A 223,988-nucleotide genomic window follows, 5' to 3' on the forward strand; every position below is an offset into this window, starting at 1 on the left:
TCACCAGCGCCCTGACCAGCGAAGTGAAGGGCGACGGCCAGAAGGTCACCGGCCTGATCTACAAGGACCGCAACTCCAGCGAATTCCATTCGCTCGAGCTCGAAGGCATCTTCGTGCAGATCGGCCTAGTACCCAACACCGACTGGCTCAAGGGCACCGTCGAGCTGTCGCCACGTGGCGAGATCGTGGTCGATGCCCGTGGCCAGACCTCGCTGCCGGGCATCTTCGCGGCGGGCGACGTCACCACCGTGCCGTACAAGCAGATCGTGATCGCGGTGGGCGAGGGGGCCAAGGCCTCGCTGGGTGCCTTCGATCACTTGATTCGCAGCTCGGTGCCGGCCTGACACGGCGCCGGGGCGGAAAAGAAAGGGGCAGACCATGGTCTGCCCTTTTTCGTTCCCGCTCTGTCCAGTGCCGGATGAGGTTAGAGCGCACCGTCACAGGCTGGCAGGCCCGCCCGCGCGCTGCCCTCGTTGCGGGTGAAGCGGCAGCCATAGGTCGGGTCGGCCACGGTCCGGGCGTCGAGCACCTCATCCCCGGCAGGCTTGGTGCCGGTCTGCTCCCAGGTCGTCATCGCCGAGAACGCCTCGACCTGTTCCTGATAGCTGAAGTCGCAATGGCCGGGCGCGCGGATGGCACGCTGCACCAGGAGGCCTCCGTTGCCGTTGGTTTCGGCGCGCTTGCGATACAGCTGCATGTGCTTGAACGGCACGTACAGGTCGCCGAGGGTATGGATACTCACCACCGGTACGTTGAACTCGCCACGGACCACCGGAATCCAGCGCAAGCCGTCCGGCCGCAGGTTGTTGGCCATCGGCAGGCCCAGCACGCGCGGAATCGACTTGTTGAAGGCGCGCTCCTCGGCTGACAGTCGCTTGTCGTCGTCGAACTGGTAGATCACGCCGAGGTTGCCGGTCAGCGAATCGGCGAGGATGCCGTTGATGGTGCCGTCGCCACCGCCGGTACTCATGACCACGTCCTGATAGGCGGTCCTGAAGCCTTCTGCGAAGATCGGTCGCTCGCCGCCGCTCAGTTCCCGCACGATGCCCTCCAGCTTGCGGCCCTGCTCGTTGGGAACGGTCGGGTACTGCGTCCAGAGATTGCCGATGATCTGCGGCAGCTTTTCCTGAAAGTCGCTGGCCGGGTAGCCGCTCGGGCCGAGCCCGGCCAGGTGCTGCGCAGCCCAGGTGAAGTTGAACAGGTATTCGAACTCATAGACATCGCCGGTCACGCCGCACATCGGCACCGAGCCGTGGTAGCGCACGCGGTTGTTGGCGGTGGCGAGGGTTTCGGCCTCCACTGCTGCCGCGGCGACGTGGCCGCCCATCGAATGTCCGGTGACATAGCGCTTGCTGGGCTCCGGCTTACCTGTGATCGAGGAAAACGCCAGGGCGAGCGCATTGGTGTCTTCCACCCCGGCACGCACATCGTAATAGTTGGCGCTGTAGCTCGAGGCGGCCCAGGCATAACCGTTCTGCAGCAGCCAGGGGCGCAGCGACGGGTTGGTCACCGTCAGTTCCGCTCCGGTACCACGGTAGCCGTGAGCGTACATCACCAGTTTCCCGTTCCAGTTCGGCGGCACCTCGATACGGTACGAGGCGCCCTGATGGACACCGTACCAGCGCTCGCTGGGCAGGCCCGGCAGGGCATCGAAGGGGGTGGACACCGGAACGTAGAGGCGACTGTCCTGTTCGCGCGTCTCGCTGTGGGCGTAACGCGGGACGGTCGGCTTGCCCTGTGCCTGGGCGAGGGCCGTGACGCCGCCCTGCAGCAGCAGGCCGGCCAGCGCCACGGCGCCGAACTTTACGGAGGCGATCGTTTTCATCTGTAACGTTCTCCTGCACTTTTTGTTGTTGTGGTCAGTGCATTCCATGGCTTCTGCCATACGCCGGCGGTAGGCCGCCGGTGATACTTCTTCCAATGCTGGCGCAGACACCCTGTTTAACCGTGGCACAGCGCAGGGCGGCGTCAAGCGCGAAGGCAACGTCTGGCTGTTCCATCAGTCGGGGCGATGACGCGAGTGCGGTCCGACTGTAATAAGGGCAGAGCGGAGTCGGGATGGATGAGTGGATCGTCGTCGGGCTGCGGTGGTCTATCACTTATCGCGGCCTAAACGCCTGAGCGATCCGCAGCGCCCGTTGCCCCTGGGCCGAGCCGTTTTTCCGGAGCTAACGACGATGACCCGCGTAGACACCGCTGGATACTCTCGAGTGGTACAGACCTACCCCAACCGCAGCCGTGAGCCAGGCCACGAGCGTTATGTGCACCAGGCGCTGGCACAGCGTCTGGCCCATCTGCAGGGGATCGACTATGGCGGCGACTGCGATCCCGGCAGCGTGACCGCCGGGGCGGTCTATCTGGTGCCTTCAGGCACAGTGGTGGGGTGCGCCCATGCCGAACAGCTCGGCCTGCGCGATGAGCAGGACCTGTTCGGTGGCGTGGTGCCCTGGGCCTTCGTGGCGACGAAGGCGATCACTCATCCCTTGATCTGCGCCGATGCGCAAGCTCCGGATGGCTGGTCGACGGCTTTTGCCGAGCAGGTTCGCGGCGCCACACTGGACGGGTTCAGCGTATTCAGCCGCGCCGACGCGCGACGTGCGGCCGAGCGGCTGCTGGCACGCGGTCCGCTGCGCAGCAAGCCGGTACGGGCCACCGGAGGGCGCGGACAACAGCTGATCGATTCGCTACAGGCACTGGAACAGGCGCTGGCCGAGCTCGATGAGCACGAACTTGGCGAGTGCGGACTGGTACTGGAGGAGAACCTGCAAGAGGTGGTGACCTTCAGTGTCGGGCAGGTGCGGGTCGGGGGCCGGGTCGCTAGCTACTACGGCACCCAGCGGCTGACACCCGACAATGCCGGCGAAAGTGTCTATGGCGGCTCCGATCTGGTGGTGGTCGCAGGCCGCTTCGAGGCGCTGCTCGGCCTGGATCTCTCGCCTGAGGTGCGCCAGGCCGTCGAGCAGGCGCAGCAATACGATGCCGCGGCGTCTGCGTGCTACCCCGGTTTTTTCGCCTCGCGGCGCAACTACGACATTGCGTTGGGTATCGATGCGCACGGGCGACAGCGTTCGGGAGTGCTCGAGCAGTCGTGGCGCATCGGTGGCGCCAGCAGCGCCGAGATCGCAGCGTTGGAGGCCTTCGCGCGGCCCGGCGGCGCGACGGTGGTGCGCGTCCGTTCAGTGGAAGCCTTCGGAGAGGGCGCGCAAGTGCCGAGCGCCGCCCAGGTGTTGTACCAGGGGCATGACGAAGACGTCGGCTTCATCACGAAGTACGTTCTGGTGGAAGAGCATGGCAACCGATAGCGAAATGATCCAAATCGATGTGGACGACCAAAGCATTGCCGGGACCTTTCTGTCCCTGCCGAACAAGCTGCCCGGCATGCTCTTCGTGCATGGCTGGGGCGGCAGCCAGGAGCGTGACCTGGCGCGTGCCAGGGGCATCGCCGGGTTGGGCTGCATCTGCCTGTCGTTCGATCTGCGCGGTCACGGGCAAACGCTCGAGCAGCAGCAGAGCGTAACGCGCGAGCAGAACCTGGCCGATGTGCTGGCCGCCTACGATCGCCTGGCCGAGCACCCGGCGATCGACCGCTCCTCTATCGCTGTGGTCGGAACCAGCTATGGCGGCTATCTGGCGGCCATTCTCACCGCCTTGCGCCCGGTCAAGTGGCTGGGCTTGCGGGTGCCGGCGCTCTACCGCGACGAAAACTGGCAGACGCCCAAGCGCAAGCTCGACAAGGCCGACCTCGACCGTTACCGGCGTTCGCGCGTGACGCCCGAGGAGAATCGAGCCCTGGCCGCATGTGCGGCGTTTCGGGGCGATGTGTTGATCGTCGAATCCGAACATGACGATATCGTTCCGCACGAGACGATCATGAGTTATCGCGCGGCGCTGCGTAATACCCATTCGCTGACGCACCGGATCATCAACGGTGCCGACCACGGTTTGAGCGGGGACGCCTGCCAGAAGGCTTATACGTCGATCCTGGTCAATTGGGCGACCGAGATGTTGATCGGTGCCCGCCTGGGCGGCGCTCAGACAGCCGCTGAAGACGTGCTCAGCACTCGCCGGCGGAACGAGTCGGCTTGACCTCAGAGTGGGGGCGCTGAAGGCGGATTAGGGCCAACGAAGCGGCTCCAGCGACGGTCGAAGATCTGCTGCTTGAGGACTTCGATGATGTCCACCAGCAGTTCTTCGAGAGCCATGTCGGTATTCTCGTCCTGATACAACCAGGCGTCGAAGAACTGCTCCGACAGGCCGCGTGCCAGCGTCTGGAATTGCGTGCTCTGCATACCGCCGATGGCACCCTGCAGAAGCCGCGCGGCGATGTCGGTCAGCGCGCCGTCCAGCGTATCGGCGACTCTCCCGCCCAGCGGCAGGCGGCGCAGGTTGCGCATTTCGGTATTGTCGGCCAGCGCCTGGTGGATCAGCGTGCTGACATAACCTTCGATCGAGCCACGATGGTCTCGGTAGCCCGCTTCGATCATGCCCTGCAGGCGCCGCGACAAATCGTCGAGCAAGCGTTCGCGCCGCGGCTTGACCACGTCCTGCAGCAATCGCTGGGCCAGATCGTCGCTGGTGCCTATCTCCTGCTGCAGGCGGGTGAAGAGCTTGACCATCACCCGATCCGACAGCTCCTCGAGCAGCAGCTGGTAGTAGCGATTGAAAAATCCGTAGAGCGCCCAGCGGCGCATGTCGATCAGGCCGAGCCGTTGCAGGCGTATCGCCAGGACAGCGATGCGCAAGGCCCGCAACCAGCGGAAACCGCTCAGCGGGATGCAGCCCAGTACGTCGTACCAGTGGGCGAACGGGTAGTAATACCAGCGTGCGTAGCGCCGCTCGCCGATCGCTACCGCCCAGCCGAGCAGGACGTCGAGGACGAAGATGGCGACGAATGCCAGGTCGATGACGATGAAGTGGGCATGGATCTGCGTGTCGTAGAAGCGGTGCGCGCTCGGAGCCAGTGTGGCGAGCGCGTCGTTGATCGGCGCCAGGACGAACAGGCTGTCGAACAGGATCAGCGCAAGATTGATGCAGACCAGCAGGACGATGAAGGCTTCCCAGGCCGCGTGGAGCCCCTCACGGTTGCGCATCTTGCGCTCGATCGGCGTGGCCTCAGCCATCCGCACGCTCCGGCGCGGGGGCCGCTTTCCAGAGCACTTCGGCCACGCCCTGGCGGCGACCGATCAGCCGCGCGGTGACGAAGAACAGGTCCGAGAGACGATTGAGATAGGCGGGCAGTACGGCGCGTAGCGGTTCGCGAGCATTGAGCTGCTGGCAGCGGCGCTCGGCGGTCCGCGCATGGCAGCGGCACAGGTGAGCGAGGGCGACAAGCCGCGAGCCGGCCGGCATGATGAAGTTCTCGAGCGGGCCGAGTTCCTCGTTCCAGCGGTCGATGGTGGCTTCAAGCCGGACGACTTCCTGCTCGTCGAGGGCCTGGTATTCGGGCATCGCCAGTTCGCCGCCGAGGTCGAACAAGCGGTGCTGGCAGGGCTCGAGCAGCTCGATCAGTTCGTCGAGGCCTGGCCAGCGGCCCCGGCCATCGGTGAGTTCGGCCAGCAGCAGGCCGAGCTGGCTGTTCAGCGTATCCACTTCCCCGATCGCCTCGATACGGGGGTGATCCTTGCCGACGCGACGGCCGTCGGCCAGGCCGGTTTCGCCCCGGTCGCCGGTACGGGTATAGATCTTCGACAGACGATTGCCCATGTCAGTGTCCTGGTGGCGTTTGCGCCGCGTCGCTGGCCGAGCCGAGCGGCAGACGCAGGGTGAAGGTGGTGCCTTGGCCCGTGCGGGACTGCACCTCCATCTGGCCCTTGTGATTGTTGGTGATGATGAAATACGAAACGGAAAGCCCCAGCCCGGTTCCCTGGCCGACTTCCTTGGTGGTGAAAAAGGGCTCGAAGATCCGCTTGCGGATGTGCTCGGGCATGCCGTTGCCGTTGTCCTCGACCTGGATCTCGGCCCAGGGACCGATAAGGCGGGTCCGCAAGACGATCTGGCCATGCTTGCCGGCTTTCTGGTGGATGGCCTGGGCGGCATTCTTCAGCAGGTTGAGCAGTACCTGCTCCAGTTCGTTGGCAATGCAGCGCACCCGGCCGACCTGTGGATCGAAGTCGCGGACGATGTCGATGGAGCGAAAATCGAAGCCCTCGGCCAGATCGAAATCGTTGCCGGCGATTTCCAGTGCCTGGTCGATCAGGGTCGGTATCGGGCAGTCGGCAAGCTCGCGGTTGCTCATCCGACTGAAACTGAGCATGTGGGTGACGATCTTGGCGGCCCGCGCGCCGGCCTGCTGGATGCCGTCGAGCAATTCAGGGACTTCCCGTCGTTCGAGGTAGAGGTTGACCGCATCGAGCCGCACGCCGGTTTCCTCGGCCGCCTCGCGGTTGCGTTCGAGCTCCGGGGACAGCCGCCTGCGGATGTTCTGGGCGTTGTGCAGGATAGCCCCGAGCGGGTTGTTGATTTCATGGGCCATGCCGGCCGCCAGACCGCCGACCGAGAGCATCTTTTCCGACTGCACCATCATTTCTTCCATACCGATGCGCTCGGTGATGTCGTCGATGCGGATGACCACACCCCGCCCGGCGCTGCCGCTCAGTGGATAAAAGGTGAGGGCGTAGTGGTGGGGCTCCTCGCCGCGCATCCAGGTGACGCGTTCGACCTTCTCGACCTGGTGCTGCTCGGCGGTACGGCGGATCTGCGCGAGAAACGGCTTGAGCGGCTCGAAGGCGAGGAACACCGGCAGGTTCAGCGCCTCGGCCAGCGGGGTGCCAGAAAGCACGCTGGCTTCCTTGTTCCACTGGGTAACGTAAAGCTGGTCGTCGAGGGCGATAAGCGCCGATGGCATCGAGTCGATGATGCTGTTGAGGTAGTTCTGAAATCCGGTGAGTTTGCGTTCGATCTTGCTGCGAACCTGGACCTCAAGCTCCAGCTTGCGGTTGGAGTCGCGGGTTTCTTCGGCTAGCCCTTGGGCGTGGTCGAAGGCGGCCTGGGCGTCGTCGCGAGCACGCTTGAGTTGCTGCTCGCGTGCTTCCATGCGCGAGAGCATGGTGTTGAAGGCATCGGCGAGGCGGCCGATTTCGTCGTGATTCTTCGGCGAGGCGCGTAGCGAGTAGTTTTCTTCGCGGGTCACCTGGCGCGACAGCCGCTCGAGTTCGCGTATCGGTCGGGTAATCAAGCCGCGGATCTGCCGTGCGACGAAGAACCACAGCGCCACGCTGAGCAGCAGAATCACCAGGCTCGCGCTTAGCGTGCCGGTGTAGAACGCCCCCGGAAGCTCGCTACTGGCCACCATCAGCAGATGCCCTGGCGGGCCGTCGGCCTGGGGCAGTTCGGTCAGCAGGTTGACGCGGAACTCCCCCAGGCGCCAGCGCCCCAGTTCGTCCAGATGCCTGGGCAGGCGCAGCCGCTCGCCACGATGCAGCTGCGCCAGTGCGCTACCGTCGGGGCTGTAGATCATCGCCGCACGAAGCGGCTCATAGCTGTCCAGGCGCTGCAGCAGCTCGTTGGCCGACTCTGGCGAGGCGAGCGCCGTGCGGCTCAGCTCGGGCGTGGAAAACAGGGCGCCGAGGGTGTGCATGGCCTGTGGCGCGACGCTTTGCTGGGATATCCAGTAGGCGGCGCTGATGAACGCGAGGTTGGCCACCAGCAGCACGGCCATCAACAGGACGAGCAGAGCGACCAGCAGCTTGCGGCCAACCGGGAGATTTTCGAGACGCTGGCGCAGGGTCATGGCATCGGATCGGCGGGACGTGCCTGCAGGTTAGCGGCGCTTCAGTCCTGGGGCAATCCACGCGCGGCCAGGTGTCGACGCAGACGCTGATGCAGTTCGTGCAGCGCGGGCAGCTCGAGGCCGAGGCGTTCGGCGCTGGCGCAGGCATGGCCGAGCAGATAGCCGACCTCGGTACGGCGATGCTGATGCACGTCCTGATGCATGGAGGAATAATTGCCAGCGGTGGCGTCTATCACCTGCCAGACCCGGTCGTGCAAGGTACTGGCAGCCTCTGCCAGCCCGTTGGCCTGAAGCAGTTCGGAGAGTTCAGCGCAGAGCGCGTCGACTTCGGCGGGGTGTTCGCCCAGCTCGCCGTTGCGGCAGTCATGCAGCACCGTGAGCGGGTTGATCGCGCAGTTGAGCGCGAGCTTTTGCCACAACCGGGCGGTGATGTCGGGCGACCAGGTTTGGGGGATGCCCGCATCGTCGAGCTGCTGCAGCCAGTCCGGCGCGGCGGCGTCCTGCGGGTCGCCCAGCCAGTTATGACCCCGGCCAGCGAATACCACGCGCCAATCCGCCTCGCGGTAGGCGCCTTCGGTGCTGGAAACGAACAGGCAACGGGTTTGCGGCCAGCGAGCGGCGATCGCTTGTTGCGCACCGAGGCCGTTCTGCAAGAGCAGCAGCTCGGCGCCTGGCACCAGTCGATGGGCAACCTGGGCGATTGCCTCTTCGGCGTCGTACGCCTTGCAGGCAACCAACAGGCGCCGAATCGGCGTGGCGGCATTGGGCAGCTGTGCGGCGATCGGAAAGAGGCTGGCGTGGCCATCCTCGACCAGCGTCAGGCCGCTGGCGGCGCGGTAGGCGGCCAGGCGTTCGCTGTTGCGCAGGATCAGGTGTACGGAGATGCCGGCACGCGCCAGGCGAGCGGCCCAGAGACCTCCCAGGCTACCTGCGCCAAGAACGTGCCAGTTCATCGTCAGGCCGGCTGCGGTTGCGGCAGGCGCTGTGGCGCGATGCGCCCGGTTATGTAGGCGTCGGGCAGCAGCGCAGCGGCGCGGTCCATGATCGATTGCGGCTCGATAGGCAGGGCCTTGGCATCGAGCCCGACCAGGCTGATGCCGGCCTTGAGGCTGATGAATCCTTCGCTGGTCTTAAATGCCTTGAGATTGAGTCCCTCATGCAGGCGCCGGAAGCTGCTCGGCGAACACTCGTGGAGGTCATCGAGCAGGGTGATCAGGCCGAAGTGGCTGTCGTCCAGGCGGGTCAGCACGTCCAGCGGCCGTACCAGTTGCTGCAGGCGTCGGGCGACGCCGTGCAGCAGCTCGTTGAAGAAGGTTTCGCCATAGCGATGGCGCAGCGCGGCGGCTTCCGGCAGGCCGATCATCAGGTAGCAGACCGCGCTGCCTCGGTATTCGATCTGACGCAGGCTGTCGTACATCTTTTGGCGCAGATAGCGGGCGTTGCCTAGGCCGGTCAGAGGATCGACCAGGTTGCGCTGCTCGAGGCTTGCGATGTTCTCGGTGAGCATGCGTTTTTCCTGCAGCAGGCGCTGCAGCGTGTTGCACAGGCGGTCGGCGGCGAGTACGCGGGGCACCAGCTGCTCGTTCATCGCCGACTTGCTGATGAAGTCGTCGACCCCGTGGTCGAAGGCCTGGCTGAGTACGTTTTCACCCTCGCGCCCGGTCAGCAGGATGATGTAGCTGTAGTGATCGGTCATCTCATCGAGCTGGCGAATGCGACCGGTCAGTTCGAGCCCGTCGATTTCCGGCATCAGCCAGTCGGCGAGAATCACGCTGGCGGGGCGCTCCTCGAGTTGCTCCAGCGCACCGACGGCACTGCTGGCGAAGCGGATATCCTGGTAACCGGCCTGGGTTAGGGCGCGGCCGATCATGGCGCTGGAAAACTTAGCGTCATCGACCACCAGGATACTGAGTTGAGCGTTGGGCATGGGCAGACTCGAATGGGAATGAAAGGTGACGCAAACGTTTGACCGGGCAGTCAGGCGTTGTCCTGGCGACCAGTTATAATGACCGCCCATTTGAAACGTCAAGCTGCGCGCGGACCGGTGTTCCAAAGCTGCGCGCCTTTTCTCTGGAGGAACCCCATGCCCTCGTTCGACGTGGTGTCCGAATTGGACAAACATGAAGTAACCAACGCCGTCGATAACGCTGTCAAGGAACTCGATCGTCGTTATGACCTGCGCGGCAAAGGCAGCTTCGAGTTCAAGGAACTCACCGTGCACATGACCGCGGACGCCGATTTCCAGCTGGAGCAGATGATCGAAATTCTCAAGCTGAGTCTGGCCAAGCGCAAGATCGACGTACAGTGCCTCGAATTCAAGGATGCCTATCCTTCCGGTAAGACCGTCAAGCAAGACGTATTGCTCCGTGAAGGCATCGACAAGGAAATGGCGAAGAAGATCGTCGCCCACGTCAAGGACACCAAGCTCAAGGTCCAGGCCGCAATCCAGGGTGAGCAGGTGCGCATCACTGGCAAGAAGCGCGACGATTTGCAGGAGGCCATCGCCTCGCTGCGTGCCAAGGATTTCGGCATGCCGTTGCAGTTCAACAACTTCCGCGATTGATTAGCGGGCGCCGCCAGCGCCCGTTCCGCCTTATCGCCGCCGCCCGGCCTATGTCGTTGCGGCGGTTGCCTGACAGGAGCGTTTGCCTGCAATGGATATGAATTACCTGATCGACCTTTCCGAAACCTGGCTTCCCCTCGCGCTGCAATACGGGGCCCAGGTGACCCTGGCATTGCTGACGCTGATGATCGGCTGGTGGCTGATCAATGCGCTCAACGCCCGGATCGGCGGTTTGCTGCAACGGCGCAGCGTGGATCCGACCCTGCACGGGTTCGTCGGCAGTCTGGCCGGTATCCTGCTCAAGGGGCTGCTGCTGATCAGCGTGGCCTCGATGGTGGGGGTCGAGACCACCTCGTTCATCGCGGTGATCGGCGCCGCCGGCCTGGCGGTTGGCCTGGCGTTGCAGGGCAGCCTGGCGAACTTCGCCGGTGGCGTGCTGATTCTGCTGTTCCGCCCGTTCAAGGTCGGCGACTGGATCGAGGCGCAGGGCGTGGCTGGCACCGTCACCTCGATCCAGATCTTCCATACCACTCTCAAGACCGGCGATGCCAAGACGGTGATCGTGCCCAACGGCAGCCTCTCCAACGGCAATATCACCAATTTTTCCCGTGAGCCGCGGCGGCGTGCGGAGATCAACCTTGGGATCGACTATGGCAGCGATATCAAGCTCGCGCGCCAGGTGTTGCTGGAGATTGCCAGCGAAGACGAACGGGTGCTCGACGATCCGGCGCCCGAGGTGTTCGTGACAGGGCTGGGCGACAGTGCGGTAAACCTGTCGTTGCGGATCTGGGTGGCGACACCCGACTTCTGGCCCGTGACCTTTGCCTTCACCGAGCAGGCCAAGGAGCGTCTCACCGCCGCGGGCGTGGGCATTCCGTTCCCGCAGCGGGTGGTGCATCTGGTACAGAACTGAGGCATTGCGCCTGACATGAAAACGCCGGCGTAAGCCGGCTTTTTCATGTCAGATACGCTCGCTTGCCGGGTCGGCGCTGTTCGGTTCGGCATCGAGGCGGCTACGTTTCCACTGCCAGGCGATCAGGACCAGGGTCGGCACGCCCAGCAGTGCGGTGACCAGGAAGAAGTCGCTGTAGCCGAGGGTCTCGACCATGACCCCAGAGTAGCCCCCGATCAGACGCGGCAGCAGCATCATCAACGAGCTGAGCAGCGCATATTGAGTAGCCGAGAACTTGAGGTTGGTCAGGCTCGACAGGTAGGCGACGAACGCCGTGGAGGCGAGCCCGGCGCTGAAGTTGTCGCAGGAGATGGTGATCACCAGCATCTGCAGATTGGCACCCATGCCCGCCAGCACCACGAACATCAAGTTGGTGGCGGCGGAGGCCAGACCGCCGATGAAAAGAATCGGCAGGATGCTGAAGCGCACGATGAGCAGACCGCCAAAGGCTGCGCCGAGCAAGGTCATTACCAGCCCGAACAGCTTGCTGACGCTGGCGATCTGGTCCTTGGTGAAACCCTGATCGATGTAGAAGACGTTGGCCATCACCCCCATCACCGTATCGGACATCCGGTAAGTGGCGATCAGGCCCAGCAGCAGCAAGGCCTGCCAGCGATAGCGAAGAATGAAGTCGGTGATCGGCGTCAGCACCGGCCCCATGAGGATGCGCCCCGGCCCCGACAGGCAGCCCATGCAGATCAGCAGATACATGGTGCCGCGCGGCCAGTAGCCACCGAAGTAGGACTTGAACATGCCGCCAGTGGCCACCAGCAGGATGATCAGCAGGATCACCGAGACGGCCTGATGGACGAAGTCGAAGTGGGTTGGCCGCTGGCGCTGCTTGGCCTGACCCAGCATCTGGCGTACCGGTACCAGCAGTGTCAGGCCCACCGGCGACAGGGTTCCGATGATGAACAGCGCGTAAAGGGTCGCGCGCGGCCAGGCCTGGGCGATCAGCGCGTTGATCATGGCCGGTACGGAAATCAGCAGCACCAGCAGCAATCCGACCGCCGCCAACTGGTGGTTGAAGCTGTGTCGGGACGGGCTGCTGGGCAGCGGAGGGCCGACCTCTGGCTCGCGGATGACCAGGCTGGTGATCAGACCAGGGATGATCAGCAGCGCGAAGACGATATAGGTAACAGTCCAGGCACCTTGTTGATAGTCGACGCGGCTCGAGCCCAGCCACTCGGCGAGGAACAGCGCGCCGGCGCTGGCCAGCAGCATGGCGATGCGATAGCCGGTCATGTAGGTGGCGGCGAGCGTGGCCTGAAGCTTGTCCTCGGCGATTTCCAGACGGTAGGCGTCGATCGCGATGTCCTGGGTCGCTGACGCAAAGGCGACTGCCACGGCAAGGGCGATCAGCAGCGTGAGGTGGGTTTGCGGGTTGCACAGCGCCATGCCGATCAGGCCGACGGCGATCACCAGCTGAGAAAGCACGAGCCAAGAGCGACGGCGGCCCAGGCTGCCGATCCAGGGGAGCCGCCACTGGTCGAGCATCGGCGACCAGACCCATTTGAAGGCATAGGCCAGGCTGATCCAGCTGGCGAACCCGATCGTCTCGCGCGAAACGCCTGCCTCGCGCAGCCAGACCGACAGCGTCGAGAATACGAGGACGGCGGGCAGGCCGGCAGCGAAACCCAGCAACAGCAGCGCAAGGCTGGCGGGGCTGGCATAGGCGGCGAGGGCGTCGCGCCATGATTCACGGGACATACGGCGGAGATCTGTCATGAATGGGACACGAAGACGCGCACTCTAACCGCTGTGCTCCGTCGAAAGCCAGCCGTGCCGACGCACGTCCACCCGGTCGTTGACGATGGTCACTCCTTCGGCGCGCAAGCGCGCCCGCTGCTCCTGTCCCGAGCGTGTGCCGGCTGGCAGGCTGAGGCGGCCACCCGCCGCAATGACCCGGTGCCAGGGAAGGCTGGTGCCCTCGGGCAGTTGAGACAAGGTGCGCCCCACCCAGCGCGCGGCGCGACCGAGCCCGGCCATTGCCGCCAGCTCGCCATAGCTGATGACCTTGCCCGGCGGAATCTGCGCCATGGTCAGATAAAGCGCCGAGCGCCGGCGCTGCGGTTCATCGACTTCGGACAGCTTCAAGCTGTGATCGTCATCGATCTTCTGCATATCTTCGTTCATGCCGTTGAACTTACCGACCATCGGTAGTGTCACTGCTTGCCGAGAATCCGAGCATAGGGATAATGCCTTCCATTTCCATTCCCGAGTCATTTTCAGACCTTCTATGCTAACCAGAACCCTGCTCTGCGTAACGTTCACCGCCCTGTCATTTCCTTCGCTCGCCGATACCGTATGGTTGAAGAACGGCGACCGTCTTACCGGAAATATCACGCTGCTGGACGGTGGCAAGCTGCTCCTGGAAACGAGTTATGGCGGCTCCATTCCGTTGAAGTGGTCCCAGATATCGACGCTGGAAAGCGACCGTGAGCTGCTTATCAAGCAAGACGACGCCTATGGGCAGATCACCAAGACGATCCAGGCGGGGGAGCCAGGGTACGTGACACTGGTCAACGGCGCCGAGCCGGTCAGGGTCGAGTTGTCCAGCATCAGCCAGATCATCCAGCCCAAGCCGCTGATCGAAGATTTCACCTGGACGGGCAACGTCGACGTGGCTTTCGATTACAAGCGCGCGGAAAACGACAGCGAAGACCACGACGTCGCGCTCAAGACCAGCGCTCGCCATGGGCTGTGGCGCCACAATGCGCAGGCCAAGTACACGCGTGATTCGCGCAACGAGGTGGAAACCGCGGACAACTGGGAAGCCGAATACGCGCTGGACCGCTTCCTCACCGAGCAGTGGTTCTGGCAGGGACGGGTCGATTACAAGCGCGACAACATCGAAGAGATCAGCCGCCAGCGTACGCTCGGTACCGGTCCGGGTTACCAGTTCTGGGACAACGAGCTGGGAGCCTTCTCCCTGGCTTCGCTGTTCAACCGTCGTGACTACGAGTTCGCCGACGGCAGCAGCGACTCCTTCTATGCGGCCACGCTCAAGTGGGATTACAACCGCTTCTTCGCCGGCAAGACCTTCGAGCTCTTCACCCATGGCGAAATCGGCAAGCCTCTGGCGAGCGTCGCCGAATACTCGCTCGATGCCCAGGCTGGTCTGCGCTACAAGGTCACCGACTGGGCGTCGCTGAACATTCGCGCCGAAAAGGACATCGTCAGTGGTTCGGACCAGGACCTGGACGAGACCCGCTACCTGATGGGCTTCGGTGTCGGCTGGTAGGACGATCGCTGTACAAGAGCCCCGCCTGGTGCGGGGTTTTTCATGCCCGGCGATCGGCGCCGGCCTTCGGGATGCGTACGCACAGGTCGTTCGCAAGAGGCTCGACGGCCCTCGGTCGAATGCGCATGGGCGACACCCCTCCCGAGCCGTTATGCTGAACCTTCTGCTCGACGACGAGCCAAGCGACAGGAGACCGAATGTGAGCGCCGAGGCCGCAAAGCAAGCCCGACTGTTATTGCTCAAGGAGTACCGTGGCGTGCTCTCTACCCATTCGAAGGCGATGCCCGGCTTCCCGTTCGGCTCGGTGGTGCCGTACTGCCTGGATGCTCACGGCCATCCGCTGATTCTCATCAGCCGGATCGCACAGCACACCCATAATCTGAAAGCGGACGGTCGTTGTTCGCTGCTGGTCGGCGAGCGTGGCGCCGAAGACGTCCAGGCAGCGGGAAGATTGACCCTGCTGGCCACGGCCGCGCCGCTCGAGCCTGCCGACATCGACTCGGCTGCGCAGCTCTATTACCGTTATTTTCCTGAGTCGCGCGACTATCACCGTGCCCACGATTTCGACTTCTGGCGGCTGGAGCCGGTGCGCTGGCGCTACATCGGCGGTTTCGGTGCCATTCACTGGCTCGACCAGGTGGCCTTGGCCAATCCATTTGCCGGCGAAGCCGAGACGGGCATGGTCGAACACATGAACGCCGACCATGGCGCGGCCATCGCACATTATGTCGAGCTGGCGGGGCTGCCCACCGAGCCGAGCGCCGAGCTCGCCGGGATCGACAGCGAGGGCTTCCACCTGCGCATTGGCCAGTCGCTGCACTGGCTGCCGTTCGGCCAGGCGTGCAACAACCCCGGAGCAGTGCGACAGGCGCTGGTGGAACTTGCACGTGCGCCGCGATGGCCAGAGTGACGACCTGGCGTCGGGAATAATCCGGTTACAGGCAAATTTGCCCTGCGGGGTTGAATTCATCGGTGGGAGGCGTCACTAACGGAGAATCGGAAGCCGTTCTTCCGCCAAGGACCATCAATGCGTATCTTCTTCTTTCTTTTTCTGCTGTTTCCGCTGGCTGAGCTGGCGCTGCTGATCAAGGTCGGCAGCTCGATCGGTGTGCTGGCGACGCTCCTTCTACTGGTTGTCAGTGGCATGGCTGGCATCCTGGTGCTGCGCCTTGCCGGCTTCGCCACCGCCTGGCGCGCCCGCGAACGACTGGCGCGCGGTGAATTGCCCGAGCGGGAAATGCTCCAGGGTCTTGTCATGGCGATCGGCGGTGGGCTGCTGGTGCTGCCTGGCCTGATCAGCGATGTGGCCGGCCTGCTGATTCTGTTCCCGCCGACCCGCAAACTGCTGCTGGGCCTCGTCCAGCGCCGCTTCGAGGCTCAGGCACAGCGTCGGCGTGCGTTCGCCGACGACCTTCAGGCCCGCTCCGGTGCCGAGCGACCCAAAGTCATCGAAGGGGAGTGGGAGCGGCGTGATCGCTGAATCTCCTGCAATTAAGGCCGCATGTGGCAATGCATGTCGGCTTTTTCGTTTTTCGGATAGAAATTTTTGCCCGAGCCCTTGAAATAAACGTGGCAGCCCGCATGTAGCGGTCACCGTAAGGTCTCTGCCGTTTCGGCAGTCAGTCTTCTGCGGCTTGCCTGGCAAGTCGCAACCGGCACCGCCGGCTTTGCTAACCCGCCGATCAGATGCATCGGCATGGAAACCACTCTACTAGGAGAGATCGACAATGAAGCTTCGTCCTCTGCATGACCGCGTCGTGATTCGTCGCAGCGAAGAAGAAACCAAGACCGCAGGTGGCATCGTGCTGCCGGGTTCCGCTGCCGAGAAGCCGAACCGCGGCGAGATCGTTGCCGTGGGTACCGGTCGCGTGCTGGACAACGGCGAAGTTCGTCCGCTGGCCGTCAAGGTTGGTGATCAGGTGGTGTTCGGCCCTTACTCGGGTAGCAACACCGTCAAGGTCGATGACGAAGACCTGCTGGTGATGAGCGAGAACGAAATCCTCGCGGTCGTCGAAGCCTGATTTCGACCCGTCTGCATCACTAAATTTACAGAATTGAGGGATAAGTAAATGGCTGCTAAAGAAGTCAAATTCGGTGATTCCGCACGCAAGAAGATGCTGGTTGGCGTAAACGTCCTGGCTGACGCGGTCAAAGCGACTCTCGGCCCGAAAGGCCGCAACGTTGTTCTGGAAAAGAGCTTCGGTGCACCTGCAATCACCAAGGACGGCGTCTCCGTCGCCAAGGAAATCGAACTCAAGGACAAGTTCGAGAACATGGGCGCTCAGCTGGTCAAGGACGTTGCGTCCAAGGCCAACGACGCTGCAGGTGACGGCACCACCACCGCTACCGTTCTGGCTCAGGCCATCGTCAACGAAGGCCTCAAGGCCGTCGCTGCCGGCATGAACCCGATGGACCTCAAGCGCGGCATCGACAAGGCGACCATCGCCATCGTCGCCGAGCTGAAGAGCCTGTCCAAGCCATGCGCCGACTACAAGGCCATCGCTCAGGTTGGCACCATCTCCGCCAACTCCGACGACTCCATCGGCCAGATCATTGCCGAAGCCATGGAAAAAGTCGGCAAGGAAGGCGTGATCACCGTTGAAGAAGGCTCGGGCCTGGAAAACGAACTGTCGGTCGTCGAAGGTATGCAGTTCGACCGCGGCTACCTGTCCCCGTACTTCATCAACAAGCCTGACACCATGGTCGCCGAGCTGGACAGCCCGCTGCTGCTGCTGGTCGACAAGAAGATCTCCAACATCCGCGAGATGCTGCCGGTCCTCGAAGCCGTCGCCAAGGCTGGCCGTCCGCTGCTGATCGTCGCCGAAGACGTCGAAGGCGAAGCGCTGGCCACCCTGGTGGTCAACAACATGCGTGGGATCGTCAAGGTCGCCGCGGTCAAGGCGCCTGGCTTCGGCGATCGCCGCAAGGCCATGCTGCAGGACATCGCCATCCTCACCGGCGGTACCGTGATTTCCGAAGAAGTTGGCCTGAGCCTGGAAACCACTACCCTGGAGCACCTGGGTAACGCCAAGCGTGTCGTCCTGAACAAGGAAAACACCACCATCATCGACGGCGCTGGTCAGCAGGCCGATATCGAAGCCCGCGTTGCTCAGATCCGCAAGCAGGTCGAAGAAACCTCGTCCGACTACGACAAGGAAAAGCTGCAAGAGCGTCTGGCCAAGCTGGCTGGCGGTGTTGCCGTGATCAAGGTCGGTGCCGGTACCGAAGTCGAGATGAAAGAGAAGAAAGCTCGCGTCGAAGACGCCCTGCACGCGACCCGTGCAGCCGTCGAAGAAGGCGTGGTGCCTGGCGGTGGCGTTGCCCTGGTACGCGCCCTGCAGGCCATCTCCGAGCTCAAGGGTGACAACGAAGACCAGAACGTCGGCATCACCCTGCTGCGTCGCGCTGTCGAAGCGCCGCTTCGCCAGATCGTCGCCAACGCTGGTGGCGAGCCGAGCGTAGTGGTCGACAAGGTTAAGCAGGGTTCGGGCAACTACGGCTTCAACGCCGCGACCGACGAGTACGGCGACATGATCGAGATGGGTATCCTCGATCCGGCCAAGGTCACTCGTACTGCGCTGCAGGCCGCTGCCTCCATCGGCAGCCTGATGATCACCACCGAAGCGATGATCGCCGAAGTGGCTGATGACAAGGCCGCTCCGGCAATGCCGGACATGGGTGGCATGGGCGGTATGGGCGGCATGATGTAAGCCGACCAGTCGTCAGAAAAAACCCCGACTTGTTCGGGGTTTTTTTATTTCCGCGAGCAGCGGCAAGGCGAATCAGGCAGAGTGTCTGCCTCGTTCGCTCGATGTTGCTGGGATGCGCTGCGCCACTCGTCGCCGGAGTGGGCAGGTGTGCGAACTCTGGCCTAGGGTTAGATGACTCATCCATACCGCACATCAAGGGCTTACGCCATGAAGCTTGAAATCGCACGAGGTTTGTTTCTGATGGGGGCGCTAGGCGTCGCATCGTTATGTGCTGCTGCGTGGCACGAGCCGGATTCGAGCGTGGTGAAAGCGAACAATGGCCTGGGTTATTGCCCGGCACCGCCCAGCGTCAGGCTCAAGCAGGCCGATATTCGGCCAGATCAGGATCTTCTGCTGTTCATGTACAGCCTCTCGCAGGGCATGCGCCCCAGTGGTTGAGCATTCATTCCTGCGGTGAGTCGAAGCGCGGCGCCTTTTCAGGCGCCGCGCTTTTTTATACGTGTTCCACGGCAGTGGAGGGGGCGACGTCTGGCTTGGCCAGTAGCGTGTACACCGCCGGCAGCACGAACAAGGTGAACAGCGTGCCGATCGTCATGCCGGTCGCGATCACCAGGCCTATATCGAATCGGCTGACCGCACCGGCGCCGCTGGCGAGGATCAGCGGCACCATGCCGAACACCGTGGCGGCGGTGGTCATCAGCACCGGACGCAGGCGGATCGCGGCGGCTTCCTCGACCGCCTGCCGGCGATCCAGCCCTCGTTCGTGACGCAACTGATTGGCGAACTCGACGATCATGATGCCGTGCTTGCTGATCAACCCGATGAGCGTGACCAGTCCTACCTGCGTGTAGATGTTCATGCTCGAGAGGCCGAGGAACAGCGGAACCAGCGCGCCGCAGACCGACAGCGGCACCGTGACCAGGATCACCAGCGGATCGCGGAAGCTCTCGAACTGGGCGGCCAGCACCAGGAAGATGATGGCCAGCGCCAGGGCGAAGGTCACGTACAGCGCATTGCCTTCCTGCACATACTGGCGAGCGGCGCCGGCATAGTCGAAGGTGAAGCCCTGCGGAGCTTCTTCCACCGCGATCTGGCGCAGCGTCTCGATCGCCTCGCCCATGCTGACGATGGGAAAACCCTGGATGGTCGCCGCGTTCAACTGCTGGAACTGCTTGAGCTGGGTCGGCCGCGCCCGGTCATGAACGCTGATCAGCGTCGACAACGGCAGCATCTCGCCGCGCCCGCTCCGCACGTAGTAGTTGCTCAGCCAGCCGGGATTGTCGCGATAGGCGCGTTCGACCTGCGCGATCACCTTGTAGCTGCGGCCTTCGATGGTGAAGCGGTTGATCTCGCCCTCGCCGAGCAGGCTGCTGAGGGTGACACCCAGGTCCTCCATCGATACGCCCATCTGCGCCGCCTTCTGGCGGTCGATGTCGACGACGATTTCCGGCTTATCGAAGGCCAGGTCGACATCGAGGAAGGCGAACTTGCCCGACTCTTCGGCACGCTGGCGAATGCGTTCGGTCACCTGCAGCAGGGTTTCGTAGTCGCTGGCGGTGTTGATCACGAACTGGAAGGGCAGGCCTTCCCCGGTGCCGGGAAGGGAAGGGAGGTTGAAAGCGAACACCTGCAGCCCTGGAATCGCGTCCAGGCGCTGCTGGACCTCCGGCAATACTTCCATCTGGCTCCGTTCGCGCTCGTCCCATGGCTTGAGCAGCAGCCCGCCGATACCGCTCTGCACACCGTTGAAGCCATTGATCTGGAACCAGGAGTAGTACTCGGGAAACGTCTTGAACAGCTCAAGGAACTGGTCGGTGTAGGCGTTGAGGTAATCCAGGTTGGCGGTCTGCGGGGCGCTGGCCATCATGAACACGATGCCCTGGTCTTCCTCGGGTGCCAGTTCGCTCTTGGTAAATTTGAGCAGGATCGGGATCAGGCAGAGCACCAGCACGGCGAACACCAGCACGACCGGCCGGGTGTCGAGAGTGCCGTGCAGGGCGCGCTTGTAGCGATCCTTGAGTCGATCGAACAGCACGTCGAGCCGGTGGGCCAGGCCCGAGTCGTTGTTCTGCGGGCGCAGCAGCATCGAGCACATCATCGGTGAAAGGGTCAGCGCGACGATGCCGGAAATCAGCACGGCACCGGCCAGGGTCAGGGCGAACTCCTTGAACAGCGCCCCGGTGATGCCCTGCAGGAAGCCGATCGGCGCATAGACCGCCGCCAGGGTCACCGTCATGGTCACCACCGGCATCGCGATCTCCCGCGCGCCCTCCAGAGCCCCCTGGAACGGCGATTTGCCCTCCTCGATGTGGCGGTGGATGTTCTCTACCACGACGATCGCGTCGTCCACCACCAGGCCGATGGCGAGCACCATCGCCAGCAGCGTGAGCAGGTTGATGGAGTAGCCCATCATCTGCATGAAGAACATCACGCCGATCATCGACAGCGGAATGGTCACCAGCGGCACCAGCACCGAGCGAATGGCCCCGAGGAACAGGAACACCACGACGATGACGATGAGCACCGCCTCGGCGAGTGTCTTGATCACCTCGTCGATGGAGGCCTGGATGAAGCGGGTGGCATCGTAGGCAATGGTCACCTTCAGGTTCGGCGGCAGCTGGCTTTCGATCTCCGGCATCACCTTGCGCACTTCCTCGATCACGTCCAGCGGGTTGGCGCTGGGCGTGGCGCGGACGCCGATGTACACCGATGGGATGCCGTCGAAGGAGCTCACCGCGTTGTAGCTTTCGGCGCCGAGTTCGACCCGGGCCACGTCTCCGAGCAGCACGCGACTGTCGCCCTCGGTCCTGAGGGGAATCGCGGCGAAGGCTTCGGGCGATTTGAGTTCGGTGCTGGCGTTGATGCTCGTCACCACGTACTCGCCCTTCACCTCGCCGGCGGCGGAGAGGAAGTTGTAGCGGCGTACCGCATCGTTGACGTCGCCTGCGGTCAGCCCGTAGGCGGCAAGCCTGACCGGGTCTAGCCAGAGGCGCATGGCGAAGACCTGGTTGCCGAGAATCTCCGCCGCGGCCATGCCCGGCAGGGTCGCGAGCTTGGGCTGGATGACACGGGAGAGGTAATCGGTGATCTGCGGATTGCTCATCGTGTCGCTGTAGAAGCTGATGTACATCAGCGCGGTGGAATCGGCGGCCTGCTTGTTCAGCACCGGGTCTTCGGCATTCTGCGGCAGCTGGTTCTTCACCGAATTGGCCTGGCTGAGCAGCTCGGTGTACAGGCGGTCGGTGTCCGCGCCGATGCGCGCGTAGACCGAGATCACCGAGGCGTTCTGCTGGCTGACCGAGGTCATGTAGTCCACGCCCTCGGCGCTGGCCAGGCTCTGTTGAAGCGGCTGGGTTATATAGCCCTGGATGGTCTCGGCATTCGCGCCGGGGTAGGCGGTGGTGACCGTGATCAGGGCGCTTTCCATCTGCGGATACTGGCGCAGGGGCAGGCTACTGAAGGCCTGAAAGCCCAGCAGCACGATCAGCAGGCTGACCACGCTGGCCAGCACCGGGCGACGGATGAACGGATCGGTAAATGCCATGGCGTCTGTCCTTCGTGCCTTAACGGCTGTCCTGGCGGGTGGCCGGCTCACGCGAGAGGGTCTGCCCGTCTGCAATGACCACGTGGGTACCGTTGTCGAGCTTGAGCTGGCCGGAGGTGACCACCCGCTCGCCGGCTGCAAGGCCATTGCGCACCACCACCAGGCCGCCGCGCCGATCGCCGGTCTCGACGAAGCGTCGCTCGATGACCAGGCGAGGCTCGTTGCCGTCTTCGCCAGGCTGCTCTTTCACCAGCAGGACCGAGTTGCCGTACAGGGTGAAGGTGATCGCCGTCTCGGGGATCGCTATTTTCGGTGCCTCGTCCGGCAGCACGACCTGCAGGTTGGCGAACATGCCCGGCAGCAGCCGGCTCTCGGGGTTGTTCAGCTCGGCGCGCACGAGGACGTTGCGGGTGGTCTCTTCGACTTTCGGGTTGAGCGCGACGATCTCACCGTCGAAGCCCTCACCCGGATAGGCCGCGACCTCGACCCGGACGCGCTGGCCGACGGCGAGCAGAGGAACCTGCTGCTCGGCCAGATAGAAGTCGACGAACAGGGTGGAGAGGTCCTGCAGCGTGGCCACCGGAGTGCCGGCAGCGATGTACGCGCCTACGTCCACCTGGCGGATACCGATCGTGCCGGCAAAGGGCGCGACGATGCGCTTGCGGGCCAGCGATGCGCGCAGCTGCGCAACCGTGGCGTTGGCGCGTTGCAGTTGGGCGTTGAGGCGGTCGAACTCGCTCCGGGCGATGGATTGACGGTCGATCAGGCTGCGGGCGCGCTCGAACTCCACCCGCGCCAGGCCCAGATCGGCCTCGGCGGCGGCCAGACTCGCCTGTTCCACTTCGCTGTCGAGGGTCAGGATTGGCTGGCCCTTTTCGACCTTCTGCCCGGAGCGGAACTGTAACTGGCTGACCGTCCCGGCCACCTCGACGCTGAGGTCGGCGCCTTGGGAGGCCTTCAAGGTTCCGATGGCCGGCAGGCGGTTCTGCCAGTCCCGCTCGCTCGCTTCGACCACTTCGACGTTGACCGGCGGTTTGAGAGCCGTGAATTGCTCGATCTGTTTGCTTATGGAATTGAACTTGAGGGCGGCGAGGATCAGAACGACCAGGATCACCGCGCCCAGCATGATCAGCATGCGGCGCAACATCTTCCGATTTCCTTGGAGGCGTTGGTTGCAGCGAAGTGGCGGGCTACGGCACGTCGTTCATGAAGCCGACGAGAAACCGCTGGGGCGCTTCAACCGGGTGTTTGTTTTTGTTTGCGGCCTGTGGACCGCCTGGCATTGAGCGGAGCACCTTAGTCCTGCACCGATGACAAGTCAAAGACAGCGGTGGCGGGCGGTTGAGTGGGCTATGAGGGGAGGGCGTTGGGGGCCTCGGTAGCTGGTCACGGGCAGTGCATCGAGCGTTCGTACTCGTGCGGATAGCTCGGCGAAACCGCCCGTGGCCCGCAGGCTTGAGATCTGCGAGACCCAAGCGTGAAGTGGTTCAGGCCAGTCGCAAATGGTTGTCCCAGAGTCCTGATGGAAGATCCAGCGGCTGGGCGACGATGCGCTCGCCGCGGCAGTCGTAGAGGCGGCAGCGACCCTGGCCGGAGGTGACCACGAAGCCCTGCTCGACAGCGCCGACACCGGCGCAGTCGGCCAATGTGGCTTCTTCGAGCAGCTCGGCGCTGTCCAGATTCCAGAAGAACACCCGATTGCCACGCGGTGCGGTCACCGCCAGCAGGCGCAGTTCGTCGTGAATTGCCAGGCTCGCGGTGTACTGGTTCATCACCAGGCGTTGCGCTTCGGCGAGAGGAAAGGGCTGGAACCGCTGGCCGGGGCGCTTGATTGCCAGCAGCGGTGCGCTGTCCATCGGATCGCCTTCGTACTGCTGCCCGGAGACCACCGTACCGTCGTGCGCCACGGCCAGGTGGCGAACGCTGTTCATCTGCTCGGGCAACTGTTCCTTGCTCACCAGGGTGCCGTCGCGGCGCAACAGCACCAGGCTGGCCTCCATGGCGTCGAGGTTCATCATCGCGCGGCTGTCGGCCTCGGTGCGGATGCCACCATTGGCGATCACCAAGGTTTCGCCATCGGGCATCCACAACAGTTGATGCGGGCCAACACCGTGGGTGGACAGCTCGTCGCTGCGCACCAGGCGCTCGCCTTCGACGCGGTAGACGCCGAGCACGCCCCGCCCTGGGTCGGAGGTGTCATTCTCGGTGGTGTAGAACCACTCGCCGCTCTTGTGGAACACCCCGTGGCCATAGAAGTGGCGATCCGGTGGCGAGGCGAGCACCTGCAGCAGGCGGCCGTCACGTGAATCGATCAGGTAGCTTTCGCGGCTCGGCCGGCGACCGACGAACACCGCCAGTGGCAGGTGCGGATGGGCGTAGATGTCGTGACAACGCTCGGCGACCGGCGTCGCGAAAACCTGTGTTCCGTCGAGGCGGAAACCCACGGCGTAGTGGCGACCCTGGCCGTCATCGCGGGCAGAGAGCAGGATCTTCTGCTCGCCATGGTGGGCCAGCGTCCAGCCGCCGAGCGCGGAAGCCGCAATCAGGGCGCTGCCGAAACCGAGGAAAGCGCGGCGCTTCATGGTCAATCTCCGTCGTGTGCGTTGAAGCCGATCTGGATACCCAGCGCCTGTGCGAGCTCGCCCTGATGCAGACGATGCAGCGCGTTGAGGTCGTCATACAGCGCGTTGAGGGCGTTGCGCCCCGCCTCGTCGGCGAGCAGCACGTTGAGCGGCTTGCCAATCTCGGCGAAATGGCGGTGGGTGGTGGCGAAGGCGTCGTCGATGCGCTCGGCCAACTCGGCCTGATCATCGCCCAGCAGGGCCCTGAGGCCGTCCTTGTTGGTGCCTTCCCAGAGCCGCTGCGCGCCACTGATGGCGGCTTCGAGACTGGCCAGCGAGGTGTCGCTGCGCCAGGCTTCGGCCTGGTACGGCTGTGGCTGGCCCTTGCTCTGGCGACCCAGCGGTGTGCCCAGCTTTTTCTTCAGTGCATCGAGGGCGGTCACGTCCACTCGCAGCAGCTCGGCAATGGCCTCGCTTGATTCGGCATAGCGCTCGCTGGGAAAGCGCTTGAGTTGGGTGGCCATGCCGTCCTTGGCCGCCCACTGTTCGACGATACCGGCCGAGAGAGTCTGCTGGTGTTCGCCGATGGCCATCAGCAGCGGGCAGTATTGTTCGCGGGTGGCCGGCTGCTGCAGATCGATGTCCTTGTCGAACAGAACGTACTCGTAGGCGGTGAGCCCCTGGACCACCACGCTGGCGCTTGCCAGGTCATTGCGGCTCAGTTGCGGCTTGCTCTTGAGCAGGCCGCCAACCTGGCGAGCCACCAGATTCTTCTTGTCTGGCCAGAACTGCACCTGCCAGGCCAGGTTGCCTTCTCCCATGGGGCCGATCAGTAGCGGCTGCAGGCCGGCCCAGGCCAGTTGCGCATGCACGTAGGCCTGGCGTGCTTCGTCCAGAGACTGGTTTCCCGCACAATAGGCATGGGCGCTGGAGGCCAGGCGCCGGTCGGTTTCGGCCCACTCGCGATAGGCCGGCAGCAGGACGCCGTCCGCTATCGCGGCGCTGGTCTGGCCCATCGGATCCGGCTGGGAGCAGCCAGCGAGCACGGCGCCTGCCAGCCAGGCCAGGCACAGGGCGCGAAGGTTACGGTTGCTGTTCATGATGACTCCTCACGCGTGGCACCAGACCGGCCGCAAACGGCCCGATGTTAAAGAGATTCGAGAAAGGCGAGCAGGGCGGCTCGTTGCTGCGCGTCGAAGCCCAGCACCTGTTGGCGGGCCGCCTCGGCCTCGCCACCGTGCCAGAGGATGGCCTCGAGCAGGGAGCGCGCCCGCCCGTCATGCAGAAACTGGGTGTGGCCGCTGACGGCCTCGGTCAGGCCGATCCCCCACAGCGGCGCGGTACGCCATTCCCGGCCCGTGGCCTGGAACTCGCCGCGATTGTCCGCCAGCCCCTCGCCCATGTCGTGCAGCAGCAGATCGGTATAGGGGCGGATTACCTGGCTGGCCAGTTCCGGCTCTGCGGCGTCGGCCGCGGTGGTGAACTGCGGCGTATGGCAACGCTGGCAGCCGGCCTGATGGAACAGGCCCTTGCCGGCCAGCACCTGGGGATCGTCGACCTTGCGGCGCATCGGCACGCCCAGGTTGCGGGTATAGAACAGGACGGCGGCGAGGATGTTGTCGCTGACTTCCAGTTCGCCGCCGTTGATTGCTCGGCGGCAGTCGATCTGGGCCTCGGTGCAATCGTCGTGGGGAAAGATGCGGTTGGTCAGGCCCATGTCGATGGCGAAGGCCTGGGCGTTCTGCTGATTGAGCGTGGGCAGGCCGGCCTTCCAGCCGAAGCGACCCAGCTCCACCTGGCCGGTTTCCTCGTTCCAGACGAGGTTGGGGCGGCCAGAGATGCCATCTCCGTTGCGGTCGTCGGGATCGGCCAGGGCGAGGATGTCGGCCGGAGCGATGGCTTCGAGCAGCCCGAGGCCGATCATCGGCGGCGCGATCCGTGCGGAGAACTCGGTGTCCGGGTGGAAGGGGCCGTAGCCGAGCGGGTCGATCTTCAGCTGCGGGGTGCGCAGTTCGACTTCGGTGCCGTCGGCAAAGGTCACGCTCGAATAGGTGTATTCCAGGCGGATTCGCGCCTCGGGCGCCACGCCGGGTATCGACATGTCCTGCAGCTGGGCGCCGTACACCGGGTCGGGGCGATTGCCCAGGCGCTCGAGCATCGCCGCATGTTCTTCGCTGCTGGCCGGTTGCGATACGCGCACCAGCATCGAGACGGCATTCGCCGCCTGCGCATCGGCCGGATGGCCGCGGCCGTCCTTGATATGGCAGTTCTGGCAGGCATTGGTGTTGAACAATGGGCCCAGCCCGTCACGCGCGGTGGTGGTGGCCGGTGCGATGACCCAGGGGCTGCGGAAGAAACTGTTGCCGACGCTGAAGTCGAGCCGCCTCGTTGGCGCTAGGTTGGCCGAGGGCATCGAGAACGCGTTGTGATCGCTGCGGTTGACCGTGGTACTGCCGCCCGAGAGTGCCTCGCCCGGCTCGGCGCTATCGAAGCGTGGAGCCTGTTCGCCGCAGCCGGCCAACGCCAGCGCCAGAAGCAGGAACGAGCAGCGAAACAGCGGACGCATCGGGATGCCCAGCAGTGAAGAGGGCGGCAAGCTTAGCAGGCTAACCGTCATTGAATAAGAGGGATTTGCATTTCGAGTTGCGCGAATTGGGCACACTGCCGGCAAAGCCAGGCAGTGCGCCAATCCAACCTCGGTGCGGCGCGGTGCCGCGGGTCCGCCCGGCGCTGCTCCGGGCGGCGTCGATCAGAATTCGTGATCGGCGGTGTCGGGGTTCAGGTCGCTGATGCCAAGGGCCGCCGCGGCCTGTTCGATGGAGCCGGTCTGCTTGACCAGCGCCGCGATGGCGTCACGGACCTTCTCCTGCCCTTCGGTGTTCTCGGCCGCGATCAGCTGGTCGAAGGCCTCGCCGTTCTCGGCACTGGTGACCAGTGCCTGCAGCTTGGCTTCGGTGTCTTCCAGGTCGGCCTGCAGGGTCTTGTCCACTTCAGGATTGGCTGCGTTGACCAGCGAGGCCAGGCTGGCACCGCTCAATGTGCTCCCGTCCACGCGGCGGTATTCGCCCAGGTAGACGTTGCGGATGCCCTTGCCGTTATAGAAGTGGGAATTGTGGGTGTTGTCGCTGAAGCAGTCGTGTTCGTCTTCGGTGGAGTTGGCTTCGAGTGCGACCTTCATGCGCTCGCCGGCCAGTTCGCCGAGCGACAGGCTGCCCATGCCGAAGAGCATCTTGCGCAGGCCGTTCTCCGGTTGTTCGGATTCGAGGGTGGCGCGGTAGTTGTCCTGGCCTGGCGCCCACTGGCCGACCATTTCCTCGAGGTCGCTGACCAGCAGGTCGGTGGCTGCTTTCAGGTAGGTGCGGCGGCGGTCGCAATTGCCGCCCGTGCAGCCGTCACCTTCGACGTAATCGGTAGCCGGGCGTTCGCCGGCGCCGGGAGCGGTGCCGTTGAGGTCCTGGCCCCAGAGCAGGAATTCGATGGCGTGGTAACCCGTGGCGACGTTGGCTTCGGAACCGCCCAGTTCGTTCAGACTGGCGAGCTTCTCGGCGGTGATCTCGTTGACGTCGATGACGTCTTCGCCGACCTGGATCTCGCGGTTGGCGATGATGTTGGCTTGGGCGCCCGGGTTGCCCAGCGCGTGCTGGTAATCGTCGGCGACGTAGTCGATCAGGCCTTCATCGAGCGGCCAGGCGTTGACCTGACCTTCCCAGTCGTCGACCACGGTGTTGCCGAAGCGGAACACTTCGGTCTGCATGTAGGGAACGCGCGCCGCTACCCAGGCCTTGCGGGCGGCCTGCAGGGTGTCTTCGGTCGGATCGGCGAGCAGGGCTTCGACGGCCTTCTGCAGGTCCACGGCGGTGCTGTGGGCGTCGCTGAACGTCGCATGGGCCAGTTCGGCGTAATGCAGGACTACCGCCTTGATCGCCTCCTGGTCCGGCTGCGCCGCTGCCTGGGCCGGCTGGCTTTCGGTAGTGGCCGGTGCAGGTGCAGCCTGGTTGGTGGCTTCCTTTTCATCGCCGCAGCCAGCGAGGGTGATGGCAGCGGCCAACAGGCTGGCAGTAGCCCATGAGGGAGTGCGTAGCATGGCGTATTCCTTTGCTTCGAAGGGATAGAAATGTCGGTAAAACGGCCAGGCCCTGCGGTTGAACCGACGGCAGCGGGTCACTTCGCTTCGACTCGGGTCGCAAGAACGAGGCAGGCACGACAGGCATGCCCGGCCAGATAGAGCGGGGTGCTCTGCTGGATGCGAGACATAATGCGAAAGATTTTCATTTTGTGCAAAGGGCGCGGTTGCGTTGCGCCTGCAACTGGGGGGGCGGGGACACCGTAGCGAGGTGACGCCGATGGGGTCAGTACAGGGGCGGAATCACCCGACGGCGGCCGGGCGGGGCTGGTTCAGGTACTGGGTGAGCTCACGGGCCGGCAGAGGCTTGCTGTAATAGAAGCCTTGGCCCTCATGGCATCCCTGGGCGATCAGGTAGGCTTCCTGTTCGGCTGTCTCGACGCCTTCCGCGATCACCTGCATGTTCAGGCTTCGCGCCAGTTGAACGATGGCGTTGACGATGGTCGCGTCGCCGCCTTCAGGCGCGATGTCCTGGACGAAGCTGCGGTCGATCTTGATCTTGTCCAGCGGCAGGCTCTTCAAGTAGCTCAGGGACGAGTAGCCGGTGCCGAAGTCGTCGATGGCGATCAGCGCACCCGAGCGTCGCAGGCTGTGCAGGTTCTGCGCCGCAGCGGAAATATCTTCCATCAGGCCGGTTTCGGTGACTTCGAGCTCCAGAGACTCTGGCGGCAGCCGGTGCACCTGCATGAGATTGCTCACCAGTCTGGGCAGTTCGGCATGGTGCAGTTGAACGGTAGAAAGATTGACCGCCATGCGCAGGCCGACGAAGCCTTCCTCGTGCCACTCGCGCAATTGCCGGCAGGCCTGGTCCAGCACCCATTCGCCAATCGCCAGGATGCTACCGTTCTGCTCGGCCAGCGGAATGAACTGATCGGGGGGGACCAGACCACGTTCCGGGTGTTTCCAGCGGATCAGCGCCTCGACGCCGTTGACCCGATTGAGCCGGTAATCGACCTGGGGCTGGTAGACGAGGAAGAACTGCCCCAGCTGCAGCGCTTCGCCCAGATCCTTGACCAGCTCCCGGCGCCGCCGCATTTCGCTGTCGATGCTGGCGACGTAGAACTGATAGCGGTTGCGCGAGCGGCTCTTGGCCAGGGTCATGGTCTGCTCGGCCTTTTGCAGCAGTTTTTCCGCACTGTCCCCGTCGTCGGGGAACAGGGTGATGCCGATGGTGGCACGCACGCGGATGACGTGGTTGTCGAGCATGATCGGCGCATCCAGCGCGTCGAGCAGCTGCTGGGCGAGCTCGGCGGCCTCGTAGGGCTGTTCGATCTCGGCCTTGATCATCGCGAACTGATCGCCGCCCAGCCGTGCAAAGGCGACTATCCGACCGTTCTGCTCACGCAGCCGGTCAGCCAGCGCCACCAGCAACCGGTCGCCTATCTGATAGCTGAACTGCTCGTTGATGCCCTTGAAATCGTCCAGGCCCAGGCACAGCGCGGCGACGCAACGCTGCGTGCGTCCCGCCTCATCGAGGATCTGGTTGAGCTGGCGCTGCAGATGCTGGCGGTTCGGCAGGCCGGTGAGGAAGTCGAACTGAGTCATGCGCGCCAGGCTGTCCTCCGCCTCCCGACGCAGGTTCATGTTCTGGTCTATCGAGGCGAGCAGGCCATTGGCGGTGTTCACCCAGAGCCCCAGTTCGTTCTGCTCGTGCCCCCTGATCATCGGCAGCTTGTGCTCGCCGGGGCGGTCGGGGTTGATCCGTACCAGATTCTCGATGATGGCCATCAGCGGGCGAGTGAGCAGCCACTGGTAGATGAGGTAAAGCACGAGCCCCAGCGCCAGCGCGCGGAGGGTTCCGGCGATGAAAATCACCACCGAGTTGTTGATGAACTGCTGTCCGTAGCGCCCGGTATCCAGGGTGATGGCCAGCTCGCCGTAGTATTCGTTGTGCGGTGGGCGACCCACCAGAGGAATGGTGAAGGTCTGCTGCTCGCCGAGCACGGGGTCGGTCAGCCAGCGGGTCGGGAGCTTTATCAGTGGGCGGGTCTTTAGCGCCAATGGCGCTTCGGCGGGGTGGCCGATGGAGGCGACGCGTATCGATTCGTGCTGGAACAGGCCTTCCATGACCTGCGTGCCCATTTCGCGGTCCAGGCTGTACAGCGCTTGGGTCGAAGGATCGCGAGACATGCGCAGGATGCGCTGGGCCTCGGCCTCGATCACGCCGCGCGTCTTGTAGGCATCGAACAGTATCTGGGCGCAGCTGAGCACCAGTCCGACGGCAAGGGCCGAAAGCAGCACTCCGCGCAAGAGTTTTCGTGACAGGCTACTACGCGATTCCAACTTCACAGATGGTTCCTTTTCCCAGGCCCGCTTCATGAGTATTGGTAATGCAGTGACGATCGTCAAAGCGCCATCATGAGCATCGACCGGTATGGTGGACGAGGTGCGCCAAAACGAGCGGAGCGGGAAGGATGTGGCAATCGCGAATTTGGCTCAACAGTTGACGTCAGTATTCCGTCGAATAGTTGGCCGGTTGTCGTTCGGGGATCGCTAGGTTCAAAGGGAAGTTGGCGGTGCGCCAAAAAGCAAAATGCCCGCATCGCTGCGGGCATTTCTGGGCTGCATCCCGGATGGGCTGCAGCAGCGGCATCCGGAGATGCCCAGGGATCAACCCGCGAAATTCTTCGCGACGAAGTCCCAATTGACCAGGTTCCAGAACGCCTCGACGAACTTCGGACGGGCGTTGCGGTAGTCGATGTAGTAGGCGTGTTCCCACACATCGCAGGTCAGCAGCGGCTTGGCGCCGTCGGTCATGGGGTTACCTGCACCGCCGGTGCTGGCGAGGCCGACGCTGCCGTCGGGCTTCTTCACCAGCCAGGCCCAGCCGGAGCCGAAGGTGCCGATGGCAGTCTTGGTGAACTCTTCCTTGAACGTATCGAACGAACCGAAGGCCGCATTGATTGCGTCGGCCAGTTCACCGGTCGGCTGGCCGCCGCCGTTGGGCGACATGCAGTTCCAGAAGAAGGTGTGGTTCCAGACCTGGGCGGCGTTGTTGAAGATGCCACCGGTGGAGGTTTTGATGATGGTTTCCAGATCCTTGCCTTCGAACTCGGTGCCCGGGATCAGGTTGTTCAGATTGGTCACGTAGGCCTGGTGATGCTTGCCATGGTGAAAATCCAGGGTCTCGGCGGAAATGTGCGGCTCAAGGGCGTTCTTTTCGTAAGGCAGCGGCGGCAATTCGAAAGCCATGGTGTATCTCCTGCTCAGGTATCGAGGATTGATGCGGCGGGCAAAGGAAGCGCGTGTTTACTGCTGCGCCGGTGGTTACGGGCTTATTCTCGCCCGTTTCCGCTGACTCCCTTACCTTGCTGCATGCTTGCGCAGTCTCTGGCCGTTCACGGTCGGCCGAACAGGCGGGCCGGAGCGTTCGCTCCTTGCTCGCGAGCTCTGGATCATAGCACCCGACCGGTGGCTAAACCACGCGGCAACTGTGTGGAAAAGCCGGGCCAGGGCGTCTCTGGAGACGCGAGCCTGTGCCATCGACAGATGCTGGCTGCGCCTTGCGTGGACCATCGATGGACAGAGGCGTTCCTCTGGCGAGCGGTTATTGGGTGACCAGCTGATAGGCGATCGCGTACATCATGCTGGCTACGCCCAGATCCAGAACTCGCCAGGTCAGCGGTTTCGCCAGCCAGGGCGCGAGCCAGGCGCCGCCGAGCGAAAGCGTCAGGAACCAGAGCGTCGAGGCACTCGCTGCACCAAGGGTGAAGGCGCCGGGCTCGGGCTGCTGGGCACCGAGCGAGCCGATCAGCACCACCGTGTCGAGGTACACATGCGGATTGAGCAGTGTCACGGCCAGGGCTGCCAGCAACACGGCTCGGCGCGAGCGCGGTGCGGCGTCCTGTTGCTGCAATGCGCTGGGGCGCAAGGCGCGGCGCAGCGCCAGGGTCCCGTACCAGAGCAGGAAGGCGGTGCCGCCCCAGCGCGCCAGGTTTTCCAGCAGCGTGCTCTGGGCGATCAGTGCCGCCAGGCCGAACACGCCGGCGCAGACCAGCAGGATGTCGCAAACGATGCACAAGGCCGCGACTGGCAGATGATGTTCGCGGCGCAGGCTCTGGGCGAGCACGAAGGCGTTCTGCGCACCGATCGCCATGATCAGCCCTGCGGCGATCAACAAGCCGTTGAAGTAGCTCTGCAGTAGTGGGTTCATCGGGGCTGCTCCGACAGCTCGAGCAGCACATCGAGCGCGCGTTGCGCCTCGTGCTCCGCCACGAACAGATGGTCGTGGTGATAGCCCGCGATGACGTTGCAGCTGATGCCGGCCGTGGCCAGCGCGGTCGAAAACGTCGCGGTAAGACCCACGGCGGCGAGCGAGGAGTGCACCTGGAGGGTGATCCAGCGAGCCAGGTACTCGTAGCTCAGCCCCAACTGGTCGGCCTGGCCTTGTGGCAGGACCACGGATAGACCCTCGCGTTCGCGCAGGCTGGCCAGTGGCTGGATCTCGGCTGGCAGCGACCTGCTCGCGTCGAGGGTGCAGAAGACATAGCAGCCAGGATGCAGTTCGGGCTGCAGCGTGCGCAGCAGTGTTGCGAGTCGGGTTTCGCCAGTCATGTTGGGTCAGCCTTGGAAAAGATGCTGGCGAGTCTGGGTAGGGGCGCGTTATAAGGGAAACAAATATTGCTCAAGTTGTATAAGGAAATCTGATGTTCGATTACAAGCTGCTGACCGCGCTCGCCGCCGTGGTCGAGCAGGCTGGATTCGAGCGCGCTGCCGGGGCGCTGGGTCTGTCCCAATCGGCCGTATCGCAGCGCATCAAGATGCTCGAGGCGCGGGTCGGCCAACCGGTACTGCTGCGCGCGACCCCGCCACAGCCAACCGAGCTGGGCCGCCGGCTGCTCAACCATGTGCAACAGGTTCGGCTGCTCGAGCGCGACCTGCAGGGGCAAGTCCCGGCGCTCGATGAAAACCGCCTGCCGGAGCGTCTGCGCATCGCACTCAATGCCGACAGCCTGGCCACCTGGTGGGCCGCTGCGGTGGCGCCATTTTGCGCCCGTTACCAGGTCCTAATCGACCATGTTGTGGTCGATCAGGACGTGGGGCTGAAACGGATGCGTGCCGGCGAGGTCGCCGCCTGTGTCTGTGCCGCCGAGCCGGCGCTGGCTGGCGCGCGCAGCCAGTTCCTCGGCGCGATGCGTTATCGCGCCCTGGCCAGCCCGGCGTTCCTGGCACGGCATTTCGACGGCGCACCGACGGCTGACGTCTTAACCCGCGCGCCGGCGATCGTTTTCGGCCCCGACGATCAGTTGCAGCATCGCTACCTGGCGGCGTTGGGAATCACCGGTGGCTTCATCCACCATCTGTGTCCGTCGTCCGAGGGGTTCGTCCGGCTGCTGGAGAGCGGTCTGGGTTGGGGGCTGGTACCCGAGTATCAGGTGCGTGGGGAGCTGGCGCGCGGCGAGCTGGTCGACGTGCTGCCGGACAGGTACATCGACGTTCCGCTCTATTGGCATTACTGGCGCAACGGAGGCGAGCTGCTGGCCGACCTGACGCGCCAGCTGGTCGGCTCGGCGGGCAACTGGCTGGTGGCGGACAGCTAGTCAGGTCACGTTCTTTGTGTCCTGCGCCCGGTAGCGGCGCCGTGGCGCTGAAGGGCGGCATGCAAAGCGTTATACTGCGCGTCATTTTTTTCGCTCGCCTCGATGGTGCCCAATGCGTAACGATTCCGACGACGACCTGGATAACATCCCTAGCCTTCGAGCTGATCGCGATCGCGACACGCCCTATCCGGAGCCTGAGCTGGAGCCGGTAGGCAAGCGTCGCAACGAGCGCAGGGACGAACCCCGCGCGCCTCGACAGAAGCGCAAGTCCGCCGCTACCGGCGCGCTCTGGGCGATGGTGCTGGCTCTGTTGATCGCCCTCGGCGGGCTCGGCTGGTGGAGCTTCCAGCAGATCGCCATGCTGGAGATGCAGCTGGTGGCGACCCAGGACAGCTTCGCCCGCATCAGCGAAGACGCCAACGGCAGGCTCCGGGATATTTCCGGCAAGGTGGTGGCGACGGAGTCGAATGTCACCAGCGAGAGCGAGGCGGTAAAGCTGCGCATCAAGCAGCTCGAGCAGCAGGTCGCGACCCTGACTCAGCAGCAACAGGCCTTCAGCACCGAGCAGAAGAGCGTGACCGGTCTGCAGAGCGGGCAGAACAAGCGCGCCGAGGAATTGGGCGCGCGGCTCGAGCAGCTTTCCGGCGAGCTCAAGAACCAGCAAGGCGCGCTCGCCAAGCTGGGCGAGGAGCTCAAGGTCGTGGGTGGCGAGCAGGCGGCGCTCAAGTCGGCGCTGGCCGGCCAGAGCAAGCTCGAGGTGAGCATCGAGGGCCTGAACAAGCAGGTGGCGTCGCTCAAGCAGCAGGGCGGTCAGCAAGCCAGCCAGACCCAGGCGATCAGCCGTCTGGAGCAGGACCTGCTGGTGCTGCGCAGCGAGATCGACAACCGTCCCGCGCCTAGCACCAACACCAGCGAATTCGACGCCTTCCGCGCGCAGATGACCCGTAGCATCAATACGCTGCAAAGCCAGATCGTCAACCTTCAGGGCCAGATCGACGCCCGTTGAGCCTGACCCGGCACGGCGCTGTCGTGCCGGGTGATCTCGCTGCCACGTTCCGCCCGGGAACGCAGCCCTGCTGCCGCGATCACTACTGCATCGGCACCGCGCCATCCCGGCGCGGTGCGCAGGAGGAGCGGCAATGAACCAGAGCACCGAGCACAACCGCAGCATCCATCTCGCTTCCCGGCCCCACGGCGCGCCGAAGGCGGAGAACTTCCGGCTGGAAACCGCGCCGCGTCCGAGCCCGCAGGCTGGGCAAGTGCTGCTGCGGACCGTCTACCTGTCCCTGGACCCCTACATGCGCGGGCGGATGAGCGATGCGCCGTCCTATGCCCCGCCCATGCAGGTCGGCGACGTGATGGTCGGCGGTACCGTGAGCCGGGTCGCCGAATCGCGACATCCAGATTTCACGGTTGGCGACTGGGTGCTCGGTGCCAGCGGCTGGCAGGACTACGCACTGTCCGACGGCAAGGGTCTGGTCAAGCTCGATCCGAACATGCCTCATCCGTCCCATGCCTTGGGCGTGCTTGGCATGCCGGGCTTCACCGCCTATATGGGATTGCTGGACATTGGACAGCCGAAAAGCGGCGAAACGCTGGTGGTCGCCGCCGCCACTGGGCCGGTGGGTGCCACCGTCGGACAGATCGGCAAGCTCAAGGGGTGTCGCGTGATCGGGGTCGCGGGAGGCGAGGAGAAGTGCCGCCACGCTGTCGAGGTGCTGGGCTTCGACGCCTGCATCGATCATCACCACGAGGACCTCGCCGAACAGCTGGCGCAAGCCTGTCCCCAAGGTATCGATGTCTACTTCGAAAACGTCGGTGGCCGGGTCTTCGATGCGGTACTGCCGCTGCTCAATACCGGAGCTCGGGTGCCGGTCTGCGGCGTGGTCGCGCAGTACAACAGCACCGCGCTGCCGGAGGGGCCCGATCGCCTGCCGCTGCTGCTGAACACGCTGCTGCGCAAGCGCATGCGCATGCAGGGCTTCATCATCTGGGCGGATTACGGCGATCGTTACGACGAGTTCTACCGCGACATGAGCGCCTGGTATGCCGAGGGCCGCATCAAGTACCGCGAGCATCGTGTGGAGGGGCTGGAGCAGGCGCCCGACGCATTCATCGGGCTGCTCGAGGGGCGAAATTTCGGCAAGCTGGTGGTTCAGGTGGGTGAGACGGGCTGATCCGCCCAGTGTTTGCTCACGCCTGCGGTACGTTGAAGACGTGGCGCAGGTAACTGAGAAAGGCCTCGTCGCGGCACATGCTCTTGCCGGGGGAGTCGGAAATCTTCGCCACCGGATAGCCGTTGCAGCCGATCATCTTGATCACGATGTTGGTCGGCTCCACGCCGGGCAGGTCGCAGGTGAGCTGGGTGCCGATGCCGTAGCTGGTCTTGATGCGTCCGTTCAGGGCTCGGTAGATAGACAGCGCGCGTTGGAAGTCGAGCCCATCGGAGAACACCAGGCTGCGGGTCATCGGGTCGATGTCCAGGCGCTTGTAGTGGGCGATGGCCTTGTTGGCCCACTCGATCGGGTCGCCGGAGTCGTGGCGCAGGCCATCGAAAAGCTTGGCGAAGTAAAGATCGAAATCGGCGAGAAAGGCATCCATGGTGATGCAGTCGGTCAGCGCCGTACCCAGGGCGCCACGGTATTCCTTCACCCAGCATTCCAATGCCGCGCGTTGGCTGTCGATCAGCCGTGGTCCGAGCTGCTGGTGCGCCATGATCCATTCATGGGCCATGGTGCCCATCGGCTTGAGGTCAAGGGTTCTGGCCAGGTGTACGTTGCTGGTGCCGACGAAGCGGCCGGGGAACTGTTCCTTCATGGTCTGCACGATGCTTTCCTGCACCGCATAGGAAAAACGCCGCCGGGTACCGAAATCGGCCACCTTGAAGCCACGCAGTTCTTCTTCGCTGGCCTCCTGGCGCAGCCAATCGAATTTTTCCAGCAACCGATCACGCGCCTGGTCGGCGGTGGCGTCCGGGTAGCACGCCCGGTTGCGCACCTCGCTGACGATCGCCAGTAACGGGACTTCGAACAGAATGATATGCAGCCAGGGGCCGCGCAGGCGTATCACCAGCTCACCGGCTTCGCTCTCAACCTCCACATAATTCATGTTGAAGCGGAACAGCCGCAGGAAGCGGATGAAGTCCGGTTTCATGAAGGGAATGCTTTCGAGGAAGGCCTGCTCGGCATCGTTCAGCCGCAGATCGGCCAAAGCGCGGACCTGGGCGCGAATCGCTTCAAGGTGAGGGGTGAGATCTTCTCGCGTGCGGCTGCGAAAGGCCCACTCCACCTCGGCGTCGGGGTAGTGGTGCAGGATGGCCTGCATCATCGTCAGCTTGTAGAAATCGGTGTCGAGCAAACTCCGGATGATGCGGTCGTCGGGGAGGGACGTCATGCTGGCTCCTTGTCTTGGAGGGCATGCCTCACGCGCCGCCGATGCCCTCGATTATCTTGCCCGTTCCGCCGCAATTTGCACAGTCGCGGTTCGCCAGACGATCACTTCCAGCGCAGCGCGGACAAATATTCTCACCGGTACCGGAAGTTCCGGGCTCGGCTTGATCGCCAGGATTGAGTCGGGAGGACACTTTTGTCTCCGAGTAAACATTAATAGTATTCAGTAGCGATGTTTTGGATATTTGGCTGAGCTATAAATTACAAACTTTGATTGCAAATTGGTTTAAGCAAAGAGTCGATTTAGCTCGGCGCTAATTTACAGACGAAAATAGGGCAGAGGCCTTGAGCCTCTGCCCTATTTTCTGGCGATTAGCTGCTACGGCCGCCGCCGTGGCTATTCTGGCCGCCTTTCTTGCCTGCTTCGGAGGCCTTTTCACGGTCATTGGCGAAGTTACCGCCGCTGTTATGACCGCCTTTCTTGCCTGCTTCGGATGCTTTTTCGCGATCGTTCGCGAAATTGCCGGGGTTGTTGTTAGCCATGTCGTTTCTCCTCTTGGATAGGGACGTTGGTTAGTTTCGCGGGTAAGCCTTCGGCTCAGCTGTTTCTGCCGCCGCCGTGGCTGTTCTGCCCGCCTTTCTTGCCGGCTTCGGAGGCTTTTTCACGATCGTTCGCGAAGTTGCCGCCGCTGTTGCTTCCGCCTTTCTTACCGGCTTCGGATGCTTTCTCGCGATCGTTTGCGAAATTGCCAGGGTTGTTATTTGCCATTTCTTTTGTCTCCTCGGTGGATAGAGAACTAAAGGGGCTGATACAACTTTATCCAGCCTTCACGATTTCAGAGGGGCTTAGGCGAGCAGGAGTTCACGACGCGTTTCAACAGCGGACGAATGGTTTTCCCTATGCGTAGTAGTGCTATGGCGCGGTGAAATCACAGACGAAACGGTGGTTTGGGAGAACTATCAAAGTGCTATTTCAAGCGAAGCGGTAACAGCAAGTTAGTTGTCTTTTATATATGTGTGCAGGCGCCTCGTTAAAGAGCCGCCAGCGCCGGCGGTCCGTGCTTACGAACGGCGAGCGGCCCTTGTTGCTCTAACGAGGCGTACCCATACAGGAGAGCCACCATGCAGCACTATGAGGTCATCAGCCGGGACAACGACCGTTGGGTCCTGCGCGAGGAGGGCGATGCGCGCGCGCTAATCGAGGCGTCCAGCCGCGACGACATCCTGGCCGAGACGCGCGATTACATGAAGCTGCGGACAGCCGTGGTGAAAGTCTACGAAAACGGCCAAGTCACCGAAGAGCACCGCTATCCGCAAGAGCAGAATCCGCGTCAGACCGGCGGATAGCTCCCGGGCCTCGGTTCACCGAGGCAGAACGATGATGGCGCGAAAGTCGTTGACGTTGGTGCGGGTCGGCCCAGTGACCACCAGCGAGTCGAGCCTGGCGAAGTAGCCGTAGCCGTTGTTGTTCGCCAGCTCCGCAGCGGCATCGAGGCCCAGCGCCTCGCCGCGCGCATGGCTTTCCGGCGTCATGATGGCGCCGGCATTGTCCTCCGAGCCGTCGATGCCATCCGTATCGCCGGCTAGCGCATAAACCCCCGGCATTCCCGCCAAATTCTCGGTCAGGCTGAGGAGAAATTCCGCGTTGCGCCCGCCGCGTCCATTGCCTCGGACTGTCACGGTGGTCTCGCCGCCGGAGAGGATCACGCAGGGCATTGCTATTGGTTGGCCATGCAGCACGATCTGCCGGGCAATGCCGGCGTGAACCTTGGCTACTTCACGTGACTCGCCTTCGAGGTCACCGAGTATCAAGGGCGTCAGTCCTGCTTCGCGGGCATAGGCGGCTACGGCTTCTAGCGACTGTTGGGGGGTCGCGATCAATTGGAAGTGGCTTCGGGAAAGGTAAGGATCGCCAGGCTTGAGCGTTTCCGAGCGCGGGTCTTCAAGCCAGGCGCGAACGTTCGTCGGCACATCGATGGCGTAGCGGGTAAGAATCGCCAAGGCGTCGGCTGAGGTGGTCGGATCTGCGACCGTCGGGCCGGACGCGATGACCGTGGGTTGGTCCCCCGGCACGTCCGAGATCGCATAGGTATACAGGCTGGCCGGCCAGCAGGCCCGGGCCAGACGGCCTCCCTTGATGGCCGAAAGGTGCTTTCGCACGCAATTCATCTCGTCGATGGCCGCGCCGCTGCGCAGCAGGGCCTTGTTGATCGCCTGCTTGTCGGCCAGCGTGATGCCTTCGGCTGGGAGGGCCAGCAGCGAGGAGCCGCCACCGGAAAGAAGGAAGACGACCTTGTCAGTGTCCTTCAGCCCGCTGACCAATTCGAGGACGCGGCGGGCGACCCGCTCGCCGGCATCGTCCGGGACCGGATGTGCTGCCTCGACTACTTCTATCCGGCTGCACGGCGCGCCATGCCCGTAACGCGTCACGACCAGCCCATGCAGTTCACCTTCCCAGCAGGCCTCGATAGCTTGCGCCATGGCGGCCGCAGCCTTGCCGGCGCCGATCACGATGGCACGGCCGCTGCGATCCGCGGGTAGATGTGGAGGCAGCGTGTCTCGCGGGTGAGCGGCTTCGATAGCGACGTCGAAGAGTTCGCGAAGCAGGCGGTGCGGATCGAGGGTCATGGGAGGGCTCCGGGTAATTGTTATGGCCGCATGGGCGACGGATGGTATCCAGGGTGTTTCGATTGTTGCCGATATCGCGAACGAATGGGCGACTCGATCAGTGGTGGCTGTTAGCCATAAAAAAAGTGGTAAAGTGTGATCTGTGTCTCGCTATGCTGTCCGGGCGGCGCGGGTCGATTACCTGAATGTCCGCAGTTGTCGGTACCTGGTCCTCAGGGGCGCCATGACGGCATTGGAGAAAGCTTCATATGGCGCGCTTGTTTTCTTCGCTCATCTGTCTGCTTGGCACGCTCGGCTTTCCGGGCGGGGCGTGGGCCCTGGGCATGGGTGACATCACGTTGCGTTCGGCCCTGCATCAGCCGCTCGACGCGGAAATCCAGCTGCTCGACGTGCAGGGGCTGGACGCATCCGAGATCAAGGTGAGCCTGGCCTCGCCGAGCGTGTTTGCCCGCTCGGGTGTCGATTATCCGCAGCACCTGATGGACCTGCGCTTCTCCACTCAGCTGCGGGGCAGCGACGGCAGTATCCGGGTCACCACGTCGGCTCCGATTCGCGAACCCTACCTGAATTTCATCGTCGAGCTGGTCCGCCCGAACGGGACGCTGCTGCGCGAATATACCGTGCTGCTCGATCCGATCGAAACCATGGCTTCCTGGGTGCCGCCGGTCCCGCAGACGGCGCCTGTGCGTCCGCTTCGTGAGGCGTCGCCAGTGGTATCAGCGACAGCTACGCCAGCTCCCCAGGCCGCGCCTGCGGCATCGCTCGGTCAGCGTTACGCAGTGCGCCGAGGCGACAGTCTCTGGCTCATCGCCCATCGCTTGAGCGCCGATGGCAGCGCGGCGAGCGTCGAACGACTGATTCGCGACATCCATGCGCTCAATCCTCAGGCCTTCGCGGCGGGCGACGTGTCGCGCCTGCTCTCCGGCACCAGCCTGCTGCTGCCCGATCGGGTCGAGCTTGGCGGGCCGGCAACGATGGCCGAGCGCGTGACGCAGCCGGCCGTGACGCCTGCGGTCGAGACGATGCCGTCTGCTGAGGATGAGATCGTTCGCCTATTGGCTGAGCAGCGCAAGCTCGACGAGCAGGTCGCGATCGAGCAGGGCGTGCGAGATGACTTACGTGACCAGATCCAGGCGTTCCAGGTGCGTCTCGATGAGCTGATGGCCATGGTCGAGGAGCGGGACCGGCTGCTGGTCCAACTGACCCAGCAGCTCGCGAAAGTTCGCCAGGCCTCCGCGCCGAAGGCTGTCCAGCCCGCTGCGCCAGCGATCGCTGAGGTCGAAGCCGCGATATCGCCGGCTCGTGACGATGCTCTTCCGGGGGACTGGCGGCTCTGGCTCGCAGTGCTTGTCCTGCTGCTGGCACTGAGCGGCCTGTTCTGGCGTTCGCGCCGCTCGGCCGAGCAGACGCCTGAGCCGGTTCCTGCAACGGTCACCACTCGGCGTCGGACGGCGGAGCCGGTCGATGCCGTCGAAGAGCCGAGCAAGGACGACCCATTCGATAGGCTCGAGGTCCAGCCCGAACAACCGGTTCCGGTTGCCGAACCCCACGTAGCTCAGGTAGCGGCGGAGCCGGTACCGCCCAGAGGATTGCCTTCAGCCAGCGATGCCCTGGACGCGGCCCGCCTGTACATGGCCTACGGGCGTTACAAGCAGGCCCGTCATACCCTCGAGGCAGCGCTGCTGGTCGAGCCGACCCGCAATGCGATGCGCCTGAAACTGCTGGAAGTGCTGAGCGAGCTGGGTGACGGGCCGGCCTTTGCGCAGGAGCTGGCCCGGGCACGTGAACTGGGTGTCAGCGACGTGCAACTCGATGCGATTCGGCCTCCGGCCAGCCTGCCGCTTCTGGAGGAAATACTCGAGCCGCCGAAACAAGAAGCGCCTGAAGAGACCGAGTACACCGGTCTGGACCTCGACAGCTTCTCGCTGGATGCGGATTGGGACCTGATCAGCCCATTCAGGCCGTCGGCAGGGCAGCGCAAGGCGGCGCCCGATGAAGCGCTGGAAGACCCCGAGTTCAACTCCAACCTGCATGAGCTGCCCGAAGTGTTGGAGATCGACGAGGTGACCGAGTTCTTCAGCGAACCTGCTGTGGACGTGACGGATGCCCCGCAGCAGGACACGCGTACCGCGCGCCGCGCGTGACTGCCTTCTGGTCCGCTGGTCGTGGCACTCAGGCGCCGGCCACACCTCAGCCGGTCACGTCGTCCTGCACCTCGCAGCCCTTGATCACCATGCGGATGAGGGTTTCGGCCGCCGCTTCGTAGTCGGTGTCGCCCAGCGAAGCCTTGCCGGTGACGCTGGAGATCTGCCAGTCGAAATCGGCATAGGTCTGCGTCGCTGCCCAGATGCTGAACAACAGATGGCTAGGATCGACCTTCGCCATCAACCCTTCATCGATCCAGCCCTGAATCCGCGCGATGTTATGGCTCGCCTGTGCGTTCAGCTGCTCGACCCGCTCGGGCGACAGGTGGGGCGCGCCATGCATGATTTCGCTGGCGAATACCTTGGATGCACAGGCGTGCTCGCGGGAAATTCGGATCTTGGTGCGGATGTAGGCGCGTAGCACCTCGGCGGGTTGGCCCGGCTGGTTGAACGGGCTGGAGGCCTGCAGCAGCGGCTCGATGATGCTTTCCAGCACCTCGCGGTAGAGCCGTTCCTTCGATTTGAAATAGTAGTAGACGTTGGGCTTGGGCAGTCCGGCTCGCTGGGCGATATCGCTGGTCTTGGTCGCAGCGAAGCCCTTTTCGGCGAATTCTTCACTGGCCGCGCGCAGGATGAGCTCCCGGTTGCGTTCGCGAATGCTGGTCATTGGGGCGGGATCCCTGCCTCGGCTGCCGATGGCGAAGCGGCATGCTAGCACCGGCCTCGCGAGCCTCTCAAGGGAACCAAAACGGTGCTTCAGCGGCGCGCATGCCGTCCGGATCTCTGAACGAAGGCGGCCATGGGCAGTCGACTTAACTGGTAGGCCGCAAGATGACGGCCGTTAGGTTCGATACCCGAGGAGGAAAAGATGGACAACAAAGAAACGATCTCTGTACTCAACGACCTGATCGAAACCAGCAAAGACGGCGAGAAGGGCTTTCGCGAATGTGCAGAAGACCTGAAGAGCCCGCAGCTCAAGACCACCATGACCCAGCGCGCCCAGGATTGCGCCAGTGCAGTGGCCGAGCTTCAGCAACTGGTCCGGTCGCTCGGTGGCGACCCGGAAACCAGTACCAGCATGAGCGGCGACATGCACCGTCGCTGGGTGGATCTGAAGTCCATGCTCACCGGCAAGGACGACGAAGCGATTCTCAACGAATGCGAACGTGGCGAGGACGTGGCGCTCAAGAGCTATCGCAAGGCGCTGGAAAAAGATCTGCCGCCCGACGTACGCGCCGTGGTGGAAAAGCAGCTGCAGGGTGTGCAGCGCAACCACGACCAGGTCAAGGCACTGCGTGACGCCGCGCGCGCCGCGAGCTGATTGCAGCAGCGCTGAAGAACGCCGGCGAATGCCGGCGTTTTTTTTGTCTCCAAGAACGGTTCGGTCTGTGGTTTCGACGCCGAGCGCCGAATACGCCGGTCAGTCGATGGGGGCGCCCCGACCGATCCAGGCACCGAGCAGGTCGCGTTCCTCCTGCGTCATCTGGGTGATGTTGCCTAGTGGCATGATCTGGCTCGCGACAGACTGGGCGTGGATCTTCGCGGCTTGCTGGCGGATCTGCTCGGCGGTATCGAACATCACCCCGCCGGGCGCGGCGCTGAACAAAGGGCTGGTCGGATTCGCCGAATGGCAGACCGTGCAGCGTTCGTGGATCACCTTGCTGACCTTGGCGAAATCTGTCGTGGCGGGGTGGGCATCCGCCTGTTGTTCGATGCTCTGTTGTTCGGGCGTCGTCGTCGGCAGGTTCGGTGCCGGTTGCCGGTTTGGCGCGCTGACGAAGGCGAGGCAGACCATACCCACCGCGGCTACCGGCAGCGCCCAGGCGAAACGCTGGCTGTTGTGGCGGGTGTTGAAGTAGTGACGGACCAGCACGGCGAGTACCGAAATCGCGGCGAGGATCAGCCAGTTGTAGCGGCTGCCGTAGGTGCTCGGGAAGTGGTTGCTGATCATGATGAACAGCACCGGCAGGGTGAAATAGTTGTTGTGCCGCGAGCGCAGCAGCCCCCGCGCCGGCAGCTCCGGATCGGGTTCGCGTTTTTCCTCGATGGCGCGCACCAGCGCACGCTGGGCCGGCATGATGATGCGAAACACGTTGCCGACCATGATGGTGCCGATCAGCGCGCCGACATGAATGTAGGCCGCGCGGCCGCTGAACAGCTGCGAATAGCCCCAGGCGGCCGCGACGATCAGGCCGAACAGCACGAGCCCGAGCAGGCCCGGGCGTTTGCCCAACGACGAGTTGCAGAGCAGGTCGTAGACGAACCAGCCGGCGATCAGCGAGGCGAAGCCGATCACCACCGCCATCGCGGGGCTCAGCTCGCTGCCCGGCGCGACGAGGTAGAGCGCCGGGTTGAGGTAATAGACGACGGTCAGCAGGGCTACGCCCGAGAGCCAGGTCGAATAGGCTTCCCACTTGAACCAGTGCAGGGTTTCCGGCATGCGCTCGGGGGCGAGCTTGTACTTTTCCAGGTGGTAGATTCCGCCTCCGTGGATCGCCCACAGATCACCCGACAGCCCATCGCGCGGATTGGCCCGGTTGAGGTTGTTTTCCAGCCAGACGAAATAGAACGAGGCGCCGATCCAGGCGATACCGACGATCATGTGTATCCAGCGGATCGTCAGGTTCAGCCATTCGGTTAGATGTGCTTCCACGGTTGCTTACCTTTGCTGCGGCGGCTTGCCGCGTGATTCGTGCGACGCTGCTCAGCGCTCGTCTGCTTGCTGCTGCGGGTCGAGCCGCATTGCCTGGTCGTCGTCGAAGAAATGCTCGTCGCAGTTGTTGCCCGCGCCGCTGCGATCGACCACCAGAAAGTCATCCTCCGGCGCCAGGGCCAGTATCGGGTGATGCCAGACGCCGCGGTGATAGTTGACGCCCTGGCTGCCGTCGGCGAGAAACGCACGTACCTGATCGGCGTCCGGCAGATCGCTGGCGGGCGCCACCACCACCAGGAAGGACTTGCCGTGCAGCGGCACGAACGCCTGGCTGCCCAGTGGGTGGCGCTCGAGCATGCGTACCGTCAGCGGCATGGGCAGCGCCTGGGCGCGGAAGATGCTGATGATCGCCTTGTCTTCCGGCAGCCCGGTCTGCACGGTGGCCAGTTGGTGATAACGGCGGGTGGAACCGTTGTTGATCATGAAATAGTCGCTGCCAGCGGTTTCGATCACATCGCCGAACGGGGCGAAGGCGTCCTTGGTCAACGGCTCTATCTGGAGTGTGCGCATGCGGGTGGGGGCTCGCTGCTAAGTGGGAGGGCAGACCGTAGCACGGGCCGGCCCGATGTCAGGTGGGCCGAAACCCACCCTACAACTGTTGGAACAGACGCTTACTTCGCCAGTTTGCCGAACAGGCGCAGGCGGCTGACGCCACCGTCCGGGAAAATGTTCAGTCGCACATGGGTGATCGGGCCAAGGGATTTGATTTGCTCGGTGAACTCATGCTCCTGGTGCATCTGCAGCTTCTGGCTCGGCAGCAACTCGCGCCAGAACAGGCTCTGGGTTTCGATCTGGCTGTCGGTGCCGCCCTTCACGTAGGCGGCCTGGATCGAGCAGCTGTCCGGGTAGTTGCCCTTGAAGTGCAGGGTGTCGACGACGATCTTCTCGATTTCACCCGGATGGCCGAGGGCAATGATCACCCAGTCGTTGCCGGGCGTACGGCGGCGTGCGGTTTCCCAGCCGTCGCCCATGTTCACGCCGCGGCCGGGAGTGAGCAGGTTGCTGATGCTGCCGTAGTGCTCGTCGGAGCAGGCCAGCGCCCGTCCGCCGTTGAGGGCCGAGACGAGGTCCAGTTGCTCACGGGCATCGACGGCCGACCAGTCGCGGTAGGGAATGCCATACACGCGCAGGCGTGCGATACCGCCGTCCGGGTAGATGTTGAAGCGCAGGTGGGTGTAGGGCTGGATGTCGTCGATGGCGTGGTAGTGGTGGCTGTTGCCCTGCAACTCGACGGCGGGCAGCACTTCGGTCCACTGGGTCTGCTCATCGGGGTCGCCGCTCGTGACGAAGCAGGCTTCGAGCGATGCGGAAGGCGGGTAGTTGCCGGTGAAGAAGCTGGTGTCGATGTCCACGCCTTTGATCGAGCCCGGAACGCCCAGGCGAATGACCGTATGGTCGTAGCCTTCGAAACGCTTGCGCCGCGATTCCCAGCCATCCATCCATTTGCCGTTGTCGTCGAACACGCCTTCCTTCCATACCGGGGCGGTGGGCTGCAGCATGCGATCGACCGCGGCGAACCAGTCATCGGTGACGTGGATGGCTTTGGTGCCCAGCCGGGCATCGGCCAGGTTGACGTATTTTTCGAAGGGTGCGGCGTAGGTTTTCATCGATATCTGCCTTGAAGGTTGAAATGGTCGGTGCAGGTCAGAGCGTCTGCAGACGAAACAGGGCGATCTTGTTGATTTCGGCCAGGGCGCGAGCGAACTCCTGCTCTGGCGTGTTGTGCAGGCGCTGCTCGAAGGCCTCGAGGATCTGGTATCGGTCGCTGCCCTTGACCGCCATGATGAAGGGGAAGCCGAAGCGGGCCTTGTAGGCATCGTTCAGCTCGGTGAAGCGGGCGAACTCCTCGGCGCTGCATTCATGGATGCCGGCCCCGGCTTGTTCTGCCGTGGACGAGGCGGTGAGTTCGCCGCGCACGGCAGCCTTGCCGGCAAGATCCGGGTGCGCCTGGATCAGCGCGAGCTGCTCGTCGCGCCCGGCGGCAAGCATCGCCTGGGACATGCGTACGTGCATGATCTCGACATAGTCCAGCGTGTCGTCGACGCCTGCGCCGTAGACGGTTTCGGCCACCCAGGGCGAATGTTCGTAGACGTCGGCGAAGGCGGCGACGAAAGCATCGCGATCCATTTGGCTGGGCGTGAGGGTCTTGAATCGGTTCATTGGCTGCGCTCCTCGAACGGATGAGTGGCATGCCAATGCCGGGCGATGTCCACACGACGCGCGAACCAGACCTGCTCATGGCTCTTGGCATACTCGATGAAACGCTGCAGCGCGGCCAGCCGCGCCGGGCGACCGAGCAGGCGACAGTGCATGCCAATGGACAGCATTTTCGGCGCGCCCTCCGAGCCTTCTGCGTAGAGCACGTCGAAGGCGTCCTTCAGGTACTCGTAGAAATCGTCGCCCTTGTTGAAGCCCTGCACCTGGGTGAAGCGCATGTCATTGGTGTCCAGCGTGTAGGGGATCACCAGATGGGGGCGTTGCGCGGTGCTCTGTGGGTCCCAGTAGGGCAGGTCGTCGTCGTAGGTATCCGAGTCGTAGAGAAAGCCACCTTCTTCGCGCACCAGGCGGCGGGTGTTCGGGCTGGTTCGGCCGGTGTACCAGCCGAGCGGTCGCTCGCCGGTCAGCTCGGTGAGGATGCGCACGGCTTCGCGCAGGTGCTCGCGTTCCTGGGTCTCGTCCATGTATTGGTAGTCGATCCAGCGCAGGCCGTGGCTGCAGATCTCGTGACCATCGGCGACCATGGCGCGGATCACCTCCGGATGGCGCTGCGCGGCCATCGCCACGGCAAAGATCGTCAGGGGAATCTGGTGCTTTCTGAACAGTTTGAGCAGGCGCCAGACGCCAGCGCGGCTGCCGTATTCGTAGAGCGACTCCATGCTCATGTTGCGCACGCCCTGCAGCGGTTGCGCGGACACCATCTCGGAAAGAAACGCCTCGGATTCGCGGTCGCCATGCAGGATGCTGCGCTCGCCGCCTTCCTCGTAATTGAGGACGAACGACAGTGCGATGCGGGCCTCGCCCGGCCAGCGAGGATGGGGCGGGGTATCGGCATAACCGATGAGGTCACGAGGGTAATCGGCGCTCACTGTCGGATCCTTGGCTGGACGATGCGGTTATATATTGTATACAAATTGAAAGACATCTTGTAAGCAGGAATACCGCCGCCGACTCATCGTTTAGCCGCTTCCAGATGGTCAATACCAGCAGAATGCCCCGAAATCTGCAGCACGAAACGGGCCAATGGCTAACAAACTTGTGTACAACTTTGACTGCGAACTGTCACGTGGCCACTGACCGCGTGCTAGGCTCGCCGTCAGATCAGAGAGAGGAGGGGGCACCCAGGTGCCCGAGGCGATGGGACGTTTGACCACTCATGTACTGGATGCGACGCATGGCTGTCCGGGCCGGGCGATCAAGGTCGAGCTCTACCGCGTAGCGGGCGACAGGCTCGAACTGCTGGCGCAGCGCGAGACCAACGAAGACGGCCGTTGCGACGCGCCGCTGCTCGAAGGGGAGGCGTATCGCTCCGGCGTCTATCAGTTGCAGTTCAACGCTGGGGATTACTACCGAGGGCGCGGCGTCGAACTGGGGGAGCAGGCGTTTCTCGACGTGGTGGTCCTGCGTTTTGGCATCAGCGCCGAGCAGCCGCACTACCATGTGCCGCTGCTGCTCTCGCCCTACAGTTATTCGACGTACCGCGGCAGCTAGCGGCTCAGGAGCGAGGCCGCGCCGGCGCCCCCGAAGAGTGCAGCGCTGACTCGGTTGAACCAGGCTTGCCCTCGGCCGGTGCGCAGATAGCGCGCCGCACCCTGGGCGCCGAGGCCGTAGCTGAGCTTGGCCAGTACGTCGATCAAGGCCCAGGTCAGGACCATGACCAGCAGCTGAGGCAGGAACGGCTGCTGCGTAGACAGGAACTGCGGCAGGAAGGCGGCGAAGAACAGGATGTCCTTGGGGTTGCTGGCGCCAAGGCCGAAGGCACGCCAGAACAGCGCGCCGATACGCGGCGCCGGCAGAGCGGTGGCAAGCGTCGGTGCCTGTTGCGCCTGGCGCGACTCGCGCCAGCTCTGCCAGGCCAGATAGAACAGATAGAGTGCACCGACGATCTTGAGTACGCCGAACAGGCGCTCCGAGGCGAGCAACAGCGCGCCCAGACCCAGTGCCGACGCGCAGAGCAGGGAGATCGAGGCGGTGACGCCGCCCAGATAGGCGGGCCAGGAGCGGCGCAGGCCGTAGTTCAGGCTGTTGCTGATCATCAGCAACGAGAGCGGCCCGGGGATGAGAATCACCACCAGTGCTGCGCTGGCGAACAGCAGCCAGGTTTCAAGAGTCATGGGAAGGTCCGTAGGGTGGTGGTATTCGACGCCGCGAAGATGAACCAAGCACGGCGATTATGCGGCTGTATACAATCATTGCAACCCGGCCGGCCATTACAGGTCTGCCCCCCTGAGACATGAATGCCGATGAGCGAATCGTTGCAACCTCTGGCCAGCCCGCGCGCTACCCGTAGCCGTACCGAAACCCAGGACGACCGGGTCTACGCGCACATCTTCGACGCGATTCTCGAACAGCGCCTGGCACCCGGCACACGCTTGAGCGAAGAGACGCTGGGCGGCATCTTCGGCGTCAGCCGGACGATCATTCGCCGTGCCCTGTCGCGACTGGCCCACGAGGGCGTGGTGCTGCTGCGGCCCAATCGCGGCGCCGTGGTGGCCAGCCCCAGCGTCGACGAGGCCCGACAAATTCTGCATGCGCGCCGTCTGGTGGAGCGGGCGATCACCGAGCTGGCGGCGTTGCATGCCACCTCCGATCAGCTCGAGGGTTTGCGGCGCATGGTCAACGAGGAACACGAGTGCTTCGCCCGGGGTGATCGTGGCGCCGGTATCCGCCTGTCTGGCGAGTTTCACCTCAAGCTCGCCGAGGCGGCACGCAACGCACCATTGCTCAGCTTCCAGCGCAGCCTGGTCTCGCAGACCTCGCTGATCATCGCCCAGTACGAAGGCCCGAGCCGCTCGCACTGCTCCTACGACGAGCACAGCCGGCTGATCGACGCCATCGCCTCGCGCGATGCCGAGCGAGCCGTGGCGCTGATGATGAGTCATATGGACCATATCGACAGCAAGCTCGAGCTGGGCGAGGACGCCGGTAGCGGAGACCTGCAGCAGGTCTTCTCCCATGTGATGCAGGAGCGCCCGCCGGGGCGCAAGCCTCGCTGAGGGGCTAGCGGCGATGCACCGACACGCCGGCAGCGAAGGTTTCACGCACCGCACGGTCATCGCCGAGCATCATCAGCGCGAAGAGCTTCTCCTGCAGGCTGGTCGCCTGGCCCAGACGATGGGCGATCAGCGGCGTGGCCTGGTAGTCGAGCACCACGAAGTCGGCGTCCTTGCCCGGTTGCAGGTTGCCGATGTGCTGGTCCAGATAAAGCGCCCGCGCTCCGCCCAGCGTGGCCAGGTACAGCGCCTTGAACGGATCGAGCTTCTGGCCCTGCAGCTGCAGCACCTTGTAGGCCTCGCTGAGGGTCGTCAGCTGGGAAAAGCTGGTGCCACCACCCACGTCGGTACCCAGGCCGACCCGTACGCCATGGGCTTCGAGCCTTGCCAGATCTAGCAATCCGCTGCCGAGGAACAGGTTGGAGGTGGGGCAGAACGCCACCGCCGAACCCGCCTCGCCCAAACGCTGGCATTCCTCGTCGCACAGGTGCACGCCGTGGGCGAACACCGAGCGGGCGCCGACCAGACCGTGATGGTCGTAGACGTCCAGATAGCCGCTGCGCTCGGGGAACAGCGTCTTGACCCACTCCACCTCCTGCTTGTTTTCGGAAATATGGGTGTGCAGGTAGAGGCCGGCGAATTCGCCGAGCAGCTTGCCGGCCAGGGCCAGCTGTTCCGGCGTGCTGGTCGGCGCGAAGCGTGGGGTAACGGCGTAGTGCAGGCGGCCCTTGCCATGCCAGCGCTGGATCAGCTCGCGGCTGTCGGCATAGCCGGATTCTGGGGTGTCGGTGAGGTAGTCCGGTGCGTTGCGGTCCATCAGCACCTTGCCGGCGATCATTCGCAGGTCCAGTTTCTCGGCCGCTTCGAAGAAGGCATCCACCGACTGCTTGTGTACCGTGCCGAACACCAGCGCGGTGGTGGTGCCGTTACGCAGCAGCTCCTCGAGGAACAGCGCCGCCTGCGCGCGCGCATGCTCCGGATCGACGAATCGGCCTTCGTTGGGAAAGGTGTAGGTTTCCAGCCAGTCCAGCAACTGGGTGCCGTAGGAACCCATTACGCCGACCTGCGGGTAGTGGATATGGGTATCGATGAAGCCGGGGGTGATGAGCGCGTCGGGGTATTCGATGAGCTCCGTGCCGGCCGGCAGGCTGGAAAGCAGATCGCCCGCCGCGCCGAGCCGGGCGACCTTGCCGTCTTCCACGAGCAGCAGGCCGTCCTCGAAGTACTCGTAAGACGCCTCGACACCTACCTCTCGCGGGTCGGCGAGGCAGTGCAGGAGGGCGGCGCGAAAGGCTTTGGTGCGGGGCATGGCGTTCTCGTCAGGCAATGTTGGTAGTGGATTTATGGGGGTGGTCGCGCCCGCGATGGGGCGCGGCATAGTGCCTTTTTCGCGGTCAAGACTAGGCGTCCCCGACCGCTCCCACATTGATTGTTGCTTCAGCTTCGGCGCGAGGCGGGTATCAGCATCGGCACGGGCTTTTCGCCGTCCCGGATCTTCTCGCCGAAGCGGGCGTTGTAGGTGGCGATGATTTCCCCGGCGATGGACACCGCGATCTCGACCGGCAGCTTGCCTTTGACCTCGGCGATGCCCATCGGACAGCGCATGCGCTGCACCGCCTCGGGCCGCACGCCGCGATCGCGCAGGCGGTGCTCGAACTTGGCGCGTTTGCTCTTCGAGCCGATCAGGCCGAAATAGGTGAAGTCGTCGCGGGCGAGGATCGCGGCGGTCAGTTCCAGGTCCAGCCGGTGGTCGTGGGTCATGACGATGAAATAGCTGCCAGCGGGCATGTTCGCCACCTCGTCGACCACCTCGTCGTTGACCAGGCACTCGACCCCCTGGGGGACCTGAGTCGGAAATTCGGCTACCCGTGAGTCTATCCAGCGCACCCGGCACGGCAGCGCGGCGAGCAGCGGCACCAGGGCACGGCCGACGTGGCCGGCGCCAAACACGGCGATGTGCGCCTGGGGCTGGCCCATGGGTTCGAACAGCAGCACGGTGGCGCCGCCGCAGCACTGGCCCAGGCTGGCTCCCAGGGAGAAGCGCTCCAAGCGAGTTTCGCGTACCCGGTTTTCAAGCATCTCGCGGGCGATCTGCTGCGCCTTGTATTCGAGATGACCGCCGCCGATGGTGTCGTAGAGGCGCTCCTGGCTGACCACCATCTTCGAGCCCGCATTGCGCGGCGTGGAGCCGCGCTCCTCGATGATGGTTACCAGCACGCAGGGTTCGCCCTTGTGCTGCAGCTCGGCGAGGGCGTCGATCCAGCTGTTCATCTCTGTTCTCCGATGCCGAGAGGCATGCGTTTGCGGTGTCATATTCGCGGTCAAGGCCAGGTGTCCAACCGCTTCCACGAAGCCCGTAGGGTGGAAACCGCGAAGCGTTCCCACCAAAGCGATCATGTTGCGCCGATGGTGGACAAGCAGAGCGTTGTCCACCCTACGTCAGGCCGGGGTCGTTTCCGGTGCTGCAGACTTACTCGCCGCCTGCTTCAAGTTGCGCATCTGCTCCACGCCCCAGAGCACCCGTTCCGGCGTCGCCGGCGCGTCGATCTTCGGCTGCACCTGGTAGTCGGCGAGACTCGCGACAGCATCCTTGATGGCGCACCACACCGAGATGCCGAGCATGAACGGCGGCTCACCCACGGCCTTGGAGTGGAATACCGTGTCTTCCGGGTTCTTGCGGTTTTCCACCAGCTTCACCCGCAGATCCAGCGGCATGTCGGCCACGGCAGGAATCTTGTAGCTGGCAGGGCCCGCCGTCATCAGCCGGCCCTTGTCGTTCCAAACCAGCTCTTCCATGGTCAGCCAGCCCAGCCCCTGGACGAACCCGCCCTCGACCTGGCCGATGTCGATGGCCGGGTTCAGCGAGGCGCCGACGTCATGGAGGATGTCGCTGCGCAGCAGCCGATACTCGCCCGTCAGGGTGTCGATGACCACCTCCGAGCAGGCCGCGCCGTACGCGTAATAGTAGAACGGACGCCCACGGGCCAGGCTGCGGTCGTAGTGGATCTTGGGCGTGCGATAGAACCCGGTTGCCGAAAGCGAGACCTGCCCGAGGTAGGCCTGCTGGATCAGCTGCTCAAAGCTGATGTACTGGTCGCGCAGACGTACCTGCCCACTACCGAATTCGATGTCCTCCTCGTACAGCTGCCAGTTGCGCGTGGCGAACTCGATCAGCCGCTGCTTGATGGTCTGCGCGGCGTTCTGCGCGGCCTTGCCGTTAAGGTCGGCGCCGCTGGACGCCGCGGTCGGCGAGGTGTTGGGCACCTTGTCGGTGTTGGTCGCGGTGATCTGGATGCGCTCGACCTCGACCTGGAAGACCTCGGCCACCACCTGCGCGACCTTGATGTTGAGCCCCTGGCCCATCTCGGTTCCGCCGTGGTTCAGGTGAATGCTTCCGTCGGTGTAGACGTGGATCAGCGCGCCGGCCTGGTTGAGGAAGCTCGCGGTAAAGCTGATGCCGAACTTCACCGGCGTGAGTGCCAGGCCCTTCTTCAGAATCGGGCTACCGGCATTGAACGCACGAATCTCCTCGCGGCGACGAGCGTATTCGCTGCCGGCTTCCAGCTCGGCGGTCATTTCCTCGAGCATGTTGTGCTCGACGGTCTGGTAGTAATGGGTGACGTTGCGTTCGGTCTTGCCGTAGTAATTGGCCTTGCGCACGTCGATCGGATCCTTGCCCAGCTTGCGGGCAATGGCGTCCATGATCTCCTCGATGGCGACCATCCCTTGCGGGCCGCCAAAGCCGCGGTAGGCGGTGTTGGAGGCGAGGTTGGTCTTGCAGCGATGGCCGTTGATGGTGGCGTCGCCCAGGTAATAGGCGTTGTCGGCGTGGAACATGGCGCGGTCGACGATTGAGCCGGAGAGGTCCGCCGAGTAGCCGCAGTTGCCGGCCAGGTCGATCTCCACGCCATGCAGTCGCCCGCTGTCGTCGAAGCCGACGTCGTACTTGACATAGAAGGGGTGGCGCTTGCCGGTCATCTGCATGTCTTCGTTGCGCGGCAGGCGCATCTTCGTCGGCCGCCCGGTGAGGTGGGCGACCACCGCGCAGAGGCACGCAGGGCCGGCGGCCTGGGTTTCCTTGCCGCCGAAGCCGCCGCCCATGCGGCGCATGTCGATGACGATCTTGTTCATCGGCACGCCGAGCACTTCGGCCACGAGCTTCTGCACCTCGGTGGGGTTCTGCGTCGAGGTATAGACGATCATGCCGCCGTCTTCGGTGGGCATCACCGAGGAAATCTGGGTTTCGAGATAGAAGTGTTCCTGCCCGCCAATGTGCAGGCTGCCCTGCAGCCGGCGCGGTGCAGCCGCCAGCGCCGCGCTGGAGTCGCCACGCTTGTGGGTGTGGCTGTCGAGCACGAAGTGACGCTTGCGAAGCGCCTCGACTACATCGAGCACCGGTTCAAGGTCCTCGTACTCAATGATCGCGGCCATCGCCGCCTTGCGTGCGGTGTCCAGGCAGTCGGCCGCCACGGCGATCACGGGCTGGCCGACGAACTCGACCTTGCCGTCGGCCAATAGCGGGTCGCCGCCCACCAGCGGGCCGATGTCCAGTTGCCCGGGCACGTCCTGGCTGGTAATGGCGATGGCGACGCCATCGAAGGCGTAGCAGGGCGAGACGTCGATGCGGATGATCCGCGCGTGGGCGCGTTCGCTCATCCGCGCATAGACGTGCAGTTGATTGGGAAATTCGAGGCGGTCGTCGACATAGATCGCCTCGCCGCTGACATGCTTGGGCGCGCTGTCGTGGCGCACACTTTTGCCGACGCCGGTGACCAGGTCCTGCTTGAACAGGGCGGCAATTTCTTCCTGGCTCTTGATAGGGCTATGCATAGGCGGTCACCCGGGTCTCGTAGGTATGCGGCTGCGCTTCGTGGAAGCATTTGCGCAGCAGGTTCTGGGCCACCAGCAGGCGGTACTCACGGCTGGCGCGGAAGTCGCTGAGCGGCGTGAAGTCATCGGCCAGGGCCGTGCAGGCGCGCTCGATCGAGTCGATATCGAACGGCATCCCCTGCAGGGCTTGCTCACAAGCCACGGCGCGTTTGGGGATCGCCGCCATGCCGCCAAAGGCGATTCGGGCCTGGCTGACCCGTCCGTTTTCGAGCGTCAGTGCAAAGGCTGCACAGACCGCGGAGATGTCGTCGTCCAGGCGCTTGGAGACCTTGTAGGCGCGCAGCGTCTGGCCGGGTTGCGGACGCGGCACGATGATTTTCTCGATGAATTCGCCGCTCTGGCGTGCGGTCACCCGGTAGTCGATGAAGTAGTCCTCCAGGGCCAGCGTGCGGCGAGCGCTGCCCTGGCGCAGCACCAGTTGCGCGCCCAGGGCGATAAGCAGGGGAGGCGAGTCGCCGATCGGCGAGGCATTTCCGATGTTGCCGCCCAGCGTGCCCTGGTTGCGGATCTGCAGCGAGGCGAAGCGCTGCAGCAGTTCGCCGAAATCCGGGTAGTCGTGGGCCAGCACCTCGTAGCAATCGGTCAGCGAGGTGGCGGCGCCGATCTCGATCTGCTCGGCGCAGACCTCGATGGTCTTCATCTCGGCGATGTGGCCGACGTGGATCAGCACCGGCAGGGAGCGGTGAAGCTGGGTCACTTCCAGGGCGAGATCGGTGCCCCCGGCGAGCAGGCGGGCCTCGGGATTGGCGCTGTAAAGCTCGGCCAGGTCGGCGACCGTGAGCGGCGACAGGCAGCGGTTGCCGCCGATTTCCAGGGTTGCGGTCTCGCGTGGGGTGATGGCCCTGAGCAGGGTGATGGTTTCCGCTTCACGTGCATCGAACTGATCCGGTTGCGCCTGGCCGCACGCCTGCTCGGCGGCAGAGAGGATCGGCCGGTAGCCGGTGCAGCGGCAGAGATTGCCGGCCAGTGCCTCATGGGTCACGGCCTTGTCGTAGCCGCTGCCCCCCTGCGTCTTCTGCAAGGCGAACAGGCTCATCACGAAGCCGGGCGTGCAGAAGCCACACTGCGAGCCATGGCAGTCGACCATCGCCTGCTGGACGCTGTGGAGCTGCCCTTGGTGCTTGAGGTCTTCGACGGTAATCAGCTGCTTGCCGTGCAGGGTCGAGACGAAGGTCAAGCAGGCGTTGAGCGTGCGATAGCGCAGGCGCTCGCCGTCCTCCGGTCCGGTCAGTTCGGCCACCACCACGGTGCAGGCGCCGCAGTCGCCCGAGGCGCAGCCTTCCTTTGTGCCGGTCTTGCCCAGCTGTTCGCGAAGGTAGGTCAGTACCGTGGTGTTGGGGTCCAGCGACTGCTCGCTGCGCAGTGTTCGGTTGAGTAGAAACTGGATCACAAGGCCTCCTCGGTGCTGCTCTTCTGGCTCGCTTGCGGCGAATCTAGTGCTGGCTGACTTTTGGGTCAATAAATTCTGACTTAAAAGTCAGGTTGTCATCCGTGCCTTGGCGTCGGCGGCCAAGGGCGATCGCTCGCCCGGCCGCAGGACAGGGTCAATTAGGAGTCTGGCTCAGACCGCCAGAGGTTGTTCGGTGCGCCGATAGGCGTAGGTTTCGGCGAAGCGCGAGAGCATGTAGGCGCTGCAGGTGGTGCTGGCGTAGCGCGGTGGATTCTGCGCGTCGTGGCAGCCCGGCAGGCAGCTGATTTCGGTATCCGGGTGCGGCTCGGCGAAGAACGGCATCGAATAGCGATCCACGCCCAGCGGGCTGACCACTCGATGCGGTGTCGACTTGTAACGGTCGTTGGACCAGCGCGCCATCATGTCGCCGATGTTCACAACGTAGGTGTCCTCGATGGGCGGCGCGTCGATCCACTCGCCCCGTACGTTTTGCACCTGCAGCCCGCCGGCCTGATCCTGGTGCAGCAGGGTGACGCAGCCGTAGTCGGTGTGCGCGCCTGCGCCTTGTTGGTCCTCGCTGCTGGCGGTGTTGCGCGGCGGGTAATGGATCATGCGGAACACGCTGATCGGCTCGACGAAGCGCCTGTCGAAGAAGTCCCGCTCGATGCCCAGCGCCAGGGCGATGGCACGCAGCAGGGTGCAGGCCAGATCCTGCATGTCGCGGTAATGGCCTTCCACCAGTGCCTGCCAGCCGTCCATGTCGGGATGGCGGTTGGGCCCGCGCAGAGGCTTGCCAGCGAGTACATCAGGGTGATCGGACGGCATATGGAAACCCATGTCGAAGGTTTCCTTGAGGTCGCTCGGGCGGCTCGGATCGAGCTGCTCGGTAGCGATTGCACCGTAGCCACGATGATGGCTGCTCTTGGTGATGTCGATGCGCAGCTTTTCGTCGCTGCTCTGGGCGAAGAAGCGGCGGGCGTAGTCGGTCAGGGCAGCGAGGCGCTCGACGCTGATCGGATGGCCCTTGATATAGAAGAACCCCCACTCCCGGCAGGCGCTGTCGATCTGACGCGCGACTTCCAGGTGGCCGCTTTCGTCGGAGCGGTAGAGCGGCGCGATGTCGATGATGGGCAACTGGTTCATGGTACTGGCCTCTTGAAGCGTCGGCTGCCGGCTATCGGGCACGGCGGCCGTTCAGGAAAAGCCCCTGCTCGGTGGGAGAGGGGCTGTGTGCACGCAAGGCACTTTTCCTGTGGTCTTATTTTGGAATGTCGGCCTTGATGCCCTGCACGTAGTAGTTCATCGAGGCCAGCTCCTGGTTGCTCGCGGCCTGCCCTTCAGGGATGCGTACAGTGCCTGCCTGGTCCTTGATCGGGCCGGTGAAGGGATGGAACTCACCGCTGCGGATGCTGGCGATCAGGGCCTCTGCCTCGGTTTTCACATCGGCCGGAACCAGATCGCTGATCGGCAGGCTGATGGTGTCTTCGGCCAGACCGCCCCAGAAGTCGTCGGATTTCCAGGTGCCGGCCATCACGGCTTCGGCGGATTTGGTGTAGTGCGGGCCCCAGTCATTGACGATGGAAGTCAGTACGGCCTTGGGTCCGAAGTGCGCCATGTCCGAGGCGTAACCAACCGAGTAGACGCCACGGCGTTCGGCGGCCTGGATCGGGGCGGGGCTGTCGGTGTGCTGGAAGATCACGTCCACGCCTTGGTCGATCAGCGCATTGGCGGCATCGGCTTCTTTGCCGGGATCGAACCAGGTGTTGACCCAGACCACGCGGATTTCGGTGCCGGGGTTGTACTTGTCCAGGGCCAGTTGGATGGCGTTGATGTCGCGGATTACTTCAGGGATGGGGAAGGAGGCGACATAGCCGATCTTCTTGGTCTTGGTCATCTTCGCGGCGAGGAAGCCACCGACGTAGCGACCCTCATAGGAACGCGACAGGTAGGTGCCGAGGTTCTTGTCCTGCTTGTAACCGGTGGCGTGCTCGAAGGTGACCTTGGGGAACTGCTTGGCGACCTTGAGCGTAGGGTTCATGTAGCCGAACGAGGTGGTGAAAATCAGATCGTAGCCGCCCTTGGCCATGTTGCGGATCACGCGCTCGGCATCGGCACCTTCGGGAACGTTTTCGACGAAGCTGGTTTCGACCTTGTCACCGAGTTTCTCGGCCATGTACTTGCGGCCCTGCTCGTGCTGGTAGGTCCAGCCGTGGTCGCCGATCGGCCCGATATAGACGAAGCCCACCTTCAGCGGGTCGGCTGCCGAAGCGCCGAGGGTGACGCTGAAGCCGATGGCTGCAGCTAGGGTGCGCAGCAGGTTTTTTCGGTTTTTGGTCTGCATGGCAGATGACGCTCCTGTTGGTCTCTCTATCTATAGGGCCTGGGTGGCATCGCTTTGTTGCAAAAAACTGACCAACTGGACAGTTAATCTGGCGCCCGCGCTACCTGGCTACCGAACACGGTTTCCGCGATTCCCGCTGGTGCGGTTTTGCCGTCGCGTGCTGCAAAAAGGTGCAGATTGTACGGTGCAACGGCGACAGATGCGCGAGGCGAGGTCATCCGGCGATCAGGTGCGCAGCTGCCTGGCGGTGATCGGCAACCAGGCCGCGCACGTCGAGCCCTTCAATCTCGCCGTCGACGACCCGCCACTGTCCGCCGATCATCACCCGGTCGGCGCGGTCGGCACCGCACAGCAACAGCGCCGAGAGTGGATCGTGGCTGCCGGAGAAGCGCAGTGCGTCGACTGTGAACATGGCCAGATCCGCCTGCTTGCCGACGGCGAGCTGGCCGATGTCGTCACGGCCGAGCAGTCGGGCGGAGCCGTGGGTGGCCCAGCCGAGTGCCAGTTCCGGGGTGATCCGCTCGGCGCCGTAACGCAGGCGTTGCAGATACAACGCCTGGCGCGCTTCGAGAATCAGGTTGGAGGCGTCGTTGGAGGCCGAGCCGTCCACGCCCAGGCCGATCACCGCACCAGCAGCCTCCAGTTCCAGGGTTGGGCAGATGCCGGAAGCCAGGCGCATGTTGGAGCTGGGGCAATGGCATATTCCGGCGCCGGCATCACCGAGGCGGGCGATCTCTTCATCGTTGAAGTGAATGCCGTGAGCCAGCCAGGTACGCGGGCCGAGCCAGCCGACGCTGTCCAGGTAGTCAACGGTGCGCAGGCCGAAGCGCTGGAGGCAGAAGGATTCCTCGTCCAGCGTCTCGGCCAGGTGGGTGTGCAGGCGCACGTCATGCTGCTCGGCCAATGCTGCGCTCGCACGCATGATCTCGGGCGTGACCGAGAACGGAGAACAGGGCGCGAGGGCGATCTGGATCCGCGCGTCAGCGCCGCGCTCGTGGTAGCGGGCGATCAGCCGTTCGCTGTCGGCGAGGATCACCTCGGCCTGCTGCACCGTCTGCTGGGGCGGCAAGCCGCCATCCGCTTCGCCGAGGCTCATCGACCCGCGGCTCAGCATCGCGCGCATGCCCAGCTCGCGCACCGCCTGGACCTGCACGTCGATGGCCTCTTCCAGACCTTCAGGAAACAGATAGTGATGGTCGGCCGCGGTGGTGCAACCCGACAGCAGCAGTTCGGCCAGTGCTACCTTGCTGGCCAGGGCGAGCTTTTCCGGGGTCAGTCGCGCCCACACCGGATAGAGCGTCTTGAGCCAGGGGAACAGCGGCTGGTTGACCACCGGTGCCCAGGCACGGGTCAAGGTTTGATAGAAGTGGTGATGGGTGTTGATCAGCCCGGGCAGGACCACATGAGCGCTGGCGTCGAAGGTGGAGTCGACTGGTCGTGCCGGATGCTGGTCCTTGCCGAGCAGCTCGACGATGACGCCATTCTCGACCACCAGCCCGCCGGGGGCCTGATGCTCGGTGGCCGTGAAGAGCGCGAGAGGGTTCTTGATCCAGAGACGGTCTGCAGGCATGGCCGGCTTCTCCTGAAAAGTGAGTTCAGAGTGAGCCAGCTCAGTTATGCCCTGTCTGCTGATCCAGGGGGCCTCGTTGGGAGGCCTAGTCGGAGTATCTAACCGGGGCGCCTATTGGACGCCTGGTCGGGACGCCAAGACAGGAACACCTAGCTGAAACCTAGTCCGTACCGGGCGTCGCGCGACGCACGATAGCGACTCGACTTTGGGATGTCTAACGCCATTCGCGGTCAAGTCCGCCCCCCAACAGGGCGCGCGAACCTTTTGTGGGAGCGACCCCGGCGCGTCCTGACCGGCCTTGCCTCAATGTCCCGGCTGCCATGGCTGGCCCAAGGAGACCGGCGCGTACAGACGGGTGCGTACGGCGTCGCGCGAAAGCAGCACCAGCACGACGATGGTCGCCACGTATGGCAGCATCGCCAACAGGTTGCCGGGAATCGCCAGGCCGATGCCCTGGGCCACCAGATGCAGGATGCTCGCCAGGCCGAACAGATAGGCGCCGAGCAACACGCGGCTGACCCGCCAGCTGGCGAACACCACCAGCGCCAGTGCAATCCAGCCGCGCCCGGCGGTCATGTTTTCCGCCCACATCGGCGTGTAGGCCAGCGACATGTAGCCGCCGGCAAGACCCGCCATGGCGCCGCCGAACATCACCGCCAGCGTGCGCACGCGCAGCACCGGCAGGCCCATGGCGCTGGCGGCGTTGGGGTTCTCACCAACGGCCTGGATGATCAGGCCGATGCGGCTCTTGAGCAGCACCCAGGCCACCAGTGCGAACAGGGCGAACGAGAGGTACACCAACAGGTCCTGAGCGAACAACATGCGACCGATCAGCGGAATCTCGCTCAACAGCGGTAGGGCAATCGGCTCGAATCCGGCCAGCGGCTTGCCAACCCAGCTTGCACCGACGAAGGATGAAAGGCCCACCCCGAAGATCGTCAGTGCCAGGCCCGTCGCCACTTGGTTGGCGTTGAAACCGAGCGCCACCAGGGCGAACAGCAACGACAGCAGCACGCCCGCCAGGCAGGCGAAGACGACCCCGAGCCAGAGGTTGCCGCTGGCGTAGGCGACCATGAAGCCGATCACCGCGCCGAACAGCATCATGCCTTCCTGGCCGAGGTTGAGCACGCCGCTCTTCTCGCAGACGAGCTCACCGAGGGCGACCAGCAGCAGCGGTGTGCCGGTGCGGATCATCGCGTAGAAAATGTTGGTCAGTAGATCGATGTCCATGAGACGTCCTTAGCGGGAAGCTTGAGGCTGGAAGCTGGAAGTAAAAGCAGTCATGACTGCGCGGCCGGCTTCACACTTCCGGCTTTCGACTTCCAGCCTCGCGCGAAGCGCGGCCGATACAGGATCAGCACGTCGCAGGCCAGCAGGAAGAACAGGACCATGCCCTGGAACAGCTGGGTGATCGATTGCGGCAGGTTCGCCGCCATCTGCGCGTTCTCACCGCCCAGGTAGAGCAGCGCCATCAGCAGGCTGGCGAAGACGATGCCGACCGGGTTGAGGCGTCCGAGGAAGGCCACCGTGATCGCCGCATAACCGTAGCCTGGCGAAACTTGCGGCACCAACTGGCCGATCGGGCCGGTGACTTCGGCGATCCCTGCGAGGCCGGCCAGCGCGCCGCTGATCAGCAGGGCGATCCAGACCAGCTTCTTGTCGCGAAAACCAACGAAGCCGGCGGCGCGGCGGTCCAGCCCGAGGACCTTGATCTGAAAGCCCAGGAAGCTGCGTTGCAGCAACACCCACACGACCACCAGCGCCAGCAGGGCGAAATAGAGGCCGCCGTGTACGCGCAGATCCTCGACGATCTGCGGCAAGCGGGTGGCGTCTCCGAACATTGCCGACTCGGGGAAGTTGTAGCCTTCCGGATCTTTCAACGGGCCATGCACGAAGAACAGCAGCAGGTTCAACGCGATGTAGTTGAGCATGATACTGGTGAGGATCTCGTTGGCGTTGAACGCGGTTTTCAGCCAGGCGCAGAGCCCCGCCCAGGCAGCGCCGCCGAGGGTGCCGACGATCAAGGTCAAGGCCAGTGCCCAGCGCGAATCCCAGTCGATGATGTTCACCGCCAGCGCGCTGCCGGCCAGCGCGCCGATCAGCAATTGGCCTTCCGCGCCAATGTTCCAGATGCGGGCGTTGTAGACCACCGCCAGGCCCAGGGCGCAGAGCAGGATCGGCAGTGCTTTAACCAGGAGTTCGGAGACGCCGTAGAGATCGCTGACCGGGTCGATCAGCAGCACCTTGAGTGTGGCCAGGGGCGGATGGCCGAGCACCGCGAACAACAGCGCGCCGCTCAGCAAGGTCAGCACCGCAGCCAGCAGCGGCGACAGCCAGAGCATGGCGCGCGACTGCTGGCCACGAGGTTCGAGGGATAACAACATGGGACTGGTCTCTCGTCAGGCGGCGGTGGAGGAGGCGGCGGTATCGAACTGACCGGCCATCCAGCGGCCGACTTCGGCCTGGGAGCTACCGGCGGTGGGACGCAAGGGCGATAACCGTCCCTCACTCAGCGCCGCGATGCGATCACTGATCTGGAACAGCTCTTCCAGATCCTCTGAGATCACCAGAATCGCCGCGCCCGCATCGCGCAGCTCGATCAGGGCCCGATGAATCGCGGCGGCGGCACCGACATCCACGCCCCAGGTGGGGTGGGCGGCGATCAGCAACTTCGGCTGCTGCAGTATTTCGCGGCCAAGGATGAATTTCTGCAGGTTGCCGCCGGACAGGCTGGCGGCCGGGGTCAGCGCGTCGGGCGTCTTTACCGCGAAGCGCTGGATGATGCGGTCGGCGAACTGCCGGACCTTGCCGCGCTGGATCATGCCGCGGTTGAGCATGCCACGCTGCTGATAGGCGGTGAGCAGCGCATTGTCGCTCAGGCTCATGCTGGGGACGGCTCCATGACCGAGGCGCTCGGCGGGGACGAATGCCATACCGTGGCGGCGCCGCGCATCGGGATGCAGGTGCGCGACGTTTTCGCCGAGAAAGCGGATGCGCCGGGCCTCGCCGTTGGCCAGGCGTTGCTCGCCGCTTAGCAGGGCGAGCAGTTCATCCTGACCGTTGCCGGCGACACCGGCGATGCCGAGGATCTCGCCGGCGCGCACCTCCAGGTCGATGTCCTTGAGCGAGACGCCGAACGGATCGGCGTTGTGCCAGGCAAGGCGCTCGACTTGCAGAAAGGGTGCATGGCCCTCGGCTTTCGGGTATTCGGCTTCCAGACCTTCGGCGTCGCCGACCATCAACCGCGCCAGCTCCAAGTCCGAGGACTCGGCCGGCACGCAGTCGCCGGAGACGCGTCCGCCACGCAGCACCGTGGCGCTCTGGCACAGCGCGCGCACTTCGCCGAGCTTGTGACTGATGAAGAGGATGCTGCAACCCTCGGCTGCCAGCCGGCGCAGGGTGACGAACAGCTCGTCGGCCTCCTGCGGCGTGAGGACCGAAGTCGGTTCGTCGAGGATCAGCAGCTTGATGTCCTGCATCAGGCAGCGAACGATTTCCACACGCTGGCGCTCGCCGATCGACAGGCTGTGGACCAGGCGCTGGGGCTCGAGCGGCATGCCGTAGCGTTGCGAGACCTCGCGGATCTTCGGTTCCAGCCGGGCTGGCGTGCCGGCGCTGGCACCGAGCGCCAGAGCGATGTTCTCGGCGACGGTCAACGTTTCGAACAGAGAGAAGTGCTGGAACACCATGCCGATCCCGCGCTCGCGCGCCTGGGCCGGGTCACGCATGGTCACCGCCTCGCCCTCCCAGAGGATCCGGCCGGCATCGGGCTGGGTCACTCCGTAGATGATCTTCATCAGGGTGCTCTTGCCGGCGCCGTTTTCGCCGAGCAGGGCGCGGATCTCGCCAGGCGCGATGGACAAGTCGACCTGATCGTTGGCCAGGCAACCTGGGTAGCGTTTGGTGATGCCGGTCAGCTGTAGGCGTGCGGTCTGTGGTTCGGGCATGGGGGCGTCCGCTGGGTTTTCTTGGGCATTCTAATAGCAAAAAACTGGCCAGGCAGTCAGGAATCTGCCCGATGCCTGGAGCTGCAGCGATGCGTCATGGAATGGTCATCGGACGATGGTAATGCGTGCTTCGCTCTGGTGCCTAAAGGAAGTGGCTCGCGGTGCGGCTGCACCGAGCTGGGGCGCGGCAACCGAAAGCCCGCCGGCCGCCTCGGTGGGGTGAGCTCGGGTTCCGCCCGGCCCTGGGCGGATGCGCGACGAATCATTCGTACCGTTGGTGGATCAACCGCCGGTCTGTCGCGAATTACCGGGGCGGCTTACCGATGCCGCCCCGGTCGCCTGGCTTCACTGCACAACCGGGTCCGGTACTTCGCGTAGCGCCTGTGCTGCGTCGATGGCGCGTGGAAAGCCAGCGGTGACGGTCGTCAGATAGACCACCTCCTTCAGCTCGTCGCGCGTTACGCCGAGCCGTAGCGCATAGCCGGCATGGATCTTCATGTAGGGCAGGTTGCCTTGCGCGGCAAAGGCGGCGATGGCCGCGAGCTGCCGGGTGCGATCGTCAAGTACCGTACGGCCCCAGACATCGCCCAAGGCATAGCCGACCACGCCTTCGGCGAGAAAGGGGTAATCCTGGCGGAGGGCATTGAGCACCGGTTGCCCGGCTCCTCCGGACAGATGATCCATGACCTCCAGGCCGCGTTCGTGCCGCTCGTTGCCGAGCGCATCGAGCGACGTCAGTGTCAGCGGGCCCAGTATCCCCAGCCAGGCGGCGAGCAGTATGTTGCCCATGCGAATGTTCATGGCGGCGACCTCAGTAAGGGCTGGCGGTGGGACGTACCACCAGCTCGCTGACGTCGACGTCGGCGGGCTGCTCGACCGCGTAGACGATGGCACGCGCAATGGCTTCGGCCGGAAGGGCGATGCGGCGGAAGTCGTTCATGACCGCACGCGCGCCCTCGTCGGAAATGCTGTCGGCCAGTTCCGATTCGGTTACGCCGGGGGAAATCAGGGTGACACGGATATCGCCGCCCACTTCCTGGCGCAGCCCTTCGGAAATGGCGCGCACCGCATACTTGGTCGCGCAATAGACCGCCGCGGTGGGACTGACGGCATAAGCACCGATGGAAGCGATGTTGATGAACTGACCCGAGCGCTGGCGCTGCATCAGTGGCAGACCGGCCGCGATGCCGTGCAATACGCCGCGGATGTTCACGTCGATCATCCGATCCCACTCATCGATTTTCAGTGCGTCGAGCTTGGACAGAGGCATCACGCCCGCATTGTTGATGATCACGTCGATGCGTCCGAAACGCTGTTCGGCGAAATCGACGAAGGCCTGGGTGTCTTCGCGGCGCGTGACGTCCAGTGCGCGGCATACCGCTATACCGCCGGCTTCGTTGATGCTCGCTGCCAGGCTTTCCAGCCGCTCCAGGCGACGAGCGCCGAGCACGACGGTGGCGCCTTGCGCGGCCAGCAGACGTGCCGTCGCTTCGCCGATACCGCTGCTGGCGCCGGTGATGAGTATTATTTTTCCGCTGATGTTCGACATGGTGTCCTCCACAGGTTCATTGATCCGGCGCCGATGTGCGCCTTGGTTGAATCCTGATGCGGAGGCGGCTTGTGCCGTTATATCGATCCTGCCGACCACTTGCCTGATTCTGGATGGAGCGCGTTGCCAGATACCTTCGTGCAATCGGGCTGCTTCCTCAGCGACGCCCGAAGGGCGTAATGGCAACTGCTGTTTTGCTCGAACGAAATGGTGGCGCCGCGGATGGCTGGAGGCGGATCTAGAAGGCGGAAAGGTAGCAGCCGCGACTTTCCGCCAGGGTGTCGACCCTCAGTGGGGTAGGCGTGAAACTCAGCGAGAACCGGCCCGCCCGCGGGTTGCGCCGCACTTCGTTGCAGTACAGACCTTCATCGGTCAGGGCTTGCCAGAGTTCGCTCGGCTCATAGGCGCGCTGGCAAAAGGTGGTCTGCACCGGGGCCTGCGCAGGGGTGTCCCGGCAGACGAAACGCAGGGTCACGTCGAACAGGCAGGGTTCGCTGGAAACCGGTTCGCAGCTGGCTTCAAGTCGCCAACGCTGGCCGAACAGGCACACGTCACGCTTACCGTTGAAATAGTGGCAGTCGAAGATCGAGCGATGGTCGTAGGCATCGACCAGCAACGTGGCGGTCGGGGTCGGCTTCAGGGCACGGGCAAGCGATCTCGTCGCCTGATAAAGCGCGCGGTCATCGAGCAGGTAAGCACTGACGCAACCGGGCATGAGGATGGTGTCGAAGCTGTTTCGAAACGGCAGCAGGCGAACGTCGGCCTGCACCAGAGGAACGCTGGAGAAGCGCGCATGAGCCACTGCCAGCGCCTCGGCATCGAGATCGACGATCACGGTGGGCCGGTAGTCGAGCTGCTCGATCAGCGCATAGTAGGAGCCGATCCAGAGCGAGGTGCCGCCGCACTGGCGAACGGCATCCAGGCTGTGGCCATCGACCCAGCCGCTCGCGTCGCTCTGGTAGTACTCGAGCAGAAACCGTCGCTCAATGGATCGCATTTCGATGGTAGCCATGTTCGACGAGGCTCAGCAGTACCTGGGCGGCCTTGCGTCTCAACTCAGGCAGCGCAGCTTGGGAATAGAACGCGACGTGCGGCGAGAGCAGCACATCGTTGCGTTGCAGGAATAGCATGGGGATGGCCGCCTGCTCGTCCTCGAACACGTCCAGGGCGACGCCAGCCAGCAGACGGTCGGACACGGCATCGGCGAGGGCCGCGCAATCGATGATCGGGCCGCGCGCGGTGTTGATCAGGTACTTGCCCTTGAGCATTGCCAGCTCGCGGGCTCCTATCAGGTGGCGGGTCTCGTCGTTTAACGGCGCATGGATGCTGATCAGATCCGAACTTTGCATAAGTCCGGCAAGGCTCTCGCAGCGGCGCACTCCGAGGGCTTTTTCCACGCCGCTCGACACGTAGGGATCGAAGAAGCGCACCCGGCAACCGAACGCTTTGAAACGTGCGGCGACGGCCATGCCGATGCGGCCGAAGCCGATCAGGCCAATGTCGAGCTGGCTCAGTCGCGGCAACGGGCCGACCTCACGCCAATCCCAGCTGCCCGAAGCGACCACCGCGTGACCTTGTTGCAGCCGGCGCAGCAGATTCAACGCCATCGCAAGGCTGTGGTCGGCGACTTCCTCGGTGCCGTAGTCCGGCACGTTGGCGACGACGATTCCCCGTTCGCGCGCCGACTGCAGGTCGATATTGTCGAAGCCGACCGCGGCACGCACGATGCCGCGGCACTGGCGCAGACTGTTGATAAAGGGCGCGCGCAGTGGCACCAGATGCCAGCTGATCAGCCCGTCGTAGCCGAATACCTGCGCTGGCAGCTCGCCGGTGTTGCGCACGTGGAACAGGTCGACCTCGGCCTTTTCGCCCAGCACCTCGCGCTCGATGTCGGGCTCGCTGACGTAGCAGTGGTCACAGGAATCGATAATCGCGATTTTCATCGTCACATCCTCATTATCCAGCGGACCCAGGCGCAGGTCAGGGTGCCGATGGCCACGCCCAGCAGTGTGTTCTTGAATTTCCAGACCACCGCCACGGTCACCAGCGAGGCGATCCATACCGAAGGGTCACCGTCGGCGATCTTCGGCGCGACCAGAGCTGCGAGAATGGCCGCGGGCAGGTTCTTCAGGAAACGTTCGGGGAAGCCGCTCAGCGAGAGGCGGTCGGCCCGAACCAGGAGGCCTCCGACCCGGGTGAAGTAGGTGGCCAGCGCCATGCCGACAATGGCGGCCAGTTCCAGTGAACTCATGTCGGCTCCTCCATCGCGTGGGAAACGGGCAGGGCTGCCACCAGAGCGCTGGCGACGATGGCGGCGATCACCACCGAGGCCTGTCCGATGCCTGGCAACTGAGCGACGAAAAATGCCACGACGCCGGAAATGCCCCAGGTCGCGAAGTCCATCGAGCGCTGCCAGAGCAGGACCATCAGCGACAGGAACATTGCGACGAAGGTGAAGTCCAGCCCGTAGTCGGCCGGCCGTGGGATCTGGTTGCCGATCTGTGTGCCTATCAGCGTGCCGCCTACCCAGCCGACATAGATCAGCAGACCCGCCTGGATGAAATAGCGCAGCGAGGGCGCGCAGTTCTTGAAACGGTGTTCGGCCAGGGCCCAGGTCTCATCGATCAGCAGCAGCGCGAAGGCAGGCGAGAGTCGGCGCTTCGGCTCACGGGCGAACCACTGGCGCAGCGACAGGCTCATCAACAGATGGCGCAGATTAACCAGCAGGGTGGTCAGGACGATGGCCATGACCGGCAAGTGCCCTGGCTGCCATTGCTCGATGGCGACGAACTGCGAGGCGCCGGCGAATACCAGCGCACTCATCAGTGTCGCAGCCAGTGGCGACAGCCCGGCCTTGCTCGCCAGCACGCCGAATACCAGACCGAACATGAAGCCGCTGATGATGATTGGTAGCGCGTCTTGCAGGGCATCCTTGAAGGTCAGGCGTGATTTCATGGGCGCGCCCTCAGGAAGATGTCGAGCAACCACTCCTGCAGCGCCGCTTCGCACAGGGTCACCCGGATCAGGTTATTCAACGAAGGGTGCTGTGGCCGATGCACCGCTACCTGGAAGGCCAGCAACTGCTCCTGCAGATGGCGCGCGTCCGCTTCCGTGGGCAACAGCAGGGAGACGAAATTGGTACCCGATGGCAGCACTTTGTAACCGGCCGCCCGCAACCGCTCGCTGAGCGTTTCGCGCAACATTGCGTTATGCGCTCTGATCGCTTCGGCATGCTCGGCGTCGGCCAGGGCCAACTGAGCGGCGTGCTGGGCCAGGCCGCCGACCGAATAGTGAACGCGTACCTTGGCCAGGCCATCGAGCAGGTTCTTTTCGGCCAGCGCGTAACCGATCCTCAGACCGGCCAGGGCGTGGGCCTTGGACAGCGAGCGGATACGGATGCAGCCGGGAATGCTGCGCTCGCTGCCGGCCGCCAGTGCGGGGCAGAATTCCAGGTAGGCTTCGTCGAGCAGCAACGTGCAGTCATCGGGCAGCTGTTGGGTCAGCGCCTCGATCCGCTCCAGCGGCAACCAGCTGCCGGTGGGATTGTCCGGGTTGGCCAGATAGATCACCTTGGCGCGCGCCCGTCTTGCGGTCGACAGCAGCGTTTCAAGGCTCGCCGAGAGGGCGCCGTCGCGGTCCTCGTAGGGCACTTCGATGAGGTGACAGCCGCTCGCCCGAGCGAAGTAGCCGAACGTGGGGTAGGTACCGGCGCTGGTGACCACGGTATCGCCCGCCGAGCAGAGTGCCCGCATGCACAGGGCGATGACCGCATCGGCGCCGCTGTCGATGCACAGCTCGTTCGGGTCGAATCCGCCGATTTGCGCCAGCCGCTCACGCAGCCGCTCGCCGCTGGGATCGCCGTAGAGGCGAGCGAGGTGGCAAAAGGCGTCGCCGTACAGCTGGCGCAGCGAGGTCAGCGGCGCATCCAGACTCTCGTTGCCTCCCAGACGCAGCTGCACGTTGCGCCCGGTCTTGCGCTCCAGGGCCAGCAGGCCGGGAAACGGGTTGGGATTGTCCAGGTCGACCAGATGATTGGCCAGGCGATGTGCCATGGGGAAGACTCCATTCATTCCGGGAAGGTGCAACGCTGGCCCTGCCAATTGACGAAGTGCAGGTACTCGCCGTCCTCGCGTACTTCCAGCTCTGGCGTGCCCTTGCACAGATCCAGCGGAACGCTGTATTTGCCGGTCTTATGGGGCAGCACGTATTCGGGTACCGCCATGTTCGACAGGCGGCGCTTCATTCTCCCGACGATCGCCAGTGCTGCCGTGATGTCCGTGCGGAAGGCCTCCGAGCCCGGCGAGAAGGGCATGAAGTGATAGAGGTAGTGCGGCTGAATGCCGTTGCGGTAGAGCGTCAGGCACAGCTGCGAGAGCGTCTCGTAACTGTCGTTGACGCCATGCAGTAGCGGAATGTTGGCGAACAGCATCGCGCCGCTGCTGCGCAGGCGTCGTACGGCAGCGAGCATTTGTCCGGTAATTTCGTTCGGATGCGCGATATGCAGGCCGACGGCGTTGACGTTGTGGCGGGCGAATATCTGCACCAGTTCCGGGGTGATACGAAACGGATTGAACGTCAGCGCGCGGGTATGGATGCGGATGATCAGGTCGGGGCGCAAGGCGCGCAGGTCACAGAGGTAGCCGTCCAGATGCTTGTCCGAGTGCATCAGGGGTTCGCCACCGCTGAGGATGACCTCGTCCAGCTCGTGGTGGTCACGGATGTAGTCGAGGGTGTCGAGCCAGTCCTGACGCCGCATGGACGGCTTGACCGGGTCCTTCTCCAGCGTCCGCAACGCTTCGTAGCAGAACTGGCAGTAGGCATGGCAAACGTTGGCCAGGCGTACGATCACTCGGTTGTCGTATTTGTGCTGGCAGATCGGCGTGACCATCTCGCCAGGCATCTCCCAATTTTCCGATTCACCGTCATAGTCCAGCGGTTGTGCTGTGGCGCCGCTGTGCCAGTCAGGGATCAGCTGTCTCCAGACAGGATCGCCCGCCGCTGGCAGGAGGTTTTCGTCGCAGCGGATCAGGTCGAGGGTATAGGGCGTGACGCTCAGCTTGCGGTTCTGAAGGTGTTCGCGGATCAGGTTCAGGCGCGGTTCGGCCTGGAGTCCAGGGAAGTGATGCAGCAGGTCTTCGGCACTGGTAATCGCGTTGCGTTGTTGCCATTTCCAGTCCGACCATTCGGATGTGCTGAAAATGATCGGAGCGTCATCCAGAGAGGGGCTGTTCGACATCGGGTGGGAGATCACGTGTGACATGCTCGTTCCTCGAGTGGTCTTCGTAAACCAAGCCATGGTTACCCGAGTCGACGCGGCAGAGGAAAAACACTGGTGATGTGGCTTGCCGAACTGTTAGAAAGGTCTGTCTAACAGTGAAGCGAGGGTGGCGAAATGGAATTGCTGCTGGGAACGACAGGCCAAGCCCCTGGAATAGAGCAGGTCGCCGATGCCATCAAAACGGCCATCCTCAACGGGGCTGTCCGCCCCGGCCAGCGTCTGCCCTCGATCCGTAAACTGTCAGCCAGCCATGGCTTGAGTTTTCACACAGTTGTTGGCGCCTACGAACGGTTGGAAGTCAGCGGACTGATCAGCGCCCGTCCGGGTCGGGGTTTTTTTGTCGAAGCCACTGCGGCAAAGCCGGCCGCTGCGGCCCTGCAATCGCTTTCCGGTAACGATCAGAGCAGCCTCAGCGCCTTCTGGCGTCTGTTTCACGGTAACGCGGCGAGCATGAAGCTGGGCTGCGGCTGGTTGCCCCCAGGCTGGCGCGATACCCAGACGCTCGCCCGGGTGATCCGCCGTACGGCTAATTTTGCCCACAGCACCCTGGTCGAGTATGGCGATCCATCCGGGCATCTGCCGCTGCGCCAGCATCTGGCCGAGCACCTGGAAAAGCGCCTTGGCCTGGCGCTGGATCCGAACCAGATCCTCACCACGTTGGGCGCCACCCAGGCACTGGATCTGGTGATTCGCAAGATCGTCGAGCCTGGTGACTGCGTGCTGGTGGACGATCCCTGCAACAGCAATCTCGTCCAGTTGCTGGCCTTGCGCGGCGCCGAGGTGGTCGGCATCGCCCGGCTGCCGGAGGGCCCGGACATCGAACGGCTCGAAGCAGTGCTGGCGGCTCGTCCGGTGCGTGCGTTCTTCATCAACTCCCAGTTGCACAACCCCACCGGCTCCTCGCTGAGTCCGCAGAATGCGTTTCAGGTGCTGCAGCTGGCGCATCGCTACAACATCACGCTGGTCGAAGACGACGTTTACGGCGATTTCAGCGGAGATCGCAACAACAGCCTGGTCACGCTCGACGGCTTGCGCAAGGTGATCTACATCGGCAGCTTTTCCAAGACGCTCTCCGCCAGCCTGCGGGTCGGCTATCTGATCGGCTCGCCCGATCTGGTGGCCTCGCTGGCCGATCTCAAGTTACTGACCAGTGTCGCCGTGCCGAGCTTTTGCGAGCGCTTTCTCAGCGCGATCCTGGCCGACGGCACCTACGAGCGCCACCTGGGGCTGGTGCAGCGCAAACTGCAGACCTCACAGGCGATCGCCCAGGCGGCGTTTCAGAGTTGGGGCTGGGAAATCTTCCACGCCGCGAAGGGCGGCATGTTCATCTGGGTCAGGCATCGTCAGTTGAGCGACCTCGACGCCTTTCTCGAGCGTGCCCTGCAATGCGGCATCCTGCTTGCGCCGGGGAACCTGTTCAGCGCAGACGGGCGCAAGAGCCCATGGCTACGCATCAATGTCGCACACCTGGACGTCGAGCAGGCCGAGCCGCTCTTTCGGCTCTAGGCCGCCAGTGCAGTGGGGCTCGTTGCTGCGAGCAGCCGCACCTGTGACGCCCGCCCATGCATGACTCCGTGTGATGACCTTACCTGCGCCTTCGCAGTGTCGAAAAACGCTTAAGCCCCACCGAAGCATCAGCGCACAGGAGCGGGTGGCTGCAGGCCGCAGCCCTTGAGGATGATGTGGATGAGGTTGTCGGTGGCGTGGGCGAAATCGTCCCTCGTCATGCGTTTATGGTCCATGACCCGGTTTATCTGGTCGGAAAAGTCCGCGTAGTGCTGGGTGCTGCTCCAGATCAGGAAGATCAGGTGCGCGGGGTCGACCGGGTCCATCTTGCCGGCTGCGATCCAGGCCTCGAACACGGCCGCCCGGCCGCGAAACCAGTCGCGGTAATCCTGGCTGAAGTGCTCGTTCAGGCACTCACAGCCGCTGATCACTTCCATGGCGAAGATCTTCGACGCCTGTGGCTGGCGGCGGGAAAACTCCATCTTGATGCGGATGTAACCCGCCAGGGCCTGAGCCGGGTCATCGTCGACGGTGAGCTCGTCGAAGGCGCTGTCCCAGAGTTCGAGAATATGGCGCATGACTTCGACATAGAGCCCGAGCTTGCTGTTGAAGTAGTAGTGCAGATTGGCCTTGGGTAACCCTGCCCGTAGCGCGATGGCGCTCATGCTGGTGCCCTTGAAGCCGTAGCGGGCGAATTCCTCCGCCGCCGCCCCGAGGATCGCTTCTTCGTTTTTCTGGCGTATGCGCCCCGCCGGTTTATCCACCGAACTGCCCGGTGGCGAGGCTTGGCTGGTGCTCATTGCGGGTCCTTGAGGGCTGCTGGGAAGCCGCCATGCGGCAGACCGGCAGGCCCGACGCCGGCAAGGGTGGCCGCATAGGCGTACGAGCGGCGCATGGGTGGGAGCGGTGGAGCATTCTTCATGGCAGCGACCTCAAAAAACGTGGAGCGGCAGGCGTATGCGCCCGTCTGGTATTGGCTGAGGTTGTGCAAAAAACTGACCACCCGCTTAGTTTCGTGCGCTGTCACGCTCGCTGTGGATGCAACGGTGGGCCGGCAGTGCAGGCGGGGGAGGGATGAGCAGGATGTCGGTAATCTGTGCGACAGGTTGTCGAGGCGCGCACTAGATTGATGCGTTCAGGGGAGGTGCCGCCCCGTTATGTAGCGGCACACCAGGAGCAGCCGCTCGGCATTGACCGAGCGGAGGTGGATCAGAAGTGAACCTGCACGATGGCGCTGAAGGTGTTCTGGTCCGTCTTGCCGACGAAGTTGCGGCTGACGTAACCGCCATCTTCGATGCCGTACTTGTTCGACCAGTAGTCATATTCGATACCGACATAAAGCTTACCGGCCTCATGATCCAGTGCCTTGCCCAGGTCGTACTTGATCTGCGGGTTGATGTGGAGGTTGCGCTTGAGTTCGGTATCGCTGTTGCTGGCGTCGTTGATCACCCAGTCGATGAAGCCGTCGAACAGGATGTCGGACTTGCCCACCGGGATGGTCATGGCCCAGGTCGGCGTCAGCTGCCACTGGCCGGACGGGTTGCCCGTCTTGCCGTCGGGTTTGCGGTAGTAGAGGTTCAGGTTGAAGCGGTCGAAGCCGGGCAGGGCGAGGTCCACCGCCGGACCGAGCAGGTAGGTCTGGTTCGGCACGCCCTCGGCGCTGCTTTCGCCGCGTTCGTAGGTTGCCGCGATCAGCACGTCGGTGACCGGGCCGAACTTGATCTCGCTACCGGAAATCTTGCCCAGCGACAGGCGTGGGCTGAACTCGCCGTAGTAGGTATGCCCGTCGCGCCCGGAGATGCCGTTGTAGAAGATGTTATCAACGAAGAGGAACATGTCGCCCCAAGCCCAGCCGCTGGCGTGCTCGAAGGTCACGGTTTGCTGGGTCGAGCCAGCGTCTACCTTGTAATCCTTGCCGTACAGGTACGTCAGGCTGTTGCTCTGCCACAAAAATGGAGAGGCCGTGGCATGGCCTGCCAGCATCAGGCCGGCCGCGAGCGTTGCGGTAGTCAGGGTGCGTTTCATCGGTGTGCTCCTGGTGCAAAAGGGGTAAAGGCGATCTTTTTAGTTGTCCAAACGGTCAGGCTTTTGAGCGAAAGCAATACTTGCGCCAACACCGGAACGGTCGGCGGTACATTTATAAGTTCTGATTAATCAAACGGTTACTCACAACAAGGGCGCTCGTTCAGGGGAGCGACCGGCGATGGCAAGGCGTCTTGGCGGTGTCATGCTCCATAAAAACTGACCGAGTTGTCAGTTTGCTTCAAATTGAGGCAACGCTTTGAATCACGCGCCCGCCTTCAGAAGAACCCCTGTACCACTGCGGCCAGGACGACATAACGCCCGCCCTTGGCTAGGGTGACCAGTAAGACGAAGCGCCAGAACGGCTCGCGCATGACACCGGCGATCACCGTCAACGGGTCCCCCACGATGGGCACCCAGCTCAGCAGCAACGACCAGCGGCCGAAGCGCCGATAACTGGCCTGGGCTTTTTCCAGCTGTGCTTCGCTCACCGGAAACCAGCGTTTGTGTCGAAAGTGCTCCAGGTAGCGCCCCAGCAGCCAGTTCACGACCGAACCCAGTACATTGCCCAGCGTCGCCACCAGCAGTAGCGCGGCCACAGGGAAATCGCCGGTGAGCAAGAGGGCCGTCAGAACCGCTTCGGATTGGGCCGGCAGCAACGTGGCTGCGGCGAAGGCCGCGAAGAAGAGGCCCAGGTAAGCGGACAGGCTCAGCATCGCGGCGCCGTCCTGGCTGGTGCACCACGAAGCGTGCTCAGACGTCCGAAGCGCCCAAGACCAGGCAGCGATGCGTGATCGAGCCTTTGTTGCACAGCGAGGGTGAGCGCAGCGGAGGGATCAACAGGTTTCATCGATCGAGTCACTTCCCTTCGGCTCGCGCTTGCAGGTCAGCCACCGCTTCGCCAGCGATCGAGATCTCGCTGGGCTGGGTTCTCGGGAGCGGTCGCCGCGTGGCCATAAGCAGCCATGGCTAAAAGAAAAAGCCCTGCGTCGGCAGGGCTTTTGGTATCTGGAGCGGGCGAAGGGAATCGAACCCTCGTCATGAGCTTGGGAAGCTCAGGTAATGCCATTATACGACGCCCGCGCAGGGGTGCCTTTGTACCAGAAGCGTTGGCGTAAATGAAGCGCTGGCGATGGGCATTTTATCGATCGGCCAGCTTTTCCCGGTCAGAACTGGCCGATTTCTTCAGGGCTCAGAGCGCGATACTCGCCTGGCTCGAGTAGCGGGTCGAGCCGAACCGCGCCGATGGACTCTCGGTGCAGGGCGGTGACCTTGTTGCCGAAGTGCCCGAACATCCGCTTGACCTGATGATAGCGACCCTCGTGCAGCGTCAGCCGAGCCAGGCGTGGCCCGAGCAGTTCGAGCTCGGCCGGCAGGGTGGTGAGGTCTTCGAAGCGAAAATACAGGCCGCGGGCGAAGTGCTCCACGCAGGCGGGGTCGATGGGGTCTTCGGTTTCGACGCGATAGACCTTGCCCATACGGCTGGCGGGCAGGGTGGCGCGGCGTGACCAGAGCCCGTCGTTGGTGATCAACATCAGGCCGGTGGTGTTGAAGTCCAGCCTGCCGGCAATGTGCAGGTCGGCTCGATCGGCTTCGTCTGCCACCAGTTCGAGTACCGTCGGGTGCAACGGATCGCTCGTGGCGCTGACGCAGCCGCGCGGCTTGTGCAGCATCAGGTAGCGGGCCGGCTTGCCGGTCTGCAGGATCTGCTCGTCGAGCTGCACCTGGTGGAACACGCGGATCGGATACAAGCCGTCGCGCACCGACTGGCCGTCGACACGCACGCGCCCGGCGGCCAGAAGCTGGCGGGCTTGCTGGTGGCTCAGGTGGGGAAGGTTGGCGAGAAAACGATCCAGGCGCATGCGGCTGCTATTGGGCTGTACCAGACCGGTCGCCGCGGGCACAACGCGGGCAGAGGCACGCGTTGCCTTGCACCTGCGGCGGCAGATCGGCCAGCCGCGTGGCGTCGATGGTCATGGAGAAGCACCAGCACGGGGATGTGCTATCGCCCCCGGCCAGCCCGCAGTCGTTGCCCTTGCCGCAGACGGGGCAGCGGCTCGGGTCGATTGGAGGCGGGGCGTGGGTGTCGCTCATCGGCCAGCGGCCTCGTTGGTTGAGGGACACCAGGGCTCGCAGCGACGAGCCCTGGCGTAGGCGTTACTTGACGCGTTGGCCGGGCTTGGCGCCGCTGTCCGGGCTCAGCAGGTAGATTTCTTCGCCGCCAGGGCCGGCGGCGAGCACCATGCCTTCGGAGACGCCGAACTTCATCTTGCGCGCGGCGAGGTTGGCCACATAGAGCGTCAGGCGGCCTTCGAGCTTGCTCGGGTCGGGGTAGGCGCTCTTGATGCCGGAGAAGACGTTGCGCTTCTCGTCGCCGATGTCGAGGGACAGCCGCAGCAGCTTGTCCGCGCCTTCGACGAACTCGCACTTCTCGATCAGCGCGATGCGCAGGTCCACGGCAGCAAAGGCGTCAAAAGCGATTTCGGCGGCCAGCGGTTCCTTCTTCAGTTCACCGTTGCCAGTGTCCGGGGTACCGGCAGGCTGGTTGGTTTCGGCGGCAAGGTCTTCCTTGGAGGCGTCGATCATGGCTTGGATCCGGGCAGGTTCGATACGGGTCATCAGCGGGGTGAAGGCGTTGAGGTTGTGGTCGGCGAGCAGCGTGCGGTGGTCGTCCCAGGTCAGCGGCGCAACGTTGAGGAACGCTTCGGCCGCGGCGGCGAGTTTCGGCAGCACGGGCTTGAGGAAGATCACCAGCTGGCGGAACAGGTTGACCCCCAGGGCGCAGATGGCATGGACTTCGTCCTGCTTGCCTTCCTGCTTGTTCAGGGCCCAGGGCGCCTTTTCGGCGATCCAGGCGTTGGCGCGGTCGGCCAGCGCCATGATCTCGCGCATCGCACGGGCGAAGTCGCGCTGCTCGTAGGCCTCGGCAATGCTTGGCGCCGCACTGAGGAAGGCATCGGTCAGTTCCGGTGCGGCGTTACCGGTGACCAGCACGCCGCCGTTGCCCTTGTGGATGAAGCCGGCGCAGCGGCTGGCGATGTTGACCACCTTGCCGACCAGGTCCGAGTTGACCTTCTGCACGAAGTCTTCGAGGTTCAGGTCCAGGTCGTCGACGCTGCGGCTCAGCTTGGACGCAAAGTAATAGCGCAGGTATTCGGGCTCGAGGTGATCCAGATAGGTGCGTGCCTTGACGAAGGTGCCGCGGGATTTGGACATCTTCTGCCCGTCGACGGTCAGGAAGCCGTGCACGTTGAGCGCGGTCGGCTTGCGGTAGCCAGCACCTTCGAGCATGGCGGGCCAGAACAGGGCATGGAAGTTGACGATATCCTTGCCGATGAAGTGGTACACCTCGGCGTTCGAATCCTTGCTCCAGTAGGCGTCGAAGTCCAGCTCCGGGCGGCGGGCGCAGAGGTTCTTGAAGCTCGCCATGTAGCCGATCGGAGCGTCCAGCCAGACGTAGAAGAACTTGCCGGGCTCGCCAGGGATCTCGAAGCCGAAGTAAGGCGCGTCGCGGGAAATGTCCCACTCCTGCAGGCCGGCATCGAGCCATTCGGCGATCTTGTTGGCGACCGCCTCCTGCAGCGAGCCGCTACGCGTCCAGCGCTCGAGCATGGCCTGGAAGTCGGGCAGCTTGAAGAAGAAGTGCTTGGATTCCTTGAGTACCGGCGTGGCGCCGGAGATGGCCGAGCGCGGGTTTTTCAGCTCGGTGGGCGCGTAGGTTGCCCCGCACTTTTCGCAGTTGTCGCCGTACTGGTCTTCGCTGCCGCACTTGGGGCAGGTGCCCTTGATGAAGCGGTCGGCGAGGAACATGCCCTTTTCGGGATCGTAATACTGGGTCACCGAGCGGGTAGCGATATGTCCGGCATCGCGCAGGCGCGTGTAGACCAGGCTCGACAGTTCGCGGTTCTCGTCCGAGTGGGTGGAGTGGAAGTTGTCGAACTCCACGAGAAAGTCGGCGAAGTCGGTGCTGTGCTCGCGGCGCACGGCTTCGATCAGCTGTTCCGGCGTGATGCCTTCTTTCTCGGCGCGCAGCATGATCGCCGAGCCGTGGGCGTCGGAGGCGCAAACATACGTGCATTGATTGCCGCGCATCTTCTGGAAGCGCACCCAGATGTCGGTCTGGATGTACTCGACCATGTGGCCCAGATGAATGGAGCCATTGGCGTAGGGCAGGGCGCTGGTAACGAGAATCTTGCGAGCTTCGGTCATGGGGGATCGGCTGTACGGGAAATCGAGGTAAGTCGGCAACTATATAGGTCCGAGCGCCTTTTTTCACCCCGGCCGCCCGTAGCCGTGCGCATCAGCGAGCTGCCTGGCGAAGGTCCTGGCGATACAGTTGCGCAGCGATACCGAACCTGCAGACCGTAGCGAGGAACTGCACGCCGACTGCCGAGCCGACCACCACGGCGCCATAGCCGAGTTCGTCATGTACATAGAGCGGGATGACGGCCAACGGCAGGCCGATAGTGAGAAAGCCGATGAAGGTCGCAAGGCAAAGCAGCAGCACGCGGTCGGCGGACAGGGTGTGGGCTGGGTGAGTCAAGGCGTGCTCCATTGGGTCGGGGCGCGCTCGGTCGTTGCGCCCCCCGGCTCCACGTAGATATCCCGCGGATGGTTGCGCGTTGGTTGACGTGAACGCTTATGCGTAGCGGCCTCTGGCCGCTACGATGGAGGCGGAATTAACGTGTGGCAAGCGGGACCGTCAACCGCGGCGTCGATGGGCAAACCCGGTGCAATTGGTTGGCCCTGACAGGCCTTGCCTGCGGTAGCATAACCATCTGTTTTGCTCAGCCTTTGGAGAGCCCATGTCTGCAATCACCCGCGAGGCGGTGGAAGCCGCACTGCGCCAATACACCGACCCTCATTTGAACCAGGATCCGGTCAGCGCCGGATGTGTGCGCGCTATCGACATCCAGGGCGATCGGGTCAGTGTCACCCTCGAGCTTGGCTATGCCGCTGGACTGTTCCGCAATGGCTGGGCGCAGACCCTGGCGATGGCAATCGAAAATCTCGACGGCGTGTCCCGCGCCAACGTGCAGATCGACTGTGTGATCCGTGGCCACAAGGCCCAGCAGCAAGTGCCGGAACTGGCGAACGTGAAGAACGTCATCGCCGTCGCGTCCGGCAAGGGCGGCGTGGGCAAGTCGACGACCGCCGCCAACCTGGCGCTGGCGCTGGCGCGCGAAGGTGCACGTGTCGGTGTGCTGGACGCCGACATCTACGGACCGAGCCAGGGGATCATGTTCGGCATCGCCGAAGGCACGCGTCCGGAAATCCGCGATCAGAAGTTCTTCATTCCGCTGGAAGCCCATGGCGTCCAGCTGATGTCCATGGCCTTTCTGGCCGACGACAAGACGCCGATGGTCTGGCGCGGGCCGATGGTCTCCGGTGCGCTGTTGCAGCTGATCACCCAGACGGCGTGGCGCGACCTCGATTACCTGGTGGTCGACATGCCGCCGGGCACGGGCGACATCCAGCTGACCCTGGCGCAGAAGGTGCCGGTGTCGGGCGCAGTGATCGTCACCACTCCGCAGGATCTGGCGCTGCTCGACGCGAAGAAGGGCGTGGAGATGTTCCGCAAGGTAAATATTCCGGTGCTTGGCGTGGTGGAGAACATGGCCGTCCACATCTGTTCCAACTGTGGCCATGCCGAGCATCTGTTTGGCGAGGGCGGCGGCGAGAAGCTGGCCGCCCAGTACAACGTCGAGCTGCTGGCCTCGATGCCCCTGTCGATGGCCATCCGCAGTCAGGCTGACGCAGGCAAGCCGACGACCATTGCCGATCCGGAAAGCCAGATCGCGATGATCTACCAGCAGATGGCGCGTAGCGTCAGCGCGCGCATTGCCCAGAGCGGGCAGATCGTGGCGCAGTCGATGCCCAATATCGTCATCTCCGACGACTGAAAGCCGCCCGCCCCGGCGAGAAGGTCGCCGGGGCATCGGTGCAGGCCTGACGAACAGGCAAAAAAAAGCCCTGCAGAGCAGGGCTTTTTTCTTGAGTCAGTGCAGGTTAGATAACCTGAACTTCCTCAGCTTGCATGCCTTTCTGGCCGCGGGTAGCGACGAAGGAAACGGCTTGGCCTTCTTTCAGGCTCTTGAAGCCGTCGCCCTGGATGGCACGGAAGTGTACGAAGAGGTCGTCACCGGATTGCGGAGTGATGAAGCCGAAGCCTTTTTCATCGTTGAACCACTTAACGGTACCGGTTTGGCGATTGGACATTTTTATGTCTCCTTGAACGGAAGATGATGGGGTACGGGTAAAGCCCGAACCAGGACTGAGCGCAAGGAGTTAGGAGTCGTAGCAATGATCGGATCGAAATCTAAACATGTAGCGATTCACGGTGACACATGCAGCAGCAGCTGACATACACAATACGCTTTTCTGGCGTCCGCGCGAGCTTTATTTTCACTTTCTTGCATAAGGGCGGCGGCAACTAACGGACAACGCCGTTGTCGTGACCGCGAGCGGCTTTGAACAGCGGCGCATGGCTCGGTAAGATGCGCGTTCGTTTTTCTCCCGTCAGCCAATCAGGACGCCTGCCATGAGCATCAAATCGGACAAGTGGATTCGCCGCATGGCCCAGGAGCGCGGCATGATCGAGCCCTTCGTCGAGCGTCAGGTACGCAGTGAAGGCAACGATCGGCTCATCTCCTACGGCGTCTCCAGTTACGGCTACGACGTACGCTGCGCCGACGAATTCAAGGTGTTCACCAACATCAATTCGGCCACCGTCGATCCGAAGAATTTCGACGAGAAGAGCTTCGTCGACATCAAGAGCGACGTCTGCATCATCCCGCCTAACTCCTTCGCACTGGCGCGCACCGTCGAGTACTTCCGCATTCCACGCAACGTGCTGACCATCTGCCTGGGCAAGAGCACCTATGCGCGCTGCGGCATCATCGTCAACGTGACGCCGCTCGAGCCGGAGTGGGAAGGCCACGTGACGCTGGAGTTCTCCAACACCACGACGCTACCGGCGAAGATCTACGCCAACGAGGGCGTCGCCCAGATGCTGTTCCTCGAGTCGGACGAGGAGTGCGAAGTTTCCTACCGCGATCGCGGTGGCAAGTACCAGGGGCAGCGCGGCGTGACCCTGCCGCGAGCCTGATGGATTCCAGACATGAAAAAGCCGGGCATTGCCCGGCTTTTTCATGTCTGCCTTTAGCCGCCCAGATAGGCGTCGCGAACCTTCGAGTTGGCCAGCAGCTCCTCGCCAGTGCCCTGCATGACGATGCGCCCGTTCTCCAGCACATAGCCACGATCAGCCAGCTTCAACGCCTGGTTGGCGTTCTGTTCGACCAGGAAGATGGTCACGCCGTCCTCGCGCAGCTGTTCGATGATGTCGAAGATCTGCTGGATGATGATGGGCGCCAGGCCCAGCGATGGCTCGTCGAGCAGCAACAGGCGCGGTTTGCTCATCAGCGCGCGGCCGATGGCGAGCATCTGCTGCTCACCCCCGGACATGGTGCCGCCGCGTTGCTGGTAGCGCTCCTTCAGGCGAGGGAAGAGCTGCAACACCTTGTCCAGCTGCTCCTGGTAATGCGCCTTGCTGGTGAAGAAACCACCCATGGCGAGGTTTTCCTCGACCGTCAGGCGAGCAAAGATGCGCCGCCCCTCGGGCACTACCGCAATGTCCTGGCGCATGATCTCGGACGTCGACAACCCGACCAGCTCGTTGCCCTCGAAGCGAATGGTGCCGCTGGCCGCCTGTGGCGCGCCGCACAATGTCATCAACAGGGTCGACTTGCCGGCACCGTTGGCGCCGATCAGGGTGACGATCTCGCCCTTGCGGACTTCGACGTTGACGTCGTGCAACGCCTGGATCTTGCCGTAGAAGGTGGAAACGTTGTTGAAATACAGCATCACGCTTCCCCCAGGTAGGCTTTGATCACATCGGGATTGTCGCGGATCGCGTCCGGGCTGCCGTCGGCCAGGGGCGTGCCCTGGTTGATCACGAAGATGTGGTCGGAAATGCTCATCACCAGCTTCATGTCGTGCTCGATCAGCAGCACAGTGACGTTGTGTTCGTCACGCAGCACGCCGATCAGTGCCTTGAGGTCTTCAGTTTCGCGCGGGTTCAGGCCCGCCGCCGGCTCGTCGAGCATGAGGATGCGTGGACGCGTCATCATGCAGCGGGCGATTTCGAGGCGCCGTTGCTGGCCATAGGCGAGCGTGCCGGCAGGGCGGTTGGCCACTTCGGTGAGGTTGACGCGCTCGAGCCAGTGCGCGGCGAAGTCCATCGCCTCGCGCTCGCTGCGGCGGAACGCCGGGGTCTTGAACAGCCCGGAGAGGAAGCCGGTCTTGAGGTGGCGATGCTGGGCGACCAGCAGGTTCTCCACCGCGGTCATCTCCTTGAACAGGCGCACGTTCTGGAAGGTGCGCACCACGCCTTTGCGGGCGATAAGATGGCCTGGCAGGCCTTCGATCTGCTCGTCGTCCAGGCGAATGCTGCCGGAGGTGGGCTTGTAGAAGCCGGTCAGGCAGTTGAACACGGTGGTCTTGCCGGCGCCGTTCGGGCCGATCATCGAGACCACCTGCTTTTCATGTACGGTCAGGCCCACGTTGTTCACGGCCAACAGGCCGCCGAAGCGCATCGAGAGGCCGCTGACCTCGAGTATCGGTCGGCTCATTGCTTAAGCTCCAGGTGCGGGCGTTGCATCGGCAGGAGACCCTGCGGACGCCAGATCATCATGACGATCATGGTCAGGCCGAAGATCAGCATGCGGTACTCGTTGAAGCCGCGCATTTCCTGAAGCAGGACCATGACCACCGCCGCGAGGATCACCCCCAGCTGCGAACCCATACCGCCGAGCACGACGATCGCGAGGATCATCGCCGATTCGATGAAGGTGAAGGATTCCGGTGTCACCAGGCCTTGGCGGGCAGCGAAGAAGCTGCCGGCGAAACCGGCGAAGCTGGCGCCGATGGTAAAGGCCGAGAGCTTGACGATGGTCGGGTTCAATCCCAGTGCGCGGCAGGCGATCTCGTCCTCGCGCAGCGCTTCCCAGGCGCGGCCGATCGGCATGCGCATCAGGCGGTTGATCACGAACAGCGCCAGCAGCACCAGCAGCAGGGCGATCAGGTAGAGGAAGATCACCTTGTAGCTGGAGTTGTAGGCCACGCCGAAGAACTCGTGGAACGTCTGCATGCCCTCCGGCGCGCGACGATCGAACGACAGGCCGAACAGCGTTGGCTTGGGGATCGAGCCGATGCCGTTGGGGCCGCCGGTGATGTCGGTCAGGTTGCGCAGCAGGATGCGAATGATCTCGCCGAAGCCGAGCGTCACGATCGCCAGGTAGTCACCGCGTAGACGCAACACCGGGAAGCCGAGCAGGAAGCCGAACAGCGCGGCCATCATCCCCGCGATCGGCAGGGCGGTCCAGAAACCGAACCCGGCGTACTCGGCGAGCAGGGCATAGGTGTAGGCACCTACGGCGTAGAAGCCCACATAGCCCAGATCGAGCAGGCCGGCGAGGCCGACGACGATGTTCAGGCCGATGCCGAGCATCACGTAGATCAGGATCAGCGTCGCGATGTCCACCGCACCGCGCGAGGCGTAGAACGGCCAGATCAGCCCGATGATGACCAGCGCGAGGATGATCCAGCGTTGGGTCGAGGGTAGGGTGAGGCTGTTCTTCAGGCCACCGGGCATGTTCGGCAGGCTGCTAAATCCCCAGACACCGAAGCGATGGCGGAACAGCTGCCAAACGAACATCAGCAGGGCGGCACCGGCAATGGTGAGCAGGGTGCGGGTATCGGCGCCTTGGACCTGCAGGCGAATGCCTACGGTGGTCAGCTTGAGACCGAGAATCGGGTAGGAGACCAGTACCACCAGCAGGGCGCTGAACAGGGCGGTCTTGAGGTTCTTGCTCATACCTTTTCAACCTCCGGACGGCCGAGAATACCGGTCGGGCGGAACAGCAACACCAGGATAAGCAGGCTGAACGCCACCACGTCCTTGTACTGGTCGCCGAAGATGTCCGCGCCGAAGGCTTCGGCGACGCCCAGCAGCAGGCCGCCAAGCATGGCGCCGGGAATGCTGCCGATACCGCCGAGCACGGCGGCGGTAAAGGCCTTGATGCCGGCAAGGAAGCCGATGTGCGGATTGATCACGCCGTATTGCATGCCGATCAGCACTGCCGCGATCGCAGCCAGTGCCGCGCCGATGACGAAGGTCAGGGCGATGATCGAGTTGGTATTGATGCCCAGCAGGTTGGCCATCTTCAGGTCTTCGGCGCAGGCTCGGCAGGCTCGACCCAGGCGGGAGCGGGAAATGAACATCGACAGGCCCCACATGGCCAGGATGGTGACCATGAAGATCAGCACCTGCATGTAGGAAATGGTCACGCCGTTCATGGCGCTTTCACCGAGCACCAGATTGCCGGGCATCGGGTTCGGAATGGCCTTGTCGCGCGAGTCCTGGGCCAGCAGCACGACGTTCTGCAGGAAGATCGACATGCCGATGGCGGATATCAATGGGATCAGCCGGTTGCTGCCGCGCAACGGGCGGTAGGCGACCCGTTCGATGCTGTAACCGTAGGCGCTGGTGACGATCATGCTGGCGACGAAGGCGCCCACCATCAGGATCGGCAGCGCATCGAGGCCCATCATGGAAAGGCCGACGATGGCGATGAAGGCGACGTACGAGCCGATCATGTACACCTCGCCGTGGGCGAAGTTGATCATCCCGATGATGCCGTAGACCATCGTGTAACCGATGGCGATCAAGGCATAGGTGCTGCCAACGGTGAGTCCGTTGATCAGCTGTTGTAGGTAGTGGTAAAGCTCAGGCATCACATCTCTCCTGAAATCCCTGCATACCGCTGCCGAAGGGCGAGGGACGGCTGGCTCCGTCTCGAACACGCCGCAGTTCGTGCGGCATCACGGCTGTGCAGGGGATCGTGCGGGTGGCGCACGGTCCTGGTTCGAGGCGGGTCCGTTGTCCGGACCGCTCGTTTTGGCTGTAGGTGTTATACGGGGGCTCGAGTGCTTGTGGCGGAGCCGTCCCGATCAGCTAAAACAAAGCCCACTGCGGACAGTGGGCTTCGTGGAGGCATTGCTCGGGGCTACTTGGCTTCCGACTTGCTACCGTCCTGATGCCATTCGTAGACCACGAAGTTGAAGTTCTTCAGGTCGCCCTTTTCGTCGAACTCCAGGGTGCCGGTCGGGGTTTCGAAGGCGTTGCTGCGCAGCGCTTCGGCCACCTTGTCGGTGTCGGTGCTGCCGGCTTTCTCGATGCCCTGGGCGATGACCTGGACGGCGGAGTAGGCAGGGAACACGAACGGACCGGTAGGGTCTTCCTTTTTCGCTTCGAAGGCCTTCACCAGTTCCTGGTTGGCCGGATCCTGGTCGAACGACTTGGGCAGGGTCACTAGCATGCCTTCGGAGGCAGGGCCGGCGATGGCGGAGATTTCCTTGTTGCCGACGCCTTCAGGGCCCATGAAGCGTACGTCCAGGCCTTTTTCCTTCGCCTGGCGCAGCAGCAGACCCAGCTCCGGGTGGTAGCCGCCGTAATAGACGAAGTCCACACCGTCGCGCTTGAGGCGGGCGATCAGCGAGGAGAAATCCTTGTCGCCAGCATTGATGCCTTCGAACAGGCCCACTTTCACGCCCTTGCTTTGCAGCGTGTTGCGCACGGCGGTGGCGATGCCTTCACCATACTGCTGCTTGTCGTGGACCACGCCGACGTTCTTCGGCTTGATGTGGTCGGCGATGAAGTTGCCGGCGGTCGGGCCCTGCAGGCTGTCCAGGCCGATGGTGCGGAAGATCAGCTCGTAGCCGCGGGAGGTGATTTCCGGGCTGGTCGAGGCGGCAGTGATCATCAGGATGCCTTCGTCCTCGTAAATGTCCGAGGCAGGCTGGGTGGAGCTGGAGCAGAGGTGGCCGACGACGAACTTGACGTTGTCGTTGACGATGCGGTTAGCCACCGCGACGGCCTGCTTGGGGTCGCAAGCGTCATCATAGACCACGCCTTCGAGCATCTGGCCGTTCACCCCACCGGCCTTGTTGATCTGCTCGATGGCCATCTTGGCGCCAACGAACTGCATTTCCCCATACTGAGCCACCGCACCGGTGACCGGGCCCGCCATCCCGATCTTGATCGTGTCTGCTGCCAGGCTGTACCCAGCGGCTCCGGTTAAGGCAATGGCCACAAAAAGTTTGGACAGACTCCGCTTGGTCTTCATACGTGCTCCACATGCATCGTTATTGTTTGATCCTGCAGGCTGAGGTCGCGTAAGGGTCAGAACGCCCCCAAACGTCCCGGCAACTGTACCGGTACAGTGTAGAGCGGACTCTACCCGTTTGCCCAGTCGGCTGATCATGCTTCATGGGAACCCGGTCAGGTTTATCATGGCGCCCTTTTGAGGCGAGGTTCCCAAGATGGATGAAGCAAGCACGCTCTATGCCAAACTGCTGGGGGAGACGGCCGTGATCAGCTGGGCCGAGTTGCAGCCGTTCTTTGCGCGCGGGGCGTTGCTGCACGTGGCCTCGGATGCGGATCTGGTCGAGGTGGCGACCGCCGTGGCCGAGGACGATTCGGCCCGGATCGGCCGCTGGCTCGCCAGCGGCGCGCTTGCCAAGGTCGGCGAAGAGCAGGCCAGGCTGTGGCTGGAGCAGGACCCGACCCTGTGGGCGGTGGTGGTGGCGCCCTGGGTGCTGGTGCAGCAACGCGAGCGCGCCGAGGTTGTGCACTGAAACGGTGCTTCGCTAGCGGCGTACCCAGCGCTGGCGAGCCCAACCGCTGAGGGCGTCCACCGCCAGCACCATCAGCAGCATGGCGATGATCACGGTCGAGGCCTGGGCTTCCTGGAACAGGCTCAGGCTCATGTAGAGCATCTGCCCGAGGCCGCCGGCCCCGACGAAGCCGAGCACGCTGGCCATGCGAATGTTGTTCTCCCAGCGATACAGCATGTAGGCGATCAGTTGCGGCCAGATCGCCGGGAGCGTGCCGTAGCAGAACGCGGCGATGCGTCCGCTGCCGGCCATCCGCAGGGCCTCGCTCGGCTCGGCCGGCGTGTTTTCCAGTGCTTCGGCGAACAGTCGGCCAAGCACGCCGGCCGTGTGCAGTGCGAGGGCCAGCGTGCCGGCGTTCGGTCCCAGGCCCGCCGCCAGGACCATCAGCGCCGCCCAGACGAGCTCGGGAATCGCGCGCAGCGCGTTAAGCAGTAACCGCGAGGCGGCCTGGGCGATGACGCCGAAGCGTCCGCAGGCCGGCAACGCCAGCAACAGGCCGAGCACGGCGGCCAGCAGGGTGCCGATCGCCGACATGGCCAGCGTCTCGAGCGTGGCGTGACCGATGGCCGCGAGGTGGTCTGGCGAGAGGTCGGGTGTCAGGAAGCCTTGGGCGTATTGTCCCATTTGCCTGAGGCTGTCGCGGCTGAAAAGAGCCGTCACCTCCAGTTGGAGAAAAACGAACGACGCCACAACCGCTACGACAAGTAACAGCGGGAGGAACAGGCGGGCCAGGACTTTCACGTCAGTCGCTCGCGAAGAACACGGCTGAGCAGGTCCGCCAGCAGGACCAGCAGCAGGAAGGTGAGCAGCATGCTGGCGACCTCGCCGCCGGCGAACATGCGCATCGACAGGTCCATCTGCTGGCCCAGTCCGCCGGCGCCGACGAAGCCCATCACCACCGAGGCGCGGATCGCGCACTCCCAGCGGTACACCGTATATGACAGCATCTCCGAGGCCGCCTGGGGTAGCACGGCGTAGGCGAAGGCGGCGAGTCGCGAGCTGCCGGCGCCGAGCAGGGCGCGCGTCGGCAGCGGATCGACCGATTCGAAGATTTCCGCATAGACCTTGCCGAGCATGCCGCTGTAGGTGATCGCGATCGCCAGTACGCCAGCGGTCGGACCGAGCCCCACCGCCCGTACGAAGAGCAGCGCCCAGACGATTTCCGGCACGCTGCGCAGGACGATCAGCAGGCCACGCACCGGCCAGCGCAGCGCTTGTGCCCACCACGCCGGGCGGCCGCCGCGGGCGAGGGCGCTGATCGACAGCGCGCGGGTGGCCAGCAGGGCTCCGGGCACGGCGATCAGCAGGGCGAGGGTCATGCCGGCGGTGGCGATCGCCAGGGTTTCCAAAGTCGCCTTGAACAATAGGGCAAGAAATTCCTGGCCATGTTCCGGCGGCCAGAAGCCCGAAAGGAACTGGCCCATGGTCGACAGGTTGCTACTGGCGAGTAGGACTGGCAGGTCCAGCTCGCTGAGTCTGATGCCTGGCCAGAGCAGCGCCACGGCAAGCAGCGTCAACGCCAGGCGCGGCAGCGCGGCAGGGTCGCGCCGGGTCAGTTCGGGGTTCAGCATCGGGGGATGTTCAGTGGCGCAGCGGCAGGTGAAATGACGGGCGCGGCATCGAGTTGGTCGTTGGCGTAGAGCCGATCCAGTTCCTCGCGTGTGACCTGCTCGGCCGGCTTGTCGAACAGGATGCGACCATCGCGTACGCCGATGATCCGGGGAAAGTGCGCCAGCGCCAGTTCCACGGCATGCAGGCTGGCCAGCAGCGTCGCGCCGCGCCGTTGGGCTTCCCCGTTGAGCACGCTCAAGGTGTAGGCGGAAAGCACCGGGTCCATCGCCGAGACCGGTTCGTCGGCCAGAATCAGTTCAGGCTGCTGATACAGTGCTCGGGCAATGCCGACGCGTTGCAACTGGCCGCCGGACAGCTGATCGCAGCGTTGATAGAGCTTGTCCGCCAGGTCCAGCCGGCCCAGCGCATCGGCCGCGCCGTTACGGTCCAGCGGGTAGACCAGGCTCGTGAGGCTGCGCAGCAACGACCAGCTGCCCAGGCGACCCGCCAGTACCGCCGTCACCACCCGTTGGCGAGGCGGTAGCGGCGGTGCCTGGTGGATCAAGCCGATGCGGGTACGCAACTTCTGACGCGCCGAGGCGCGCAGCGACCACGGTTCGCTGCCGAGCAGCTCGAGACGACCCTGGTCCGGCCTGAGGCTGGTGGCCAGCACGCGCAGCAGGGTGGTCTTGCCGGCGCCCGAGGGGCCGATGATCGCCACGCGTTCACCGGCCGAGACGGCCAGGTCGATGCTCCGTAACGCCGGGTGGCCATTGGCGTGGGTAAGACCCACGCCGGACAGCTGGATCACTTCAACAGGCCCGCGGCGCGCGCGGCTTCCTCGATGCCTTCGTAGTTTTCCGGCTTGGTCTCGATGAAGCGGCTGGCGGCCTGCAGATCGAGGATCTTCTTGTGTTCCGGGTTCGCCGGATCAAGGGCGAGGAAAGCGGCCTTGATCTTCTCGGCCAGTGCCGGATCGAGGTCGCCGCGCACCGTCCAGTTGTAGTCATAGTAGGGCGGTGTGGTGGAAATGACGCGGACCTTGCTGGTGTCGACCTTGCCAGCGGCGACCAGCTTGTCCCATACCGAGGCGTTGAGCACGCCGGCGTCGGCCTTGCCGGCCTCGACCCAGGCGGCGGTGGCGTCATGCGCGCCGGAGTAGGCGATGCGCTTGAAGAATTTCTCGGGCTCGATGCCGTCCTTGATCATGAAGTAGCGCGGCATCAGGCTGCCCGAGGTCGAGGAGACCGAACCAAACGCGAAGGTCTTGCCCTTGAGGTCCTGCAACGATTTGACTTCAGGGTCGGCGGTGATGAATTTGCTGGTGAACTGCTCGTCCTGCTCGCGCTGAACCAGGGGAATGGCGTTGCCGGTTTTCAGGCGGGTCTGGACGAAGGTGAAGCCGCCGAGCCATGCCATGTCGAGGCGGTCGGAAGCGAGCGATTCGACGACGGCGGCGTAGTCGGAGACCGGCATGAATTTCACTGGCATGCCCAGTTCCTGCTCGAGGTACTTGCCTAGCGGTTCGAACTTACGGATCAGCTCGGTAGGCGCTTCGTCAGGGATGGCCGATACACGTAGGGTGTCAGCGGCGTGGGAGGTGACAAACGAAAGGGATGCGGCAAGGCCGACAACGGCTGCCAGAGTGTGCTTTAGCATTGAGGGTTCTCCGGTTCAATAGCGGAAAAAGCGCGCGGATTATAGAGGCACAGAGGTGCATTACGGCAAGCGTTGCCACCGGGCTTGGCGAGTCGCGTCCCCGGCGGGCTAGACTGGGGGTTTCCCATTCGACGAGGCGATCCATGTCCGCACTGCCTTCTCTCGCGTTTGCCGGCATCGGCCTCATGGGCCTGCCGATGTGTCGTCGCCTGCTCGCCGCGGGCTTTCCGCTGAGGGTATGGAACCGCTCTCCGGAAAAATGCGCGCCGCTGGTGGCGCTGGGTGCGGCACAGGTCGAGCGACCGGCGCACTTGTGCGAGGCGGACATCGTATTGCTCTGCCTGGCCGACACCGCGGTGGTGCGCGAGGTGGTGTTCGGCCCCGGCGGTATCGCCGAAGCAGGGCGGGAGGGTCAGCTGCTGGTCGACCATTCAAGTCTCGAGCCGGCCGCGACCCGGGAGATGGCTGCGCAGCTGGAAGCGCGGTGCGGCATGCGCTGGGTCGATGCGCCGGTATCGGGCGGAACTGCGGGCGCCGAGGCCGGGTCGCTGGCGATCATGGCGGGCGGCCTGGCCGACGACATCGAACGGGTACGGCCGGTGCTGATGCAGCTGGGTCAGCGCCTGACCCACATGGGACCGGTCGGTAGCGGGCAGGTGAGCAAGGCCTGCAACCAGATGCTGGTGGCCTGCAATGCGCTGGTGATCGCCGAGGTCGTCGCGCTCGCCGAGCGTGCCGGGGTCGACGCCGGCAAGCTCGCCCCGGCACTGGCCGGCGGGTTCGCCGACTCGAAGCCACTACAGATCCTGGCGCCGCAGATGGCCGAAAGCGACTTCGAGCCGATCAAATGGCACGTGCGCACACTGGTCAAGGACATCGAAACCGCCGTGCGCCTCTGCGCCGAACAGGGCACTGCCGCGCCGATGAGTGGGATGGCAGCGCAGCTGCTGCGCCTGCATGGCAGTCGCGGCAATCTGGACCAGGACCCAGCCACGCTGGTGCAACTCTACCGGGAGTGACCTGATGAAGATCGCCGCCAATCTCGACGTCCTGTTCGGTGACAGACCACTGCCCGAGCGTGTGCTCGCCGCGCGCCTGGTGGGTTTCGATGGCGTGGAGCTGCGCCATCCTCTAAGCGTCGCGACGATCAGCTTGGCGCAAGCGCTCGAACGGGCTGCTCTACCGCTGGCACGTCTGGCAGTGGACGTGGCCGTGGACGGCTTCGAGTCGGCGCTGCAACGGGCATTGACCGACTCTGCGATGCTTCGCCCGCAACAGATCAGCGTCGAGGTCGAGGCCCTTTCAGCTGCCACGGCCGAGGCGCAGTTGCGTAGGGCAGCCGAGGCCTTCGCACTGCTCGGCATCGGCGTGTTGTGCCGTGACGACTCCGCGCAGCCGAGCGGTTTCGCCGGGCTGCTGGCGCTGGTCGAGCAGGTCGATCACCCCAATTGCCGTGTGCAGCTCGATCTGTCCGGCGAGCCTGAAGACCGCGCTGCAATAGAGCTGCTCTCCGGCTGTATCGGCTATTTGCAGCTGTGTCGCCTACCCACAGGGGAAAAGGGCACGGCCTTGCTCGATGCGCTGCGCTCTGCTGATTATCAGGGTTGGCTAGGGCTCGGCTATCGAGGCGCGGAGGCGCTGTTGGCTAGCGGGTCGCATCGCCCGGCATAAGCCCGGCGAATGTTCACAGACAGCCTATGGAAGGCGCTCTAGAGTGGGTAACAACCGGGCACAGCGCCGGCATTACAAGAACAATCGAGAGCGACCCTCCATGCAGCCATCCACCCAAGCCGCTAACGCCTGGCGCGTCCTGTTCCTGCTGTTTCTGGCCAATCTGTTCAATTTCTTCGACCGCACCATTCCGGCCATCATCGCCGAGCCGATCCGCCTGGAGTGGAGCCTCAACGATTTCCAACTCGGCCTGATCGGTACCGCCTTTACCATCGTTTACGCCATCGCCGGTGTACCGCTGGGGCGCATGGCGGACATCGGTTCGCGGCGCAAGATCATGGGTTGGGGCCTGACCGCCTGGAGTGGACTGACCGCGGTCAACGGGCTCGCCTGGAACTTCTGGAGCTTTCTGCTGGTGCGCATGGGCATCGGCATTGGCGAGGCGAGCTACGCCCCGGCGGCCAACTCGCTGATCGGGGATCTGTTTCCCGCTCACAAACGCGCACGGGCGATGGGCATCTTCATGCTCGGCCTGCCGCTGGGCCTGCTGCTGGCCTTCTTCACCATCGGCTCGATGGTGGAATACTTCGGTAGCTGGCGAGCGCCCTTCTTCATCGCGGCGATTCCGGGGCTGCTACTGGCGGTATTCATCTTCTTCATCCGCGAGCCGCAGCGCGGGGCGGCCGAAGCGGTAAAGGTCTCGCAGGAGCCTGTCCAGCAGCCGGTTCGCAAGGTGCTGGCGATCCGTACCTTCTGGTGGCTGGTGATGGCCGGGCTGGCGTTCAACTTCGCGACCTATGCTTGCAACGCCTTCATGGTTCCGCTGCTGATGCGCTATCACGGCGTACCGCTGGTGGAGGCCTCCGTCGCCACCGGTATCATCGTCGGTCTGACCGGGCTGATCGGGTTGACCCTCGGTGGCTGGGTCGCCGACAAGATTCATCAGCGTTTTGCCCGTGGACGGTTGATCTTCGCGGCGGCGAGCATGGCCGTGGCTACGCTCGCCACCGGTTATGCGCTGCTGGCCGGGCGCATCGAGGTCGGCGTGTTCGTCGCGGTGTTCAGTATCGGCTGGCTGTTTTCCTACAACTTCTACACCTGCGTCTACACAGCGATCCAGGATGTGGTCGAGCCGCGCCTGCGTGCCACGGCGATGGCGTTGTTCTTCGCGGGGCTGTATCTGCTCGGTGGCGGCATGGGGACGGTGGTCGTGGGGTTGCTCTCGGATCATTTCGCCGAAGCGGCGATGCTGGCCGCCGGTGCGACCGAGATGGCCGAGGCGTTCCGCGCCGAAGGTCTGCATGGCGCCATGTACCTGATCCCGGCCTCGCTGCTGCTAACCATGCTGTTCCTGTTCCAGGCCTCTCGGACCTTCTGCCAGGACGCCAAGCGGATGACCGATGGCATGGACCAGTCCGCCAGCGCCGCTGAAGCCGAGGCCGCCCTGGCCTGACGGCTCGATCCCGCCGTGCGGCTCGCTGCCAGCTTTTCCGGCAGGAGTCGCGTTGGTCGCACGGGGTTCAGCAAGCGGTTTCATGCGATTGGTGTCTCAGTCGAAAGCGAAAAGCTCGCAGTCTTGACCGCGAAGCTCTTGTCCTGCGAGCTGCTGTTCCCTTCACTCAGGACACGACGAGTAACCAACGCGACGATTGGCCTGCATTTGCCGGCGGGCTCGCATAAACTGCGCGGCCGTTTTTTCTGGCAGTCCGTCCATGCACACCACACCTGCCCGCGCCTGCGGTATCGACTTTGGCACTTCGAACTCCACCGTTGGCTGGTGGCGCCCCGATGCCGAGCCCTTGATCGTCCTGGAGGGCGATGACCTGACTCTGCCCTCTGTGGTGTTCTTCAACCTCGAAGAGCGCCGTCCGGTCTACGGCCGCCAGGCCCTGGCCGAATACCTGGAGGGTTACGAAGGGCGGCTGATGCGCTCGCTCAAGAGCCTGCTCGGCAGCAAGCTGCTCAAGAGCGAGACCACCGTGCTCGGCAGCGCCATGCCATTCAAGGATATCCTCGGGCTGTTCATCGGTACGCTCAAGCAGCGCGCCGAAGCGCAGGCCGGCCAGGCGTTCGAGCAGGTGGTGCTGGGCCGTCCGGTGCATTTCGTCGACGACGACCCGGTCGCCGATCGCGAGGCCGCCGACACCCTGGCGGGTGTGGCGCAGACCCTGGGGTTCAAGGACGTATCCTTCCAGTTCGAGCCGATCGCTGCGGCCTTCGATTACGAGTCGCGGATCGCTCGCGAGGAGCGCGTGCTGATCGTCGACATCGGTGGCGGTACCTCCGACTTTTCGCTGGTTCGGCTCTCGCCGGAGCGGCGCGGTGTCGATGACCGCCAGGCGGACATCCTGGCCACTGGCGGCGTGCACATCGGCGGTACCGACTTCGACAAGCAGCTCAGCCTGCACGGCGTGATGCCTCTGTTCGGCTATGGCAGCCGGATGAAGAGTGACGCGCCGATGCCGACCAGTACCCACCTGAACCTCGCCACCTGGCACACCATCAACGCCGTCTACGCGCCGGCGTCGCTGCGCGCCTTGCAGAGCATGCGCTACGACATTCAGGACCCGACCGGCATCGACCGACTGTTCCGTCTGATCGAACAGCGCGCTGGGCACTGGCTGGCGATGCAGGTGGAGCAGGGCAAGATTGCGCTGACCGATGCTCAAGAGCATCTGATCGATCTGGCCCGGATCGAGGCGGGTCTTGCCGCCGAGCTGACGCGTGACCGCTTCGAGGCGGCCATCGATCCTTTGCTCGAGCGGATTCGCCGTACCGTCGACGAATTGCTGGTGGCTGCCGGGCTCGGCAGTGATGAGGTCGATACGGTGTTCTTCACCGGCGGATCGAGCGCCATTCCGGCGCTGCGCCAGAGCATCGCCCAGGTGCTGCCCAACGCCCGCCATGTCGAAGGCGACCGCTTCGGCAGCATCGGCAGTGGCTTGGCCATCGAAGCCAGGAAACGCTACGGCTGAGCCTCGCCGCGCTGCACTCGGTAGCGTTTACGGTGTCGCATGGAGAGGTTTTCCGTCCGTCGGGGAGTGTCCATGTCCTATCGTATTCGCGCCCGGCATCGTGCCGACGAAGAGGTGCGCAAGGTCGCGCTCGGTCGTCTGGTCAAGGCCGTGCAGGCCCTGTCCGTGCCGCCTGAACAGCAGGCCGAAGGCGTGCATCAGGCGCGCAAGCGTTTCAAGGAGCTGCGCGCCTTGCTGCGCCTGGTGCGCACGCCGCTGGGCAAGCGCTTTGCCCAGGAAAACTGCCGCATCCGTGACGCTGGGAGAGGTCTGGCCGAACTGCGGGATGCGACTGCCCTTCTGGAGAGCTGGGACGCGCTTGCCGGGCACTACGCCCAGGCATTCTCCGCCGGGCCGATGCAGCAGGTGCGCCAGCGCCTGCAGGCTCGCGCCGACAACACCATCGCGAGCGAGGCGGGCGATACCGCGGCGCAGATTCCGAAGGTGATCGGTGAGCTGGAGCGGACCATCGGTGAAGTCGAGGATTGGCCACTCTCGGGCAAGGGCTTCGGTCTTTTCGCCGAGGGGCTGGCCAAGACCTACGGCGACGGCCGTGCCGAACTCGCGCGCGTCCGACGCGACCCCAGCGACGAACAGCTGCACGAGTGGCGCAAGCGGGTGAAGGATCTCTGGTACCAGACCCGCCTGCTGATGGACGCCTGGCCGGCGGTGTTGCGTACCCAGTGCAAGCTGCTCAAGCGTCTGGCCGATGCGCTGGGCGACGATCACGATCTGGCGATGATGCAGCAGTTGATGACGCAGGAGCCCGAGCTGTTCGGCTCCGAGGAGACCAGCAGACAGGTCGCCCGCTACCTCGCGATGCGTCGCGCAACGCTGCAGGGCGATGCCTTGGAGCTTGGGCGTCGACTATATGCCGAATCGCCCAAGGCACTGGTCAAGCGCTGGCAGCGGTACTGGAAGATTGCCCGCTCGGTCGAAGCGGAGCAGCCCTGAATCTCGAGAAGCCTGCGGGACTCCTGCAATCGGCAGAAAGGATGCTTTGAAGCCAGCCCTCGCGGGGCCGGCTTCGAGCAATCTCAACCGGCGACCAGGACGCGAATCGCTTCCAGGCGCAGGGCGGCTTTTTCCAGCATGGCGAGACCGTCTTCGCGTTGCTTGCGCAGGGCTTCGATCTCGCTGTCGCGCACGCTCGGATTGACTGCCTGCAAGGCCGTCAGGCGTGCCAGTTCTTCGTCCAGGTCGGCCTGCAGCCGGCGCTGGGCATCGGCAACACGCTCGGCATGGCGCGGCGCGATCTTGCTTTCGGCGGCGTTGACCTGCACCGCGAGCACATCGCGCTGGGCCTGGATGAACTTGTTGGCGCTGGCCCGCGGCACGCTTTCTAGCTGGTCGTTGAGCGTGTCGAAGGCGACCTTGCTGGCCAGGTCGTTGCCGTTGGCGTCCAGCAGACAGCGCAGCGCCACCGGTGGCAGGAAACGGCTCAGCTGCAACGAGCGCGGCGCGACCACTTCGCTGACGAACAGCAGTTCGAGCAGCACGGTGCCGGGCTTGAGCGCCTTGTTCTTGATCAGCGCCACGGCGGTGTTGCCCATCGAGCCGGACAGCACCAAGTCCATGCCGCCTTGAACCATCGGGTGTTCCCAGGTGAGGAACTGCATGTCCTCGCGGGCCAGCGCTTGCTCCCGGTCGTAGGTGATGGTGACGGCCTCGTCGTCGCCCAGCGGGAAGCTCGCATCGAGCATCTTTTCGCTGGGGCGCAGGATCAGCGCGTTTTCCGAATGGTCCTCGCTGTCGATGCCAAACGCATCGAACAGCTCCTCCATGTAGATCGGCAGGGCGTACTGGTCGTCCTGCTCGGCAATCGCCTCGACCAGCGCATGGCCTTTCTCGCCGCCGCCGGAGTTGAGCTCCAGCAGCCGGTCGCGGCCGGTATGCAGTTCGGCTTCGAGGCGCTCGCGCTCGGCACGGGCTTCGTCGAGCAGTGTCTGGAAAGCCTCGTCGTCGCCTTCTTCGAGCAGCGGCAGCAGGCGCGGGCCGAACCGGTGCTGCAAGGCGCTGCCGGCCGGGCAGGTCGACAGGAACGCGTTGAGCGCCTGGTGATACCACTGGAACAGACGTTCCTGCGGGCTGGTTTCCAGGTAGGGCACATGGAGCTGGATGACGTGCTTCTGGCCGATCCGATCGAGGCGGCCGATGCGCTGCTCGAGCAGATCGGGGTGCGCCGGCAGGTCGAACATCACCAGGTGATGGGCGAACTGGAAGTTGCGCCCCTCCGAGCCGATTTCCGAGCAGATCAGCACCTGGGCGCCGAATTCCTCGTCGGCGAAGTAGGCGGCGGCGCGGTCGCGCTCGACGATGCTCATGCCTTCGTGGAAGACCGTCGCCGGGATGCCGGAGCGCACGCGCAGCGCATCTTCGAGGTCCAGTGCCGTTTCAGGATGGGCGCAAATGACCAGCACCTTGAATTTCTTCAGCATCTTGAGGGTGTCGATGAGCCACTCGACACGCGGATCGAAGCGCCACCAGCGCGAGTCTTCGGTCAGATCCGGCTGGCTCTGGAAGCTCACCTCCGGATACAGCTCGGCATGCTCGCCCAGCGGCAGTTCCATGTATTCGACCGGGCAGGGCAGCGGATAGGGATGCAGCTGACGCTCCGGGAAACCCTGAACCGCGGCGCGGGTGTTGCGGAACAGCAGGCGGCCGGTGCCGTGGCGATCGAGCAGCTCGCGGATCAGCCGCGCGCTGGCCTGGACGTCGCCGTCGCTCACCGCGGCCAGTAGCGCCTCGCCTTCGGCGCCGAGGAAACTGTGGATGGTCTCGTGCGCCTTGCTCGACAGGCGCCCCTCTTCGAGCAATTCCTGCACGGCCTCGGCCACTGGCTGGTAGTTGGCGCTTTCAGCGCGGAAGGCTTCGAGATCATGGAAACGGTTCGGGTCCAACAGGCGTAGGCGGGCGAAATGGCTGTCCTGGCCTAGCTGCTCAGGCGTGGCGGTAAGGAGCAGTACGCCGGGGATGACTTCAGCCAGTTGTTCGACCAGGCGGTACTCGGCGCTGGCGCCTTCGGCGTGCCAGACCAGGTGGTGCGCTTCGTCGACGACCAGCAAGTCCCATCCGGCTGCGAAGGCAGCGTCCTGGACGCGCTCGTCGCCTTTGAGCCACTCGAGGGCAACCAGCGCCAGCTGAGTGTCTTCGAAGGGATTACTGGCATCGCTTTCGGCGAATCGCTCGGCATCGAACAGCGCCGGGTTCAGGTTGAAGCGACGGCGCATCTCCACCAGCCACTGGTGCTGGAGGTTCTCGGGGACGAGGATCAGCACACGGTTGGCGCGTCCCGAGAGCAGCTGGCGGTGAATGACCAGGCCCGCCTCGATGGTCTTGCCAAGGCCAACTTCGTCAGCCAGCAGTACACGGGGGGCGATGCGGTCGGCGACTTCCTTGGCGATGTGCAGCTGGTGCGCGATGGGTTGGGCGCGAACGCCACCCAGGCCCCAGAGGTCCGACTGCAGCTGTGTGCTCTGGTGCTGCAGGGTGTGATAGCGCAGGGCGAACCAGTTCAGCGGGTCGATCTGGCCGGCGAACAGACGGTCGCTGGCCAGACGGAACTGGATGAAGTTCGACAGCTGGGTTTCCGGCAGCGTGCGGGGGGCGTTCTGTGCGTCGAGGCCGTGATAGACCAGCAGGCCGTCGATGTCCTCGACCTCGCGGACGGTGAGCTTCCAGCCTTCGAAATGGGTGATCTCGTCGCCGGGGACGAAGCGCACCCGCGTCAGGGGCGCATTGCGCGCAGCGTACTGGCGGGTTTCGCCAGTGGCCGGGTAGAGCACGGTGAGCATCCGGCCGTCCTGCATGAGGACGGTGCCCAAGCCCAGTTCCGCCTCGCTGTCACTGATCCAGCGTTGCCCCGGTAGATACTGCTGCGCCATGCTGCCTCCCCATGTGAAAAAAGCCGGCTATGGTAACGGAACCCGGTTGCAAGAGCGACGCGCAGTTGCCGAGCCGATAACAGACGGAGTCTAGCGTTACCGTTACAGTCGTTGTGCGCTTGGCCGATCAAGCGGCTATTGGAGAGCCAGCATGTTGCCACCGATCCCAACCGGCGTGATTCCGGTGACCGCCCAGCAGGACGTGGTCAAGCCGCGTCCCGATATAGCCCCCGTGACACCGGTGCAGCCGAGCGCCGACGAAAGCGCGGTGGGCCTCGATCGCCGTCACCCCCAGGAAGCCGAGGAGATGCTTCGCGAGGAACAGCGGCGGCGTCAGCGCCATGGCTATACCCCCGAGGAGCTTGCCGAGGGCGAGACCGACGAGCAGGACAAGGCCGGACTCGAAGAACTTCCGCGCCAGGGGCTATGGGTGGACATCGAGGTCTGATCGATGTGTAGCATGCAAGGCCTGTTCGCCAACCTTCATCGCGCATGATCCTCGATCCTTCTTTCAGGCTGGCTCTAGCCGATGCCGAACTCTATTACCTGCCCGGCTGGGTCGAATCCGGCGAGGCCGATCGCTGGCTCGCCGAACTGATCGAGCGGACGCCTTGGGAGCAGCCGCAGGTGCGTCTTTATGGGCGCAGCTTCCCGGTGCCGCGCCTGGTGGCCTGGTATGGCGACCCGCAGGCACGCTATCGCTATTCGGGTCTGCTGCACGAGCCGCTGGCCTGGACGCCAATGCTGGCGGAGATACGCCAGCGGGTGCAGGCCGCCGTCGACAGGCCTTTCAATGGCGTGCTGCTCAACCTCTATCGCGATGGTCAGGATGCGATGGGCTGGCACAGCGACGACGAGGCAGAATTGGGGCGCGATCCGCTGGTGGTTTCCCTGAGTCTCGGCGCGTCCCGACGCTTCGACCTGCGCCCCTGCGGCAGCAGTCGCATCGCGCATTCACAGGCGCTCGAGCACGGTTCGCTACTGGTCATGGCCGGCGCCACACAGCATCATTGGCAACATCAGATCGCCCGCACGCGCAAGGTTTCGGCGCCGCGGCTCAATCTCACCTTTCGCCTGATCGATCCGGAGCCGGGCCATGAGTAACGACGACAAGGTCATCGACTTCACCACCGAGCGTGGCAAGCGCATCCATGACCTGAAGGAGAAGCGCCTGACCGAGCTGCGCGATGCCTTCGAAAAGGCCATGCCGCTGGGCAAAGGCCGCAAGAAGAGCAAGGGCAAGCCGAAAAAGCGCTGAACGACCATCCCTTCGCTGCCCCGTCCCGCCAGCCTTGGCGGGCGACCTTCTTTTTCTTGACCTGCGTCAGTATTGGCCCCCGCCTGAGGGCGGAGCGGCCCGGGCATTGACGCGGGTCAATTTTCGTCGGCCATCCTCGGTTTACCTTGCATCCATCGCGACATTGCAGCCGCAGGAGGGAGAGATATGTTCGTCGATGAGGTGGTACTCGCAGGGGTGGTCACGGTCGGCTTGATGTTCGCCTTCTTCGGTGGGGTCGGTTATTTCATCTGGCAGGACTCGCGCAAGAAACAAGGCTGATCCTGCCCGATACACAGAGCACGCAAGGCATTTAGGCGACTTCGGTCGCCTTTTTTTTGCCTGGAAAAAGTCGCGTTGCGGTTATTAGTTAGCTAGCTAATAATTTAATCGGTGTGGACCTGTCAGATGTCCAACGTGCCGATTGACCTCACCGAGCCTACGCTGTCGTGCCAAACGCCCTCCAGCCATTCATCTTTCCCGACAAAGCGGCTCTTCAGTTCGCCTGCAAGACCCTGCTCGGCGCTGGGTTGGCGCTATGGCTGGCCATGCGCTTCGATCTGGAGCAGCCGCAGTGGGCGATGATGACGGCCTTCATCGTCGCCCAGCCGCTGTCCGGCATGGTGTTGCAGAAGGGCCTGGCGCGGGTGATCGGCACGCTGGTCGGCACCTGCATGGCGGTGGTTCTGATGGGGCTCGCAGCCCAGGCGCCCTGGCTGTTCCTCGGATGCCTCGCGGCCTGGCTCTGGCTCTGCACCGCCGCTTCGACGCTGCTGCGCAGTGCCTGGTCCTATTCCTTCGTGCTGGCCGGTTACACGGTAATGCTGATCGGCCTGCCGGCGCTGGCCGAGCCGGTGTTGGTGTTCGACCACGCAGTGGCGCGCTGTACCGAGATCCTCCTCGGCATCAGTTGCGCGACGTTGACCAGCGCGGTGCTCTGGCCGCAACGGGTCCAGCTGCAACTGGCGCAGCAGGCAGAGGCCGCCTGGCGCTCCGCGCTCGCCAGTGCCCAGGCTTCGCTGCAACCGGGAGAACCGGACCGCCAAGGGCTGCTGGAAATGCTTGGGCGGATCGTTGCGGTGGATGCCCAGCGTGAGCACGCCTGGTTCGAAGGGCCTCGCGGACGCATACGGGCCAGGGGCGTACGTGCGCTCGGGGCGCGTCTACTGACGCTGTTGCGCACTGCACGGGCCGTGCGCCGCCAGCTGCGCGAGCTTTCCGAAGCCGAGCGCGTGCAGCTCGCACCCTGGCTCGACGAGGTGCGTGCCGCCTTGCAGTCGCCTGACCTGAAAACGCTGCGGGCGCTGCGCGAGCGCCTGATCGGCGAAGCCCGGCAGCCAGATCTGGGCGCCAACCTGCATTACTGCCTCGGTCGCCTGGCCTTGCTGCTTGAGTATGCGGCGGCGGCCAGCGAAGCCCTGGAGGCGGTCGAAGAGGGGCGGGAGCCCGAAGATCGGAGCGGCGAGCTGGCGGCCCATCGTGACCTCGCTCTGGCGCTGGCGTACGGGCTTCGCAGTGCGCTGACGTTCACCGCGCTGGCGACCTTCTGGATGTTCACCGGCTGGACCGCCGCGGTGGGCGCGATGATCCTCGCGGCAGTGGTCTGCGGGCTGTTCGCCAGCCGCGACAACGCGGTGCAGATCGGCTTCAGCTTCCTGCGCGGCATCGCGATGGCGATTCCGGTCGCCTTCGTCGTCGGCCAGTTGTTGCTTCCACAGTGGAGCGGCTTTGCGATGCTCTGCCTGGGGCTCGGCGTGCCGCTGTTCTTCGGCGCGCTGGGCATGGCGCGCCCCGCGCTGGCGGGTACGGCCACGTCGTTTTGCCTGCACACCATCGTGCTGGTCGAGCCGCAGAATCTCATGCGGTTCGACGTGGCCTACTTTTTCGATCAGGCCATCGCCATGCTGATTGGAGTCGGTTGCGCCGTGGCCGCGTTTCGCCTGATCAGCCTGCGCCATCCCGCCTGGCACGGGCGGCGATTGCTCGAGGCGACCCTGCGTGACCTCGGGGAGCTGACCTCGCGGCGCCTGGCCGGTGCCGAGACCTGGTTCGCCGGACGCATGGCAGACCGCCTGCTGCAACTGGCGCGGCACCATTCGATCCTGCCACCGGAGCGGCGCAAGCGCTGGGACGACGGCCTGCTCGGGCTGGATATGGGCGACGAGCTGCTGCACTTGCGCCTGTGCCTCGCCGCCGCCAGGCCGGCCGAGCAGGGCATCCAGATGCAGGCGCTGCAGGCATTGCAGAAGGTGCTGATACAAGGCCCTTCGCCGCAGCGAAGGGATTGGCTCGACACGCCGGCCGAGCGCCTTCACGAGGTGCTCGCCAGTGCAGCGCCGGGCGAGGCGCGGCGCCTGGGCGAGGCGGCGGTCGAACAGCTCAGGCGCAGCTGGCGGCAATGGTGCCGTTTGCAGGAGGAAACAGCCGATGTGGCATGAATGGTCCCTGGGCGGGGTGCTGGTCAGTCCGTTCCTGCCAGCCGCGGTGCTGGCGCTGGTGCTGACCCTTGGCCTGCGCATGCTGCTGCGCGCGGCGGGCCTGGGACGTTGGATCTGGCATGAAGCGCTGTTCGATTGCGCGTTATTCGTCTGTGTACTGGGCGTCGTGGTCGCCGTCCTTTTTCGTCTGTAGGAGCTTTGCATGCGCACTGCAATTCGTGTCGCCGTGACCCTGACCGTGGTGCTGCTGGCCGTGGTCGCCGGCTACAGCCTCTGGCATCACTACCTGATTTCGCCCTGGACGCGGGATGCGCGGATACGCGCCGACGTGGTCACCGTCGCGCCCGATGTTTCGGGCCGGGTGGTTTCCCTCGCGGTGCGCGACAACCAGCACGTCGAGGCGGGACAGGTGCTGCTCAGCATCGACCGCGAACGTTATCAGGCGGCGCTGGACAAGGCCCGTGCGGTGGCCGAGACGCGGAATCAGGAGCTGCGCTTGCGCGAGCACGAGGCGGCTCGTCGTTCGCAGCTGCGCCAGTCGATCAGCGATGAGCAAAAGGAAAATGCGCAGATCGCCGCGGCCATCGCCCGAGCGCAATACCGCGAGGCCCAGGCCGAGGTCAGGGTTGCGGAGCTCAACCTCGAGCGCTCCGACGTACATGCGCCGCGCGCGGGCCAGGTGACCAACCTGCGGCTCGCCGAAGGCAACCATGTCTCGGCCGGCGAGCCGGTGATGGCGCTGGTGGCGGACGGCTCGTTCTACGTGCAGGCCTATTTCGAGGAAACCAAGCTGCCGGGTATCCGCGTCGGCGATCCGGTGCGCATCTGGCCGATGAGCAGCGGCGAGCCCCTGAGCGGCCGGGTCGAGAGCATCAGCCGCGGCATCACCGACCGCAACGCCAACCCCGACAGCCAGCTACTGGCCGACGTGGAGCCTACCTTCCAGTGGGTGCGGCTGGCCCAGCGCATTCCGGTGCGCATCCGCTTCGACAGCCTGCCCGAAGGCACCGAGTTGAGCGCCGGTATGACCGCCAGCGTGCAGGTCGTGGAGGAGTAGGGGAGAAGCACGACCGAATCGTGGCATGGCAGACGTAGGGTGGATGGCGCTCTTCTCATCCACCATGGCTGGCCCAGGGTGGTGGATGATGAAGCGCCATCCACCCTACATCTCCCCTTAGCAGCGCTCCACCCGCGCGGGCGTGCGCTGCATCAGCAGCCTGCCTTTGCGGATCGATGCCAGGGCGTAACCCTGGGTGCGGATCATCTCGTAGTCGCTGGGCGCCGACAGGATCAGCAGGTTGGCCGGACGGCCGGGTTCCAGGCCATAGCCTTCGCCCAGGTTCAGCGTGCGCGCGCTGTTGTCGGTAATCAGGTCTAGGCCGCGCTGCAGATCCTCGTAGCCGAGCATGTGGCAGATGTGCAGCCCGGCTTCGAGGATGCGCATGATGTTGCCGTTGCCCAGCGGGTACCAGGGGTCGACGATGGAGTCCTGGGCGAAGCAGATGTTCATGCCGGCGCGGTCGATCTCCGCCACGCGGGTGAGTCCACGGCGTTTGGGATAGGTGTCGAAACGGCCCTGCAGGTGGATGCTTTCGGTCGGGCAGGAAATGAAGTTGATCCCCGACATCTTCAGCAGGCGGAACAGCTTGGAGCAGTAAGCATTGTCGTAGGAGCCCATGGCCGTGGTATGGCTGGCGGTGACCCGCGCGCCCATGCCGCGCACCCGGGCCTGTTCGGCGAGCACTTCGAGAAAGCGCGAGTGCGGATCGTCGGTTTCGTCGCAGTGCACGTCCACCAGCAGACCCTTGCGCTCGGCCAGGTCCATCAGAAAGTGGATCGAGCTGACCCCCTGTTCGCGGGTGTTCTCGAAATGCGGGATGCCGCCGACCACATCGGCGCCGATGGCGACGGCCTCTTCCATCAGGTGGCGACCGCCTTCGAAGGATTCGATGCCCTCTTGGGGGAAGGCCACGATCTGCATGTCGATCAGGTGACGGGTCTCGTCGCGGACCTCGACCATGGCCTTGAGCGCGGCGAGGGTAGGGTCAGTCACGTCGACGTGGGTACGCACGTGCTGGATGCCGTGGTCGACCAGCATGTCGATGGTCTTCTTCGCCCGTGCCTTGCTGTCTTCATGGGTCACCAGGGCTTTGCGCTCGCCCCAGCGCTCGATGCCCTCGAACAGGGTGCCGCTCATGTTCCAGGCCGGCTCGCCGGCAGTGAGGGTCGCGTCGAGGTGGATGTGCGGTTCGATGAAGGGCGCGGTGACCAGGTTCGATGCCGCATCGAGGTCGCCTACCGTGGTTTCTGCCGGACTGGGCTGGGGAGCGATGGCGGCGATGCGCTCGCCTTCGAGTTCGATGCGAAACAACCCTTCTTTACCACGCAGACGGGCGTTGACGATGTTCATGGGGTACTCCTCGTGTATCGGGGCGACGACAGCCGCCAGATCATCAGGGCGACGGCAACGTTCAGTCGATCGTGCGGATCGCTGAACGAGCAGCCGGTCAGCGCTTCGATACGCTGCATGCGATAGCCCAGGGTGTTGCGGTGCACCGCCAGCCGTTGAGCCGCTAGCGCCAGGTTGCCGTTTTCGTGGAACCAGGCCTCCAGGGTCGGCATCAGCACCGGCTCGCGGCGCGAGTCGTCGCCGATCAGCGCGCCGAGCACGTTGTCGACGAAGCGGTCCAGCAGGCTGCGGTCGCGAATCGCGCCAAGCAATTCGAGTACGCCCAGCTCGCTGAAGCAACACAGGCCCAGGCGCTCCGGAAACGATTGTGCAGCCACCAGCGCCTGGCGTGCCTCGCCCAGGGCCGTGATGAGTTGCCCCGGTCCATGGCCGCTGGCGCTGAGGCCGGCGAACAGGCGCAAGGGTGACAGGTTCTGGTTCAGCTCATCCAGCACCGCGGCGAGCGCCTGACGATTGGTCTGCGCATGGGTGGTAGGCGCGGGGAACAGGGCGATCCAGTGCTCGCCCTGGCACACCAGCGGCAAGGGGTCGCCAAGCTCGTTGAGTGCTTGCTCGAGGCGCCGTTGCAGTCGCTGGCGGCTCGCCTGAAGGCGGCGCTCGGCATGATCGGCCGGCTCGTCGGTGAACAGTCGTTCGCTGTCCTCGAGTTTGATCAGGGCGACCTGACGCGGCACCGCCAGCGGCAGGTGCAGGCTGTCGGCACGCTGCAGGAGTACATCCAGCGACTGGTAGTCGCCCTCCAGCAATTGCTGCAGGACATGTTCGCGCGAGCGCCCGCGCATCTGCTCCTGCACCAGGGCGGTACCGATCGCCTGGGTGACCACCACCATTTTCAGCTGGTAGGGCTGCTCCAGCAGCGGCACGCCTAGGCGCTCGGCCTCGGCGATCACCGGCTCGGGAATGGTATGGATGAATTCTTCGCCGGTCAGGATCACCACACCGGCCGTGACCCGCTCCTGAGCTTCGCCGAGCAACCGCAGCAGGTTGGCTTCGTCGCGCGGATGGTTGATGCCGGTGACGAACACCAGCTCGCCACCCATCACCCAGTCGGCGATGCCTTCGTTCTCGGCGACATAGGGCCAGCGCACCGGATTGTTCAGCCCGGCGGCGCCTGAACGCAGGCGCAGGCTCTCCAGGCCGGGCAGGGCCAGCACATCGGCGACCGTCAGGCTCATGCGCGCGGTTCGGCCAGGGCCGCGTTGCGCCCCAGCAGCGCGCGCTGCGCTTCGAACAGCAGGACGTAGGCCAGCGCGCCGACGAGGATGCCGACGATGGGCGCAATCCAGGGCGACAGATAGGCGCACAGCGCACCGATGAAGTAGGCCGCCAGGCCCACCCAGTTGAAGGTCGGCAGTTGGCTGTCGGCCAGGGCCGGATAGCGGCCGCGATGGCCATAGAAGTAATCGGCCATGATCACGCCGCCGATCGGCGGGATGATCGAGCCGAGCAGAATCAGAAAGGGGATAAGCATGTCCGACATGCCCCCAATCGCCAGCAGCGTGCCGATCGCCGCACCGCCCAGGGTGACCAGCCGGCGACGCCCGGTGCGCAGCAGGTTGCAGCCGGCCGCGGCGAAGTTGTAGATGGTGTTGTCCTGGGTGGTCCAGAGGTTGAGGAACAGCATCACCACCGCAGCCATCGACAGGCCCTGCAGGACCAGCACTTCGACGACGTCAGGCTGCTGGTAGACGATGGCACCGTAGGCGCCGGCAATGATCATCAGGCCATTACCGATGAAAAAGCCGATCAGGCTCGCCAGCACCGCGACGCGGCCGTTCTTGGCAAAGCGTGTCCAGTTGGTGGCCTGGGTGGCCCCGCTGACGAAGGTGCCGAAGACCATGGTGATGGCGACGCTCAAGGTCATGCTTTCGCTGGGCTCGATGGCCATCAGCGCATCCAGGCCGCCCACGTCGCGCGTGGCGATCCACAGCGAGCAGACGAGCAGGGCGAGCATCGCCGGGACGGCGAAGCGCGAGAGCAGGTCCAGGCCCTTGTAGCCGACGAAGGCGGTAACGCAGAAGCCGAAGCCGAACAGCACCATCAGCGGGATGGTCAGCCCCTCAGGCAGGCCGAGAATCTTCACCAGCACCAGGGCGATGGTGGCCGTTCCCCAGGCGTACCAGCCGACCTGGGTGAAGCCCAGCAGTATGTCGGACAGCTTGCTGCCCATCTCGCCGAAGCAGAAGCGCCCCATCAGCACCGAGTTCAGCCCGCTGCGGCAGGCGATCAGCCCGAGCACGGCAGCATAGGCACCCAACAGCAAGTTGCCGATGACCGCGGCCCAGAGCAGGGTGGTGAAGTCGAACGCCATGCCGATGCGGCCGCCGGCGAACATGGTGGCGGTGAAGAAAGTGAAGCCGAACAGCATGATCGAGGTGGAAAACAGGCCCTTGCGGGCGCTGGCAGGGACCTCGCTCAACGGGAAGTCGCTGTCGCCTTGGCGTGCTTGAGTCATGTCCGTAACTCCACAGTGTAAGTGAAGTCATCGCTCTAGCAGTCGCCATGCCAGTTCGCTCGGCGTGGGGCGAACGTTCGAAAATGCCGGTGTAGGTTGTGCTTGCTGCACAATGGATTCGGGGGGTAGGGCGCTTTAGGTCGTGTTTCCTTGTGATATGCGAACAATGCGTGAGTCGCTTTGGTGCGAGACGGCGCGCGCCTGCACCGCTTTCGCACGCGAAAAAAAGGCCCGCGACGGCGGGCCCTGAGAGGACGGCGTGCTCGTCAGCCGATGCTGACGGTCGGCACGGCCTTGATTTCGACGGTCTGCGCCTTGCGCGGCGCGAGAATCTCGGCTTCGCCGTCGACCACCATTTCGTCGCGCTGATTGAACACCTGTGTGGCGATGCGTACGCGGAACTTGGGCAGCTTCTCGAGGATTTCCAGGCGAACGGTCAGGGTGTCGCCGAGCTTGACTGGCAGCGCGAAGCGCATCGTCTGACCGAGGTAGATGGTGCCAGGGCCAGGCAGCTCGCAGGCGACCGCGGCGCTGATCAGCGCACCGCTGAACATGCCGTGGGCGATGCGCTCGCGAAAGATGGTGGAGGCGGCGAATTCGGCGTCCAGGTGCACCGGGTTGTGGTCCCCCGACATCGCGGCGAACAGCTGGATATCGCGCTCTTCGACGGTCTTGCTGTAGGAGGCCTTCTGACCGACTTCCAGGGCTTCGTAGGGGGTATTGCTGAGGGTGCTCATGGGCGCTCCTTGAATATGACCGGCGAGTCACGGCCGGGGTCTGTATCCGGATATTACCCGGTACTGCCCGGATGGGCTGTGAGGCTTGGACGCCACGGATGGCCTCCCAGGCACGTAACGGCCGATTGGCGCGGCCGGCGCCTGGGTGGCGGGTGTTTCGGAGGCAGCAAGGTGATGGAAGATTCACACCGCTGATGGAGCCGGGCGAGCCCTTGCGCCTTCTTGCCAAGCTGCTAAGTTCGCGGCAGTCCGCCCTGCGCGGGCCAGACAAACTCAGGTAAAGAGGCCAAGAACAATGCAACCTGATTTCTGGAATGACAAACGTCCCGTGGGCATACCGAACGAGATCGATCTGGGAGGGTATCGTTCGGTGATCGAGGTGTTCGAGCGAAGCTGCAAGCAGTACGCCGATCGCCCCGCTTTCAGCAACATGGGCGTCACGCTCACCTATGCGGACCTGTCGCGCTATTCCGCCGCGTTCGCCGCCTATCTGCAGAACCACACCGACCTCAAGCCCGGCGACCGCATCGCCGTGCAGATGCCCAACCTGCTGCAATACCCGATCGCCGTGTTCGGCGCGCTGCGTGCGGGCCTGACGGTGGTCAACACCAACCCGCTGTACACCACGCGGGAGATGAAGCACCAGTTCAAGGACTCCGGCGCGCGCGCGCTGGTCTACCTCAATACCTTCGGCAAACAGGTGCAGGAGGTTCTGCCGGACACCGATATCGAATACCTGATCGAGGCGCGCATCGGCGACATGCTGCCGCCGCTCAAGGGCCTGCTGATCAATGCCGCGGTCAAACACCTGAAGAAGATGGTGCCCGACTACCAGCTGCCACAGGCGGTGCCGTTCAAGGCCGCATTGCGCGATGGTGCACGGCACAGCCTCAAGCCGGTGTCGACGATTCTCGACGATATCGCGGTGCTGCAGTACACCGGCGGCACCACCGGCGTGGCGAAGGGCGCAATGCTCAGCCATGGCAACCTGGTCGCCAACATGCAGCAGGCGCGGGCGAACATGCAGCAGCTGGGCGAAGACGGCCATCCGATCATCAGGGAAGGCCAGGAAGTGATGATCGCGCCGCTGCCGCTCTATCATATCTACGCCTTCACCGTGAATTGCATGTGCATGATGGTGACCGGCAACCACAACGTCCTGATCACCAACCCGCGCGACATCAACGCCTTCGTCAAGGAGCTGCAACAGTGGCGTTTCACTGGCTTCCTCGGCCTCAACACCCTGTTCGTCGCACTGATGTCGCATCCGGATTTCAAGAAGATCGATTTCTCGGCGCTCAAGGGCACCAATTCCGGCGGTACCGCACTGGTGGCCGCGGTGGCCGAGCGCTGGCGCAGCATTACCGGCGTGACGGTCGTGGAAGGCTATGGCCTGACCGAAACCTCGCCGGTGGTCTGCGCCAATCCGCACGGTGAACGGTCCCGGCTGGGTACCGTTGGCCTGCCGGTGCCGGGCACCGCACTGAAGGTTATCGACGAGCAGGGCAACGAGTTGCCGCTCGGCGAGCGCGGCGAGCTCTGCGTCAAGGGCCCGCAGGTGATGAAGGGATACTGGCAGCGTCCCGAAGCGACCGCCGAGGTGCTCGACGAGGAGGGTTGGCTGAAGACCGGTGATATCGCCGTGATCGATCACGACGGCTTCGTCAGCATCGTCGACCGCAAGAAGGACCTGATTATCGTCTCGGGTTTCAACGTCTACCCCAACGAGATCGAAGAAGTGGTCATGGCCCATCCGAAGGTTACCGCCTGCGCGGCCGTCGGTGTCCCGGACGAGAAATCCGGCGAGGCGGTCAAGCTGTTCGTGGTGCCGAGCGACAAGGCGCTCACCGTCGAGGAGCTGCAGGCCTACTGCCGGGAAAACTTCACCGGCTACAAGATTCCCAGGCACTTCGTCTTCAGGGATTCGCTGCCGATGACGCCAGTCGGTAAGATACTGCGCCGGGAACTGCGCGACATCGCCTGACACCCCCGCAACACACGCTGCGATAAATGACCGAAGCCTTTGCTTCGGTCATTTTTTTGCCGGCTCGATAGAAAGTGGACACTGTTCGGCTGGGGGCAAAACTGCTAACCTCAGGCCCGCTTTTTGCCGGTATCGCGGTACAAAAGTTAACAAAACACAACAAAACGGCTGCCATCATGCGCAGTCAACGCTGTCGCTTAGGAGTGGGGTTATGACCGATAACTTCTGGAAGGATAAATATCCTGTCGGGGTAGCAAGCGAGATCGATCCCGACGCTTACCAGAACATCCAGGCGGTATTGAAGTACGCATGCGAGCGTTTCGGCGACAAGCCGGCGTTCAGCAATCTCGGCAAGACCCTGACCTATGGCGAACTCTTTTCGCTCTCCGGCCAATTCGCGGCCTATCTCCAGCAGCACACCGACCTCAAGCCCGGCGATCGCATCGCCGTGCAGATGCCCAACGTGCTGCAGTACCCGGTCGTGGTGTTCGGTGCCCTGCGCGCCGGGCTGATCGTGGTCAATACCAACCCGCTGTACACCGCGCGGGAGATGGAACACCAGTTCAACGACTCCGGCGTCAAGGCGCTCGTTTGCCTGGCCAACATGGCGCACCTGGCTGAGGCCGTGCTGCCACGCACCGGCATCAAGCGGGTCATCATCACCGAGGTCGGCGACATGCTGCCGACAGTCAAGCGGGTGCTGGTCAACGCCGTCGTCAAGCACGTGAAGAAGATGGTGCCCGCCTACAACCTGCCGCAGGCGGTGCGCTTCAACGACGCCATGGCCATGGGCCGTGGCAAGCCGGTCACCGAAGCCAATCCGGCCAGCAACGACACCGCCGTGCTGCAGTACACCGGCGGCACCACGGGCGTGGCCAAGGGCGCGATGCTGACGCACCGCAATATCGTCGCCAACATGCTGCAGTGCCGTGCCCTGATGGGCACCGAGCTGGGCGAGGGCTGCGAGGTGATGGTCGCGCCGCTGCCGCTGTACCACATCTATGCGTTTACCTTTCACTGCATGACGATGATGCTGATCGGTGCGCACAACGTGCTGATCACCAACCCGCGCGATCTTCCGGCCTTCGTCAAGGATCTGGGCAAGTACCGCTTCACCGGGTTCGTCGGCCTGAATACCCTGTTCGTTGCCCTGTGCAACAACGAAGGCTTCCGCAAGCTCGATTTCTCGTCGCTCAAGGCCACGTTTTCCGGTGGCATGGCGCTGCAGCTGGCCGCTGCCGAGCGCTGGGCCGAAGTCACCGGCTGCCCCATCTGCGAAGGTTTCGGCATGACCGAAACCAGCCCGGTGGTCTCGGTGAACCCTTTCCAGAACATCCAGATCGGCACGATCGGCATCCCGATGCCCTCGACTCAGTGCAAGGTCATCGATGATGAGGGCAACGACCTGCCGATGGGATCCATTGGCGAGCTGTGTGTCAAAGGTCCGCAGGTGATGAAGGGCTACTGGCAGCGCCAGGACGCCACCGACGAGATTCTGGACGCCGACGGCTGGCTCAAGACCGGCGATATCGGTGTGATCCAGGAAGACGGCTACATGCGCATCGTCGATCGCAAGAAGGACATGATTCTGGTGTCCGGTTTCAACGTCTATCCGAACGAACTGGAGGATGTCCTGGCGACCCTGCCGGGCGTGCTGCAGTGCGCCGCGATCGGTGTCCCGGACGAGAAGTCGGGCGAGGCGATCAAGCTTTTCGTGGTCACCAAGCCGGGCGAGAGCCTGACCAAGGAGCAGGTCATGCAGCACATGCATGACAACGTCACCGGCTACAAGCGGCCCAAGACCGTGGAATTCCGCGACAGCCTGCCGACCACCAATGTCGGCAAGATCCTGCGGCGCGAGCTGCGTGATCAGGAACTCAAGAAACTTGGCAAGACGTAATCGCCGGCACGCGCTGTAGGAAAAAGGCCCGCTTCGGCGGGCTTTTTCATGGGCGCAAAAAAACCCGACCAGCTGCAGGCCTGACTGGCGCAACGCCGAGAACCGGGGGCGGCGAGCCCAGTCTAGTGACCAGGTCGCGTCCGCTGGAAGCTGTAGGGGACAGTGGCGTACGCACGGCGAATGCCACCGCCGGCCTGCCCAACCATGTTCGTCCATGAAGGATGAGTTACCTATGAATAAGAAGAATGTTTGTCAGGTAGTGGGTTCCCTCGCGTTAGCTTCCTCGACCGCTTTTGCCGCGCCACCTCTGGAGATCGGGGCCTTCGACGACCTCTGGTCTCCCGACAAGCCCAACGCGGCGGTCTGCAATTCGATCCTGCTGGTCAGCTCGCCCATAGGCCTGCCGCGTTGCATGCAGGCCACCAATGTGATGGAACGTCTGGAAGCGCTGCAGGATATCGCCACGCTCAACGGCAATCGCGCTTCGGGGCAGCCCGGCTATCAGGCCTCGGTGGATTACGTGCGCAGCACGCTGGAAAAGGCCGGCTACCAGGTTTCGATCCAGGCGTTTCCGTTTTCCGCCTACTACCCGGTCGGGCCTGGCACCTTGTCGGCCGTGGCGCCGCAGCCGGCCAGCTACGTCTGGGAGGAGGATTTCACCTACCTTTCGCAAACCGAGGCCGGCAGCGTCAGCGGGCCGGTGTTCGCGGTCGACCTTGCCCTAGGCGCCGGCAATACCTCCAGCAGCGGCTGCGAGCCGGAGGACTTTGCAGGATTCCCGAGCGGCGCGATCGCGCTGATCCAGCGTGGCACCTGCGACTTCGCGGTCAAGGCGCAAAATGCCGCCGATGCCGGTGCGATCGGCGTGGTCATCTTCAACCAGGGCAACACCGAAGACCGCACCGAGCTCACCAATGCAACCCTGGGCGACGATTACCAGGGAGGGCTGCCGGTCATCTTTGCGACCTACGCCAATGGCGTCGCCTGGGCCAACACGCCCGGTCTGCAGCTGAGCTTCTCGGTGGACGTCGTGCGTGAGCGCACCGAGACCTTCAACGTGCTGGCCGAAACCCGGCGCGGCGACCCGAACAACGTGATCATGGTCGGTGCGCATCTTGACTCGGTGTTCGAAGGCCCCGGCATCAACGATAACGGGTCGGGCAGCGCCGCCGTGCTGGAAATGGCGGTATTGCTGCGTCGCGCCCAGCCGCTGAACAAGATCCGCTTTGCCTGGTGGGGCGCCGAGGAGTCGGGGCTGGTGGGCTCGACCTACTACGTCAATCAGCTGGCCGATGAGGAGAAGGCACGCATCAAGGCCTACCTCAACGTCGACATGATCGGCTCGCCGAACTACGCGAACTTCATCTATGACGGCGACGGCTCGGATTTCGGTTTGCAGGGCCCGCCCGGTTCGGCGGCCATCGAACGGCTGTTACAGAGCTACTTCCGTCTGCGTGGCGCGGCGTCGGAGGGCACCGAGATCGACTTCCGCTCCGACTACGCGCAGTTCTTCGACGACGGCATCGCCTTTGGCGGCCTGTTCACCGGCGCGGAAGGCATCAAGACCGTCGAGCAGGCGCAGCGCTATGGCGGTGCGGCCGGCGAGCCCTACGATGCCTGCTACCACCAGGCCTGCGACGACCTCGGCAACATCGACATGGACGCCTTGGAGCTGCACGGCGATGCCCTGGCGTTCGCCACCAGCTGGCTGTCGCTGTCGACCAAGGTCATCGACGACGAGATAGCGGCCGCCGAAGCGGCTCAAGGCGCGACCATCCTGCGTCAGCAAGTGGTCCGCGAGCGTACTCACTGGGGGCATGACTGGATCAAGTGAGGCCGATGGGCTACGCCGGCATCGAGCCGGCGTAGCTCCCTTCAGTGTGCGGTGGCCTGCAGCGGCACCGATTTCAGCCAGCCGCGTAGGTCCATGAACAACGCGCGTTGCCCATCGTCGGCGAGCAACCGCCCGCGTTCCACGAAACGCCCGGTACCAAGGGTGTAACGCAGCGTCTGTTCGCGGCCCGGGCTATCGGCGAAGTGCCCGGACTCCAGGTCCAGCGCCAGGATACGCAGGGTTTCGACGAGGTTCGTACGCAACGCGTCCCGATAAGGCTGCGCCTGGTCGACCAGCCACGGATCGAGCCCGATGTTGGCTGTGGAGTCGGCCTTCCAGGGTGCGGCGTCCAGCACCTCTATCCGCCCTTTATAAAGCACCTCGTGCCCGAAGCTGAGCGTGACCTCGCTGATCAGCCGCGTGCTCTCGAAGGTGTGGCCGAGTTCGGCCTGGGGCTCGAAGCGCAGCAGGTAGGGGCTGGCTTCGCTGAGCGCGCCGATCGAGCCCGCCGCCAGCTCGTCGCGAAGCTGTTGCTCGAACCAGCGATCGAGGCCCGTCCCGGCGGTTGCCAGACGCAACGGTGCCACTTGTTGGTCGGCCTCGCTCCGAGCCTCGCTGTGTACGCGCGTCCTGTTCAACTGGCTGACCAACAGGCCACCGATCATCACGCCAGCGGCCGAAGCCCCCATCGAACCGCCCTGGCCGGAGACCTGCACCGCAGGCGCCGAATTGCGGGCATGTTCGAGCATCTTCCGGCCATCGACCATCACGTCGCCCTGGACCAGCCGCGCCTCGCTCACATCGACCTCGACGCGATAGCCGTAAGCCTTGAGCAGGGCGGCAGGATCCTGATCGATGTGTGGGCGCAACGGCTGAGGTGCGCTACAGCCCGCGAGAGCGAACAGCAGCACCAGCAGTAGCGGCCGACCGATCATTGCGCGCTCAGCATCTCGGGACGGAAGGGTGCCAGGATTCGCTGCTCGCTTTCATCCAGGGCCTGGTAGAAGGCGTTGGTCAGGTTCGGGTAGTCCGGGCCTTCGTCCCACTCGCCGTCGGCTGCGCGGGTGGAGCCAAACGTCTGGTAGAACGCCAGGCGGTTGTCCTCGAGATCGATCACCTGGGTCAGGCCACCAACCTGGCTCAGCGGGTCGCTGGTGGGCATGATCGAGTAGTAGCTACGCAGGGTTCCGGCAACGCTCAGGGAGACCAGAATGAGCTTGTCGACCTGCTGTTGCTGGCGCAGCGGTGTGAAATCCTGCTTGGCATATCCGAGCTTGGCGCCACTTTCCTTGAAGTCGGACAGCTTGAGCGCCGGCAGCACCTTGGCCTTGTAGCCGCGCTGGGTCAGCTCATCCGCCAGCTTTTGGGGGATGTCCTCGACGCTGGCGAGCTCCCAGGTCTCGACCTTGCTGCGCAGGCCTGCGGCCAGGCCGGTATTGATCGCCAGATCCAGTAGGCCCTGGTTACCGATCAGTTGGACCGAGGGTTTGGGCAGTTCGACGATGGCGACGCCGATGGTCTTGTCGCGTTCACTCCAGATGGAGTCTTCCAGTGCGATCGGTAGTTGGGGCGAGGCGCAGCCGGTCAGCCAGGCCGCGGTCAGGAGCAGAAAAAACAGTCTGAACAGTTTCACGGTACAAGTCCTTTTGAGGGTGATCAGGGGCGGCGATTCTATTGATGGTTAGTGGCATATGGCTATTAATGGGGCGAGCAATGGCCGCCAACTGCGCGACTTCCTATCACGCGTGAGACGTGCCTCGCATTTCATGGCGTCAAAAAACACGTCCGCGAATGAACCCGCCCCCTTTGCGCGGGTCCGCAGGACGTTTTCGGCTGGCCGGGCAAATCTGCGACAATCGCGCTTTCACGTATTGCCCACGGCTGTCCATGACCGACGCAACGCCCGCCTTCGACACCCTGCACAAGAACCTCGATCAGGTTTTCAACGCCGATCGCCATCGCCTGCGCCGACAGCTTCACGAGCTGCGCAAGACGTCGGGCACGCCGTCCTGGAACGAGGCCAGGTTCGCCCAGTGGCTCGAACGTTTCCAGGCTTCGGTCACCAAGGTCGAGGCGCGCCGCCGCAGCGTGCCCACCGTTCGCTATGACGATGCGCTGCCGATCGCGGCCAGGCGCGACGAGATCAAGGCTGCGCTTTCGAAGCACCAGGTCCTGGTGATCGCCGGCGAGACCGGGTCGGGCAAGACCACCCAGCTGCCCAAGATCTGCCTCGAGATCGGGCGCGGCGTGCACGGGCTGATCGGCCATACCCAGCCACGACGTCTGGCCGCGCGCAGCGTCGCCACCCGAGTCGCTGAAGAACTCGGCACGCCGCTGGGCGAGGGCGTGGGCTATCAGGTGCGCTTCGAGGATCAGAGCACCGACCAGACCCTGATCAAGCTGATGACCGACGGCATCCTGCTGGCCGAGACGCAGCATGATCGTTTCCTGGAAAAGTACGACACCCTCATCGTCGACGAAGCCCACGAGCGTTCGCTCAACATCGATTTCCTGCTGGGTTTTCTGAAGACCCTGCTGCCGCGCCGGCCGGATCTGAAGGTGATCATCACTTCGGCGACCATCGACCTGGAGCGCTTTTCCGAGCACTTCGACAACGCGCCGATCATCGAGGTGTCCGGGCGTACCTACCCGGTGGAAACCTGGTACCGCCCGCTGGCCGCCGAGACCGACGAGGACGGCGAGCGCCTGGAGGACGACCTGACCGTCGACCAGGGCATCCTCGCCGCGCTGGACGAGATCGCCGCGCACGAGAAGAGCGTCGGCCAGCGCCCCGGCGACGTGCTGGTGTTCCTGCCTGGCGAGCGCGAGATCCGCGACGCCGCGGAAATGCTGCGCAAGGCCAACCTGAAGTTCACCGAGGTGCTGCCGCTGTACGCACGCCTGACCCCGGCCGAGCAGCAGAAGATCTTCCAGCCGCGACCGGGACGCAAGATCGTGCTGGCCACCAACGTGGCCGAGACGTCGCTGACAGTGCCTGGCATCCGCTACGTGATCGACTCGGGTACCGCACGCATCAGCCGCTACAGCTACCGCGCCAAGGTGCAGCGCCTGCCGATCGAGGCGGTGTCCCAGGCCAGCGCCAACCAGCGCAAGGGCCGCTGTGGGCGGGTCGAGCCAGGCATCTGCATCCGTCTGTACAGCGAGGAGGATTTCCTCGGACGGCCCGAATTCACCGACCCCGAAATCCTGCGCACCAACCTTGCCGCCGTCATCCTGCAGATGCTGCACCTGCGCTTGGGCGACATTCAGGACTTCCCTTTCATCGAGCCTCCGGATGGCAAGGCCATCAGCGATGGTTTCAACCTCCTGCAGGAACTCTCGGCGGTCAACCGCGAGAACCAGCTGACCCCGCTGGGTCGCCAGCTGGCCCGCCTGCCGATCGATCCACGTCTGGGCCGCATGCTGCTCGAAGCGGCGCAGCTCGGGAGCATGGCCGAGGTGTTGATCGTCGCCAGCGCGCTGTCGGTGCAGGATGTGCGCGAACGCCCGGCCGACCGCCAGACCCAGGCCGACCAGGCCCACGCCCAGTGGAAGGACCCGGATTCCGATTTCGCCGCGCTGATCAACCTCTGGCGCGGCTTCGAGGAGCAGCGCCAGGCGCTGGGCTCCAACGCGCTGCGCAGCTGGTGCCGGAAGAATTTTCTTAACTATCTCCGCCTTCGCGAATGGCGCGATGCCCATCGCCAGCTGCTGCTGATCGTGCGCGAGCTCAAGCTCGATGCCCAAACCCGCGGTTCCGACCGCGAACAGGGTGGCGTTGGAGCGAAAGATCGCGGTCAAGACCGCTCCCACCAGGACACCACCGGCCGCCGTCGGAGCGGTCTCGACCGCGAAGAGGCTGGCGCCGCAGAAAGGGAGGGTGCCAGCAAGGAAAAGATGCGTGCCCATGCCGAGGAGCCGGTGCGCACCACGGACAAGCGGGTCAACGCCAAGCTCGTCCAGCAGGCCGAAGCCAGCGAAGCCGCGCAGAAGGCCAAGGGTTACGCCGCCGTGCACAAGGCGATCCTCGCCGGCCTGCTCAGCCACATCGGCCAGAAGACTGAGGAGGGCGACTTTCTTGGCGCGCGTCAGCGGCGCTTCTGGGTGCATCCCTCAAGCGTGATCGGCCGCAAGAAGCCAAACTGGATCATGGCCGCCGAACTGGTCGAGACCACCAAACTGTTCGCCCGCATGGTGGCCAAGATCGAGCCGGACTGGATCGAGCCGCTGGCTGGCCATCTGGTCAAGAAGAACCACTTCGAGCCGCACTGGGAAAAAAAGCGCGGGCAGGTGGTCGCCTACGAACAGGTGACGCTCTACGGGCTGATCGTCGTTGGCCGCCGCCCGGTGCATTACGGCCCGATCGACCCGGTCGCGTCACGCGAGCTGTTCATCCGCGAAGGGCTGGTGCGCGGCGAGATCAACAGCCGCGCCCGCGCGCTGTCGGCCAACCGCGAGCTGCTCGAACGCATGGATGAGCTGGAAGCCAAGGCGCGCCGCCGCGACATCCTTGCCGACGAGGAAACCCTGTTCGGTTACTACGATGTGCGCGTGCCCGTCGATATCTACCAGGCGGCGAGCTTCGAGAATTGGTACAAGCGCGAAAGCCAGAAAGATCCGCAACTGCTCGTCATGCGCGAAGAGGACGTGCTCGCCCGCGAGGCGCGTGAAGTCACCGCCTCGCAATACCCGGATAGCTTGCGTATCGGCGAGCTGTCGCTGCCGCTGGAATACCACTTCGAGCCCAACCATCCGCGCGACGGCGTGACGCTGCGTGTGCCGGCGCCGCTGTTGCCGCAACTGCGTTCCGAGCGTCTCGACTGGCTGGTGCCGGGCCTGATCGAAGCCAAGGCCGTCGCGCTGGTGCGCGGCCTGCCGAAGGCGATTCGCAAGAACTTCGTGCCGGTGCCGGATTTCGTTGGTGCAGCGCTTTCGAAGATCACCTTTGGCGAAGGCTCGTTGCCCGAGGTGCTCGGTCGCGAACTCTTGCGCATGACCGGCGCGCGCGTGCCGGACGAGGCCTGGGGCGAAGCGGCCATCGGGCTCGAAAACCATCTGAAGATGAACATCGAAGTGGTCGATGCCCAGGGCAAGTTCCTCGGCGAAGGACGAGACCTGGCCGAGCTGACGGCGCGTTTCAACGAAGCCAGCCAGGCGGCGTTGGCGGCTCCACGGCAGAAAGCCGAACAGAAGCCGGTCGAGGCCAGGGGCTTCGCTGAAGTAGCGGAAAAGGCCCAGCAGAAGATTGCGGGGCTGTCGATGACGGTCTACCCGGCACTGGTGGAAGAGGGCGGTGTGGTCAAGGAAGGTCGTTTCCCGACCCAGGCCGAAGCCGACTTCCAGCACCGCCGCGCGCTGCAGCGGCTGCTGCTGCAACAACTGGCCGAGTCGGCCAGGTTCCTGCGCAACAAACTGCCGGGCCTCACCGAGCTGGGCTTGCTGCACCGCGACCTGGGCAAGATCGATGCGCTGGTCGAGGACATCCTGCTGGCCAGCCTGGACAGCTGCATCCTCGACGGCGAAGCCCAGTTGCCGCGCGACGGCGCCACGCTGGCCTTGCTGGCCGAGAAGAAACGAGGTGACTGGACGGCCCACGCCGAGCGCCTAGCGCGCCTCGTGCTCGACATCCTAAAGCTCTGGCACGGCCTGCAGAAGCGCTTCAAGGGCAAGATCGATCTGGCCCAGGCGGTGGCGCTCAACGACATCAAAGCGCAGCTGGGCAACCTGGTCTACTCCGGCTTCGTGCGCGAAACGCCGGCCGAATGGCTGAAGGAATACCCACGCTACCTCAAGGCGGTGGAGCAGCGCTTCGACAAGATCGGCGCGCAGCTGCAACGGGACCGCGTCTGGGCGGGCGAGCTGGCCGGCTATTGGGAGCAGTATCAGGCGCGCCTGAAGAAGCACCAGCAGGAAGGCAAGCGCGATCCGGAGCTGGCGCTGTACCGCTGGATGCTGGAGGAATACCGCGTATCGCTGTGGGCCCAGCAACTGGGAACGAAAATGGCGGTGTCCGACAAGCGTCTGAACAAGCAGTGGGCGCAAGTGGACGCGTGACCGGCGGCGAGAGGGCGCACCGTTTTCCGCTAACGAATAGCGGGAACTGTTGCAGGCAAGGCGTGGGGAAGGGCGCCTTGCCTTATCTGGCCTGGTTGCTCAGCGATCGCCCAGCATGCGCGCCAGTACATCCTCGTCCTGTGGGCGCCGCCGATGGATGAAGACCATCGCCACATGGCCGACGATCAGCGCCAGCAGCAGCCAGCCGAGCCAGCTGTGCAGCAGGTTGGCCGGCGCCATCATCCAGTCGATGCGCGCGCCTTCGAAGCCGGGCATCAGGGGCAGGCCGAAGGGCTCGAAGGCGCGGCCCGAGCCGTACTGGCGCAGCAATGCGAGCAGCGGGACGATCACCATCAGGGCATACAGGGCCATGTGGCCCAGCGTCGCCATGGGGCTCAGTGAGGCGGGTCGGTGGCCGCGGTTATGCAGCGACCACAGCCCACGGGCGACCACGAGCAGGATCAGCAGCAGCCCGACCGTCCTGTGGGTGGCCCAGAGAAACCCTTCGATTGCCGTATCCTCGAGCAGCAGGTGCGCGAGTGCCGTCGCGAACTGCCAGGCCAGGATCAGGGCCATTCCCCAGTGAAACAACCGGCTCGCGGTGCCGTAGCGGGCCGGGGTGTCATGGAGCTGGAACTGTGCGCGTTTCATTCGCGTCCTCCTTGGTAGGTGCGTCGGGTTGGCGGGAGCAGGCCAGCCGTGGACTCGCGTGAGGTAACGCCAGGACAGTCCAGAGGACTGACCCGACTCGGCGCCTTCCGACGGCTCTGCGACGCGGGCTTGCGGCAATCTCGCAGGAGCGTCGGGCGGGGCGCCTGGCGATAATGCGAAGGATCGGTGGCATGGGCAACGCCCGAAGGCGTCAATAAAGGTAAAAAGAATGAAAAGACGGCCTTGCCGGAGGCTGGCGGGCTGCGTCTGTTTCGCTCTCTCGGCCGGGATTTCCGGCCTCTGCAACCTCAGGAGTCCGCATGTTCGAGCTGCAACCCATAGAGGCTGACCGTTATCGTCAGCAAACCCGGCGTATCGCCTTGTCCCTCACCGCACTGTTCGCGGTTCTTGGGATGCTCTTCTCGGTGCTCGCGGTACGGCTGTTCGGCGAGGAGGGCGGCGACAACTTCCGTTGGAATCTGCTCGGCGTGCTGGCCGGTCTTGCCGTCACCGTGGCCCTGGTACGGTTGACGCTCTGGCCCACGGCGTGGATGGCGCCGGCGGTCTATGGTTGGCAGCTCAAGCGCGCACTGATGCGGGTGACCAACCTGATGCATCACGTCAAGGCCGGCGTCGCCGCGCGCGATCCGCAGGCGCTGAAACTGCTGCGCTTCTATCACCTGGGCCTGGCCCAGATGCATCGGCTCGACGGCAATCTGTCCGAGCTCAGCCAGCATGTACGCGAGATCGATGGGCACCGGGCACTGCTGGAGTCCCTCGGCATCGACGCGGAGCAGAACCGTCTCGATCCGGCCTGGCTCGAGGCGATCAAGCGCTTCAAGCCTTGAGTCCGGGCCGCATCCTGGCGCAGGGCCGTGCAGAAAGAGCGCACGAGCGTCCGGCTTTCTGCGCTGCCGGGGGGACATATTCCCTGACACTTTCCGGCTCCGGCAGGCCCCCTGCGGGCGCCGGGATAAAGGTTCGTGAAAGTTTTGCGCCGTAGTCTCCTCCAGCGCGCGTCGACGCCCTGACAAGAAGAAGAGGAGATACCCTTTGTTGACCCTGATCGGTCTGTTGACCATCGGCAGCCTGGTTGCGCTGCTGCTCATCGGGCGCATGTCGCCTGTCCTGCCCCTGATCGTGGTACCGCTGGTGGGCGCGCTGTTCGCCGGTTTCGGTCCGCAGGAGCTGACCGCCTTCTTCAATGACGGCATCGGTCGCGTCACTGCCATCGCGACGATGTTCGTCTTCGCCATCACCTTCTTTGGTGTGCTGCAGGATACCGGTCTGTTCCGGCCGCTGATCGGCGGGCTGGTACGTGTGACCCGTGGCAACGTGATTGCCGTATCGGTCGCCACCGCCGTGATCGGCATGCTCGCCCATCTGGACGGGGCAGGGGCGACGACCTTCCTGCTGACCATCCCTGCGCTGCTGCCTCTTTATAAAGAACTGCGGATGAACCCGTACCTGATGCTGCTTCTGCTCGCCCTGGGCGCCGGCATCTTCAACATGCTGCCCTGGTCGGGCCCGCTGGGGCGCGCCGCGGCGGTGACCGGCATCGAAGTAACCGAACTGTGGCGGCCGCTGATCGTGCTGCAGGTGGTCGGGGCGATTATGCTGGTGATGCTGGCCGTGTTGCTGGGCGTGCGCGAGCGCCGGCGGATCGCGGCGGCCGGCACGGCAGGCGCTGGCTCGGCGGGCGACGGGGAGATCCAGTCCCTCGATGCACCGCTGTCGGCCGAAGCGCAGGCGCTGCTGAGGCCAGGCCGGCTTTGGCTCAACGGCCTGATCTTCCTGGTGGTGCTGGTGTCGCTGTTCACCGGAGTACTGCCGGCCGGGTACATCTTCATGATTGGCCTGTGCGTGGTGCTGATGGCCAACTATCGCGGCGCCAAGGTGCAGATGAGCCGTGTGGGCGCCCATGCGCCAGCCGCGCTGAACATGGGGATGATCATCCTCGCGGCCGGTTCGATGCTGGGTATCTTCACCGGAACGGGAATGCTGACTTCAATTGCGCAGGACCTGGTCAGGGTGCTGCCGGCTTCGCTGGTACCCCAACTGCACGTGGTGCTAGGGATATTTGGGTTGCCGATGGAGCTGATGCTCAGTACCGACGCCTATTATTTTGGTCTGCTGCCCGTAACGCTCGAAGTCGTCGCCAGCCATGGTGTCGAGCCGGCCAGCGTGGTGTACGCGCTGACCATCGGCAACATCATCGGGACCTTCATCAGCCCCTTCTCGCCGGCATTGTGGTTGGCGCTGGGCCTGGCGGGTCTGGATCTGGGGCGGCACATCCGTTACTCGTTGTGGTGGATGTGGGCGTTTTCCCTGGTGCTGTTCGCCGTCGCCTGGGGTATCGGCTTGTTCTGAGGGCCATTTGGCGCGGGCGGACGAACGCAACCCTCGCGCCATGCATCGAAGGCTATAGTGAGCGGACCTGTCTACGGCGCGGCGAATCCATATGCGTAACCCGTCCCCACTGTTCATCGCTGGTGTTCCCCTGTTGACCATCGGCACCGTGTTCGCCGTGCTCGGCCTGACAACCGAGGTCGCGCCCTTCTTCTATGTGGTCCCCTGCTTCATCGTGCCGGGGCTGGTGTTGGTCGCCTGGCCGCGCTGAACGCTCCAAGGGTTCGGCGTTCAGGGAGCCGGTCCGAGTCAGCTCGGGCGCCCTGAAACAGTGATCGTCAATGTGGTAATGCACTGTTGTGGTTCGATTGGTCGACCGAGCGTCCTGCTCGCTACCCCTCTGTCATACCCCTTCTTGATACCCGTCTTCAACGCTTGAGCCCAACGTCCATGGGCTTTCCGCTGTTCGGGACGATGCGTCCGAAGGCAGCTTTCCGCCTGCTGGCATGCAATCTGCAAAACGTCTGGTTACATAGTCCGGAGGGTCATTGGCGACCCTCGTGCGCACCCGCGCCGGACCGGTGAGTCGGGCAACGGCGCTCGATCCTCACCTTAAAGAACAGGCAAAGGCGCCTGGAGCTGCTCGTCAGCTCCAGGCGTTTTTTTTTGTGTGTCAGCACGCTGGCACCGGCTTCGACAGAGGTAGGCAGGGCATGAACGCGATCGTTTCCCCCATCGGCAGAGAACGACTGGTCATCATCGGCAACGGCATGGTTGGCCACCACGGCATCGAGCAGTTGGTCGAGCGCGGCGCGACTGGCCGCTACGAGGTTCACGTGTTCGGTGAAGAACGCCAGCGTGCTTACGACCGTGTCCATCTCTCGGAATATTTCGGTGGGCGCGACGCGGAATCCCTGGCGATGTGCGAGGCCGATTACTACGCCCGTCACGGCATCCACGCTCATCTGGGGGTGCAGGTGCTGGAGATCGATCGCGAGCGCTGCGAGGTTGTGACCACCGAAGGTCGTCATTCCTACGACAAGCTGATCCTCGCTACCGGCTCCTATCCCTTCGTGCCGCCGATCGCTGGCGCCGAGGGCAATTCACGGCTGGTCTACCGCACCCTTGACGACCTCGATGCCATCCGCGCCGCCGCACAGGGCGCGCGCCGCGGTGTGGTGGTAGGTGGCGGATTGCTCGGCCTTGAGGCGGCCAACGCGCTGAAATCTCTCGGCCTGGAAGCCCATGTCGTCGAATTCGCGCCACGGCTGATGCCGGTGCAGCTCGACGCCGAGGGCGGCGCGGCGCTCAAGGCACGCATCGAGGCGCTGGGCGTCGGCGTGCACCTGTCGCGCGCCACCCAGGAGATCGCCATCGGCGAGGCGTACGCCTACCGTATGAACTTTCAGGACGGCGACTTCCTGGAAACCGACCTGATCGTCTTCTCCGCGGGCATCCGCCCGCAGGACGCCCTGGCCCGCGCCGCCGGGCTGGAACTGGGCGCGCGCGGCGGGGTGGCGGTGGACAACGACTGCCGCACCTCGGACCCGGCCATCTACGCCATCGGCGAGTGCGCCGCTTGGAATGGCAGCGTGTTCGGCCTGGTCGCTCCCGGCTACAGCATGGCCCGCACCGTTGCCGCGCAGCTCGCCGGAGAGGCGCACGCGCCCTTCACCGGTGCCGACATGTCGACCAAGCTCAAGCTGCTGGGCGTGGACGTCGGCTCCATCGGCGACGCCCAGGGCGCCACTCTGGGCAGCAAGAGCTACCGCTTTATCGACGAGGCCCGCGCCAGCTACCGCCGCCTGGTGGTCTCGCCGGACGGCAAGACGGTGATCGGCGCCGTGCTGGTTGGTGACAACAGCTACTACGACACCCTGCTGCAGTACGCGCAGAACGGCATCAAGCTGCCGGCCGAACCCTCGGGTCTGATCCTGCCGGCGGGCGAGGGCGCCCCGGCGCTCGGCGCCGATGCGCTGCCGGACACCGCGACGATCTGCTCCTGCCACAACGTCACCAAGGGCGCGGTCTGCTGCCAGGTCGATGCCGGTGTCACCGATCTCGGCGAGCTGAAAGCCGCGACCAAGGCCGGCACCGGCTGCGGCGGCTGCGCGGCGCTGCTCAAGCAGGTCTTCGAGCATGAACTCAGCGCCCGTGGCGTCGAAGTCGACAAGAGCCTCTGCGAGCACTTCGCCTACACCCGCCAGGAGCTCTACGGCATCGTCCGCGTCGAAGGCATCAAGCGCTTCGATGAGCTGCTGGCCAAGCACGGCCGCGGCCATGTCGGCTGCGACATCTGCAAGCCGGCGGTGGGCTCGATCCTCGCCTCCTGCTGGAACCAGCCGATCACCGATCCGGCGCTGATTCCGCTGCAGGACACCAACGACACCTTCATGGCGAACATGCAGAAGAACGGCACCTATTCCATCGTGCCGCGCATCGCCGGCGGCGAGATCACCCCCGACAAGCTGATCGTGCTCGGCGAGGTGGCGAAGAAATATGACCTCTATACCAAGATCACCGGTGGCCAGCGCATCGACCTGTTCGGCGCCCAGCTGCACCAGCTGCCGGACATCTGGGGCGAGCTGATCGCCGCCGGCTTCGAGACCGGCCACGCCTACGGCAAGAGCCTGCGCACGGTGAAGTCCTGCGTCGGCAGCACCTGGTGCCGCTACGGTGTGCAGGACAGCGTCGGCATGGCCCTGTTCCTCGAGAACCGCTACAAGGGCCTGCGCGCGCCGCACAAGATCAAGTTCGCCGTCTCCGGTTGCACCCGCGAGTGCGCCGAGGCGCAGAGCAAGGACGTCGGCGTGATCGCCACCGACAAGGGCTGGAACCTCTACGTCGCCGGCAACGGCGGCATGCGCCCACGGCACGCCGAGCTGCTGGCCACCGACCTCGATGACGACACCCTGGTGCGCTATATCGACCGCTTCCTGATGTTCTACGTGCGCACCGCCGACCGCCTGCAGCGCACCTCGGTCTGGCGCGAGTCGCTGGAAGGCGGACTGGATTACCTCAAGCAGGTGGTCATCGACGACCGCCTGAGCCTCGCTGCCGAACTCGAGGCGCAGATGCAGCACGTGGTCGACACCTACGAGTGCGAGTGGGCCAACGCGCTCAAGGACGAGGAGAAGCTCAAGCGCTTCCGCACCTTCGTCAACGACGCGCGCCCCGACCCGGACATCCATTTCGTCAAGGAGCGCGGCCAGCCACGGCCAGCCCGCGTTTCCGAGCTGCACCTTATTTCCGTAACAGAGGAGGTGGTCTGATGAACCTGCCCAATGCCTTGCGTGTGGAGTCCCGATCGGCCAGTGCGGCGCGGTGGTATCCGCTGTGTCAGCGAGCGGACCTGGTCGCCAATTCCGGCGTGGTCGCCTGGCTCGACGGCGAGCAGGTCGCGCTGTTCCATGTGCCGGACACCGAAACGGGCGATCAGGTGTTCGCCATCGACAACAAGGACCCGAAGTCCGGCGCGAACGTCATCGGCCGCGGCCTGATCGGCCAGCTCAAGGGCGAGCTGGTGATCGCCTCGCCGCTGTACAAGCAGCACTTCCGGCTACAGGACGGCAGCTGCGTGGAGTATCCCGAGCAACGTCTGCGCGTCTGGCCGGTAAGGCTCCACGGCGAACAGGTGGAGATCGGCCTGGACTGAACCGCCGATACGCCCGGTACGTTCCGGGGCGCCTGCGCGCCCGAGCTACCGCCTGTTTTCAAGCCACTTTCTGGAATCGAAGCCCCATGTCCTACCTCGTCCCGTCCGAATTCGTCACCAAGATGGTCGATGCCGGTGAATCCAAGATCTACATGTCCACCCGCGATACCTTGATTCGCTCCTACATGGCCGGCGCTATCCTGGCGCTGGCGGCGGTGTTCGCGGTCACCGTCACCGTCCAGTCTGGCTCGCCGCTGGTGGGCGCGATGCTGTTTCCGGTGGGCTTCATCATGCTGTACCTGATGGGGTTCGATCTGCTGACCGGCGTGTTCGTGCTGACGCCGCTGGCGCTGCTGGATCGTCGTCCGGGTGTCACGGTGGGCCGCATCCTGCGCAACTGGGGGCTGGTGTTTCTCGGGAACTTCGGCGGGGCGCTCACCGTGGCGTTCATGATGGCCTTCGTCTTCACCTACGGCTTCTCGACAGAGCCTGGGCCGGTGGCCGAACGGATCTCCCACATCGGCGAGGACCGGACTCTGGGCTATGCGCAATACGGGGCGGCGGGCTGGTTCACCATCTTCCTGCGCGGCATGCTGTGCAACTGGATGGTGTCGATGGGCGTCGTGGGCGCGATGATCTCAACTTCGGTGAGCGGCAAGGCCATCGCGATGTGGATGCCGATCATGTTGTTCTTTTTCATGGCCTTCGAGCATTCGGTGGTGAACATGTTCCTGTTCCCTTCGGCGATGCTTCTGGGCGGCGACTTCTCGATCATGGATTACATGATCTGGAACGAAATCCCCACGGTACTGGGCAACCTGGTCGGCGGCCTGGCCTTCACCGGCCTCACGCTCTACACCACCCACGTCAAAACCGCGCCCAAGCGCGTGCTCTGAGCCCGACGCGCGCCGGCCCAGCGCCGGTGCGTTGCCTCCATGAGCAACCGACTCTCGATCAGCGCTGGACAGCACTCCGATCCGGGGCGCAAGGCCGTCAACCAGGACTTCCACGGGCTGTGTGTGCCCGGCGAGCCACTGCTCGGCAGCAAAGGCATCGCCGTGGCGCTGGCCGATGGCATCAGCAGCAGCGATGTCAGTCACATCGCCAGCGAAACCGCGGTCAAGAGCCTGTTGCAGGACTACTTCTGCACACCCGAAGCCTGGTCGGTGAAAAAGTCGGCGCAGCGCGTGCTGGTCGCCACCAACTACTGGCTGCACGCCCAGACGCGCCAGAGCCGCTATCGCTACGATCAGGATCGCGGCTACGTCTGCACCCTCAGCGCGCTGATCCTCAAGACCACCACGGCGCACCTGTTTCACATCGGCGACGCACGCATCTACCGGTTGCGCGGCGGCCAGCTCGAACAGCTCACCGAAGACCATCGGGTCTGGGCCTCGCAGGGCAAGAGCTACCTGGGCCGGGCGCTGGGCATCAATGCGCATCTGGAAATCGACTACCGCAGCCTGCCGCTGGAGCGGGGCGACCATTTCGTGCTCACTACCGATGGCGTCTACGAGCATCTGGACGAGCGCTGGATCGTCGCCGCGATCGAGCAGGGCGGGGATGACCTCGATGCCGCGGCGCGCGGCCTCGTCGAGCAGGCCTATGCCGCTGGCAGCGACGACAACCTGACGGTGCAGATCGTGCGCATCGACAGCCTGCCGGAACAGGCCGCCGACGAGCTCGGCCAGCAGGTGGCCGACCTGGCCCTGCCACCGGTGCTCGAACCGCGCATGCGTTTCGACGGCTACCGCATCGAGCGCGAGCTTCACGCCAGCAGTCGCAGCCATGTGTACCTCGCGACGGATGAGGAAAGTGGCGAAACCCTCGTGCTGAAGACGCCTTCGATCGACCTGCAGAGCGATGCGGCCTATCTGGAGCGCTTCCTAACCGAAGAGTGGATCGCCCGGCGTATCGACAGCCCGCACGTGGTCAGGCCATGCACGCAACGGCGCGCACGTCGCTACCTGTACACCGCCACCGAATACATCGAAGGCCGTACGCTGGCGCAGTGGATGATCGACAACCCGCGGCCGGATCTCGAGACCGTGCGCGGCCTCGTCGAACAGATCGCCCGTGGCCTGCGCGCCTTCCACCGGCTGGAGATGGTTCACCAGGACCTGCGTCCGGCCAATCTGATGATCGATGCCAGCGGCACGGTGAGAATCATCGACTTCGGCTCCACCCGGGTGGCCGGGCTGGTCGAAGCCAGTCCCAAAGGCACGCTCGACAGCCCGCTGGGCACGGCGGCCTATACCGCGCCGGAGTGTTTTCTCGGCGAACCCGCCAGTGCGCGGTCCGATCTGTTCTCCCTCGGCGTGATCGCCTACCAGATGCTCACCGGCCGCCTGCCATACGGCACGCGAGTGGCGACCAGCCGGACCCGCGCCGCGCAGAAGCGCCTGGCTTATGCGCCGGCGCGCGAAGTCAATCGCGACCTGCCGCCATGGGTCGACGACGTTCTGCGCAAGGCACTGCACCCGGACCCCTACAAGCGCTATGGCGAGCTTTCCGAATTCGTCTTCGACCTGCGCCAGCCGGGCCGGGCGCTGCTGGAAAAGGCCCGGCCGCCCTTGATGGAGCGTGATCCGGTGCTGTTCTGGAAATGCGTGTCGCTGGCACTGGCGGTCGTCATCGCCTTGCTGCTCGGGCGCTGAGAGTCAGCCACCGCCGCTGGGTCGAGCGACCGGCCACATCACGGCGTCTCGCAGTTGATCATCCAGCTGACCCCGAAACGGTCGACTAGCGAGCCGAAACGCAGCGCCCAGAAGGTCTGCGCCAACGGCATCTCCACCCGACCGCCTTCGGCCAGCGCGGCGAACAGCCGCTCGCCGTCGGCCACGCTGTCCGGGCTCAGGGTGATCGAGCAGCCCCGAATACCTTCGTACGGCTGTCCAGGCATGCTGTCCGAGGCCATCAGCAGGTGGCCCTCCAGACGCAGGCAGCCGTGCATGATCCGGTCGCGATACGCGGGTGGGACCTCGAGCCCTTCGCTCTCGGGCACATCGGCGAAGGTCATCATCGCTTCGAGCTCGCCGCCCAGGACTTCCTGGTAGAAGGTGAGGGCCGCTCGGGACTGGTCTTCGAAGAACAGGTAGGTCGAAATCTTCATGGTGGGCTTCTCCCGGGACGAGGCAGGATGCCTTCGCTCACCCATAGTCGAACGAGGCAGGCCGGAATCGACAGCCGTCGGGCGTGCGCGGCCCGCTGGAGGCCGCGCAGAGCGATCAGTAACTACCCAGCTGCGTCACCGAGGCGCTGTTACCGTTGCCACGCTGGGCGATGGTCGCCTGGTTCGGCGCGCCATAACTGCCACCCATGTACTGGTTGAGGTGCGCTGTGTTGAGGTTGCCCGCCTGGCTGATTCCAGCGCTGTTGTACGAGAGGTTCTGGTCCGCGCTGATGAAGTTCTCGGTGCCGATCTGGTCGATCGTCAGGCTGTTGTCGAACATCGTAGTGGAGACAACTTCCACGCGGTTGTAGTCCCCGATCGATTGCCCCGTCACCTGTGTGCCCGTCGTGCGAGCGGAAAGTTCGTTACCGGTGCCCTGCTGGAGAAAGTCGATGTCGCCGCGCTCGCCGGCGTGAATCTGTGCGTTGTTGGCGGTGCCTGTCTGATGCAGGTCCACCTCGCCGGCGGGATAACGGCCCGAGGGCTGCACGATTTCGGCGACGTTGGCCACCCCTTCCTGGACCACCTGGGCAACTTCCTGGCCGAGGCCGAACGAGGTCTGCTCCAGTTGCACGCTGTTGGCCGTCCCGACCTGAACGATGCTGGCCGAGCCGAAACCGGCCTGGCGCACGCTGACCTGGTTGTCCTGTCCGATCGACTCCACTGCCAGCGTATTGGCGATATAGGTCTGCGAGGCGTCCAGATGGTTGTTGTCGCCTTGTTGGTAGATCACCGCGTTCATGGCGGCGTCGACCTGTTCCAGCACAACCGTGTTGAGAGCACCGACCTGTTCGATTTGTGCGGTGACGTTGCCAACTTCGCGTGTGTGCGCTTGTTGAACGTCCGCACTGTTCGCGGTGCCACGCTGTACCACCGAGGCGTGCAGTTCAGAGACGCCCGACCCGGACTGGCCGGTGTAGGCGCTGTTCTGCTGCCCATACTGCTCGATGAACGACTGCAGACTCGAGCCTTGCTGGACCTGTTCGGCCAGATTGGCATCGCCGGTCTGGATGACTTCGGCAAGGTTGCCTGCGATAAGGGGTGCACTGCTGGTCAGCAGCAGCGCGGTTGCGATGGGTTTGAGCGAAAACATGCGAACCTCCTCGTGTCGTCGAGTTCGATCCGATGGCTGGACTGCGCCACCCGATGCCGATTGTTGCGCCGTCGTTACCGTTGGGAAATCGCCGTTTCGGTTGAGACGCAGCGCCTGGAGGCATTAATCCCGAGCACCACCGAACCATCCCGTATTGGCCAATATGCGCCCGGGCGGTATGGTTGCCGCTTCCTCATCCGTGGAGAACGACCGTGTCCCTGACTGCCGCTTACGATTCGCAGAACATCTTCGCCCAGATCATTCGTGGCGACGCGCCGTGCTACAAGATCTACGAGGATGAGGATGTGCTCGCCTTCCTCGATGTCTTTCCGCAGTCGTACGGCCATACCCTGGTGATTCCCAAGCGCTCAGCCGCCTGCAATATCCTCGACGTGGACACCGAGGCGCTGTGCAAGATGGCCGCGGTGACGCAGAAGCTGGCGCAAGTGATCGTCGCCGAGCTGCAGCCCGATGGCGTGCAGGTCGCGCAGTTCAATGGCGCGCCTGCGGGGCAGACGGTGTTCCACATTCACATGCATATCGTGCCGCGTTTTTCGGGCGAAGGGCTGGGCGTGCATGCCGCGGCCAAGGCGGATCCGGCCGAGCTTGAACAGCTGCAGGCGCGTCTGCTCAAGCGTCTCGCGGCTTGAGCGATGTCGTGAAGGCCGGGCGGTGGCCGGCGAAGCATGCCGCCTACGATCCATTCCGCCTGGCGGCGCTGTGTCTCGGTGCGCTGCTGGCACTTGCCGGTTGTGGCACCCAGCCATCGCAGCCGGCCGGGCCGACACCTGAAAATGTGCAGGCGAAGATCGCCCGGCTGATGCCGACCACCGTGAAGGATCGCCAGGCCTGGGCGGTGGACATCCAGCTGGCGTTCGAAGTGCAGGGCATCGCGCCGACAGACGAGAACATCTGCTCGGTCATCGCCGTGACCGAGCAGGAGTCCACCTTCCAGGCCGAACCTCCGGTGCCGGGGCTGGCGAAGATCGCCCGTCAGGAAATCGATCGGCGCGCGGCGCGTCTGCACGTACCGGGGTTTCTGGTGGACGCGGCGCTGCGCACCGAATCGCCCGGCGGCAAGACCTACGGTGATCGGCTCAAGGCGGTGCGTACGGAGAGGCAACTGAGCGACATCTTCGACGACTTCATCGGCATCGTGCCGCTCGGTCGGCAGCTATTCGGCAGCCTCAACCCGGTGCGTACCGGCGGGCCGATGCAGGTGAGTATCGCCTTTGCCGAAAGCCAGGCGCGGCGCTATCCCTATCCGGTGCGCGGCACGATTCGCGACGAAGTCTTCACCCGCCGCGGAGGCCTGTATTTCGGCATCGCCCATCTGCTCGGCTACGAGGCCAATTACGACCGGCACCTGTATCGCTACGCCGACTTCAACGCCGGCTGGTATGCCAGCCGCAACGCGGCGTTCCAGGCGGCGGTGGCTCGCCTGACCAAGACGAAGCTGGCGCTGGACGGTGATCTGATCATCCATGGCAGTACCGCCGCCGGGCAGACCGAGCGGGCGGTACGGACACTCGGCAGCAGGCTGGGCATGAGCGACGCGGCGATCCGGCGAGCGCTGGTGCAGGGCGATCAGCTCGAGTTCGAGCAGACCGAGCTGTACCGCCAGGTCTTCGCCATGGCCGACAAGGCTGCTGGCAAACCCTTGCCCCGCGCCGTGCTGCCGGGCATTCGCCTGGAAAGTCCGAAGATCACCCGCAACCTCACCACCGCCTGGTTCGCCAATCGCGTCGACGAGCGCCACAAGCGCTGCATGGCCAGGGCCCGGTGAGGCGGCGGTTCAGAACCCGCTGACCCACTGGGTCAGCGCGTGCAGCAGCAGCCCGACCAGCCCTCCGACCAGGGTGCCGTTGATGCGGATGTACTGCAGGTCCTTGCCGACGCTCTGTTCCATCTGCTCCACCAATTCGCGGCTTTCCCACTGCTCCACACGATCCGCGATGTAGCGGCCGATCTGCCCGCGGTAGCGCTCCAGCAGATCCGGCGCGGCGGTCATCAGCCGTTCATTGATCCAGCCGCGCATCGCCTCGTCGGTGGCCAGGGCATCGCCCAGGCCTCGGGTCAGCGTGACGATGCGGGCGCCGATACGGGAGTCGGTGCTCTCCAGATCCGCCTGCAGCCAGTCGGTCAGCTCGCCCCAGAGGCCATGCAGATATTCGGTGGTGGCGGGGTGTTCGAGCAGTTGCGAGACGATGCGCTCGACCTCCAGGCGCGACACCGGGTCGTGCTTGAGGCGCTCGATGTAGTCGGCGACATATTCGTCGAAGCGCTCGCGCAGGGGGTGCTGCGGGTCGTGCGCCACCTCGGCGAGCAGCGCGCTGATGCCATCGACCACCTTGTTCGCCGACCAGCCGCCGACCGCCTTACCCAGTCCGAAGTAACGCAGCGTGTGGACTTCAGCGGTGATCGCGTTGGCGACCAGGGCGCGGGTGTCCTCGTCCTGCAGGATCACATCGAGCCTGACCAGCACTTCGTCGAGCATCGCTTGATGACGGCCATGGCTGGTAAGCACCTCCAGCGCCTGGCCGCACAACGGTGCGAGGTCGATGCGTCGGACGCGGCCGAGCACCTTCGCCTGGACGAAGCCACGAACGCGCTCGTCCCGCAGCGATTCGGCGCCGAACCGGGCAATACCGGTGAGCTGTTTGCCGACCGCGTCGGCGTTGTCCGGATGACGCAGCCAGCCGGCCAGCCGGCCTCCCAGGTCCAATGCCTCGAGCTTGGCCAGCACCAGCGGTGTGGCGAGAAAGTGGGTGGTGATGAAGTCCGACAGCTTCTGGCCAATGCGCGCCTTGCTGCGTGGGATGATCGCCGTATGGGGGATCGGCAGGCCCAGCGGATGGCGGAACAGCGCGGTGACGGCAAACCAGTCGGCGATGGCGCCGATCATTGCCGCTTCGGAAAACGAGGCGAGATAGCCCCAGGCCGGATGGTGAGCCTCCATGGCGGTCGCCAGGGTATAGAGCACTGCAGCCAGCACCAGCAGCAGGCTGGCGACCAACTTCATGCGGGAGACCGGTGACTGCCAGGTACGGGCAATGGACGTCATGTGCATCCTCTTCGTGACGGGGCGGTAAGGCGAAGCTGCAATGACTGCACCTGTGACAACAGAGTCGTTTTGCGCAGCGATGTTCGTATCAGGCCGGGGCGGGAGCGATCCGGCAGCGATCGGTAGCCTACGGGTGAGGCCATTCGCGGTCGAGACCGCTCCCGCTCGATCGGCGAACCGTGGGAACGGTCGGGGACGCCTAGTCTCGACCGCGAGCTTTTGGGTTTCTGGCGGAATCATCCATAGGGCCTGGCATGCCAGGGACGGTCACGGTGCCGAAGGACAACCGGCGACGTCAGGGCAATTTCGTTCAATACCGGGATGGCGGTCGCCAATAGGCTATTGAGGTCCTTCAGCCAGGTGTTGCACCACGATGAACCTCTATCTCTCCATGGCCGCCTTCGCGCTGGCCTCTTCGATTACGCCGGGGCCGGTCAATCTGGTCGCGCTTGGCTGTGGAGCCAGCCATGGACTGGGCCCGAGCCTGCGCCATGTCACTGGGGCAACGGTCGGGTTCACGTTGCTGTTGCTGCTGATCGGGCTGGGCCTGTACGAGCTGCTACAGCGGCTGCCGGTGTTGATGCTCGGCATTCGCTGGGGCGGTATCGGGTTTCTCTTGTACATGGCCTACCGGCTGGCGATCGACGACGGGCGGGTAAGCCCTGACGCAGCGGGCAACCGTCCCACGATGCTGCGCGGTGCGCTGATGCAATGGCTCAATCCGAAGGCCTGGCTGGCGTCCGTCGCGGGGATGGGGTTGTTCGCCGCCGATGGCGAGGTGCTGCAGGTCTGGCGATTCGCCGGGTTGTACTTCCTGGTGTGCTACCTGTCCATCGCCTGCTGGGCGCTGGCTGGCAGCCTGTTGCGTCGCCATATGGCGCAACCGGGGCGCCTGCAGCTGTTAAATCGGCTGATGGCCGCCTTGCTGGTGGTAAGCGCATGCTACCTGCTGGAGGGTTGACGCAATCAGTCGCGGTACTGGCCGGGCGTGGCGGCCAGGTGGCGTTTGAAGGTCCGCTGAAAATGCGCCTGATCGGCGAAGCCCGCCTCCAGGGCGACGTCGGACAGGCTGCGGCCTTCGCGTAACGCGCGTTGGCTGTGCTGGATTCTACGGTTGACCAGGTAAGCGTGTGGCGTCAGGCCAAAATGTCTTTTGAATGCCCGGATCAGATAGGAGGACGACACGCCGGCCTCGGCGCTGATGTCATCGAGCGTCAGCGCCTCGGTGCAGTGCCGCTGGATGAAGGCGGCCGCTCGCCGCAGCGCTTGCAGCGGTTCTTCATCTACTGGAGCTGCCGCCAGATGGCCTTGCAGGGCGGTGAAGAAGGCGCGCACTTTCTCCTGCTTGATGGCGTTGGCCAACAGCGGATCGATCAGGCAGGCATAGAGCCCGGTCACGCCGGAGAACAGTTCGGGAGCTGGGCTCAGGATGCTGGCGAAGGGGACGAAGGTGCCGCCCGCGCTCATACCGAGGGTGTGTTGCAGCGCACCGAGCCATTGCGGGTCGATATAAAGCATCACGTACGACCAGGGCTGCCCCTCGACTGGGTTGCAGGCGTGTACGACCTGCGGATTCATCATCACCACGCAGCCCTGCGAAATGCGCTGGCGCTGGATGCCGTTGACATAATCGCAGCTGCCCGCGATGACCGCGCCTACCGAGAAGGTCGCGTGGGCGTGCGGCGCATAGCAGACCTTGCGCCCATCGGCGACCGAACGCGCCTCGATGAAGGGCAGCGCCGGATCGCGCCAGAAACGGGGCAGGGCGTCAGTTGAGGCAGGACAGGACATGGCAGGGTCGCGGCATTGGTGATTGCCAGACTCTAGCATGCGGATCGCTCAGCGACGGTACACCCGTCCGACGCTTGGGTAGCCGACGAACCCTAGGGCAGGAGTACTCGCCGCGAAAGAGACGCAAGTTGACCGAGGGCGCCAATCCGGGCGTGCCTGCTCGGGTTGTTAAACGGCGCCAGACCGATGGCGCTACAGGGTAAGCTGGGCGTTTGTCACCGCCCGCCAGGACGCTCGCATGGACACTACCGAGATTCAGCTGTTGATCATCCAGCGCCTGCAGGACGACCTGCGGATTGCCCAGGATGCGCTGCGTGCCTCGCATGAGGCCGCGACCCATGCCGAGAGCAAGGCGGAGAACAAGTACGATACCCGCGGGCTGGAAGCGGCGTATCTCGCCGATGGGCAGCGCCGCAGGGTGCGTGAAATCGAAGCCGCGCTCGCGGCCTACCGCAACCTGAAGGTCGAGCGTGGCGACGGCATCCGGATCGGCGCACTGGTGGTACTCGAACACGAAGACGGCGAGCGCTGGGTATACCTGGGGCCAGATGGCGCCGGTCTGAAGCTCGCCGTCGAGGGGCGCGAAGTTCTGGTCATTTCGCCACGTTCGCCGCTGGGCCAGGCATTGCTCGGTCGCGAGCAGGACGATGAAGTCGAGATACGCGTCAACGGTCAGCCGCAGCGCTACCTGATCCGCGAGCGCTACTGAATCGTGCGTCGCACTATCGCCGCTGCGGTGCTGTCACAGGCTTATCGCTAATTCCCATACACCATGGAGGGTTCCCATGCGTTCGATGCTTTGCCTGCTCCCCCTGCTGGCGCTCGCCGGTTGTTCTTCCTTCACCCCAGACGAAATTTCTCCGGTTCCCGAGGAGCGCGTGTTGGGTTATCAGCAGAGCGTGCCGGGCGGCGGCGAGATCCTGGTGCAGCGCGATGTCGGCATGCTCGGTGGTGGTTGCAACGTGGCGTTCCTCATCGACCGCCGTGTCGCTGCGCGCATCGGTATCGGCGAATTCGCCCGCTTTGAGGTGCCTGCGGGTACGCGCATCGTCGGCATCGGTATCGACAAGGAAGGGCCCGGTCTGTGCAGCAAGGGGCGGCTCAACCGTGAACTCGTGGCTCAGGTCGGCGAAGGTGCGACGCTCAAGTTTCGTATCGTCAGCGAGGCGAAGATCGGCTTCGACATCAGACCGCTGGAATAGCCTGCTCGGTGTGGCCCTGAACGGGGGCTCCGTTGGGGCTAGGACGCGAAGGGTCGTCGATCAGAAGCGTTCGTTGTCGGCCAGATAGCGCCACTGGCCTGCCGGTAGCTTGGCCATCGACACGCGCCCGATACGAATGCGCTTGCTGCCTAGCAGGCGCAGCCCCACCGCCTCGCAGAGCTGGCGAAGGTCGTCCTGCTTCGGTCCCTTGAGCGCGATGCGCAGATGGGTCTCGTTCTGCCAGCTCGCCTTGGCCTTCGGCAGGCTGACACCCCGGTGAGTGTAGCCTCGTGCCAGTCGTTCCAGAGCGTGAGCGTCAGCTTCGCCGGCGACTTCCACGACATATTCCTGTTCGAGCTTGTGGCCGTTTTCGGTGAGCGTGCGGATGGTGCCGCGCTGTTGGCTGAACACCACCAGGCCGCTTGCCTCGGGGGCCAGGGAGAACAGTTGCGTATGGCGAAGCAAATGACGCTGCAGGGTCGCCAGGCGCGAAGGGTCGATATTCCAGCGCAGGTCTGCCGACAGGATCGCCTCGGCGCCATCGACACCGGCCGGCTTGTGCCAGAGCAGAGTCACCGGAGGCACTTCCGTTGCCGTCGCTCCGGGCAGTAGCTCGATCGTTACACCTTCCTGCACTTTGTAGAACGGCGCTTCGATCACTTGGCCATCGACGCGGATCCAGCCACCTTCTATATACAGCTCGGCTTCGCGGCGGGAGCAGCGCAGCTGTTCGGCAACGCACTTGGAAAGGCGGACGGGTTCGGTCATGACGGGCTCGGGGAGGGGGCGTAAAGCCACGAGCCGCGTGCGTTTGAAAAGCGCTGCGGCTCGTTGATGGGGTCAGGCGCGGGTATTGCTCAAGCGTGTTTCTTGCTGATGGTGATCTGGCGCGAGGGGCCTTGGGTCTGGCCGCTTACGCCGTTAGGGATCTTCTGGATTTCGCCGCCGGCCTTGAGGAAGGCGGCCATCTGCGCCGCGAGCGACGAGCTGGTTTCAGTGGCGGGTTCCGGCTTGCGTTTGGCGGTGCTGGTGGCTTTGCTGGCCATGGTCATTGCTGTCCTTCAGTCAGTCGAACAGGAAATTATACAGATTTTCGTCTTCCCTGTTCGAGTATTTTCCTGCTGGTCATCTCTTGCAACGAACCATGACTGGGCAAGACGCCCGTCTGACGCACTACGCTGTGCGCCGGAGGACTAATCGGGTCCTGGATTGATAGCTTGGAGAATGTTCAATGTTTCGCCATGTTCTGTTGCCGACCTTGTTCGGACTTACTCTCGTTGCAACCGCGCCGCTGTCGGCGGCTGAGGTAGAGCGCTACGACAGCGAGCTGGGCGCGGTGACTGTGCGGGAGATCGCCGGCGGCCTGGAACATCCCTGGGGCCTGGCATTTCTGCCCGGCGGCGAGCGGATGCTGGTGACCGAGCGTCCGGGTCGGCTGCGTGTGGTCAGGCTCGATGGCGTGTTGTCCGAGCCCCTCGAAGGCGTCCCCGAGGTCTATGCACAGGGGCAGGGCGGTTTGCTCGATGTGCACCTGTCGCCGGACTTCGCCAGAGATCGGCTGGTCTACCTCAGCTACGCCGAGGCGGGCGAGGGCAGCCAGTCGGGAACGGCGGTGGGGCGAGGAAGGCTGTCGGAAGATCTTGCCCGGCTGGAGGATTTCGAGGTGATTTTCCGCCAGGCGCCGAAGCTCTCGTCCGGTATGCATTACGGCTCGCGGATGGACTTCGACCGTGAAGGCCATCTGTTCATCGCGCTGGGCGAGAACAACCAGCGTCCGGCCGCCCAGGACCTGGACAAGCACCAGGGCAAGGTGGTGAGGCTGTATCCCGATGGGCAGGTTCCGGGCGACAACCCCTTCGTAGGGCAGGCCGATGCGCGGCCGGAGATCTGGTCCTACGGGCATCGCAATCCGCAGGGCGTCGCGCTCAATCCCTGGTCCGGTCGCTTCTGGCTCAACGAGCATGGGCCGCGTGGCGGGGACGAGGTGAACATTCCCCAGGCCGGCAAGAACTATGGCTGGCCGCTGGCTACCCATGGCATCAACTACAGCATGCAGCCGATCCCTGAAGCCAAGGGCAAGACGGTCAAAGGCACCGAGGCGCCCCATTACGTCTGGGAGGTGTCCCCAGGGGTAAGCGGAATGGCGTTCTACGATGCCAATCGCTTCCCGACCTGGCAGCGCAGCCTCTTCATCGGCGCCCTGGTCGACCAGTCACTGATCCGCCTGCAGCTCGATGGCGACAGGGTGGTGGACGACGAGCGCCTGCTCAAGGACTTGGGCGCTCGCATTCGCGACGTGCGCCTCGGGCCGGACGGCTACCTCTATCTGCTGACCGACGCGAGCAAGGGGCGCCTGTTGCAGGTTGGGCTCGAGGACCAGTAGTCCTCCGTTCGCCTGCGGTTCTCTTCCGCCCGGCGCACCGGCCTCTGGTGCGCTTCGGGCGACGATTTCAGGGAGCGATCCCGCCGAATGCCTGTCCATAGCTTGGGCCGGCAGCCTTTTGCCAGCCCGATAACAACAGACCACAGGCGGTAGCGCGCGCTCCTCGCGCATGGCGCTGCCCAAGAGGTCGAGCTGGAAGGAGAGGCAGCGTGGCGGTCATCATCACTGGGATCTTTTGCATTCTGTTGGCACTGGGGTTGGGATACGGAGGGTTTCGCGTCATCGACCTGGGGGGGACCTGGTACTTCTTCCTGGTCGCGATAGGCTTGCTGGCGACCGGCCTGCTGCTGTTGAGGCGCCGACGTACCGCCCTATGGGTTTATTCGCTGGTGATGATCGGCACCCTGGTCTGGGCGTTGATCGAAGTCGGATTCGACTGGTGGCAACTGGCACCGCGCGGCAGCATCATCGCCCCGCTCGGGCTCTGGTTGCTGATGCCCTGGGTGATTCGAAAACTCAGCTGGAAGTACTTCGACTGGCGTGTCTGGGGCGGCGCCGCGCTGCCGTTGATGTTCGCCGTCGTGCTCTGGGCGGCCGCCGCGTTCTACGCGCTTACTACTCCCAGCCATGAGATTCGCGGCATGCTGCCGCCGCCCTTGGCCGCGGCGCCGATCGAGTTCGAGCGAGGCAGTGACGACGACTGGCCTGCATACGGACGCACTCAGCAGGGCATGCGCTATTCACCGCTCGAAGACATCACGGTGCGCAACGTCGATCGTCTCGAGGAGGTGTGGCACTACCACACCGGGGACCTGCGCCGGCCCACCGATCCGGAAGAAACCACCTACGAGGTGACGCCGCTGAAGATCGGCGCCAGCCTCTATTTATGCACGCCGCACAACCTGGTCATCGCGCTGGACGCGGACAACGGTACCGAACGCTGGCGGCACGACCCCCAAGTTCCCGACTCGGTCAACCGTCAGCACCTGACCTGCCGGGGACTGGCCTACCACCAGGCTCCTGCCAGAGACGCCAACCAGGTTTGCGCCTCGCGGCTGTTCATGCCGACCGCCGACGCTCGCCTGCTGGCGCTCGATGCCCGTACCGGCCAGCGTTGCCCCGGCTTCGGCGAGGGGGGACAGATCAACCTCTGGGCCAACATGCCCAACATCACCGAAGGCTTCTATTACTCCACCTCGCCCCCGATCGTGGCTCGCGGCCTGGTGATCATCGGCGGCGCGGTCAACGACAACGTCTCGGTGAACAAGCCGTCCGGCGTGATCCGTGCCTACGACGTCAATACCGGCGAACTCAAGTGGAACTGGGATGCGGGTAATCCGGAGCAGACCGCGCCGATCGCCGAGGGGCAGACCTACACCAACGGTTCGCCAAACAGTTGGAGCATCGCCAGTGCCGACGAGGCCTTGGGGTTGATCTACATCCCCATGGGCAACGAGGTGCCGGATCAGTGGGGCGGCAACCGCGGGCCCAATACCGAGCGCTTCTCGTCGTCGATCGTCGCGCTGGACATCGACACCGGCGCGCTGCGCTGGGTATTCCAGACGGTCCGTCATGACCTCTGGGACATGGACGTGCCGGCGCAGCCGAGCCTGGTCGACATCCAGACCGAAGAAGGCCTGGTGCCTGCGCTGGTCGCGCCGACCAAGCAGGGCGACATCTATGTGCTGGATCGACGTAATGGCGAACCTGTGCTGCCGGTCGAGGAAGTGCCCGCGCCGCAGGGAGCAGCCAAGGGCGATCGCGTGGCCGCTACCCAGCCGGCTTCGGCGCTGTCCTACGAGCCGCCGAAGCTGCAAGGCAACGACCTCTGGGGCGTGACCCTGGTCGATCAGATGCTCTGCCACATCCAGTTCCATTCGCTGCGCTACGACGGACGCTACACACCGCCCTCGGAGCAGGGTTCGCTGATCTACCCAGGCAATTTCGGGGTGTTCAACTGGGGCGGCGTGGCGGTCGACCCGGTGCGGCAGATGGTCTTCAGCACACCGGCCTATCTGGCGTTCACGTCCCGGCTGGTGCCGCGCCAGGACGACACGACCACCTACGTGTCCGATAAACCGCCTTTTCTCAATGAAAACTTCGGCGCGCCATTCGCCGTGGAGCTCGGGCCGTTCGTGTCGCCGATCGGGCTGCCTTGCACCGCGCCGCCGTGGGGCTATGTCGCCGGGGCGGACCTGCGTACCGGCCGTACGGCCTGGCAGCGCCGCAACGGTACCGTGCGTGACCTGACGCCGCTGCCGCTGCCTTTTCGCATGGGGGTGCCGAGCCTGGGTGGCCCGATCGTCACGGCCGGTGGGGTGGCGTTCCTCAGCGGTACGCTCGACTACTACCTGCGGGCCTATGACGTCACCAATGGTCGCGAGCTGTGGAAGGCGCGCCTGCCTGCCGGCGGGCAGGCCACGCCCATGACCTACCGCAGCCAGGCCGGCCGGCAGATCGTCGTGGTCGTGGCCGGAGGCCACGGCTCGCTGGGCACCAAGGCGGGCGATTCGATCATCGCCTACGCGTTGCCACGCTAACGGCCCGCCATCGAACGCGCGCCGGGCGTGTTCGATGGCCTGCTAGAATCGCCGACTTTCATCTCAGGACCCAAACCATGGCCGCCATCGGGCGTTACAACAGCCTCCAGATCGTCAAACACACCGGTTTCGGGCTCTACCTGGACGGCGGCCCGGATGGCGAGATCCTGCTGCCCAACCGCTACATTCCCAAGGACAGCCCGACCGAGGTCGATGACTGGCTGAACGTGTTCATCTACCTCGACAGCGAAGACAAGCTGATCGCCACCACTGAGCGGCCGAAAGTGCAGGTGGGTGAGTTCGCCAGCCTGAAGGTGGTGGAGATCAATCGGGTCGGGCTGTTCCTCGATTGGGGGCTGCCCAAGGATCTGCTGTTGCCCCATTCCGAAGAAAAGCGCCCGCTGCAGGAAGGCGACTACTGCGTGGTGTATGTCTACATCGACAAGCGCACCAAGCGAATCACCGCGACCGCTCGCTTGGATCGTTACCTGGACGCGACGCCGGCACGCTATGAGGTCGGCGAAGCGGTAGACCTGCTGGTGGTCGAGGCGACCGACCTGGGTTTCAAAGCGATCATCAATGGCAAGCACTGGGGCCTGATCCACAAGAACGAAGTGTTCAAGTTCCTGCGCGGTGGCATGCGCGAATCCGGCTTCATCAAGGAGATTCGTGGCGACGGCAAGATCAGTCTCAGCCTGCAGCCCATAGGTAACGAGGCCGCCGACAGCCTGCAGGCGCTTATTCTGCAAAAGCTGGAGGCCAGCGACGGCGTGCTGATGGTCAGTGACAAGAGCCCGCCGCAGGATATTGCCCGCCTGTTCGGCGTCAGCAAGGGCAATTTCAAGAAGGCCATCGGTGGCCTCTATAAAGAAGGGCGCATCGTCATCCATGCCGACCGGATCGAAGCGGTGGCGCGCTCGCCTCGCTAGATTGCGCGAGGTCAAAGGTCCAGCCGCATTTGCGGTGCCTGCTCGCGGCCGTTGGCGGCTCGACCTTCGCCGGCTCGGTAGCTCAGCCGCCCATCTTCCAGGCGTGCCGCTGACGTGAAGGGATGAGGTGTCGCCGCCTGTTCGCCCTGGATATGCAGCACTTCGACCCCGCGTACCTTGAGCGCGTCGGAGACTAGGGATCGGTGACAGCGCCACCAGAGGACCTCAGCGCACATCATGCAGGTACGCTGAGTAGTGGCGAGCTCCCACAGCTGGGCGAAGCCGTCAGCGAAAGCCCGGCTGGTCATGTAGTCGGCATAGCCCCGAAACGCCGCGTTGCGCCAGGCATCGTTCGGCGAATCGGGTAGAGGATGTCTTCGCCCGCCAAGCGCTTCTATCCATTGATAATCGATGCCTTCACGCGCCAGTGCTTCGCGCAGGGATTGCTCGCCGAACTGGGGAAGGCGCCGCGATCCCGGAAAGCGTCTGACATCTACCAGCATCTCGATGCGGTGCGCCTTGAGCGCATCCAACAGAGCTTCTATCGAGCGGGTGGAATGGCCGATCGTCCAGACAGAAGTCGGTGCGCTCATTCAGTCACCCGGTGCAGCGCTGTTTCCTTGTGCATTGCCAAGTGCCCGGTCTTGGCACTCCTGACTTCATATTGCGGCTCCTCGGTACTGGCGCGACGTATACGCCCCATGAACTCGGTATCGCGCGTATGTACTTTCACGATCTCGCCCTCGATCCATCCAGCTTCCGAGTTCCATTTCACCTTTTCCCCGGTCTTGTAGCTCTGGCTCATCGATTTGCCCCCTGGCCGTTTTCACGGTGTCGATGAAGGTGGGACCTGCGTCACACGCGACGGTGCGATCAGCCCTATTCGACGGTTCCTAATCCCTGCCGTTCGTCGGCTTTTTATCAAGCATAAGCCAGTGCTGCAGGCGGTCTAATTCAGAAAACTGACGCCATTAAAAAATCAAAAAAGCCGCAACGACGGGCATATAGGCAATCGATATGTACTGGCACTTAGCCAAAAGATACTGGCTATGTAGTGGCAAGTAAGCTTTTTTGTCGAGATTCTGACGCCGAATTGACGCCAGAAAAATTTCCCATGTATTCGGAAACCTATTATAAATACGCCACACAACGGATTTGCCCCGGTTTTTACCCGCACTTCTAGGTTGTGACGAATCGTTAGGTTTCGCGAATTGAGACTTTGATCCAGCAAGCGCCCAAACGACTTTATTAACCTCTCGCCACTTTTTTAAAGGTTTTCGCGCCTTTTGAAGTATTAAGTTTCGGAGAGACGAAATGTTTATGAATACTTTCGCCAGTGCCCATAAGGCACTTGCCGCTTCCATCGCACTTGCAGCTGTTCTCGGTAGCTATACTGTCGCTTCGCCAGCTAGCGCTGCAGCCGCTGCTACTACTTCTGCGTCGGCTTCTGTAACTTCGACTCTTAATAGCTTCACCAGCGCTGACTGGCTGAATGGTATTTGGAGGAAGTCGGCTGGTTTCTCCATTCCAGCGACCAGTGCAAACATCGCCGCCTTTAAAGTTGGAACTTCCGTCACACTGGCGGACGGCCAGGTTCGTAAAGTCGTCGCTATATATAACGTCGGCAGTTCGTTGAGCGTCATGCTTGCCGGCGCGGTATTGGACGGTAACAAAGTCGGTTACCCGAAAACCGTTTCCACCGGTACGGGCGCTGCCACCGTTCAGCACACCTCCGGCATCAATGCCTTCACCAACAGCGATTGGCTGAACGGTGTATGGCGCAAGTCGGCGGGCTTCTCCATCGCCGGTACCGCCGCCAACAAGGCTGCCTTCAAGGTTGGCGCCACCGTCCAGCTGGCTGACGGTCAGATGCGCAAGGTCACCGTTGCCCAGATCGTTGGCAACAACATGAGCATCTTCCTCGATGGCGCGGCGCTGAACGCCACTGCCGTCGGCTATCCGAAGACGCTGAAGATCGTTTCCGCAGGCTCTGCATCGGCGCCTGGGACCAACAACCCGGTCACGACCACGCCTAACGCGCCGGTCACCAGTACGCCGACCGCTCCGGTGCCCACCGCTCCGAAGCCGAGTACTCCCGTGGCTACCACTCCGACGCCTAGCGCGCCTGTAACCAGCACGCCGAGCAACGGTGCCAAGCTCGACCTGGTCGGTGTGAACTTCGGCTCTGCCGTCTTCGACGGTGGCAATGTGCCGGGTGTTTACAACACCAACTACACCTATGCGGCTGAGTCCTATTACAAGCGTCACAGTGAGCTTGGCTTCAAGTTGGTGCGTCTGGGCTTCTTGTGGGAGCGCATTCAGCCCAAGCTTGGTGGAGCGCTCAACACCGCGGAACTTGCGCGTCTGACGCAGTCGCTGGACTACGCTCAGAAATACGGCATCAAGGTTGTCCTTGATATGCACAACTACTACCGTTACTACGGTAAGCAGATCAATACGCCTGACGTACCGATCTCGCAGTACGCTAATGCCTGGCGCCTTATTGCTCAGAAGGTCGTTAACCATCCTGCCGTATATGGTTACGGTTTGATGAACGAGCCGCACGATAATAATGACGGTTGGCCGGCTGCTGCACTTGCCGCTGCTCAGGCCGTACGCGCAGTCGATTCGAATCGCTGGATCTTCGTTGCGGGTGAGCGCTGGTCGAGTGCTTATCACTGGCCGAGCTACAACACTCGTCTGATTCAGAACCCCTGGATGCGTGATCCGAAGAACAACTTGGTATACGAAGCGCACATGTATATCGACAGTGACTTCTCGGGTAACTATTTCAACAAGGCCGAAAAGTTCGATCCGATGATTGGCGTCAACCGTGTCAAGCCTTTCGTTGAATGGCTCAAGCAGAACAAGCTGCGTGGCTTCCTGGGTGAGCACGGCGTACCGGACTTCTCGCCTTCGGCGATGGTCGCTACCGACAACCTGCTGGCTTACCTGCGTCAGAACTGCATTCCGAGCACCTACTGGGCTGCCGGCCCGTGGTGGGGTGAGTACTCGATGTCCCTCGACGTGACCAGCAACAAGGCTCGTCCTCAGTTGCCAGTCCTGCAGAAGCACGCTGCTGCTGCGAAAACCTGCTCGACCATCGGCCCGCTGTAAGCCGTACGTCGAACTAGAAAACGGGCCCTCTGGGCCCGTTTTTTTTTGCCTGTTGAAATTGTAGCAGGCGCATATTCCGCCAAAGTGACCTGCTGTTCGTCGGAACTCGCTTGGCAAATAGTCAGCAGAATTCAATCGAAGCCGTATTCCAATTACGACGAACGGTATTGGACGCCGTTTCGCTTGTTTTGCAATGGTTTAGGCCAGGTGCCCACGGCGCGGGGCTCCCAGACCTTATTGCTGGCCATTGGGGTTTCGAGCGGCTCGGTATGCCGTTCTTTGGAAGACTTCTAGGCCGACTCTTGAGCGGATTAGATAAAGCGGAACTCGTTATTTCAGCTTCGGTCACCTTTTATGTACGCGCTTACAAGCGCATGCGGCACCAGCTTGCCAAGGCAAGTTGGCGGATCGTGATAATCCGACCCAGCCACATATATATAGGTGAAGAAAATGACGACACCCGAAGACGAAATCACAGGATACGGTGGTCAGCCCAAGACCCCGTCATCCTCGCATTCCAGTACCGGTACGTCGCCTGGCTCCCTGTCTCAGGGCGGGAGCGGTTCATCGCAGGGCACCCAAAGTGGGCAGGGCGCTCAAGGCGGTCAGGCCGCGCCATTCAGTCAGAATCGGTCCGACATGCATTCGGACTCCTCATCCTCCGGTTCGCAGATGAGCGAGCCGCTCAAGGAAAAGGCCCATCAGGTGGCCGACCAGGCCAAGTCCGAAGGGCGCGCTCAGTTCGAGCAATACCGTGGCACTGCCGCCGACCAACTGGAAAAAGTAGCCCAGAGCGCCAAAGCCGCGGCCAGTGAACTGGAACAACAGGACAGTGGGCTGTCGCACTACGTGTCGGACATGGCGCAGACGATGGTGCGGTTCGCCGACGATCTGCGTGGCAAGAGCGCGGATGATCTGCTGCGTGACGTCAACACCCTTGCGCGCAACAATCCCGCGCTGTTCATTGCTGGCAGCGTTGCGCTGGGCTTCGGTTTGACCCGCTTTGCCAAGGCTTCCAGCCATCGCACGTCCAATCAGGGCGGGGCCGGTAAGACGTCGATGCGAACCGGTGGGGCAACATCTTCCACTGTTTCCGCCAGCGGGCTGGCCACCGATCATGGCGCTACTGGGGGCTACGGTGGTGGCCGGTTGCCCAGCCAGTCTGAAATCAATCGTCAGGTCGACAGCGGCGCCAGCGGTGCGAGTGTCGGCAGCGTGTCCAATGCGGGCACTTCGTCTTCCTCCCCGTCCTCGACCGCTTCGGCTTCGCATTCCACTGGCGGCGCTGGTTCCACCACCGGCCGTGACAGCAAAGGCACCGACGGAGGGCTTCTGCCATGAAAGAGCAACGCACCCTGGATACTCCCTATGTGGCGGGCGCGTCCGATCCCATGACGGATCAAACCAGTCACGACACGTCGGTGGGCGGTCTGCTTCGCCAGCTCACTCGCGAAGTGCCCTCGTTGTTCACCAAGGAACTGGCGCTGGCCAAGGCCGAGCTTACCGAGTCGCTCAATGCGACCAAGGCTGGCGTTGCCAGCGTGGCTACCGGTGGAGCGGTACTCTTGGGCGGCTTCATCGTCCTGCTGATGGCAGCGGTCTATGGCCTGAGCCTGTATATGCAGCAATGGCTGGCGGCGTTGATCGTGGGCGTCGTGGTGATGGTGATCGGCGCGGTCATGGTCTCGGCAGGCAAGAAGAAGTTCGAAGCCTCGTCCTTCCGGCCCGACCGCACGATCCACTCGATGAACAAAGATAAGGAAGCCGTCAGGGAGCACGTATCATGAGTACGAACAATCAGATCGAGCTTGAATCCCACAAGGATCCAAAAACCCTTGAGCGCGAGATCGACCAGCAGCGCGCCGAGATCGGGGATATCGTCACCGCACTGGAGAACAAGCTGTCCCCTGGCGAGTTGATCGACACTGCCTTGGGGTATGTGAAGGGCGGCGGTGGCGAATTCTTTGGCAATCTCAGCAACACGGTGAAGGCCAACCCGGTTCCCACACTGCTGACCTCGGTGGGGCTCATCTGGCTGATGGCCGGCCAGAATCGCCGCGTAGAGCACAGTTATTCCACCGGTCCGTCGCTTGGCGACAAGCTCGGTGCCAAGGCCGACGGTCTGAAACATCAGGGCGCCGGGCTGAAGGAAAAGGCCAGCCACCTGCAGCACGACGTGGCCAGTTCGCTGGGCAGTGCCCGTGAACGGGTAAGCAATACCGGCCACCAGGCAGCCGATACGTTGCGCCACACCGCCGACAGTCTGCGCGATACCGCTGACCGCGCGCGCGGTGGCTTTAGCCATCTGTTGCGGGAACAGCCGTTGGCGGTCGGGGCGATCGGCATCGCACTAGGTGCCTTGCTCGCCGCGAGCGTACCTCCGACGCGCCAGGAAGATGAGCTCATGGGACAGGCGCGGGACGACGTGGCCGATAAGCTCAAGCACAAGGCCCATGAGGAATACGAGCGCGTGAGCGAAGTCGGTGAAGACGTTGCTCGTCAGGTAAAGCAGGACATGAACAACGACAGCGCTCAGTCGGCGTCAAGACCTCACTGACCGCGTGCGTGCCCTGCCCTGTGGCCTGCCGAAATCGGCAGGCCATTTTCGTCTCATGGGCTTGAGTCCTGCGGAACAAACTTCGATAATCCGCCGCGGCGCCGGTGTAGCTCAGTAGGTAGAGCAGCGCATTCGTAATGCGAAGGTCGGGGGTTCGACTCCTCTCACCGGCACCAGAGACATCCAAAGAAAAGGGTTGGCGAAAGCTAACCCTTTTCTTTTTGGGGTGGAGAACTGCCCGGCTTACCGGTCGGGTTCGTGGGTATGAAGGGTTATGTCTGCGCGAAGCGCCACCAGGGCGTCTGCCTTGATGGTCGGTTCGCCATGCAGTGTGGTCCGAAGTCAGCCAGAGCGGTCGTCATGGCCAGGCTGGGCCGGGAAATCCGTTCCTATCGCAGAATGGGCACCGCTCGTGCGAAGGATCGCCTCGATCCGTTCGGCACCGCACCGTACCGCAGCGGCCCGGCGCTGGTGATGGCGACGCGCCGAGGCATCGCCGATCGGTATCGTTACTTGGCCACCTGCATGTCCATCGCCATGAACTTGCCATCCATCGGTTGCCCGTATGCTTGCTCGTAGCGTGGTTCTTCATGGTGCGGGGCGTGTTGCGGAGTTTGTTCGAACACCTCCGGCTCCTTGTCCTGATCGAGCTTGTGGGACAGGTGGCGGATGGTGCGCTTGAGACGCAATACTTTGTCCTCCAGGCGATAGACCTTGCGGCTGTTGTAGAACAGCCCTAGCACGAAGCCGGCAGAGGTGAAGATCAGACCGTAGAGCATGGCCATGTTGTACAGGTAGTCGGCGAACATCGATTCTCTCCTTATTTTCGTCTGGGCCAGGGCCTTTTCGGATCCATGCTACCGCGCCGGGAAGGGCGGGGCGGATGATGCCACCTTGATGTCGAGGTGATGCCGAACTGAGACATGTGTCTCAAAAAAGCGTTCCGTACTGGCGTCGGGCCTTCTTTGGGCTGGAGCGAGCCGTTTCGCCTGCGTCATGAGTATCGGTCATGCGCCGCGCGGCGTGCTGGTTGCAAGGGGCCTCTGGGGCGTCCGTTCGGCGGGGGTAAGCGAACTCCTGATACATCGAGCCGTCCGACGAGTATCAATAGACTTCAGCAAGGGGCGAGCATGGCTTTCTTCAAAACCGGCGGTCTGAGTCTGTTCGAATTGGCCAAGCGAACGATCAAGGAGTTCGCGAACGACGATATGTCCACCCACGCATGCGCGCTGGCGTACCGGGCGTTGTTTTCCCTGTTTCCCTTCCTGTTGTTCCTCATCGCGATGCTCGGTTTCCTGCATCTGCCCGAGTTCTTCACCTGGCTCAGAGAGCAGGCCGCGCTGGTGTTGCCGGACGAGCCGCTGGAGCAGGTCAACGGGGTGATCGATCAGCTGCAGAACCAGGAGGCCGGCCTGCTTTCCTTCAGTATCCTGCTGGCGATCGCAGCGGCAGCCCGGGGTGTGCGCTCGCTGATGAATGCGATGAACGTCGCCTACGACGTAGAGGAAGGACGCCCTGGCTGGAAGCTGTATCTGTTGTCGGTGGTTTACACCTTCGCGCTGGCCTTCATCCTGCTCGGGGCGGCCGGCCTGATGATCATCGGCCCCCAGGTCATGGAGTGGTTGGCATCGCAGGTGGGCTTGCAGGAAATCGTGGTCGTTCTCTGGACGTGGCTGCGCTGGCCGGTGGTGGTCATCCTGCTGATGCTGGTGGTAGCGGCGCTGTACTACGTCACACCGGATGTCGAGCAGGACTTTCGCTTCATTACGCCGGGTTCGGTGCTGGCGGTAATCGTTTGGATCGCTGCGTCCGTGGGGTTCGGCATTTACGTACAGAACTTTGCCGACTTCAACGCCACCTACGGCAGCATCGGGGCCATCATCATTCTGCTCATGTACTTTTACATCTCCGCTGCGGTGTTGCTGTTCGGCGCCGAGCTCAACGCCGTGATCGAGCACGCCTCCAGCGAAGGCAAGGATCCGGGAGACAAAAAGCTCGATAGTTGACTCTATGGGCGTACGGCAGGATTGCCTGCCAGCTCGTGTCTCGCTCGTCGAACAACTCTGTCACGTTACGGTCAATTAGGTTCATTACAGAATCTTTCAGCGTCGATTTCCTGTAAGCGAAGTGTGCTCCTGCGCTTCGTGATGCCTGTCGGGCGGTGCTGAAGGTCTGCATCGAGGCCGAACGGAGACGCTTTACCTTGCATATCGCTGATATGACCATGTTTTACGCGCCGGCTAGCGGCGGCGTTCGCACCTATCTCGAAGCCAAGCATGGCCGGCTGCAGCGCTACCCCGGGATACGCCACAGCGTTCTTGTCCCAGGTAGCGGGTACGCCGAGAACGACGGTATCTATCAGGTTCCCGCACCGGTCTTGCCGTTCGGCAAGGGTTATCGTTTCCCTGTGCGTCGTGGCCCGTGGCGCTCGGTGCTGAACAACCTGCAGCCGGACCTGATCGAAGTGGGCGATCCCTATCTCACCGCCTGGGCCGCGCTGGATGCCGGACGGCGTCTGGATATCCCCGTCATCGGTTTCTATCACTCGGACCTGCCGCTGCTGGCCAGCAAGCGCCTGGGCTCCTGGTTCGGAGCCAATATGAGCAGCTATGTAGCGCGCCTGTATCGCAGCTTCGACCGGGTTCTGGCCCCCAGTCAGGTGATGGCCGACAAGCTCGACTCGCTCGGCGTGCGCAATGTCTTCGTCCAGCCGCTTGGCGTCGATTTGCAGACCTTCCGGCCGGAGCGACGCGACGCCAACCTGCGAGCCGAACTGGGACTGCCCGATGAGACGCGCCTGCTGATCTTCGCCGGCCGCGGATCGCGGGAAAAAAACCTGCCGGTGCTGCTGCGCGCCGCCCAGCTGTTGGGCAAGCCGTATCACCTCTTGCTGGTGGGTTCAGGAATGCCCAAACGGGTGCCGGACAACGTGACGGTCATCGATCGGTTCTGTCCGGCTACGGAGGTGGCTCGGTTGTTGGCCAGTAGCGATGTGCTTCTGCACGCGGGCAATCAGGAAACCTTCGGGCTGGTCGCCCTCGAGGCCATGGCCAGCGGTATTCCGGTGATCGCCACGCGCGCCGGTGCACTGCAGGAAATCGTGCCGTTCCACACCGGGCGGCTGTGCCGCCCGCTGGACCCGCACGCCATGGCGCAGACCGTGCGCGAACTGTTCGAGGGCGATCCGCGCCTGCTCGGGCAGCAGGCGCGCCGCCATGTCGAGTCTCATCATGCCTGGGACGCGGTAGTTGCCGGCCTGCTGGCCCACTACCAGGCGGTGCTCAGGGTCGCCCCGCTGCCGGTGGTGGCCATGCATGGCTGAGCGCGCGCTGATGCTGGTGCTGCATGACGTGGCGCCTGAAACCTGGCCCGATTACCGGCCCTTCGTCAACGCGGTCGATGCGCTCGGTTCGATCCCGATCAACTGGCTGGTCGTACCGGATTTCCACCGGCGCAATCCCTTGCAGGACGCTTCGGGGTTTCGCCGTCTGCTCGATGAGCGGATAACTCGTGGCGACGAACTCATCCTGCACGGGTTTTCCCATGCCGACGAGGCGCCACCGCCGCGCTCGCCTCGCGACTGGTTCATGCGCCGGGTGTATACCCACGAAGGAGAGTTCTACGCGCTGGACGAGGCACAGGCGCGCCAGCGGCTGGAGCAGGGCATGGCGATGTTCGACCGCTTCGAATGGCCGCTGCACGGTTTCGTCGCCCCTGCGTGGTTGTTGAGCGAGGGCGCCAAGCGCGCACTGTCTGCGTCGGGGTTGGCCTATACCAGTGATCCTCAGCACTTCTATCGATTGCCCGAGTTCACGTCCATCGATGCGCCCGGATTGGTGTGGAGCGCCCGCAGCGCCTGGCGCAGGGGCGTCTCGCGAGTAGTCAGCGAACGAATGTCGGAGCGTCACCGGCAGGCGCCGGTACTGCGGCTCGGCTTGCACCCGGTGGACATGCGCCACGGTTTTTCGCGCGATTACTGGTACCAGTTGCTGGTGAGGCTGCTGGCAGACGGGCGTCGGCCTATCACCAAGTATCAATGGCTCCTTCAGCAGACGCACCGTTCGAGCGCCGCGGCGTGAGTCGCGGTGTCTGGCTGCTGCTGGGCGGCTTGCTCGCAGCGGTCCTGATTCCTGCGCTATTGGGCGGGACGGGGTTGTTCGAGCGGTTGCGCAGTTTTCCGCCGGGCCTGTTGCTGATCATGGTCGGCATGATCGTCGTCTGCTGGCTCCTCAACGCGCTGCGCTTACGGCTGTTGCTGGGCCGGGACACGATTGGGCAGGCGCGAGCGTTGGGCATCGTCGTGGCGACCGAATTTGCCATCTGCGCGACGCCGGCAGGGGCGGGCGGTCCGATCACCTTGGCGGCCTTGCTGATGCGTCGGGGCGTGGCCCCAACCAAGGCGACCGCCACCTTCGCGGTCGAGCATCTGGGCGATCTGCTGTTCTTCTGCTGCGCCCTGTTCGGTGTGCTGGCCTATGCCGTGACCCATGCGCTCAGCGCCCACGTCGGCAACCTGCTGATGGTTGGCGCGCTTTTGCTTGGTGCGGTGCTGGTGATGCTCGGTCTGGTCGGCCGCTACCATCGCGGCCTGTTTCGCTTCAACGGCCGGCTGCTCGCGCGGCTAGGGCTGTCGTGGCGCAAGCGTCACCGCTGGGCTCGGCGGGTGTTGCGTTTTCGCAACGAGCTGGGGCAGACCCTGCGTCTGCCGCGTCGGGTACTGCTGGCGGTCTTTCTGCTCACCAGCGTGCATTGGTTGCTGCGCTACAGCGTGCTTTATCTGACGTTGCAGGGGCTTGGGCGCGATATCGCCTGGGCCTGGACCTTTCTCGTGCAGATGCTGGCGCTTACGGCAGGGCAGTTGAGCCTGCTGCCCGGTGGGGCCGGCAGCGCCGAGCTGGCGTCCATGGCGCTGCTGACGCCGCTGGCAGGCAAATCAACGACGGCGGCCGCCATTCTCATCTGGCGCTTCGTCACCTATTACCTTTATCTCATCGTTGGGGCGCCTGTGTTTCTGCATCTGGCAGGGCGCCCGCTGCTCAAGCGGCTGATTCGTGCGCGTCAGACCTGAGGAATGCCGTCCCGATGGATGGAAGCAACTTAGCTAGCCCTCGAGTGGTCAACCTTATACCTGTAGAGAAAGTGGAGGAGACGCACATGAGTAGTGCCGAAGACAAAATCAAAGGCAACACCAACGAAGCCGTTGGCAAGATCAAGCAAGGCGTAGGCGAAGCCACCGGTAACGGCAGCATGAAGCGCGAAGGTCAGCGCCAGGAAGTCAAAGGCGATGCCCAGCAACTCAAGGGCGACGTCAAAGACACTGTCAAGGGCAGGGTCGACCGCGCCTGATTTCATCCTGGGGCTCTATGCCCCATAAAAAAGCCCGCATCCTTGGATGCGGGCTTTTTCGTTTGAGTAGGCTGTTACTCAGCGTTCCAGATGCTGCAGCTTGTCCTTCTTGCCATCCCACTCCTCGGCGTCCGGGAGTGCTTCTTTCTTTTCGGTGATGTTCGGCCAGATGTCGGCCAGGTCGGCGTTGAGCTGAATGAATTCCTGCATGTCCTCGGGCACTTCGTCTTCCGAGAAGATGGCCTGGGCGGGGCATTCCGGCTCGCACAGTGCGCAGTCGATGCATTCGTCAGGATGAATGACCAGGAAATTCGGGCCTTCGTAGAAGCAGTCCACCGGGCAGACTTCCACGCAATCGGTATATTTGCACTTGATGCAGTTGTCGGTGACGACAAAGGTCATTCTCGCTATCTCCTCGGGCTGTCGGAGGGCTGGGGCAGTCGCCCTCCGGTCGGCAGCAAATCGGCACCAGGCATGCCGCTAATCAAAAATGCGCGCGATTCTATCAGCTTTGCTGGGCTTCAGACGCGCGTTTTCAGGTTGTATAGCAATTCCAGCGCTTGGCGCGGCGACAGTTCATCGGGATTGACCCGCGAAAGCTCGTCGATCACCGGGTGCGGCAGGCTGGCGAACAGGTCACTTTGCATCGGCGCCGGAGTGCCACCGGTGGAGGAAGAGAGCGGGCGCTCCTGGGCCAGGCTGGTGGTTTCCAGGCGCGACAGGTGCTCGCGTGCCCGCTGAATCACATCGCCCGGCACGCCGGCCAGCTGCGCCACGGCCAGGCCGTAGCTCTGGCTCGCAGGGCCGGGCAGCACGTGGTGCAGGAAGACGATACGGTCATTGTGCTCGGTGGCGTTGAGGTGGACGTTGGCGACCACCGGCTCGCTATCCGGCAGTACCGTCAGCTCGAAATAGTGGGTGGCGAACAGGGTGAAGGCGCGCAGCCGGGCCAGCTGTTCGGCGGCAGCCCAGGCGAGCGACAGGCCATCGAAGGTGCTGGTGCCGCGCCCGACCTCGTCCATCAGCACCAGGCTCTTGTCGGTGGCGTTGTGCAGGATGTTGGCGGTCTCGCTCATCTCCACCATGAAAGTGGAGCGTCCGCCGGCCAAGTCGTCGGACGAGCCGATGCGGGTGAAGATACGGTCGACCAGCGACAGTTCGCAGGCCTTGGCCGGGACGAAACTGCCGATCTGCGCCAGCAGCACGATGAGCGCGGTCTGGCGCATGTAGGTGGATTTACCGCCCATGTTCGGGCCGGTGATGATCAGCATGCGCGTGCTGTCGTCGAGGGTCAGGTCGTTGGCGACGAAGGGTGTATCGAGCACCTGTTCGACCACCGGATGGCGGCCCTGGTCGATCTTCAGGCACGGCTCGTCGACGAAGCGTGGGCGGTTCAGGTCCAGCGTCAGCGAACGCTCGGCCAGGTTGCTCAGTACGTCCAGCTCGGCGAGGGCGGCGGCGGTTTCCTGCAGCGGGGCCAGGTGGTCGATCAGGGTTTCCAGCAAAGCCTCATAGAGCATCTTCTCCCGGGCCAGGGCGCGGCTCTTGGCGGACAGTGCCTTGTCTTCGAATTCCTTGAGTTCCGGTGTGATGAAGCGTTCGGCGCCCTTCAGCGTTTGCCGGCGGATGTAGTCGGCCGGTGCCGACTCGGCCTGCTTGCTCGGCAGCTCGATGAAGTAGCCATGCACGCGGTTGTAGCCGACCTTGAGATTGGCCAGGCCGGTGCGCGCTTTTTCCCGGGTCTCCAGGTCCATCAGGTACTGGCCGGCGTTTTCCGAAAGCGATTGCAGCTCGTCGAGCTCGGCGTCGTATCCGGTCTTGAGCACGCCGCCGTCACGAATCACCGCGGGCGGGTTGTCGATGATGGCCCGTGCCAGCAGGTCGGCCAGTTCCGGATAGGTGCGGATGCTCTTCGCCAGGTCGATCAAATGGCCGGCGACCAGATCCTGCATGCCGGTCTGCAGCTGCGGCAGGGCGGCCAGTGCATCGCGCAGGCGTGCCAGGTCGCGAGGGCGGGCATTGCGCAGGCCGATGCGTGCGAGGATGCGCTCCAGGTCGCCGATGTCTTTCAGCTGTGGCTGGATCTGTTCGAACCGGTAGTGCTCGAGCAGGCAGGTGATCGAGTCCTGGCGGGCTTCCAATACGGCGCGGTCGCGCAGGGGGCGGTTTAGCCAGCGCGTCAGCAGGCGCGAACCCATGGCGGTCTGGCAGCGATCGACCACCGATTGCAGCGTATTGTCGCGGCCTCCGGCGAGGTTGGTGTCCAGCTCCAGGTTGCGGCGGGTCGCCCCGTCGAGAATCACGGTGTCGTCCAGTCGCTCATGTCGCAGGCTGCGCAGATGGTGCAGGGCGGTGCGCTGGGTGTCCTTGGCGTAGCCGAGCAGGCAGCCGGCGGCGCCGATGGCCAGGGTCAGCTTTTCGCAGCCGAAGCCCTTGAGGTCCTGCGTCGCGAACTGCTGGCAGAGGCTCTTGAAGGCGCTGTCGCGGTCGAAATCCCAGGGCGCACGGCGGCGAATCCCGCGACGCTTTTCCACCGGCAGACCCTGCGGCCAGTCATCGGGAATCAGCAGCTCGGCCGGGTTGATGCGTTCGAGTTCGGCCAGTAGCGTTTCCCAGCCCTTGAACTCAAGCACGCTGAAACGTCCGCTGGCGATGTCCAGCACGGCGAGGCCGAACAGCTTTTCATCGCCGAGCACGGCCGCCAGCAGGTTGTCGCGCCGCTCGTCCAGCAGCGCCTCGTCGCTCACCGTGCCGGGGGTGATGATGCGCACCACCTGGCGTTCCACCGGGCCCTTGCTGGTGGCAGGGTCGCCGATCTGCTCGCAGATGACCACCGATTCGCCCAGCTTCACCAGGCGCGCGAGGTAGCCTTCGGCCGAGTGAAAGGGAATGCCCGCCATCGGAATCGCGTTGCCCGCGGACTGACCGCGTGCGGTCAAGGTGATGTCCAGCAGCCGGGCGGCCTTCTTGGCGTCCTCGTAGAACAGCTCATAGAAGTCGCCCATGCGATAGAACATCAGCTGGTCCGGATGCTCGTTCTTGAGTTTCCAGTATTGCTGCATCATCGGGGTGTGCTTGGAGAGGTCTTGCGTGTCTTTGGGCATCGGTGCGTGCGTCGATCGGGGGCGGGGCTGGGCCCGCCCATGGTGGGCGGTGCGATTAAACGGGCAAGGTTAACATGCCCCTCGGGTCGAATCGCAGCTGTTGCCGCGCCGCTTCCGAGCTGACGAAGGCGCTGCGAGACCCGGCCAAAGGCACGTAGGATAGGCAGCTTTCTACCGTTGCGCAGGTGCCGAAATGAATCGTCTGACCGAACTCGCCGAGCGCCTGGGCCAGCGCCTGCTGGCGCACAACGCCCAGGTCACCACCGCCGAATCCTGTACCGGGGGCGGCATCGCCGAGGCCATCACCCGCGTCGCCGGCAGCTCGGCCTGGTTCGAGGCCGGCTACGTGACCTATTCCAATCTCCAGAAGACCAGGCAGCTGGGTGTGCCCGAGGCGCTGTTCGACAGCGTCGGGGCGGTGAGCCGCGAGGTGGTCGAGGCCATGGCGCAGGGCGCCAGGCGCGCCAGCGGGGCGCGGCTGGCGGTCGCGGTCAGCGGGATCGCTGGCCCGGGCGGTGGTTCGGCCGACAAGCCGGTCGGCACCGTCTGGCTGGCCTGGGCCGATGGCGAGACCCTCTATGCCGAACGTCGCCAGTTCGACGGCGACCGGCAGGCCGTGCGCGAGCAAACGGTCGAAGCGGCACTCGTCGGATTGATTGCCCTGTGCGCCGGAGAAAATCCTGTTCGGGACTAGGCGAGTGCCAGGCCCTATGTTCTAATACTGTCTACTTATACAGTTGTTGTGGCCTCTGGCCCTCTTGATCAAGTGAGGATTGCAATGGACGAGAACAAGAAGCGCGCTTTGGCTGCAGCTCTGGGGCAGATCGAACGGCAGTTCGGCAAAGGCGCGGTCATGCGTATGGGCGATCATGATCGCCAGGCCATTCCCGCCATCTCCACTGGCTCCCTGGGCCTGGACATCGCCCTCGGTATCGGCGGCCTGCCCAAGGGGCGTATCGTCGAAATCTACGGTCCGGAATCATCCGGTAAGACCACACTGACGCTGTCGGTGATCGCCGAAGCGCAGAAGCTCGGTGCCACTTGCGCATTCGTCGACGCCGAACACGCGCTCGATCCGGACTATGCCGGCAAGCTGGGCGTCAATGTCGACGATCTGCTGGTTTCGCAGCCGGATACCGGTGAGCAGGCATTGGAAATCACCGACATGCTGGTGCGCTCCAATGCGGTAGACGTGATCATCGTCGACTCCGTGGCGGCTCTGGTACCCAAGGCCGAGATCGAAGGCGAGATGGGCGATACCCACGTCGGTCTGCAAGCCCGTCTGATGTCCCAGGCCCTGCGCAAGATTACCGGCAACATCAAGAACGCCAACTGTCTGGTGATCTTCATCAACCAGATCCGCATGAAGATTGGCGTCATGTTCGGTAGCCCGGAAACCACGACGGGTGGTAATGCGCTGAAGTTCTATGCCTCTGTCCGTCTGGACATCCGCCGTACCGGCGCGGTGAAGGAAGGTGACGAGGTGGTCGGCAGTGAAACCCGCGTCAAGGTGGTGAAGAACAAGGTAGCGCCGCCTTTCCGCCAGGCCGAGTTCCAGATCCTCTACGGCAAGGGTATCTACCGTAACGGCGAGATCATCGACCTGGGCGTGCAGCAGGGCCTAGTCGAGAAATCCGGTGCCTGGTACAGCTACCAGGGCAACAAGATCGGTCAGGGCAAGGCCAACGCAGCCAAGTACCTGGAAGACAACCCGGAAATCGGCCGCACCATCGAAATGCAGATTCGCGAGAAGCTGCTGGTGCCGGCAGGTGGCAGCAAGGCCGGTGCCGCCGCGACTGCTACCAGCGATGATCTGGTCGACGCCGATCTCTGATAACAGGCATGCCTGTCATCCTCGATAGCCCCGCCGCGGTGCGGCGGGCAGCGATGGATCTTCTGGCTCGACGCGAGCATGGCCGCGTCGAGCTTCTTCGCAAGTTGCGCCAGCGTGGCGCTCCCGCCGAACTCGTCGAGGCAGCCCTGGATCGTCTGGTCGAAGACGGTTTGCTGTCCGAATCGCGTTATCTCGAAAGCTACGTCAGAAGTCGCGCCAATGCAGGTTACGGTCCGTTGCGCATCCGAGAGGAGCTGTCGCAGCGCGGCCTGCCGCGCGCGGATATCGAGCAGGCGTTACGCGAGAGTGGCTTCGACTGGGCCCACCAATTGCGCGAACTCTGGCAACGAAAGTTCGCTGGCGAGCCGCCGCGGGATGCGCGCGAGCGTGCTAAGCAGGGCCGCTTTCTCAGCTATCGCGGGTATCCGCTGGATCTCATCGGTCGTGTTCTACGCGGTGCTGGCGACGACTGAGGCCGCCAGCGTATCGGCTCACTCGGCTTGCCAGTGCTGTGGCTGGTTGATGTAGTCGATCAGCTCGCGTAGCCGGCCATGGTTGCGTCCATTGAAGACAAAAGTCAGTCGCGGCAGGCTTTGGAGTTCCGGCTCGTCCTGTTCGGCTTCGCAACATGCCTGTTGCTCGAAGGTGCCGGTCAGGCAAAGGTCGGCGAACGAGGTGGCCAGCTGTTCAAGCGCCTTGCTGACGAGCCGATGATTCATCCGGATCACGAAGCGGTCCTTGAGCCAGCGGCTGGAATGAAAATTGCCATAGAACCGGGCGATTTCTTCTGCTGCTTCCTCGGTGTCGTTCACCAGGCGCATCAGGCACATGTCGCTGGGCAGGATATAGCGGTTGTGCTCCAGCTGGTTCTGGATGAATTGCAGTGCGTCTTTCCAGTAGGAGCCGTTCGGCTCATCGAGCAACACTACCGGCACCAGCGGACTTTTGCCGGTCTGGATCAGTGTAAGGACCTCCAGGGCTTCGTCGAGGGTGCCGAAGCCCCCCGGACAGAGCACCAGCGCGTCCGCTTCCTTGATGAAGAACAGTTTGCGAACGAAGAAGAAGTGGAACGACAGCAGGTGGTCGGAGCCGTCCACGGTGGGGTTCGCGTGTTGCTCGAACGGCAGGGTGATGTTCAGGCCGAGGCTGTTGTCGCGTCCGGCACCTTCGTGGGCGGCTGCCATGATGCCGCCTCCGGCTCCGGTGATGACCATGAGTTCGTGGCGCGCCAGGGTTTCTCCCAGTTCCCGTGCCAGCGCGTAAAGAGGATGCTCGATCGGCGTGCGCGCCGAGCCGAACACGGTGACCTTGCGCCGCCGCTTGAACTGCTCAAGTCGCGCGAACGCCTGCTCCATCTCCCGCATGGTCTGCAGCATGATCTTGGCGTCCCACCGGTTGCGGTCGGCTTGCGCCATGCGCATGACGGTAACGAGCATCTCGCGGTACAGCGGCAGGTTCGGGCTGGTTTGGGGAACGACCAGGGCGGCCAGTTCGTCGATCTTGTGTGCGAGGTCCTCGCCACTGGTCTTGAAATGCCGCGAGAGGTAGTCATCCGGTTCAAATGACATACAACGTCTCCATGAAAGGCTTGCGCACTCGATATGCCCGAGAAGCGGGCGTGTGGAGCGGATCCTATACCCACTGGCGAGAGCTGCCGCGTTGGCGTTGAGCTATCCGGCGATGGGCTCATAGCACGTCAGAGGTCGATCCGGTCTGCGGTTCCGGTGTACGGACACTCCTGGAACCTGCTGTGCCGGGCATCTCCAGTCAAGGGTTATGCTCGGTTGGGGCGAGTGCGGGCTAGGCGCTGTAGGGTTTAGGACGGCCTGCCTGAGGCCCGGGTCTTATGAGTGGTGCTTCGATCGATAAACGGGCCGACAGAGCGACAGCGGGGCTACCGGCGGATGGAAGGCTCAAGCGACGACGCCTGGCACTGGCCAGGCGTCGCCGTAGGCAAGGGTATTGTCAGACGCCGCAATCATTGGCGGAGTAGCGCTCGGTGGCGATGGGACGATTGCTCTGGTATTCGCTGAACTCGTACCGCAGCACGGCGCCCTGTTGCAGCAGGACACGCAGGCCGTCGTTGTTGCAGACGCTCTGCGCCAGTTGGCCGCGAACGTCGCTGGGGTTGTCGCGCATCTGCGCGGCATGGCGCGGCTGGACGCTCAAGTGGTTGACCAACTCATTGCCGTCGACGGTGTACCCCTGGTCCAGAATGTCGGAGTTGATGGCCCGTGGCGTGCCGACATTGCTCTCCTTGGCTACGCGGTCGAGCAGTTGCCCCAATTGCTGCTCCTTGAGCGAGGCGGCCTGGGCAGCAGGCACGAGCAGGCAGAGGGCGAGCAGGGTGGTCAGGCGTTGCATGGGCAAATCTCCTTGGGAACTGCCTGTGTTGACCGGTCAGGCCGGGTGGGGTTCATTTCCCCAGCGTGGGTACGGGGTGCGCTCTGTTAGACTGGCGCCCCCTTCCGGTTAGTGCCGACCAGCCATGCCCCACGCCGTATCGCGGCTGCGAGACGAGCGCCTCGCGCGCAGCGTCAAGCCGTTCATTGCTCGCGGATCGCGTATGCCGCGCTGCCCGCGTTGCCGAATTGCTGCCAGCCACTGCCTGTGCGCGTGGACCCCGCAGGTGTCGGCGCAAGCCGGCGTCTGCCTGCTGATGCACGACATCGAGCCACTCAAGCCCAGCAACACCGGCTGGCTGATCGCCGATGTGGTAATGCAGACCTATGCTTTCAGCTGGCTTCGTACCGGTGTCGATCCTCGCCTGCTGGCGCTTCTGGATGATCCGCAATGGGTGCCGGTAGTGGTGTTTCCCGGCGAATACGCGGGCGCTGAGCGGGTGACGTCGCAGCTTGCGGTTCCAGCCGGAAAGCGGCCGCTGTTCATCCTGCTCGATGCGACCTGGACCGAGGCGCGCAAGATGTTCCGCAAGAGCCCCTACCTGGACCGTTTCCCCGTGCTCAGCCTGGAGCCCGAGCAGTTGTCGCGCTATCGGCTACGGCGTTCTACCCGCAGCGAGCATCTGTGCACGGCCGAGGTCGCGGCCCTGTGCCTGGAGCTGGCAGGCGACACGCCGGCTTCTCTTGCGCTGGACGCCTGGCTGGATGCATTTACTGCCCATTATCTCGGCGCCAAAACCCAGCGGCCGATCACGGCAGACGATCCCGTTCACTTGCCGTTGCGGCCCTACCTAAGCGCTCCGGAGGCCGACTAACGCAGGGCCTCAGTCGGTATGCCCGGCCGGCAGCTTGCGCGGCCACAGTTGGGCGACCAGCATGCCTGTGAACATCAGGGCACAGCCGAAATAACCTTGCAGACTGAGGCTTTCCTGCAACAGGAGCGCGCCGGCAATGGCGGCGAATACTGCTTCGAGGGAGAGGATGATGGCGGCGTGGGAAGCGATGGCGTGCTTTTGCGCGACCACCTGCAGGGTGTAGCCGACCGTGACCGCAAACAGGCCGCCATAGATGAGTGCGGGCCCTGCGAGCAGGATGCCTTCGACCGAGGCCTGCTCGAACACAGCGGCCAGAATCAGGCTCACCACGGCGCAGGTGGCGAACTGCAGGAATGCCAGGCGGATCGCGTCATGGCGGCTGACGAACAAGCCCACCAAGAGTACGTGCAGGCCCCACACGAACGCGCCGGCCAGCTGTATCCAGTCACCCAGGGCTATGTGGAAGTTCTCGCCGATGCTCAGAAAGCCCATGCCCACTACGGCGAGAATCGCCCCCAGCCAGGTGCCCAGTCCGGTCTTGTGGCCGATGATCAGCCCGAGCAGCGGCACGACGATCACGTACAGGCCGGTGATGAACCCCGAGTTGGTGACGCTGGTGAACAGCAGGCCGACCTGTTGCAGGTTGATGCCGACCGTCAAGGCCATCCCCATGGCCAAACCGCCAAGCAGCAGGCCGCGTTGCAGGAACGGCTCGTGGCGCGCGGCGGTCCGCCCGCGCCAGAGTACCAGTGGCAGCAGCGCCAGCGCGCCCAGGCTGAAACGCAGGCCCGTATAGAGAAACGGACCGATATGATCCATGCCCATTCGCTGGGCGACGAAACCCGATCCCCAGATCATCGCGGTTATCAGCATGAGGATGTCGGCACGCAGGGCTTGGCTACGCATGGATGGTCTCGATTGGGAAAAAGGCGCAGACTTTGCCGTAAAGCGGTGCCCTTGACCACTCCTGGTGGGGGTGGGCATGCTTGCGCCGCTTTGGTTTTTTTACGGCGGACGGTCGATGCGCGTTGTGGCATGCCGACAAGGTCGCCGGCCAATGCCCGAGAGGACGTCGGGAGTCATCCCAGGCATTTGTGTTGGCCCTGGCCTCGCCAGGTCCTGCCAATAACAACAATAGGATCTGCCATGGCCGCGTACGAAATAATCATCGCCGATGATCATCCGCTGTTCAGAAGCGCCCTTCAGCAAGCACTGACCCTGGGGTTGGGCCAGAACGTTCGCCTCGTCGAAGCGGCCAGCATCGCCGAACTGGAAAACTGCCTCGGACAAAGCGCCGATTGGGATCTGGTCCTGCTCGATCTGAACATGCCTGGCGCCTATGGCTTCTCCGGTCTCGTATTGCTGCGTGGCCAATATCCGCAGCTGCCGGTGGTGATGATTTCAGCCCAGGAGGAAGCCGCCGTGGTGGCTCGGGCGCGCGAATTCGGTGCCAGCGGCTTCATTCCAAAATCCAGCGCCCTCGAAACCATTCAGACAGCCGTTCGCGCCGTGCTCGACGGCGATACGTGGTGGCCGACGCCAATTGACGCGGCGGTGTCGGTCAGTGACGAAGCCAAGGCGGCCAGCGCGGGTCTATCCAGCCTAACGCCGCAGCAGTTCCGGGTGTTGACGATGGTCTGCGACGGGTTGTTGAACAAGCAGATCGCCTACGAGCTGAACGTTTCCGAAGCCACGATCAAGGCGCATGTGACTGCGATCTTCCGCAAGCTCGGCGTGCGTACTCGGACCCAGGCGGCGCTGCTGTTGCAGCAGATGGAAAGCATTCCGGCCTGAACCAGCTAGGCGATCGGTGGCAGGACGATCTCGTCGCTGCGTCGAACGCCAGCGGTGAGCGCTTGGCACTGTTCGATGAACTCGCGCATCGCGGCGGTCTGGTACTTTTGCGAATGCCAGATGAAATAGAACTGCCGGGTCAGGTCGAGCGCCGGGGTTTCCACCGCGACCAGGCTGCCGCGGCGAAAGGCGTCGCGTAGCGCCAGGCGCGAGATGCAGCCGATCCCCAACCCTGATTCCACAGCGCGCTTGATCGCCTCGGTATGCTCGAGCTCGAGGCGCACATTCAAGGGCCGCGGGTGATGACGCATCGCCTGATCGAACGTCAGTCGCGTGCCGGAACCCTGTTCACGTAGAATCCATGCCTCGGTCGAGAGTCGCTCCAGGTCGACCGCGCCTGCCTGCGCCAAGGGATGCTGCGGTGCGCAGAAAACCACCAGTTCGTCCTCGACCCAGCGTTGAATCTCCAGCTCGTCGTGCTGGCAATCGCCTTCGATCAGACCCAGGTCAAGTTCATGATGCGCGACCTGCTGCACGATGTGAGCGGTGTTGTGCACATGGAGCTTCACCCGGCATTCCGGATGGCGCTGCATGAAACTGCCGATCAGCAGGGTGGCGAGATAGTTGCCGATGGTCAGTGTCGCGCCGACATCCAGAGAGCCGAAGCCGCTCTTGCCGTTGAGCAGGTCCTCGATCGCCTTGGCCCGGTCGAGCAGGGCGACGGCCTGGGGCAGCAGCTGGCGGCCCAGGGTGTTGAGCGAAAGGCGCTTGCCCAGGCGATCGAACAATTGGCAGTCGGCATGCCGTTCCAGTTCCGTGAGCGAGGTGCTGGTGGCCGATTGTGAAAGCGAGAGCGTTTGCGCGGCACGGGACACGCTTTCCTGGCGGGCCACGGCGACGAATACCTGAAGTTGTCTGAGGGTAAATCGCATATCTATATAACCGATTACCTATATCTTTAATATTCAATTAACAGATATTACAGGGGTCGATAAACTATCGGGCAATACTGCCGTCGGTTCGGCGCCCCGTTAATGAGGAATTCCCAGCATGAGTAACCTGAACGTCGAGCGAGTCCTCAGTGTTCATCACTGGAACGACACGCTGTTCAGCTTCAAGACCACCCGTAATCCGGGTCTGCGCTTCGAGAACGGCCAGTTCGTCATGATTGGCCTGGAAGTCAACGGTCGCCCGCTGATGCGCGCTTACAGCATCGCCAGCCCGAATTACGAAGAGCATCTGGAATTCTTCAGCATCAAGGTTCAGGACGGTCCGTTGACCTCTCGCCTGCAGCACCTGAAGGAAGGCGACGAGCTGATGGTCAGTCGCAAGCCGACCGGCACGCTGATCCTTGGCGACCTCCTGCCGGGCAAGCATCTCTACCTGCTCAGCACCGGTACCGGCCTCGCGCCGTTCATGAGCGTGATCCAAGATCCGGAAACTTACGAGCGCTTCGAGAAGGTCATCCTCATCCATGGCGTGCGTTACGTGAATGAAGTGGCCTACGAGAGCTTCATCACCGAGGCGCTGCCGCAGAACGAATTTTTTGGCGATGCGGTTCGGGAAAAGCTGATTTATTACCCCACCGTCACGCGCGAGCCCTTCCGCAATCAGGGTCGTCTGACCGATCTGATGCGCAGCGGCAAACTGTTCACCGACATCGGCCTGCCGCCGATCAACCCTCAGGACGACCGCGCCATGATTTGCGGTAGCCCGAGCATGCTCGACGAAACCAGCGAAGTGCTCGATGGCTTTGGCCTGAAAATCTCTCCGCGCATGGGCGAGCCCGGCGATTACCTGATCGAGCGGGCCTTCGTCGAGAAGTAAGCCTTCCCGTTGCGCCTGCCCGGTCGGGCAGGCGTTCTTTCTGCGGCACTCAGACGTAGGGGCCGCAACACTTCTTGAATTTCTGGCCGCTGCCGCAAGGGCAGAGGTCGTTGCGCTTCGCGTTCAAGGGCACCGTGGCGTCGATGTAGTACCAGCGCCCCTGATGCTGGACAAATGCGGACCGCTCCTGCTGCGCGTGTTCCCCCGCCTCGTCATGCCAGCGCGCCGTGAACTGCACCAGTGCGTGTTCCGGCTTGCCACCGAGTACCGTGTTCTCTTCGACTTCCAGCCCCAGCCAGGTGCTCGAGGCACTCCAGGCGCGCATCGACTCCAGATCCAACGCCGATTGCTGCGCTGGCAGGGTGGTGTCCTTCAGGTACTCGATCAGCCCCAGTACATAGGCGCTGTAGCGCGAGCGCATCAGCGTTTCAGCGCTTGGTGCCGGTGTGCCCGCATGGTAACGCCCACAGCAATCGGCGAGGCTGTCGGAGCTCGCGCAGGGGCAGGGTGAATGGTTGTCGGGAATCGCTTTTTTCACGGCTACCACCAATATTTGCCGAACATTTGCGGATTCGCCCAGAACCTGGCGTTGAGCCAGTCCGGAACCTGCTTGTACTGCAGCAGGTCGTAGGTCAGGAGAGTCAACGTCTGATCAGCGCGCGTGAAGCGATCACTCACCTGCAACGCCAGAGCATAGAAGTCTGTCACTTGCCAGTCGGTGGCATCGAGGTCAACCAGTACGGCGATGCGGCTAGCATTGAGGTTGCGGATGCCTCCCAGCAGTTCCAGGCCGTTGCGTTTGGGCATATGCTCGAGGCAATCGGCCACCAGGGCGATGTCGTAGCGCTGGCTGGCCAGTTCGGCAGGCAGCGGACCGGCTTCGGCGCGGTCCAGACGGCTGTCAGGGTGAACCTGGCAGAACGCATCGACGGCGGGAATGTCGCTGCGGCCGATGTGCAGCAGGCGGGCGGGCGCGTAGTGTTCGAGGAGCGCGGCCAAAGCCTGCTGAGGTGTTTGAGTGGAGCTGCTGTTGATCAAATCGAGATCCTCGTATGAGTTCAGAGACTAGCGCGGAGTCGCTTGGCGGCCTAGTCCTGGCACAACCGGAGCCGGCGTCTGGCATTACGAAGTGGCGGTTCTGGCCGTTCCCAAACTGGAGGTTTAATAATGAGTACTTTACGGACAGCTGTACCCGTGATTTTCATGACTACCGTTCTGGCCGGCTGTGCCGGGGTGCAGAAACAGGATTGGCCCACCTGTGCTGCGGTGGGTGGTGTGGGCGGTGCCGCCCTGGGGGCGATCGAAAGCTCCACCTATGCGGGCTGGGGCGCTCTGATCGGTGGCGGCATGGCTGCCGCCTATTGCTGGGTGCATGGTGAGGATGGCCAGCAGACGCTGGCAGTGGTGGAAACCGTCGAGGTCGAGCCTGTGCCGATGGCCGAGCCTGAACCCGAGCCGGTCGCAGAGCCGGTGCGCGTTGAGCTGGACGTTAAGTTCGATTTCGACCGCGCTCAGGTGCGTAGCGAGAGCTACGGCGACATCCAGAACCTGGCCGACTTCATGAAGCAGTACCCGCAAACCTCCACCGTCGTCGAGGGCCACACCGACTCCGTGGGCACCGACGCTTACAACCAGCGTTTGTCCGAGCGCCGCGCCAATGCCGTTCGTGACGTGCTGGTCAATCAGTACGGCGTTGAGGGTAATCGCGTGAACTCGGTGGGTTACGGCGAGTCCCGTCCGGTTGCCGACAACGCCACCGAGGAGGGCCGTGCGATCAACCGTCGTGTCGAGGCGGAAGTAGAAGCCCGTCCGTAAACGGCAGTGCAATCGAAAAGGCCGGGCATCTGCCCGGCCTTTTCGTGTCCGTCGACTAGAACATCGGCCGTGCGGTGGCCGCCATGAATACCGCGATGCCGATCAGCAGATTGATGCCCACCAAGCGGCGAATCTGCCCCAGCGCGGCGCCCGCCTGCGGCCAGGTGCCGGCCGCCACGCTCGTCTTCAGCAGCGGGTAATGCAGCAACGAGATGCGCAGGAACAGCGCGAGCATTACCAGGTAAAGCCCCGCCATCAGGTGCACGTAACGCGGCGCGCCGTCGAGGCCGGCGAAGCGCATGTGCCACAGCCCGATACCGCTGAGCGGTAGCAGCAGGACCGCGACCCATACCCATTGGAGGAAACGACGTAGCACGTCAGCCCATAGCGTCAGGCGCTCCGGTGCCGGTAGCGTAGCGACGGCCGCCGGTCGGAGAATCACCCAGGCGAAGAACATGCCCCCGACCCAGACCAGCGCGGCCAGTGCGTGCAAGGCGTAGAGGAGCGCGAAGGCGGTCATGACAAATCTCCGGTGGCGGTAGGGGAATCGCGCGCTATCATAGCCGCCACGTTAAAATACTGAAAATTTATACAGCTACGCGCCCATGCTCAGTACCGAACTCAAGTCCCAGATCCAGGGCGCCTACTCCCGTTTTCTCGAAGCCAAGGGGCTCAAGCCCCGCTATGGCCAGCGGCTAATGATCGCCGAGGTGGCCAAGGTTCTGGGTGCCATCGAGACAGACGAGGAGGGGCGTCGCGAGGGCGAGCCCGCCGTCGTCGCCGTGGAAGCGGGGACCGGTACCGGCAAGACCGTCGCCTACAGCCTGGCCGCGATTCCCACCGCCAAGGCAGCGGGCAAGCGCCTGGTGATCGCCACCGCGACGGTGGCCTTGCAGGAGCAGATCGTCAACAAGGACCTGCCCGACCTGATGCGCAACAGCGGGCTCAACTTCAGTTTCGCCCTGGCCAAGGGCCGCGGCCGCTACCTGTGCCTGTCCAAGTTGGATGTGCTGCTGCAGGAGGGGCAGGCGCAAAGCGCGACCGCGCAGCTATTCGAGGAAGAAGGCTTCGGCATCGATGTCGATGAAGTGAGCCAGAAGCTGTTCAACAGCATGATCGAAAGGCTCGCCGGAAATCGCTGGGACGGGGACCGCGATGCCTGGCCCGAGGCGCTGGAAGATCCGGTCTGGGCCCGCCTGACTACCGATCACAGCCAATGCACTGGGCGCCATTGCCCGAATTTCCAGCAGTGCTCGTTCTACAAGGCACGCGAGGGCATGACCAAGGTCGATGTGATCGTGACGAACCACGACATGGTCCTGGCCGACCTGGCACTGGGCGGCGGAGCGGTTCTCCCCGATCCGCGCGACACGCTTTACGTGTTCGATGAAGGCCATCATCTGCCGGATAAGGCGATCGGTCACTTCGCCCATTTCACCCGTCTGCGCTCAACCGCCGACTGGCTGGGGCAGATCGAAAAGAACCTGACCAAACTCCTGGCGCAGCATCCGCTTCCAGGCGAGCTGGGGCGCCTGATCGAGGGCGTTCCGGAGCTCGCCCGCGAGCTGCGCACCCAGCAGCAGTTCATGTTCACCGCTTGCGAACAGGTGGCGGATTTCAAGGCCGGCGAAGACATGGAAGGACGCGAGCGGCCACGGCATCGGTTCGTCGGCGGGCTGGTGCCCGAGCACTTGCGCGAGCTGGGCTTGGAGCTGAAGAAAGGCTTCGCCAAGCTCAACGATGTTTTCACGCGTCTGGCCGAACTGCTCAAGGAGGCGATGGATGGCGAAGCCACGGTGGGCATCGCCAGCCATCAGGCCGAGGAATGGTATCCGTTGTTCGGCAGCCTGCTGGTTCGGGCCCAGGGCAACTGGGAGCTGTGGACGGCCTTTACCGTCGAAGATCCTCAGGACAGTCCGCCGATGGCACGCTGGCTGACCTTGGCCGAGAGCGGGGTGCTGTATGACATCGAGGTCAATGCCAGCCCGATCCTTGCCGCCGAGACGTTGCGGCGCAACCTCTGGCACGTTGCCTACGGCGCGCTGGTGACTTCGGCCACCCTGACCGCGCTGAACAGTTTCGATCGCTTCCGCATGCGCGCCGGATTACCGAGGAACGCTGTTACTGCGGTGGTGCCCAGCCCCTTCCATCATGCCGATGCCGGCGTGCTGCGGGTGCCCGACCTCAAGGCCGATCCGCGCGAAGCCGCGGCGCATACCGCGGCCATCGTGCGGGAGCTGCCACGGTTGGTCGAAGGTGCGCGAGGCACGCTGGTGCTGTTTTCCTCGCGCCGACAGATGCAGGACGTCTTCGACGGACTCGATCGCGAGTGGCGTCGCCGGGTGCTGATCCAGGGCAACCTGTCCAAGCAGGAGACCTTGAACAAGCACAAGGCGCGGATCGACGACGGCGAGACCAGCGTGCTCTTCGGGCTGGCAAGCTTTGCCGAAGGGGTCGATTTGCCCGGCGCCTATTGCGAGCACGTGATCATCGCCAAGATTCCCTTCGCCGTGCCGGACGATCCGGTCGAAGCGGCGCTGGCCGAATGGATCGAGGCGCGCGGCGGCAATCCGTTCATGGAAATCGCCGTGCCCGATGCCTCGTTGCGCCTGGTGCAGGCCTGCGGGCGTCTGCTCCGTACCGAGCAGGACCGGGGACAGATCACGCTACTCGATCGCCGAGTGGTGACCCAGCGCTACGGCAAGGCGATCCTCAACGCGCTGCCGCCGTTTCGCCGCGAGATCGAATAACCGCGGGGCCTGGAGGCGGATCCATTTCAGTAATGGCGCCGCGCTGCCTGTTCCCATCCGGCGCTGACGCTGGAACAATGCGCGACACCTAAGACGAAGGGGCAGGCGCGTGCAGATCCAGGGACATTTCGAGCTCAAGTTCGAGGCGGTCAGAGAAGAATTCAGCGCTCTGTTCGACGGTACCCAGCAACGCGGTGCGGCAGTTTGCGTGCAGGTCGGCGGCGAGACCGTGGTCGACCTGTGGGCTGGCGTGGCCGACACGGCCGGGGAACAGGTCTGGCAGAGCGACACCATCGTCAACCTGTTTTCCTGCACCAAGACCTTTGCTGCCGTAGCCGCTCTGCAGCTGGTCGAAGAGGGCAAGCTCGAACTCGATGCTCCGGTAGCCAAGGTCTGGCCCGAGTTCGCCCAGAACGGCAAGGCGGGCATCACCCTTCGCCAGTTGCTGTCCCACCAGGCCGGCCTGCCGGCGATTCGCAATGACCTGCCGCCCGAAGCCCTCTATGACTGGCAGATCATGACCAACGCCCTGGCGGCCGAGGCGCCCTGGTGGATGCCCGGAGATGGACATGGCTATGCGGCCATCACCTATGGCTGGCTGATCGGGGAGCTGCTACGGCGCGTCGACGGCCGCGAGCCGGGCGAGTCGGTCGTCGCCCGCACGGCCACGCCACTGGGGTTGGATTTCCACCTCGGGCTGGATGACAGCGAGTTTCATCGAGTCGGCTATCTCACCCGGGTCAAAAATGACTTTGGCGACGCAGCGGCCCAGCGGTTGTTCAAGGCAACCCTGAGTGAGCCCAGGTCGCTCAGTGCACGCGCTTTCAACAATCCCCCGTCAGTGCTTAACAGTTCCAACAAGCCGGAGTGGAGGCGCATGGCGCAGCTCGCGGCCAACGGACATGGCAATGCGCGCGCCCTGGCTGGCTTCTACAGCGGGCTGCTGCAGGGGCGCCTGCTCGATCCGGCCATGTTGGCCGAAATGACCCGCGAACATTGCCACGGAGAAGACCGCACGCTGTTGGCTTCGACCCGTTTCGCGCTGGGTTGCTGGCTGGACCAGCCCGAGGTAACCAATGCCACCTTCGGCATGGGGCCAGGCGCCTTTGGCCATCCCGGTGCGGGTGGCTGCGTGGGTTTCGCCGACCCGCAACGGGAGGTGTCGTTCGGCTTTGTCACCAACACCCTCGGTCCCTATGTGCTGATGGACCCGAGGGCACAGAAGCTGGCGCGCACAGTTTTACAATGCCTAGGTTGAACCACTCGTCAGAACGGATAGACAACCCTTTGCAGAATAAAGAGTTGCATACACAATTTAAGCCGAATCCTTGATTTTCGGGGCTCTGCTGCGGGGCCCGTTCAAGCCACCTCCTAAAACGTCGACGGAACCTGCATATGAAGCTGCTCAAGCACGCCACCTTGATTCTCTGCATGACCGTATCCGGCTGCAGCATGTTCGGAGGAGACAAAGTCAGCAAGGCCGAGCCCGTGCCGGAAGAACCCAAGGTGGATCTCGCCTGGCTCGACGATTACGAGCCGCGCCTGCGCGATGCGCTCAAGGACAGCCGCTTCGAGCTCGAGCGCCGCGATGCGCTGCTGGTGGTGACCGCCCCGGTCGACGCCTCCTTCAACCCTGATCGTCCCGGCATGCTGCTGCCGGCCACCCTCGGTCCGCTGAGCCGCGTGGCCAAGATGGTCGAGAATGACAGCAAGACCGCCGTGGTCGTACTTGGTCATGCCGACAGCACCGGTGCCGAGGAAGCCAACCGTGTCCTGAGCCGTGAGCGAGCCGGGGCCGTGGCAGCGATCTTCCGGCTCAGCGGTCTGAAGACTGACCGCCTGTTGATCCGTGGCCTGGGTTCGGACATGCCCCGCGCCGCCAACGACAGCAGCGAAGGCCGCGCGCTCAACCGCCGCGTCGAGATGGTCCTGGCGCCGCAGAGCACCATGCAGGCGCTGATCGCGCAGTACAGCCGGCCGGCTGTGGCAGCGCCCGCCGCCGCAGCTCCGACTCAGGTCGCAGCTACCGAAGTGGCGACCAAGTAAATCCCGTCCGGGCCGTTCGCCGGCCCTTCGGACGTTCTTGGCGCGGCCACCCGGGGCCACGCGGGCTTTGCCTTGAATCAAGCCTGGATCGCGCAAAGCGGATAAGCTCTGAACATCCCGATTCAGGAGCTCCAGCGATGACCCAGACCCTGGCCGACATGCGCCGCGACTACACCCGAGATGGCCTGAGCGAGGCCAACGCGCCGGACGAACCGTTTGCGCTGTTTCGCCGATGGTTCACCGAGGCGGTGAAGACCGAGCAGATTCCCGTCGAGCCCAACGCGATGACGCTAGCCACCGTCGACGCCGAAGGTCGCCCGCATTGCCGGGTATTGCTGCTCAAAGGGCTCGACGAGCGCGGTTTCACCTTCTTCAGCAACTACCAGAGCGCCAAGGGCGAGCAGCTTCAGGTCAACCCCTACGCGGCCATGACATTTTTCTGGCCCAGTCTGGAGCGGCAGGTGCGCATCGAGGGAAGTGTCGAGCGGGTCAGCGCGGAAGAATCCAACGCCTACTATCAGGTGCGCCCCTTGGGTAGCCGTCTGGGGGCCTGGGCTTCTCCACAGAGCCGGCCCATCGCGGATCGCGCCGAGCTCGAGCGCATGCTCGCCCAGGCCGAGCAGCGTTTCCTCGATCAAGCGCCAACCTGTCCGCCGCATTGGGGCGGATATCGTTTATTGCCGGAGCGTATCGAGTTCTGGCAGGGCCGCCCCAGCCGTCTGCATGACCGCTTGAACTATCACCTGCACGCCAGTACCTGGCGGCGCGAGCGTTTGGCTCCCTGACGCGAATTCAGTTCTTCGCGTAGCGGCCCGCTTCGTCCTCCAGCCAGCGAGGCAGGTCGCGGCGCTTTATCCCTTCGTCTCCTGCCCGGGCCAGGCGCTCGAGCATCCAGGCGCGCTTGGCCGGGTCGTTCCCTGCGAGCGACAATGCAAGGTCACGGTCCGCCCAGCAACGGAAGCGGACGATCAGCCAACCATGGAAGACCAGGGCCGCCGCCGTGGTGATAAATATGATGAAGTAATCCATGATGAGTCCCGTTTATTCAATGGCCTGTAACAGTGCGGCGGCAAGCGTCGGGATAGGGATCAGTAGAATGTGGTCCGATCAATTAACGATGCTCAGCCAGCTGGGCGAGGTTGCCAGGATCAGAAAGTCTTGGCGGCACGGATGATCGGGCCGAACCGTCCGTACGAGGAGAATGCTATGCGCAAGTCGATTTTCGTTGCTTCGTTTACTGCCGTTACCTTGGCGATAACCGGCTGTCAGTCTAACCTGACGGGCGATACCTATTCCCGCGACGAGGCTCGCGCAGTTCAGACGGTGCGATACGGCACCATCGAGTCGCTGCGGCCGGTCAAGCTCGAAGGGACCAAGACCCCGATCGGTACCGGTGCCGGAGCCGTGGTCGGCGGCATCGCTGGCAGTGGTGTGGGTGGCGGGCGCGGCAGTGCCGTGGCGGCCGTGATCGGTGCGGTGGCCGGCGGCATGCTCGGCTCGGCTGCCGAGGAGGGCATCACCCGCACGCAGGGCGTGGAGATCACCGTACGTGAGGACGATGGCAGTATGCGTGCCTACGTTCAGGAGGTGGAGCCGAATCAAGTGTTCAGCGTCGGCCAGCGCGTACGCATCATGACCGTCAACGGTACCAGCCGGGTCGCTCACTGATACCTGCGTCATTGTGACGCTCAGAGGCTGGTAAAAACGCTGCCAGGCTCCGTCATTCGGCGGGTCCCGGCGGCGATTTTGTTTTTTAGAAATACATCAAGCGATGACGCTAGCCTGATCGATATGGATAATCGATGGTTATCACTTGGGCCGGTCATGGCCCGTCGCCGGGGCTATTGCCGGTGAAGGATGTGTTTGGCCACCTCGTGAGGCCGGTTTGAGGAGTTCGTTTCATGGCGCTTGCGCTGATCATCGCTTTGCCCTTTCTCGGCATCGTCCTGCCTTTGATCCTCGAGCGCTATGGCCGCTCCGCCTGTGCGTTCGGAGCGGGCCTTGCGCCCCTGATCGCGCTGATCATCCTGTTGGGGCGTCGCAGTCAGGTATTCGCAGGCGACGTCGAGATCGTCCGCCTGCCTTGGCTGCCCGATATCGGATTGAACCTGAGTCTGCGCCTCGACGGGCTAGGCTTCCTGTTCGCGCTGTTGATTCTCGGCATCGGCCTGCTGGTCATCCTGTATGCGAGGTACTACCTCTCAAAAAAGGAGCCAATGGGGCGCTTTTACGCCTACTTCCTGTTGTTCATGGGCGCCATGCTTGGCGTGGTGCTGTCTGAAAACCTGCTGTTGATGCTGATGTTCTGGGAGCTGACGAGCCTGTCCTCGTTCCTCCTGATCGGCTTCTGGGGCCACCGTTCCGATGCTCGCCAGGGCGCACGCATGGCGCTGACCGTGACCGGCGGCGGCGGCCTGGCATTGCTGGCGGGCATTCTGCTGATTGGCCATATCGTCGGTAGCTTCGAGCTGTCGACGGTGCTTGCGGCCGGCCATGCCATTCGCGCCCATGATCTTTATCCGGTGGCGCTGATCCTGGTGCTGCTTGGGGTTTTCACCAAGTCGGCACAGTTCCCGTTCCATTTCTGGCTGCCGCAGGCCATGGCCGCGCCAACGCCGGTGTCCGCCTTCCTCCATTCGGCGACCATGGTCAAGGCCGGTGTGTTCCTGCTGGCGCGCCTGTATCCGGCGCTTTCCGATTCGCAGTGGTGGTTCTACATCGTCAGCCTGACCGGCATGACTACCCTGCTGGTAGGGGCGATCATGGCGTTGTTCCAGCACGACCTCAAAGGGCTGCTGGCTTATTCGACGATCAGCCACCTGGGCCTGATTACCCTGTTGTTCGGTCTGGACTCGCGCCTGGCTGCAGTGGCGGCGATCTTCCATATCATCAACCACGCCACGTTCAAGGCGTCGCTGTTCATGGCGGCTGGGATCATCGATCACGAGACCGGAACGCGGGATATGCGGCGAATCAACGGGCTGTGGAAGTACATGCCGCATACCGCGGTGCTGGCGATGGTGGCGTCGCTGGCGATGGCCGGCGTGCCGTTGCTCAACGGCTTCCTCAGCAAGGAAATGTTCTTTGCCGAGACCCTGGACCAGCATCTGCTGGGCAGCTTCTACTGGACGATTCCCGCCGCCGCGACGCTGGCCGGGGTGTTCTCGGTGGCCTATTCGCTGCGCTTCATCCATGACGTGTTCTTCAACGGCGAGCCGATCGACCTGCCGAAGTATCCGCCGCACGAACCGGCGCGCTACATGAAGATCCCGGTCGAGGTGCTGGTGCTGCTCTGCCTGCTGGTCGGCATGGTGCCCGCTTACACTGTGGCCCCTTTGTTGGCGGCCGCGGTAAGCGGAAGCCTGCACGGCGAGGTGCCCGAATACAGCCTGTCGATCTGGCACGGCTTCAACCTGCCGCTGGCGATGAGTTTCATTGCGCTGGTGGGAGGCATCCTGGTGTATTCGTTGCGCAAGGTGATGTTCGCCTGGTACGAGGGACTGCCGGCGGTCGATTCGCTGGACGTCTTCAAGCGCAGCGTGAACGGTGTCGCCCGTGCCGCTCAGCGCCTGACCGACTCGCTGGAGACCGGGTCGCTGCAACGCTATATCGCGCTGATGCTGATCAGTACGCTGGTCTTGGTGGTGGTCGCGCTGACCCCGCTGCAATCGCTGCATGGACCGCTCGAACTGTCACCTATCGACGGTATCACCGCGCTGGGCCTCGGCATTCTCGCGCTGACCTCGCTGCTGACTGTGCTGTTCCACCGTAGCCGGCTGGTGGCGCTGATGATCCTCAGCGGTGCCGGCCTGATGGTGGCGCTGGCGTTTGCACGTTTCTCGGCCCCAGACCTCGCGCTGACGCAGCTGTCGGTCGAAGTGGTGACCATCATTCTGCTGATGCTGGCCCTGTATTTCATGCCGGCACGCACGCCAGTGGAAACCAGCAGCCTGCGCGGGTTTCGTGACCTGGTGCTGGCCGGTGCCAGCGGCACCATGGTGGGCCTGCTCGCTTACGCGGTGATGACCCGGCCCTACGACAGCATCGCCTCGTTCTTCCTGGAAAACAGCGTCTCCGGCGGCGGCGGAACCAACGTGGTCAACGTGATCCTGGTGGACTTCCGCGGCTTCGACACGCTGGGCGAGATCGCCGTGCTGGCCATCGCCGCAGTGGGTATTTACGCGATGCTACGCGGTCTGGGATTGCCGCATCCTGAGCGGGACTACGGCGGTCGACCCTGGTCGAGCGATCGGCATCCGATGATCCTCTCCACGCTCTCGCGGGCGCTGCTGCCGATGGCGCTGCTGATTTCGGTGTTCATCTTCCTGCGCGGGCACAACCTTCCCGGTGGCGGTTTCATCGCCGGACTGGTCACCGCGGTAGCGCTGATCCTGCAGTACCTATCCAATGGCGTGGCCTGGACTCAGGAGCGCCAGCCGCTCAGCTATCACGCCATTGCGGGCGCGGGCGTGTTCATCGCTGCGCTCACCGGTCTTGGCAGTTGGGTGTTCGGCTATCCGTTCCTCACGTCGGCATTCGACCATTTCCACCTGCCATTGATTGGCGAATTCGAACTGGCCACCGCGATGCTGTTCGACCTCGGCGTCTACCTGGCCGTGGTCGGCTCGACATTGCTGATGTTGTCCAACATCGGCCATGTCAGTCAGGGAAATTCGCGCAAGGAGGTTTATTGATGGAAGCGCTGTTCGCGATAACGCTCGGCGTGATGACGGCCAGTGGGGTCTACCTGCTGCTGCGTGCTCGGGTATTCCCCGTGGTGATGGGGCTGACGCTGATTTCCTATGCGGTCAATCTCTTCATCTTTTCCATGGGACGTCTCTCGACCGGGATGCCGGCGGTGATCGGCAAGAGCGCCGAGTACGGAGATCCTCTGCCTCAGGCGTTGGTATTGACGGCGATAGTGATTGGCTTCGCCATGACTGCTTTCGTCGTGGTGCTGGCGCTGCGCAGCATGGGTGAAGTGGGAACCGACCATGTCGACGGGCGGGAGCCGCGCGAATGAACCATGCTGTCATGCTTCCGCTGGTACTGCCGCTGTTCGTCGGTAGCCTTCTGCTCGTTCTGAATCGCCTGGCGCTGCCGGCAAAGCGCGCCATTTCGCTCGTTTCCACCGGTCTGCTGATACCTATCGGCATCTGGCTGCTGATGCTGGCCGGCGACGATCAACTGCGCCTGTACGCACTGGGTAATTGGCAGCCACCGTTCGGCATCGTCATGGTACTCGATCGCCTGAGTGCCTTGATGCTGCTGCTGACCGCTGTGCTGGCTGGTTTCGCACTGCTCTACGCGAGCCGCGGCGACGACGAACGTGGCCCGAACTTTCACGCGCTGTTCCAGTTTCAGCTGCTCGGTATCAATGGCGCCTTCCTGACCGGCGACCTGTTCAACCTCTTCGTCTTCTTCGAGATCCTGCTGATCGCGTCCTACGCATTGCTGCTGCACGGCAACGGCGCGGATCGGGTGAGGGCGGGCTTGCACTATGTCGTGCTCAACCTGGTCGGTTCGTCGCTGTTCCTGATAGGCGTCAGCATGATTTACGGCCTGACCGGCTCGCTGAACATGATCGACGTGGCTGCGCGGGTCAGCGCAGCCGATCCGGAAGTATTGCCGCTGCTCGGCGCGGCCGGCTTCCTGATGCTGGTCGTATTCGCGCTCAAGGCCGCGATCCTGCCGCTGTACTTCTGGTTGCCTCGGGCCTATGCATCGGCGTCGGCGCCAGTCGCCGCGCTGTTTGCGATCATGACCAAGGTCGGTCTGTACACCATTATTCGCGTGTTTACCCTGATATTCGGCAGCGAAGCCGGCGAGCTGGCGAACATGGTTCAGGACTGGCTGTGGCCGTTGGCATTGCTGACGCTCGCCGCCGGTGTGATTGGTGCCCTGGGAGCGCGTAACCTGCAAGTGATGCTCGGCTACCTGGTGGTGGTATCGGTCGGCACGCTGCTGGCGGGCATCGCCATTGGCAATGAGCAAGGCCTGGCTGGCGCGCTGTATTACCTGATCCACAGCACCCTGGTGGCCGGTGGGCTGTTCCTGCTGGCGGACCTCATCGCTCGTCAGCGCGGCGAGGCCGCTTCGCAACTGGTCCCCGGGCCTTCGTTGCGCCAGCCGCTGTTGCTGGGGGCGATGTTCTTCGTGGGGGCGATCTCGGTTGCCGGCCTGCCGCCATTCTCAGGCTTTCTCGGTAAGGTCATGCTGCTGCGCGCGGTCGAGATGGGCCTGCCAGCACTCGTCCTGTGGCCGGTGGTGCTGATCGGCGGGCTGGGCATGCTGGTGGCGCTGAGCCGGGCCGGAAGCTTGGTGTTCTGGCAGCCGAGCGAGGCGCCGGCCGTAGCGGAGCGGGCCGATCCATGGCGCGTCTTCGCGGCAGCCTCGTTGCTGCTTGGCGGCCTGCTGCTGGTCATCGCAGCCGCGCCGCTGGAGGCTTACATAAAGGCCACAGCCAGCCAGCTGCTGGATGTGCCCGGTTATCTGCGCATGGTGCAAGGAGGTGCAGCATGAGCGCACGCTGGCTACCCAACCCGGTCCTGACCGTTCTGCTCACGCTGCTCTGGATGTTGCTGGTCAATACCCTGAGCTTAGGCCATCTATTGCTTGGCGCCTTTCTCGGCTGGGTCATACCGCTCCTTTGTCGCGGTTTCCTGATCGATGTGCCGAAGGTGCGTAAACCGCTCAAGCTGTGCCTGTTCATGCTCAAGGTGCTTTACGACATCGTCGTGGCCAACGTTCATGTCGCGCTGCTGGTCGTTGGTCCGAAGAATCGCCTGTCGCCAGCCTTCGTCGAAGTGCCGATGGCGATCGAGGATGAGTTCGTCCTGGCGGTGCTCACCAGCATCATCTCGCTGACGCCGGGTACGGTTTCGGCAAGCCTCAGCGAGGATCGGCGCATGCTGCTGGTCCACGCGCTGAACGCGCCGGATGTCGACCAGCTGGTCGGCGAGGTCAAGCGCCGCTACGAGGCGCCGCTGCTGGAGGCATTCGAATGCTCGCGTACGTAATCCCGTTCTGCCTGGTGCTGATCAGCATCGCGCTGGTGCTCAATCTGGTGCGACTGATCAAGGGGCCGGACATGCCTGACCGGGTGTTGGCGCTCGACACGCTCTACATCAACGCGCTTGCGCTGATCATCCTGTTCGGTATCTGGCTCGCTTCCGATCTCTTCTTCGAGGCGGCGCTGCTGATCGCGGTGATGGGCTTCGTCAGTACCGTGGCGGTGTGTAAGCACCTGCTGCACGGCGACATCATCGATTAAAGGAACGCCACGATGCCTCTCTGGATCGAAATCATCATCTGTGTGCTGCTGCTGCTCGGCAGTGCTTTCGCGCTGGTCGGTGCCATCGGGCTGTATCGCCTGCCCGACTTCTTCACCCGCCTGCATGCGCCAACCAAGGCCACGACCCTCGGGGTCGGCGGCATCGTGGTGGCCTCGATGCTGTTCTTCAGCAGTCAGGGCGATGGGCTCAGCCTCCACGAGCCGCTGATTACCCTGTTCCTCTTCCTCACCGCGCCGGTTGCAGCGCATATGCTGGCCAAGGCCGCGTTGCAGCAGAAGCTGCGCATCGACGAGAAGACCCGCGGCAAGCCCTGGGACTGACCTGCTCGATGCGCCTGTACGCGACGGCCCTGCGGGGCCGTTTTTTATGCGTCGAGCCGAGACGGCGGGTACACTGCGGCCCTTTTCCACAGGGGGCGAGAGATGGCAGAGCAGGGGCAACGGGTGGCGATGCTGTGTCTGGTGCTGGCGATGGCCATCTGGGGCAGCTCGTTCATCGCACTCAAGCTCGCCTTCGAGCAACTCGAGCCGCTGTGGGTGATCTTCGGGCGAATGCTCATCGGCAGCGTGGTGTTCCTGCTCGCTTGGCGCTGGCGCGGGCAGATCCGCTACCAGGCGGGCGACTGGAAGTACCTGTTCGGCATGGCCATCTGCGAGCCGTGCCTGTACTTCGTCTTCGAGGCGTTGGCGCTGCAGCGCACCAGCGCGTCACAGGCCGGGATGGTGACGGCGATGCTGCCGCTGATGGTGGCCATCGGTGCGTCGTTGTTTCTGCGCGAGCGGATCACTCGCCTGACGCTGTCCGGCTTCCTCATCGCCATGGCCGGTGCCGTCTGGCTGGGCATGGCCGGCGAAGCCAGCGAACAGGCACCCGAGCCGTTGCTGGGCAATTTTCTCGAGTTCATGGCGATGGTATGCGCCACTGGCTACATGCTGCTGGTCAAGAAGCTCACCGCGCGCTATTCAGCCTTCATGCTGACGGCCATGCAGGCGTTCATCGGCGCGCTGTTCTTCCTGCCGCTGGCGCTGTGGTCCGCACCGGTGCCGCAGGCCATCACACCGACGGGCGTGCTGGCGCTGTTCTACCTGGGTGTGATCGTCACCGCTGGGGCTTACGGGCTGTCGAACTACGGACTGTCGCGCATGCCGGCGAGCAAGGCGTCCGGATACATAAACCTGATCCCGGTATTCACGCTGCTGTTCGCCGTGCTGGTGCTCGGTGAAACGTTGACCCTGACGCAGATGCTCGCCGCCGGCCTGGTGTTCCTCGGGGTGTTGCTCAGCCAGTGGCGCAGCCCGGCAGCGCCACCGCCGCCCTCGGTGGTGCTGGACTAGCGGCGCGAAGAAGTAGTGCTAAGGATGCGCACCGCCGTGGTAGGCGCAGCCGCGCAACACCTGGCCGTCGAGGCGCAACTGCGCGGAGAGGTGGCTGACGGTGCCGCTGGCGCTGTCGACACAGCGTTGCGGGGCGACCCACAGTTCGATCCGCTGGGTGTTGGCCTCGCTGCTGAAGTTGGTGCCGCCTTCGGGGAGCGTCTCTTCGAGATAGGGCAGTGCCTGTGCGGGTTGATCCGGACGCTCGAGCAGCATGCCCTGGTTGTTGATGCTCAGCGTCCAGTCCGGTTCGTGTCCGCTGGCGCGCAGCAGCTGACGCTTGAAGTTCGGGTCCTCGCAGCCGTGACCTTCACCCTGTAGTCGGTAGAGCCGGTCGACCGTCAGTTGCCCGTCGACGCCCTTTACAGCGCTCGAACCCAGGTTGCCGCGCAGATCGGCGAACAGTTTGGCGCCAAGGTCTGCGCCGAGCCCTTGTGCGTCCTGCTCGAAGCCGGTTGCGCCTTCATCGACAATCAGAAAGCGCCGCTGCTCGCTGCAGGGCCGGAACAGCAGTTGCCCATCGACGCGGGCGACCTCGCCCTGAAAGCGTTCGGTGGCGCGCTTGGGCGTGGGCGTGCTGCTCTGGAACATCTGGCAGCTGGCGAGCAAGGGAATGAGGCTGAACAACAGGACGCGGTGAGGAGTCATGATGGGCTCGAGCGGACGGGGAGGGGGGGCGCAGCGCCACTCAAGGCGCTGCGCGGGCAGGTCAGTTGCCTTTGACGGGCTTGCCGTCCACGCTGCCCTGCTGAAGCATGATCTGGTATTCCTTGCCGTCCTTTTCGACCTGGTGCAGGGCGACCAGCAGGTAGTCCCAGTTCTTGGCGAACCAGAGGATGGTGACGCGCTGGCTCTGGGTCGGGTCGCGGACGCGCTCCACCTTGACCGCATCGATCTGGCCGGCCTTGGTGCTCACGGATTCCTCGCCGAGCACGCGGAAGTCGTAGGTTTCGACTTCGTCGCCGTCGAGCACCTGATAGCTCATGCTCTTCTTGCCGACCGCCACGTCGTGCTGCAGCGCCAGTTGATAGGTCGATTTGTCGAGCAGCCCTCGGTTGAGTGGCAGCGTGACCGCGTCACCGCGATCACTACCGGTCACTTGCTTGGCGGCCCAGTCGAAACGGTGTTCGACCCGTTTGCCCTTGCCCAGACCGCTGCGCTTGAGGCGATAGCTCTGGGGCACGAAGGTGTCGCCGTCGACGGTGAATGTGCTGCGCTCATTGAGGCTGGCGACCAACATCGAGGCGTCGAAGTCGAGCTGCCAGCGTCCATTATCCAGTGCGCTCAGGCTGCGCTCGGCAGTGCCGCTGACCGGGACCTGTTTCCAGTCGGCGGTATAGCTTGCGGAAAACGGCTTGAGCTCCAGCGCCTGGACCGGCAGGGTCAGCAGGGCCAGGGCGAACAGCAAGGCACGGCGCATAGGGTCTCCTAAGTTCGTATCTGATAGCCGGTAGCCGGCAACGTGTCCCCATCCAGCATCGCGCCTTGTTCGGCAAGGCGCAAGCGCCCCTCGGCGAACCAGCGCATGGCCATGGGATAGATTCGGTGCTCTTCGACGTGCACACGGGCGGTCAGGCTTTCGGCGGTTTCTCCCGGAGCGACCGGTATGACGGCCTGGACCGCGACCGGCCCGCCGTCCAGTTCCTCGGTGACGAAATGAACGCTGCAGCCATGTTCAGGCTGGTTGTCGGCCAGTGCCCGGCGATGCGTGTCGAGGCCGCGATACAGGGGCAGTAGCGAGGGATGGATGTTGAGCAGGCGGCCGGTGTAGCGACGCACGAAGCCGGCCGTGAGGATACGCATGAAGCCGGCCAGAATCACGAGGTCGGGCGCATAGCCGTCAATGATCTCCATCAGGGCGGCATCGAAGGCCTCGCGCTCGGCGAAGGCCTTGTGGTCGACGACCCGGGTCTCGATGCCGGCTGCCGCCGCGCGCTGCAGGCCGAAGGCCTCGGGGCGGTTGGAGATCACTGCGCGAATCCGCGCGGGATTGTCCGCGCCCTGGCTGTCGATCAGGGCCTGCAGATTGCTGCCGGACCCTGAAATCAGCACCACCACATTGCAGGTTGCGGTCATCAATGACCCTTCAGATTGTTCAGCACGACGCGTTCGGTCCTTTCGCCGGCCTCGCCGATCTGGCCGATCACCCAAGGTGCCTCACCAGCCTCGCGCAGCGATTTCAACGCGGCCTCGACCTGGTCGGCCGCCACGCAGATCACCATGCCGACGCCGCAGTTGAGGACGCGGTGCATCTCATGCTCGTCGACGTTGCCCTGCTGCTGCAGCCAGTCGAACACCGCCGGGCGCGTCCAGCTGGCCACGTCGATCACCGCCTGGGCGCCGTCTGGCAGTACCCGCGGGATGTTGTCGAGCAGGCCGCCGCCAGTGATGTGGGCCATGGCCTTCACTGCCCCGGTTTGCTTGATCAGCTGGAGCAGCGGCTTGACGTAGATGCGGGTCGGCGCCATCAGCAGGTCGGCGAGGGGAGTGCCGTCGAGTTGCACCTGCTCGATGTCGGCGCCGGCCACTTCGATGATCTTGCGGATCAGCGAATAGCCGTTGGAGTGCGGGCCCGAGGAGGGCAGGGCGATCAGCGCGTCGCCGGCCGCTACCCTGGAGCCGTCGATGATTTCGCTCTTTTCCACCACGCCGACGCAGAAGCCGGCCAGGTCGTAGTCCTCGCCTTCGTACATGCCGGGCATTTCCGCGGTCTCACCACCTACCAGCGAACAACCGGCCAGTTCGCAGCCAACGCCGATGCCGGTCACCACGGTAGCGGCCACGTCGACGTTGAGCTTGCCGGTGGCGTAATAGTCGAGGAAGAACAGCGGTTCGGCGCCGCACACCACCAGGTCGTTGACGCACATGGCCACCAGGTCCTGGCCGATGCTGTCGTGCTTGTTCAGATTCAGTGCCAGGCGCAGCTTGGTACCTACGCCGTCGGTGCCCGACACCAGTACCGGTTGGCGATAGCCGGCCGGGATCTCGCAAAGAGCGCCGAAGCCACCGAGCCCGCCCATCACTTCAGGCCGCGCGGTCCGTTTGGCCACGCCCTTGATGCGTTCGACCAGGGCTTCGCCGGCATCGATGTCGACGCCTGCGTCCTTGTAGCTGATGGAGGGTTGCTTGCTCATAGAATCCGGGCCTGTCAGAAGGAGGTGCGGGAGAGTCGGCCGGGCGGGAAACGCTGTATCGGTGCGCTTCGCAAAGCGCCGGAGCCGGTCTGCGGAAAAGCCCGCGATTTTATCAGGCTTGCTGCACAGCGACCATCCCGCGCGGCGCCAGCTGCTCGCCGGGCGCTGGCGATTGCAGGCGTCGTCGCGCTGCGTCTACGGTGCGGTTGCTCGCGCTGTGGCGGCTGTTTAAGGTAATAGGCCATTTCAACGCCGCTTCGTGCATCGACACGAGGCGCCTCTCGAGACTGACTCCATGCACATGATTTCCCGCGTATTGCTGCTGTGCCTCGCGCTGTCGGTCTTGCCCAGCCATGCCGAGCAGACGCGTGGGCTGTTCCAGGTGCGCGAGCCGGTCGAGAATCAACAGTCAGGCGAGCGCGAGCAGGCGCTGCAGCGCGCCTTCGATACGCTGGTGCTGCGCCTGACCGGCGACGAGCAAGCCGCCAGGAGCGCGGCGGTCGGCCCGCTGCGCGAAGATCCCCAGCAGCTCGTGCGCCAGTACAGCTATGACGGCGAAAAGCTGGTAGTCGATTTCGATCAGTCGACCGTCGAGCGCAGCCTGCGCCAGGCCGGCCTGCCGCTGTGGGGCTCCAACCGCCCCGGTGTTCTGGCGTGGTGGCTGTATGAAACGGTCGATGGCAGCCAGTTGGTCGGAGACGGGCAGAGCAGTGCGGCACTGCTGCGTGAAGCCGGACGCCACCGCGGCCTGCCGTTGCACCTGCCGTTGGCGGATCTGAGCGAGCAGCTCGAAGCGACGCCCGAGACGGTCAAGGCGAGCAGCGGCGATGCCCTGCGCATGCTGTCCGAGCGCTACGACGCCGATGTGATGCTGGCCGTTTACGCCCATGAAACCGATGGATCCTGGCAGGCCGATTGGCAGCTCTGGGACGGAGAAGATCGCGGCCACGGCAAGGCCAAGGGCGACAGCCGCGAGGCGCTGGCCGACGCGGTAATGCTCGGGGCAAGTCAATTCTTGGCGCCGCGCTTCGTGGTCGCGCCTGGCGCCGTTTCGGAGATCACCCTGGAGATCGAAGGTGCCGACATCAGCCGTTTCGCGGAGCTGGACAAGCTGGTCGAGCCCTTTGGCGGCAGGTTGCTGCGCATCGATGACGACATGCTGGTCTACCGCCTCAACGCCAGCCCCGAGCAGCTGCGTAGCCAGCTGGCCCTGGCGCGCCTGAGAGAGGTCGAGATCCCCAAAGAGCCGATTGTCGAGCCGAACGACGAGCTGCAGGTCGAGGCGGATGGCGCTACGCAGGTTGCCCCGGGTGATGTCGCCCCCGGGGTCAATCAGCCTCCGGCACCGCCTGCCGAAGTCGATCGTGGCACGGTGATGCGCTTCAGCTGGTAAGCGCTTAGCGGCGGCCCGGCGCACCGGGCTCGCCCTCTTGCAGAGCAAAGGACTGCCATGCATCACTCCAATACCCCTTCTTACGACCGGCCTCCCATCTGCCGCCGCTGCAGCGCGGTGAGGAGCTTGCCCAGCGCATTGCGTCCGGGCTTCATCTTTGTTGAAACGAGGCACTAAATGAACAACCGCTGGCTATGGCTGGCCGGGCTGCTGCTGTGCGGCTGGCTGGTATACCTGTTGAAGCCGATCCTCACGCCCTTTCTGATCGGTATCCTGCTGGCGTACCTGGGCGATCCGCTGGTCGATCGGCTCGAACGTCTGAAGCTGTCGCGTATCTGGGGTGTGGTGGCGGTCTTTGGACTGTTCAGCCTGGTCTGCGTGCTGCTGCTGGTCGTGCTGGTGCCGATGCTCGGCCGCCAGTTGATGCACCTTTACCAGTTGGCGCCGGTGGCGCTGGACTGGTTGCAGCAGGTGGCGCTGCCCTGGGTGCAGGCGCGCTTCGGCCTGGAAGAGGAATTCTGGCGCTTCGATCAGCTCAAGGCCGCCTTCGCCGGACAACTGGGCGGCACTACCGATGTCCTGGCGCAGCTGTTCAGCCGAGCCACGGCATCGAGCCTGGCGTTGCTCGCCTGGGTGGCCAATCTGCTGCTGATCCCGGTAGTCAGCTTCTACCTGTTGCGCGATTGGGATGTGATCGTCGCCAGGCTTCGCGACCTGTTGCCGCGGCGCCGCGAGTCGCTGGTGGTGGGGCTGATGGGGGAGTGCCATGAGGTGATTGGCGCGTTCCTGCGAGGTCAGCTGCTGGTGATGCTGGCCTTGGCGGTGGTGTATTCCGGCGGGCTGATGCTGGTCGGCTTGCAGCTGGGCCTGCTGATCGGCGTGCTGGCGGGGTTGGCCAGTCTGGTGCCCTACATGGGCTTCGTGGTCGGCATCGGCGCGGCGCTGATCGCGGCGTTGTTCCAGTTCGGCCTCGAGCCGTACCCGTTGCTTGGCGTCGTGGCGGTCTTCACCGTCGGCCAGTTGCTCGAAGGCATGCTGCTGACGCCGCTGCTGGTGGGCGACCGCATCGGCCTGCACCCGGTGGCGGTGATCTTCGCCGTGCTGGCCGGTGGGCAGTTGTTCGGCTTCACCGGGGTGCTGCTGGCGTTGCCGGTCGCCGCGGTGATCATGGTGCTGCTGCGCCACATGCACGATGTCTATAAACTCTCCGGCCTTTACGCCGATCCGGCCATGGATCCGGCCGAACAACCCAGGCTGCCATGAAACCCATCCAGCTCCCGCTCGGCGTCCGTCTTCGCGACGACGCCACCTTCGCCAACTTCTACCCAGGCGCCAATGCCGCGGCGCTGGGCTATGTCGAGCGTCTCTGCTCGCCGCAGGCCGGCTGGTCGGACGAACTGATCTATCTGTGGGGGCCGGATGGCGTCGGGCGCAGCCATCTGTTGCAGGCGGCGTGCCTGTGGCTGCAGCAACGCGGCGAGGCCGCAGTCTATCTGCCCCTTGGCGAGGTGGCCGAATACGGCACGGCCTTGCTGGACGATCTGGAGCAGAGCGAGCTGGTTTGCCTGGACGATCTCGATGCGGTTGCTGGCGATCCGGTATGGGAGGAGGCGTTGTTTCACCTGTTCAATCGCCTGCGCGACGGCGGGCGGCGTCTGCTGCTGGCAGCCAACAGCGCGCCACGCGAATTGCCGGTGCAACTGGCGGACCTGAAGTCGCGCCTGAGCCTGTCGCTGGTGTTCATGCTCCAGCCGCTGTCGGACGAGGACAAACTGCGCGCGCTCCAGCTGCGGGCCTCTCGTCGCGGGCTCAACCTGCCTGATGATGTGGGCCGGTTCATCCTGACCAGGGGCTCGCGCAGCATGAACGCGCTGTTCGATCTGCTCGACCAGCTCGACCAGGCCTCGCTGCAGGCGCAGCGCAAGCTGACCATCCCTTTTCTCAAGGAAACCCTCGGCTGGTAGCGAGGATTCCCTGTCTGCCGGTTGACCCGCTTCGAGGCCGGTGGGTGCCTTATTCCACGCCCTGAATGATGAAGGTGCGATAGGTGGCGCCCCGGAAGCGATGCACCACCGCTTCTTGGTAGGCGGGGCTGTCGTACCAGGCTTCGGCGTCTTCGAAGGTGGGGAACTGCAGGATCACCGCGCCTTCCATCGGCTCACCCTCAGTCATGCGGAACGGGCCGTAAAAGGCCAATGGCATCAGCGCATCGGTGCGAGCCTGCGCCGCTTTTTCGCTATAGATCTTGAGCTCTTCGGCGTCCTGGGTTGATTCGCGGATGGCAACGAAATAGGCCGGCATCGGTGATTGCTCCTGCTGATTAGGTAGGGCGGGTCGCCCCAGGTGCAGGGCCGGTCCGCTACGAGCAGGACGTTACGCCATTCGCGGGCCTCTGACCAAGCCCGTCGGCTGCCTTCTGTCTGTGGTCCAGCGCCTCGACTGTGAAAACGCTGAACTCCCGATGCCTTCCAGCCATCGAATGTCGTAATGAGTTGGACCGAGTTTGCTCGCTGCGGCGGCGGGCGGGTCAGTGCGCGGAGAAGTTGATGACCCAGGGCAGTCGCTACCCAGGCAATGAAGACAATCTACCAGTAGATCATGAGGGTGGAGGGCAGAGCGGTGGGCTGCCCGCCAAAGGTGAGTTCGATGAAAGCAGTTATAACCCTCTAGGCAATCCAGGCCTCAAGCACTGGCAGGCCAGCTACATCACTCGGCCTGGCCTGGACGATCGCAGCAGCGTATTTTTTGCCGCCGTCGAAATGACCCGCATGCCGATGGTTCTCACCGACCCCCGCCAGCCGGACAACCCCATCGTTTTCGTCAACAAGGCCTTCCTCGACCTCACCGGGTACGAGGAAGATCAGGTTGTGGGCCGCAACTGCCGGTTCCTGCAGGGCGAGCAAACCGATCCGGAATCGATCGCAGAGGTCCGCAAGGCACTGGAAGAGCATCGCGGCGTGGCGCTGGACCTGCTCAATTACAAAGCGGACGGCTCGCCGTTCTGGAATGCGCTGTTCATCGGCCCGATCTTCGACGAAAGCGGCGAGCTGCTGTACTTCTTCGCTTCTCAGCTCGATGTCACCCAGCGCCGTGTCTCCGAGCAGTCGTTTCGGCATGCGCAGAAGATGGAAGCGATCGGCCAGTTGACCGCCGGGATGGCGCATGACTTCAACAACCTGCTGCAGGTGGTCACCGGCAACCTGGAGGTGGCGCAGCAGTACGCGGTCGGCAACTCGGTCCTCTCCAGCGCCATCGAGCATGCGCAGGCGGCTGCCGAGCGCGGTGGCAAACTCACCCAACAGCTGCTCGCCTTTGCCCGTAAGCAGCGCCTGGAGCCGCAGCGGCTGAACCTCAACAGCCTGGTCGTCGAGTTCAGCGAGATGGCAGTCCGAGCACTGGGCGAACGCGTTGATCTGCGGTTGGACCTCAAGCCGGGATTGCCGTCCTGCGTACTCGATCCGACGCACATGGAAATGGCCCTGCTCAACGTTCTGATGAATGCGCGCGATGCCATGCCCAATGGCGGCCGGGTTACCGTCGGCACCACGACCCTGCAGAGTCCCGAGCGCAACGCGGCGCATAATCTGCCTACGGGCAACTATGTGGTCATCTGCGTCATCGATGAAGGCGAGGGGATGCGTCCGGAGGTGTTGCGTCGGGCCTCGGAGCCTTTCTTCAGCACCAAGGGGCCGGGCACGGGTCTGGGCCTGGCGATGGTCCATGGCTTCGTCCAGCAGTCCCACGGCCGGCTCGAGATCGAGAGTGAGGTCGGCAAGGGCACCACCGTGCGGATGATCTTTCCTGTGGCAGGGGAGCGTGCATCGCGTTCGGAGGAAAGCCCTCTCGACGATCTGCTCCCGGCCGTCGCCGGCCAGCAGACGATTCTACTGGTCGAGGACAGCACCGATGTACGGGAAGTCACCCAGGCCTATCTGGCCTCGCTTGGCTATCGGGTGCTGGCCGCGGACAGCGGCGAAGCGGCGCTACAGGTACTCGAGGATAACGACGGCGGTATCGATCTGCTGTTTTCGGACGTGATCATGCCTGGCGGCATCAACGGGCTGGTGCTGGCCGAGCGCGTGCGCGAGCGCATCCCGGGTTTGCCTGTGCTGCTGACGACCGGTTATGCCGACGACCTGTCTGGGCAGGGCGTCGATGCGTCCAAGCTGACCATCCTCAACAAGCCCTACAAGCAGCGTGAACTGGCCGAGTGCCTTGGCGTGCTGCTCGGTCGCGAGCAAGGCGCATGAGCGGATCTCATGTCCTGGTGGTCGATGACGAAGCCGAGATCGCCGCTCTGTTTCAGGCTTTCCTCGAACTGGACGGCTACCGGGTATCGGTTGCCAACAGTGGCGAGGACGCGTTGAGCCTCGACGAGGCGGACCCCATAGATGCTTTGGTGACCGACCTGGCGATGCCCGGCATGGATGGACGCGCGCTGGTCCAACGCTTGCGCGAGCGACGTCCGCAACTGCCCGTGCTGGTGGTGTCGGGATATCCGAGCGACGCTTTCGTCGATGTGCCGCGCACCCGTGTATTGAACAAGCCGGTGGGGCTGGTGCCGCTCACCCGGTGCCTGCGCGATCTACTCGGATAACGAGGCGCGTTCAGCAGGCTTCGAAGGCCGCGTCGATGGCAGCCAGCAGCTCGTTGATATTTACCGGCTTGGTCAGGTGGCGATCGAATCCGGCCGCCAGCGCGGCTTCCTTGTCCTTGGGCTGACCCCATCCGGTAATCGCCACCAGGAGCACCTGCTGGTCTCCCGGCAGGGCGCGGATGGCACGGGCCACCTCGTCGCCACGCAACCCCGGCATGCCGATGTCCAGCAGGGCGACCTGCGGGCGGATGCGCTGGAACGACTCGAGCGCTTCGAGACCGTCGAACGCCAGGTGCACCTGATGACCCTCCAGGCGCAGCAGTTCGGCCATGGTTTCGGCAATGTCGCGGTTGTCGTCCGCCACCAGGATGCATCGCGCGGCGCTGGCCTGGACCGGCGTCGTGCGATCCGGCGAGAGGGGCGCCTGTTCCTCCCGCACGGGCAGGTGCACGGTGAACTGCGAACCCTGGCCAAGGCCTGCACTGCTGGCCTCGATATCGCCGCCGTGAAGCCGTGCCAGTCCACGCGCCAGCGCGAGGCCGATGCCGAGCCCGGTGCTCTGGTATGTAGGTGCTACCTGGGCGAACTTCTCGAAAATCGGGGTCAAGTGTTCGGGGTCGATGCCACGGCCGTCGTCGCTGACGCGAATCCGTGCCAGCCCGTCTTCGCGGTCGAGAGCTACACCGATATGTCCGCCGCCATCGGTGAACTTGGCAGCGTTGGTCAGCAGGTTGGTGACTAGCTGTTCGAGGCGTAGTGCATCGCCATGGACCATTATCGGTGTGTCTGGCAGCTGCACGAGCACCTGATGATGCTTGGCCTCCAGCTTCGCCCCGGCGGTTTCCAGGGCTGCCTCGACCACCTTGCGCAGATCGACCGGCTCGCTGCGCAGGATCAGCTTGCCCAGCGTGATGCGGGAAATGTCCATCAGATCATCGAGCAGTAGCGCCATGTGCCTGACCTGACGCTCGATGACCTGCTGGCTGCGCTGCTTTTGCGCCTCGCTCGCCATGGGCGTGCCGAACACGCTGGCGGCCAGGCGAATCGGCGCCAGCGGGTTGCGCAGCTCGTGAGCGAGGGTCGCGAGGAACTCGTCCTTGCGGCGGTCGGCTTCGAGGATGACCTGTTCCTGGCGCTTGCGATCGCTGATATCGGCGAACCAGATCGCCACGCTCGAGCGAAACGGCGTGGCGATGACATGGAACCAGCGCTCGCGCTCTTCAAAGGTCGAAGGCAGCTCGAACTCTTGCGAGCGTCCGCTGGTGACCACGTCGACCAGGGTGGCGAACAGCCGGGAGTTACCCCAGTCCGGCAGCAGGTCGCAGCCCCGTGCCCCGGTCAGCTCCTGAACCGGGCAATCGAGGATGGCGGCAGCCTTGGGGTTGACGAAGTCGCAGCGAAAATCCCGGATCACGTCGCTGTCGTCGCGCAAAGGAGAAATGACGGTGAAGGGCACGGTGGACGAGTCGAGCGCAACCTGCAGGCGCTGCTCCAGCGCGCCGGCCTGGGTTCGCGCGCGGTCGCGGTCGATGAACACCGAGGCCAGGTCGGCGGTGAGATCGGCCAGACGGATCTCCCGCTCACTCGGCACGCGTGCTGTGGCCAGCAGGATGGTGAGGGCACCCATCACCGTGCCGTCGCTGTGCTTGATCGGCGTGATGTGCGCCGCGCGGAAACCTTCCAGGCGTGCCTGCGGCGCGAAGGGCGCGAAACAGGGATCGGTGTCCACCGCTACTATCCGTTGGCCACTGAGCACGGCGCCCCCGCAGATGTCCCGCCCAGGCTGGAGATCATCGAGCCATTCCAGCGCCGCCTGCGACAGGCCGCGCGTGGAGTGCGGGCGCGGTGGCGAGCCGTTCTCGCTGAGGGAGAGAAGCCCCTGGGTGGCGCCATGCAGATCGCACAGCACCTCGAGGATGCTGTCGAGCTGCTCGTCGAGCGACGGCAGTTGCAGCAGGCGGCTGCTCAGCGCCTGCAGGCGCTCCAGGTCGGACACCTGCTGGGTGAGCTCGCGCTGGGCCTGTTCGAGCCGCGAGACCATCTGGTCACGTTCGCGCTCGCTGAGGTCGCGCGCTTGCGCGGCAATCTGCAGCGCCTGGCCCACTTCGCGAATCTCATCGATTTCGCTGTCCGGTGCATGGACCGGCTGATGTTTCCCGATGGCGTTGGCGGCGCGGCGCAACTGGCGCATCGGCACGTTGATGCGCTGGGTGGCGAACAGCACCGCGGCCACCGCGAGCGCGAGCGACATGGCGAGCCCGCTGCCGTAGAGCATGAGCGATTGCATCGCCCCGGCAGCCACGTTGCTGCGTGGAATGCCGGTGGCGATGGTCCAGCCGAGTTCTTCGAGCCTCACGAAGGCGGTATACATCGACTCGCCTTCGAGCGTCTCGGAGACGCCAATTCCCTCGGCGGCCGGGTTGTGCATGAGCAGGTCATGGAGGGTTGCAGTGGGCGAAGTGCCCAGGGTTTCCTGGTGATGCACGGTGCGCGCGACGCGTTTTTCGTTGCGATCGAGCACTGTCGTGACCCAGCCTTCGGGCAGGCGACGGTTATTGATGACGTTAAGGATGGCCTCGGGCTGCAGCACGGCTGTCAGCACATAGCGGATCTGCCCGTCGCGCACCACCGGCACGCGCAAGGGGATGCCCCAGGTGTTGCGGGGGCCAAGCGCCATGTTGCCGACCTGAGCGTTGCCGGTGCGCAGCACCTCGTTGAAGCTTGCGTGGTCGGCCAGCGCGCCATCGGCGGTCGGTGTTTCGCGGGCGACCCGCTGCACTACCTGGCCGTCGTGATCGATCAGCAGTATCGAATGCCAGCCCGGCATGAATGGCAGTACCCGGCGGCCCAGCTGGCCATAGGCCCGGATGTCTCCTTCGGTGAGTGGGCCGGACTGGGCCAGTGCCTGCAGGACGTCCATCGAACGCTGCACCTCCACCTCGATCGCGGTGGCGGCCAGGCGGGTCACTTCCAGGCCCCGCAGCTCGGTCTGGTGCCGTTGCTCGTGGATGATCGCGAGCAGGCCGAGACCCGCGGCCACCGCGAGCGGAACGATACCCGCCAGGGCGATGGTCAATAGCCGCTTTCGCAGCCGAACGGTGCGCGGTGGCTTGTGTCCAACGTTCTGATCCATGGGACCTCCTGCCTTTGCGTCCCGGTGGACGGGCGTAGCGTCATGGGACGGCCGGGATTCGTGCCCGGGCGCGCGTTCTGCAAGCCGCCGAATGGACGGAGTGTAATCGCGGTGCGGGCAGAGCGCAGCGGCAAATATTGGGCGGCCTGCCACATGCGCGAGGAACCTCACGCGAGTGCTGGTGCTCTCTAGAACTGGAAAGCACAAACAGGAGGCAGGCGTGCAGAACTATCATGTGAAACAGGTCGACGCGGGCTGGGCGTTACTGGAAGAGGGTAGCGAGCGCGCGGTGCTCGAGGCGTCGACGAAGGAGGAACTGGTGCGCCAGGTGCCCGGCTACATGGCGGGCAAGGTGGGCTCGGTGAAGATTCATCGCGCGGACGGTACTTTCGAGGAGGAGCGCACCTACCCGCGGGCAGCGGATCCAACCCAATCTCCTGGCTGATGCGCTGGCAGCGTAGCACCCTGGTGAGCCGAATGACGTGAGCGGGCGGATCCTTTAGCGCATGGATGTCGATGACCCGGCATTGCTGGTTGCCCGCATTCAGTTCGGGCTCACCATCAGCTTCCACATCGTGTTGGCGGCCTTTTCCATTGGCCTTGCCAATTTCCTGATGGTGCTCGAAGGTCTTTGGTTGCGCACCCGCGACGAGCTCTATCTGGACCTCTACAAATTCTGGCTGAAGATATTCGCGCTCAACGTGACCGTGGGCGTAGTGTCCGGAATCGTCATGGAGTTCGAGTTCGGCACCAACTGGGGGCGGCTGTCGACGTTGGCCGGCTCGGTGATCGGGCCGCTGATGTTCTACGAGGTGCTGGTTGCGTTCTTTCTCGAGGCCGGCTTTCTCGGGATCATGCTGTTCGGCATGCGCAAGGTGGGGCCGAAGCTGCATTTCTTTACCACCTGCATGGTAGCCCTCGGCTCGCTGTTCAGCGCCTTCTGGATCCTCTCGGCCAATTCCTGGATGCACACGCCGGCCGGCTTCGTCATCGGTTCCGATGGTCGCTTCGAGGCCCAGGACTGGCTGGCGATCATCTTCAACCCGTCGTTTCCCTATCGTTTCACCCACATGACCATCGCAGCCTTTCTGGCGACGGCCTTGATGGTGGCGGCCACCGGCGCCTGGCACTTGTTGCGCGACAAGAGTAACCGGGGCGCACGTGTGATGTTTTCCATGGCCTTGTGGGTCGTCGCGGTGCTCGCGCCGTTGCAGATTCTTGTCGGCGATCTGCACGGGGAGAACACGCTCGAGCATCAGCCGCAGAAGGTCGCGGCCATGGAAGGCGCCTGGGACCGGCCGCCGCCCGGGGCGGGCGAGCCAATGAGGCTATTCGCGATCCCCGACATGCAGGAGCGGCGCAACCACTTCGAACTGGCGATCCCGCATGTGGGCTCCTTGTACCTGCGTCACAACCTGAGCGGCACCATCAAGAGCCTCAACGAATTCCCACCCGAAGACATCCCTCCGGTGCCGATCGTGTTCTTCGCCTTTCGCATCATGGTGGGGCTGGGCCTGCTGATGGCCGTGCTCGGAGCGGCAAGCGTAGTGTTGCGCCGGCGTGGCCGGCTGTATGACGCGCGCTGGCTGCAACGGATATCGGTGTGGATGGCGCCGGCAGGGTTCATCGCAATGCTCTGCGGCTGGGTGGTCACCGAGGTCGGTCGCCAGCCGTTCACCGTCTATGGCCTGCTGCGCACCGCAGACAGCCGCTCGCCAGTCTCGCTGTCATTCGTGACCACCTCCACGCTCAGCATTCTGGCGGTCTACCTGCTGGTGTTCGGGCTGGGCCTGGCCTATCTGCTACGCGCGCTGCGCAGGCCGCCGGAGCAGGGGGAGCGCGAACCTGAACCCGGGCTGCGGAGCCCGCCTGTCGACTGACGCCACGCGAGGTGAGTCATGTTCCTGTCGGATTCGCTGTTACCCCTGCTGGCTGCCGGAGCGCTGGCCTTCAGCGTGCTCACGTACGTGATACTCGACGGCACCGACCTCGGGGTCGGCATCCTGTTCATGGCCAACCCGGGCGACGACGAGCGTCACGTGATGGCGATTTCCATCTTGCCGATCTGGGACGGCAACGAGACCTGGCTGGTACTGGGTGGCGGCGGACTGATCGCGATGTTTCCCGCCGTCTACAGCATTTTTTTCACCGCCACCTATATCCCCTTGTTCGTGATGCTGCTGGCATTGATCTTCCGCGGCGTGGCGTTGGAGTATCGCGACGGTGCATCAAGCGCGCGTCGGCGACGCCTGTATGACCTGGCCTTCATCGCAGGTTCGACGCTGGCGACCTTCGCACAAGGTGTGCTGGCCGGCGCGCTGTTGCAGGGCATTCCCCATGATGGCAGCCAATACAGCGGCAACGGCTGGGATTGGCTCAGCGGCTTTTCGCTGTTCTGCGGTCTGGCACTGGTGGCCGGCTACGCGCTGCTTGGCGCGTGCTGGCTGGTCTGGCGAACCGAGGGCGAACTACAGGCCAAGGCGCGGCGACAGGCACGGTGGCTCGGCCTGATGACGCTGCTACTGGCGGGAGCCGCCATCTACTGGAGCGGGCTTGTGCAACCGGTTCTGTGGGAACGCTGGGGCGATCTGCCCTTGCTGACCGCCTGGCTCGGGCTGCTCGCGCTACTGGCGCTCGGCTTCTGGAAGTGGCTGGATAGCCGCCACGATTTTCTGCCCCTGTTCATGGTGCTGGGTGCGGTCGTGGTCGCCTTCGCGGGCCTGCTCGCCAGTCTCCACCCGACCATCATTCCGCCTTCGCTGACCCTGGCGGAGGGTGCGTCGCCCGCGTCCAGCCTGGGTTTCATGCTGATCGGCTTTGCCGTCCTGATTCCCTTCACGCTGGCCTACAGCACCTACGGGTTCTGGGTCTTTCGCGGCAAGGTTCATCCGCGTGGAGAGGGATAGTCCAGCTGAGCGGGCGGTCACCTGCTGGCATCCAGGCTTTTAGCGCGTTAACGTTATCACCTGATCAACCGGAGCCCGACCATGGCCGAATCCTGCGATGAGCTGCTGCTGGACAACCAGCTGTGCTTTGCCCTCTATTCCACCTCGCTGATGATGACCAAGGTGTACAAGCCGCTCTTGCAGAAAGTCGGGCTGACCTATCCGCAATACCTGGCGATGCTGGTGCTGTGGGAGAGCGACGGCATTACTGTCGGCGAGCTCAGCGCCCGACTGCTCACCGATCCGGGTTCGGTGACCCCGCTGCTCAAACGTCTCGAAGCCATGGAGCTGATAACCCGTACCCGCAGCAGTAGCGACGAACGTGTCGTCCAGTTGCGGGTGACCGAAGCGGGGTGGGACGTGCAGAAGGAGGCCAAGGCGTTTCCCCAGTGCATCCTCACGTCCAGCGGCATGAGCCCCGCCGCGCTCACCGAACTCAAGCACGAGCTGGTAGAGCTGCGCCGGCATCTGCACGCCTCGCTGTAGTCCTCCACGGCCTCGCGGCATCCCACCTACGACGCCTGACCCAGGCGGCCGAAAGCTCGCGGTCAAGACTAGGCGTTCCCGACCGCTCCACACACGCTGGTAGATCCGTGGGCGCGGTCTTGACGCGAAGGACCCCGTCAGGTGTTCCGCCCTGTAACCCCCGGCATTCGTGGTTTATGCCGTTTTCATGCTGGGCGCGAACCAAAGATTCTAACGAAATGGTTTGCGTGCAAAACAAATGAGCACTAATGTTCTTTTCAGGGAACAAGTTAGTGCGCAAGAAGTTGTCGAGCCAGTTAATGACAGCGCCTGCTTCCTCCTGATGGCAACCACCGGTAGCCCAACCCTGAAAGAGGAAAGACAGATGAAACGCATCGCCTTATTTGCCCTCGTCATCGCTGCCAGCACAGCGGCCCATGCCACTCCCAATGAAAGTGGCCGCCAATTGCAGGCGCCTTACCCCACCTGGCTGACGACCCACCAGGGCTGAGCCCTGTCATGCACCCAACTCACTTAGAAAGGAAACTCACCATGTCGATCGAAAACGTTCTCTACCGCACATCCGCTGAAGCGACCGGCGGCCGTGACGGCCGTGCCATCTCCTCCGACGGCGTCCTCGACGTGCGCCTGACCACACCCAAGGAGCTTGGCGGCGCGGGCGGGCAGGGCACCAATCCCGAACAGCTGTTCGCCGCTGGTTACTCGGCCTGCTTTCTCGGTGCGCTGAAATTCGTCGCCGCCCGCGACAAGCACAAGCTGTCGCCTGAGGCCTGGGTCGAAGGCTTCGTCGGCATCGGCGCCATACCCACCGGCTTCGGCATCGAGGTCGAGCTGAAAATCACCCTTCCGGGCATGGATCGCGAAGAGGCGCGTCAGCTGATCGAGAAGGCGCACATCGTCTGCCCTTACTCGAACGCCACCCGCGGCAACATCGACGTCACCCTGACCCTGGCCTGACCGGCTCGACAGAGGAGGAACTCCCATGAACATCAAGCAGACCCTTTCACTCGCCGTCCTCTCGCTGTCGGCCGGCGCCGTGCTCGCCGCCGGTAGTCCCGGCGTCGAAAGCCAGACCCAGGCCTTTCTCGAGGCGTTGGAAAACGGTGACGGCAAGCCGATCGAGCAGTTGTCGCCCAAGGATGCCCGTGCCGTACTGAGCGGTGCCCAGGCCGGCGCCGAGCTGCCGGAGGCAGACGTCAGCGAACGCACCATCAAGGTGGACGGCCAGTCGATCCGGCTGAACATCGTTCGCCCCTCCGGCGCCAAGGGCGAGCTGCCGGTCTTCATGTTCTTCCATGGCGGCGGCTGGGTGCTGGGCGATTTCCCGACCCACGAACGGCTGATACGCGACCTGGTGGTGTCGTCCGGTGCGGCGGCGGTTTATGTGGACTACACGCCGTCGCCCGAGGCGAAGTACCCGACCGCGATCAACCAGGCCTACGCCGCCACGCGGTGGGTGGCCGAGCATGGACGGGAGATCCAGGTCGACGGCAAGCGCCTGGCCGTTGCCGGAAACAGCGTCGGCGGCAACATGGCGGCCGTGGTCAGCCTGATGGCGAAAGACAAGGGCACCCCGGCGATCCGCTTCCAGGCGTTGCTCTGGCCGGTGACCGATGCGGGCTTCGAAACCGCCTCGTACAAGCAGTTCGCCGAGGGCCATTTCCTGACGCGCAACATGATGACCTGGTTCTGGGACAACTACACCACCGACCCGAAGCAGCGCGCCGAGGTCTACGCCTCGCCGCTGCGGGCGGATGTCGAACGGTTGCGCGGCTTGCCGCCGGCCCTGGTGCAGACGGCGGAGTTCGACGTGCTGCGTGACGAGGGCGAGGCTTATGCGCGCAAGCTCGACGCGGCGGGGGTTGCGGTGGTGGCGACGCGTTACAACGGCATGATCCACGACTTTGGGCTGCTCAATGCCCTGAGCCAGGTGCCGGGAACGCGGGCTGCCGTCGGGCAGGCAGGCAACGCGCTGAAAACCCACCTGCAGTAAGCCTGTGCAACGCACCGACCCCGACCGCCTCCAGGCGGCCGGGGTTTCTGCACAAATGTTCCAGAAGCTGCGGAAGGTGCTCGGTATGATGTCGTGTCAGGCGCATCACTCATGGGGCCATCATGGGCAGCCACCGCTGGATCACCCTCAACCAGGATGCCGAAACCGGTATCGAGACGATCCGTGCCCATTTCCAGGGCCACGCCTACGATCCCCACTGGCACGACAGCTACCTGATCGGCTTCACCGAACAGGGCGTCCAGCAGTTTCACTGCCGCAAGGTGCTGCACAGCGCAACGCCGGGGCAGGTCTTTCTGCTCGAACCCGGAGAGCTGCACGACGGGCATGCGCCGACGGAGGACGGCTTCACCTATTCGATGCTCTATCTCGATGCCCAATGGCTGGAACGCGAGCTGCGCAGCCTGCACGACGATGCGCCGGGCAACTGCCAGCCGCGGTTCGCCAGCACGCTGACCGAGGAGCCCGAGCTGATCGCGCGCATCGCGGACGCCTATCGGGCGCTGCAGGGCAGCGAGATGCGAATGGTCCGCCAGGCCGCGCTCGACGGCCTGCTCAGCAAGCTCGCGGCGCACCTGCAGTGGCGCCCGCGCATCGACCATGACCCGCGCCTGCCGCTGGTGGCGCTGCGCGCCCGCGATTACCTGCATGCGCATCTGGAACAGGACATCGGTCTGGACCACTTGGCGCAGGCCTGCGGGGTCGATCGCTTTCGCCTGTCTCGGGCGTTCAAGGTCGCGTTCGGCCTGGCGCCGCATGCCTACCTGGTGCAGCTGCGCCTGTCCCGCGCGCGTCAGTTGCTGGCCATGGGATGGGCACCGGCCAGCGTCGCGACCTCGCTCGGTTTCGCCGACCAGAGCCACCTGGGGCGCTGGTTCCGGCGTGCTTATGGCCTGACCCCGGCGCACTACCGCACGCGCTGCTCGAATCTTCCAGACGCCTGAGCGCGACCGCTCGACAATTGGCTTCCGACCTTCCTATCGGAGCCACCATGTCCACTACGTCATCGTCACGGCTGCCGCGATGAGCCAATTGCTGCCGTTCGTCCTGTTCGCCTTCGTCGCGTCCATCACCCCCGGTCCCACCAACCTGCTGGTGCTCAGCAACAGTGCGCGTTACGGGTTATGGCGCGCCTTGCCGATCGTGCTGGGGGCTTGTACCGGCGCGGCTGGCATCGTCCTGCTGGTCGGCCTGGGTATCGGCCAGTGGCTGCTCGGCCATCCCGGCCTGCAGCGCGCCATGGCCTGGCTCGGGGTGGCCTGGCTCAGCTACCTGGCCTGGCAGATCTTTCGCAGCGAGGCGCAGCCGATCGAGAAAGACGGCCTGGAGCCGGTGCGGCGTCTCGGGCTGGTCGGCGGCGCTGGCTTGCAGCTGGTCAATCCAAAGACCTGGATGATGGCGATGGCGGTGGTGAGCCTGTTCGCCGGAGCCGATGCCAGCGCCGCACGTTACGCCCTGTTCGCTCTGGTGTTTTTCCTGGTGGCGCTGCCTTGCCTGGGCGTCTGGGCGCTGCTGGGCATCGGTGCGACCCGGCTGCTGCGCTCGGCGCGCGCGCTCAAGCGCTTCAACCAGCTGATGGCATTGCTGCTGCTCGGGTCGGCCTGGGCCAGCCTGCTCGGCTGAACGGCTGCCGCCCGGCTGGGATTCTCGTAGAATGCCGCTCCGTCTTGCGGCTGGCATCGATCATGGTTCAGCGTCCCGTCCTCAGTTTGCAGCTGTTTCTGCCGGTTACCTTCGTGGTGCTCTGGAGCACCGGTTTCATCGGCGCCAAGTTCGGCTTGCCCTATGTCGAGCCGCTGACCTTCAACGTGGTGCGGTTCATTCTCGTCGTGTTGCTGATGACGCCCATCGCGCTGCTGACCCGCGCGCCCTGGCCGGCCACGCCACGCGCGGCGATGCATATCGCGGTCACCGGTCTGCTGGTGCACGGCGGCTATCTGGGCGGCGTGTTCACCGCCATCGACCGTGGCCTGCCGGCCGGGCCGACGGCCCTGGTGGTCGGCCTGCAGCCGCTGCTCACCGCGCTGCTGGCCGGTCTGCTGTTGGGCGAGCAGGTCACCCGCCGGCAGTGGTTCGGGCTGGGGCTGGGTCTGGGCGGCGTGCTGCTGGTGCTGGGCAGCAAGCTCGAACTCGACGGTGTCACCTTAGAGGTGCTGCTGCACTGGGTCTGGCCGGCGCTGTTCGCGCTGTGCAGCATCACCCTGGGCACGCTCTACCAGAAGCGCTTCTGCCCGGCGTTCGATCTGCGTAGCGGCTCTGTAATCCAGTTCCTGCCGTGCGTGCTGGTGCTCGGCGCGGTGGCCTTGCTCACCGAGACCCGGGAGATCCAGTGGAACGGCGAGTTCGTCTTCGCGCTGCTGTGGTTGGTGCTGGTGCTGTCGATCGGGGCCATCACGCTGTTGAACAAGATGATCAGCCAGGGCAGTGCGGTGAAGGTGGCCAGCCTGTTCTACCTCACGCCGCCGACCACCGCGCTGATCGCCTGGCTGCTGTTCGGCGAGGTGCTGGCGCCCCTGGCCATCGTCGGCATGCTGCTCTCGGCGACCGGGGTGTGGCTGGCCCGTCGCTGACGCTGCGAGCTTAGCCGTTCGGCGCGTCGATCAGGTCGCGCCACTCGGGGTGCCGCTCGACGTAGGCATTGACGAAGGCGCAGAGCGGCACCAGCCGTTTTCCGGATCGACGTACGTCCTCCAGCGCCTCTTTCACCAGCCGGGCGCCGAGGCCTCGGCCTTCGAGGTCCTGGTCCACTTCGGTGTGGGTGAACAGGCGCTGTTCGCCCTGCTCGGTGTACTCGGCGTGGCCGCGCACCGCGCCGTCCACTTCGAGCACGTAACGGCTTTGCCCGGCGTCATGTCTGACCTTCACGTCTTCGCTCATCGGATACTCCATCGAGGGTGGCCTTCACTATTAGGTAGGAGTCGCGCATGGCGAGCAGGTTCGGCCGGCGCGCCGAGGGGCGTCGGGTCAGAACGACTTGATCATGCGCCCCAGCAGCGCCATGGCGTTCTCGCTGCGCTGATCCCAGGTGTGCCCATGGTTGAGCCGGGCGCAATTGCGAAAACGCTGGGTGGCCGAGAAGATCGGTCCGGGGGCGAGACTGATGCCCTGGGCCAGGGCCATGTGCAGCAATTGCAGCGAGTCGACCGGCTCGGGGAACTCGAACCAGAGGAAATAGCCGCCGCAAGGGCGGGTCACCCGCGTGCAGGCCGGAAAGTGGCGTGCGGCGGAGGCGAGCATCGCGCCCTGCTGCATTTCCAGCGTGTGGCGCAGCTTGCGCAGATGGCGATCGTAACCGCCGTGCTGCAGGTAGTCGGCGATGGCCGCCTGGGCCGGCACCGACGGGGAGATGGTGGTCATCAGCTTCAGGCGACTGACCTGCTCGGCGAAGCGCCCGGCCGCTACCCAGCCGACCCGATAACCGGGCGCCAGACTCTTGGAGAAGGAGCCGCAGTGCATCACCAGCCCCTGGCGATCGCGGCTCTTGACCGGCTTGGGCGGCTCCCGGGTGAAATACAGCTCGGCGTAGACGTCGTCTTCGATCAGCGGCACCTGATGTCGCTCGATCAGGTGGTAGAGCGCGTCCTTCTTCGCCTCGCCCATGCTCGCGCCGAGCGGGTTCTGCAGGCTGCTCATGAACCAGCAGGCCTTGATCGGCAGGCGCTGCAGGCTGTCGGCCAGCACGTCGAGATCGATGCCTTCGCGCGGGTGCACCGGGATTTCCACGGCCTTGAGCTTGAGCCGCTCGAGGACCTGGAGCGTGGCGTAGAAGGCGGGCGCCTCGATTGCCACCAGGTCGCCCGGTTCGGTGACGGCCTGCAGACAGAGGTTGAGCGCCTCCATGGCGCCGTTGGTGATGACCAGCTCCTCCAGCGGCAGCATCACGCCGCTGACCATGTAGCGCAGGGCGATCTGTCGGCGCAGATCGGGGTTGCCCGCGGTCATCTCCGCGATCACCGCGCCGGCCGGCATGTCGCGCACGGCGTGGGCCATGGAACGGGCCAGCCGGGCAAGGGGAAACAGGTCCGGGCTGGGAAAGGCAGAGCCGAAGGGCACGGTGCCCGGATCTCTCAAGGAAGCCAGGACCGAAAACACCAGTTCGCTGACGCCGACGTCGGTGGTCTCGCCGGCACGAGCGCTGATGTCGGGCTCGTTGAGCGGGCGTTTGGCATGCTCGCGCACGAAGTAGCCGGAGCGGGCGCGTGCCTGGATCAGGCCTCGGTCTTCCAGCAGGTAATAGGCCTGGAAGACCGTCGAGGGGCTGACGCCGTAGGTTCTGCTGGCATGGCGCACCGAGGGGATCTTCTCGCCGCCCTTGAGTACGCCGCTGCGGATCAGCTCGGCGATTTCATCCGCGAATTTTTCGTAGCGCTTCATCCTGTCCTGGCCTGGCACGTAGGGCACCGGACAGTCTACTGACCCCGTCATCACAAAGGCACTTCCCGAGCGTGCGGTGCAACGGCCGCCCTGTCGGCGGCCATCGCTCAACGGTTGGCCGGGGCCACGAAGGTGCTCGGGCTGCTGATGCGGCTTGCTGGATCGTGCAGGTCTTCGAGGTTGAACTGGATGCGGCTGGCGGTCTGGCCGCTCTCCCGCAGGCGCGCCACGCTGATGGGCAGGTCAACGATCTCGCCGGCGGCCAGGGCGATTTCCTGCCGGCCTCTGAGCGCGTAATTCTCGCCCGAAACCGAAACCCGGTACTGGCGCGGCTGCTGCGTCTTGTTGATGAGCTTGAGGCTGTACATGTTCTCGATCTGGCCGGCGGTGTTCTCGCGGAAGAGGGTGCGATCCCGGGTGACGTCCAGCGACAGCAGTGGCCGCGCCTCGAGCGCCCAGGCGAAGGCGCCGAGCATCGCCAGCAGGGCCACGGCGTAACCGACCAGGCGCGGGCGCCACAGGCGTGTCCTGCCGCCTTCGAGCGCCCGTTCGGAGGTGTAGCGCACCAGGCCACGTGCATAGCCCATCCGGTCCATCACCGAGTCGCAGGCATCGACACAGGCGCCACAGCTCAGGCAGTCGAGTTGCAGGCCGTCGCGGATGTCGATGCCGGTGGGGCAGACCTGCACGCAGATGCTGCAGTCGACGCAGTCACCCAGCCCCTGGGCGGCGGGGTCGCTGTCCTTGCGGCGCGGACCGCGGTTCTCGCCACGTGCCGCGTCGTAGGAAATGATCAGCGTGTCGGGGTCGAACATCACGCTCTGAAAGCGCGAGTAGGGGCACATGTGCACGCAGACCTTCTCGCGCAGCCAGCCGGCGTTGAGGTAGGTGGCGGCGGTGAAAAAGAACAGCCAGAACGCCGTTTGCGCATCGAGACTGAAGCTGAACAGCTCGACCACCAAGGCCCGTACAGGGGTGAAGTAACCTACGAAAGCGATGGCAGTGGCCAGGCTCACCGCCAGCCAGAGGCTGTGCTTGGCCGATCGGCGCAGCAGTTTGCCGAGGCTCCAGGGAGCGGCGTCGAGTTTGATCCGCGCGAGCCGGTCACCCTCGGTGACCTTTTCGGCCCACATGAAGATCCAGGTCCAGGTGCTCTGCGGGCAGGCGTAACCGCACCAGGCGCGGCCGGCCAGCACGGTGATGAAGAACAGGCCGAACGCGGCGATGATCAGTAGCGCCGAGAGCAGGATGAAGTCCTGCGGCCAGAAGGTTGCGCCGAAGATGTAGAACTGCCGCTTGCCCAAGTCCCAGAGCACCGCCTGGCGGCCCTCGACGTTCAGCCAGGCCGTGCCGAAGAACAACAGAAACAGCAGGGCGCCGATGACGAGGCGAAGGGTGCGGATCGTGCCGGTGAAGCTGCGGGTATGGATCGGGCCGCCGCTGCGGGCGGGCGTCAGGCGTACGGGTCGGCTGGAATCGAGGGAGTCGATGAGGGTGGCGGGAATTCGTTCGGTCATGGCGCGCGGCCCCTTGGACTGTTCAGGCCGGCGCATCATCCCTGCCGATCTGTATTGGTAACAGCCTCAGCTGAACGATAAAAAAGCGGATCAGAACGACGGCGGCGATGCTGCTATCAGAACAGGCCAGACGCAGCCTTGATCCGGATCAGCCCGGCAGAGGGTGCAATCCTTCTGATATGGTTTTGCGCGTCACATCTGCGTCTGTTTTACGGCGCCGCCGTTGGGCGATAGTCCTCCGCTTGGCGCGCGCGTCGTGGGATGCGCCTAAGACGCCTGGCCACGACCGGTGGTATACGGTCGCTCGGCCGACGAACCGCGTCCGTTCCGAACGATGTCTTGGAGACCCCTGATGATTTTGAAAGGCCTGACCTGGCTGGTCCTGCTGCAGCTGCTGGGCAGCGTGCTGAACCTGTTGCTGCTGCCGGCGTTGCCCGGGCCGATCATCGGCATGGCGCTGCTGTTCGGCTGGTTGCTGCTGCGCCGTGGTATTCCGCAGCCGCTGGAGCAGACCGCGGGCGTCCTGCTGCAGTACCTGCCGTTGCTGCTGGTGGTGCCGGCGACCGGGATCATGGTCAGCGGCGATGCGTTGCTCGGCGATCTGCCGGCGATCGCGGCGGGACTGGTGGTCTCGCTGCTGGTCACCGTGCCGTTCTGCGGATGGCTGATGCAGCGTCTGGCGCAGCGCATGGATGCAGCCGGAGCGGAGAAGGACGCATGAGCGGGCTGGATTGGTACGCCGTTTGGGTCCTGGTGCGCGAGCACCCCATGTTTCCGGTTGGCCTGACGCTGGTCGCCTTCCAGCTGGCACTGCTGGTGTACCGGCGCAGCGGCTGGCTGGTGCTGCAGCCGGTACTGGTAGCCATGCTGCTGGTGGTCGCCGCGCTGCACCTCAGCGGTCTGGACTACACCCGCTATCGCGAAGGCGCGTCGCCGATTGCACTGCTGCTCGGGCCGGCCACGGTGGCGCTGGCCGTGCCCCTGTATCGCCACCTCAAGCGCATCCGCCAGTTGTTCTGGCCGATCCTGCTGACCCTCGTCGCGGGCGGCGTGCTGGGGGTGGCGATCACCCTCGGCGTCGCCTGGCTGCTGGGCGCCGAACTGACCGTGCTGATGAGCCTGGCGCCGAAGTCGGCAACCATGCCGATCGCCATGCTGGTGGCCGAACAGCTGGGCGGCATCGCGGCGCTGGCGGCGGTGTTCGTGATGCTGACCGGGGTGATCGGAACGGCGTTCGGGCCGCTGCTGCTGCGCTGGGCCGGCGTCGACAACCCCGCCGCGCGCGGCTTGAGTTATGGCATCAACGCCCACGCCATCGGCACCGCGCGGGCGCTGGAGGAGGGGGACGAATGCGGCGCCTTCGCCGCCCTCGGCATGAGCCTGCTGGGCGTGATGATCGCCCTGACCCTGCCGCCGATGCTCTGAGCCCTCAGCGAATGCCCAGACGCTTGGCCAGCCGGATCAGGTGGGCTGAGTCCACGCCGCCGTTGCAGCACCGCGCGCGGTGGATGTGGGCGCGCGCTGTTGCAGCTGGCCGCGCTCGCGCGCGGGGTGGTCGCTGTTCAGCGTCCTCGCGCTATGGCTGTCGGGTTTGCTGTTCGTGGCGTCCTACGGACCCTGGCTCTGCAACCCCCGGTCGACGGGCATCCAGGTTAGCTGGCTCAGCGCGAGGCCTTGAGCAACTCGCGCGCCTCGCCCAGCACTTGCAGCGACTGAGTGTGGTCACCGGCCTTGTGAAGTTCCTCACCTTGGGCGCGCAGCTGCTGCACCTGCTCGAGGATTGCCGGGTCGCTGGGCGGATTGTCCTTGAGCTGCTGGTCGATCTCGGCCATGTCGGCCGGGCAGTGCATCGCCCACAACGGAGCACTGAGGAGGGTGGCGGCGATAAAGGCGATTGCGCGGTGCATGGCGGATCTCCCGTGAGTGGTCCATCGAGTATAGGAAGCGCTGTGATTCCTGCTCAGTGGATGTTGCGTAAAACACCGCACCGGTTCAGGCGGCGCCGCCCATGAACTTCTCGACGGCGTCGCACAGCGTTTCGCCTTCGCGGCAAGGCGGCTGGCCCCAGCGCTTCAGCGAGGCCTCCAGCTGGATCGCCTGGGCTATCTCGTGTCGGCTCTCGAGGGCTCGCACCAGGGCGCCGGCCGAATGCTGGCCCTGCCCGAGCAGGCTCATGCCGTTGGTCATCACCGCGAGCGCGGCGACGGCGAAGAAATGGGGTGAAAGAGGCATCGCTGATGTTCCTGGGCTACGGCGGACGCGTTCCTGGCCGGTTGCGTCGCTCCGGTTGTGACGAGCCCAGATGATCGGCCGGCGCGCCGCGCCAGAGAACCGAATGCGCGAGATGGTGGATATCGAGCGCGCTGATGGGAAGCGCCGCGGTACCGGTCGTGCGCCGATTCAGGCACAGTTGCACACCGGGAAAATCATGGAGCGGGTCGATGGAGCTGGCGTTCTGTATCGCGGTGTTCGTGCTGGCCGGGGTGGTCAAGGGTGTGGTGGGTATGGGCCTGCCCACGGTGGCCATCGGCATGCTGGTGCTGGTGATGAGCCCGGCGCAGGCGTCGGCCTTGCTGCTGGCGCCATCGATGGCGACCAACCTCTGGCAGCTGTGGGCGGGGCCTGCGCTGCGCCCCCTGCTGGTACGGCTATGGCCGATGATGGTCGCGGTAACCATCGGTACGCTGATTACCACGCGCTGGATGGTCGGTTCGGGCAGCCCCTGGGTGTCGGCGGCCCTGGGCGCGACCTTGATCCTCTACGCCATCATCGGGCTGAAGGCGGTCCGCCTCAGGTTGCCGTCACGCGGCGAGCGGGGCGTCTCGATAGCCGTCGGCTTCGTCACCGGACTGGTCACAGGCCTGACCGGAGTGTTCGTCATCCCGGCGGTGCCGTACCTGCAGACCCTTGGGCTGGACAAGGAGAGCCTGATCCAGGCGCTCGGCCTGTCGTTCACCGTCTCGACCCTGGCGCTGGGCCTCGGACTGCTGCTGCACGGCGGCACCCAGGCGATCGACTTTGGCGCCTCGGCGATGCTGGTGCTCCCCGCATTGCTTGGCCTCGCGCTGGGGCAGTGGGTCCGCCAGCGGTTGAGTGAGGCGGTATTTCGCAAGGCGTTCTTCATCGGCCTGTTGCTGCTCGGCATCCAGTCGCTGGTGCGGGCGTTTCTCTGATCAGGGTCAGTCGTGCGGCTTGTGGTAGGTGCTCGGATGCCAGTAGTCGCGCAGGAAGAGCAGCTGCGGGCCTTCCCAGCCCTGCGCGCGCAGGTGCCAGGCGATCAGGATGTTCATGATGCCGTGCCCCATCAGCAGCACGCTTCCGTACTCCTGGGCCAGTTCGATCAGTCGGTTGGCCGCCTGCCTGGCGCGTTCGCTGGATTGGCCGATCGATTCCGTGTGACTTGAGAAGCCCAGAAACCAGGCGGCGCGGAACAGGGTTCGCCAGACTCTGACCGGCAGGCGCGGGTAGTCGAGGTCGGGGTAGGGTAGGTGGGCCTCGGCGAAGACCCTGTCGTTGACGCACTGCGGCTCGCCCACAAGATGATGCGTCGATTGCCGGCATCTCGACAAAGAACTGCTGACGACGGTCCCGGCGTTGTCGGCGAGCTGCTGCAACGCTGCCGGCAGCGGTTTTTCGATGATGTCTGCCTGGTTGTAGCCTTCGATCCAGGTCTTCATCTCACGCGGTGTGCACCAGCTCGCGCCAGCATGGTCGGGCTCGCCGTGGCGCACCAAAATGATCTGCATGAACGCACTCCGATTGCGAAACGGCCGCACCAGTGCGGCGGCCAGGCAATCGATAGGACCTCATCGAACCGTGGAGGTGCGTCATCCGCGTGCTAGACGTATCAGCGCCCCTGGGCGAGTGGCTGGCGCTCGGCGCTGCGTCGTCTGGGTAACGCTTCGCCAGCATCGAGCTCGGACGGGCGAGCCTGGCGCCAGGCATCCAGCCCCCTGGGTTCCGGCGCATTGCGGGCACACTGGGCGATCAACCGTTGCAATCTGCTCATCACAGCCTCCTGTTCGCCGCGGTTCGGCAGGAACAGGCTAAGCGCTGGGACATGACCAAAGCGTGTCAGCGCCAGTGTGCGCGACGAGTGGCGAAGTCCGGTTTTGCTGCTGGGACGGGGTTAGGGCCGCCAGAGCTGCGGCCCTGGTTGAACTACGGCTGGGTCATGATTTCCTGGTAGCGACTTTGGAACTGCTCGTAACTCAGGTTCTGCTGGCGCAGGTCATACAGTTGCTGCGCTTTGGTCGGCGAACCGTCTTCGCGCAGAACCGGCATGGCGTTTCGTCCGAGCCCGGCCGCTCCGTTCGGAAAGAGCTGGTCGGTGAGTTCGGCGATCTTGGTTTCGGCATCGATGAACTTGTCCAGCCGGCCGCCTCCGGAGCGCGAGTCATACAGCGCCTGGCCTACCTGGCGACCCTTGTTGAAGACCCGGATATCGGCGTACTTCATGTACAGGGCGAGGTCCCAGCCCCACTTTCCGATGTAGGTGGTGGACAGCTCGCAGGTCCGGGGACTGGTGTTGGGCTTCAACTCCCGTACGGTGAAGCCCTTGCTCTGCAGCAACGACTTGTAGGTGGTGTTGAAGCCCTCGCGCAGCCCCTCGGCGGGAATCGCACAGATCTCGGCAGGCAGATCGGCGGCCAGTTCGGCCGGCGTCACGGTTTGCTTGATGCTGCAGCCGCTGAGGATCACGGCGGCGGTCAGGAGTGCTGTCGTTTTGTACATCGGAACGGTCCTTGTAATTAACTCATGAGTAGCTGCTAGGCCATCGTTCGCCCGAGGCCGAACGGTGGCGCGCAACCATAGCGCATGGCTACAGGTTGCCCCAGAGGCGTTTTGCATGCGGCCATGTTCCATCTGGTGCCATCCTCGCAGGTCCCTTGCGATACAGCACGAGTCGATAGCAGGCCAGACAGATCAGCCAGTCGAACAGCAGTGTCCAAAGATTGTGCGAAAGAAAATGTGCGCCCTGAGCCATTCGACTTAACGAAAAAACCGTGCCGAGTGCCAGTGCTCCGACGAGGGCTGCCTTGGCCAGGCGAGGTTTCCGGTCGCGCAGGACGAAGAATAGTGCCAATAGCGAGAAGCCGGCCGAAGCATGACCGCCAGGCCAGCAGCGGCCGGGTTTGTCTGTCGCAGGATGAACTCCGAACAGCGGTGCGTAAGCCTGATCTCCGCCGAACTCGTTCAGGCTCCATGGGCACTGTACGCCGGTCAGCGCTTTGAGCGGCGTGACGATGCTGGTCGACAGCCCCAACGCCAACACCAAGTAGCCCAGCGGCCGACGCCAACGGCGTAATGGTGTCGGCAACAGACTGGCAACGAAGCCCGCGATGGCCAGTACGCCGATCACGATGACCAATTGCTTGGCGCGGTCATGCAGCACGTCTTCCAGGAAGCTGCTGTCGCGGCCAATGAAGCTCCGCTGCGGATCGTAAAGCATATGAGCCAGGGCGAAGTCCACTCCGATGGGGTCGATTACCAGCATCAGCACGCCGAAAATCAACGGCAGGCCAAACCAAAGGCGGAAGTCGAAGGGTCGGGACGGAATGGGTGATGGGCTGTTCACGGACGCTCCTTATCATTGTCCGACCGCGGTATCGTCTTCGGCGGCGGTTGGCGCATGCCAGGCCAGTAGACCATGGCCGAATGCGTAACTCGCGCCTTGGAAAAGCCCTATGTCGCGGCGCACCAGCGGGTCGCTGCGATCTGCCGCGTGTTCCTGGCTATGACCCAAGGCATCGTCGTGGAGGCGAATCGCCTGGCGGGGGCTGAGAATGGCCAAATCCTTACCGTCGTAGAAACCAAGGTGCTGGTAGGTACCAATCAGCGCGCGGCCCGGTGCCGGGTTGTCGAGTAGCAGGTTGCGGCCGAAGAAGGTCGAGGTGTAGTCCAGGTTCAGCAGCCCGAGCAGGGTGGGGGCAATGTCGATCTGGCTGGCGAGGGTGTCGATTTCCCGAGGCGCGACGTGCTTGGGCGAATAGACGAAAAGCGGGATGTGATAGTTGGCAACCGGCAGATCCTCCTTGCCGGCGCTGCCTGCACAGTGGTCGGCGACGAAGATGAACAGAGTGTCGTCGAACCATGGCTTATTGCGAGCCTTGGAGAGAAAGTCACCGATCGCCCAGTCGGTGTATTTGACCGCGCCCTCGCGACCCCGACCTGAAGGTATGTCGATGCGACCGTCCGGGTAGGTATATGGACGGTGGTTGGAAGTGGTCATCAGTTGCAGCAGGATCGGTTTTCCGGCGGCGTGATCGGCATCGGCGAGCGCGAGCGTCTGATTGAACAGGTCTTCGTCGGACATGCCCCAGGCATTGGTGAACCGGATGTCGCGCTCGGCCACGCTGCTCTGGTCGACGATGCGGTAGCCGTTACCGCTGAAGAAAGCGTTCATGTTGTCGAAGTAACCACGTCCGCCATAGACGAAGACGCTGTCGTAGCCGCGGCTCGACATCTGTTGGCCGAGGCTGGCGTAGCCGGTTTCCCGTCCGATACGCTTGACGATCGAGCGGCCCGGTGTAGGCGGCACCGACAGAGTGATGGCCTCCAGGCCTCGGTCGGTGCGGGTACCGGTGGCATAGACGTTGCTGAAGAACAGGCTCTGGCGGCGCAGCTCGTCAAGGTTTGGCGTTAGGCCTCGGTTGTCGCCGAAACTGCCCAGGTACTTGGCACTGAGGCTTTCGACGGTCACCAGCACTACGTTGAGCTGGCGAGTCTGTCCTGGGTTGTCGATATGCCGGCGGATATCCAGCGCGTCGTGGTCCATGAATCGGGCGTTGGGCTCGGCCAGTTCCTGGCGCAGCATCGCACCGACTTCCGCTTCGGGCAGGGTGGCGTAGAACTGTGGGTAATCCAGTTCGTTGTTGCGGAAGGCGGCGAAGAACTGATACGGCCCGTTTGCAGCCAGCTCTCGCTGGTAGGCGTTGCCGCCCAGACCACGCGGTGCGTCCTGTCCAAGCATGCCCAGGCACAGCCCGAATAGGGCGATGGACGCGGCGGCCAAGGCTCCTCGGCTCCGCCAGCTAGCCAGCGGTGTGGCTAATGCCGCCTCGGTAAATGGATGCAACAGCACTGCACCGGCTGCGGCAATGGTGGCTAGCGCGGCCAATAGCGGATAGATCGGATAGGACTCGAGGATGTTGTTGAGTACCTCGTCGGAATAGACGAGGTAGTCGACCGCGATGAAGTTGAAGCGTACGCCGAACTCATCCCAGAACAGCCACTCGGCTACCGCCGTAAAGATCATCGCGAACAGGCTCACCGCGACCAGCGCATGCATAAGGCGGCGATGATTCCGGCGGCGCCATAGCCAGGCGGGGCACAGCAACAGGTAGAGTGCCAGCGGTAGCGCGGCGTAGCAGAGAAAACCCAGGTCATAGACCAACCCGATGCCGAACAGGCGCGGCAGGTCACCGGGCCCGATGGCGGCATCGCTCAGGTGTGTGAGCAGAAGCACGCTGCGGGTCAGGGTAAAAACGCCGAGCCAAGTCGACAGGAGTAGGAGCAGAAAGCGGGTTTGAGCAACTCGAAGGCGGGGCATCGTCAGTCCTCCTTGAAATGGATGGCCGCGAGTCTGCCGAGGGCCTTGTCAGTGGCTCGTCAAGGCAATGTGAAAAATACGTCAATCGACGAGGCGAACATTTTTCTTCATGCTGAGCAGTCCGGTCGGGGCCATGCCGTCCCTTCGCTACGAGACTCTGGTGAGGAGTGCGCATGCGCATACTGGTTATCGAAGACAACCGCGACATCCTTGCTAACGTGCTCGACTACCTGCAGCTCAAAGGCTATGGCGTCGACTGCGCTCAGGATGGATTGAGCGGCCTGCACCTGGCGGCAACCGAACACTACGACTTGATCGTGCTGGACATCATGCTGCCCGGAATCGACGGCTATCAGCTGTGCCGCAGGCTGCGAGAAGACGCCCGACGTGACACGCCGATAATCATGCTGACTGCCCGCGATACCCTTGACGACCGGCTGCTGGGGCTGAATGCAGGCGCCGACGACTATCTGGTCAAACCCTTCGCGCTCTCCGAACTGGTAGCCCGCATTGAAGCGGTGTTGCGTCGCAGCCAGGGCAACCGCAAACGCCAGCTGCAGGTAGGCGACCTGCGCTATGACCTCGATACCCTGCAAATTACCCGTGCCGGTCAGCCGCTTCGACTCAATCCGATCGGTCTCAAACTCCTGGCGCTGCTGATGCAGAGGAGCCCCGCAGTAGTTCGTCGCGAGGCCCTTGAAGAGGCTTTGTGGGGAGACGACAGCCCCGACAGCGACAGCTTGCGCAGCCACGTCCACCAGCTGCGTCAAGTGCTGGACAAGCCGTTCGATAAGCCGTTGCTACACACCATCCATGGCGTAGGCTTCCGTCTGGCGGAACTGTCCGATGCTGGCTAAGCAGCCGCTGTCGCGGCGCATCGTTATCGCCTTTACGCTGATGACATTGATAGTCAGCGGCGCTTTTGCGCTGAGCATCGTCGGCATCGTGCACTTCATCGAAGAGCACCTGGTTTCCGAAGAACTGGACCGGGAGCTGGATATTGTCATCCACCAGGACCTGCGCCACGGGCGAGCGCCTCGGGTGGACTCGCGCACCCGCTTTTTTGCCTCGAGCCTACCGCAATACACCATACCGGATCGGTTCGCCACGGTACCGGAAGGTTTCTCCGAAGTGGTCGATGGAGATCAGGCGTTCTATGTGTACACGCGCGATCTGGCTGGCAATCGCTACACGCTGGTCCAGGAGCAGCATGAGTTTGAATCTCGCGAGCAGATTTTGTTCGACGTAGTGCTGGCGGGCTTTCTGCTCAGCGTTGCCGTTGCCGCAGGGCTTGGTTGGCTGGTGGCGCGCAAGGTGATGGCGCCGGTTACGCGGCTGGCCTCTCAAGTACGTCACCGGGACCAGCTCCTTCCTCTGGCGCCGCCTCTTTCGCCGGAATACGCCGATGACGAGGTCGGTCACCTGGCCGCGGCGTTCGATTCCACGCTCGGGGATTTGCGTCGCTCCCTGGAGCGCGAGCGCCTGTTCACGAGCGACGTCAGTCATGAGTTGCGCACGCCTCTGATGGTGATCGCCAGCTCCTGCGAATTGCTGGAAGCCGGCCCGCTGAGTGCGCGCGAGCGCGAGCAGGTCGACCGTATCGGTCGAGCCGCCGAGGAGATGCGCGATCTTGTGCAGACTTTCTTGATCCTCGCCCGGGCTCGGGACGAAGGCTCAACCCAGGTCGGCAGTGCGACGCTGGCTAGCGTTGCCGACGAACAGGCCAGGCGCTGGGCGCCACTAATCGAAGCCAAGGGGCTGAAGTTCGAGCTGGTGCAAGAGGGACTTGACGAGGTGCGCCACAACCTCACCTTCCTGCGTACGGTGCTTTCTAACCTGTTGCGCAACGCCCTGCATTACACCAATTCGGGATGCGTGAGACTGGTGCTCGAGGCAGGCGGTTTCCGGGTAGAAGACACCGGTATGGGTATTCCGACGGGGGAGCAGGACCGCATGTTCCAGCCCTTCGTGCGCGGTGAACAGGCACGCGGGGAGGGGCTTGGACTTGGGCTCTCGCTGGTCAAGCGGATCTGCGCGTACCAAGGCTGGACCGTTGGCGTGGAGCCAGGCGCAAACGGTGGCAGCTGCTTCCGGGTACGCCTGGGTGCCGTTTGACGTTTTTTTCACATTCCCTTGACGGCGGCTTGATGCTGCGCTCGATAACTTGACGGCATCCCTCCAACGGAGCGCTGTCATGTCATCGTCCCAACCCATCGAACTGGATTTTTCCCGCAAGTACGACCGCAAGCACGCGCTGGCATATTACGACAAGCACCAGGACGGGCTCGCTCGGCGTCTCTCGCATTGGCGTGATGAGCAGGTGGCGCGCCGTGCGTTGAAGCTCGCCGGTGAGCCCGACCTGGTGCTCGATCTTCCCTGCGGTGCCGGCCGGTTCTGGCCGCTGTTGGCCGAGCAGCCGAACCGGGTGATCCTCGCCGCCGACAACTCCGACGACATGTTGGCCATCGCGCTGGATTCGCAGCCCGCCGAGGTGGTGGAGCGGGTCGAGGCGTTCCGTACGTCCGCGTTTGCCATCGATCTGCCGGACAACGCCGTGGACAACATCTTCTGCATGCGTCTGCTGCATCACGTGGCCGACAGCTCGCATCGCCTGGCCATGCTGCGCGAGTTCCATCGGGTCACGCGCGACAGCCTGATCGTCTCGCTCTGGGTGGATGGCAACTTCAAGGCCTGGAAACGCAGCCGACTCGAGCGTCGTCGCGCTGCCGAAGGGAGGTCGTCGCAAAATAAGAACCGGTTCGTCGTGCCCTCGGGGCGTATCGAGCAAGAGTTTCAAGCGGTTGGTTTCAAGGTTGTGGGAAGCCTGGATTTCCTTCCCGGCTACGCCATGTGGCGCACTTACGTACTGCGTAAGGAGGCCTGAACATGGCCCAGTTGATTGCAGCAGGCGCGCCGGCGCGGAGCACAGATGTCTTCGACCGTTGGTGGAGCCTGCAGGGCGCCTGGGTAGAGGCGCCGAACCAGCGTCGTGGCGGCGAAAGCGGGGTGCAGCGCGTCCAACTGCGGGGAAGCGGTGAGGTCCTCTATCTCAAGCGTCAACATGAGCACCTGTACCGCTCACTGACCAGGCCATTTGGCGCGCCAACGGCGCTGCGCGAACAGCGTGCGCTTCAGGCGCTTGAGACGCTTGGCGTGCGGGTGCCGCGCCTGGTCTATTGCGGGGCGCGCAAGGAGGCCGGCCACTGGCGCGCGCTGCTGATTACCGAAGCGCTCGAAGGCTTTATCGACCTTGACCAGTGGTACGCCGAGGGGATGCCCGAATACGTTGGCCCCGAAGCCCAGCAGGCCATGTTGCGCCAGCTCGGCGCGACCTTGGCCCGGCTGCACCGAGGCCGTTGGCAGCATGGTTGCCTTTACGGCAAGCACGTGTTCGTCAACGCGCGGTCGTTCGACCGCGACGGTGTGGTCGAGGTCGCGCTGCTGGATCTGGAAAAGAGTCGCCGTCGCGCCCGGGTATCGACGGCTTCGCGGCGTGATATCGAACAGCTGCAGCGACATCGTGATGGCATGCCTGACGCGGACTGGGCGTGCCTACTCGAGCATTATCGCTTCCATCTGGCGCGCGGTAGCCGGCCATGACCCCAGAGCCGGAGCTTGGCAACCATTGGCGCAAGGGGCGCGCCGGTTTTGGACGCATCCTCGATGCGGTGGGCTATTCCCTAGCCGGACTACACGCTGCCTACGTGGGTGAGGCAGCCTTTCGCCAGTTGCTGTGGCTCGCCGTGCTCCTGATCCCTATCGCATTCTGGCTGCATGTCAGCAGACTGGAGCGGGCGATGTTGATCGCCGTGGTGCTGCTGGCCTTGTTGGTAGAACTGCTCAATTCGGCCATCGAGGCGGTGGTGGATCGTATTTCCCTGACGCTGCATCCACTGTCGAAACAAGCCAAGGACATGGGCAGCGCGGCGCAGATGGTCGCGTTGGTGATCATCGCGGCGGTGTGGGGGCTGATCCTGCTATGAAACCCCGGAAACTACGGTCCATGCCGCTTATCATGGCGTTTTTACTGGGCGGATGCGCTGGCAGCCACAACGTAGCCGAGAGTAAACAGCCGGCACTCGCCGATGGGCATTCAGACGGTTGTCGCGGTGGTCGCCAGGCAGGTGGTGAAGGCAGGGCGTTCACCAGGGATGATTCTCGTGCGGAACGCGAGCCGCTTTACGCGCGGGGCTGGGACGAAGGCTATCTGGACTGCCAGTCCTCTGCCCAGCGCGTGCAATTGGATGAGCGGTTCGAGCTACTGAACGAGCAGCGCGACCGAGAGTGGAGGCACCACGTGGATCAGTCTATGGGGCGGGCTTTCCGCAGACGTTAGCTACATTCCCGGTCTAATCGGAGCATTCTCGGCGAAACAGCTGCCCAGGCATTGGAAGCATGGACTGAATCACATCTGGCTGCATCCGCAGGCCGAGCGATAGACTGTGCACGAACAGCGGTGCGCCCTGAATGTCCATGAGGTAGTGCCGTCCTCTCACGTTCCAAGAACCTCTATCGACGATGCGAATCCTTCTGGTTGAAGACGACCCGATCCTGGCCCTTACCGTTGCCTCCCAACTCACTGCTGAAGGGCACGAGGTGGCGGGTCCCGCCTACGATGTGGCCGAAGCCCTGATGCTTGCAGCTGGCCAGGAGGCCGATCTGGCCTTGGTGGATATCAACCTCGCCGGCTGCGACGAAGGCATCGGCCTGGCTCGGCAGCTGCGCGATCATCATGGGATCGCCTCGCTGTTCGTCAGCGGGCAGCTGATGGTGGCACGCGGCAGCGGCGATGCCGCGGTCGGCTTGTTGCGCAAACCCTATCGGCCCGACGACCTGAACCGCAGCGTCCTTATCGTCGAGGCGCTGCTGCAGGGGCGCGAACCCTCGGTGCCGTTGCCGGTGGCGCTGGAAATCTTCGACAGGCCGCAACCGGGCAGGACAGGGAAATGACGCAGATTGAAGGCATACCCGCGGGCCTGAATCCGGCAGACATGGGCGAGCGCGAGTTTCGCGAACTCGCCGACAACGCCCCGGTGATGATCTGGCGCTCGAGACCGGACAAGCTTTGCGACTGGTTCAACCGACCCTGGCAGGACTTTGCCGGCAAGAGCCAGGCGCAGCTGTTCGGCTACGGCTGGGCCGAGGACGTGCACCCGGACGATTTCGACCGCTGCGTGTCCATCTACCAGACCGCTTTCGATGCACGCGAACCCTTCACCATGCCGTATCGCCTCAAGCGTCACGACGGCGTCTACCGTTGGCTGCTCGACAACGGCGCGCCGTACTACCGCAACGGCACCTTTGCCGGTTACTTCGGCAGCTGTATCGACATCACCGAGCAACGCGACTTGGAAGATCACCAGCGCGTGCTGCTGGCCGAACTCAATCACCGCGTCAAGAACAACCTGCAGCTGATCATCGCCTTCCTCCAGCTCTCCAAGAACCAGGCGCTGGGCGACGAGGCGAAAACCTTGTTGCAGGCCGCCATCAGCCGCGTTCATGGCGTCGGAGCTGTGCAGGAAGAGCTGCACCGCAACAGCAGCGGCACGGTTGATCTGGGCGATTACCTACCGAATCTGACGCGCGCGATCATCAGCGCCGAAAGCGGCGGGACGGCGATGCTGACCGCACAGACCCAGTCGGTTCCGGTCTCGTTCCAACTGGCCTCGAACCTGGGGTTGATCGTCAATGAGCTGGTCATCAACGCGATCAAGCACGGCAACGCCGACGAGGTGCGCCTGCAGGTGCGTCGGCTCGATGAGACCAATGCCGAGGTCTCGCTGAGCGACGCCGGTCGCGGTTTCGGTGATGCGCTACCAGAGACAGGGACGAGTGCAGGTGATCGTGGTCAGGCGCTGATGGCTGCGCTGGCGCGCCGCTGCGGCGCCCGGCTGACACGTGAGAACCGTGACGGTGCCCAGGTTACCTTGATCTTTCCCATCGCCTAGCGGCGGCGCTTTTCGGCAATCCAGATGGTGTGGCGGGTGCCCTTGTTGCCGTGGGCGTAGACCTGCACGTCGCGGGCCGCGAAGCCGGCCTTGGCGAGCCGTTCGGTGAACGCCCGATCGGCGCTGGCCGACCACACCGCCAGTATGCCGCCGGGTCGCAGCGCCCCCGCACAGCTGTTCAGCCCCGCCAGCGAATAGAGCCAGCTGTTGCTCTTCTGCGTCAGCCCCTCCGGGCCGTTGTCGACATCCAGCATGATTGCGTCGAAGCCGCCTTTCTCACGCTGCAGCAGCGCTGCTACATCTTCATTGACGATCCGGGTGCGCGGGTCCAGCACCGGCTTGCCGGCTTTTTCACCCAGCGGGCCGTGGTTCCAGGCAATCACCCCGGGCACCAGTTCGGCGACCACCACTTCGGCATCGCCGCCCAGCTCCGCAAGCGCCGCGGCAAGGGTGAAGCCCATTCCCAGCCCGCCGATCAGCACTCGGGCACCGGGGCGCGAAGCGATCTGGCTGCAGGGAATCCGCGCCAGCGCATCTTCCGAGCCATGCATGCGCGTATTCATCAACTGGTTGCCGTCGCCACCACGGATCTTGATGACGAAATCCTCGCCGTACTCGAACAGGCACAGGGCGCCGTCGGTCTCGGGAATCGGGGCGGTGTCGAGCAATACGAAGCGTTTCATCGGTGGGACTCGGGTCGGATAGGAAGGGCTGAGCACAGAGTGACGTCTCGGGTGGCCTCATTGTAGAGCCATTGCACGCTCAAGGGATTGTCGCCACGCTAACCTCCTCGTTCCCTGGGAGGTAGGCGACATCCATGTATCACGGTGAAAAACTCAATGCCTGGACGCATCTGGTCGGCGCCGCGCTGGCCTTTATCGGCGCTGTCTGGCTGCTGATCCTGGCAGCCCTCGACGGCTCGCCCTGGAAGATCGTCAGCGTCGCCATTTACGGCGTGACGCTGGTCGCGCTCTACACCGTGTCGACCGTCTACCACAGCGTGCGCGGCCGGGCGAAACGCATCATGCAGAAGGTCGATCACCTGTCGATCTACCTGATGATCGCCGGAAGCTACACCCCATTCTGCCTGGTCACTCTGCGCGGCCCCTGGGGCTGGTGGCTGTTCGGGATCGTCTGGGGGCTGGCGCTGGTGGGCATGCTGCAGGAAATCAAACCCCGTTCGGAAGCGCGGGTGCTTTCGGTGGTCATCTACGCGGTGATGGGCTGGATCGTCCTGGTCGCAGTCAAGCCGCTGCTGGCCGCGCTCGGCGCCGCCGGTTTCGCCTGGCTGGTGGGCGGCGGCGTGCTCTACACCCTGGGCATCGTCTTCTTCGCCTTCGACCAGCGCTTTCGCCACTGGCACGGCATCTGGCACCTGTTCGTCATCGGCGGCAGCCTGCTGCACTACGTGGCGATCGCGTTCTACGTGCTCTGAGGGTTCCTGACAGTATCCAAACGCATCCGTGTGGGCCCGTGGGCGCGGTCTTGACCGCGAAAGCGATGGCGGTTGCAGGATATCGGTGGCGTATTCTTCGCGGGCGAGTCCCGCTCCCACAGGGGATCGCGCCCCCGTGAATGACCTCGCGGTTTCGGACGCGCGAACGAAACGTCCGGGGCCATACACGATCACAAGGGTATCGCTGCGGTCGGTTGCGCCCCATCGAATACAGTGGCGATCAGACGGGAGGACGTGCCATGCGATTGAAGCAGACGCCACGCGGGTTCATCCCGCCGTACATTCTCAGCCACATCATCGAGCACGGTTCGGAGCGGCAGCGCTCCTGCGCGCTGGGGACGCTCAGCCATGTCCAGGCCCTGCAGCGAAACCCTGGTCCGCCGCTGCATCGGCCGATGCAGAGCGCGCTGCCGGAGCGTTCCCAGCCGGGCCAGCCAAGGCGCAGCATCCACGACGCCGAGGGGCAGATGCGGCTGCCCGGCAGGCTAAGCCGCATCGAAGGGCAGGGCGCTACCGGCGACGCGGCGGTGGACGAGGCCTACGACGCGTTGGGCGCGACCTACGAGTTCTTCTGGCAGGTGTACGGTCGCCATTCGATCGACGGGCGCGGGTTTCCGCTGATCGGCACGGTTCACTATGGCGAGCGCTACGAGAATGCGTTCTGGAACGGTGAACAGATGGTCTTCGGCGATGGCGACGGCGAGGTGTTCCAGCGCTTCACCCGTTCGCTGGACGTAATTGCCCACGAACTCGCTCACGGCGTCACCGAGACCGAGGCGGGGCTGGTGTACTACAACCAGTCCGGCGCGCTGAACGAGTCGGTGTCCGATGTCTTCGGCGTGCTGACCAAGCAGTACGTGCTTCGGCAGGCGGCGCAGGAGGCGGACTGGCTGGTGGGGGCCGATCTGCTCACCGAGCGTATCAAGGGGCGTGCGTTGCGCTCGATGGCAGAACCGGGCAGCGCCTATGACGATCCGCTGTTGGGCAAGGACCCGCAGCCGGGGCACATGCGCGACTTCATCGATACCCGCGACGACAACGGCGGCGTGCACCTCAACTCCGGCATTCCCAACCGCGCGTTCTATCTCGCGGCCAGCGCCATCGGCGGATACGCCTGGGAGAAGGCCGGGCAGGTCTGGTACGACACGCTGTGCGACCGTGAGCTTCGCAACGATGCGGACTTCAGCGCTTTCGCCGCGTTGACGGTGGCCCATGCCGAGCGGCGCTTTGGCGCACAATCGGGCGAAGCACAGTCGGTTGCGAAAGCCTGGGCGGACGTCGGCGTAGATCTGAGTTGAAGGAGGCGTGATGAAACGATTGCCAGATCTGGGACAGGACACGGTGGTGCGGCTTTCGCGCCAAGGTGGCTTCGCCGCGATGTCGATGCTCAGCCGCCCGCGGGAGATCGATTTCGCCCAGTGCGATCCCGGGCAGCGTGGGCAGATCTGCTCGCTGCTCGAGGGCTGCCTGCCGCTGTCCACGCCCCAGGCAGGCCAGGGCGACCAGCGCTACTACAAGGTGGAACTGCGCTACCGGAGCGAGGATGCCGACGACGAGCTGGTGTTGCAGATCCCCGAGGAGCGCGCCCCCGGGGACCTGGTGCGGCTGTGGGACAAGGGCCAGCTGGACACTTAGCGCCGCTGGCCCTTCGGCCTTAAAACTCCTGAACGGTCGGACGCAGAACCACTTCGTTGATGTCCACATCTGCCGGCTGCTCGATGGCGTAGGCGATGGCCCGCGCGACCGAGTCTGCCGATATCGCCTGCTTGTAGAACTCGACGACGTTCTTCGCGCTGGCGTCGTGGGAGCTGCCGTACTTGAGTTCCGAATCCACCGCGCCGGGGGAGATGATGGTAGTGCGTACCGCGCCGCCGAGTTCATGGCGAAGCCCTTCGGTGATGGCGCGCACCGCATATTTGGTACCGCTGTAAACAGTGCCGCCGGGGCTGAACACCTTGATGCCTGCCACCGAAGCGATGTTGATCAGGTGCCCTGCGTTCTGCCGTTCGAACACCGGCAGCACGGCCGCGACACCGTAGAGCAGGCCCTTGATGTTGATGTCGATCATCCGGTCCCATTCCTCGACCTTGGTCTCGCTCATCGGTGCGATGGCCATCAAGCCTGCGTTGTTGATCAGCACATCGACGCGACCGAAGCTGTCCAGTGCGCCCTGGATCAACGCCTGCACGTCGGCCTGACGGGTGACGTCGGTGGCATAGGCGACGGCCTTGCCGCCTGCTGCGGTCAACTCCTCCACCAGGGCATCGAGGCGTTCTTTGCGGCGAGCACCGAGTACGACGGTGGCGCCGAGGGACGAGAGATGCCGCGCAGTGCTTTCGCCCAGGCCGCTGCTGGCACCGGTGATGACCACGACCTTGCCTTCGATTCGATTGCTCATGAGCCGTTTTCCTTTCATGCGTTGTGGGAGGTCAGTATGCAAAGGGGGGCGGCTGATAAAAATGGAACGATTTGGATTAAGCTATTCCACTTATTGGAATAGAGGTCCTTATGCTCAATCGGGTCGATCTGCTGCGAATTTTCTGCGCCGCAGCGCAGGCTGGAAGCTTTCGCGAGGCTGCCGCGCATCTGGGAATCTCACCGCAGGCGGTGACGCGTGCAGTCAAGACACTGGAGGATGAACTCGGCGAAGTGCTGTTCCACCGCAACACACGTCGCGTCCATATCACGGCGTATGGCCAGGCCCTGGCGCAACAGGCGCGCCTGGCGCTGGACGGGCTCGACGAGCTGTTTCGCCGCAACGCCCGCGATGACGAGGCCGCCATCGGCGGGCGCGTCGGGATCACCGCCCCGCAGGCGTTGGGTCGGCGGGTGTTGCTCGATCTACTGCTGCCGCTGCTGCAGCGTTATCCGAACCTGCAGGTCGAGCTGCGCCTGGCGGACGAGCCGACCGACTCGGTGTCGGCACAGATCGATATCGGGGTGCGTGTAGGACTGATCCGCGACCGGCGCTATATCGCTCGGGCGCTGGCGCAGGTTCCTTTTCACGTGGTCGCGACGCCGCAACTGCTCGCCACGACCGGCAAACCCGAATCACTCGAGGCGCTGATGCAGCGGCCGCTCTCGGCGCTGATCGATCGCAACAGCGGTCGGGTCTGGCCCTGGATGTTCGCCGACGGGCAGATGCTCGCGCCGCAACGTCCGGCCTTCGTTTGCGACGATGCAGAGGCCGAGCTGACGGCTGTGCTGGGCGGCCTCGCTTACGGGCAGCTACCTGGTTATCTGGCCGTCCCGCATATCCGCAGCGGCGCGCTGGTGACTGTGCTCGATGGGTTCGCACCGCCTCCGTGGGAGTTGTTCATCTACCGCCCGCAGCGTGGGCCGGTTCCGGCTCGGGTGAGGCTGATCTACGATTATCTGATCGAGCGCTTCGCTGATCCTGCGTCCTTTCCCACGCACCGCTGAGGGCACGTTCGCGGCGCAACGGCGGTCGGAATAGGACCTGGACCGGCCAACGCCGCTCCCGACTCGCACCCGACGAGGCCAAGCCGTGGAAAAACTGAAAATCGCGACCTTCAACATCAACGGCATTCGCTCGCGTCTGCCCGCGCTGCTGCAATGGCTCGAGCGCGAGGCGCCCGACGTGGCCTGCCTGCAGGAGCTCAAGACGCAGGACGCTTCCTTCCCCATCGACGAAATCCGTGCCGCGGGCTATGGCGCGATCTGGCACGGACAGAAGTCCTGGAATGGCGTGGCCATTCTGGCCAGGGGCATGGACCCGCTGGAAATCCGCCGTGGCCTGCCCGGCATGGAGGCTGACAGCCACAGCCGCTATCTGGAGGCTGCCGCCCATGGAGTGATCGTCGGCTGCCTGTATCTGCCCAACGGCAATCCGCAGCCGGGGCCGAAATTCGACTACAAGCTGCAGTGGTTCGAGCATTTCATCGCCCATGCCCAAGGGCTCTTCGACAGTGGCCATCCGGTGGTGTTGGCCGGCGATTACAACGTGGTGCCCACCGACGACGATATCTATAACCCACGCTCCTGGCGCAAGGATGCGCTGCTTCAGCCGGAAAGCCGTGAGTGCTTCCAGCGTTTGCTGGCCCAGGGCTGGGTCGATGCTCTGCGCGAGCGCTATCCCGACGAGCGCATCTATACCTTCTGGGATTACTTCCGCCAGCACTGGCCGAAGAATTCAGGGCTGCGTATCGATCACCTGTTGCTCAATGCCGAACTCGCGCCGCGATTGCACGACGCAGGCGTTGATCGCTGGGTACGCGACCAGCCCAAGGCGAGCGACCACGCACCCACCTGGATCGAGTTGAAGAGCGCCGCGAGCGGGAAGTGAGCGGCAGGGCGGATGACCGTTCGGCGG

The 223,988-nt window shown here is 64.0% G+C and carries 220 protein-coding genes, 2 tRNA genes and 1 pseudogene; 113 read left to right on the forward strand and 110 right to left on the reverse strand.

Going from position 1 to position 223,988, the window contains the following annotated elements; translation table 11 throughout:
- Window positions 1-344 (forward strand): FAD-dependent oxidoreductase (locus G7026_RS02835; protein WP_181069255.1); only part of this gene is annotated, 344 nt, incomplete at its 5' end.
- Between the two features lie 80 nt (window positions 345-424).
- Here G7026_RS02835 and G7026_RS02840 read toward each other — a convergent pair.
- Entirely contained in the window at window positions 425-1,825 is a 1,401-nt protein-coding gene (locus G7026_RS02840) for an alpha/beta hydrolase (RefSeq protein ID WP_181069257.1), read from the reverse strand.
- Window positions 1,826-2,177: 352 nt separating this feature from the next.
- Between G7026_RS02840 and G7026_RS02845 the strand changes: the two genes are divergently transcribed.
- Together G7026_RS02845 and G7026_RS02850 are read left to right on the forward strand one after the other, a co-directional pair.
- Window positions 2,178-3,302, forward strand: a complete 1,125-nt coding sequence (locus G7026_RS02845) for a DUF3182 family protein (protein ID WP_181069259.1) — start codon at window positions 2,178-2,180, stop codon at window positions 3,300-3,302.
- On the forward strand, window positions 3,289-4,086 hold the full coding sequence (locus tag G7026_RS02850; RefSeq protein WP_181069261.1) for an alpha/beta hydrolase family protein: 798 nt from the start codon (window positions 3,289-3,291) through the stop codon (window positions 4,084-4,086). Before G7026_RS02845 ends, G7026_RS02850 begins: the two co-directional genes overlap by 14 nt.
- A 2-nt stretch (window positions 4,087-4,088) precedes the next feature.
- Here the strand turns inward: G7026_RS02850 and G7026_RS02855 are convergent, their stop codons facing one another.
- The 5 genes and pseudogenes from G7026_RS02855 to G7026_RS02875 all read right to left on the reverse strand — a co-directional run.
- On the reverse strand, window positions 4,089-5,120 hold the full coding sequence (locus G7026_RS02855) for an ion transporter (RefSeq protein WP_181069263.1): 1,032 nt from the start codon (window positions 5,118-5,120) through the stop codon (window positions 4,089-4,091).
- On the reverse strand, window positions 5,113-5,703 hold the full coding sequence (locus tag G7026_RS02860) for a cob(I)yrinic acid a,c-diamide adenosyltransferase (RefSeq protein WP_181069265.1): 591 nt from the start codon (window positions 5,701-5,703) through the stop codon (window positions 5,113-5,115). Before G7026_RS02860 ends, G7026_RS02855 begins: the two co-directional genes overlap by 8 nt.
- A gap of 1 nt (window position 5,704) precedes the next feature.
- Window positions 5,705-7,729 (reverse strand): sensor histidine kinase, encoded by a 2,025-nt coding sequence (locus G7026_RS02865; RefSeq protein WP_181069267.1) that lies wholly within the window; start codon window positions 7,727-7,729, stop codon window positions 5,705-5,707.
- 41 nt (window positions 7,730-7,770) lie between these two features.
- A complete protein-coding gene (locus G7026_RS02870) occupies window positions 7,771-8,682 on the reverse strand; it encodes a putative 2-dehydropantoate 2-reductase (RefSeq protein ID WP_181069269.1) in 912 nt (303 codons plus the stop codon).
- A 2-nt stretch (window positions 8,683-8,684) separates the two neighbouring features.
- Window positions 8,685-9,668 (reverse strand): annotated as a pseudogene (locus tag G7026_RS02875) (response regulator); the annotation flags it as partial.
- Window positions 9,669-9,812: 144 nt separating this feature from the next.
- On the opposite strand from G7026_RS02875, the gene G7026_RS02880 reads away from it, so the two are divergent.
- Both G7026_RS02880 and G7026_RS02885 read left to right on the forward strand, forming a co-directional pair.
- On the forward strand, window positions 9,813-10,292 hold the full coding sequence (locus G7026_RS02880) for a YajQ family cyclic di-GMP-binding protein (RefSeq protein ID WP_181069271.1): 480 nt from the start codon (window positions 9,813-9,815) through the stop codon (window positions 10,290-10,292).
- Window positions 10,293-10,383: 91 nt separating this feature from the next.
- A complete protein-coding gene (locus G7026_RS02885; RefSeq protein WP_181069272.1) occupies window positions 10,384-11,205 on the forward strand; it encodes a mechanosensitive ion channel family protein in 822 nt (273 codons plus the stop codon).
- A 48-nt stretch (window positions 11,206-11,253) separates the two neighbouring features.
- Here G7026_RS02885 and G7026_RS02890 read toward each other — a convergent pair whose 3' ends face one another.
- Window positions 11,254-12,954 carry an AmpG family muropeptide MFS transporter gene (locus G7026_RS02890; RefSeq protein WP_181069273.1) on the reverse strand — a complete coding sequence of 567 codons (1,701 nt, stop codon included), beginning with the start codon at window positions 12,952-12,954 and terminating at the stop codon, window positions 11,254-11,256.
- 42 nt (window positions 12,955-12,996) lie between these two features.
- Complete coding sequence (locus G7026_RS02895; RefSeq protein ID WP_181069815.1) at window positions 12,997-13,368, reverse strand: MGMT family protein; 372 nt, start codon at window positions 13,366-13,368, stop codon at window positions 12,997-12,999.
- Between the two features lie 115 nt (window positions 13,369-13,483).
- Here G7026_RS02895 and G7026_RS02900 point away from each other — a divergent pair, with 115 nt between their 5' ends.
- From G7026_RS02900 to G7026_RS02925, 6 genes are all read left to right on the forward strand, one after another.
- Window positions 13,484-14,488 (forward strand): DUF481 domain-containing protein, encoded by a 1,005-nt coding sequence (locus G7026_RS02900; RefSeq protein ID WP_181069274.1) that lies wholly within the window; start codon window positions 13,484-13,486, stop codon window positions 14,486-14,488.
- Window positions 14,489-14,687: 199 nt separating this feature from the next.
- A complete protein-coding gene (locus tag G7026_RS02905) occupies window positions 14,688-15,398 on the forward strand; it encodes a HugZ family pyridoxamine 5'-phosphate oxidase (RefSeq protein WP_181069275.1) in 711 nt (236 codons plus the stop codon).
- A gap of 117 nt (window positions 15,399-15,515) precedes the next feature.
- Entirely contained in the window at window positions 15,516-15,968 is a 453-nt protein-coding gene (locus G7026_RS02910) for an FxsA family protein (protein ID WP_181069276.1), read from the forward strand.
- A 247-nt stretch (window positions 15,969-16,215) separates the two neighbouring features.
- Window positions 16,216-16,509, forward strand: a complete 294-nt coding sequence (locus G7026_RS02915) for a co-chaperone GroES (RefSeq protein ID WP_181069277.1) — start codon at window positions 16,216-16,218, stop codon at window positions 16,507-16,509.
- Window positions 16,510-16,557: 48 nt separating this feature from the next.
- Window positions 16,558-18,198, forward strand: a complete 1,641-nt coding sequence (gene groL, locus G7026_RS02920) for a chaperonin GroEL (protein WP_181069278.1) — start codon at window positions 16,558-16,560, stop codon at window positions 18,196-18,198.
- A 207-nt stretch (window positions 18,199-18,405) separates the two neighbouring features.
- Window positions 18,406-18,636 carry a hypothetical protein gene (locus G7026_RS02925; protein WP_181069279.1) on the forward strand — a complete coding sequence of 77 codons (231 nt, stop codon included), beginning with the start codon at window positions 18,406-18,408 and terminating at the stop codon, window positions 18,634-18,636.
- Between the two features lie 55 nt (window positions 18,637-18,691).
- On the opposite strand, the gene G7026_RS02930 is transcribed toward G7026_RS02925, so the two are convergent.
- The 10 genes from G7026_RS02930 to G7026_RS02975 form a co-directional block, all read right to left on the reverse strand.
- Window positions 18,692-21,742, reverse strand: a complete 3,051-nt coding sequence (locus tag G7026_RS02930) for a multidrug efflux RND transporter permease subunit (RefSeq protein WP_181069280.1) — start codon at window positions 21,740-21,742, stop codon at window positions 18,692-18,694.
- A gap of 19 nt (window positions 21,743-21,761) precedes the next feature.
- Window positions 21,762-22,889, reverse strand: coding sequence for an efflux RND transporter periplasmic adaptor subunit (locus tag G7026_RS02935; protein ID WP_181069281.1), 1,128 nt, complete (start codon window positions 22,887-22,889; stop codon window positions 21,762-21,764).
- A gap of 340 nt (window positions 22,890-23,229) precedes the next feature.
- Window positions 23,230-24,324 carry a DUF1513 domain-containing protein gene (locus G7026_RS02940; protein ID WP_181069282.1) on the reverse strand — a complete coding sequence of 365 codons (1,095 nt, stop codon included), beginning with the start codon at window positions 24,322-24,324 and terminating at the stop codon, window positions 23,230-23,232.
- Window positions 24,325-24,326: 2 nt separating this feature from the next.
- A complete protein-coding gene (locus G7026_RS02945; RefSeq protein WP_181069283.1) occupies window positions 24,327-25,403 on the reverse strand; it encodes an imelysin family protein in 1,077 nt (358 codons plus the stop codon).
- A 47-nt stretch (window positions 25,404-25,450) separates the two neighbouring features.
- Window positions 25,451-26,869, reverse strand: coding sequence for a di-heme oxidoreductase family protein (locus G7026_RS02950; protein WP_181069284.1), 1,419 nt, complete (start codon window positions 26,867-26,869; stop codon window positions 25,451-25,453).
- 183 nt (window positions 26,870-27,052) lie between these two features.
- Window positions 27,053-28,387 carry an imelysin family protein gene (locus G7026_RS02955; protein WP_181069285.1) on the reverse strand — a complete coding sequence of 445 codons (1,335 nt, stop codon included), beginning with the start codon at window positions 28,385-28,387 and terminating at the stop codon, window positions 27,053-27,055.
- Between the two features lie 282 nt (window positions 28,388-28,669).
- A complete protein-coding gene (locus tag G7026_RS02960; RefSeq protein ID WP_181069286.1) occupies window positions 28,670-30,715 on the reverse strand; it encodes a putative bifunctional diguanylate cyclase/phosphodiesterase in 2,046 nt (681 codons plus the stop codon).
- 321 nt (window positions 30,716-31,036) lie between these two features.
- Window positions 31,037-31,618 carry a superoxide dismutase gene (locus G7026_RS02965; RefSeq protein WP_181069287.1) on the reverse strand — a complete coding sequence of 194 codons (582 nt, stop codon included), beginning with the start codon at window positions 31,616-31,618 and terminating at the stop codon, window positions 31,037-31,039.
- Window positions 31,619-31,973: 355 nt separating this feature from the next.
- The gene (locus tag G7026_RS02970; protein ID WP_181069288.1) at window positions 31,974-32,579 is read right to left on the reverse strand and encodes a LysE/ArgO family amino acid transporter; all 606 of its coding nucleotides are present in this window, start codon (window positions 32,577-32,579) and stop codon (window positions 31,974-31,976) included.
- Window positions 32,576-32,980 (reverse strand): ACT domain-containing protein, encoded by a 405-nt coding sequence (locus G7026_RS02975; RefSeq protein ID WP_181069289.1) that lies wholly within the window; start codon window positions 32,978-32,980, stop codon window positions 32,576-32,578. Before G7026_RS02975 ends, G7026_RS02970 begins: the two co-directional genes overlap by 4 nt.
- 92 nt (window positions 32,981-33,072) lie before the next feature.
- On the opposite strand from G7026_RS02975, the gene G7026_RS02980 reads away from it, so the two are divergent.
- From G7026_RS02980 to G7026_RS02990, 3 genes are all read left to right on the forward strand, one after another.
- Window positions 33,073-33,966 carry a LysR family transcriptional regulator ArgP gene (locus G7026_RS02980; protein WP_181069290.1) on the forward strand — a complete coding sequence of 298 codons (894 nt, stop codon included), beginning with the start codon at window positions 33,073-33,075 and terminating at the stop codon, window positions 33,964-33,966.
- A gap of 112 nt (window positions 33,967-34,078) precedes the next feature.
- Window positions 34,079-34,972, forward strand: a complete 894-nt coding sequence (locus G7026_RS02985) for an ATPase (protein WP_181069291.1) — start codon at window positions 34,079-34,081, stop codon at window positions 34,970-34,972.
- A gap of 133 nt (window positions 34,973-35,105) precedes the next feature.
- Window positions 35,106-36,143 (forward strand): NADP-dependent oxidoreductase, encoded by a 1,038-nt coding sequence (locus G7026_RS02990; protein ID WP_181069292.1) that lies wholly within the window; start codon window positions 35,106-35,108, stop codon window positions 36,141-36,143.
- 16 nt (window positions 36,144-36,159) lie between these two features.
- Here the strand turns inward: G7026_RS02990 and pncB are convergent, their stop codons facing one another.
- The 3 genes from pncB to G7026_RS03005 form a co-directional block, all read right to left on the reverse strand.
- Window positions 36,160-37,359 (reverse strand): nicotinate phosphoribosyltransferase, encoded by a 1,200-nt coding sequence (gene pncB, locus G7026_RS02995; RefSeq protein ID WP_181069293.1) that lies wholly within the window; start codon window positions 37,357-37,359, stop codon window positions 36,160-36,162.
- Between the two features lie 368 nt (window positions 37,360-37,727).
- Window positions 37,728-37,898: a con-10 family general stress protein gene (locus G7026_RS03000; protein ID WP_181069294.1), complete on the reverse strand. Its 171-nt coding sequence runs from the start codon at window positions 37,896-37,898 to the stop codon at window positions 37,728-37,730.
- Between the two features lie 55 nt (window positions 37,899-37,953).
- Window positions 37,954-38,124, reverse strand: coding sequence for a con-10 family general stress protein (locus G7026_RS03005; RefSeq protein WP_138409548.1), 171 nt, complete (start codon window positions 38,122-38,124; stop codon window positions 37,954-37,956).
- A gap of 353 nt (window positions 38,125-38,477) precedes the next feature.
- On the opposite strand from G7026_RS03005, the gene G7026_RS03010 reads away from it, so the two are divergent.
- Window positions 38,478-38,702, forward strand: coding sequence for a DUF2188 domain-containing protein (locus tag G7026_RS03010; RefSeq protein WP_181069295.1), 225 nt, complete (start codon window positions 38,478-38,480; stop codon window positions 38,700-38,702).
- A gap of 15 nt (window positions 38,703-38,717) precedes the next feature.
- Here G7026_RS03010 and G7026_RS03015 read toward each other — a convergent pair whose 3' ends face one another.
- Window positions 38,718-39,983 (reverse strand): glycerate kinase type-2 family protein, encoded by a 1,266-nt coding sequence (locus tag G7026_RS03015; RefSeq protein WP_181069296.1) that lies wholly within the window; start codon window positions 39,981-39,983, stop codon window positions 38,718-38,720.
- A 248-nt stretch (window positions 39,984-40,231) separates the two neighbouring features.
- On the opposite strand from G7026_RS03015, the gene G7026_RS03020 reads away from it, so the two are divergent.
- On the forward strand, window positions 40,232-42,127 hold the full coding sequence (locus G7026_RS03020; RefSeq protein ID WP_181069297.1) for a type IV pilus assembly protein FimV: 1,896 nt from the start codon (window positions 40,232-40,234) through the stop codon (window positions 42,125-42,127).
- 46 nt (window positions 42,128-42,173) lie between these two features.
- Here the strand turns inward: G7026_RS03020 and G7026_RS03025 are convergent, their stop codons facing one another.
- On the reverse strand, window positions 42,174-42,794 hold the full coding sequence (locus G7026_RS03025) for a TetR/AcrR family transcriptional regulator (protein WP_181069298.1): 621 nt from the start codon (window positions 42,792-42,794) through the stop codon (window positions 42,174-42,176).
- A gap of 201 nt (window positions 42,795-42,995) precedes the next feature.
- Between G7026_RS03025 and G7026_RS03030 the strand changes: the two genes are divergently transcribed.
- A complete protein-coding gene (locus G7026_RS03030) occupies window positions 42,996-43,448 on the forward strand; it encodes a PA2169 family four-helix-bundle protein (protein ID WP_181069299.1) in 453 nt (150 codons plus the stop codon).
- A 99-nt stretch (window positions 43,449-43,547) separates the two neighbouring features.
- On the opposite strand, the gene G7026_RS03035 is transcribed toward G7026_RS03030, so the two are convergent.
- The 5 genes from G7026_RS03035 to puuE all read right to left on the reverse strand — a co-directional run bounded on the left by G7026_RS03035 (window position 43,548) and on the right by puuE (window position 47,926).
- Window positions 43,548-44,780: a urate hydroxylase PuuD gene (locus tag G7026_RS03035; protein ID WP_181069300.1), complete on the reverse strand. Its 1,233-nt coding sequence runs from the start codon at window positions 44,778-44,780 to the stop codon at window positions 43,548-43,550.
- A gap of 51 nt (window positions 44,781-44,831) precedes the next feature.
- Window positions 44,832-45,350, reverse strand: coding sequence for an ureidoglycolate lyase (locus tag G7026_RS03040; RefSeq protein ID WP_181069301.1), 519 nt, complete (start codon window positions 45,348-45,350; stop codon window positions 44,832-44,834).
- A 101-nt stretch (window positions 45,351-45,451) separates the two neighbouring features.
- A complete protein-coding gene (gene alc / locus G7026_RS03045; RefSeq protein ID WP_181069302.1) occupies window positions 45,452-46,447 on the reverse strand; it encodes an allantoicase in 996 nt (331 codons plus the stop codon).
- 37 nt (window positions 46,448-46,484) lie between these two features.
- A complete protein-coding gene (gene uraD / locus G7026_RS03050) occupies window positions 46,485-47,000 on the reverse strand; it encodes a 2-oxo-4-hydroxy-4-carboxy-5-ureidoimidazoline decarboxylase (RefSeq protein WP_181069303.1) in 516 nt (171 codons plus the stop codon).
- Window positions 46,997-47,926: an allantoinase PuuE gene (gene puuE, locus G7026_RS03055; protein ID WP_181069304.1), complete on the reverse strand. Its 930-nt coding sequence runs from the start codon at window positions 47,924-47,926 to the stop codon at window positions 46,997-46,999. Before puuE ends, uraD begins: the two co-directional genes overlap by 4 nt.
- 268 nt (window positions 47,927-48,194) lie before the next feature.
- Here puuE and uraH point away from each other — a divergent pair, with 268 nt between their 5' ends.
- The gene (uraH, locus tag G7026_RS03060; RefSeq protein WP_181069305.1) at window positions 48,195-48,548 is read left to right on the forward strand and encodes a hydroxyisourate hydrolase; all 354 of its coding nucleotides are present in this window, start codon (window positions 48,195-48,197) and stop codon (window positions 48,546-48,548) included.
- Here the strand turns inward: uraH and G7026_RS03065 are convergent.
- Window positions 48,545-49,171: a LysE family translocator gene (locus G7026_RS03065; RefSeq protein WP_181069306.1), complete on the reverse strand. Its 627-nt coding sequence runs from the start codon at window positions 49,169-49,171 to the stop codon at window positions 48,545-48,547. The two genes, uraH and G7026_RS03065, sit on opposite strands and share 4 nt — an antisense overlap.
- A 129-nt stretch (window positions 49,172-49,300) precedes the next feature.
- On the opposite strand from G7026_RS03065, the gene G7026_RS03070 reads away from it, so the two are divergent.
- Window positions 49,301-50,053 carry a GntR family transcriptional regulator gene (locus G7026_RS03070; protein ID WP_181069307.1) on the forward strand — a complete coding sequence of 251 codons (753 nt, stop codon included), beginning with the start codon at window positions 49,301-49,303 and terminating at the stop codon, window positions 50,051-50,053.
- Between the two features lie 4 nt (window positions 50,054-50,057).
- On the opposite strand, the gene guaD is transcribed toward G7026_RS03070, so the two are convergent.
- The 18 genes from guaD to G7026_RS03160 all read right to left on the reverse strand — a co-directional run bounded on the left by guaD (window position 50,058) and on the right by G7026_RS03160 (window position 70,997).
- Window positions 50,058-51,359, reverse strand: coding sequence for a guanine deaminase (gene guaD, locus G7026_RS03075; RefSeq protein ID WP_181069308.1), 1,302 nt, complete (start codon window positions 51,357-51,359; stop codon window positions 50,058-50,060).
- 128 nt (window positions 51,360-51,487) lie between these two features.
- The gene (gene xdhC / locus G7026_RS03080) at window positions 51,488-52,321 is read right to left on the reverse strand and encodes a xanthine dehydrogenase accessory protein XdhC (protein WP_181069309.1); all 834 of its coding nucleotides are present in this window, start codon (window positions 52,319-52,321) and stop codon (window positions 51,488-51,490) included.
- A gap of 168 nt (window positions 52,322-52,489) precedes the next feature.
- The gene (xdhB, locus tag G7026_RS03085) at window positions 52,490-54,880 is read right to left on the reverse strand and encodes a xanthine dehydrogenase molybdopterin binding subunit (protein ID WP_181069310.1); all 2,391 of its coding nucleotides are present in this window, start codon (window positions 54,878-54,880) and stop codon (window positions 52,490-52,492) included.
- A complete protein-coding gene (gene xdhA / locus G7026_RS03090; RefSeq protein WP_181069311.1) occupies window positions 54,873-56,330 on the reverse strand; it encodes a xanthine dehydrogenase small subunit in 1,458 nt (485 codons plus the stop codon). Before xdhA ends, xdhB begins: the two co-directional genes overlap by 8 nt.
- A gap of 171 nt (window positions 56,331-56,501) precedes the next feature.
- Window positions 56,502-57,473, reverse strand: a complete 972-nt coding sequence (locus G7026_RS03095) for a 2-oxoglutarate and iron-dependent oxygenase domain-containing protein (protein ID WP_181069312.1) — start codon at window positions 57,471-57,473, stop codon at window positions 56,502-56,504.
- Window positions 57,474-57,588: 115 nt separating this feature from the next.
- Complete coding sequence (locus G7026_RS03100; RefSeq protein WP_181069313.1) at window positions 57,589-58,671, reverse strand: BMP family ABC transporter substrate-binding protein; 1,083 nt, start codon at window positions 58,669-58,671, stop codon at window positions 57,589-57,591.
- A gap of 214 nt (window positions 58,672-58,885) precedes the next feature.
- Complete coding sequence (locus G7026_RS03105) at window positions 58,886-60,241, reverse strand: 8-oxoguanine deaminase (RefSeq protein WP_181069314.1); 1,356 nt, start codon at window positions 60,239-60,241, stop codon at window positions 58,886-58,888.
- Window positions 60,242-60,544: 303 nt separating this feature from the next.
- Window positions 60,545-61,471 (reverse strand): ABC transporter permease, encoded by a 927-nt coding sequence (locus tag G7026_RS03110; RefSeq protein ID WP_181069315.1) that lies wholly within the window; start codon window positions 61,469-61,471, stop codon window positions 60,545-60,547.
- Between the two features lie 50 nt (window positions 61,472-61,521).
- Window positions 61,522-62,625: an ABC transporter permease gene (locus tag G7026_RS03115; protein WP_181069316.1), complete on the reverse strand. Its 1,104-nt coding sequence runs from the start codon at window positions 62,623-62,625 to the stop codon at window positions 61,522-61,524.
- 15 nt (window positions 62,626-62,640) lie between these two features.
- Entirely contained in the window at window positions 62,641-64,188 is a 1,548-nt protein-coding gene (locus G7026_RS03120; protein ID WP_181069317.1) for an ABC transporter ATP-binding protein, read from the reverse strand.
- Between the two features lie 345 nt (window positions 64,189-64,533).
- The gene (locus G7026_RS03125) at window positions 64,534-64,989 is read right to left on the reverse strand and encodes a carboxymuconolactone decarboxylase family protein (protein WP_181069318.1); all 456 of its coding nucleotides are present in this window, start codon (window positions 64,987-64,989) and stop codon (window positions 64,534-64,536) included.
- A gap of 10 nt (window positions 64,990-64,999) precedes the next feature.
- Complete coding sequence (locus tag G7026_RS03130) at window positions 65,000-65,737, reverse strand: SDR family oxidoreductase (protein ID WP_181069319.1); 738 nt, start codon at window positions 65,735-65,737, stop codon at window positions 65,000-65,002.
- A 238-nt stretch (window positions 65,738-65,975) separates the two neighbouring features.
- The gene (locus G7026_RS03135) at window positions 65,976-66,749 is read right to left on the reverse strand and encodes a class I SAM-dependent methyltransferase (RefSeq protein WP_181069320.1); all 774 of its coding nucleotides are present in this window, start codon (window positions 66,747-66,749) and stop codon (window positions 65,976-65,978) included.
- Complete coding sequence (locus tag G7026_RS03140; RefSeq protein WP_181069321.1) at window positions 66,721-67,680, reverse strand: C-terminal binding protein; 960 nt, start codon at window positions 67,678-67,680, stop codon at window positions 66,721-66,723. The genes G7026_RS03135 and G7026_RS03140 overlap by 29 nt, the downstream gene beginning before the upstream one ends.
- 2 nt (window positions 67,681-67,682) lie before the next feature.
- A complete protein-coding gene (locus G7026_RS03145) occupies window positions 67,683-67,988 on the reverse strand; it encodes an AzlD family protein (protein WP_181069322.1) in 306 nt (101 codons plus the stop codon).
- Window positions 67,985-68,692 carry an AzlC family ABC transporter permease gene (locus tag G7026_RS03150; protein ID WP_181069323.1) on the reverse strand — a complete coding sequence of 236 codons (708 nt, stop codon included), beginning with the start codon at window positions 68,690-68,692 and terminating at the stop codon, window positions 67,985-67,987. Before G7026_RS03150 ends, G7026_RS03145 begins: the two co-directional genes overlap by 4 nt.
- On the reverse strand, window positions 68,689-69,789 hold the full coding sequence (locus tag G7026_RS03155) for an aminotransferase class I/II-fold pyridoxal phosphate-dependent enzyme (RefSeq protein WP_181069324.1): 1,101 nt from the start codon (window positions 69,787-69,789) through the stop codon (window positions 68,689-68,691). Before G7026_RS03155 ends, G7026_RS03150 begins: the two co-directional genes overlap by 4 nt.
- Window positions 69,790-69,803: 14 nt before the next feature.
- Complete coding sequence (locus G7026_RS03160; RefSeq protein WP_181069325.1) at window positions 69,804-70,997, reverse strand: KamA family radical SAM protein; 1,194 nt, start codon at window positions 70,995-70,997, stop codon at window positions 69,804-69,806.
- 132 nt (window positions 70,998-71,129) lie between these two features.
- On the opposite strand from G7026_RS03160, the gene G7026_RS03165 reads away from it, so the two are divergent.
- Window positions 71,130-72,521, forward strand: a complete 1,392-nt coding sequence (locus G7026_RS03165; protein WP_181069326.1) for an aminotransferase-like domain-containing protein — start codon at window positions 71,130-71,132, stop codon at window positions 72,519-72,521.
- A gap of 128 nt (window positions 72,522-72,649) precedes the next feature.
- Here G7026_RS03165 and G7026_RS03170 read toward each other — a convergent pair whose 3' ends face one another.
- The 8 genes from G7026_RS03170 to G7026_RS03205 all read right to left on the reverse strand — a co-directional run bounded on the left by G7026_RS03170 (window position 72,650) and on the right by G7026_RS03205 (window position 79,086).
- Window positions 72,650-73,321 (reverse strand): TetR family transcriptional regulator C-terminal domain-containing protein, encoded by a 672-nt coding sequence (locus tag G7026_RS03170; RefSeq protein ID WP_181069327.1) that lies wholly within the window; start codon window positions 73,319-73,321, stop codon window positions 72,650-72,652.
- 409 nt (window positions 73,322-73,730) lie between these two features.
- Complete coding sequence (locus tag G7026_RS03175; protein ID WP_181069328.1) at window positions 73,731-74,546, reverse strand: outer membrane protein OmpK; 816 nt, start codon at window positions 74,544-74,546, stop codon at window positions 73,731-73,733.
- A gap of 275 nt (window positions 74,547-74,821) precedes the next feature.
- Window positions 74,822-75,259, reverse strand: a complete 438-nt coding sequence (locus tag G7026_RS03180) for a YqaA family protein (RefSeq protein ID WP_181069329.1) — start codon at window positions 75,257-75,259, stop codon at window positions 74,822-74,824.
- A 293-nt stretch (window positions 75,260-75,552) separates the two neighbouring features.
- Window positions 75,553-75,626 (reverse strand) — tRNA-Gly (locus G7026_RS03185).
- Between the two features lie 83 nt (window positions 75,627-75,709).
- A complete protein-coding gene (locus tag G7026_RS03190; protein ID WP_181069330.1) occupies window positions 75,710-76,405 on the reverse strand; it encodes a pseudouridine synthase in 696 nt (231 codons plus the stop codon).
- A gap of 7 nt (window positions 76,406-76,412) precedes the next feature.
- Complete coding sequence (locus tag G7026_RS03195; protein ID WP_181069816.1) at window positions 76,413-76,637, reverse strand: cysteine-rich CWC family protein; 225 nt, start codon at window positions 76,635-76,637, stop codon at window positions 76,413-76,415.
- Window positions 76,638-76,700: 63 nt separating this feature from the next.
- The gene (metG, locus tag G7026_RS03200) at window positions 76,701-78,752 is read right to left on the reverse strand and encodes a methionine--tRNA ligase (RefSeq protein ID WP_181069331.1); all 2,052 of its coding nucleotides are present in this window, start codon (window positions 78,750-78,752) and stop codon (window positions 76,701-76,703) included.
- A 91-nt stretch (window positions 78,753-78,843) separates the two neighbouring features.
- Window positions 78,844-79,086: a hypothetical protein gene (locus G7026_RS03205; protein WP_181069332.1), complete on the reverse strand. Its 243-nt coding sequence runs from the start codon at window positions 79,084-79,086 to the stop codon at window positions 78,844-78,846.
- Window positions 79,087-79,348: 262 nt separating this feature from the next.
- Between G7026_RS03205 and apbC the strand changes: the two genes are divergently transcribed.
- Complete coding sequence (gene apbC, locus G7026_RS03210) at window positions 79,349-80,446, forward strand: iron-sulfur cluster carrier protein ApbC (protein ID WP_181069333.1); 1,098 nt, start codon at window positions 79,349-79,351, stop codon at window positions 80,444-80,446.
- A 106-nt stretch (window positions 80,447-80,552) separates the two neighbouring features.
- On the opposite strand, the gene G7026_RS03215 is transcribed toward apbC, so the two are convergent.
- Window positions 80,553-80,762 (reverse strand): cold-shock protein, encoded by a 210-nt coding sequence (locus G7026_RS03215; RefSeq protein ID WP_178078032.1) that lies wholly within the window; start codon window positions 80,760-80,762, stop codon window positions 80,553-80,555.
- Window positions 80,763-81,084: 322 nt separating this feature from the next.
- Between G7026_RS03215 and dcd the strand changes: the two genes are divergently transcribed.
- On the forward strand, window positions 81,085-81,651 hold the full coding sequence (dcd, locus tag G7026_RS03220) for a dCTP deaminase (protein WP_181069334.1): 567 nt from the start codon (window positions 81,085-81,087) through the stop codon (window positions 81,649-81,651).
- A 53-nt stretch (window positions 81,652-81,704) separates the two neighbouring features.
- Here the strand turns inward: dcd and G7026_RS03225 are convergent, their stop codons facing one another.
- From G7026_RS03225 to G7026_RS03245, 5 genes are all read right to left on the reverse strand, one after another.
- Window positions 81,705-82,406, reverse strand: a complete 702-nt coding sequence (locus G7026_RS03225) for an ABC transporter ATP-binding protein (RefSeq protein ID WP_181069335.1) — start codon at window positions 82,404-82,406, stop codon at window positions 81,705-81,707.
- Window positions 82,406-83,173, reverse strand: a complete 768-nt coding sequence (livG, locus tag G7026_RS03230) for a high-affinity branched-chain amino acid ABC transporter ATP-binding protein LivG (protein ID WP_181069336.1) — start codon at window positions 83,171-83,173, stop codon at window positions 82,406-82,408. Before livG ends, G7026_RS03225 begins: the two co-directional genes overlap by 1 nt.
- Window positions 83,170-84,417, reverse strand: a complete 1,248-nt coding sequence (locus tag G7026_RS03235; RefSeq protein ID WP_181069337.1) for a high-affinity branched-chain amino acid ABC transporter permease LivM — start codon at window positions 84,415-84,417, stop codon at window positions 83,170-83,172. The genes livG and G7026_RS03235 overlap by 4 nt, the downstream gene beginning before the upstream one ends.
- The gene (livH, locus tag G7026_RS03240) at window positions 84,414-85,337 is read right to left on the reverse strand and encodes a high-affinity branched-chain amino acid ABC transporter permease LivH (protein ID WP_181069338.1); all 924 of its coding nucleotides are present in this window, start codon (window positions 85,335-85,337) and stop codon (window positions 84,414-84,416) included. Before livH ends, G7026_RS03235 begins: the two co-directional genes overlap by 4 nt.
- Before the next feature lie 272 nt (window positions 85,338-85,609).
- Complete coding sequence (locus tag G7026_RS03245; RefSeq protein WP_181069339.1) at window positions 85,610-86,728, reverse strand: branched-chain amino acid ABC transporter substrate-binding protein; 1,119 nt, start codon at window positions 86,726-86,728, stop codon at window positions 85,610-85,612.
- A gap of 196 nt (window positions 86,729-86,924) precedes the next feature.
- Here G7026_RS03245 and G7026_RS03250 point away from each other — a divergent pair, with 196 nt between their 5' ends.
- Complete coding sequence (locus G7026_RS03250; protein ID WP_181069340.1) at window positions 86,925-87,239, forward strand: DUF2288 domain-containing protein; 315 nt, start codon at window positions 86,925-86,927, stop codon at window positions 87,237-87,239.
- Window positions 87,240-87,251: 12 nt separating this feature from the next.
- On the opposite strand, the gene phnE is transcribed toward G7026_RS03250, so the two are convergent.
- Genes phnE through G7026_RS03270 form a run of 4 tightly spaced genes read right to left on the reverse strand, consistent with a single transcriptional unit; the run spans window position 87,252 to window position 90,488 of the window.
- On the reverse strand, window positions 87,252-88,019 hold the full coding sequence (phnE, locus tag G7026_RS03255; protein WP_181069341.1) for a phosphonate ABC transporter, permease protein PhnE: 768 nt from the start codon (window positions 88,017-88,019) through the stop codon (window positions 87,252-87,254).
- On the reverse strand, window positions 88,016-88,849 hold the full coding sequence (locus tag G7026_RS03260; RefSeq protein ID WP_181069342.1) for a PhnE/PtxC family ABC transporter permease: 834 nt from the start codon (window positions 88,847-88,849) through the stop codon (window positions 88,016-88,018). Before G7026_RS03260 ends, phnE begins: the two co-directional genes overlap by 4 nt.
- Window positions 88,843-89,640, reverse strand: coding sequence for a phosphonate ABC transporter ATP-binding protein (locus tag G7026_RS03265; protein ID WP_308811752.1), 798 nt, complete (start codon window positions 89,638-89,640; stop codon window positions 88,843-88,845). The genes G7026_RS03260 and G7026_RS03265 overlap by 7 nt, the downstream gene beginning before the upstream one ends.
- Complete coding sequence (locus G7026_RS03270; RefSeq protein WP_181069343.1) at window positions 89,637-90,488, reverse strand: putative selenate ABC transporter substrate-binding protein; 852 nt, start codon at window positions 90,486-90,488, stop codon at window positions 89,637-89,639. The genes G7026_RS03265 and G7026_RS03270 overlap by 4 nt, the downstream gene beginning before the upstream one ends.
- Before the next feature lie 143 nt (window positions 90,489-90,631).
- Here G7026_RS03270 and G7026_RS03275 point away from each other — a divergent pair, with 143 nt between their 5' ends.
- The 5 genes from G7026_RS03275 (at window position 90,632) to G7026_RS03295 (ending at window position 96,127) form a co-directional block, all read left to right on the forward strand.
- Entirely contained in the window at window positions 90,632-91,507 is an 876-nt protein-coding gene (locus G7026_RS03275) for an NAD(P)-dependent oxidoreductase (protein ID WP_181069344.1), read from the forward strand.
- A 4-nt stretch (window positions 91,508-91,511) separates the two neighbouring features.
- Entirely contained in the window at window positions 91,512-92,159 is a 648-nt protein-coding gene (locus tag G7026_RS03280; RefSeq protein WP_181069345.1) for a hydroxypyruvate isomerase, read from the forward strand.
- Window positions 92,160-92,259: 100 nt separating this feature from the next.
- Entirely contained in the window at window positions 92,260-93,612 is a 1,353-nt protein-coding gene (locus G7026_RS03285) for a spinster family MFS transporter (RefSeq protein ID WP_181069346.1), read from the forward strand.
- Between the two features lie 259 nt (window positions 93,613-93,871).
- Entirely contained in the window at window positions 93,872-95,134 is a 1,263-nt protein-coding gene (locus G7026_RS03290) for an Hsp70 family protein (RefSeq protein WP_181069347.1), read from the forward strand.
- Between the two features lie 72 nt (window positions 95,135-95,206).
- Window positions 95,207-96,127: a CHAD domain-containing protein gene (locus G7026_RS03295; protein WP_181069348.1), complete on the forward strand. Its 921-nt coding sequence runs from the start codon at window positions 95,207-95,209 to the stop codon at window positions 96,125-96,127.
- Between the two features lie 83 nt (window positions 96,128-96,210).
- Here the strand turns inward: G7026_RS03295 and rapA are convergent, their stop codons facing one another.
- Entirely contained in the window at window positions 96,211-99,057 is a 2,847-nt protein-coding gene (rapA, locus tag G7026_RS03300; protein WP_181069349.1) for an RNA polymerase-associated protein RapA, read from the reverse strand.
- A 151-nt stretch (window positions 99,058-99,208) separates the two neighbouring features.
- Here rapA and G7026_RS03305 point away from each other — a divergent pair, with 151 nt between their 5' ends.
- The 7 genes from G7026_RS03305 to G7026_RS03330 all read left to right on the forward strand — a co-directional run bounded on the left by G7026_RS03305 (window position 99,209) and on the right by G7026_RS03330 (window position 103,828).
- Complete coding sequence (locus G7026_RS03305) at window positions 99,209-99,505, forward strand: aspartate-semialdehyde dehydrogenase (RefSeq protein ID WP_181069350.1); 297 nt, start codon at window positions 99,209-99,211, stop codon at window positions 99,503-99,505.
- 44 nt (window positions 99,506-99,549) lie between these two features.
- Window positions 99,550-100,161, forward strand: coding sequence for an alpha-ketoglutarate-dependent dioxygenase AlkB family protein (locus tag G7026_RS03310; protein WP_181069351.1), 612 nt, complete (start codon window positions 99,550-99,552; stop codon window positions 100,159-100,161).
- Window positions 100,154-100,315 carry a hypothetical protein gene (locus tag G7026_RS03315; RefSeq protein ID WP_181069352.1) on the forward strand — a complete coding sequence of 54 codons (162 nt, stop codon included), beginning with the start codon at window positions 100,154-100,156 and terminating at the stop codon, window positions 100,313-100,315. Before G7026_RS03310 ends, G7026_RS03315 begins: the two co-directional genes overlap by 8 nt.
- A gap of 186 nt (window positions 100,316-100,501) precedes the next feature.
- Window positions 100,502-100,615: a cytochrome c oxidase subunit CcoM gene (gene ccoM / locus G7026_RS22730; protein ID WP_308811753.1), complete on the forward strand. Its 114-nt coding sequence runs from the start codon at window positions 100,502-100,504 to the stop codon at window positions 100,613-100,615.
- A 167-nt stretch (window positions 100,616-100,782) separates the two neighbouring features.
- The gene (locus G7026_RS03320; RefSeq protein WP_181069353.1) at window positions 100,783-102,771 is read left to right on the forward strand and encodes an FUSC family protein; all 1,989 of its coding nucleotides are present in this window, start codon (window positions 100,783-100,785) and stop codon (window positions 102,769-102,771) included.
- Window positions 102,761-102,964, forward strand: a complete 204-nt coding sequence (locus tag G7026_RS03325) for a DUF1656 domain-containing protein (RefSeq protein ID WP_181069354.1) — start codon at window positions 102,761-102,763, stop codon at window positions 102,962-102,964. The genes G7026_RS03320 and G7026_RS03325 overlap by 11 nt, the downstream gene beginning before the upstream one ends.
- Before the next feature lie 9 nt (window positions 102,965-102,973).
- Window positions 102,974-103,828 (forward strand): efflux RND transporter periplasmic adaptor subunit, encoded by an 855-nt coding sequence (locus G7026_RS03330; protein WP_181069355.1) that lies wholly within the window; start codon window positions 102,974-102,976, stop codon window positions 103,826-103,828.
- A 117-nt stretch (window positions 103,829-103,945) separates the two neighbouring features.
- Here G7026_RS03330 and codA read toward each other — a convergent pair whose 3' ends face one another.
- From codA to G7026_RS03350, 4 genes are all read right to left on the reverse strand, one after another.
- On the reverse strand, window positions 103,946-105,181 hold the full coding sequence (codA, locus tag G7026_RS03335) for a cytosine deaminase (RefSeq protein WP_181069356.1): 1,236 nt from the start codon (window positions 105,179-105,181) through the stop codon (window positions 103,946-103,948).
- Window positions 105,178-106,416, reverse strand: coding sequence for a PucR family transcriptional regulator (locus tag G7026_RS03340; protein ID WP_181069357.1), 1,239 nt, complete (start codon window positions 106,414-106,416; stop codon window positions 105,178-105,180). Before G7026_RS03340 ends, codA begins: the two co-directional genes overlap by 4 nt.
- Window positions 106,413-107,696, reverse strand: coding sequence for a cytosine permease (codB, locus tag G7026_RS03345; protein ID WP_181069358.1), 1,284 nt, complete (start codon window positions 107,694-107,696; stop codon window positions 106,413-106,415). The genes G7026_RS03340 and codB overlap by 4 nt, the downstream gene beginning before the upstream one ends.
- Before the next feature lie 266 nt (window positions 107,697-107,962).
- Window positions 107,963-108,433, reverse strand: a complete 471-nt coding sequence (locus G7026_RS03350) for a MaoC family dehydratase (RefSeq protein WP_181069359.1) — start codon at window positions 108,431-108,433, stop codon at window positions 107,963-107,965.
- 295 nt (window positions 108,434-108,728) lie between these two features.
- Here G7026_RS03350 and fadD2 point away from each other — a divergent pair, with 295 nt between their 5' ends.
- The 3 genes from fadD2 (at window position 108,729) to G7026_RS03365 (ending at window position 114,151) form a co-directional block, all read left to right on the forward strand.
- Window positions 108,729-110,417, forward strand: coding sequence for a long-chain-fatty-acid--CoA ligase FadD2 (gene fadD2, locus G7026_RS03355; RefSeq protein WP_181069360.1), 1,689 nt, complete (start codon window positions 108,729-108,731; stop codon window positions 110,415-110,417).
- Between the two features lie 211 nt (window positions 110,418-110,628).
- Complete coding sequence (gene fadD1 / locus G7026_RS03360; RefSeq protein ID WP_181069361.1) at window positions 110,629-112,317, forward strand: long-chain-fatty-acid--CoA ligase FadD1; 1,689 nt, start codon at window positions 110,629-110,631, stop codon at window positions 112,315-112,317.
- Window positions 112,318-112,549: 232 nt separating this feature from the next.
- A complete protein-coding gene (locus G7026_RS03365) occupies window positions 112,550-114,151 on the forward strand; it encodes a M28 family peptidase (RefSeq protein WP_181069362.1) in 1,602 nt (533 codons plus the stop codon).
- Window positions 114,152-114,192: 41 nt separating this feature from the next.
- Here G7026_RS03365 and G7026_RS03370 read toward each other — a convergent pair whose 3' ends face one another.
- Together G7026_RS03370 and G7026_RS03375 are read right to left on the reverse strand one after the other, a co-directional pair.
- Complete coding sequence (locus G7026_RS03370) at window positions 114,193-115,086, reverse strand: hypothetical protein (protein WP_181069363.1); 894 nt, start codon at window positions 115,084-115,086, stop codon at window positions 114,193-114,195.
- Window positions 115,083-115,784 (reverse strand): hypothetical protein, encoded by a 702-nt coding sequence (locus tag G7026_RS03375; protein WP_181069364.1) that lies wholly within the window; start codon window positions 115,782-115,784, stop codon window positions 115,083-115,085. Before G7026_RS03375 ends, G7026_RS03370 begins: the two co-directional genes overlap by 4 nt.
- A gap of 254 nt (window positions 115,785-116,038) precedes the next feature.
- On the opposite strand from G7026_RS03375, the gene hrpA reads away from it, so the two are divergent.
- Window positions 116,039-120,205: an ATP-dependent RNA helicase HrpA gene (gene hrpA, locus G7026_RS03380; RefSeq protein WP_181069365.1), complete on the forward strand. Its 4,167-nt coding sequence runs from the start codon at window positions 116,039-116,041 to the stop codon at window positions 120,203-120,205.
- Between the two features lie 99 nt (window positions 120,206-120,304).
- Here hrpA and G7026_RS03385 read toward each other — a convergent pair whose 3' ends face one another.
- Window positions 120,305-120,856, reverse strand: coding sequence for a cytochrome b (locus tag G7026_RS03385; RefSeq protein WP_181069366.1), 552 nt, complete (start codon window positions 120,854-120,856; stop codon window positions 120,305-120,307).
- A 320-nt stretch (window positions 120,857-121,176) separates the two neighbouring features.
- Between G7026_RS03385 and G7026_RS03390 the strand changes: the two genes are divergently transcribed.
- The 7 genes from G7026_RS03390 to G7026_RS03420 all read left to right on the forward strand — a co-directional run bounded on the left by G7026_RS03390 (window position 121,177) and on the right by G7026_RS03420 (window position 129,517).
- Window positions 121,177-121,704 (forward strand): DUF3087 domain-containing protein, encoded by a 528-nt coding sequence (locus G7026_RS03390; RefSeq protein ID WP_181069367.1) that lies wholly within the window; start codon window positions 121,177-121,179, stop codon window positions 121,702-121,704.
- A 205-nt stretch (window positions 121,705-121,909) separates the two neighbouring features.
- Window positions 121,910-123,226: a CitMHS family transporter gene (locus G7026_RS03395; protein ID WP_181069368.1), complete on the forward strand. Its 1,317-nt coding sequence runs from the start codon at window positions 121,910-121,912 to the stop codon at window positions 123,224-123,226.
- Between the two features lie 91 nt (window positions 123,227-123,317).
- Entirely contained in the window at window positions 123,318-123,476 is a 159-nt protein-coding gene (locus G7026_RS03400) for a hypothetical protein (RefSeq protein WP_181069369.1), read from the forward strand.
- 442 nt (window positions 123,477-123,918) lie between these two features.
- A complete protein-coding gene (gene nirB / locus G7026_RS03405; RefSeq protein ID WP_181069370.1) occupies window positions 123,919-126,477 on the forward strand; it encodes a nitrite reductase large subunit NirB in 2,559 nt (852 codons plus the stop codon).
- On the forward strand, window positions 126,477-126,860 hold the full coding sequence (gene nirD / locus G7026_RS03410; protein WP_181069371.1) for a nitrite reductase small subunit NirD: 384 nt from the start codon (window positions 126,477-126,479) through the stop codon (window positions 126,858-126,860). Before nirB ends, nirD begins: the two co-directional genes overlap by 1 nt.
- A gap of 86 nt (window positions 126,861-126,946) precedes the next feature.
- Window positions 126,947-127,756, forward strand: coding sequence for a formate/nitrite transporter family protein (locus G7026_RS03415; RefSeq protein WP_181069372.1), 810 nt, complete (start codon window positions 126,947-126,949; stop codon window positions 127,754-127,756).
- 39 nt (window positions 127,757-127,795) lie between these two features.
- A complete protein-coding gene (locus G7026_RS03420; RefSeq protein WP_181069373.1) occupies window positions 127,796-129,517 on the forward strand; it encodes a bifunctional protein-serine/threonine kinase/phosphatase in 1,722 nt (573 codons plus the stop codon).
- 38 nt (window positions 129,518-129,555) lie between these two features.
- Here G7026_RS03420 and G7026_RS03425 read toward each other — a convergent pair whose 3' ends face one another.
- Window positions 129,556-129,972, reverse strand: coding sequence for a VOC family protein (locus tag G7026_RS03425; RefSeq protein ID WP_181069374.1), 417 nt, complete (start codon window positions 129,970-129,972; stop codon window positions 129,556-129,558).
- Between the two features lie 115 nt (window positions 129,973-130,087).
- On the reverse strand, window positions 130,088-131,125 hold the full coding sequence (locus tag G7026_RS03430; RefSeq protein WP_181069375.1) for a hypothetical protein: 1,038 nt from the start codon (window positions 131,123-131,125) through the stop codon (window positions 130,088-130,090).
- Between the two features lie 212 nt (window positions 131,126-131,337).
- On the opposite strand from G7026_RS03430, the gene G7026_RS03435 reads away from it, so the two are divergent.
- Window positions 131,338-131,775: an HIT family protein gene (locus G7026_RS03435; protein ID WP_181069376.1), complete on the forward strand. Its 438-nt coding sequence runs from the start codon at window positions 131,338-131,340 to the stop codon at window positions 131,773-131,775.
- A 59-nt stretch (window positions 131,776-131,834) separates the two neighbouring features.
- Window positions 131,835-132,911 (forward strand): DUF1615 domain-containing protein, encoded by a 1,077-nt coding sequence (locus G7026_RS03440; RefSeq protein WP_181069818.1) that lies wholly within the window; start codon window positions 131,835-131,837, stop codon window positions 132,909-132,911.
- A gap of 9 nt (window positions 132,912-132,920) precedes the next feature.
- On the opposite strand, the gene G7026_RS03445 is transcribed toward G7026_RS03440, so the two are convergent.
- Window positions 132,921-134,189, reverse strand: coding sequence for a DUF445 domain-containing protein (locus G7026_RS03445; RefSeq protein ID WP_181069377.1), 1,269 nt, complete (start codon window positions 134,187-134,189; stop codon window positions 132,921-132,923).
- Between the two features lie 373 nt (window positions 134,190-134,562).
- Between G7026_RS03445 and G7026_RS03450 the strand changes: the two genes are divergently transcribed.
- On the forward strand, window positions 134,563-135,150 hold the full coding sequence (locus tag G7026_RS03450; RefSeq protein WP_181069378.1) for a LysE family translocator: 588 nt from the start codon (window positions 134,563-134,565) through the stop codon (window positions 135,148-135,150).
- Between the two features lie 5 nt (window positions 135,151-135,155).
- Here the strand turns inward: G7026_RS03450 and G7026_RS03455 are convergent, their stop codons facing one another.
- Complete coding sequence (locus G7026_RS03455; RefSeq protein WP_181069379.1) at window positions 135,156-135,980, reverse strand: helix-turn-helix transcriptional regulator; 825 nt, start codon at window positions 135,978-135,980, stop codon at window positions 135,156-135,158.
- Window positions 135,981-136,218: 238 nt separating this feature from the next.
- Here G7026_RS03455 and G7026_RS03460 point away from each other — a divergent pair, with 238 nt between their 5' ends.
- The gene (locus G7026_RS03460; RefSeq protein WP_181069380.1) at window positions 136,219-136,689 is read left to right on the forward strand and encodes a GreA/GreB family elongation factor; all 471 of its coding nucleotides are present in this window, start codon (window positions 136,219-136,221) and stop codon (window positions 136,687-136,689) included.
- Window positions 136,690-136,765: 76 nt separating this feature from the next.
- A complete protein-coding gene (locus G7026_RS03465; protein WP_181069381.1) occupies window positions 136,766-137,182 on the forward strand; it encodes a 3-isopropylmalate dehydratase in 417 nt (138 codons plus the stop codon).
- A gap of 60 nt (window positions 137,183-137,242) precedes the next feature.
- Here the strand turns inward: G7026_RS03465 and G7026_RS03470 are convergent, their stop codons facing one another.
- Window positions 137,243-137,950 carry an RNA pseudouridine synthase gene (locus G7026_RS03470; protein WP_181069382.1) on the reverse strand — a complete coding sequence of 236 codons (708 nt, stop codon included), beginning with the start codon at window positions 137,948-137,950 and terminating at the stop codon, window positions 137,243-137,245.
- An 89-nt stretch (window positions 137,951-138,039) separates the two neighbouring features.
- Window positions 138,040-138,228 (reverse strand): hypothetical protein, encoded by a 189-nt coding sequence (locus tag G7026_RS03475; RefSeq protein WP_181069383.1) that lies wholly within the window; start codon window positions 138,226-138,228, stop codon window positions 138,040-138,042.
- Window positions 138,229-138,413: 185 nt separating this feature from the next.
- On the opposite strand from G7026_RS03475, the gene G7026_RS03480 reads away from it, so the two are divergent.
- The 3 genes from G7026_RS03480 (at window position 138,414) to G7026_RS03490 (ending at window position 143,034) form a co-directional block, all read left to right on the forward strand.
- Window positions 138,414-139,565 (forward strand): PQQ-dependent sugar dehydrogenase, encoded by a 1,152-nt coding sequence (locus G7026_RS03480; protein WP_181069384.1) that lies wholly within the window; start codon window positions 138,414-138,416, stop codon window positions 139,563-139,565.
- A gap of 209 nt (window positions 139,566-139,774) precedes the next feature.
- On the forward strand, window positions 139,775-142,105 hold the full coding sequence (locus G7026_RS03485) for a glucose/quinate/shikimate family membrane-bound PQQ-dependent dehydrogenase (RefSeq protein ID WP_181069385.1): 2,331 nt from the start codon (window positions 139,775-139,777) through the stop codon (window positions 142,103-142,105).
- A gap of 77 nt (window positions 142,106-142,182) precedes the next feature.
- Complete coding sequence (locus tag G7026_RS03490; protein WP_181069386.1) at window positions 142,183-143,034, forward strand: CvfB family protein; 852 nt, start codon at window positions 142,183-142,185, stop codon at window positions 143,032-143,034.
- An 11-nt stretch (window positions 143,035-143,045) separates the two neighbouring features.
- Here the strand turns inward: G7026_RS03490 and G7026_RS03495 are convergent, their stop codons facing one another.
- The gene (locus G7026_RS03495) at window positions 143,046-143,627 is read right to left on the reverse strand and encodes a DUF488 domain-containing protein (protein WP_181069387.1); all 582 of its coding nucleotides are present in this window, start codon (window positions 143,625-143,627) and stop codon (window positions 143,046-143,048) included.
- Window positions 143,624-143,839 carry a hypervirulence associated TUDOR domain-containing protein gene (locus tag G7026_RS03500; RefSeq protein ID WP_181069388.1) on the reverse strand — a complete coding sequence of 72 codons (216 nt, stop codon included), beginning with the start codon at window positions 143,837-143,839 and terminating at the stop codon, window positions 143,624-143,626. The genes G7026_RS03495 and G7026_RS03500 overlap by 4 nt, the downstream gene beginning before the upstream one ends.
- A 509-nt stretch (window positions 143,840-144,348) precedes the next feature.
- On the opposite strand from G7026_RS03500, the gene G7026_RS03505 reads away from it, so the two are divergent.
- From G7026_RS03505 to G7026_RS03525, 5 genes are all read left to right on the forward strand, one after another.
- Complete coding sequence (locus tag G7026_RS03505; protein WP_181069389.1) at window positions 144,349-146,151, forward strand: cellulase family glycosylhydrolase; 1,803 nt, start codon at window positions 144,349-144,351, stop codon at window positions 146,149-146,151.
- 672 nt (window positions 146,152-146,823) lie between these two features.
- Window positions 146,824-147,492, forward strand: coding sequence for a hypothetical protein (locus G7026_RS03510; protein ID WP_258190164.1), 669 nt, complete (start codon window positions 146,824-146,826; stop codon window positions 147,490-147,492).
- Window positions 147,489-147,938 carry a phage holin family protein gene (locus G7026_RS03515; protein WP_181069390.1) on the forward strand — a complete coding sequence of 150 codons (450 nt, stop codon included), beginning with the start codon at window positions 147,489-147,491 and terminating at the stop codon, window positions 147,936-147,938. Before G7026_RS03510 ends, G7026_RS03515 begins: the two co-directional genes overlap by 4 nt.
- Window positions 147,935-148,708 carry a DUF3618 domain-containing protein gene (locus tag G7026_RS03520; protein WP_181069391.1) on the forward strand — a complete coding sequence of 258 codons (774 nt, stop codon included), beginning with the start codon at window positions 147,935-147,937 and terminating at the stop codon, window positions 148,706-148,708. Before G7026_RS03515 ends, G7026_RS03520 begins: the two co-directional genes overlap by 4 nt.
- A gap of 100 nt (window positions 148,709-148,808) precedes the next feature.
- A tRNA-Thr gene (locus G7026_RS03525) sits at window positions 148,809-148,884 on the forward strand.
- A 333-nt stretch (window positions 148,885-149,217) separates the two neighbouring features.
- On the opposite strand, the gene G7026_RS03530 is transcribed toward G7026_RS03525, so the two are convergent.
- Window positions 149,218-149,517: a hypothetical protein gene (locus tag G7026_RS03530; protein WP_181069839.1), complete on the reverse strand. Its 300-nt coding sequence runs from the start codon at window positions 149,515-149,517 to the stop codon at window positions 149,218-149,220.
- A gap of 321 nt (window positions 149,518-149,838) precedes the next feature.
- On the opposite strand from G7026_RS03530, the gene G7026_RS03535 reads away from it, so the two are divergent.
- From G7026_RS03535 to G7026_RS03555, 5 genes are all read left to right on the forward strand, one after another.
- On the forward strand, window positions 149,839-150,714 hold the full coding sequence (locus tag G7026_RS03535) for a YihY/virulence factor BrkB family protein (RefSeq protein ID WP_181069392.1): 876 nt from the start codon (window positions 149,839-149,841) through the stop codon (window positions 150,712-150,714).
- A gap of 197 nt (window positions 150,715-150,911) precedes the next feature.
- A complete protein-coding gene (locus G7026_RS03540) occupies window positions 150,912-152,030 on the forward strand; it encodes a glycosyltransferase family 4 protein (protein ID WP_181069393.1) in 1,119 nt (372 codons plus the stop codon).
- Complete coding sequence (locus G7026_RS03545; protein WP_181069394.1) at window positions 152,023-152,787, forward strand: DUF2334 domain-containing protein; 765 nt, start codon at window positions 152,023-152,025, stop codon at window positions 152,785-152,787. The genes G7026_RS03540 and G7026_RS03545 overlap by 8 nt, the downstream gene beginning before the upstream one ends.
- A complete protein-coding gene (locus tag G7026_RS03550) occupies window positions 152,784-153,776 on the forward strand; it encodes a lysylphosphatidylglycerol synthase transmembrane domain-containing protein (RefSeq protein WP_181069820.1) in 993 nt (330 codons plus the stop codon). Before G7026_RS03545 ends, G7026_RS03550 begins: the two co-directional genes overlap by 4 nt.
- A gap of 86 nt (window positions 153,777-153,862) precedes the next feature.
- On the forward strand, window positions 153,863-154,054 hold the full coding sequence (locus G7026_RS03555; RefSeq protein ID WP_181069395.1) for a CsbD family protein: 192 nt from the start codon (window positions 153,863-153,865) through the stop codon (window positions 154,052-154,054).
- Between the two features lie 78 nt (window positions 154,055-154,132).
- On the opposite strand, the gene fdxA is transcribed toward G7026_RS03555, so the two are convergent.
- Window positions 154,133-154,456 carry a ferredoxin FdxA gene (gene fdxA, locus G7026_RS03560; protein WP_181069396.1) on the reverse strand — a complete coding sequence of 108 codons (324 nt, stop codon included), beginning with the start codon at window positions 154,454-154,456 and terminating at the stop codon, window positions 154,133-154,135.
- 119 nt (window positions 154,457-154,575) lie between these two features.
- Window positions 154,576-157,158: a DNA mismatch repair protein MutS gene (gene mutS / locus G7026_RS03565; RefSeq protein WP_181069397.1), complete on the reverse strand. Its 2,583-nt coding sequence runs from the start codon at window positions 157,156-157,158 to the stop codon at window positions 154,576-154,578.
- 193 nt (window positions 157,159-157,351) lie between these two features.
- On the opposite strand from mutS, the gene G7026_RS03570 reads away from it, so the two are divergent.
- From G7026_RS03570 to recX, 3 genes are all read left to right on the forward strand, one after another.
- Entirely contained in the window at window positions 157,352-157,852 is a 501-nt protein-coding gene (locus G7026_RS03570; RefSeq protein WP_181069398.1) for a CinA family protein, read from the forward strand.
- A gap of 84 nt (window positions 157,853-157,936) precedes the next feature.
- Window positions 157,937-158,992, forward strand: coding sequence for a recombinase RecA (recA, locus tag G7026_RS03575; RefSeq protein ID WP_181069399.1), 1,056 nt, complete (start codon window positions 157,937-157,939; stop codon window positions 158,990-158,992).
- Window positions 158,993-159,000: 8 nt separating this feature from the next.
- Complete coding sequence (gene recX / locus G7026_RS03580) at window positions 159,001-159,465, forward strand: recombination regulator RecX (RefSeq protein WP_181069400.1); 465 nt, start codon at window positions 159,001-159,003, stop codon at window positions 159,463-159,465.
- Between the two features lie 18 nt (window positions 159,466-159,483).
- On the opposite strand, the gene G7026_RS03585 is transcribed toward recX, so the two are convergent.
- Together G7026_RS03585 and G7026_RS03590 are read right to left on the reverse strand one after the other, a co-directional pair.
- Entirely contained in the window at window positions 159,484-160,560 is a 1,077-nt protein-coding gene (locus tag G7026_RS03585) for an LOG family protein (RefSeq protein ID WP_181069401.1), read from the reverse strand.
- A gap of 397 nt (window positions 160,561-160,957) precedes the next feature.
- Window positions 160,958-161,356: a PA3611 family quorum-sensing-regulated virulence factor gene (locus tag G7026_RS03590; protein ID WP_181069402.1), complete on the reverse strand. Its 399-nt coding sequence runs from the start codon at window positions 161,354-161,356 to the stop codon at window positions 160,958-160,960.
- Between the two features lie 124 nt (window positions 161,357-161,480).
- On the opposite strand from G7026_RS03590, the gene G7026_RS03595 reads away from it, so the two are divergent.
- Window positions 161,481-162,209, forward strand: coding sequence for a tRNA-uridine aminocarboxypropyltransferase (locus G7026_RS03595; RefSeq protein ID WP_181069403.1), 729 nt, complete (start codon window positions 161,481-161,483; stop codon window positions 162,207-162,209).
- 9 nt (window positions 162,210-162,218) lie between these two features.
- On the opposite strand, the gene G7026_RS03600 is transcribed toward G7026_RS03595, so the two are convergent.
- Window positions 162,219-163,115, reverse strand: coding sequence for a DMT family transporter (locus tag G7026_RS03600; RefSeq protein ID WP_181069404.1), 897 nt, complete (start codon window positions 163,113-163,115; stop codon window positions 162,219-162,221).
- A gap of 240 nt (window positions 163,116-163,355) precedes the next feature.
- On the opposite strand from G7026_RS03600, the gene erdR reads away from it, so the two are divergent.
- Window positions 163,356-164,003 carry a response regulator transcription factor ErdR gene (gene erdR / locus G7026_RS03605; RefSeq protein ID WP_181069405.1) on the forward strand — a complete coding sequence of 216 codons (648 nt, stop codon included), beginning with the start codon at window positions 163,356-163,358 and terminating at the stop codon, window positions 164,001-164,003.
- Between the two features lie 5 nt (window positions 164,004-164,008).
- Here the strand turns inward: erdR and G7026_RS03610 are convergent, their stop codons facing one another.
- Window positions 164,009-164,935, reverse strand: coding sequence for a LysR family transcriptional regulator (locus G7026_RS03610; protein ID WP_181069406.1), 927 nt, complete (start codon window positions 164,933-164,935; stop codon window positions 164,009-164,011).
- 118 nt (window positions 164,936-165,053) lie between these two features.
- Between G7026_RS03610 and fpr the strand changes: the two genes are divergently transcribed.
- Window positions 165,054-165,830, forward strand: a complete 777-nt coding sequence (fpr, locus tag G7026_RS03615) for a ferredoxin-NADP reductase (protein ID WP_181069407.1) — start codon at window positions 165,054-165,056, stop codon at window positions 165,828-165,830.
- A 49-nt stretch (window positions 165,831-165,879) separates the two neighbouring features.
- Here fpr and G7026_RS03620 read toward each other — a convergent pair whose 3' ends face one another.
- Window positions 165,880-166,368: a YchJ family protein gene (locus tag G7026_RS03620; RefSeq protein ID WP_181069408.1), complete on the reverse strand. Its 489-nt coding sequence runs from the start codon at window positions 166,366-166,368 to the stop codon at window positions 165,880-165,882.
- A 2-nt stretch (window positions 166,369-166,370) separates the two neighbouring features.
- On the reverse strand, window positions 166,371-166,868 hold the full coding sequence (locus tag G7026_RS03625; RefSeq protein WP_181069409.1) for a DUF6231 family protein: 498 nt from the start codon (window positions 166,866-166,868) through the stop codon (window positions 166,371-166,373).
- Window positions 166,869-167,033: 165 nt separating this feature from the next.
- Between G7026_RS03625 and G7026_RS03630 the strand changes: the two genes are divergently transcribed.
- The gene (locus G7026_RS03630; protein WP_181069410.1) at window positions 167,034-167,645 is read left to right on the forward strand and encodes an OmpA family protein; all 612 of its coding nucleotides are present in this window, start codon (window positions 167,034-167,036) and stop codon (window positions 167,643-167,645) included.
- A gap of 55 nt (window positions 167,646-167,700) precedes the next feature.
- Here G7026_RS03630 and G7026_RS03635 read toward each other — a convergent pair whose 3' ends face one another.
- Complete coding sequence (locus tag G7026_RS03635) at window positions 167,701-168,165, reverse strand: CopD family protein (protein ID WP_181069411.1); 465 nt, start codon at window positions 168,163-168,165, stop codon at window positions 167,701-167,703.
- Window positions 168,166-168,250: 85 nt separating this feature from the next.
- Between G7026_RS03635 and dinG the strand changes: the two genes are divergently transcribed.
- From dinG to pdxH, 4 genes are all read left to right on the forward strand, one after another.
- On the forward strand, window positions 168,251-170,395 hold the full coding sequence (dinG, locus tag G7026_RS03640) for an ATP-dependent DNA helicase DinG (protein WP_181069412.1): 2,145 nt from the start codon (window positions 168,251-168,253) through the stop codon (window positions 170,393-170,395).
- 109 nt (window positions 170,396-170,504) lie between these two features.
- Complete coding sequence (locus G7026_RS03645; RefSeq protein WP_181069413.1) at window positions 170,505-171,653, forward strand: serine hydrolase domain-containing protein; 1,149 nt, start codon at window positions 170,505-170,507, stop codon at window positions 171,651-171,653.
- 137 nt (window positions 171,654-171,790) lie between these two features.
- The gene (locus G7026_RS03650) at window positions 171,791-172,441 is read left to right on the forward strand and encodes an OmpA family protein (protein WP_181069414.1); all 651 of its coding nucleotides are present in this window, start codon (window positions 171,791-171,793) and stop codon (window positions 172,439-172,441) included.
- A 137-nt stretch (window positions 172,442-172,578) separates the two neighbouring features.
- Entirely contained in the window at window positions 172,579-173,226 is a 648-nt protein-coding gene (pdxH, locus tag G7026_RS03655; protein ID WP_181069415.1) for a pyridoxamine 5'-phosphate oxidase, read from the forward strand.
- Window positions 173,227-173,233: 7 nt separating this feature from the next.
- Here pdxH and G7026_RS03660 read toward each other — a convergent pair whose 3' ends face one another.
- Window positions 173,234-173,470: a hypothetical protein gene (locus tag G7026_RS03660; protein ID WP_181069416.1), complete on the reverse strand. Its 237-nt coding sequence runs from the start codon at window positions 173,468-173,470 to the stop codon at window positions 173,234-173,236.
- Between the two features lie 177 nt (window positions 173,471-173,647).
- Between G7026_RS03660 and G7026_RS03665 the strand changes: the two genes are divergently transcribed.
- From G7026_RS03665 to G7026_RS03700, 8 genes are all read left to right on the forward strand, one after another.
- Window positions 173,648-174,109 (forward strand): outer membrane lipoprotein, encoded by a 462-nt coding sequence (locus G7026_RS03665; RefSeq protein ID WP_181069417.1) that lies wholly within the window; start codon window positions 173,648-173,650, stop codon window positions 174,107-174,109.
- Between the two features lie 233 nt (window positions 174,110-174,342).
- Window positions 174,343-177,135, forward strand: a complete 2,793-nt coding sequence (locus tag G7026_RS03670) for a monovalent cation/H+ antiporter subunit A (protein ID WP_181069418.1) — start codon at window positions 174,343-174,345, stop codon at window positions 177,133-177,135.
- Window positions 177,135-177,464 (forward strand): Na+/H+ antiporter subunit C, encoded by a 330-nt coding sequence (locus G7026_RS03675; protein ID WP_138410183.1) that lies wholly within the window; start codon window positions 177,135-177,137, stop codon window positions 177,462-177,464. Before G7026_RS03670 ends, G7026_RS03675 begins: the two co-directional genes overlap by 1 nt.
- Window positions 177,461-178,963, forward strand: a complete 1,503-nt coding sequence (locus G7026_RS03680) for a monovalent cation/H+ antiporter subunit D (protein WP_181069419.1) — start codon at window positions 177,461-177,463, stop codon at window positions 178,961-178,963. The genes G7026_RS03675 and G7026_RS03680 overlap by 4 nt, the downstream gene beginning before the upstream one ends.
- Window positions 178,960-179,460, forward strand: a complete 501-nt coding sequence (locus G7026_RS03685; RefSeq protein WP_181069420.1) for a Na+/H+ antiporter subunit E — start codon at window positions 178,960-178,962, stop codon at window positions 179,458-179,460. Before G7026_RS03680 ends, G7026_RS03685 begins: the two co-directional genes overlap by 4 nt.
- Entirely contained in the window at window positions 179,445-179,714 is a 270-nt protein-coding gene (locus G7026_RS03690) for a K+/H+ antiporter subunit F (protein ID WP_181069421.1), read from the forward strand. Before G7026_RS03685 ends, G7026_RS03690 begins: the two co-directional genes overlap by 16 nt.
- 12 nt (window positions 179,715-179,726) lie before the next feature.
- Window positions 179,727-180,056 carry a Na+/H+ antiporter subunit G gene (locus tag G7026_RS03695; protein ID WP_181069422.1) on the forward strand — a complete coding sequence of 110 codons (330 nt, stop codon included), beginning with the start codon at window positions 179,727-179,729 and terminating at the stop codon, window positions 180,054-180,056.
- A 102-nt stretch (window positions 180,057-180,158) separates the two neighbouring features.
- Window positions 180,159-181,070: a DMT family transporter gene (locus G7026_RS03700; protein WP_181069423.1), complete on the forward strand. Its 912-nt coding sequence runs from the start codon at window positions 180,159-180,161 to the stop codon at window positions 181,068-181,070.
- A gap of 18 nt (window positions 181,071-181,088) precedes the next feature.
- Here G7026_RS03700 and G7026_RS03705 read toward each other — a convergent pair whose 3' ends face one another.
- From G7026_RS03705 to purM, 4 genes are all read right to left on the reverse strand, one after another.
- A complete protein-coding gene (locus tag G7026_RS03705; RefSeq protein WP_181069424.1) occupies window positions 181,089-181,757 on the reverse strand; it encodes a COG3650 family protein in 669 nt (222 codons plus the stop codon).
- Between the two features lie 61 nt (window positions 181,758-181,818).
- Window positions 181,819-182,529: a DUF3108 domain-containing protein gene (locus tag G7026_RS03710; protein WP_181069425.1), complete on the reverse strand. Its 711-nt coding sequence runs from the start codon at window positions 182,527-182,529 to the stop codon at window positions 181,819-181,821.
- A gap of 8 nt (window positions 182,530-182,537) precedes the next feature.
- Window positions 182,538-183,185, reverse strand: coding sequence for a phosphoribosylglycinamide formyltransferase (gene purN / locus G7026_RS03715; protein ID WP_181069426.1), 648 nt, complete (start codon window positions 183,183-183,185; stop codon window positions 182,538-182,540).
- A complete protein-coding gene (gene purM, locus G7026_RS03720; protein ID WP_181069427.1) occupies window positions 183,185-184,243 on the reverse strand; it encodes a phosphoribosylformylglycinamidine cyclo-ligase in 1,059 nt (352 codons plus the stop codon). The genes purN and purM overlap by 1 nt, the downstream gene beginning before the upstream one ends.
- Before the next feature lie 295 nt (window positions 184,244-184,538).
- Here purM and G7026_RS03725 point away from each other — a divergent pair, with 295 nt between their 5' ends.
- From G7026_RS03725 to hda, 3 genes are all read left to right on the forward strand, one after another.
- Window positions 184,539-185,636 (forward strand): DUF2066 domain-containing protein, encoded by a 1,098-nt coding sequence (locus G7026_RS03725; RefSeq protein WP_181069428.1) that lies wholly within the window; start codon window positions 184,539-184,541, stop codon window positions 185,634-185,636.
- A gap of 177 nt (window positions 185,637-185,813) precedes the next feature.
- Window positions 185,814-186,899 (forward strand): AI-2E family transporter, encoded by a 1,086-nt coding sequence (locus tag G7026_RS03730; RefSeq protein WP_181069429.1) that lies wholly within the window; start codon window positions 185,814-185,816, stop codon window positions 186,897-186,899.
- The gene (gene hda / locus G7026_RS03735) at window positions 186,896-187,600 is read left to right on the forward strand and encodes a DnaA regulatory inactivator Hda (protein ID WP_181069430.1); all 705 of its coding nucleotides are present in this window, start codon (window positions 186,896-186,898) and stop codon (window positions 187,598-187,600) included. Before G7026_RS03730 ends, hda begins: the two co-directional genes overlap by 4 nt.
- Window positions 187,601-187,649: 49 nt before the next feature.
- Here hda and G7026_RS03740 read toward each other — a convergent pair whose 3' ends face one another.
- On the reverse strand, window positions 187,650-187,937 hold the full coding sequence (locus G7026_RS03740; RefSeq protein WP_181069431.1) for a DUF1330 domain-containing protein: 288 nt from the start codon (window positions 187,935-187,937) through the stop codon (window positions 187,650-187,652).
- Window positions 187,938-188,182: 245 nt separating this feature from the next.
- Between G7026_RS03740 and G7026_RS03745 the strand changes: the two genes are divergently transcribed.
- Together G7026_RS03745 and G7026_RS03750 are read left to right on the forward strand one after the other, a co-directional pair.
- Window positions 188,183-189,886: a histidine kinase famiy protein gene (locus G7026_RS03745; protein WP_181069432.1), complete on the forward strand. Its 1,704-nt coding sequence runs from the start codon at window positions 188,183-188,185 to the stop codon at window positions 189,884-189,886.
- Entirely contained in the window at window positions 189,883-190,233 is a 351-nt protein-coding gene (locus G7026_RS03750; RefSeq protein WP_181069433.1) for a response regulator, read from the forward strand. Before G7026_RS03745 ends, G7026_RS03750 begins: the two co-directional genes overlap by 4 nt.
- A gap of 10 nt (window positions 190,234-190,243) precedes the next feature.
- Here G7026_RS03750 and G7026_RS03755 read toward each other — a convergent pair whose 3' ends face one another.
- Window positions 190,244-192,910 (reverse strand): ATP-binding protein, encoded by a 2,667-nt coding sequence (locus G7026_RS03755; RefSeq protein WP_375138185.1) that lies wholly within the window; start codon window positions 192,908-192,910, stop codon window positions 190,244-190,246.
- Between the two features lie 676 nt (window positions 192,911-193,586).
- Here G7026_RS03755 and G7026_RS03760 point away from each other — a divergent pair.
- The 10 genes from G7026_RS03760 to G7026_RS03805 all read left to right on the forward strand — a co-directional run bounded on the left by G7026_RS03760 (window position 193,587) and on the right by G7026_RS03805 (window position 201,378).
- Complete coding sequence (locus tag G7026_RS03760; RefSeq protein ID WP_181069435.1) at window positions 193,587-193,811, forward strand: DUF2188 domain-containing protein; 225 nt, start codon at window positions 193,587-193,589, stop codon at window positions 193,809-193,811.
- A gap of 61 nt (window positions 193,812-193,872) precedes the next feature.
- On the forward strand, window positions 193,873-195,246 hold the full coding sequence (locus G7026_RS03765) for a cytochrome ubiquinol oxidase subunit I (protein WP_181069436.1): 1,374 nt from the start codon (window positions 193,873-193,875) through the stop codon (window positions 195,244-195,246).
- A gap of 18 nt (window positions 195,247-195,264) precedes the next feature.
- Window positions 195,265-196,272: a cytochrome d ubiquinol oxidase subunit II gene (cydB, locus tag G7026_RS03770; RefSeq protein ID WP_181069437.1), complete on the forward strand. Its 1,008-nt coding sequence runs from the start codon at window positions 195,265-195,267 to the stop codon at window positions 196,270-196,272.
- An 81-nt stretch (window positions 196,273-196,353) separates the two neighbouring features.
- Window positions 196,354-196,797 carry a MarR family winged helix-turn-helix transcriptional regulator gene (locus G7026_RS03775; protein ID WP_181069438.1) on the forward strand — a complete coding sequence of 148 codons (444 nt, stop codon included), beginning with the start codon at window positions 196,354-196,356 and terminating at the stop codon, window positions 196,795-196,797.
- 223 nt (window positions 196,798-197,020) lie between these two features.
- Window positions 197,021-197,287, forward strand: coding sequence for a hypothetical protein (locus G7026_RS03780; protein WP_181069439.1), 267 nt, complete (start codon window positions 197,021-197,023; stop codon window positions 197,285-197,287).
- Between the two features lie 41 nt (window positions 197,288-197,328).
- Window positions 197,329-197,754 (forward strand): organic hydroperoxide resistance protein, encoded by a 426-nt coding sequence (locus G7026_RS03785; protein ID WP_181069440.1) that lies wholly within the window; start codon window positions 197,329-197,331, stop codon window positions 197,752-197,754.
- Window positions 197,755-197,779: 25 nt separating this feature from the next.
- Window positions 197,780-198,790 carry an alpha/beta hydrolase gene (locus G7026_RS03790; protein ID WP_181069441.1) on the forward strand — a complete coding sequence of 337 codons (1,011 nt, stop codon included), beginning with the start codon at window positions 197,780-197,782 and terminating at the stop codon, window positions 198,788-198,790.
- A 122-nt stretch (window positions 198,791-198,912) separates the two neighbouring features.
- Entirely contained in the window at window positions 198,913-199,752 is an 840-nt protein-coding gene (locus G7026_RS03795; protein WP_181069442.1) for an AraC family transcriptional regulator, read from the forward strand.
- Between the two features lie 79 nt (window positions 199,753-199,831).
- On the forward strand, window positions 199,832-200,431 hold the full coding sequence (locus tag G7026_RS03800; protein ID WP_181069443.1) for a LysE family translocator: 600 nt from the start codon (window positions 199,832-199,834) through the stop codon (window positions 200,429-200,431).
- Window positions 200,432-200,493: 62 nt separating this feature from the next.
- The gene (locus G7026_RS03805) at window positions 200,494-201,378 is read left to right on the forward strand and encodes a DMT family transporter (protein WP_181069444.1); all 885 of its coding nucleotides are present in this window, start codon (window positions 200,494-200,496) and stop codon (window positions 201,376-201,378) included.
- Window positions 201,379-201,388: 10 nt separating this feature from the next.
- Here the strand turns inward: G7026_RS03805 and G7026_RS03810 are convergent, their stop codons facing one another.
- The 3 genes from G7026_RS03810 to ccoG all read right to left on the reverse strand — a co-directional run bounded on the left by G7026_RS03810 (window position 201,389) and on the right by ccoG (window position 204,699).
- Window positions 201,389-201,685, reverse strand: coding sequence for a GNAT family N-acetyltransferase (locus tag G7026_RS03810; RefSeq protein ID WP_181069445.1), 297 nt, complete (start codon window positions 201,683-201,685; stop codon window positions 201,389-201,391).
- Between the two features lie 87 nt (window positions 201,686-201,772).
- Window positions 201,773-203,182, reverse strand: coding sequence for a GntR family transcriptional regulator MpaR (gene mapR, locus G7026_RS03815; protein ID WP_181069821.1), 1,410 nt, complete (start codon window positions 203,180-203,182; stop codon window positions 201,773-201,775).
- A gap of 107 nt (window positions 203,183-203,289) precedes the next feature.
- The gene (gene ccoG / locus G7026_RS03820) at window positions 203,290-204,699 is read right to left on the reverse strand and encodes a cytochrome c oxidase accessory protein CcoG (RefSeq protein ID WP_181069446.1); all 1,410 of its coding nucleotides are present in this window, start codon (window positions 204,697-204,699) and stop codon (window positions 203,290-203,292) included.
- Between the two features lie 352 nt (window positions 204,700-205,051).
- On the opposite strand from ccoG, the gene G7026_RS03825 reads away from it, so the two are divergent.
- Window positions 205,052-205,420: a CidA/LrgA family protein gene (locus tag G7026_RS03825; RefSeq protein WP_181069447.1), complete on the forward strand. Its 369-nt coding sequence runs from the start codon at window positions 205,052-205,054 to the stop codon at window positions 205,418-205,420.
- Window positions 205,417-206,124 carry an LrgB family protein gene (locus G7026_RS03830; RefSeq protein ID WP_181069448.1) on the forward strand — a complete coding sequence of 236 codons (708 nt, stop codon included), beginning with the start codon at window positions 205,417-205,419 and terminating at the stop codon, window positions 206,122-206,124. Before G7026_RS03825 ends, G7026_RS03830 begins: the two co-directional genes overlap by 4 nt.
- A gap of 236 nt (window positions 206,125-206,360) precedes the next feature.
- Here the strand turns inward: G7026_RS03830 and G7026_RS03835 are convergent, their stop codons facing one another.
- Window positions 206,361-206,606, reverse strand: coding sequence for a hypothetical protein (locus tag G7026_RS03835; protein WP_181069449.1), 246 nt, complete (start codon window positions 206,604-206,606; stop codon window positions 206,361-206,363).
- A gap of 85 nt (window positions 206,607-206,691) precedes the next feature.
- Window positions 206,692-206,931 carry a hypothetical protein gene (locus G7026_RS03840; RefSeq protein WP_181069450.1) on the reverse strand — a complete coding sequence of 80 codons (240 nt, stop codon included), beginning with the start codon at window positions 206,929-206,931 and terminating at the stop codon, window positions 206,692-206,694.
- Window positions 206,932-207,140: 209 nt separating this feature from the next.
- Here G7026_RS03840 and G7026_RS03845 point away from each other — a divergent pair, with 209 nt between their 5' ends.
- Window positions 207,141-207,872 carry a sulfite exporter TauE/SafE family protein gene (locus G7026_RS03845; protein WP_181069451.1) on the forward strand — a complete coding sequence of 244 codons (732 nt, stop codon included), beginning with the start codon at window positions 207,141-207,143 and terminating at the stop codon, window positions 207,870-207,872.
- 6 nt (window positions 207,873-207,878) lie between these two features.
- Here G7026_RS03845 and G7026_RS03850 read toward each other — a convergent pair whose 3' ends face one another.
- The 5 genes from G7026_RS03850 to G7026_RS03870 all read right to left on the reverse strand — a co-directional run bounded on the left by G7026_RS03850 (window position 207,879) and on the right by G7026_RS03870 (window position 212,251).
- Window positions 207,879-208,445 (reverse strand): histidine phosphatase family protein, encoded by a 567-nt coding sequence (locus G7026_RS03850; protein ID WP_181069452.1) that lies wholly within the window; start codon window positions 208,443-208,445, stop codon window positions 207,879-207,881.
- A 101-nt stretch (window positions 208,446-208,546) separates the two neighbouring features.
- A complete protein-coding gene (locus tag G7026_RS03855; protein WP_181069453.1) occupies window positions 208,547-208,708 on the reverse strand; it encodes a hypothetical protein in 162 nt (53 codons plus the stop codon).
- A gap of 152 nt (window positions 208,709-208,860) precedes the next feature.
- Window positions 208,861-209,433: an Sbal_3080 family lipoprotein gene (locus tag G7026_RS03860; protein WP_181069454.1), complete on the reverse strand. Its 573-nt coding sequence runs from the start codon at window positions 209,431-209,433 to the stop codon at window positions 208,861-208,863.
- 88 nt (window positions 209,434-209,521) lie between these two features.
- Entirely contained in the window at window positions 209,522-210,259 is a 738-nt protein-coding gene (locus tag G7026_RS03865; protein ID WP_181069822.1) for a phosphatase PAP2 family protein, read from the reverse strand.
- 30 nt (window positions 210,260-210,289) lie between these two features.
- Complete coding sequence (locus G7026_RS03870) at window positions 210,290-212,251, reverse strand: LTA synthase family protein (protein WP_181069455.1); 1,962 nt, start codon at window positions 212,249-212,251, stop codon at window positions 210,290-210,292.
- Window positions 212,252-212,424: 173 nt separating this feature from the next.
- Between G7026_RS03870 and G7026_RS03875 the strand changes: the two genes are divergently transcribed.
- From G7026_RS03875 to G7026_RS03905, 7 genes are all read left to right on the forward strand, one after another.
- Window positions 212,425-213,108 (forward strand): response regulator transcription factor, encoded by a 684-nt coding sequence (locus G7026_RS03875; RefSeq protein ID WP_181069456.1) that lies wholly within the window; start codon window positions 212,425-212,427, stop codon window positions 213,106-213,108.
- Window positions 213,098-214,366, forward strand: a complete 1,269-nt coding sequence (locus G7026_RS03880) for a sensor histidine kinase (protein ID WP_181069457.1) — start codon at window positions 213,098-213,100, stop codon at window positions 214,364-214,366. The genes G7026_RS03875 and G7026_RS03880 overlap by 11 nt, the downstream gene beginning before the upstream one ends.
- A gap of 79 nt (window positions 214,367-214,445) precedes the next feature.
- Window positions 214,446-215,135 carry a class I SAM-dependent methyltransferase gene (locus tag G7026_RS03885; RefSeq protein ID WP_181069458.1) on the forward strand — a complete coding sequence of 230 codons (690 nt, stop codon included), beginning with the start codon at window positions 214,446-214,448 and terminating at the stop codon, window positions 215,133-215,135.
- A gap of 2 nt (window positions 215,136-215,137) precedes the next feature.
- Complete coding sequence (locus tag G7026_RS03890; RefSeq protein ID WP_181069459.1) at window positions 215,138-215,851, forward strand: lipopolysaccharide kinase InaA family protein; 714 nt, start codon at window positions 215,138-215,140, stop codon at window positions 215,849-215,851.
- Window positions 215,848-216,234 carry a diacylglycerol kinase gene (locus G7026_RS03895; RefSeq protein ID WP_181069460.1) on the forward strand — a complete coding sequence of 129 codons (387 nt, stop codon included), beginning with the start codon at window positions 215,848-215,850 and terminating at the stop codon, window positions 216,232-216,234. The genes G7026_RS03890 and G7026_RS03895 overlap by 4 nt, the downstream gene beginning before the upstream one ends.
- Window positions 216,235-216,769: 535 nt before the next feature.
- Window positions 216,770-217,201: a response regulator gene (locus G7026_RS03900; RefSeq protein ID WP_181069461.1), complete on the forward strand. Its 432-nt coding sequence runs from the start codon at window positions 216,770-216,772 to the stop codon at window positions 217,199-217,201.
- On the forward strand, window positions 217,198-218,199 hold the full coding sequence (locus G7026_RS03905; protein ID WP_181069462.1) for a sensor histidine kinase: 1,002 nt from the start codon (window positions 217,198-217,200) through the stop codon (window positions 218,197-218,199). The genes G7026_RS03900 and G7026_RS03905 overlap by 4 nt, the downstream gene beginning before the upstream one ends.
- On the opposite strand, the gene G7026_RS03910 is transcribed toward G7026_RS03905, so the two are convergent.
- Entirely contained in the window at window positions 218,196-218,882 is a 687-nt protein-coding gene (locus G7026_RS03910; RefSeq protein WP_181069463.1) for a spermidine synthase, read from the reverse strand. The genes G7026_RS03905 and G7026_RS03910 overlap by 4 nt on opposite strands.
- A gap of 134 nt (window positions 218,883-219,016) precedes the next feature.
- Between G7026_RS03910 and trhA the strand changes: the two genes are divergently transcribed.
- From trhA to G7026_RS03925, 3 genes are all read left to right on the forward strand, one after another.
- Complete coding sequence (gene trhA / locus G7026_RS03915; protein WP_181069464.1) at window positions 219,017-219,634, forward strand: PAQR family membrane homeostasis protein TrhA; 618 nt, start codon at window positions 219,017-219,019, stop codon at window positions 219,632-219,634.
- Window positions 219,635-219,894: 260 nt separating this feature from the next.
- Complete coding sequence (locus tag G7026_RS03920; protein ID WP_181069465.1) at window positions 219,895-220,953, forward strand: M4 family metallopeptidase; 1,059 nt, start codon at window positions 219,895-219,897, stop codon at window positions 220,951-220,953.
- 10 nt (window positions 220,954-220,963) lie between these two features.
- Complete coding sequence (locus G7026_RS03925; RefSeq protein WP_181069466.1) at window positions 220,964-221,290, forward strand: protealysin inhibitor emfourin; 327 nt, start codon at window positions 220,964-220,966, stop codon at window positions 221,288-221,290.
- Between the two features lie 19 nt (window positions 221,291-221,309).
- On the opposite strand, the gene G7026_RS03930 is transcribed toward G7026_RS03925, so the two are convergent.
- Complete coding sequence (locus G7026_RS03930) at window positions 221,310-222,053, reverse strand: SDR family oxidoreductase (RefSeq protein WP_181069467.1); 744 nt, start codon at window positions 222,051-222,053, stop codon at window positions 221,310-221,312.
- A 110-nt stretch (window positions 222,054-222,163) separates the two neighbouring features.
- Here G7026_RS03930 and G7026_RS03935 point away from each other — a divergent pair, with 110 nt between their 5' ends.
- Both G7026_RS03935 and G7026_RS03940 read left to right on the forward strand, forming a co-directional pair.
- Window positions 222,164-223,078 carry a LysR family transcriptional regulator gene (locus tag G7026_RS03935; RefSeq protein ID WP_181069468.1) on the forward strand — a complete coding sequence of 305 codons (915 nt, stop codon included), beginning with the start codon at window positions 222,164-222,166 and terminating at the stop codon, window positions 223,076-223,078.
- An 85-nt stretch (window positions 223,079-223,163) separates the two neighbouring features.
- Window positions 223,164-223,961, forward strand: coding sequence for an exodeoxyribonuclease III (locus G7026_RS03940; RefSeq protein ID WP_181069469.1), 798 nt, complete (start codon window positions 223,164-223,166; stop codon window positions 223,959-223,961).
- Window positions 223,962-223,988: the final 27 nt, after the last annotated feature.

The sequence above is a fragment of the Stutzerimonas azotifigens genome, assembly GCF_013522725.1.
GTDB classification, from domain to species: Bacteria; Pseudomonadota; Gammaproteobacteria; order Pseudomonadales; family Pseudomonadaceae; genus Stutzerimonas; species Stutzerimonas azotifigens_A.

Coding starts and splice junctions, on each gene's coding strand:
- G7026_RS03600 (WP_181069404.1), bottom strand. CDS start 163,115: ATGCGTAGCCAAGCCCTGCGTGCCGACATCCTCATGCTGATAACCGCG.
- xdhB (WP_181069310.1), bottom strand. CDS start 54,880: ATGCATAGCCCTATCAAGAGCCAGGAAGAAATTGCCGCCCTGTTCAAG.
- G7026_RS03280 (WP_181069345.1), top strand. CDS start 91,512: ATGAAGATCGCCGCCAATCTCGACGTCCTGTTCGGTGACAGACCACTG.
- G7026_RS03520 (WP_181069391.1), top strand. CDS start 147,935: ATGAGTACGAACAATCAGATCGAGCTTGAATCCCACAAGGATCCAAAA.
- G7026_RS03710 (WP_181069425.1), bottom strand. CDS start 182,529: ATGCGCCGTGCCTTGCTGTTCGCCCTGGCCCTGCTGACCCTGCCGGTC.
- livG (WP_181069336.1), bottom strand. CDS start 83,173: ATGAGCCGACCGATACTCGAGGTCAGCGGCCTCTCGATGCGCTTCGGC.
- livH (WP_181069338.1), bottom strand. CDS start 85,337: ATGCCTGAGCTTTACCACTACCTACAACAGCTGATCAACGGACTCACC.
- G7026_RS03000 (WP_181069294.1), bottom strand. CDS start 37,898: ATGGCTAACAACAACCCCGGCAATTTCGCGAACGATCGCGAAAAAGCA.
- G7026_RS03690 (WP_181069421.1), top strand. CDS start 179,445: ATGCTCGCGTACGTAATCCCGTTCTGCCTGGTGCTGATCAGCATCGCG.
- G7026_RS03650 (WP_181069414.1), top strand. CDS start 171,791: ATGAAGCTGCTCAAGCACGCCACCTTGATTCTCTGCATGACCGTATCC.
- G7026_RS03930 (WP_181069467.1), bottom strand. CDS start 222,053: ATGAGCAATCGAATCGAAGGCAAGGTCGTGGTCATCACCGGTGCCAGC.
- G7026_RS02925 (WP_181069279.1), top strand. CDS start 18,406: ATGAAGCTTGAAATCGCACGAGGTTTGTTTCTGATGGGGGCGCTAGGC.
- G7026_RS03860 (WP_181069454.1), bottom strand. CDS start 209,433: ATGTACAAAACGACAGCACTCCTGACCGCCGCCGTGATCCTCAGCGGC.
- G7026_RS03120 (WP_181069317.1), bottom strand. CDS start 64,188: ATGCCCGAACCACAGACCGCACGCCTACAGCTGACCGGCATCACCAAA.
- G7026_RS02900 (WP_181069274.1), top strand. CDS start 13,484: ATGCTAACCAGAACCCTGCTCTGCGTAACGTTCACCGCCCTGTCATTT.
- G7026_RS03025 (WP_181069298.1), bottom strand. CDS start 42,794: ATGACCAGCATTCGCGAACGCAACCGGGAGCTCATCCTGCGCGCGGCC.
- G7026_RS03145 (WP_181069322.1), bottom strand. CDS start 67,988: ATGAGTTCACTGGAACTGGCCGCCATTGTCGGCATGGCGCTGGCCACC.
- G7026_RS02940 (WP_181069282.1), bottom strand. CDS start 24,324: ATGAAGCGCCGCGCTTTCCTCGGTTTCGGCAGCGCCCTGATTGCGGCT.
- mapR (WP_181069821.1), bottom strand. CDS start 203,182: ATGAAGCGCTACGAAAAATTCGCGGATGAAATCGCCGAGCTGATCCGC.
- fadD1 (WP_181069361.1), top strand. CDS start 110,629: ATGACCGATAACTTCTGGAAGGATAAATATCCTGTCGGGGTAGCAAGC.
- G7026_RS03020 (WP_181069297.1), top strand. CDS start 40,232: ATGGCGCGCTTGTTTTCTTCGCTCATCTGTCTGCTTGGCACGCTCGGC.
- G7026_RS02865 (WP_181069267.1), bottom strand. CDS start 7,729: ATGACCCTGCGCCAGCGTCTCGAAAATCTCCCGGTTGGCCGCAAGCTG.
- G7026_RS02990 (WP_181069292.1), top strand. CDS start 35,106: ATGAACCAGAGCACCGAGCACAACCGCAGCATCCATCTCGCTTCCCGG.
- G7026_RS03785 (WP_181069440.1), top strand. CDS start 197,329: ATGTCGATCGAAAACGTTCTCTACCGCACATCCGCTGAAGCGACCGGC.
- G7026_RS03665 (WP_181069417.1), top strand. CDS start 173,648: ATGCGCAAGTCGATTTTCGTTGCTTCGTTTACTGCCGTTACCTTGGCG.
- guaD (WP_181069308.1), bottom strand. CDS start 51,359: ATGCCCCGCACCAAAGCCTTTCGCGCCGCCCTCCTGCACTGCCTCGCC.
- G7026_RS03630 (WP_181069410.1), top strand. CDS start 167,034: ATGACTACCGTTCTGGCCGGCTGTGCCGGGGTGCAGAAACAGGATTGG.
- G7026_RS03490 (WP_181069386.1), top strand. CDS start 142,183: ATGGCCGCCATCGGGCGTTACAACAGCCTCCAGATCGTCAAACACACC.
- G7026_RS02935 (WP_181069281.1), bottom strand. CDS start 22,889: ATGTTGCGCCGCATGCTGATCATGCTGGGCGCGGTGATCCTGGTCGTT.
- G7026_RS03790 (WP_181069441.1), top strand. CDS start 197,780: ATGAACATCAAGCAGACCCTTTCACTCGCCGTCCTCTCGCTGTCGGCC.
- G7026_RS03570 (WP_181069398.1), top strand. CDS start 157,352: ATGAATCGTCTGACCGAACTCGCCGAGCGCCTGGGCCAGCGCCTGCTG.
- G7026_RS03535 (WP_181069392.1), top strand. CDS start 149,839: ATGGCTTTCTTCAAAACCGGCGGTCTGAGTCTGTTCGAATTGGCCAAG.
- G7026_RS03250 (WP_181069340.1), top strand. CDS start 86,925: ATGGATGAAGCAAGCACGCTCTATGCCAAACTGCTGGGGGAGACGGCC.
- G7026_RS03500 (WP_181069388.1), bottom strand. CDS start 143,839: ATGAGCCAGAGCTACAAGACCGGGGAAAAGGTGAAATGGAACTCGGAA.
- G7026_RS03340 (WP_181069357.1), bottom strand. CDS start 106,416: ATGAGCCTGACGGTCGCCGATGTGCTGGCCCTGCCCGGCCTGGAGAGC.
- G7026_RS03670 (WP_181069418.1), top strand. CDS start 174,343: ATGGCGCTTGCGCTGATCATCGCTTTGCCCTTTCTCGGCATCGTCCTG.
- G7026_RS03695 (WP_181069422.1), top strand. CDS start 179,727: ATGCCTCTCTGGATCGAAATCATCATCTGTGTGCTGCTGCTGCTCGGC.
- G7026_RS03515 (WP_181069390.1), top strand. CDS start 147,489: ATGAAAGAGCAACGCACCCTGGATACTCCCTATGTGGCGGGCGCGTCC.
- G7026_RS03420 (WP_181069373.1), top strand. CDS start 127,796: ATGAGCAACCGACTCTCGATCAGCGCTGGACAGCACTCCGATCCGGGG.
- G7026_RS03430 (WP_181069375.1), bottom strand. CDS start 131,125: ATGTTTTCGCTCAAACCCATCGCAACCGCGCTGCTGCTGACCAGCAGT.
- G7026_RS03190 (WP_181069330.1), bottom strand. CDS start 76,405: ATGCGCCTGGATCGTTTTCTCGCCAACCTTCCCCACCTGAGCCACCAG.
- G7026_RS03400 (WP_181069369.1), top strand. CDS start 123,318: ATGCGTAACCCGTCCCCACTGTTCATCGCTGGTGTTCCCCTGTTGACC.
- cydB (WP_181069437.1), top strand. CDS start 195,265: ATGTTCCTGTCGGATTCGCTGTTACCCCTGCTGGCTGCCGGAGCGCTG.
- G7026_RS02980 (WP_181069290.1), top strand. CDS start 33,073: ATGTTCGATTACAAGCTGCTGACCGCGCTCGCCGCCGTGGTCGAGCAG.
- G7026_RS03870 (WP_181069455.1), bottom strand. CDS start 212,251: ATGCCCCGCCTTCGAGTTGCTCAAACCCGCTTTCTGCTCCTACTCCTG.
- G7026_RS02910 (WP_181069276.1), top strand. CDS start 15,516: ATGCGTATCTTCTTCTTTCTTTTTCTGCTGTTTCCGCTGGCTGAGCTG.
- G7026_RS03910 (WP_181069463.1), bottom strand. CDS start 218,882: ATGAAACGCTTCGTATTGCTCGACACCGCCCCGATTCCCGAGACCGAC.
- hda (WP_181069430.1), top strand. CDS start 186,896: ATGAAACCCATCCAGCTCCCGCTCGGCGTCCGTCTTCGCGACGACGCC.
- G7026_RS03610 (WP_181069406.1), bottom strand. CDS start 164,935: ATGCGATTTACCCTCAGACAACTTCAGGTATTCGTCGCCGTGGCCCGC.
- G7026_RS03505 (WP_181069389.1), top strand. CDS start 144,349: ATGTTTATGAATACTTTCGCCAGTGCCCATAAGGCACTTGCCGCTTCC.
- G7026_RS03465 (WP_181069381.1), top strand. CDS start 136,766: ATGCGTTCGATGCTTTGCCTGCTCCCCCTGCTGGCGCTCGCCGGTTGT.
- G7026_RS03920 (WP_181069465.1), top strand. CDS start 219,895: ATGCGATTGAAGCAGACGCCACGCGGGTTCATCCCGCCGTACATTCTC.
- dinG (WP_181069412.1), top strand. CDS start 168,251: ATGCTCAGTACCGAACTCAAGTCCCAGATCCAGGGCGCCTACTCCCGT.
- G7026_RS03855 (WP_181069453.1), bottom strand. CDS start 208,708: ATGAGCAGATTGCAACGGTTGATCGCCCAGTGTGCCCGCAATGCGCCG.
- G7026_RS03595 (WP_181069403.1), top strand. CDS start 161,481: ATGCCCCACGCCGTATCGCGGCTGCGAGACGAGCGCCTCGCGCGCAGC.
- G7026_RS02850 (WP_181069261.1), top strand. CDS start 3,289: ATGGCAACCGATAGCGAAATGATCCAAATCGATGTGGACGACCAAAGC.
- G7026_RS03040 (WP_181069301.1), bottom strand. CDS start 45,350: ATGCGCACACTCCAGATAGAGCCGTTGACCAAGGACGCCTTCGCCCCG.
- nirB (WP_181069370.1), top strand. CDS start 123,919: ATGAACGCGATCGTTTCCCCCATCGGCAGAGAACGACTGGTCATCATC.
- G7026_RS03290 (WP_181069347.1), top strand. CDS start 93,872: ATGCACACCACACCTGCCCGCGCCTGCGGTATCGACTTTGGCACTTCG.
- G7026_RS03270 (WP_181069343.1), bottom strand. CDS start 90,488: ATGCTAAAGCACACTCTGGCAGCCGTTGTCGGCCTTGCCGCATCCCTT.
- G7026_RS03350 (WP_181069359.1), bottom strand. CDS start 108,433: ATGAGCACCCTCAGCAATACCCCCTACGAAGCCCTGGAAGTCGGTCAG.
- G7026_RS02975 (WP_181069289.1), bottom strand. CDS start 32,980: ATGACTGGCGAAACCCGACTCGCAACACTGCTGCGCACGCTGCAGCCC.
- G7026_RS03065 (WP_181069306.1), bottom strand. CDS start 49,171: ATGACTCTTGAAACCTGGCTGCTGTTCGCCAGCGCAGCACTGGTGGTG.
- G7026_RS03885 (WP_181069458.1), top strand. CDS start 214,446: ATGTCATCGTCCCAACCCATCGAACTGGATTTTTCCCGCAAGTACGAC.
- hrpA (WP_181069365.1), top strand. CDS start 116,039: ATGACCGACGCAACGCCCGCCTTCGACACCCTGCACAAGAACCTCGAT.
- G7026_RS03135 (WP_181069320.1), bottom strand. CDS start 66,749: ATGGCTACCATCGAAATGCGATCCATTGAGCGACGGTTTCTGCTCGAG.
- G7026_RS03315 (WP_181069352.1), top strand. CDS start 100,154: ATGAGTAACGACGACAAGGTCATCGACTTCACCACCGAGCGTGGCAAG.
- trhA (WP_181069464.1), top strand. CDS start 219,017: ATGTATCACGGTGAAAAACTCAATGCCTGGACGCATCTGGTCGGCGCC.
- G7026_RS03140 (WP_181069321.1), bottom strand. CDS start 67,680: ATGAAAATCGCGATTATCGATTCCTGTGACCACTGCTACGTCAGCGAG.
- G7026_RS03825 (WP_181069447.1), top strand. CDS start 205,052: ATGATTTTGAAAGGCCTGACCTGGCTGGTCCTGCTGCAGCTGCTGGGC.
- uraD (WP_181069303.1), bottom strand. CDS start 47,000: ATGAACCGATTCAAGACCCTCACGCCCAGCCAAATGGATCGCGATGCT.
- G7026_RS03765 (WP_181069436.1), top strand. CDS start 193,873: ATGGATGTCGATGACCCGGCATTGCTGGTTGCCCGCATTCAGTTCGGG.
- G7026_RS03830 (WP_181069448.1), top strand. CDS start 205,417: ATGAGCGGGCTGGATTGGTACGCCGTTTGGGTCCTGGTGCGCGAGCAC.
- G7026_RS03705 (WP_181069424.1), bottom strand. CDS start 181,757: ATGACTCCTCACCGCGTCCTGTTGTTCAGCCTCATTCCCTTGCTCGCC.
- G7026_RS02890 (WP_181069273.1), bottom strand. CDS start 12,954: ATGTCCCGTGAATCATGGCGCGACGCCCTCGCCGCCTATGCCAGCCCC.
- G7026_RS03160 (WP_181069325.1), bottom strand. CDS start 70,997: ATGTCACACGTGATCTCCCACCCGATGTCGAACAGCCCCTCTCTGGAT.
- dcd (WP_181069334.1), top strand. CDS start 81,085: ATGAGCATCAAATCGGACAAGTGGATTCGCCGCATGGCCCAGGAGCGC.
- G7026_RS02915 (WP_181069277.1), top strand. CDS start 16,216: ATGAAGCTTCGTCCTCTGCATGACCGCGTCGTGATTCGTCGCAGCGAA.
- G7026_RS03445 (WP_181069377.1), bottom strand. CDS start 134,189: ATGACGTCCATTGCCCGTACCTGGCAGTCACCGGTCTCCCGCATGAAG.
- G7026_RS03460 (WP_181069380.1), top strand. CDS start 136,219: ATGGACACTACCGAGATTCAGCTGTTGATCATCCAGCGCCTGCAGGAC.
- G7026_RS02945 (WP_181069283.1), bottom strand. CDS start 25,403: ATGAACAGCAACCGTAACCTTCGCGCCCTGTGCCTGGCCTGGCTGGCA.
- G7026_RS03175 (WP_181069328.1), bottom strand. CDS start 74,546: ATGAAACGCACCCTGACTACCGCAACGCTCGCGGCCGGCCTGATGCTG.
- G7026_RS03125 (WP_181069318.1), bottom strand. CDS start 64,989: ATGAACATTCGCATGGGCAACATACTGCTCGCCGCCTGGCTGGGGATA.
- G7026_RS03810 (WP_181069445.1), bottom strand. CDS start 201,685: ATGAGCGAAGACGTGAAGGTCAGACATGACGCCGGGCAAAGCCGTTAC.
- G7026_RS03840 (WP_181069450.1), bottom strand. CDS start 206,931: ATGCCTCTTTCACCCCATTTCTTCGCCGTCGCCGCGCTCGCGGTGATG.
- G7026_RS03745 (WP_181069432.1), top strand. CDS start 188,183: ATGACCCAGGGCAGTCGCTACCCAGGCAATGAAGACAATCTACCAGTA.
- alc (WP_181069302.1), bottom strand. CDS start 46,447: ATGAAAACCTACGCCGCACCCTTCGAAAAATACGTCAACCTGGCCGAT.
- G7026_RS02870 (WP_181069269.1), bottom strand. CDS start 8,682: ATGAACTGGCACGTTCTTGGCGCAGGTAGCCTGGGAGGTCTCTGGGCC.
- recX (WP_181069400.1), top strand. CDS start 159,001: ATGCCTGTCATCCTCGATAGCCCCGCCGCGGTGCGGCGGGCAGCGATG.
- G7026_RS03590 (WP_181069402.1), bottom strand. CDS start 161,356: ATGCAACGCCTGACCACCCTGCTCGCCCTCTGCCTGCTCGTGCCTGCT.
- pdxH (WP_181069415.1), top strand. CDS start 172,579: ATGACCCAGACCCTGGCCGACATGCGCCGCGACTACACCCGAGATGGC.
- G7026_RS02930 (WP_181069280.1), bottom strand. CDS start 21,742: ATGGCATTTACCGATCCGTTCATCCGTCGCCCGGTGCTGGCCAGCGTG.
- G7026_RS02965 (WP_181069287.1), bottom strand. CDS start 31,618: ATGGCTTTCGAATTGCCGCCGCTGCCTTACGAAAAGAACGCCCTTGAG.
- G7026_RS03510 (WP_258190164.1), top strand. CDS start 146,824: ATGAGCGAGCCGCTCAAGGAAAAGGCCCATCAGGTGGCCGACCAGGCC.
- G7026_RS03450 (WP_181069378.1), top strand. CDS start 134,563: ATGAACCTCTATCTCTCCATGGCCGCCTTCGCGCTGGCCTCTTCGATT.
- G7026_RS03105 (WP_181069314.1), bottom strand. CDS start 60,241: ATGCCTGCAGACCGTCTCTGGATCAAGAACCCTCTCGCGCTCTTCACG.
- G7026_RS02985 (WP_181069291.1), top strand. CDS start 34,079: ATGCGTAACGATTCCGACGACGACCTGGATAACATCCCTAGCCTTCGA.
- G7026_RS03925 (WP_181069466.1), top strand. CDS start 220,964: ATGAAACGATTGCCAGATCTGGGACAGGACACGGTGGTGCGGCTTTCG.
- apbC (WP_181069333.1), top strand. CDS start 79,349: ATGTCTGCAATCACCCGCGAGGCGGTGGAAGCCGCACTGCGCCAATAC.
- G7026_RS03100 (WP_181069313.1), bottom strand. CDS start 58,671: ATGCAGACCAAAAACCGAAAAAACCTGCTGCGCACCCTAGCTGCAGCC.
- G7026_RS03235 (WP_181069337.1), bottom strand. CDS start 84,417: ATGAGCAAGAACCTCAAGACCGCCCTGTTCAGCGCCCTGCTGGTGGTA.
- G7026_RS03725 (WP_181069428.1), top strand. CDS start 184,539: ATGCACATGATTTCCCGCGTATTGCTGCTGTGCCTCGCGCTGTCGGTC.
- fadD2 (WP_181069360.1), top strand. CDS start 108,729: ATGCAACCTGATTTCTGGAATGACAAACGTCCCGTGGGCATACCGAAC.
- pncB (WP_181069293.1), bottom strand. CDS start 37,359: ATGACGTCCCTCCCCGACGACCGCATCATCCGGAGTTTGCTCGACACC.
- G7026_RS03545 (WP_181069394.1), top strand. CDS start 152,023: ATGGCTGAGCGCGCGCTGATGCTGGTGCTGCATGACGTGGCGCCTGAA.
- mutS (WP_181069397.1), bottom strand. CDS start 157,158: ATGCCCAAAGACACGCAAGACCTCTCCAAGCACACCCCGATGATGCAG.
- G7026_RS03795 (WP_181069442.1), top strand. CDS start 198,913: ATGGGCAGCCACCGCTGGATCACCCTCAACCAGGATGCCGAAACCGGT.
- G7026_RS03935 (WP_181069468.1), top strand. CDS start 222,164: ATGCTCAATCGGGTCGATCTGCTGCGAATTTTCTGCGCCGCAGCGCAG.
- G7026_RS03685 (WP_181069420.1), top strand. CDS start 178,960: ATGAGCGCACGCTGGCTACCCAACCCGGTCCTGACCGTTCTGCTCACG.
- nirD (WP_181069371.1), top strand. CDS start 126,477: ATGAACCTGCCCAATGCCTTGCGTGTGGAGTCCCGATCGGCCAGTGCG.
- G7026_RS03180 (WP_181069329.1), bottom strand. CDS start 75,259: ATGCTGAGCCTGTCCGCTTACCTGGGCCTCTTCTTCGCGGCCTTCGCC.
- G7026_RS03170 (WP_181069327.1), bottom strand. CDS start 73,321: ATGAGCACCAGCCAAGCCTCGCCACCGGGCAGTTCGGTGGATAAACCG.
- G7026_RS03425 (WP_181069374.1), bottom strand. CDS start 129,972: ATGAAGATTTCGACCTACCTGTTCTTCGAAGACCAGTCCCGAGCGGCC.
- G7026_RS02855 (WP_181069263.1), bottom strand. CDS start 5,120: ATGGCTGAGGCCACGCCGATCGAGCGCAAGATGCGCAACCGTGAGGGG.
- G7026_RS03680 (WP_181069419.1), top strand. CDS start 177,461: ATGAACCATGCTGTCATGCTTCCGCTGGTACTGCCGCTGTTCGTCGGT.
- G7026_RS03660 (WP_181069416.1), bottom strand. CDS start 173,470: ATGGATTACTTCATCATATTTATCACCACGGCGGCGGCCCTGGTCTTC.
- G7026_RS03195 (WP_181069816.1), bottom strand. CDS start 76,637: ATGAGCGACACCCACGCCCCGCCTCCAATCGACCCGAGCCGCTGCCCC.
- G7026_RS03880 (WP_181069457.1), top strand. CDS start 213,098: ATGCTGGCTAAGCAGCCGCTGTCGCGGCGCATCGTTATCGCCTTTACG.
- purN (WP_181069426.1), bottom strand. CDS start 183,185: ATGACCGCAACCTGCAATGTGGTGGTGCTGATTTCAGGGTCCGGCAGC.
- G7026_RS03475 (WP_181069383.1), bottom strand. CDS start 138,228: ATGGCCAGCAAAGCCACCAGCACCGCCAAACGCAAGCCGGAACCCGCC.
- G7026_RS03245 (WP_181069339.1), bottom strand. CDS start 86,728: ATGAAGACCAAGCGGAGTCTGTCCAAACTTTTTGTGGCCATTGCCTTA.
- G7026_RS03070 (WP_181069307.1), top strand. CDS start 49,301: ATGAGCGAATCGTTGCAACCTCTGGCCAGCCCGCGCGCTACCCGTAGC.
- G7026_RS03115 (WP_181069316.1), bottom strand. CDS start 62,625: ATGTTGTTATCCCTCGAACCTCGTGGCCAGCAGTCGCGCGCCATGCTC.
- G7026_RS03285 (WP_181069346.1), top strand. CDS start 92,260: ATGCAGCCATCCACCCAAGCCGCTAACGCCTGGCGCGTCCTGTTCCTG.
- G7026_RS03480 (WP_181069384.1), top strand. CDS start 138,414: ATGTTTCGCCATGTTCTGTTGCCGACCTTGTTCGGACTTACTCTCGTT.
- G7026_RS03800 (WP_181069443.1), top strand. CDS start 199,832: ATGAGCCAATTGCTGCCGTTCGTCCTGTTCGCCTTCGTCGCGTCCATC.
- G7026_RS02845 (WP_181069259.1), top strand. CDS start 2,178: ATGACCCGCGTAGACACCGCTGGATACTCTCGAGTGGTACAGACCTAC.
- G7026_RS03740 (WP_181069431.1), bottom strand. CDS start 187,937: ATGCCGGCCTATTTCGTTGCCATCCGCGAATCAACCCAGGACGCCGAA.
- G7026_RS03295 (WP_181069348.1), top strand. CDS start 95,207: ATGTCCTATCGTATTCGCGCCCGGCATCGTGCCGACGAAGAGGTGCGC.
- G7026_RS03325 (WP_181069354.1), top strand. CDS start 102,761: ATGTGGCATGAATGGTCCCTGGGCGGGGTGCTGGTCAGTCCGTTCCTG.
- G7026_RS03890 (WP_181069459.1), top strand. CDS start 215,138: ATGGCCCAGTTGATTGCAGCAGGCGCGCCGGCGCGGAGCACAGATGTC.
- G7026_RS02885 (WP_181069272.1), top strand. CDS start 10,384: ATGGATATGAATTACCTGATCGACCTTTCCGAAACCTGGCTTCCCCTC.
- G7026_RS03390 (WP_181069367.1), top strand. CDS start 121,177: ATGTTCGAGCTGCAACCCATAGAGGCTGACCGTTATCGTCAGCAAACC.
- G7026_RS02880 (WP_181069271.1), top strand. CDS start 9,813: ATGCCCTCGTTCGACGTGGTGTCCGAATTGGACAAACATGAAGTAACC.
- G7026_RS02970 (WP_181069288.1), bottom strand. CDS start 32,579: ATGAACCCACTACTGCAGAGCTACTTCAACGGCTTGTTGATCGCCGCA.
- G7026_RS03730 (WP_181069429.1), top strand. CDS start 185,814: ATGAACAACCGCTGGCTATGGCTGGCCGGGCTGCTGCTGTGCGGCTGG.
- G7026_RS03755 (WP_375138185.1), bottom strand. CDS start 192,910: ATGGCGCTTGGCCCCCGCAACACCTGGGGCATCCCCTTGCGCGTGCCG.
- G7026_RS03415 (WP_181069372.1), top strand. CDS start 126,947: ATGTCCTACCTCGTCCCGTCCGAATTCGTCACCAAGATGGTCGATGCC.
- G7026_RS03275 (WP_181069344.1), top strand. CDS start 90,632: ATGTCCGCACTGCCTTCTCTCGCGTTTGCCGGCATCGGCCTCATGGGC.
- fdxA (WP_181069396.1), bottom strand. CDS start 154,456: ATGACCTTTGTCGTCACCGACAACTGCATCAAGTGCAAATATACCGAT.
- G7026_RS03225 (WP_181069335.1), bottom strand. CDS start 82,406: ATGCTGTATTTCAACAACGTTTCCACCTTCTACGGCAAGATCCAGGCG.
- G7026_RS03555 (WP_181069395.1), top strand. CDS start 153,863: ATGAGTAGTGCCGAAGACAAAATCAAAGGCAACACCAACGAAGCCGTT.
- G7026_RS03635 (WP_181069411.1), bottom strand. CDS start 168,165: ATGACCGCCTTCGCGCTCCTCTACGCCTTGCACGCACTGGCCGCGCTG.
- G7026_RS03215 (WP_178078032.1), bottom strand. CDS start 80,762: ATGTCCAATCGCCAAACCGGTACCGTTAAGTGGTTCAACGATGAAAAA.
- G7026_RS03305 (WP_181069350.1), top strand. CDS start 99,209: ATGTTGCCACCGATCCCAACCGGCGTGATTCCGGTGACCGCCCAGCAG.
- ccoM (WP_308811753.1), top strand. CDS start 100,502: ATGTTCGTCGATGAGGTGGTACTCGCAGGGGTGGTCACGGTCGGCTTG.
- G7026_RS03675 (WP_138410183.1), top strand. CDS start 177,135: ATGGAAGCGCTGTTCGCGATAACGCTCGGCGTGATGACGGCCAGTGGG.
- G7026_RS03155 (WP_181069324.1), bottom strand. CDS start 69,789: ATGGCACATCGCCTGGCCAATCATCTGGTCGACCTGGACAATCCCAAC.
- codA (WP_181069356.1), bottom strand. CDS start 105,181: ATGAACATCGTCAACGCCCGTCTGCGTGGTAAAGAAGGGTTGTTTCGC.
- G7026_RS02860 (WP_181069265.1), bottom strand. CDS start 5,703: ATGGGCAATCGTCTGTCGAAGATCTATACCCGTACCGGCGACCGGGGC.
- G7026_RS03130 (WP_181069319.1), bottom strand. CDS start 65,737: ATGTCGAACATCAGCGGAAAAATAATACTCATCACCGGCGCCAGCAGC.
- G7026_RS03470 (WP_181069382.1), bottom strand. CDS start 137,950: ATGACCGAACCCGTCCGCCTTTCCAAGTGCGTTGCCGAACAGCTGCGC.
- G7026_RS03385 (WP_181069366.1), bottom strand. CDS start 120,856: ATGAAACGCGCACAGTTCCAGCTCCATGACACCCCGGCCCGCTACGGC.
- G7026_RS03805 (WP_181069444.1), top strand. CDS start 200,494: ATGGTTCAGCGTCCCGTCCTCAGTTTGCAGCTGTTTCTGCCGGTTACC.
- G7026_RS03900 (WP_181069461.1), top strand. CDS start 216,770: ATGCGAATCCTTCTGGTTGAAGACGACCCGATCCTGGCCCTTACCGTT.
- recA (WP_181069399.1), top strand. CDS start 157,937: ATGGACGAGAACAAGAAGCGCGCTTTGGCTGCAGCTCTGGGGCAGATC.
- G7026_RS03110 (WP_181069315.1), bottom strand. CDS start 61,471: ATGGACATCGATCTACTGACCAACATTTTCTACGCGATGATCCGCACC.
- G7026_RS03330 (WP_181069355.1), top strand. CDS start 102,974: ATGCGCACTGCAATTCGTGTCGCCGTGACCCTGACCGTGGTGCTGCTG.
- G7026_RS03015 (WP_181069296.1), bottom strand. CDS start 39,983: ATGACCCTCGATCCGCACCGCCTGCTTCGCGAACTCTTCGACGTCGCT.
- ccoG (WP_181069446.1), bottom strand. CDS start 204,699: ATGACCGAACGAATTCCCGCCACCCTCATCGACTCCCTCGATTCCAGC.
- G7026_RS03850 (WP_181069452.1), bottom strand. CDS start 208,445: ATGCAGATCATTTTGGTGCGCCACGGCGAGCCCGACCATGCTGGCGCG.
- G7026_RS03010 (WP_181069295.1), top strand. CDS start 38,478: ATGCAGCACTATGAGGTCATCAGCCGGGACAACGACCGTTGGGTCCTG.
- G7026_RS03005 (WP_138409548.1), bottom strand. CDS start 38,124: ATGGCAAATAACAACCCTGGCAATTTCGCAAACGATCGCGAGAAAGCA.
- erdR (WP_181069405.1), top strand. CDS start 163,356: ATGGCCGCGTACGAAATAATCATCGCCGATGATCATCCGCTGTTCAGA.
- G7026_RS03030 (WP_181069299.1), top strand. CDS start 42,996: ATGGACAACAAAGAAACGATCTCTGTACTCAACGACCTGATCGAAACC.
- G7026_RS03455 (WP_181069379.1), bottom strand. CDS start 135,980: ATGTCCTGTCCTGCCTCAACTGACGCCCTGCCCCGTTTCTGGCGCGAT.
- G7026_RS02955 (WP_181069285.1), bottom strand. CDS start 28,387: ATGCTACGCACTCCCTCATGGGCTACTGCCAGCCTGTTGGCCGCTGCC.
- G7026_RS03150 (WP_181069323.1), bottom strand. CDS start 68,692: ATGAAATCACGCCTGACCTTCAAGGATGCCCTGCAAGACGCGCTACCA.
- codB (WP_181069358.1), bottom strand. CDS start 107,696: ATGACTCAAGCACGCCAAGGCGACAGCGACTTCCCGTTGAGCGAGGTC.
- purM (WP_181069427.1), bottom strand. CDS start 184,243: ATGAGCAAGCAACCCTCCATCAGCTACAAGGACGCAGGCGTCGACATC.
- G7026_RS03165 (WP_181069326.1), top strand. CDS start 71,130: ATGGAATTGCTGCTGGGAACGACAGGCCAAGCCCCTGGAATAGAGCAG.
- G7026_RS03260 (WP_181069342.1), bottom strand. CDS start 88,849: ATGCTGAACCCCGAACTGACCCGGCGCGACCCTGCCGCGCTGCCGCGC.
- rapA (WP_181069349.1), bottom strand. CDS start 99,057: ATGGCGCAGCAGTATCTACCGGGGCAACGCTGGATCAGTGACAGCGAG.
- uraH (WP_181069305.1), top strand. CDS start 48,195: ATGGGACGTTTGACCACTCATGTACTGGATGCGACGCATGGCTGTCCG.
- G7026_RS03895 (WP_181069460.1), top strand. CDS start 215,848: ATGACCCCAGAGCCGGAGCTTGGCAACCATTGGCGCAAGGGGCGCGCC.
- G7026_RS03775 (WP_181069438.1), top strand. CDS start 196,354: ATGGCCGAATCCTGCGATGAGCTGCTGCTGGACAACCAGCTGTGCTTT.
- G7026_RS02840 (WP_181069257.1), bottom strand. CDS start 1,825: ATGAAAACGATCGCCTCCGTAAAGTTCGGCGCCGTGGCGCTGGCCGGC.
- G7026_RS03750 (WP_181069433.1), top strand. CDS start 189,883: ATGAGCGGATCTCATGTCCTGGTGGTCGATGACGAAGCCGAGATCGCC.
- G7026_RS03585 (WP_181069401.1), bottom strand. CDS start 160,560: ATGTCATTTGAACCGGATGACTACCTCTCGCGGCATTTCAAGACCAGT.
- G7026_RS03835 (WP_181069449.1), bottom strand. CDS start 206,606: ATGCACCGCGCAATCGCCTTTATCGCCGCCACCCTCCTCAGTGCTCCG.
- G7026_RS03530 (WP_181069839.1), bottom strand. CDS start 149,517: ATGTTCGCCGACTACCTGTACAACATGGCCATGCTCTACGGTCTGATC.
- G7026_RS03310 (WP_181069351.1), top strand. CDS start 99,550: ATGATCCTCGATCCTTCTTTCAGGCTGGCTCTAGCCGATGCCGAACTC.
- G7026_RS03370 (WP_181069363.1), bottom strand. CDS start 115,086: ATGATCGGTCGGCCGCTACTGCTGGTGCTGCTGTTCGCTCTCGCGGGC.
- G7026_RS03495 (WP_181069387.1), bottom strand. CDS start 143,627: ATGAGCGCACCGACTTCTGTCTGGACGATCGGCCATTCCACCCGCTCG.
- groL (WP_181069278.1), top strand. CDS start 16,558: ATGGCTGCTAAAGAAGTCAAATTCGGTGATTCCGCACGCAAGAAGATG.
- G7026_RS02950 (WP_181069284.1), bottom strand. CDS start 26,869: ATGCGTCCGCTGTTTCGCTGCTCGTTCCTGCTTCTGGCGCTGGCGTTG.
- G7026_RS03845 (WP_181069451.1), top strand. CDS start 207,141: ATGGAGCTGGCGTTCTGTATCGCGGTGTTCGTGCTGGCCGGGGTGGTC.
- G7026_RS03095 (WP_181069312.1), bottom strand. CDS start 57,473: ATGAACCAGTTGCCCATCATCGACATCGCGCCGCTCTACCGCTCCGAC.
- metG (WP_181069331.1), bottom strand. CDS start 78,752: ATGACCGAAGCTCGCAAGATTCTCGTTACCAGCGCCCTGCCCTACGCC.
- fpr (WP_181069407.1), top strand. CDS start 165,054: ATGAGTAACCTGAACGTCGAGCGAGTCCTCAGTGTTCATCACTGGAAC.
- G7026_RS03365 (WP_181069362.1), top strand. CDS start 112,550: ATGAATAAGAAGAATGTTTGTCAGGTAGTGGGTTCCCTCGCGTTAGCT.
- G7026_RS03875 (WP_181069456.1), top strand. CDS start 212,425: ATGCGCATACTGGTTATCGAAGACAACCGCGACATCCTTGCTAACGTG.
- G7026_RS03700 (WP_181069423.1), top strand. CDS start 180,159: ATGGCAGAGCAGGGGCAACGGGTGGCGATGCTGTGTCTGGTGCTGGCG.
- G7026_RS03905 (WP_181069462.1), top strand. CDS start 217,198: ATGACGCAGATTGAAGGCATACCCGCGGGCCTGAATCCGGCAGACATG.
- xdhC (WP_181069309.1), bottom strand. CDS start 52,321: ATGAACAGCTGGATCGACGCCCTCGCCGAGCTGCAGCACAAGGGCGAA.
- G7026_RS02895 (WP_181069815.1), bottom strand. CDS start 13,368: ATGCAGAAGATCGATGACGATCACAGCTTGAAGCTGTCCGAAGTCGAT.